Source organism: Streptococcus sp. VT 162 (genome assembly GCA_000688775.2).
GTDB lineage: Bacteria > Bacillota > Bacilli > Lactobacillales > Streptococcaceae > Streptococcus.
Window position 1 is genome coordinate 1672474 of record CP007628.2, and the last position, 230686, is coordinate 1903159.

The following is a 230686-nucleotide window of genomic DNA, read 5'->3' on the forward strand; positions in this document are numbered from 1 at the left end:
CAATGTCGATATGGGCAACCTTAGCATTCTTCGCGAAGGTCTTAGGGTTCCCAGTCAAGCGGTCATCGAAACGGCAACCAATACTAATCATAAAGTCCGCTTCCGTCATTGCAATGTTGGCCGCAAAAGAACCGTGCATGCCTCCCATCCCTAGGAAGAGCGGATGACTCGTTGCAATGGTACCTTGTCCCAAGAGACTAGTGACTACTGGAATTTGGTAACGTTCAGCAAATTCATTGAGCTCCTTAGAAGCTTCTGCATAGCTGATACCACCGCCTGCTAACAAAACAGGTTTCTTGGCTTTTGACAATTGCTTCAAGATTTTCTTGATTTGCATGTCATTCGGATCAAGCGTCGGTTGGTAACTTGGTAAATTCACCTCTGGTGAATAGATGAAATCTGTCTCTAGAGCTGATACATCCTTTGGCAAGTCAATCACAACAGGACCTGGACGACCTGTCGTTGCGATATGAACAGCTTCCGTAATGATACGGGGAATGTCTGCCGTTTCACGGACTTGGTAATTGTACTTGGTAATGGGCATGGTAATCCCCACGATGTCCGCTTCCTGAAAGGCATCCTTTCCAATCCCAGCTCGCGCAACCTGACCTGTAAAGACCAAAAGGGGAACGCTATCGCTCATGGCATCTGCAATCCCTGTAATGGCATTTGTTGCTCCCGGCCCACTCGTGACGACGGCAACGCCCAACTTTCCAGTTGATTTGGCATATCCTTCAGCTTCGTGCAAACAACCTTGCTCATGGCGTCCCAAGATGTGGCGAATGCCTTTAAAATTGTATATCGCATCATACAAAGGTAAGACTGCACCACCAGGATAACCAAAAATGGTATCAATCCCTAAGTCCCGAAGTGTTTCCAAAACTAGGTCCGACCCCGTCTTAGGAGATTCTAAACTGATTTTCTCCATTGTTCCCCTTTCTCTTCTCTTAAAAAAATAGCTTGTTACTATCATACCATTTTTTCAAAAATTTTCAAGGCAAAAGAGTTAATTTTCTGAATTTTCTATCTAAAAGTGTATTTATGAATCTTTTCCTCATTTTTATTAACTTTTCTACGGAATTAGGAACCTTTATTTACTTTAATTTATCAAATTAGAATATTTTCTTTCTGGATAAAATTAGTAACTCTCTCACTTAGCGATTAAATTCGTATACTATATTCAGTAAAAATGAATAGTTAAAGACAAAAAAAGGAAGCCACTAAGTGACTTCCTTCTAGAGTGAGGACTGATTAGTCTTCACCTTTGTTTTTCTTAATGATTTCTTCTTGTACTGACTTAGGTACATCTTCGTAGTGGTCGAATACCATCATGAAGGTACCACGTCCTTGAGATGCAGAACGAAGAACTGTTGCGTAACCGAACATTTCAGCAAGTGGAACGTAAGCACGAACGATTTGGCTGTTACCGTGTGCTTCCATACCATCTACACGTCCACGACGAGCAGTCACGTGACCCATAACATCACCAAGGTTTTCTTCTGGAACAGTGATGGTTACAAGCATCATTGGCTCAAGGATAGCTGGTTGTGCTGATTTAGCAGCTTCTTTAAGGGCAAGTGAAGCCGCGATCTTGAAGGCAGTTTCAGATGAGTCGACATCGTGGTATGAACCATCGTAAAGCTTAGCTTTAACGTCAACCATTGGGTAACCAGCAAGAACACCGTTAGCCATAGATTCTACCAAACCTTTTTCAACCGCTGGGATAAATTCACGAGGAACCACACCACCGACGATTGCGTTTTCGAATTCGAATCCTTTACCTTCTTCGTTTGGAGTAAATTCAATCCATACATCACCGAATTGACCTTTACCACCAGACTGACGTTTGAAGAATCCACGTGCTTGAGTAGAAGCGCGGAATGTTTCACGGTAAGATACTTGAGGAGCACCTACGTTTGCTTCCACTTTGAACTCACGACGCATACGGTCAACAAGGACGTCAAGGTGAAGCTCACCCATACCAGAGATAACTGTTTCACCAGTTTCAACGTTTGTTTCAACGCGGAATGTTGGGTCTTCTTCAGCCAATTTTTGAAGGGCGATACCCATCTTATCTTGGTCAGCTTTAGATTTTGGCTCAACCATCAATTGGATAACTGGTTCTGGAACGTTGATTGACTCAAGGATGATTTTAGCTTTTTCATCTGTCAATGAGTCACCAGTTGTAGTATCTTTCAAACCAACGGCAGCAGCGATATCACCTGAGTAAACAGTGTCAATTTCTTGACGGCTGTTAGCGTGCATTTGAAGGATACGTCCGATACGTTCACGTTTACCTTTAGAAGTGTTCAATACGTAAGAACCTGATTGAAGAACACCTGAGTATACACGGAAGAATGTCAAACGACCTACGAATGGGTCCGTCATGATCTTGAAGGCAAGAGCTGCGAATGGCTCTTCGTCAGATGCTGGACGAGTTTCTTCTTCATCTGTATCTGGGTTGATACCTTTGATTGCTGGGATATCAAGTGGGCTTGGAAGGTAGTCGATAACCGCATCAAGCATCAATTGAACACCCTTGTTCTTGAAGGCAGAACCACACAATACTGGGAAGAATTCAACGTTGATAGTTGCTTTACGGATAGCAGCTTTCAATTCTTCGTTAGTGATTTCTTCACCTTCAAGGTATTTCATCATCAAGTCTTCATCAGTTTCAGCGACTGCTTCAACCAATTTTTCACGGTATTCTTGAGCTTGGTCAAGGTATTCAGCTGGAATATCTTCTTCAAGGATATCTGTACCAAGGTCATTAGTATAGATTTCAGCTTTCATCTTGATCAAGTCGATGATACCGCGGAAGTCATCTTCAGCACCGATTGGCAATTGGATTGGGTGTGCGTTTGCTTGAAGACGGTCGTGAAGTGTGCTTACTGAGTAAAGGAAGTCAGCACCGATTTTGTCCATTTTGTTAGCAAATACGATACGTGGAACCCCGTACTCAGTTGCTTGACGCCAAACTGTTTCAGTTTGAGGCTCAACACCTGATTGTGAGTCAAGAACAGTAACCGCACCGTCCAATACACGAAGAGAACGTTGTACTTCGATTGTGAAGTCCACGTGTCCTGGTGTGTCGATGATGTTTACGCGGTGGTTATTCCATTGAGCTGTTGTCGCAGCAGATGTGATAGTGATACCACGTTCTTGCTCTTGCTCCATCCAGTCCATTTGTGACGCACCTTCGTGAGTTTCACCGATTTTGTGGATTTTACCAGTGTAGTAAAGAATACGCTCAGTAGTTGTTGTTTTACCGGCATCGACGTGAGCCATGATACCGATATTACGAGTTTTTTCAAGTGAAAATTCGCGTGCCATGAGGTTTGTTTCTCCTATTTATTTTAATTTCTATTCTATTATAACACGATTTTAATAAAAACGGATAGGCAGGACCTACCCGTTCTCAATGTTTATCTTGTTTTTGTTGGTTTCAACTTGTAGATAAGTTGAATTGAACTCGGGCTAAAAGCTCAAGTTAACTGATTCGAACTCGAGCGAGGCCCGGTGCAAAAAAGATAAACTGCTTTGTGTTCACGGAACACTGCATCAGTTTCCTATTTTTGCCTTGGGCCTTTGCCGCTCTTAGTATCATTTTATTACCAACGGAAGTGTGCGAAGGCACGGTTAGCTTCAGCCATACGGTGAGTGTCTTCACGTTTCTTAACTGCTGCACCAGTGTTGTTCGCAGCATCCAAGATTTCTTTTGCAAGACGGTCTTGCATTGTGTGTTCACCACGAAGGCGAGCGATGGTTACCAACCAACGAAGTCCAAGTGTTGTACGACGTTCTGGACGAACTTCAACTGGGACTTGGTAGTTAGATCCACCAACACGACGTGCACGTACTTCAAGTACAGGCATGATGTTTTCCATAGCTGTTTCAAATACTTCAAGTGCATCGTTTCCAGTAGCTTCTTTGATTTGCTCAAAAGCACCGTAAACGATTGAAGCAGCTGTACCACGTTTACCATCAAGCATAACGCGGTTGATAAGACGAGTAACTAGTTGTGAATTGTAAAGCGGATCTGGCAATACGTCACGTTTTGGAGCTCTATTTTTACGACTCATTTCTCTTTATCCCCTTTCCTTATGCTTTTGGACGTTTAGTACCGTATTTAGAACGGCCTTGTTTACGATCGTTAACACCTGCAGTATCAAGTGCACCACGGACGATATGGTAACGTACCCCTGGAAGGTCTTTTACACGTCCACCACGAAGAAGCACCACGCTGTGCTCTTGCAAGTTGTGTCCGATACCTGGGATGTAGGCAGTAACTTCGATAAGGTTGCTCAAACGTACACGAGCGAATTTACGAAGGGCAGAGTTAGGTTTTTTAGGTGTCATTGTTCCCACACGAGTTGCAACACCACGTTTTTGTGGTGAAGAAACGTTTGTTTGAACTTTTTTATGACTGTTGTAACCAACGTTCAAAGCTGGTGATTTAGATTTTTCTACTTTTGATTTACGCGGTTTGCGAACCAATTGGTTAATTGTAGGCATCTACATTCTCCTGTGTTTTTTTATTTTTGGTGATGATACACTTGGTGACAGCTACCATCTGTGTGTACTTTTGCAACATTTGTCAGCACGTCCCTGTACACTTTTGAGAGACCAAAAGTAAAAAGTACCGTCTATTATTGTAACACAATTTTTCCTTCATTGTCAAGATATTTTTCATTTTTGTATGCGGTAGAATTTTTTAGAACGCCTAAGTTCATACATTTTTTAGGAGAACATCACCGAGTTTTAAAAAAAGACTGAACAAATTTCTTGCTCAGTCTTGACATTGATACACTTATCAGGTATCATTAATTAAAGACTGAGTAAGAAGGACGAGTTCTTACTCGGTAAGGCGAGAAGTGTTAGCGCACTTTTCGTCTTTTTTTATTCGATTAATTTAAGTAGATTATAACACATTTTTACACACCGTGCAAGCATTTTATGTTTGATTGTAGCACAAAAAGACCTTTTTTTTCAAAGGTTGTTGTTGTATAACTTTTTATATACTTTATTATGTACTTCTATTGTTTTCGGAAGTAAGATAATCTTTTACTATCAGGGTAACATTGATATCTAGATGTATTTTCTTTACCCGTTTTACTCATTCTTTTTTTAATGGTATAAGCAGAAACTTCCTCTAAAGAAATAAATTTTTCATAATCTTCTCTCCAGTTGCCAAAAAATAGTTCCCTCAAAGAATCTTCATAATTCAAAACAATTATCCTACTCATCGTTTCAGCTCCAGCAAGTGTCCAGTACATTCCTCTTTTTTTCATTCTATAGGTGACCTTACGATGCTGACTCTCCATTATCCCGATTCCTGCATGACTGAATCCCCTTTGTTCAGCTGGTTTAGTGAATTGGAAATTTCTCAATATTTTACTCTTGAACTTCTCAAATGACTCTTGTTCTTCTTCTGTCTCGATATAACTTTCAGTTGTATCTAGGACAGTTCTCATTAACTGCTTGTCATGTTGCTTAATCGCCTGGAAAGCTCTCTCTAATAGATCTTCAGAGTAAAATTTTAAATAATTCTTCAACTCCTTATTTACATGGTACGCATCCCAGAAATGTTCGTGGCGCTTAATTCGTAAAACCTTCGCAATATCTTTGAAAACATAGGGTGTATATCCATGACCTCCATCAGAGTTCGTAATCAATAAAGTCTGATCCGTAACTTCGTAATTATTGAATAGATAATCGATTACCTGCTCCCTCACTAAGCGATTGTCAAGACCAATAAATTCCTTTTTGTCCAGGAGCTCAAATCGATTGCTGCCAACTTTTTGGCTTCCTGTATGGACTACAAAATGGGATAAATCGTAATGCTTATTATCCTTCTGTGTGTCACGTGCTTTGACCATTACACCATCACCCTCAATATAAATAACCTGGGCTTTTCTTTTGCTAACCTCTTTATTCTCTTCATAATATCGATAGCCTTCCCTTTCCTCTAATAACTTCTCACAAATTTTTACAGCTTTTACTACAATTGGCTTTGTTATCGAAATGTGATAAGTCAATTGGATCACCTGAGTTACTTTATCATATGGCATTAAAGTAGATAATTTAGCCACCTGATACATAAATTCCCATGAGAAGCGGACGTTCTTCTGAAGCCCTAACTTCTCATCTACTGGAATGACCCAGTGATCTCCCTTTTTCCAACGTCTTCTTCTGAAAGTAAACTCTCCAAATGTAAAAGCGACGGTTCGCTCCATTGAATGAATACAGGTATAGCCCTTTGCTTTCATAACTGGAATCATCTCCTCATCATACCTAGAAACAAAGTTATAAAATTCTTTTGCATTTTGAAACAGCAATTGATTTTTTAGTTCTCTCTCATCAAAGAAAGCCATTCAGAATCCTCCCTTATTAAAATTACGCTTATTTTAATAAATTTTGACCTGAATGTTCAAATAATCCTTTGTTCTGACAAAAAAAAGAGCCTATCTTTTCAGATAAACTCTTACTTGTCATACCAGGGTTTCTCTTTTTTACTAAAATAGGATTTGCTCATGTCGATAGTGAATATAGCCATTGGAATCAAAATGATACTCCATAGAATTGTCACAATTCCATCTGCAATAAAGGAAAAACCACCTGTAAAGTGAAGTCCCAAATACAGTAATAATACAACTGGAAGGAAAGCTGGAGCGAATTTTAAAACGGCCAATCCTAAAACGACTATAAACACCATACTAAGACCAAATGTCTTATAGAACATATAGATAGCTATAGCTCCGATAAAAATAAAGAACAGCTGAACAAGTCTTTTAATATCAATGAAAATCATCATAGATTCCTCCTACTTTATCAGTAATATTTTAAAATCTCATCTGTTAAGTAAATTCTATTGGGTAGATTGGACCCTTGGCGGACTTCTTCAATTAAACCATGATTCTTTAGCTTCTTTTTCAAAGAAATCACTTTACTTTTACCTGATTGAAGAGCCTCCATTAGCTCCTCTATAGGGTAACACACAAAAGTATTCCCATTTTCATCATATCCTTTTAATTCAAAGTCAACTGCAGCTCTTAAACGATTTAATAAAAGCATGTAGAGAAAAATTCCACTACTCTTCAAATCATTGAACTGTGGGTTGTCTATTATTGGACGAGGAATAAAGAATTGTCCTGAATCTGTTGCTACTGAAGAAAATTCTGGAATATCTGATAAATTTGATAAGTATTTCATTATTCCTTCTCCATTTCAAGTGATTTTTCATCTGAACTGGAGATATTAGACTGTGCCTCGTGCAACTTTCTAAGAAGTTCCTCGTCCTTTATTTTTTTGTTTTTCTTCATATCATGCAAATAATCTCTCCCTGATTGTGGATCTTCATCGTCATTATCATTTTTTTTCTTTATTTCTTTACTAAAATCTATCATAAAAAATCATCCTTTCCGATATCTCATTACTTAATTTTTTTCTGCATCTTTTCCCATTCTCTTATAATCATCTTCTCGATATAAGATGAAGCTGATTTCTCACCATGATACTCTACTAAAGCATCTAACATATCATATCGAACATTATGATGTAAAGAGAATGGATATCTTTGCTTTTTATTATAGCTCTCAGGAGACTTTCTAGCCTCCTGATTTTGTTTCCTAGACGAAGGAGTCTTTTCTCTCTTTGGTGTACTTTGGAATGTTTGTTTTACTTGTGCGAATCGATTCTCTGTCATGCTACCTCTCCTTCTAACACACTCAAAATATTTTCATATACGTAGTTTATATTATCATAAAACTTTTGATGTGTCTCTTTTTGGTTAGCTGTCATCTCTTCATGTTGCTCAAATACACTCTGACTGATCACAAGACTTTTAGCCATGAGCTCTTTCTCCTGGATAGATCCCAGGTAAGCCTGATCTTCTTCAACAACTTCTAAAAATTGTTTACATGTGTCTGTTACATTGTTTCCAACGTACTTAATCTTATTTCCAATAAGATAAGGTTCTGCTTTAACATAGCTTTTCTTAGTAATAACTTCGATAGCTTCGCTCTTAATGAAGTCTACAAAATTTTTCAAAGATAACCAGGCACGAAAACCATTAAGAGAGGCATCAGAAACAGCCAAGACAATATCTGATACAGCTATAAAATTTGCTGTAACTAAACTCTCATCATTGTGCGTATCAATTAGAATGACATCAAATTGTGCTTCTAACTCTTCGTAATGTTCGCTAAACCACATAAACAACTGGAGATATTTGTTGTTTCGACTAGCAAGATCTAACTGCTCATCTGTCAAACGCTCATCACCACAAATCAAACTGAGATTTTCTGATATTGGAACAATTTCGTACTCTCCAGTCGTAAATATATCATAGACAGTTTTCTCACATTTTACATCAAATGTTCTTGTCAAATTGCATTCCCAAGCTCCATCAATGAGTAGTGTTCTAAGTCCCTTAACACGTGCCAACCAATCCCCTTCATTAAAGGTATCTGTAGTCTTACCACCGCCACCTTTTCCTAAGTTTGTTGTCTGAATCTTCATGATTCCCTCCTTTGACAATTGTGTATTTTGTTATATAACTTTTTATATACTTAATTATACCTAAAATAACTTTACTTGTCAATATAAAAGCACAAAAAGTTATATAACTTTTTGTGCAACTTGTTATCCATATGTACCACCTATATTTCCACCAACATAGGCTTTTAGCTGGATTTGTTGAACCGTAGTATTGAAATTTCCAACGAAATAGCTGTTCTCTTCTCCATTTTTAGTTAGAACAACCAAAAATTGAATCACATCATCTGATTCAGTTGGCATCACTTCCAATTGTTCAGGTTGAAAATCATACTGATTCGTCAGAAGAGCCATCGCAAAGGTTTGAACCATCGCATTCTGTGTCATAGATAAATGATTCTCAATTGTTCCCTTGACATTTGGCAGAAAATTCGTCTTTTTTATATCTGCTACTGCTTCTTCAAAGGCTTTTAACACTTCTTTTTTGTCTTCTGAACTTGCCTCTGCATAGGGACGTTCTAGTTTTAGCTTAGCTGTCCTATAATTCTTCTCATCTGCTGTTTCCTCTTTGGAAGACGGTTCGTTTTGAGCGGTTCCTGAAGAACTCACCTGGGCCGTTTCCTCTATTTTGGTTTGTTGAGATGGCCTGAAACTCGATACAATCCCTATTCCTGCCAAAACCAATAGAATACCTACTACAATCGATACAACCATATTCTCCTTTATCCAATCAATCATCTTATATCCTCCTTTTAATTTGAACTTAATTTAGCTTCTCTGTCATCTGGATAAGCAAAAGAGATTACCTGTTCTTGTTGTTGTGATTTAGTCCAAATACGATAATTCCATGTATATGGAGTTTTGTACTGATCCCAACCACTCAGAGGTGTATTTTGTTCTACAAATAAGATAGAGCCATTTTCGAAAACATGACATACAATTCCAGTATGGCCATATCCTCCGCCTCCTACCTGTGTAGAAAAAATAGCGCCTCTTTTGGGTGTAGTTTTAACTGAATTTCCAAATATTGATGCCCAAGCTGCTGCCTGATCTTTCCCATTACCTTGAACTGAACCAGAATGACCCCATAAGTGATTTCCAATACTAATTGTAAGATTCACACATTGTCCAGCATACTCGTCACTTCCAGGATTATACCATCCTGTAGACTTGGCATAATCCATGCCTAAACTCTTAGGATCAATAATGAATGGTTTCAAACTATCTGGTAAGTCTTCTGGTTTGTAGCCCCACGCAGTCGCATCTGAAGGGACAGTTCCCGTTCCATCTGTACTGCTACCTGACTCTCCACATCCACTTCTTTCAGCTGAAGAAGATACCGCACTATCTGGAGAACTGGTATCTTGTGTACTGGTTCCTTCATAAGGTTTCTCACCATGAGCAGCAATAGCTTCCTTATCAAGCCACTGATACTTCGTACCTAGTTTTTGGTACATATCAGTTAGTTTGCTCTTATAAGTGCCATCTGTGGCCCATCCACCATCTGCTATAGCAGATAGGCTAGCAATACCATTTGTATTGTTTATAGCCCCTTTATAAAGTGTCTGGTGAGCCATAAACTCAGCTTTCCCTACAATCCCTGCATCATAGCTAGAGAACCAGGTATAAGCTCCTCCTGTGCCGTCTCCTACATTTGCTCCAGGCTTTGTCCCACTTAAATCAACACTATCTTCACCATACGTCGCCAGAGTAACTGGAAAATTACTTTTGCTAGAGGTTTTAACACCTCCCATATTATGAGCTTTCCAGAAGGAAGTACCATTAGGATTCGTAAAATTGAAGCCATTCTCTATCATTGTTTGAGTGATAGAAGCTGAAGGTAGGAAACCTCCTGCCTTCCAAGACAGGATATAGGCTTCCTTATGCTTTTTTACAAAGTCATCGATGGAACCATCAGCTGAAGAAACTGTGGAGTCGCCAGTTGAAGATGTTGTTTCTACAGCACCACAATCATTTCTTCCATTATTGGTTACAGCTCCCATTATCCCAACTAACATGGTTATCCCAACATTGATAATTAATAGGAGAGCCACAAAAGGAATGAGGATCTTCAGTTTAAATTTTTTTTTCATGGATACCTCGCTTATTTACCACAATCCTAATATTGTTCGCAAAATTCCATAAAAAACTAAAAATACAATAAATCCTATTCCAATCTTCTTGAGACCGTTCAAAAACTCCTTATCTCGTTCTTTTTGTGCTTCCAGGCGTTTTGGATCAGATTCTCCCTCTGAAGCGAAATAATCTCTTTCTTGTTGCATGCGATATTTACGAATCAATACGTATTGATCAAATCTCTGCTTAGTCCTGGCAATCATTCCTAGTTTATTTTTGGCCATTCTGGTTTACCTTCCTTTCTTACTCAATACCGCCATAGCGCTCAACTTCAGGGGCTAACAGCTGTTGGTTAAAGACCAGATTTCCTACCCCCGCAATGTTCATGAATAACTGTCCTTTCGCCAGACGAGGCAAAGTCTCTAGTTCAGACTGATTCATTGATCCAGATAAGGCGTTAGCTAGTAGAGGAACACTGGTTTCATCCGTCTGAGCGAAAACTCTATATTGCATCAGTCCAAAAATCCTCTGGACTGCCGTCACGTATGGATCCTTATGAGTACCGACCCCTGTCTCAAACAGAATCCCTCGCAGTGAATTAACAGACAATACAACACCAGCAAAGTTTTCGCCCATTGTATCAATCATATCGGCTAGAAGGTTGACACTACTTTCATGCTTAGGGTCAATGAGTGTCTGTGCCCCACTAATATTGACAATATAGTGCTGCATATCCATCTCCGTTAAGTCAGGACGTCTCTTCAGTAATTGCTTACAGCGTTTTCCGTTATTGACAATATCAGCTGAGACAAGTGAAAGAACAGAGAATATCTGAACATTTAACAAATGAGGGGCGTTCTTCAACCCTGAGAAGTCAAATGTTACAACTTGCTCTGAAGAAATATCTTGAAATTCGGTTGTTCCCTCGAAAATTTCTGCGTTTGTTGTCAATAGTTCGTTAAACGTATTGTAAATACGCTTAACAGCCTTGTGTTCGGCTTTATCCGCACTAGTTTGTTCCAGTCGACGTTTGTAGGCATCAACAAACAAAATAAAATCAGACAGAATGGGATACTCTTCCTTTACAATATCCGTCGCTTTCAGTTTTTCTGGATTCAACGAAGGATTTCGAGCCCACAACTCTTCCTCAATATAGAAATCATTCAGGAGAGTTCCAAATGTGATTAAATCGTCTCCTGTCACTTCATTATTCAGGAGTTTATAGATACTCTTCAGTTTCTCGATATGAAGGTTGTAAGATTTCTTCTTATCAATTTCAGTTCCTGCTTCATTGGTTACTGTTGGAAATACCTGGAAGATATTGATACGGTTAGCCTCTCCTGATAAATCAAGAATCAATCCATGTTGTTTTCGTGTCTGATCAAGAAACTGGCCAGTAGCATCAAAGTTGCGAATATAATGACCCTTCGCATAGAGACCATCTGTGTGTTTCATAAGAAAAGATCGTTGTCCCATCTTTGGATTTCCAGATAGGATCATAAAGGATCGTGTTCTTTTCTCGTCACGTTCTAGAAAATTGAAGTTTACCGCTCCATTTGTTGGAGTCCATCCCAGATAGAAACCTTTCTCATCTTCTAGCTTCGTATGATTAAAGAAATATCCACCAGCTATTGAGTGAGCTGGAGTCGGTATTCCTCTTCGATGATTGGGCAAATCAATCTGATATTCAGCTGGAATAAATGGGGCATGGTATTCAAAATCTAATTCTCCAGATAGAATAGTGGATTTGAATTTCGACGTTTTGTCTTTGACTTCTTCAACCCTCTTAAATAATTCTTCTTTTGTTGATGCAAACACAAAGACACGAATATACATCCCATACATAGCTATATTTCGCTTATCAATTTCACGGCTTAGTTTATTAAGATTATCAATCTCATCTAGTTCTTTCCGATTATTGGTTAGTTTGCTATTGTTTGTAATCCGTGTTGACTTCTCTTCAATAGAGTCCTCAATCTCTTTTTGAAGCTGTCTGTTATCCTCCTTGTACAGTGACAGGAAGGAACGTGTACCAGGAATCAACAACAATTCAGAAAGCCAAAAACGATCCATCCCTTCAGTTGGATACTCATAATAGTGTAAGACCGTATGGTGCCCATCTCCACTTATCCAGGAGCGGTCATCCTTTTGAAAATCAATATTTCCTTGCGGTTGAATCTGGCTAAGAAAAGCAAGGTCATATCCTTCATTTTTTAGTTGTCTTTGTCTACGTTTTGATAAATCAGGCATGCTATCCCTCCTACACTTTCTCATTCATATTGTTGTATTGCTTTATAATTTGAATTTTCTTCCTGTAGCTGATATTTTGTGGAACAAAATCATTATTTCCATAGGTTTTAGCCTTCCGAACCAATTCGTCCAATTCAGTTGTTGTAGGTGCAAATAGCCACAGTATAAACTCTGTATTATAGACTTCTTGTCGGATGCTTTCTTCAACTTTAATTTGGCTTTGAAGCCAAATCTCACGATCCTTGAGTTGTAAAAAACGTCTATCGTTTACTGATAACTTGGACATATCTTGTCGCACTAAATCCAAATGATGGCGCAAGTCAGAAATTTGCGTGTCTGTATTTGTTGGCAAAGTTGTCGTCTCCACTTGGATATTCGGTCCAAATCGAGTCAACCAGGTTTCAAAATTTTCAATGGTTCTCATAACTTCGTTATAAGACATCGAACCTAGATCTTTACCTGGTATCTCCATCAGCTGCAAGTAGCCATAATCAACTAACTGGATATAAGCCTGGCTGTTTGGAATGATTGATTTTACATCCAACAACTCAACGCAAGAATGCAAATCAAAATATTCCTGCGTTTGTTTCTTTGTTTCTTGAATACGTCCCAGCGGACGTTTCTCATTTTTTGGAGGTTGAATTTGTTTAATCGCCATTATGGTTTTCTCCTTCTGATATAATTCAAGCTAATATAACGTTTTCTTCTTCGTCTGAAGAAAAGAAACATGCTGTGCCAATTCTTTTTGCCACCGTTAGCTGGTAACACCAGATACAAACTCAGAACTGGTGTTAAAAAAATGAATGCGAACATCTGTATCCACTGGCTTTTAGGAAAGATTTTTAAGCCAACGCTCAAAGCGATTACTCCAGTAATTCCTACAAAAGCAATATCTAGGATAAGAAGGCCTATAATCTTAATTTTGGCATAGATATCTCTAGGTACACCGTATTTTTCACCGTACATGAATTTCTCCTTTATATTTGTTTTGACACTCACATTATAATGAATAATCGAAAATATCTTTTAAAGGGACAATAGCATTTTTGCCATTATCTTTCAGGAAGTAATTACACAAAAAGTTATATACTTTTTTGCACAATAAAAGAAGCCTCAATCTTGAGACTTCTTAACTAAATCAAAGAATGATTCTTCAGAAAGAAAAGTAATCAATTGGCCTTCTGATAGTCTTCTAAGCGCTGCATCATGCTTCTTAGAACTTTTATCTGGATCAAAAAGATTCAACTGCTTGTGTCCTACAACCAATATATCTGTCCTAGAAGACACATAGTTTTGCACGACAGCCCCTTTACTTTCTAAAAATCGTATGGCTTCTTCTCTAGTTAGAGGACGTAAGCTTCCTGTGATAACAATATTCTTCCCTGTTAAATCCATAATTCATCCTATTCCTCCTCTTCAGGACTTTCAGCACCTGTGATATGACGTCCTCCCTGCATACGCTGTCCTGCTTGTTGCATCTGTTGGTTCATGTAATTCATTTGACTCATGCTCTGTTGAAACTTTTGTTGAGAAGAGTCTGGTTGTTTCGGTGCTTGTGTCGATTCTACAACTGATGGAGATGAACCTTGGGTTGGTGGCTCCATTCCTCCAGTTAGATGAGATGAATCTTGAGTTGGTGATGCTGATCCTCCGGTTGGATGAGATGAATTTTGGATTGGTGGCTCCGTTCCTCCAGTTAGATGAGGTGAATCTTGAATTGGGGACCCTATTTCTTCAGCTGAAGGAGTTGAATCAACAATAGGTGCATCCGTTGTTCCTGGAGCGATTGGTGGCTCAGGAATGTCAACTGGTCCAAATTGATCAATTCCAGGAACCGCATCGTTTTTCAAAGCGTTATAGGTCGCATTTTGAGCAGAGGCGGCTTTATCATCCAAGTTATTTAAAGCATTGCCAACTGCACCTTTCGTATTTTGCATGGCTTCAAATGCTTTCCATTCTGCTAAATCAACCATATTACTTACACCACCTTTGGCCGCATTCATCAAGCCCTGGTCTTTTATAGAGTTCAAAGCACCTTGAATACCACCTCCAGTTCTGGCAAGACTATTCCCCAGAATCTGACTGCCTTTAGACAGGGCATCTGGAGTTTTTTTAGCCATATCCATACCAAATTGACCAAGCGCCATACCGCCATTAAAGACACCTCCTGCTCCAGCCGCAAAGGCATTGCCCATCATCATAGCACCAAGCAATTGTTGAGCTGTTTCGCTATGTCCTGTTGAAACTCCAAGCCAGCGTTCAATCATGGCCACTCCTTGCATTGCCGCAAAGAATACTCCAATATAGACAAAGGCAGCTGCAAGACACTGCTCCCACATGTTCAGCCCATCAAAGAATCCGCCAGAAAGCTTAGATACTGCTGAAACAGAAAGGATTGGTAAATCTCTGAAAATCTCAAGTGTTACACGCATAATAATAACCTCAAAGAAGATTCCTGCTAAGGCACCTCCAATGGTTCTTAACAACTCTTTATATTTCTTTGAATTTGATAGAGAACTATATCCAAGAATTGGAGAAATCATTGCTTCAATCAGAATATCAAAGATTGATTTAACGAGCTTAATGATCATGCTGACCAATAGAACAACAAGGATAATATACTGGAGGAACATCCCTATCCAGTTGACTTTATAGCGCATATAAACGGATTCAAAAGCACTCAATTGATTAATGACTCGGTGTTCTGTAATACTTTCAACTCCAGTATTATTGGAATTTAACTTATGTAGGAACAATCCTTTAATTCCTGCTACTTTGTCGTTTTTCTGTATATCATCTAACATTTTTGGATTTGTCGTACCATAGTTTGCTCCAAAATCAATCTTGGTCGCAAAATCTGCCGTATCACGTTGGTCAGAATTATCCGTGATATTATTGACAGGGGTAGAACCCTCCTGAACAGGCTTGATATAGCCATAATCATCCATTGGAAACAACTCTGTAGAAAAATCTTTGTATATTAAGACTTTTAGGTCTACCACATTATTTTTCATAGGTTGAAGAGCCAAGGAGGAAGTTGGTTGACTACCAGATGGCGCTTCACTGGAGACTGTCTGGATAGACATGGCATCCTGTGCCACTGCTGTTGAGATGGTGGTCAAAGCTAAAGGCAAAACCGAGGTTACTGCAGTTACCAAAAGGAAATTAATAATCACCCCCTTATACTTTACTGGCTTAGTAAAGACTCCTACGACGACCGACACAACCAAAATCAGAGTAAACAAGGACGTTCCTAATATCTGAAACCAGTAGAAAAATTGACCAATGACTGTCTTCTGATCCCCCAAATATCCGAAAAGCCCAAAGAGCTTGAACATATTATTAAAAACATGTTCTAGGCTGGAAGTGATTTGATAAAGAGCCTTGGCAATCCCTCCTGGCAAATAGGCTAGAAATGCCATAAATGCAGGAGTCGGTTCTAAATAGTTTCCCCAGTAGGAATAGAATTCCGCCAGTTTTTTTGCATTCTCGCCTGTGATTTCACCATTGAGATCCTTGACCTCATTCATCAAATCTGAAAAGGTTTGATAGTGCACTAAAGGTACCTTCTTTCTTTTTAAGATACCCCTATCATATTCGATAATAACAAAATCGTTTTTAAAGGGACAATGAAATTCTGACAACAAAAAAGCCTCAAGTAATTGAGACTTTTCTGTAAGTTAATCTGCTGTTCCATTAAAATCATAGAAAGCATTGTCTTCTTTATAGCCACGACGTAGCTCAATGATTCGGATTTTTTTACCACCCTCGGTCAAGACGACTTGATAATAAGCCTCTGCTTCTTCAGGCTTACCTATATCCCTATAATCAACAGCGATTGTAAAAGTGTCTTTTCCTTTCAGTTGACTTTCTAAACTAACAATAGTTCCCCTGAAAGAGGCTGGAATCGACTTTACTTGTTCTTCTGAAAGCACACTGTAGTTAATACTTTCACCGTCGTTATTTGAAATAGTTCGCTTTTCTTTGTCAAATTTTAAGGTAGTTCCTACTCCACCTTTAAAATCAAGACTCTCATAACCATCTTCTTGTGAAAAGCCTGTATAGCTATCTTTTAGCACATTTTTAGCAATAGAATCAGGTGATTTTTGACCACAAGCTCCAAGTATAATCAAGGCTAAACCTACTAAAACAATTCTTAAAAAGTACTTTGCTTTCATCATTAATCTCCTAACCATTGTTTATTTTATTATAGCAAACAGCTTTTTTTCTTGCAAGTGTTTATATAACTTATTGTATATCTTTTTAGATAACTTCATCCGCAAAGAAGTCGTCTCCATCATCATAATAATCATAGTCGCCTTGAATGACATTAGCTACAGTTGCCTGAAATAGTTCATCTGTGGAAGTAAATGATTGGGATTGTACCTTTTGTCCTTTACTATGACGACCTGATAGTTTAGGAGTTTCTCCATTGTTGCTGAGGAGAGGCATGGTCAAACGTTGCCTCCAGTCTATGATGTTGTTGAAGGCTGTACCTGCATCAACTGCGATCTCCTGAAGTTCTAGCTCACGGTGCGCACTTTCGACTGGAATATCCGCAAGAGTCATCGATGTATCAAACTCCTCTTGTAAAAACATGTACTTGTAAGGGAAGCTGTTCTTATCATGTGCGAAGATTGGATCCGTTGTGACCTTACGTCCAGCATTATCCCGTCCCTTGACTCCACGTAAGATAACCGCTTCTCCTTCCTGGAGCTTGGCCAATTGTGTTGGTGTCAACAACTCTTGTTTTGGATTCTCGACAGCTACATTTGGATTGGCTTCGTCCAAGATATTGCTGGAGCGCCGTCTTCTGGTGATGGTACGTGTACCCAGGTCAGCACTAAATTTCTTATTGGTATCTGAAGATGTTGTTTTAACATAAACCTTCAATGAACAGTTGTCCATAATGGTTCGAGCAACATTTTGGCCGTATTTATCATCCAATTGCTCCAGATTTTGAATCCATAGGTAATAGAGAATATTTTGTCCCAATCCAATAGATATTTTTGTATCCATGTGAGGAATCGCAGGGATATTTGTAAACTCATCTAAGATATGGAGAATCCGATTAATACATTTACGACCACTTGAGAGAGCAAGCTCATAGTTAGCATTGAATAGCTGATCTAAAAATAACGAAACAATACCATTATACTCTGTTCGGTTTGGCGGTGTTACCAGGTAGATGACTTTCGGTTTATCTGAATAGACCAGTTCAATATCCGACTCCTGAAGAAGATTTTTGGTATCTTCTTTATTCTTAAGGACGGTTATATCGATATGATCTAAAATCGGCTTCTTGCTATACTCATCTAGTTCCAGACTATCTCCGTTTCTTCGATAGACTTTTTCAGCTGAAAATTGAAAGATTTGATCTCGAACAGGGGAATGCCCATTGTTCTTATGATTGAAATCAATCGTTACCGTAAACTGATCTGGAAGTTTAGGCTCAATGGCATAAGTAAGATAGCCTTCCCCGTCAACTAAAGCCGTCGCTTGCTTTATATAATCGACTTTCTTTTCGACTTTACCCCACTTCTTCAATCCTGTAATCGTTACTTTAGCAGTTTTGTGCTTGAACTCATTTTTAAGTTGACTATTGGTGCTTGATCTCAACTTGACAGATAATCGACGTGGGAAGCCAACAGACTCTAAATCAATAGAGTTTTTAGAAGTCAGTTTGGCCACGTTGTCTTGCAAGAACAGGTTGATTCCTGTCATCATGCTAGAGTAGACATTCCCTTTAGTCTCATCACCACCAAAGTCAGAAGCACGAAATTCGATATCAGCCATTTGTCTAAATTTCGAGAATTGTTGTTGATTGACTTGTCTCAAATTATCAAAATAGACTGTGATTTTTGACTTTTTCGACACTTGTTGTTCTCTGCTTGGATTCTCGACGATTTCTCCAGCACTATCTACAAAGACTTCTTCAGACCCCATTGTCGCCAAGAATTTCGCAACGTTAGGGATCGTAATGGTATCCCAGGCATCGTCTTCACCATTTTGAACGGTTTCATTAGCTCGATCCATCAAAGCCATTGTAAGTGCATTAAACAGGGATATAGATGACTTACGGAAGTATTCAGCATTCCCCCTCTCTCCACCTTTTTGTTTCGGATAAATTGATTCTGCGACTGCATTGACATAGGTTTGAGTTTTCTCATAGTAGCCCTTCTTTGCGGCAGCGATGGCTAGAGCTAGCGGATTGAAAGACATAGACCAATCCATATTTTGGAAAGAAAGAACATTGACATCATAGTCACGTTGCCTCATGAGTTTGTAGGAGGCTTGATAATGTTCCCCTTTCGGGTCTGCTAGTACCATCGATGGCTGCAATTCAGCACGACTGTTGATTTCAATTGCTGGAGTAATATGACCTTCACCCTTACCTGAACGAGTCATCCCAATTCCTAACAGATTCGTCGGCTTATCTTCAATGTAATAATATCCAGAAGGAAAAGCTAACATGCCTAAAATCCGCTCCGCATTTGTCACGTATCGGCTCATTTTTCTATTTTGCCATAACATTTGAGTTCTCAGTGTTTGTCCTGCTAAATCATGAGTCAGTTCATGAAGTACAGGAGCTCCACCTTCACCTGGATAAGTTAAATCTTTATTGGGGATCTTTTTGTATTGACGACGAATTTCATTGATCGTCACAAATCGGTCATCTCCTTCTTCATTGTTGTTATAGTCTCGAAACTGCTCGAAGTTCACCCAGGCAGATCTCCAGGCGAAAACTAATCCCAGTAAAAAGATTGGAAATGCTAAAATTGGTGCTATTAAGAAGACTTTAGCGTTCAATAAACTTTGAAATAAGAGGCTGTTTAAGTCAAAGTTTACGGCCTTACTAGCATCTTTAAACGACCAGGCACTAAAATAGAGAAAGCGGATTGTAGCTCTCAAAACAGTAACCAGGTAATTGGTTAAGATAAAAGCAATAAAGCTAAAACCTAATCCCATATAAACGAAGCTGCGATAACTTTTAAAATAAAGAATCGGTTTCATTTCTTTATCAAACCGTTTTCGTTCCCGTTTTACAAAGGGAATCATATAAACAATTCGAAAGAGAATATTCCAAAGAATGAGGGAGACAAGCGCAATGATTTTTGGAATCAATAACTTTACCCATTTGAACAGCCCTCTGGCTGATTGCTTCCATACCTGTTCCCAATCAATCGCTTTGCGACCTTTCCAACCTCTTTTAAAAATCTGCTGAAGAAAACTCTTGCTTTTTAGTAACCGCTGATACTGCCTTAAAAAGTAAGGTTGAAAGAATCTGAAGAGGTAATAACCTGCAACTCCTAGAAAAAGGAGGGTATTGAACCAACTGGCTCGAATCACTTGGATAAGGGTGTAAAATACTACTTCAAATAACTCAAACAAACTACTACCCCCTCACACCTTCCAAGAACCATTCCATTTTTCGAGTATAGAAGCTCGAAAAGAGAAATATGTGAAACTGTAGCCTTGGAGAGGCTTTTTCATAACGGTGAAAGTAACTTTCTAACCATTTCTCTCCATCCAACTGAAGAACATTCAATCGACTGGATCGACTTTGTTCTAAGTAATTGGTCACCTGAAGAGATTCTGCAATCAATTCATCAGACAGATAATTGTATTTTTGTCTTGCCATTGTTGCACTCCTTTCTTATTATTTTTTAATTCCCCTCTATTCTAAGGGATAATATCAAATTCTTTGTTAAAGGGACAAAAGATATTGTTATACCATAAGTTATATAACTTTTTATACAATAAATAAACCACAAAAAAAGCACACAAGTGTCCTTGTATGCTTTCAATCCCTTTAGAATGGGGAATCCACATCTATTGGTTCAGGATAGGATGGAGGATTAGAACTTGGTGTCGGCTGAGAAAAGCCCTGTTGTTCCTGCTTACGTCGGTTAGATGCCTCCTTATTTTCAAGGAAAGTGATTCCTCCTTGTTGGTTTGGTGAAATAAACTGATACGTCCGACGTTGATCTTGTTCATCGTTATATGGTCGTTGGATAATTTCTCCTTTTAAGAGAATTGGAGAGCCCTTAGATAGGCTCTGAGCCATCAATTCCGCTTGTTTTCCATAAACTTGTACATGGAAGAAACTAGGGATTGGTTTATTTGTATCATCAGTCATACTCGAATCACAAACAAATTCAAATTTGAAACTGACGTGACCGTTTGGAGTTCGGCCCACTGCATCATTTGGAATGAATGCAACACGTCCAGAAGCGATAAATACTTGCATTTTTTCTCCTTTCAATAAAGACCACAAGAGAGTCTTTATTCAACTTGTGGTCATCATTTCATTTTAGTTCGTCAAATTAGTTTTCTTTCGACTTACGAAGGCCTGCAAGACTCAATAATCCCAAAACCATTCCCACAACTGGAAGCATGCTTGCTGCTGATCCTGTATTTGGAAGTGATGGTTGGGGATTTGGTTTTCCAGGTTCTTCAGGTTTTGGTGGAGTGTGGGTTGTTACCTTGGCAGTCATTTCTTGTCCATTGACAATATTGACAAAAGTATTCTCGACTTCTCCAGCTGAGATTCGCTCTACTTCGATGTAGAAGTCCGCATCGAAGCTACCTTTGACTCCTAAAGAGTTCAAGAACTCTTTGTCAATAGTGTAAGCCCACTTACCGTCTTGTTCATTCCAAGTTACTTTTACAACCTTCTTGATAAAGTCCGAGTTTGTACTTTGGTTGAACTCAAATTGGAACGCATAAGCAGAGCCTTTAGCAATCTTGTCACCAGCCTTGACTACTTTACCATCCTTCAGGATGACATCATAAGGAAGAACCAAATCTTTTTCAGCAACGTATTCTGTACCACGAATGATACCAGTCCAGTTACCAGTATATCGGTCATGCTTAGTATCAAGCTTGTCCACACCGTCATATTGGTACAACGTATGGTGTCTTTCTGGAATAGTTACACCATCAAGAAGGTACTGAATCAATTCACCTAGCTGGACTTCTTTGCCATCAAGAACTTTCTGACCTGTTTTATCAAGCGCATGTTTTTCTGGGTGTTTTGGTTTAGGTGGCTCTGGTGTACGAGTAATAACCTTGGCAGTCATTTCTTGTTTATTGACAATATTGATGAAAGTATTCTCAATCTTATCACCAGTTTCAATACGCTCCGCCTCGATGTAGAAATCTGCATCAAAGGTTCCTTTTACTCCTAAAGAGTTTAGGAAGTCTTGATTGATAACGTAAGACCATTGCCCACCTTTGGCATCCCACTTAACAGTCACAAGTTTCTTGATGAACTCTGAATTAGTACCTTGGTTGAACTCAAAGGTAAAGGCATAAGAGCTACCTTTGGAAATCTTATCTCCTGCCTTGATCACTTTACCATTCTTCAGGATAACATCGTATGGCAACGTTAGCTCTTTTTCTGCTGTGTATTCTGTACCCTTGATGATACCCTTCCAATTACCAGTATAGCGGTCATGCTTAGTATCAAGCTTATCCAAACCGTCATATTGGTACAATGTATCATGTTTTTCTGGAACAGTTACTCCATCAAGAAGGTACTGAACAAAATCACCTAGCTGAACTTCTTTGCCATCAAGGACTTTCTTGCCGGTTCTATCAAGTACATGTTTTTCTGGCTTAACATTTGGAATTTCAACTGTTACAAGATTTGACTGATAACTATTACCAAAGTCAATTTGTTTAAAGTCATTCTTGACTTTCTCCCCTGCTTTAACCAGGAGTTTAGCTGGGAGATCAATCGTCACGTTTTTATTTTGTTTCACGTAGTTTTGGTAAAAACTCTTAGAATCCTTCGCTACCCAGAGATAGAACTCTCCTCTAGGTTGCAGGTTCAATTCCTTCAGGATTTTATTGATTGCATCGGTACGTCCTTTGTCTGAAAGCACGTGATGCATGTCAAACAAGCTTTTTACGTCTTTACCAGCAGCAGTCATTTTGATATTACCTTGATAAACTGAGAATGCACCATCTTGGACATCATCCAAAATAGCAAACTTCTTACCAAGCGCTTGTGCTGAAGCAAGAGTTTTGGTGTATGGACTATAATCAGTCACCAATCGGAAGGTCACGTTGCGATCAAATGTTGTTGCACCGTTGATATCCTTACCAGAACGATCCAAAACAGCTTTGACTGGTTTTGGTGGTTTTGGTGTTTTGGTGGTAACAGTGTTTGAGTATACCTCGTATTTATTCACTAACACTTTATAAGTGTTGTCATAAAAACCTTTATCATAGATTGGCTTCCAGGTAATCACAGGAGCTGCTAGACGCTTCCCTTCGTAGCTTGCAGTAAAGGTGTAGGTATTCTTTCCTGCATCGTAAGCAACGCCCCATCCTGCTTTCTCTGCAGCTGCCTTTGTAACGGCAACATCAGGAACTGCTCCAGCTTCGAGTGGATCAATGATGGTAATCTTGTCACCTTTTTTAAGGTTCGCATAAATATTGTCATGATGCAATGTATAAAGCTGAGTAGCATTTTTAGCAACTGTTTGACCGTTTGTATTGGTCTTATCTGTATCTGCTACAGATTTAGTTACAACTGGCTTATACTGTAATTTATAGCCGTGGTAGCTTGCAGATAATTTCTGATTTTTGGTTTCAGAAAGAGTTTTAAGCGCCAAGGTTGGCTTAACTGGATTCTTTGCTTTGACCAACTCAGCTGATACAGGTTCAGGCTTAACTGGTTTCACGGTTGTTTTAGTAATGGTTGCAGCAGCTGGAACTTCAACAACTGGCGCTACAACCTTCGTATTCAAAGCGAACCAATAAGTTTGGCCATTTGACTCTGCGTAACCATCCCATTGAGTAAAATCAGTCGAGAACGCTGTCCCTTCTTTAAAGACACCAAGCGCAGCTCCCTTGTATTGGTAAGGCGAGTCAGAAGTATCCCACGTTACGCCAACCTTTTCCGCTGTATTGTAATCATCAGCATAGTTATAACCATCATTTTTGTGGTAGGTTACAGTTGAACCGTTAATCTCAACGTTTTTACCATTGACAGCTCCTGCACCTTCCCATCCAATCTTGTTGTAGTTCAGTGATGAATAAGTAAGGGCTGCTGGAGTCTTTTCTGAAGCATTAAAGGCCACTTCTTTCCCATCCACCTTGTAGTAGTAGGTATCTGTGACTCTGAAACGCATATAGTCATAAGTTGTCCCAATTCCGTCGTTTCGTGCAGCTACAAATCCTTCAGTAGGATCATTCAATACATAAACGTCAATTAGACCCGTTTCCCCTTGGTTGATGATTTCAAACTTACGGTGGATACGAGAAATATCCTGTTTTTTACCATCCGCAGTTGAGACAGTCAAACCTTTCAAACCAGTATAATCGATTTCTGTTTTCCAACCATTTCCAACATCCCGATATTTCAAGACTTTGGTAGAATCAAGAATACGACCATATCCAGAATTTCCACTTGAAGAACCGATATAGCTTGTAGTCAATTCTTTAGCGCCAGAAGCACTAGATTTTACGTTAGCATTTGGATTAGCTGTAGAAAGGCTCAGAGCTTGCAAGACTACTTCTTTTGTGTACCCTTCAGTGTTGGTCTTAGACTGAAGTTCATTGTATTTCTTCTGCCAGTCTGCTTGTGCTTTCTTAGCCTGGTCATAAGCTTGTTGGTTTTGTTTCCCAATTTGCTTCGCTTCATCAGCTGAAGAAACTTCTTGAGTTTTAGAGGTTAAAAGTACACCAGAGTTTTTCAAATCTGTTGATTTACGATCAGCATCTTGATTGACTTGATCACTAGCATTCTTCTTCTCTGTGTAGGCAGCCATGAGGGCTTTGTTAAGCTCCACTTTGCCTTTTGCAGCCGCAATAGCCTGGTCATTTTGTTTCTTCAATGCTTCTACTTCTGCGACTGAAGAGACCGTACGTGTAACGACTTTAACGTCAACCTTTTCTTTCTTCAGCTGTTCAGATGCGCTTTCTACCGCTTTGTTTAGAGCAGTAGCTTGTTCAACAGTAGCATCATAGTTAGATTTTTCACCCAGGTATTTTGTTACGGCTTGTTGGTTATCTGACAAGACCTGTTTAGCTGTTTGAGTAGCTTTCTTGTTTTTGTCTGCTGAACCATCTGTAGCAGTCGAACTGTCATTCGTCACTGTGACAGTTGTTTCCCCTTCATGCTTAGCTTTTTCATCAGCTACAAATTGATTGTTAGCTTGAATAGCTTTTTGCGCTTCCTTGAAGGCTGTATTGTTTTCAACTTGTTTTGTAGTCGCTTCTTCAAGTTCCTTGACTTGCTTGTCCTGATCTTGTTTAATCTCAGACTTAGACTGTTCAAGTTTTGGAGCAGTGGTATCTGTTCCCTTATCAACAATCTGAGTTTCAGAAACGTTCACCCCTGCTTCTTTTGCTTTTTCAGCAGCCTTTGTAACTGCTCCATTATCAATCGCTACAGACTGGCTTCCTGTTGCTTTACCAGCTTGTGTAGCATAAATGTTATTGTCGTTTTTGCTTTCAGGCTGAACTGCTTCATCCGCAAATGCTGAACCTGCAGAGAAGGCTACAATCCCTGCAACTGCAATTCCTGATACTAGGCCTTTAGCCCATTTTTTCTTACGGAAATATCCGTGTCCTTGTGTTTTTTCTGTCATTTTTCTTTCTCCTTCACTTAATTAAAATAGTTTCTTCTTGTAGACGTAGCTGACTGCCGTCAACAACATAGCCCCAATCGTACCTAGAATGCTTTCTGCAGTTCCAGTGTTTGGAAGTGTTTTAAGTTTGCCTTCTTTATCAGTAACAGAGATAGTCTTATCTTCGTTAACAGTACCACCGATCTCTTCAGGAGCTACTACAGATCCATTTGAAAGGACTACGTTTCCGTTTTGCGTGCTAACAATTGAAGCTCCTGTATTCGTTTCAACTGGTTCTTTTGTCACGTCATGCACTACTTGACCTGTTGAAGTTGAAGTAGTTCCAATTTGTGACTTCCCTTGTTGGTTCGCTTGATCAGTAGTTTTTGGCTTTTCAGCTGGGACTCCATCAAGACTACCTGCATTATCCTTGTCCTGTGGCTTATCTGAAGGCGCTGGTTTATCAGTTGGCACTCCGTCAAGACTTCCTGCGTTGTCTTTGTCTTGTGGTTTATCTGATGGTGTTGGTACACCATCGAGGCTACCTGCATTATCCTTATCCTGTGGCTTATCAGAAGTAGCTGGGTTGTCTGTTGGTACCCCGTCAAGACTTCCTGCGTTGTCTTTGTCTTGTACACTTGGCGTTGTTGGGTCAACTGGAGTAACTGAAGGCTCTGTTGGCTGAGTTGCTGGTGCCTCTGTTTCTGTTGAAGCGTTAGGTGTTGTCGGCGTAACAACTTCTGTTGCTGGGGCAGAAGAATCAATCGGTGTAAGCTCGTCAGCTGATACAAATCCAGCTTGTGCAAGTGCGATTGTTGAAAGTGCTAGTGCAGCTAAAACTTGTTTCTTGTTCATTTTAATTTTTCCTTTTCTAATTTTTAAGATAATTTGATTCTTTTGGTTCTGTTTCTACAACAAATCCATATTTTGAAGAATCAGAAGCTTTTACATCAAAGGTTAATCTAACGCTAGATGATTTATCCCCTTTTTTGACGGACAAGATATAGGAAACCGTATATTTTTGAGTTTCTGAATCATAATTCAATTTTTCTAAAATAACTGATTGTAAAATCCCTTCTTTTGGTTTGGTAAATTTTGCATCACCTTCAGAAAGAAAATCTACTAGATTTTCTTTTTTGCCCGAGTAATAAGAAGGTAAGAAATGACGACTAAATACATCAACTTCATTTTTCGTTGAGATAAGATGTTGAGTATTTTTTTGTTCCTGATATAAGAAATTTACTTTTTCAGACTGGCTTGATAGTTGAGCGAAAGCAAAAAATACACCAACGATATTTACTACTGCAAGCACTCCTAAAAAACCTAAGAATAGATAAAATTTCTTCAGAGAAACTGATTGCTTTTGAGATACGGGAGACACAACATCTGTTTGTTCCCTTGCATTTGGAGCAGGTGGTAGGCGATTGGGTTGTGAAACAGCCATCGTCTCACCTTCAGCTGGGAAAATAGGAAGAGAAGAATCAGACAATCCCATACTTTGTTTATATACAGGATAAATCTGGTTCTCAAAATACTCCCTTTTTTCTTGATAGCTGTAATTTGCAAATTCAGAGCGAGTAAGTATCGCTTGAATGAGGGGAAGCAAGAGGTTTTCATAGTCTTCAGTAATCAGAAATGGACTAGCGTAAACCTCTCCTTCTGTTACCACGCTTTTCCCTTCCAGATGGGCGATTGCTACTTTTTTCAGCTGAAACTGACCATACATCTGTTTCAACTCTCTAAATAACAACTCTGCCTGTTGAAATGTTAGGTAGGGGAAATTTTTTGAAATCCGCTGAGAATAACCTGAACTATGATCCAATACATCGATGATAGCAAGTAACTCACTATCATCCTCTGGACCTCTTCCATCTTCCCAGGTAATTTCTAGAAATAGATCATCTGTAATCGTACAGCGACCTTTATTAAAGAGTGAAAAAGCCATAAATCACCACCCCTTAACTTTTCACGAAATCAAAAATCCATTCAATAATACTTGGTCCCGCTGAAACACCAATAATTGCAATTGCAATTGATACCCAATGTTTTTTCATTGAGGCTTTTAACTCCCGTCCACCAAACGCATAAATGAGCGAGGTGACAACGGCAGCTAGACCAAATAGCGCAACACTGACTAGCTGAACTTTTGTAATTCCTTGTTTTGCCAAGTTATCCGACTTAACAAATGGATCGTCCGCATACACTGTAGATCCTGTTAGGAATAGGGAAAGGCTTAATAAAAACATCTGTGATTTTGTTTTTACTTGCTGAATTTGTCTTGTCAAATAATTTTTCATAGAAATCCTCCTTTGTTTTTTTGACAACGTTAGTATAATAGATAATTGAAAAAAATTTTTTAAAGGGACAATCATTTTTTTAAGGTGAGTTTTAAGAAAATAATGCTTCACCAAATGACGTATTTTCAGCTTCGACCTCGAATAATATTTTTCTTTTGTCTTCACGGTGATACTCATCTGGTGCATCACCTTCTACCCAAAGATGGAAATGATACTCTTGGTTGGGATCAGATAAGTTCAGAAACTCTTTAGAAATTAAAGGAAGTACTTTATGCTTAATCACTCTTTCAAGTGGCCGTGCACCGTCCTTTATATTTGTTCCTACATCCAATAAATAAGTAACCAAACTTTCTTCGTAAGAGAGAGTCAACTTTTTATTCTTCATTCTTTCTTGAATTTCTGATAGCTGTTTGACAATAATTTCCTTATTCACTTCCTCGTCTAACATGTTAAAAATCAATTTATATTCAATTCGATTGAGAAATTCTGGTCGGAATTTAGTCTCCAACTCCAACGTCATGCTCTTTTCAAACTGAATTTTATCCCTATCGGTTAGCTTTTTAAAATTCCCTTTCAATTCGTACTGCTTAATAATTTTTTGAGAACCAATATTCGTAGTAATAATGACAATCGTATTCTTAAAGCTCACTTGCCTTCCAGTTGAATCAGTCAAACGTCCTGCATCAAGTACCTGCAAAAATAAATCTACAACTTCCGAGTGTGCTTTCTCCACCTCGTCGATCAGAATAACGCTATAAGGTTTCTGTTTAATCTTCTCAGTCAATTGACCTTTCGTTCTAGTTTGACGATCGCCAATCAGCTTTGTGATATCTCCCTTTTGTTTATACTCAGACATATCAAAGCGAATGATTGCATCCTCATCATCAAACATCCCCTCTGCCAATGCCAGGGCAAGCTCTGTTTTCCCAACTCCTGAAGTTCCTAAAAACATGAAGGAAGACAAGGGCTTTCTTTGATCCTGTAAGCCAGCTTGTGCAACAGTTATAGCGTTCACAACAGCTTCTACAGCCTCATCTTGGCCTTTAACACGTCGTGACAGCTTTTCTTTTAAACCATCTAGCCTTTCCTTGTCACCTTTCAAAATCGTCGTGACAGGAATACCTGTTTTATTTTTCAGCACCTCTGCAATTTCTTGCTTACCTACATGGCCTAACCCATTTGTAGAACAAATTGTCGCTGCTTCATCTATTAAGTCAAAGGCTTTATCAGGTAAAAATTGATCAGGTATGTAGCGAACAGATAGAAGTACAGCTTGTTTTACAGCATCGGAACTAATAGACACCTGGTGAAATTTTTCATAAATAGTTTTAGCTTGTTCAAGAATTTCAATCGCTTGAGTAGTTGTTGGCTCATCAACTATAATTGGCTGCATCCTTCGCTCTAGCGCTCGATCCTGTTCGACATACTCATGAAATTCATCTAAAGTAGTTGCGCCAATCAATTGCATCTCACCACGTGACAAAACTGGCTTTACAATATTTCCAGCATCCAAAGCGCCCTTATCTGAACCACCAGCACCAACAATAGTATGAAATTCATCAATAAAGAGAAGATTCTCTCCTTTGGTTTCTACCATCTCCTCAATAATTTTTTTAAACTTAACAATAAATCCTCCATCCTCATCTGACATTAAGCTAGATAGTTCCAGAGAACGCACGGTCAAATTTTTTAATTTTGGAGATACCTGGTTTCTTAAAATGGCTAAAGCAAATCCTTCAACAATAGCTGTTTTTCCAACTCCAGCTTCTCCTACCAAAATAGGATTATTCTTAGTTCGCCTGAGAAGAGTGGTCTGAACAGCTTCTACTTCTTTATCACGTCCGTACACCTGATAATCTTCCGCTTTTTTTGAAACTTTTTCTGTCAAATTATCTGTATAACGATCTAAATAGGGTGTTTTTTTCTTTTCTTCAGTAGTCACACTTAGTCACCTCTTTCTTTTACTTCCTTGATTTGAAGAGTGAGCTTATCTTTTATCGCATCCACAAATTCTCGTGGATTGATTGTCCCTTCTCCAATCTGAGATAGAAACATTTCCCAGCCTCCTGTTGTCTCTGGATCAGAGAATTCATTGTCATAGAGATAATTGATAAGTAGATAGGCCTTATTGGTGGGAGTTAGTTGACCTGTTTTTTTATCTTTAACAACATAACCCTTACTTTGAATTTTTTTAATGATTTCTCCTCTAGTGGCTTGTGTTCCCAAGCCATATTTAGGAAATATTTGGCCAATCAATTGGCTTTCAGTTAGTCTTTTAGGTGGTTTCGTTTCACCCCCTACAATCTGAACCTGCGTATCAATTTTATCTCCCACTTGATAATCAGGAACTTCAACTGGACCTCGTACCTTTCGTGAACTCCATTCAGCCCATCCTAATTTATGAAGCGTTCTACCCTTTGTTTTAAAAACAAGACCATTATTTTCTACTTCAATTGTTTTGGTTGAATAATAACAATCATCCGCAAACATCAAGATTGCCTGCTTCACAACTGCTTCATAAATCAGTCGTTGGTCAGTTTTTAAATTTGAAAGGTTTGGAATTCTTTCAGTCGGAATCAAGGCTGAGTGGCTTGTACCAGATACTTTTTCATCATTGACATAATCTTCTCTAGGCTCCAGAAACGCTGGCTGAAAATGACAATTAATAGCTTTTTGATAGGCAGATAGATTTTCTTTTAAATCGTTAAACTCAAATTGATTGATGTATTCTGAATCTGGTCGTGGATAGGAGAGAAATCCTTCCAAATATAGTCCCTCAACAATGCTCTCTGTTTTATCTGAGTCAAATTTCCAAGCACTTGCTGCAAAACTTTGTAATGCAGACAAGGTAAATAATTGTGGAGCTGATTTCTGATGATTTTCTACCTCAACTGAAGAAATAACAGAGGTGGTTGATAATCCCCTTGAAGAGGCTAAAATAACCTCACTATCCTTAGTTTTGTCTTTTGTGGTGAAAAATACCCCATTTTTCTTATCCTCCAACTGAAGCTTCCAATATTTTTCTGGAGTAAAGTTGCGAATCTCTAAATCATTCTCACAAACTAGTCTGACCGCTGGTGTTTGAACTCGGCCAACAGATAGATGGCTACCTTTTGTTCGAGGGAGTTGCCCTCTTGCTTGAAGATCAATCGTTGCAAGAGGTGATAAATTCATGCCTACCAACCAATCGCTTTGTGCACGTGCTTCAGCTTCTAAATAGTAATTATAGGTTTCTGAAGGTTCCTTCAATTCCTGAAGAGCTTTTTGAAGAGTTTTCTTTGTCATGGAGCTTGCCCAAAGACGTTTCCAAATTTTCTCCTTGCCTCCTGGTATATGCGATAAAATAGAGTACGCAATCCGCTCTCCTTCTCTATCAGCATCCGTCCCAATAATCACTTGATCCGCTGCTACCACTTCATCATAGATTCTCTTAAATTTTTCTCTCGAATCCTTGTCCTCTTTCAGATGTTGCTTAAATGAAACATTTGTAAGAGGTAATTTATCAAGCGACCAATTGTCTGGTTCACTATATTCAAATAGGTGCCCTTCAGCAGCCACCACATGTACTTCAACTGGAAAATAGGGTGACTGCCTAATGACATAGACACCATTCTTTTTTCTAAATTGTCCCAAAGCTGTAGCGTAAGCTTCTGCCTGTTTCTCTTTTTCAGCCAGAACAACTATAACCATATCATTCTCCTTCTACTTCATTTTCTGTCATTGTAATCTATAATTAAAAAATATTTTGTAAAGGGACATTGACACAGAATACAACGAGTTCATATCAAAAAACAACACAAAAAGTTATATAACTTTTTACACAAAAAAGAGGCTCAAAAAGAGCACTCTTTCTAGACTTTAAGCCCCTTCTTTGGGCTTTGGATAAAATTTTGATTCTGTACCACCTGTCTGTTTAACTGGTAAGGTTTTGTATGTTGTTCAACACTTTTTACAATCTTTGATACTGTTCCATGAATCCGTTTCATAGATTGCGCTAGTTGTTGATCATCAAGAGATGTCAAATTATCAGTCCAAATTGCCATATAGCGAATGGCTTTCTCAGAGGTATCTAAGCCAAAATGCTTAGAAACGAGATAACTTGTCATCTCAGCTTCAAGTTCTCTACGATCTTTTGAGACATCCTCCTTATACGAATTAGCAAATTTAGGATTATGTAAAGTAGCATGCGCTAACTCGTGAATAGTGGTTGCAACGACTTCCCCAGGAGTATTATCTGGATTCAAAAGTATCTTTTGTTCATCTGAATAAAAAGCTCCTTTCGCACTTCTCAACTCTTTTGCATCGTCTTGATAGATTGTTACCCCAATACCCTTAGCATAGTCTGAAAGCCCTTCAAGTACCTCTTTTGTACGAATATGATCCATATTAAAATCATAGTGACGATTTGGCATCGCTTTGGGATAAAATTCAGGTTTCAAGGTTGTTTGAGATAACTCAAATACTTTATACGTAGCGAATTTAACTAAGCCTGTGTTTGAATCTCTTTCCTGGAAGAAGCGAGATTTCAATTTTCCTTCTTTCTTTAATGCCTTTTCTTCAGGTGTCGCTTCAGAAAGTCTTTTATATTTTGGATTGCCTTTTCCATTTTTTACCTGATTTCCATTTTCATCCAATACAGGAATCATCTCAACCATCATAGGTCTAAACAAGGTAATATGTGATTTTTCTCCTGTCTTAACCGAAAGATTGTTATGGACAACTTCTCTTGTTCGACCTGTTTTTTTATTGGTATAGGTATTTCTAGTTTCAAATACCTGATCTGAAGTAATCCCAAGAACTTCCCCCATCGATTGCCATTGATTATAGGTTGCGACTGCACTCGCTCCTGGCCACTGTTCCTGAATCAAAGCGACATTTCTAGGTGAGAGCTCTGGAAACTTACTCATAAAATTCAGATACTCTTCTAACCGTTCTGGTGTTTCTGTGTACTCTCTCACTTTTTGGAAAGCAACCTCACTCAATTCATGAGGCGTTAAAGCAGCATAATCAATACTACTTGAGTTTACTTCAGGAGTCTCCAAATCCGAAATAGGTTCCTCTTTCAGAATCTCCTCTACACGCTGAAGCAAATTATTTTTAGTTTCTTGCTTAGAAGATTGAAAAGCTACCGTTTCTCTTGTATCAAGAGTTTGACCTGCTACTTCTTCTGTCAATCGAAATGATTCATTTGCTTCCTGGGAAATTTCCTTATTCACCTCTCTATTTTCCAGCTGAGAAAGAATTTCTTCATCCATCGATGCTAGTTCAGATTGACCGTTGAGTCGACGATATCCTAATCCTAGCATTTGTGAAATTGGTGTAGTCTCATCTCCAATATCATATCGAATTCCCTCTTTGATCACTTCACCACCTGGAGCATAGACATCAAACTTAATTTTGGTAGGAGGGATATAGCCTTCAGTATTGCCTGCTGTTACTTGTTTCATTCCTTCTTGATGAATTGGATAAAAGTCCTGATTGGCCTTATATAGCTCCCTAGCGAAATCTTGATAAGATATCAGCTCTGTCTCTTTAAATGGCAATATAGGGCTTTCTGGGCGTTCCTCAGACCATTGAAGGCGTACATGGTAGTTTTCCTTATAGATATGATCTTGTATCCATTCTTTATAAAAATCTGAATTTGTATCTAGGAGATGATCTTTCCCAGCGGCTGCAATAATCTGATCAAATCTATCATTGTACTGTTTTGCATAGTCAAGATACTGATTCCATGCCTGATGAAATTCTTCTGGAGTTTTTGAGATGTCACTAGGCACGCCTAAATTATAGACAGTATCTAAGACTTGAGTAAACTTATTCGCATCAAGTAGGGAGTTATTCAGTGTATTCTCTGGAGCTGGTGGTTCAGGTTCTTCAGAAACCTCCTCATACTGCTTATTTTTTAAGATAGATAACATTTCCTCGCCACCATCTTTAACATATTCCTCATTAATCGATAGCTGTTCAATCTGGCCATCACGTTCACGGAATACGCCAAGAATAGGTGTTTTATCTACCGTCTCCAGTTCCTTGGTAAGTTTTGTCCGAGACTTAAAAACTGATATTGGAATATAGTTTTCTTCCTCTAACTCTTTGAATAACAAGATAATATCTTTATCATCAGACTTTATAAGACTATCAAAACGTCCATCATATCGCCTAAGATCAGTTAAATCATCAAAATAGAAAGATGTACTTTCTGTTGCTACTGAAAGATCTGATAAGACCTTTAGTTTGTCAAAAGCTGCATCATTATTAGCCAATAAAATATTATCAAAATGCCCATTTCCTTCTGCAAAATCATGTAAAGTTTTCTCGGGTGTCTGCCCTAATGCAATTGGTTTAATTCCTGTTAGGTGCATGAAGTGCTTTTCTTCAAAATGAACTTGTACAGTCTTATCAGGGGTAACATAATAAATCTTTGAGTTGGCCAACTCATCCAAATAATACTGTGCTGCATTTTGCAAAGCTAGTCGACGGATTGGACGATTCAATTTAGTTAATTCATCTAAGGAAATAGAGTGATAGTAGCCATCGTTACTTGACTGAAACTCTTCATTTATGGTAAAATAAAGTAAATGAGAGGATGTCGTAGGACGACTGGTAACAGAGCGTTCAAAGGTGCCAGCTTTTGGTACGGGTGTGGGACTGCCTTCAGCTTCGGGCTGTAAAGACCCCAGACTACCACTGGTCCTCTCGTTTTTTTGTTGCTCAAAAATCATATCTAGCTCTTGAGATTTCTCAGGGGCTTTTTCTTCTGAAGCCTCTATTATCTTAATGGGATGAGTCTCAAAACGTGACATCAAGTTATCCAATAATTCATGATTTAAAACCACTTCTCCCTCTTGCTCATCCAAATAGTGAAACAATGTATTTGGTGTTGTCACAAAACCATGGGCAAAGTCTCTTGTTCCCGATTCAATCAATGGATACTCCAACATTCGCTCAACCGATTGTGATAGATTATCAAGGGTTCTTTCACCAAAATAGACGCCGAAACTGTCACTTGAGAGGCTTTCTATCTGCTTGTTGGTATTGTATGCTGCTATTGCAAGTTCACCAATAAATCGGGTTGAAATATCTACTCCCAAAGTTCTCTGATGAGGTTTCAATGCTTGATACAAGGAATCTTGCTCAGGAGTTCCTTTTGTCTTGTATAAATCAATCGTTTGATCATCAATAGAGGTCAAAAGTGAATGAATGGGAGACAACACTTCCATTCGCTTATCATTGAGATATTTGGTAGGATGGCTATTTCCTAACTTCGCAAAGACATCATATAGATAGAAATCTGGGGCAAATTCAATCGATAATTCTCCAGATTGAATCCGATTATTTAAACTCTTTGTTAATGCTTCATTTTCACGTTTTACCTCTTCATAGCTCATCAATCTTCCAGCATTCTCCTCTATATTCCTAATAGACTCTTGATTGCCTGGAGAATGCTTTTCTTCCGCAGCTAGATCTGTTTCAGAGGGTCTAGTTGACTGAACAGAGAAAGAAATATTGTTCCAATTTTCTTTAAGCCACTCCGCATCTTCAGGAGAAAGGTGGCTGGTATCAGGAAAGTGACTTGATTCTGATAAAGTTGCTTCAGCTATTTCTTCATATTCTGATTTTCGACTATCAGATTTTTCTTCATGCTGACTTTTTAGAACATCATTCCAGTCCGTTTTATCTTGCCCTGATCTTAGTTCTGGTAGATCCGAATTGATAACAGCTCCTTTTGCTTCCAATTCTTGAATGAATGTTCTACCTGCTTTATCATTATCTAAAGCTAGGGTGATTAAATCCGCATTTTTCCCATCTTCAAAAAAGTGATGATCAATAGCGATTTGAAGTCCGTCTGCCATTTGTTCAGGTGTCCATCTTAGTGGTTTTCCTGAAATTTCAGCTTGAATTTGAGATAGATGACGGCCAATAGTCGATTCTTTCAAACCATCCATAGAAACTAATCTGACGTCCTGAAGACTATCCTTGTGCAATTCATAGTAGGACATTAAATCAATTGGACTCTCAGTGAAAATCAATCGTTTTGGACTGCCAATATCAACATGAATACCTGTCATAGGATCGGAGTTTTTCATAATCACTTTAGCATATCCATGTTTTGGCCACTTCTCCCAATTCTCCTGGATTCCTTGTAAAGAGGCTCCAACAACTTCACCTGAAGAAGAAAGGGACTTGAAGACAATAACTGGCTCAATCGCATTTGTTGTGACTCCACCAGTGCCTTCCGCGAAGTAGTCAAGTTTGGCGTTAGCTTGGGCTAAAACACCTTGTTCCAAAAAATAATCAATTGTTTCATCTGATAGTCCACGTTGATTCCGCAAGTGATCTCGTCCAGCTGAAAACGGCTGCTCGTATTTCTCAAGATAGTATTTAAAATCTTCTTGAGGTCTTTCAACCATTTGAAACTCTTTAAAATTTCCATCATTTAAAAAATCTACAGACTGGTTAAAATCTACTTCCTTTATTGTCTCAACCAAAGAAATCGCATCACCACCTGTATTTCTAGAAAACCATTTCCATAAATTTTTATCAGGTGAAATAACTAGGCTATCATGTTCTTTCCATCGATAGTCTCGTCCAGAACGAACCAGCTCCATCTGAAGCTCGTTTGCAACATCCAAAATATCTCTAGAACGTGCAAATTCAACACGTTCTCTACGACTTTTCCCACGTCTTGATTCTTGTTCTGTCATATAAAATCTCCTTAAAATCCTTCATACTGTGGTTTATACGGCTCTTTCTCTGCTTGTAGAAACGTTTCTGGATCTAAGTGAACCAATTCCCCTACTGAAAAAGATTCAAATAGCTCAGAATTTTCCTTAAAATCTAGAACCATTTCTAAATCAGAATTTCTTCCTTGACCCTCAAAATGCACTTGCTTGTTATCAGCATTCATTGCCGTAATTAACCATTCGGCTGAGAAATCAAAGTCTTCAACTGCAACATCTGGAAATACTAGCTCCATTTTTCTACTCCTTTCTCTTTTTATCCTTCTATTCTATGTAATAATCGAGAAATCACAGTTAAAGGGACAATAGATTTCCATTTTCAACAAAAAAAGTCATTGCTTTTACAATGACTCTTATATACTGTGTCCCTTCTCCTCCAGTTCTTGTCTCTCATCACTTCTCTCACGTTCCATAAGGGCTTTTTTATTTGCACGTTGGGCTCTTTGAAGAGAGTTGGTCAAGTTTCTCATAAAATCTGTATTGATGAGTGCTTTACCTTGAGATTGTTGGGTATTTTTTCTTTGCAAGACCTTTCTTTCTTGCATTTTTTGTGAAACAGCCTGAGCTAACTGACTTTTCTGGTTACTTTCTTCTTCCGGCAACAATTTTTGATAAAGTGATTTGAGTTCAGAAAATCCTTTCGCATTCTCCTGTTTTAATTTTTTAACAGTAGCTTGATCAGTCGTTTGTGAAATTTCCTTGTTTCGACTGTAAATCTGATGTTTCAGCTGAAAAATAGAGATATGGGTCTGTAGCTCTTCTATATAGCTATCTTTCGTCACAGGATAGCCCTTTAGAATAGTCAGCACTCCTTCATCTTGAAGAGGTTGAACTGCCGCTAATTCTCCCTTCAGACGTTTAATTGGTGCTTGAATTGCTAATAAATCAGCCTTTTCTACTGAAAATGAAACACTATCTTCAAACTGGTTAGCAAGAGATTGTTTTAGAGATTGGTCTGCTTCGCCTAGTTTATAATTTGGGGTCAGTTGCAATTCAGTCAGCTTCAGTCTTTGTTGAATTTCTTTCTTTTTCAATTCAATAAATGGCTTATCAGTTTCAAGTGGTTGAATTTGATCAAAAAGAGTTTTACGAACTAATAAACTACTTTGTTTTTCTTCCAATAGACTCAATTTTAATGCATAGCGAAATGTTCCTAACTCCTGGCGCTCTTTTAATGAACGATCACTTTTCTTTTTAGCTGCTTCTACAAGATCTTTCAAATCAGCTGAAGAAAATAGCGATAAGTCTCGTAAACTAAGTTGCTTCTCCAGTAAGTCTTCTTTCATCTGACTCACATCATAAACTAATTCCGTAACATATTCAGGACGTCCCAAACCTGTTCCGTGTTTATCATAAGCAGCATAGACTGGTTTTGTAATTTCAATAGATTTTGCCCCATCTTTCAACTCATAACCCAGTTTTTCCCAGGCATCTAGTGTTTTGATAACACTTGCATTGGGATCCTGTTCTAAAATCATTTGTTGATTCTTTACTGAGAAATTGGCCAAATTTTTTTCCAGCCGAACATCAGCTATTTCAGGAGCATTCTCACGAAATAGGTGCAAGATTTTATTTGCTAGTCGTTCTCTCAACTCCTTCTCTCGACTCGCAATTAATTGCTGCATATGATAGCCTGCAGCCTCCTGTTGTGTTTTCTCAACACGACCGTCAAGTTTCCGAATCTTCTCGTAGGTTGATTTTTTTCCAGTCGAATAAGCTCCTCTATAGGTTTCTAGGAACTCCTTCGTTTCTTTCAGAAATTCTTGATAGAGCTCTTTCCCATCATTTTCTAAATAGGAGTCCAGATAGCGGTCAAGGAAGAATTTACTGACTGCAAAATCTCTTGCATTTGATCCATAGCGCCATTTTTTATCCATAGGCAAATGATTATAAGCCTGCTCCAAAAAATTTTTTTCAGCTGAAGAACGCACCATCTGATCTCTAAATACAGAATTGATCAACTCACTTCTGATATTGGCCAATATTTGTTCTCGTCGAACAATCATTCCTCTAGTCTGTTCATTTAACAAGCCATGAAAAACATCACTTTTAAAACGCTCAATGGTTTTCTGAGAAAAATTACCTCTATATTCCATTCGTCCACGAGGCCGATAGAAAATTTTTTCTCTTGCAGACTCGACTTCTGATAAGCCAAAATGCACATGAATATTATCCGTATTCAAGTGAATGTTAGCCCACCAAAATGATGAGTCGGATAAGCCTTCTTTTTCAATCAATCTTGGCAATGCTTCACGTATGACCGACTTGATAGCTTGCTGATCGACTTTCCCAGTTTCCAGATCATATAATCCTTCTTTGGCTAAGAAATCATTATCAAAAGAGATAACACCCTGCCATAGAAGAGAGCCATTTTGATAAGCCTGTTCTAACTTACTTTTCAATTCAGTTACTTTGCTACGCTGCAAGTAATTGGCCTCTTTTGTAAAAATCGCTGTCATTTCTTTATTTTGATTTTCAGTAGCATAAGAACGATTCATATAATCGATGTACTCCTGGAAATTAAGTTTTGTTTCTGGGACTTCAGCTTGGATTTTTTGTATTTCATCTTCAGTTAGAGACTCAATATTTTGTCTGTGTGTTTCTAAATTTAATTCATTATCAACCTCGACAGCTTCGTCTCTATTGGTGTAGTCTACAAACCCACTATTTGCTTCTGTATATTGCAGCATGAAGGTAATACTTGGACTAGAAGATACGTTCATTATTTTCCTCTCTTTGAATTAAAATAGTCCATTTTTTCTTAAAAGAGCATAGTCTTTTAATAACGGTTGTAATTCTTCAGGTTCAACTTGAAAATCATTGATCCACCGTCCTGATTGAGAAATGTGTAATTCTTTTTGCTCTTCAATAAATTGCATGGGAATCAATAAGATATTTGGTTCTTCTAACTCTGAACCACTTTCTCGTTCTAAAAAGGCGACAATAAAATCTTGATTTCCTTTTGTCCTCAATTGCCAGTGATGGGAGTTCCCGTTTTTCCTTTTATACAATGAGCTGTATTTTACATCAATCGTTAGACCATCTAGCCAAAAATCATATACTGGATTATTTTTCTTGAAATACTTATTCGCATCCGTTGCATCTGGAACATACTTTTGAAAAAGCTCCTCGGCCATTCCCCCGAGCTTAGCTGTCCTAGAACCATACTGAATTTTATCTTGAATTTTAAGGCAGCCACTCTTTATTAATTTCAAATGAGCTATATGAGTAGGTAGCCCTGACTGTTTCACCGCTTCATGAAAATCTCCTGTTTCTAAATATATTTCAACAATATCTACCATTTACTGTACCTCAATGAGAATGTTTGATAGTTTGACCACGTGCAATATCTTCTTGAATGACATCGTTGATTCGTGCCATCAATTCATGTTGTGTAGGATCCAATCGTGAATGAATAGATTCCAATTCTTGGACATCAAAATCATCTTTCGTAATAGCATGAAAGTTGGTTAGCGTTAGATAGAGAATTTGATCAAGTTGACGATGAATTGCCTTGTTATCATTTCCAGAATCAAAGGCATCCCCCAAATTTTTTTCCAGTTGAGTCAGTCGCTCATAGAAATTTTTTCCTTCTCCTAATTCAATAAAAAGTTTGTAAAAAACTTCAATCAAAGTGACAAGCGTTGCTGAATTATTTCGATACTGTTTCTGCAAAGCAGACGATTCTTTCAAGTAGGATTTTATTTCCTTAAATTTTTCATGTGTTTCTTCGCTAAAATATAAGCTAAGTCTTGGATTCATTTTTCCCTCCTCAATTTTTCTGAGATGATCCTGTCAAATAATTGATTTTATATCCTGGTTGAATATTAAAGATATATACATCAAATGAGATCTCATCATCTTCAATACTCTGTGCTTCCATACGAACTCCTCTAGCAACTAATTCCACATTTCTAAAAATGGGAGTTACTCGATAGCGAACATGGTGGTTCGTATTTTTTATGTAGTTAGCAATTTTATTTTCATAGTAAACCATTGATGATTGTTCATCTTCAAAATTTGCATTTAAAGCACGTGTACCTGTAAATAAATTTTTAGCATTCGCATTCTCTCCACTTAATTGAAAACCGATTAAGTGAGAACGATTATATAAATAATCTTCTTTCCCGTTGAAAATTATTTTTTTATTTTTCCATCCTGTTGGTGTGATAGACGAAATAGATTCTCTATCTTCAGTTGGCATCAAATCTTTTCCCAACATCGCTTCAGCAATTCCTACACGATTTAAAAAATCTAGATCAGAATATTTTTCCCAGCTGCCACTTTCTAAACTCAATTCGCTTTTTGTAAATTGTGATTTTTCATTGACGACAATCACTTGATTTTTTCCGTCATACTCCTTCGATTTCAAATCATCATTTTTCAGAGTAGAATTCAAATTTGAGTTGGGATTTTTTTCTTCAGCTGAATCGGCTATATTCAATTGATTCGGGATATCATTTTGTGTCAAGCCAGATTTGATAGCATTAAAATTGTTAGGTTGTACGATAAAGATGGCAAGAAAAATGAGAATGATGAACAGAGATTTATTCTTCTTCATTTTCAAACACCACCTGACCGTCGTTCAGCTTCAAGTGCAGATACATCATCCATAAAATATAACCAATTTGTGGTTAGTTCATTTACAATATCTTGTTTAACATTTAAAGCAGAAAGAGAAATTTCATTCTTCAACATCAATTCTAAAATCTGACTTTGTTGTTTTTTGATATCGGACAATGTTTCCGCAAATTGATTATCGTACAAATTCAATCCGTCATTCATTACGATATTTTGAACTTGCGACAACATAAATTCATTAAAGCTTGGATAGTTATATTTTTTTGAAATAGCCTGAAGTTGTTCAAACATATCGTCGGGAACATTTCGAATTAAAAAATTTTTAGTCATCACTTTCCACCTCTCCTTCATACTCTAACCAGCGTGAAATATGATCACCATAGCAATCCATTTTTTCTTCAAATTCAGATAGTATCCTTGTCTGTTTTTTCATTTGTTCCAGAACATGGTCAGAAGCTAATTTCATATTTTCTAAATGAGCCACATACAAATCTTGAGCACGATTAAATTTTCCGTACTCAATTTTTTCACGACAGATTGAGAGCAGAAAATCATTTAATGATTTGGCTTTATTTTTTTTTGCAAGAGCTTTTAGATAGCTAACCTCTTCCTGTGTTAATCCTCTAATGAGAAGGTTCATCTGTATCCTCCATCTTATTATTTATTGTCCTAAAAGCAGGACTTCTTTTTTCTTTTGTCGAAGCAAAAGCAAAAAGAAGCAAAAAAGAAAACTTCAACCTCGCAACATCACGAACCGTCACGGTTCTATTTTTGCGGTTTTTCAACACACTAACACACACAGAGGGACTAAGGTCCTTTTTAGGTGTGTTGTGGTAGAAAAGAGCATAAGGGAAACTGATATCACGTGCCGTGATATGTTGATAGTATCAACGTTTCCAATGATATCAATTTTCTCGGTTTCACCTACTTACACACACATGTTATGCTTACCTTTACACACTTTATAGGTGTTATACTTACACTGTTTTTCTTCTTTACATACTTTTACTTACACCGTTTTTGGTTTCGTTTGGAAGTTCAAAACTCAAAAATTAAGACTGATTTTCAACTGGAAAGTTTCCTTCTTCACGATTTTTCTTAGCTGCTAAACGTTGTTCTTTTTCCTCTTCTTTGATGAAACTTAATTCCGTTTTTAACTCTTCAAAAATCGATTCATACGACTGATTTTTATTTTTCTTTAATTGAATTTGAACATAAATTTTACCAATTTGTTTTTGAAGATTCTCTTCTGCTTCTTTACGTTCCTTTTCCAAAAGGGCAACTTTTTTCTTTGCCTCTTCTAGTTGATTATCAATTTTTGTTAAATCATTTTTAGCCATGATTACTTCTCCTTTTTTCTAATTTCGTATTTCTTAATTCCTTAATTTATTTCCTGCAAAGCTGGTAATTTTTTCTTTTACAATTTGGAAATTGCTCCACAAATCACCATCTAATTTTTTCAAATCAATCACATAAACTTCATGATCATTTTTCTTGATGGTTAGTGTGAAAGAACGTTCATCAATTTTAATTTCCTGTAGAACGAGGTACATTGAAGAAAACATTTCTCCTTTATACCCTGGATTACTATGATAGGTTATTCCATATTCATCAATATCCAGCACAACCCACTTCTGTTTTCTAATCAAACCTTTTGTACTTGTGAAAACAGTACGATGCTTTCTAACTGGTTGATTTTCCTTTGGTGCTAATTTAAGTTGTTCTTTCATTTTTCTGCCTTTCTTTTTTTGATTGATTCTAGTATAAGAGATAACTGAAAAAAATTTTTTAAAGGGACAATCATAAAAAATAAATCCCCTTAATTAAAAAATTAAGGAGATTCATTCTCTTTATTCACTATCGTTTATCTTATCCCACAAGGGTTGGAACCAGATAGAGCTTAACAATGGACGATATAATATCTTTGTCAAAATTGTAGAAATCAAAATACTAAACCATAGTACACTCATGGTATCGTAATAATAAAGAATTGTAGAAGAGTTGAGATTTACAAACCACTGATAGGTAAGAAAAGCCGACACAGTAAGTAAAATATATAGAGTGAAGCAACAATCAATCATTATGAAAAACATTACATGGTAAATCTTTTTAAAACTTTTCTTTGATTTCATTTTATTTTACCTCACTTTAATTCATTTCTACAGTTTCAATAGGGTTTGAAAATTCAAATGTTCCATCTTTGACTGCCTGTTTTTTCTTGTCCAAAGACTCCAATTTAGCCTTCAACTTTTCAATGTTCTTATAGGCTGTTTCAATAGTTCTATTCTTCGTTTCGATATTTGTATCTAGCGTAGCAATATTCTTTTGATTGGCTTCGAGATCATCACCTATTAGATATTTTGCTTCTGCTTGAAGACTCGCTTTTCGTGAGTTATCATCTTCAATTGATTCCTTCAATTGAGAAATTGATGTTGTCAATTTTTGAGACTGTTCATTCTGGAAATTGATCTCTTTTTCGATTTCCTGAAGAGTAAATTCTTCTCTGGAGACAACTTCAATAGCTTTGATTTCAAGCTGAGGATTTTGAGGAGTTACAAAGAATTGCACAGTGTCCTCTTCTCCAGATTTCTTCTGAGAAACCTTTTTAGAATCACTGGATGGCGATGAAATATTCACATCAATTGAGCTAGAAGAGACTGTCTGATTCGTCACATCGATCGCAAATGCACCAAAATTTTTCGGAACTCCTTTAATAATAACTGATACTTTATTATCAATGATTGGCACAACATCCATCTCTATTTTTGAGTCTTTATGCTGCGCATAGAGTTTCCATTTCAATCGTTTGGCATCGATGCCCCGATCTATCGAAGTCGTAGCATCTTTCGTCTCAAATTGTAAAACAATAATTCCAGTATCTGGTGAATATTCCTGGCTAACCAGTTTCATCTCACCACTCCCATTCGCAAAAAATTGCTTTGTTTTGAGTTGTTCTGAAGTATATGTTTGTCTTTGTGGTGAGAAAATTGCTCCCATCAAAAGGGTCAACCAGGTCACAAACAACATTGAGAAAATAACTAGTTTTCTCTTAATAATATTCTCTTGAAACCAAACTTTAATCTTAATAAATGGTTTCAAAATTGGGCTAGATTTTATCTTTTCAATCCATCGTTTGGATATTTCGATTAAAGTAGACATTTTATTTCTCCTTCCTGATTTTTTCATAATACTGATTTGTTAAAGAGTTTATATCTGTCTTTTTTTCAGTAGCCCAAATTATAAATAATGATAAAGAAAAAACTATAATAGCTACACAAATAGTTACAAACATATCTCTCATTAACTCGACACTTCCAAAATAAAATGATTCAAAGACTGTCATAAAAGAAACTTCTTTTACTCCTACTAATTTAAGAAAAGTTGGACTCATATTAACTGAATTTACAATTACATACGCATTAAATCCTAAAAAGAGATTTACTGATACTAAAACTAGCGAAATAAAACCAGATACACCTCCTAAAATTGCAAAAACTCGATACTTCACATTTGTTTCAAACAACATATCAAAAGTTGATACATCATCAAAACCTTTTTGTTCACTCGATAGCGTGTAATTTTTTATACCTCTTAAATGTTTGTTAGCTCTTTTCTGCTTCAAAGTAGATGATTTAGTTCTTCTCATGCTTCTTATATCCTTTCCAAATAAATGAAATCTTACTTTTAGGCCAAACACTTTTTAGTAGCATTAAGAACGCCAATGGCAGTCTTTTCGTTTTGATTTCATTTCCGAAGTTATCACATATAGTTATCCTGAAGAGTGGTACGAACCAGATCGCAATCAAGATAGTTCCAACCACGCCATGCGCAATAGCATTTAAAATTTGATACATACTACCTCCTTAAACACAGCCTAACTTTTCAGGTGCCAAATCCAATGTTAGCCAAAGAGCTTCATCATGCGAAATATGTGTTAGTTGTCCTCCCTCATCATTAAAACGATGTAGGGTAAACGTTCCATCTGATAATTTTCCTAAAACAACCATTCCTTCATTTGTCCTAGTACGCCACAGTTCCCAATCATTTTGAAAAGCTGTCTCGGCCCATTTACTTAGCTTTACCCTTTTAGTCATTTATGGCCTCCTGGATTGCTTTCTCATCTGCTACAATCTTTTCCTCTGAATCTCTTGAAGCATATAGATATTTCTTTATTTTTCCCTTACGAATCTTGATGATAGTTGCAGCTTTTTCAACCTGGTATTTTTCTACCAACTTTTGACCTTCTTCTGTCTGAGTATCAATGTAAAATGTTGGATAGGAACCTTTATTGGCTGCATCTACAACTACACTTTTTCCAACCTGACAGTAAGGACAATCTTTTTTATAAAATACTAGGTTTACATTTTGATCAAGTACAGTATTCTGGTATTCCTTCTGAGTAAGGTGAGAATCGTAATCTAAGATAAAATGATCTTTATACACCCTATACCCTCCTAGAACTGCGAGACTCACAACTAAAATGACCAGAATAGCCCCTAAAACTAACTTAACGTGTCTAAAAATCTCTCTCATCCTATTTCCTCCTCATCCATAAAATCAAATATGGAACCTTGAACATAATCAATCTTGGCCAATTCTTTTATTTCTGATTTCAAGTTAGTGAACGTTGTCATCACTTCTTGAAAAAGCAAAGGATCAAATTCCTCGGAATCCAATACACGGACAATTGGCAACATTGGATAATGATCTCTCAACTCCTCCTGCAGATAATCTGAAATCATTTTATCATTCGAGATAACACTATCTACTCTAATGATCGCTGGAATGCTAGAAATACTCTCCTCGTTTTGATAAAAAGTTAAAGCTACATCCCCTGCAGAAACCGACTCAAATTTTAAGTTATCCGATGAAAGTTTAAAATAATAAGCCAATGGTTCTTGTCCAACTCCTGTTAGATAGTATCCACGGATAATTTTGAATAACTCTGACATCGACCTGTCTCCTTCCTAACAAACTTTTAAAAGTCTAAACGGAGCTTGATACACATCAGGATAGTGAATCAATCTCTTTTTTCTTTGTTCAGGAAGTGGTTTACGGTAATTTTCTTGAAGATACTGAAATGCTAGTCCCAAAGTATCAAAAACTAAAACTTTATTCTCCCCATTACAAATATAATCACCTAATTCAAAACTGAAAATTACGTACTTCATTCTTCTTCTCACTTTCTATTTTGGCTAATCATTGCCAGCTGATCTGTCTCTAACTCAGCATCATATCCGTTTTCAAAACGAACTTGTTGACGAATCCCTATAAGTGAGAGAACTAAGAAAAATCCTCCTACAAATATAAGACTAAACAATCCAACTAAAATCAAAATCATATCATTCCTCCTTAAGTTATTTTATGTACATGTATATCTTTGTAATAATCGTAGATATAAATGTAAGGCAGTTTACGGGTTTTTAAAATTATCCAATATCAAGTTCAAATAGAGATAGTTGTTGTGTTTGTTTATACCCATCTTTAACCCTTTCTATCACTCTCTGAGTGAACTCTATACTTTCTTCAAAGAAAGTGGCAATGTTGGCCATATAAGCTTCCTGACGTTCCTTCTTTACCTGGATAAGAGAAAGCAAGATTGCTTTGATAGAGGCTAATCTGATGCCTCCTCCACGTCCATGTTTGACTGTAAAGAAGATCTTTTGTTCTGTTTTGAGAACCTTCAATACTTTGTCTAATGAACGCTCAGGAATGTTCAACTTCTCTCGTATCTCTTTTTTTGTCGTCTGGATAAATGGATCCTCAGATTGATAGAAGCCTTCTAAATAGGCCATTACGTCTGTTTTCCATTCATGAAGATGACTATTCTTTCTGTCAGCACGTTTCTTCTTAAACTTGTACCAACGTTGCTTCACAAAGAGATCTGAAGCCTTGAGTTCCTGATTGACCCATGCTTTACATAAAGTCATTACATAGTCACGACTAGCAGCTTCATATTTTCCTGAGTAGGCGCTTGTGATAATCTTATGATATTCAGCTGAAGAGAGTGGTTCGTCTAGATTTGCATTAAAACTAGAAAGAACCTCCTCACACTCTTCCTGATCGATTCCTGAAGAGAAGTTGGCTAAAGCTAGCGTGAAAAGAACGTTGTTTCTTCCCATCAAGGCTTTTCCACCTTTGATATTCCCCTCTCTCATCAACAATTGATACCAGGGTTCATCAATCTGTTTTACACCTTCAGAACCTGAAATAACCGTCAAATTTGGCTTTTTACTTGGGAAGGGAAGTTCTGATTGCTTCATCGACCAATCTAACCACTCCTGGAACGAATAGGTATAGTCAGCTTCAAAAAATTCAACATTATCAGTTCGAGGAATCCGAGCAATTCCAAAATGGTTACAGGTCATATCTACTGGTAAAGTTTGAGCAAAGTAATTTCTCAAATTTTGAGAGATAGCTTTGGCCACCTTCACCACTCGAAATTGAGAATGAACTGTAACATAAGCTGATTCTGAGAGGACAAAATAGGCTTGAAATCCCTTATCAGATTTTAGAATCAACGTCGGCATAAAACCTAACTCCAGGGAAGCAGTTAAAATATCTCCTGTCGTCATTTCTTCAGCTGAAGAGGTAATATCAAAGTCAATGTAGAAGGTGTTAATCTGTCTAAGATTATCTTCAGAGTGGCCACGTGTAATCCGTCGTCCAGCATCGCTATAGCTTCCATAGCAATATACGTTAGGAGTCCAGTGTGTAAACTGATCCTGATTCTCCAGCAATGATTCGACAGAGGTTAAAACAACACCACGTGCTTTCACCATATTCGCTTTTGAACGATAAGCAAATACAGAGCCTCGTCTTCCTTCTTCAGCTGAAGAGATGAGCTGTAGATGGCTATTCTTAAATTTTTGAGTTCTTAATCCGTCTTTTGTGATGATGGATAAGCATTTTAAAAAATCAATCTTTTTCATGGTTTTTAGGACTCTCATATCCCTTCACTAGTTATAGTTTGAAGTCAAGTACACTTATAATATATGGCGCCAACCTACCCTCTTCTGAGGTTTTTTATTTTAACACTTAAATTTTATTTAAGCTCTTAATGTGTGCATCATAAACACACTTTTTCAACTCGAAAAAAACGCTCATATTTTCTTCGATAAACAAGCTCTTTTTCACCTCTCCGTCTGCGTAAAACAGACCGTTTAAGAGAAAATTTATTTTCTCTTGAAAAATGTCATCTAACATCAGCTTACTTTTCTCCAAGCAAGCTACCAAATGCGATGAATTGTTTGCGTAACGCATCGGCATCCCAAAAGCGCTTTCCACGCTTTTAAAATCAAAATTCGTAAAATCTTTATTTGTTTCTGTTTTTTTCATATTTCTTTCCTCCTATGTTCATTCTCATTTATTCAACGCAGGCTGTATTCCACTTACAACCACATCTTCTACAAATCCCAGTTTCCATTTTCTATCCCTCGTTTATTCTCATGCTTTTAGGTAACTTTTTACTCGGTAAACAGTAACCCTCAGATAAGTCTCCTTTACTATAAAATTCAGGAGGATGTGTCATTATGTGATCACTTCTTTTCCATCCTCGACGAAGTTGTTTGTAAGATAAAGAAACACGCTTCTCAATCTCTTTAAAACTAAATCCCAATTTCAAGTAGGTTGTTACAATAGTTGTAGCGTGTTCTTTGGACTCTTCGCTTCTTGTTCTTCGCTGAAAGTTAATCTGCTTATCTTCTTCATTTAATGCTATCTGATAATCAATAAACAACTTCCGCATTTCCATAATTTTATGTTGCCAGGCCAAACTGTAAGGCTGCCCTGAATATCGATTCACTAAGTCCTTTACGGGTTGTTTAAATTTCAGCTGAAGAGGATCGAATTCGCCAAGGTCAGAAAAGGGATCAATGAAACCTAATGGTTCGCTTTGAATTAATTCATTGTATAGCGCTTCTCTGTCCATCCTAATATATCTCCTTCTGTCAAATGCACGTCATTGAGTCAAATAAGCTTAACTGGATGGTTGTAGGCGCTTGTTCGCTGTTTCCATTCTTATCATGATCGATAACGTCAAAGATTTCTAACGTGTCTAAATTCATTACAATCTCTAATCCTAACATCGTTGAACTCCTTTCAAATAGAATTTTAAGCGAACAAAAAAGAGAACAGATTTCTCTGTTCTCCTAAAAATATTGAATTATTTGATTTTCTAAAAACTCTTACCACTTACTTCATTTTTATTCTGATCTTTTAACTCTTTGACACTAGCTTTCACCGCTTTTCTAAACCAGAAAAGGAGGCGATTTACCTCCTCCTTTCTAGTATGGATTTCCTTTGATTCAAGTTATCGTTTCGGAATTTTTTAACCCTTCTTATCAAAGCCAACCAGATTCTTTTGCAATGTTGGCTGCCTCTGTTCGATTACCAGCATCTAGTTTCGAAAGAATATTGGTGACATAGTTTCGGACGGTTCCATTTGATAGATAAAGCTGGTCTGCAATCTCTTGATTGGATAAGCCCTGAGCAATTCCCTTTAAAACAGCGATTTCTTGCTCTGTTAACGGGTTAGGATGCGTCATCACCACTTCCATCAATTCAGGCGAATATTCCTTGCGTCCTTCGAGAACAGTGTGCAAGGTTTGCATGAGGTCTGCAATGCTTCTTTCTTTCAAGACATAAGCATCCACTCCAGCCTTGACCGCACGTTCAAAATATCCGGGACGTTTGAAGGTCGTCACCACAACCACCTTTGTTTCTAGCTTTTCTGCTCGTATCCACTCCAAGACTTCGAGGCCTGTCTTAACAGGCATTTCTACGTCAAGAATGGCGATATCTATAGACTCCTTTTCTAAGAGTTGGATTGCTTCTTGGCCATCCTTGGCTTGTAGGACAGACTCTACATCTGGTTGAAAGGTAAGCAACTGGCACATAGCATCTCGCAACATACTTTGATCTTCTGCAACAAGTAATTTCATCTTAATTTCTCTCCTTATAAGGTAGCCGAACCTGCACTTCAGTCGGATGTTTCTGAATGATCACCTTTACTTCTCCTGAAAAAGGAAGGACACGGTCTCGAACGGTATGGAGTTCATCTCCTTTTAGTGAAGCAAAGCCACAGCCATCATCTCTCACTGTTAGGATGAGTTCTTTCTCAGTTCGTTCTAATTTCAAGTAAGCTTTCGATGCTTTAGCATGCTTGATGATGTTGGTCACTAACTCAAGCAAAATCATGGAGGCCGTTGATTCTAATTCCTGAGTTAGGCTAGCTGTATCTAGTTGATTAGCTATTTCCACCTCAATTCCAGCAATTTCTAACATCTTTTTCAAAGTCTCTAGTTCTGATGTCAAAGTTCTAGACTTAAGATTTTCCACAATGGTTCGAACTTCACGCATTGATTCTTTGCTAATTTGCTGTATTTCTCTTAATTCCTTTTCCACCTGTGGATAAGCCTGCATCTGAAAAAGTTGGAGGGCAAGATCCGTCTTCACACTCAACATAGCAAAGGTATGGCCTAGACTGTCATGGAGATCCTGACCGATACGATTGCGTTCATTTTCAGCCAAGAAAAGATTAAGCTTAGCATTTTGCTTTCTCTTTTCTTCTTTTATGTCCTCCGACAATCGAATTCGATAAAGACCAAAGGTCATTGCATCGGAAAAGATAAAGGTCACCAAGAAAAAGAGTAGCTGCCAGGGACTAACATGATTGACCATATAGATTCCGGTCAGAATAAATGGTTGCAGGACAATAAAACTGACAAAACGCCAAGAGTGAAAAGAAATCTCATCCAGCTCATAAATAAGGAGATTGGATAAATAAAAGATAAACCATGTGAAACCTGAACTTAGCCAAACAGATGTATAAAAAATGTAGACAAGCATGGACCACCATGCTAGCCACTGCACGGTGCGATTCTGACTGATTAAAACCGAATAGAAGGCAAGTACAAATAGTAGGGTCCATAGCAAGGTTAAAAGCGGGTAATCTCCAACGATGACACCCGCTATAGGAAAGATGATAAACACTATTGAAATATGAAACATATAATGAATGTTTTTAAATTTTTCCAACATAGATTTATTTTACCTCAATCCTTTTTTTCAGCTGGATTACCAGTACACCAAAGAAAACTGTATAGCCTAGCACAACCAAGGCAGAAAGAATATTAAATTCATGGTGTTCCAAATAAGTAGAGACGACCTGCATCAGTTGATAGGTTGGAGTCAGCTTTCCAATAGATTGGAGCCATTCTGGGAAGGAATCCAAGGGGAACCACAGTCCACCTAGAACAGCCAAAGCAATATAGGCAATATTTCCAACAACCGTCATCAGTTGAGCACTGGGTAGCAAGCTCACCAAGACCCCCATGCTGATAAAGACCACGCTTCCGATCAGCAAAATAGCACCAATTACCATCCAGTCAAGCCAAGGCAGAGTCACTCCACGGACAAAATGACCAACTGAAAAGACAACTGTAATTGATAACAAGAAAGTCAGTAGGGTACTGAACAGTTTTGATACATAATATTCTACCATAGATACGGGAGAATGTTGAATCAATTTTTGCCAGTTGTTTGTCTTATCAGACTCGAGTGTGCTTGGGATACTGAAAAAAGCACTTGACATGATACTAAAGAGCGTCATGGCAAAAAGATAGGCTTGAAGAGCAATTTCTGGAATATCTGACCCTGACATCATACCAGAAAAGATAAGGTAAAACACACTTGGAAGTCCGATGGATAGCAAGTAGTAGACTGCTTGCCGTTTCATCAGAATGATTTCCACTTTCATGAGACTTGTCATATTTTTCATCGTCAATCTCCTTTAGTCTTGAGTCGTTTCGAAGATACTGTCTAAGAGAGTTCGATTGCGAACTTCAATTTCTTCGATCATGCAGCCCTGTTCTTGCAAGACTTTCCATACCTGGCTGGCTTCTTTGGTTGTGAAGGAAAGAGCATTTTGCTTGATTTCAAGCCCTTGAATCTGGTCCAAAGTGCTGATAACTTCCTGATAAGTTAGTGGTACCGTAAAATGTTTTTCTTGTTCTTCACCACGCATGGCATAAGGTGTCGTATCCCGGATCAATTCACCCTTGTGGAGGACCAAAATGCGGTCAGCCGTATGTTCTACCTCTTCGATATAGTGAGAAGAGTAGACAATGGTGACACCATTTTTCTTTAACTGATTGACAATTTCCCAAAAATGCTGACGTGTCGAGGTATCCATGGCAGCAGTTGGTTCGTCCAAAAATAGAATTTTCGGACGACCTATTAGTGCCAACACGAAAGAGAACAAACGTTTTTGCCCACCAGACAACTTGCCCGCTAGCTGATTTTTCTGTTTGTCCGAAAATCTCAGCAAGTCATCAATTTCTTGATTGGAGAGACTGTTTGGATAGATTGATTGAAAGAAGGATAAGAGTTCTTTCACTTTCAAGTCTTGAACCACCGTATTTTCTTGAGGTAAGATAGAAATAATCTGCTTTAATCGAGGATCTGTTGGTGCAAAGCCTTGAATAGCTATCTGACCTGAGCTCACGAACTTGTCGCCCAAGAGGCAATCAATCAAGGTCGTCTTACCTGCTCCGTTAGGTCCGATCAAGGCGACACATTCACCATCGTTGATTTCAAAGGAGATGTTCCGCAAGATCTCCTTGTCTTTTATTTTCTTACTCAATTTCTCAACTTTAATCACAGTCATGAGATTCTCCTTTCAACCACTTCATTCCCATAGGGAAAACGACGAAAATCATAAACCCAAAACCCCAAGCACCACGAATAAATTGGCGAAGCACGGTTTGGTCAAACCAACCAGTAAACATTTCCACTAACCATACCAAGAGTGATAGGCTGATAAAGAAATAGATGATTGCTTTTTTCATTCCTCAAACTCCTTTTTCACATCTCTGACCAATTTCAAACCTTCTCTGACAAGCCAAGACATCATTCCAAAGCCAGCAAAGAGCTCCCAAGGAAAATGGTAGAAACCCTCGTCCAATCCTGAAAACATGAGATAGGTCATAACTCCTGCTGCTACTAAACTCACTGCGACAATCATTTTATTTTTCATTTCTTCTTCCTCCATTTCATACTTCAATTATAGTCTTTTGAATTTGGCGGAGCTAGATGCTTCTGTCACTAGGAAATATGACAAATGTCATAAAAAAGAACCGATTTCTCGGTTCTTAAAAATGATTAGTCTGATTCATCGTTTCGTTTCTTTTTACCTAGCAATCCAAGTGTCATGACACCTGCTAGGGTTGTTAGAATTCCTAGATTTTTCAAACCATCTTCTTGACTTCCTGTATTTGGAAGTTGATTTTTTTCTACAGAGATGTTTTGAGTCAATTGATCTGGTTTCGAATCAGGTACTGAAAGTTCTTTTTTATCAGACGGCTTCACTTGCTCTGGAAGTTCTACTACTGTTGGAGTATAGAATCCTGAAATGATATTTCCATTACGGTCTTTACGGATCACTTTCACACCTTTAGCTTGTCCTACAAAGTCTGCCTCAGGGGTAAAGGTGACGGTGCCATCTGGTGAGATTACATAAGTTCGACCTTGGATACCATTTGAAGTGGCATCCGTTGAAGTTGGAACCACTTCTTTCACCACCGCTTGGTACTTGACAGTAACTGGAGTTCCGTTGGCATCCACACGAGTCAATTCAAGTTCTGGTGTTTCACCCTTGAACTGCTTGTCTGGTGTGAAGGTTACCTTACCGTCTGCATCCACTTCAAACTTACCAACATTTGGTACTTCTTTCACAGTTGTACCATTGTCAAATAGTGGAGTCGAATCAGCTGGGAATGGAACTGAATCATGGCCTGGAGTGAAAGTCACTTTACCTTCTTGGACCTGTCCTTGCAGACCTTCTGTCTTATCACCTGAACCAGTCGGGGTGACTCTTTCAACAACTGGGGTATAGGTCGTTACAGCCGACTCTCCATTTTTATCCACCACTCCAACTTGAACTGGAGTTGCCGGACCATAGAAGGTTTTCAATGGAGTAAAGACAATTGTTTTATTTACAAGATCTAAATCGTACGTCCCTTGGTTGGCAATGGTTAGCGAAGTTACCTTTTGTCCATTCTCATCATAAAGAAAGACACTACTTTGGACTAGTTCAACGGATTTCTTTGCTCCATTAATGGTTGTTGTCCCTTTTGTAAAGTGGACCTCGCTCTCGCTTGCTCTATCCTCATCAAAGTGAATCGTTGCTGCCTGCTCCTGCCCTTGAAGGCCTTTAGATTTCGCTGCACTTGCTGATGGAACAACTGGAAGCGGAACATAATACACCACCCGATACCAGGTAAATTCTTTTTCCAATTCTTCATCTCTAGGATCATCCGCGTTCATTAAATATTCATCGAGAGCTCCTTCTCCCGACATTGTGTTTGCATCAATATCCTCTCTTGGATAATAGCCAGGAATTTCAGGAGAAATCACTTGAGACCAAGTTTGGTCTGCAGACCAGGCTGAGTATGTCACACCTGCTGTCGCATCATTTGGTTGTAGTTTCGCCAAAACCTGATCAATTCTCTTCGTGCGAGTAAACGAATGAGTCTCAACATGCTTTGGAGCAAGGAGTGATAAATCAGAATGGTTTGTTTTTTTGAGATATTCAAAATCAACCTCGCGAGTTCCACGAACAGTTTCGGTTAGTTCTGTAATCTTGTGTCTAAACTGAAACTTGAATTGTTTTGGACTAGCCGAGTCACCAAAGGTATGATCTGTAAAATCGTTACTGATCAGTTCATATCCTGCATCTTCCAATTCCTTAATTCGACGAGCAGGATCATAAGAAATTGGTCCATTAGGTTTTCCTACAACTGTGTCTACCTGTCCTAGTTGTACTTCCTTAGACGGATCGTTTATATCCACAAAGGTGAAACTTGCAGATGACAGTTTGGTGGACATTTGGATTGAAACATTATTGGACTCAGTGTACTTGGAACTGCCATTTGCCAATGCCGAAGAAAGATAAGCCGTAGCACCTGGGGCAGTATCTTGCCCGATAACTGTTCCATCAATAGGAAACTGAATTCTACTTCCAGCAGCAACCGGAGCAGTCGAATGCCAACGAACTGCACGAATCTCTGACCAATCCGACACTTGATCTGCTGTGAGCCATTGTGAAGCATTAATTTCTGCAGCAGTGCCCCCAGTACGACTATATTGAACTTCCCAGCCAGAAGGTGGTGTTAGAGCTTTTGTCAAACTCACTGTAAATTGAGAACCACGATTTCTGGATTCTAGCTGTTTATCACCTTTCATCGGCAAGGATGATAAAATATAAACGTCTGAAACAGGCTGTTTCGCTGCGTTTTTATAGGTCACTCTGAAATCAATCTCATCACCAGGATAGTGCTCTTGGGTATTATAGGCAAAGTGCTGATCTGTAGCTCTCTTCACTTCAGAGTAGACACCACTCGCTTCAGAAGCCTGTACGATCACATCGAAGTCATAAGAAACCGAATTTTTCGAAGTAACTGTAATGCCGTCGAGCTCCCCTAAGTCAAAACCATTCTGAGATTGAACATCAGGAAGTTCTTCATCCCAGAAAGCAATCGCTTTATAGGTATAGGTCCCATTTGGAATCGTCTTGTTTTCCAACTTCAAAAGTGTTGGGGGCATAGTTGAGTCTGGAGTTCCCTTTACTTGAGCATAGTAGAGAGTTTTTCCAGTATCTTTGTAATTATAATAGACCTTAAAATTAGGATTCCCACTAAAGTTTAATTGTGGATCAGCCAAATAGGCTAAATGGTAAACTCCCGTCAAGTTTGCGAAGTTCTGAGTAGGAGTTTCTTTACCCGCAGTCCTTGTGACAAAATCTTCTTTAAAACCAGAAGCATCTGTATGTCGATTGAAGACATCTGTTCGACGTCGTCCAATCATCGAAATTTGCTGGATAACACGCGTCAATTCGGCTGAAGCCGTTTGAGAGAAGGAAACCGTGTTACGAGTGTTGTTAAAAGTGAAATCCGTTCTAGAATCCAACTTACTAATCGTCGAATCTTTATAGAGACTTTCCCAATTATTAAAACGTGTTTTTGTCTGGAAAAAAAATGCCGAAGTATCATTTGTTGAGGACTTCCTCATCTTGATATTTTTAAACTTGTACTCCAGTTCCTTCACATCTTGCTCTTCCGTCAATCGTAGACTACGGGTGTTACTATTAAAAGTCCCTAATAACTCACCTGTAGCTTTATTGTATACTTCTACGGATGCGTCCGGTGAAGAGAAAAATTCATTCCATTGACGCTCCTCAATCACGTTTACTTCTCGATAAGACTCTCGTGAATCCTGTATTTTATGGGTGACCGTGTAGTCATTGATAGGATAATCTTTTTCAACCTCAGCGACTGATGAAAGTCGAACATTAGAACGGTATTCTGTTTCACCATAAGAACGAATTATCTCCGAGTCAGACTGATTATAGTGTCTAAACTCAAAGAGAGAAGACTCTGACTGGTCTGTTTTTTGAACAAGGAGAGTATAAGGCAGAACGACCGTATTTTGATAGCTAGTCCCATCTGCTTTTGTATAGATACCCGTCACAGTTAGGTTTTGCGCTTTTCTATTAATATCCGCTACTTTGGCATTCTTTAACTTGAAAGAAATTGGAATGAGCTTGTTTTTATTGTTATTAATATCTTGAAGCGGATTATTTGCTCTATTAATAGTCAGATGGTAACCCGTCGCATCGGCAGTCCATCCTAGAGCTTTGGCTTCATCTGTCAACTCATAGCCTTCTTTTAACTCTATATTATAGGTATAGGATGTGACAGGATCAATAATATGGCCACCGACATCACTAATCCCCATACCATTGATCATACGACCATCAAAGACACCATTTCCATAGTTGAAGTAATCATTTCTTGCCGTATTATTCTTAGGATCTTTCGCACCATTAAATAGATAGAAGGACACACGAGACGAATCTTCGTCAACGATACCATCATTGTTTCGATCGTAGCCAATGACCTGATTATTAGACATTGGTGTCAGACCCCCTACACCGTTTTCTAAGACTTTCCATGTGTGTTCAATACTTCCAAGTTCTTTAAGGACATTGTCATTTTTATCATAGAGCTTAGCAGTTGCGGTCACCTTATGGTCTGGCCCAATGGCTTGGACAGCACCTCCCCAGTTTTGCGTCAGAGGATCTATCTGAAAAGTATAGACGAAGTTATAGTTTGCTCCACCTCTCAGATTCGCAGGTTCTATCTTTAAATCAAGATCCCCATTCGTTTTTTCTTGGCTAAACTTTACACCACCGACTGGAGAAGGGGTCAACTTAATAGCCTTCCCATTTTGGAAATGAATTTTAATATACCCACCAGAATAGTCTGCTTCGTGTCCAGTAATACTAAAGGTCAAGGATTCACGGACACTATCTACCGCATGGATATCCTTGATTGGCGAATGAGTTTTAAATTCTGCATTGACTTCATCTAGCGATCTCTTGCGCCTAGAAGAAGTTTTCCCGCTAGAGCCACTTTCTTCCTTGCTTTTCTGCTCAGTTTGAGTTGATTCTAGAGATTGCTTTTTCCCCTCATCTAAAGAAGGCTGACTCGCTTCCTTCGTATTGTCAACTTGAGAAACTGGTTGGCTCTGAGCGACTGGTGCAGATACTTCTGTTTTGGACGGTTCAGCTTTATCCTCCAGCTCCTTAACCGCTTCGTTCTGTGTTACCACTTTTTGAGGCTCAGAAATGACTTCCTGTCCATTCTCAGCAGTTTTTTCCTTCTGTTGAATTTCCGCCTGTGTTTGTTGTTCCTTATTGTTGACTTGAGCTTCATCCGCTTGCACTGGAGAAGTAGCCATGACCATAAAAGTTCCTAGCAATACCGAACAGGTCCCAACACTTAACTTTCTAATTGAAAAGCGGGAAAAAGATTGATTAAAAAACTTTTTCTTCATCATTTCTCCTTTATATTCATACTTAATCTAACATAACAGCTTTATCATTATAACTTATAGTAAATAGAATTTCCAATAGAATGTTCATTTCTACAGAAATTTCTTTATAACTCCATTTGCATAGAAAAAGGAAGCTGTAAAACCAGCTTCCTTCTGTTGTTTTTACTCAATTTTCACGATTATTCCACACTGAAAAGATATGGATATACGGGTTGTTGACCCTGGTGAATCTCTACTTCAACATCTTCAAATTCTTCTGCGATTTCTTGGGCAATTTCATTGGCAAGTTCTTCGCTTCCGTCTTCACCGACATAGAAAGTCACGATTTCACTGTCTTCGTCCAACATATGTTTCAATGTTTCAGTCAAGGTTTGGTGCATGTCAGGGTTTGACACGAGGATTTTCCCATCTACCATACCAAGATTGTCATTTTCATGAATTGCTAATCCATCGATAGTTGTATCACGAACGGCTGTTGTTACACTACCGCTGATGACATCACCAAGGGCCGCAGTCATGCGCTCTTTGTTTTCTTCGATTGATTTGCTTGGATCAAAGGCAAGAAGACTGGTCAAACCTTGAGGAATTGTACGTGCTTCTACCACAACAGCAGGTTGTTCAAGCACTTCAGCCGCAGACTGAGCTGCCATAAAGATATTTTTGTTGTTTGGCAAGAAGATAATGTTGCGAGCATTGACCTGTTCAACAGCCTTGATAAAGTCTTCTGTTGAAGGATTCATCGTCTGACCACCTTCAATGACATAATCCACACCTTGGGCACGGAAGATATCTGCTAAACCTTGACCAGCTACTACTGCGATAAGGGCATACTCTTTTGTTTCAGAAGGCTTGTTACCTTGAGTTGCTTCTTTTTCAACTTGCGCCTCGTGTTGGTTACGCATGTTGTCCACTTTTACCTTGATCAAGCTACCATATTTGAGACCTTCTTGCATGACAAGACCTGGATCTTCTGTATGGACATGAACTTTGACGATTTCATCATCATTGACAACAAGGAGCGAGTCCCCGAGTTCATTCAAGTAGTTGCGGAATTCATCGTAGTCAAAGTCCTTAGAATAAGTTGGACCTTGTTTGAGGGCTACCATGATCTCTGTACAGTAACCGAAGGTAATATCCTCAGTTGCCACATGCCCTGCTACAGACTTGTGGTGCTCTGCATTGATCATTTCACTCATGTTGGCAGGAGTCGCTACAAAGTCTTCAGAAGCACTGTATTCACCAGTAAGAGCTGAAAGGAATCCTTCGTAGATGAAGACCAAACCTTGACCACCTGAGTCTACCACACCAACTTCCTTAAGGACTGGAAGCATTTCTGGTGTCTTAGCCAAAGCTGCTTTCGCGCCTTCCAAGGCTGCACGCATGACCTCAACAGCATCATCTGTCTCCTCGGCTTTTTTCTTAGCCCCAATAGCCGCTCCACGAGAAACAGTCAAAATGGTCCCTTCAACTGGTTTCATAACCGCTTTATAAGCTACTTCGACACCGGATTGGAAGGCAAGAGCTAAGTCTTGACCTGTTAATTCATCTTTTTCCTTGATAGCCTGAGAGAAGCCACGGAAGAGCTGAGAAGTGATAACCCCTGAGTTCCCACGCGCACCCATCAAGAGACCTTTAGCAAGAATGCTCGCTACTTCTCCAACTGTAGAAGCAGGCTTGTCTGCTACTTCTTTGGCACCATTTTCAATGGTCATTCCCATGTTTGTCCCAGTATCTCCATCTGGAACTGGAAAGACGTTCAATGAATTGACATATTCTGCTTGCTTATTCAAACGAGTTGATGCAGCCTGCACCATCTCTTGGAATAAACTGGTAGTAATTTTTGACACGATTATTCTCCTACAACTTTGATATTTTGAATGTAGACATTCACAGTCTGAGCAGTAATTCCTAGTTGATTTTCTAAACTAAAACGAACACGCTCTTGAATGTTTTTTGACACTTCGCTTATCTTTACTCCGTAGCTCAATACGGTATAAACATCAACTGCAATGCTACCATCTTCGGCTGCTTTTATAACAACACCCTTAGAATAATTTTCCTTACCAAGAAGGGCTTGAAAATTGTCTTTGAGGGCATTTTTACTAGCCATACCGACCACACCAAAAATCTCAGTTGCGGCACCACCTACTACGGTTGCAATCACTTCATCTGTCAGTTCGATTTGACCATCTTTTGTATTAATTTTTACAGTCATTTTTTTTACCTCAACTAGTTGATACTCTATTTTATCATATTTCAGCCCAAGTGTAAAAGCAGAATGCTGTATCGGCGGATATTTACTCTATTTTTCAAATGATTTTATCTATAGAGCAAAAGAAAAAGACCAGTTAGGTCTTTTCATTTTTATTAAACGCGTTCAACTTTACCTGATTTCAAAGCACGAGCTGAAGCCCAAACTTTTTTAGGTTTACCATCGATAAGAACAGTAACTTTTTGAAGGTTTGGTTTTACGGCACGTTTTGTTTGGTTCATCGCGTGTGAACGGTTGTTTCCTGATACAGTCTTACGACCTGTAAAGTAACATACTTTAGCCATTGTGTTTTCCTCCTATTAGATCTAATATAGCGGATGTGCTAGCACCACATACCGTACTATGTTATCACACTTTCTTGAATTTATCAAGGGCCTAAACTATTTTTTTATTTAACGTAAACAACTCCAAGTTTACCAAAAGCGACTTCCCCACGGATAATCAAGGTTTTGTTTGTTGGCGCTACAGGAGCATCTGCCTTAGCTGCACCAAAGGAGGTTTCTACTTTCAAATCGACACGCCAGTGTTGTGGAACATAGACAGTTGCATTCCCGAAAGCCACTTCAATATTTAAAGTTGCAAAATCACCTAACATCTCTGCATTATCATAGTAGATTTTAGCATCCCCAAAAGCGACTTCCACTTGGTCATCTACGAGATCTTGATCTTGCTTATAGAAGGTCCCGCTACCAAAAGCGACTTCCTTATCCGTAATGACTGTTTTTTCTCCATTGTACCACCACTTTTTTTCATGCCAGAACTTACTTGAATGTGTCAGATAACCAACACCGAGTACTACCAAGATGCTAGCCCAGATGAGAGAATGATTAGGCACCGGCAACAAGTCATAAGCGTAATTTGCAATGATGAGTGCCAGTAAACCTGTAAAAACTGCCGCAGTTAGATGTCGTCTAAGGATGGACTCAATGGACTTATAAGCAAAAAAAACAATTCCTAGCAAAGGCCATATCTTACCATCCAAAGAAGGAATGCCAAAATTTCCTTGCAGCAAGATCCAGGCTGCTAAAACCAATAAAACAACACCAAATGCTTTCTTTTTCATCTTTTTTACCTCATGTTTCTTAGATTTTCTTTTAGGAGGGATTGGTAATGCCGTGAGACATGAACCTCCTTGTGCGTCTGATAAAAGGAAATGGTCCCCGTTCCTGAAAAGGACTTGTCCACTGAGTAAATCTGACGGATGTTTGCGATCGTTGACTTGGACACTCGACTAAAATAGCGAGGTAAGATGGACTCCAACTCATAAAGTTTGAGACGAACTTCATAGGCTTCCTTCTGGTTATGAGCATAAATCTTGCTCCCTTCTGTTTCAAAGAAGAGAATTTCTGACAGGTCTAGATAATATTCACCTGTCCCCTTGTAAAAAGTCAACCTCGGAGCCTTTGACTCTTGCAAAAGTCGTTGCAAATCTGCAATTTCATCTGTCAAAGTGGGTGTCTTGATGACAATTTCAGTTTCCTCTAAATTGCCGTCAATCTCAATTCGTAACTTCATCACATCTCCTTTCTGACTCTACTATATCAAAGCTAAGTTAGGAATACAAGGGCAAAAAAGCAAGTGGTCAATTTGAAGCAGTAAGTGGTTGTAGGACTAGCTTAACTTACATGTCAGAATAGGAAGAAAAAGAATCCCCACACCATACCACAAGCATAGCCAACCAAGACATCCTTGGGATAATGAACACCCCCTAAAACCCTCACCAAGCCCAGCAAAGCTGAGAAGAGCAAGCATGCTAAGCCAACAGGTAGACTAGCATGCAGACTGGCCATGGAGATGATGGTTGCCGAAAAAACATGGCGACTGGGCATCGACTGTCCCGAACTATCCTTTTCAAGCAGGGGACAGATATCCCAAGTTTCATAAGGCCGCGGGTGATTGATTCTCTTACGAAAAAGAGACAAAATCACAAAACCTGATGCAGGAATAAGCACATAAACCCCAACTTGCTGACCCAGTCCCAGTTTCAGATAAGTAGTGACTAGCAAAGTCAAATAGACCAGAGGCATAGCGACTGTCATCAAGCGATTAAAACTGCGTAACAGAAATAGAAGGGTGGGATGGCTGGTGAGCCTGGAGCTGGTATTTCGATACCATTCTTGATAATTTTTCATTAAATTTCTCATTCATTACCTTGTTTTCGTCTACAGATGAGACGTTTGTCTTCTAGTATAGTGCAGAAAAAGAAGGCCGTCAAGCCTTCTTTTGATTTATTCTTCTGCTTCGTCTTCTGTAAATTGACTATTGTACAAGTCAGCGTAGAAGCCACCTTGCGCCATCAGCTCCTCATGGTTGCCTTGTTCGATGATATTGCCATCTTTCATGACAAGAATCAAGTCGGCATTACGAATAGTTGACAAGCGGTGGGCGATGACAAAGGAAGTTCGACCCTCCATCAAACGGTCCATGGCTTTTTGAATCAACTCCTCCGTACGTGTGTCGACTGAAGATGTCGCTTCATCTAAAATCAAGAGTGGTGCATCCTTGAGAAGCGCACGAGCAATGGTCAAGAGTTGTTTTTGCCCAACAGACAAGGTCACAGTGTCATCCAAAACAGTATCGTAGCCATCTGGCAAAGTCATGATAAAGTGGTGGATTCCCACAGCCTTGCTGGCTTCCATCATTCGTTCATCACTGATGTCTGTCTGATTATAGATCAGGTTCTCTCGAATCGTTCCCTCAAAGAGCCAAGTATCTTGCAAGACCATTGAAAAGGCATCGTGTACTTCTGAGCGCTTCATGTCCTTGGTATCCACACCATCAATGCGGATACTTCCCTTATCTATCTCATAGAACTTCATCAAAAGATTGACAATGGTTGTCTTCCCAGCCCCAGTCGGTCCAACAATAGCAACCTTCTGACCTGCATGAGATGTCGCAGAAAAGTCATGGATAATGGTGCGATCTGGTGTATATCCAAAGGATACATGATCAAAGACTACTTCCCCTTTCATGTTGCTCAATTGTCTTTCCTTATGAGATTCATCTTGCATCTCTGCTTCAGCCAAAAATTCTAATACACGAGTCATGGCTGCACTCGCTTGTTGCAAGCTCGTAATCCCTTGGGCAATCTGTGACAGAGGTTGGGAGAAGGTCCGTACGTAAACCATAAAGGCCACAATAATCCCTATAGTGATATGCCCTTCTAACGCCAGCGCGGCCCCAACGATGATGACTAAGACATAACTAAAGTTCCCAACAAAGAACATGGCTGGCATCATGATACCAGAGATAAACTGAGATTTCCAGATACTATCATGCAAGTCCTGGTTTAAACCTGCAAATCTCGCTTTGGAGGTGTCCACTGCGTTGTAGCTGGTCACTACATTGTGGCCAGAGTACATTTCTTCTACGTAACCATTGACGGCCGCTAGATTATTTTGTTGGGCTTTAAAATAACCCTGTGACTTGGCCATGATTACGGAAACCGCCGCAAAACCAACAAGGGTTGATACAACGGTTACCAATGCCAAAATCCAGTTCATCCCAAACATGGTCACCAAGACAGCAATCAACAAGAAACTAGCTGAAAGAACTGTCCCTAGACTTTGGTTGAGAGATTGCGCTGCTGTATCCACATCATTGGTCACGCGCGAAAGGGTATCTCCTTGTGAATGACGGTCAAAATAGCCAAGTGGCAAACGATTAATCTTTTCAGCGATAGCCGTCCGCAAGCGTTTTGAAAAATGCTGAATACTCGTTGAAAAGATATAGGCCTGTGTATAATTAAGGATAGCTCCAAATACATAGAGAATCACTAAAAAGCTAGCAATGTTTGACACAGCTACCAAGTCGATTTCTGTAGCCAAGCCATCTGAAATCAAGTTAGTAATTTCTTTAATCTTAGTTGGACCATAAACGGTAATGATACTTGAAATGACTGCAGCCACAACTGCTATTAGGAGAGGGAGTTGGAGGCCTGCCATATAAGGTTTGCACTGTTTCCAGACCGAAACTTTTTTATTTTCCATGTTCCAATTCCTCCTTCGATAGTTGTGAGTAGGCAATTTCTTGGTAGACTTCGTTGGTAGCAAGAAGTTCCTTGTGGGTGCCTTGTCCCACGACTTTACCTTGATCCAAAACTAAGATCAGGTCGGCGTCCATAATGGTAGAAATCCGTTGCGCTACGATGAGCTTGGTCATGGATTTTGTTTTCTCAGCTAGCTCTTGGCGAAGGACACGATCTGTCTCGTAGTCCAAGGCTGAGAAAGAGTCATCAAAGATGAGAATCTCTGGTTTACGAGCCAAGGCACGCGCAATGGCCAAACGCTGTCTTTGACCTCCTGAGAAGTTGGTTCCACCTTGGGCTACTTCTGATGCAAGACCTGCTTCCTTGTCCTCGATAAATGCTTTAGACTGGGCCAATTCAAGGGCTTGCCACATAGCAGCTTCGCTTAGAGGAGTTTCTTTGCTCTTACCAAAGTCTAGATTGCCCTTGACATCTCCTGAGAAGAGGACTGCTTTTTGTGGAATATAGCCGACCTTATTGCGCAAATCTTCCAAATTGTAATCTTGTACATTGACACCATCCACTAGGATTTCTCCATCAGAAACGTCGTAAAAACGAGGCAAGAGGTTGACTAGAGTGGACTTACCTGATCCAGTCGATCCAATGAAGGCCACGGTTTGACCCGCTTCTGCCTTGAAGCTGACATGCTCCACAACTGCTTCTGAATTTTTAGAGTAGCGGAAAGTCACATCACGGAATTCCACTTGTCCCTGAACTGAAGGATTCGCTGTCTGTGCATGACTAGGATTCTCAATAGAAGAATGCAGATCCAATACTTGATTGATACGTCCTGCCGAAACCAAGGTACGAGGAAGAACGATAAAGAGCGCTCCCATGAGAAGGAAGCCCATCACGACCTGCATAGCATAGGACATGAAGACCACCATGTCGCTAAAAAGGGGCAGACGATCTGTCAAGCTAGCGTCGTTGATGATATAGGCACCAATCCAGTAAATAGCTAAGGTCAAACCACTGGAAATTGCCATCATAATCGGGTTCATAATCGCCATCAATCGATTGACAAAGAGATTGAGACGTGTTACCTCATCGTTGGCTGCTTCAAATTTCTTATCTTGGTAATCTTCCGCATTGTATGCACGAACAACTCGAATCCCAGTCAAACTTTCACGAGTGATGCTATTGAGTTTATCTGTCAATTTTTGGATGACCGATTGTTTTGGAAAGGCCAGAGTCATGAGAACAGTTGTCATTAGAACATTGACGATAACAGCTACCACTACTGCCCAGAGCCAGTATTCGGACTTACCAAGGATTTTTCCAATGGCCCAGATAGCCATAATCGGCCCACGAGTCACTACCTGTAATCCCATGGTAAAGAGCATCTGTACCTGTGTGATATCATTGGTCGTCCGAGTCAAAAGACTTGGGATTGAAAAACGTTTGATTTCCGTTTGCGAAAAATCTAGAACACGATTAAAAACATCTCTTCGCAAGTGAGTCGTGTAAGACGCTGCAACACGAGAAGCAAAAAATCCAACTGTTACAGAAGACAGAAAGGCTAGGAGAGATAATCCCATCATCTTGGCAGCAGGAGACCATAGTTGTCCTAACTCCGTACCCGGTGTTCCAATCAATTCTGTTATTTCTGAAATATAGGTCGGCACTTCTAACTCGAGATAGACCGAGAAACAAGTGAAAAGAACAGTGAGTAGGATCATCCCCCACTCTTTTCCTGTAATACGTTTAGCAAGTTTCTTCATTCTCTCCTCCTATTCTTTCTACATTAGCCTGTAGTTGTCCGAGAACTTCTTCAAAAACGGCTAGCTTTTCCTTTGAAATTCCTTCCAGTAGGCTCCTGGCAATCCGATCAAAAAGTGCCTTAACTTCTTGCATCTGAGATCGTGATTTATCGGTCAAACAAACAAGTTTCGCTCGTTTATCACTTGGACTGGCCTCTAACTCGACCAAACCATTTTGTACCATACGCTTGACCAAGTTGCTAGCAACTGACTTGGTGATATTGAGTTCTTGTTCAATATCCTTGATAAGCGTTAATTCTTGATTATGCTCACGACGATCTAAAAACTGCAGAACCTGCCCTTGCGGTCCCCCCATAAATTCAATACCGCAACGTTTGGCTTCTTTCTGCAACATTAGGTGAATCTGGTACCCAAAACGTTTAAAAATCAACAACGATTTGTCCATGATTGCTCCCTTCTCATGATTTTATATAGTTCTCTGGAGAACTAATTTAGTTTCCATGAGAACTATTTTATCATTTTCAGAAAAGATGTCAAGAAAAAAGTTTCCTAGAGAACTATTTTAGTTTAAATTGACATTAGGCAATATTTTTTCTATAATAAGCACTAACTACTGTGGATAGAAATCCATTCACTCAATGAAGGGAGAAAACGTTCAAATGAAACCAGAAGAACAAAGAGTTTTAGGAATCTTAGCAACCATTTTTGGAGCCATCGCACTTTTAGGATCTTGGATCCCATTTATTAACTATCTATCGTTTTTCATCGCCATCGTCGCATTTATCTTGGGAATTATCGGCCTTATCGTCAACCTCAAAAAACGGAAAACAATGGCCATTATCGGAACATCCCTTGCAGTTGCTTCAGTTGTACTTTTCTTTACGACCCAGGTACTGTACGCTAATGTCTACAAAGAGTTTGTCAGGGAGTTTAACCGTTCCTACAGCGAGGCGAGTGCCTCAATGGAACGCGAAGAAGAGAGCGACTTGACAGATGATAGCGCCTATTCCATCCCAGAGGAGGAAGAAAACGATACCTTCACCTGGACCCAGGAACAGTTCGACGCCTTAATCGAAGGTGACCTTGATAACAAAGGAAAAGGTGGCACCAACTACAAGGATATTATCAAAAAACACGGACTACCAGACTCCGAGTTTGACTCCACTATCGGAGGTTACGATACGAGAAAAATCACCTATATCTCCATTGGAGACAAGATCAAGACCGTTACCTTAACTTTTGCAAAACAGGACAATGGACAGCTCTTGCTCGTTCAAAAACATGCAGTCGGTCTAGGTCTAGAAAAAAGCAAGAAACAAAACGATTCTGAAACTAGAGTCTAAGTTCAAATATCAAAAAAACGAACAGCTAGTATAACTGTTCGTTTTTCTATTAGAATCCATCTACTAGAATCCATCTACGTTAGTATAGACCTTTTGTACGTCTTCATCGTCCTCAAGAACGCTGTAAAGTTTTTCAAAGGTTTCAAGGTCTTCGCCTGACAATTCCACTTCAGACTGAGGAATCATTTCCAATTCAGTCACTTGGAATTCTTCGATGCCAGACTCACGAAGGGCAACGATAGCCTTGTGGAGGTCTGTTGGAGCTGTGTAAACCGTGATTGTTCCTTCTTCTGCTTCTACATCGTCCACATCCACATCTGCTTCGAGCAATTGCTCAAAGACCGCATCAGCGTCCTCACCTGCAAATACGATCACACCCTTGTTATCAAAGAGGTATGAAACTGAACCTGAAGCACCCATGTTTCCGCCGTTTTTACCAAAAGCTGCACGGACATTAGCTGCGGTACGGTTGACGTTTGATGTCAAGGTGTCCACGATCAACATGGATCCATTTGGCCCAAAGCCTTCATAACGTCCTTCTGTAAAGGTTTCATCTGTGTTTCCTTTTGCTTTATCAATCGCTTTATCGATAACGTGTTTTGGCACTTGGGCTTGTTTGGCACGATCGATAACGAATTTCAAAGCTGTGTTTGATTCTGGATCTGGATCACCTTTTTTAGCTGCTACATAGATTTCTACACCAAATTTTGCATATACTTTAGAGTTAGCTCCATCTTTAGCCGTTTTCTTGGCTACGATATTGGCCCATTTACGTCCCATTAGGAATCTCCTTTTTTCACATTTTAATCTTTCTTATTATAACACAAGTTTTTTCGATTTTCACTAGAGGAAATGGATTTTATTTTATACTCAATGAAAATCAAAGAGCAAACTAGGAAGCTTAGGAAGCTAGCCGCAGGCTGTACTTGAGTACGGCAAGGCTAAGCTGACACGGTTTGAATTTGATTTTCGAAGAGTATTAGCAAATCCAGCTAGGAGTGTCCTTTAGCTACCAAGATTGCCTTGCCTTCTTTTATCAGGGGATGGCGGAAAAGTGAGAAGTACAGTTGGGTGGTCATGGCAACCCAGATAAGGGGTTCGCAAAGGATGACTCCCCTATAGCCCGCCCAAGGGATAATCAAAACCACAAAAACGATTTTCCCGATTAGTTCTATAAAGCTAGAAACTAGAGGGAGGACTTTCTGACCCAATCCCTGCAAGCAATTGCGATAAATCAGCAAAAGGCTCAAAATCGGATAAAAGACTGAACTGATTTGCAGGTAGAGACTACCGTTTTCTACCAAGTAAGTATCTGTTGAACTGGCCAAGAAGGAAACCAAGGTCGGACTAGCAAAAATGAGGAAAATACAAACAAAACCTGCCCAGGACATGCTCAAACGACTCCCAATACCAAGACCTTGAACAATGCGGTCTGGTCGCTTGGCCCCGAGATTTTGAGAGGCAAAGGTCGTCATAGCAGAAGAAATAGCCGTCATCGGAAGGAGAGCAAAAGCCATAATGCGTCGAGCTGCCGTCTGGGCACTAATAATCACAGCTCCAAAGGTATTAACCGAAGATTGTAAAATCACACTACCGATAGACACAATGGAACTCATCAAACCCATGGCCAAACCTTGCTCCAAAAGATCCGCATACAAGGCCTTGTCCCATTTAAAATGCTTGAGTTGAGGAAGCAGTTCTGGAACACTCTTACGGATATAGAAAAAGCAAAGAACCGCTGACAAGCCTTGCGAAATGATGGTAGCAAGCCCTGCGGATTGAACTCCCAGATGCAGTTGCGTAATGAAATACAAATCCAGAACCACATTGACTAAGGCAGAGAAAATCAGAAAGCCAAGCGCAGCAAGACTATCACCAATAGACCGCAACAAACCTGCAAAGAGGTTATAGGCAAAGCTGACGCCTACACAAGTCACAATCATAGAAATATATTGATAGGATTGAGGAAGGATTTCTACAGGAGTATCTAAATATTGCAAGAGAGGATACAGACCGACAAATCCCATCAGCATGACCACAATACTCAAAAGAGCACCTAAAATCCAGGTGGCTGCTACTGCTTCCTTGATCTTTGTAAAATTACGAGCCCCATAATAGCGGGCAATGACGATCCCCATGCCATTTCCAACACCAAGCGTAAAGCCTATAATCAAGTCAAAAATGGCAGTTGTCGCCCCTACTGCTGCCAAGGAATCTTGACCAAGAAATCGTCCAACAATCAAGACGTCAGCTGTATTATAGAGCTGTTGGAAAATATTTGACAGCAAGATTGGAAAGGCAAAGCTTAACAGCGCAGGAAGAATAGGACCATGTATCAAGTCCACGGATCGTTTCTTATTCATAAAGCTATTATATCAGCTTTCTAAAGGAGCGACAAGGCTCTATCACTAAGTTTGCAATCAATTGCTTACAGAGAGACAATTTGCTATAATCAAGAAAAGGAGTTCATTTATGAGTTTGACCAGTCAATTAATTACCGATGTATTTCCTGATCTGGATAAGGTTGAAAAGCTAAACAAAGAAGCTTTTCCCGAGGAAGAACGAGTCCCTCTGTCTGAGTTCTTGCGCTATCAGGACCGAGAAGACGCCCACTTTTTTGCTTTTTATAACCAAGAAGAGTTTGTCGGCTTTGCTTTTGCCATCTCCAATCCAAAGGCCTTCTATATCAGTTTTTTTGCCATTATGCCCCACTTGAGAAGCCACGGGTATGGAAAGGAAATCATCGAAAAGCTGACTGATTTTTACCAGCGAACCATGTTATTGGAAGTCGAGCGATTGGATGAAGAATGCGATAACTTGGAGCAGAGGAAGGCTAGAATGGACTTCTATCGCCAAAATGGCTTTAAATCAGCCAACGCTTTTCTAGAGTACGATGGTTTGAGTTTTGAAATTCTCTACCGAGGCGACTATTTTGACGAAGAGGCCTATCGCGACATCTTCCAAAAGTTACAAAATGAACATTATTTTGACTTTCATATAGAGTATCGTCGTTTTAGTGACCATTAAACAGGACTTATCCATCCGGTGAAGAACCTCTCTTTTTCGATAGAAGCTACATATAAAAATGCATGCAATCTACGATTACATGCATTTTTTATTTTCAACTGATCAGAATAAACTTTTATTCTCTATGGTTTAAGCTTCTGCATTGCCTTCTGGAAGAAGGAAGTAGAGAACAGCATAAGCTAAGATTCCAGAACCACCAAGTAGGGTGAAGATGATCCAAAGTGCACGAACAAGTGTGTGGTCCATGTTAAAGTAGTCACCGATACCTGCACAAACACCAGCAATCTTTTTGTCTTGTACGTTACGAACAAGGCGTTTTTCCATTATAGTAGTCTCCTTTTTATAGAATGATTTAATTTTATCATCAAATTAAAAAAATTGCAAGAGTTTTTTTAATTTTTTTGATTAAATACTCTTTTATTACGCTTTTGAAGCTTATGGAGAATTAATAATTAAACATAAAAAGCAGAGAAGGACTTCTCCGCTTTTATTTTTAATCTTCAATTTCGATTTCAAGTCCGTCGCCTAGGTCAAGCGTTACTTCTTGGTTAGGTGCTAAATCTTCCGCAACAGTGGTAGGAGTTGTCCCTTCTTCATCTTCAATCAAGCCATATTGAACACGGACTTGATGGTCAATGGCATCAAAGATTTCTGGGTGATCCGCCAAGTATTTCTTAGCATTTTCAGATCCTTGTCCGATTTTTTCACCCTTGTAAGAGTACCATGCTCCCGCTTTTTGGATGATATCGAGATCACTTGCAATCTTCAAGAGCTCACCAGTCTTAGAAATCCCTTCTCCGTACATGATTTCAACAAAGGCTTCCTTAAATGGTGGAGCCACCTTGTTTTTCACGACCTTGATCTTGGTTTCCTTACCGACATTGGTATCTTTTTGGTCACCAGTTCCTTTGATTTGTGTGCTTCCACGAACATCCAAACGGACTGAAGCATAAAATTTCAGAGCACGTCCACCTGGAGTTGTTTCTGGGTTTCCAAACATGACTCCAACTTTTTCACGCAATTGGTTGATAAAGATAGCAATTGTTTTGGTCTTATTGATCGAAGCACCAAGTTTACGCATGGCCTGGCTCATCATACGAGCTTGCAAACCAACGTGGCTGTCTCCAATATCCCCATCGATTTCTGCACGAGGCACAAGGGCCGCAACTGAGTCAATAACGACAAGGTCAACTGCACCTGAGTCAATCAATTTCCCTGCAATTTCAAGACCTTGCTCACCTGAGTCTGGTTGTGACAAGAGCAATTCGTCAATGTTCACACCAAGGGCTGCTGCATAGGCTGGATCAAGGGCATGTTCCGCATCGATAAAGGCAGCGATACCGCCTTCTTTTTGTGCTTGCGCAACAGCGTGAAGGGCAACCGTTGTCTTACCAGATGATTCTGGTCCATAGATTTCGATGATACGTCCTTTAGGATAACCACCTGAACCAAGAGCAATGTCCAGAGCCAATGAGCCTGAGCTCATCACTTGCACCTTTTGCTCCGCACGCTCACCCAAGCGCATGATTGAGCCTTTACCAAAGTCTTTCTCAATCAATTTAAGAGCATCGTTCAATGCTTTTTCGCGGTCTGCTCCAAATTTTTTCCCAATTTCATCTAATTTTTTTGTTGGTTTTTTCGCCATTTTGTTCTCCTATATTCTACTGGTCCTTAGACCTATCTTTCATTATACCAAAATTTAGTCACTTAATAAAGCCTTGCGAACTAGGTTAAAGGCATGCATGACCGCAATATGTCGAACATCTGCTCGACTCCGTCCTGCAATATTGGCCTTGATCACCTCTGTCCCTTTTGCATGTGCCAATCCAATAAAAACTGTACCAGCTGGATGCCCCTCTAGGCTATCTGGCCCTGCCACACCCGTCAAACTAACTCCATAATCAGACTGAGTCTTGATCCGTGCCTGCTCTGCCATTTTTCGAGCCGTAAACCCAGAAACAACCCCGTGTTCTTTTAGCTCTTGCTCGGAAATATCCAACATCTTGGACTTTTCTTCTAGGCTGTAAGTGACAAAACCGCCATTAAAGATTGCTGAGACGCCCGAAAAGTCTGCTAATGTCGCTTGAAAGAGACCTGCCGTCAAGCTTTCTGCCGCAGTAATGCTTTTCTGTCTCTTCTTTAGCTCTTCTACAACGACACTTGCGAGACTGGTTTCTTCCCCATATCCATAACAGATGTCTCGTAGAGAAATTCCCTCGAAAGTTTGGCGACTCAAGATTTGATTTTCTAAGATATCCAGTGCTTGATCAGCCCTTTCTTGACTAACTGCTTTTGTAGACAAACGCAAGGTCACTTCTCCCGTCTTGGCATACGGCGCCAAGGTCGGATCGGTTTGATGGTCAATCAAATCCGCCAAAATGGTCACCAACTGACTCTCCCCAATTCCAAAGAAACGGAGCACTCGTGAGTATAACTTGGTACCAGTCATTAACTTGGGTAAGAGTTGATTTAAGACCATGGGTTTCAATTCACCAGGTGGTCCTGGGAGGACCACGTAGGTCACGCCATCCACTTCTGACACCCCTCCTACTGCTAAACCTGTCTCATTTGGCAGTGGAGTCGCCCCTTCTACAATTTGGGCTTGGCGCTCATTATTCGGTGTCCGAGCATAGTCAGGTCTATGAGCAAAGAAAATATCCAGTTTCTCTTGCGCTTGAGGGTCAAACACTAGATCTTTTCCCAAAAATTTTGCCAGGGTTTGTTTGGTCAAATCATCCTCGGTTGGTCCCAAGCCCCCTGTCAAAATCACAAGATTACTACGTTGACTCGCAATCTCAAGCAAGGACAAAAGACGAGCTTCATTATCTCCAACAGCTGTTTGGAAGTAGACATCTACCCCGATTTCGGCTAGTTTCTCTGATAAAAACTGAGCATTGGTATTGACAATCTGCCCTGTTAAAATTTCTGTTCCAACAGCAATAATTTCTGCTTTCATGTTTCCTCCTACTTATCTATTCGAATTTTTTTGAAAAAATCGCAGGAAATTTCCCACGATTTGATTCTTTTCTTATTCTGCTTCTTCGTTTGAAGCGTTCGTACTGGTTGAAGGTGCTGTCCGACCAAAGGCTGTTTCGTACAGTACCGCATTGGTTTCCAATTCTGTCACTGGCTCTTTACCTAGTGAACGACGCAAGAGATTTTGCATCTCGAGCATATGTTCTGAAGTGACAATCTGATAAGAAATTCCCTGTAGCTCAGCGTCTTCCCCACGCAATTGATGCGTTTCGATATTCTTGAAGGAATCTTGATAGCCGAGCAATTGTGGAATGCTCTTAGCTGACAAGTCCACATTGGTCTGCATGTTATCACTCAAAGCTTTGAGGATACCTTGATAATGACTCACACTGTTTAGGCTCAAAACCTTCTCAACGATTTTTTGAATGACTTCACGTTGACGTTTTTGACGACCATAGTCTCCTTCTGGGTCTTGGTAACGCATCCGTGAATACACCAGAGCTTCCTCACCATTCAAGGTTTGTTCTCCAACACCGATGGAAATCTTATTAAACTCTTCTTGGTCAGCAATCGAAATTGGGAAACCGAGTGTATTGTTGACGGTAATTCCACCAACTGCATCCACCAATTGTTGAAGCCCCTGCATGTTAACCATCACATAGCGGTCAATGTGGATATTCATCATCTTTTGAATAGTAGAAATTGCAAGTTCCGCACCACCATTAGCATAGGCGGCATTGAGTTTAGCTTCCTGAACTTGACCGTTTCCAGTCTCAATCTTGGTCAAAATATCCCGTTCCAAACTCATCATTGTGGTTTTCTTTGTTTTGGGATTAACCGTCAAGAGAATCATGGAATCACTATTTCCCGCCCACGGGTCTGTACGTTCCACATTTCCCGTATCTACCCCCATCAAGAGGATAGTCAGAGGCTCCGTCGCTTCGATAACGTTGGTTTCTTCCCCGATTTTTTTGTAAGTCTTTTTACTTAGGGTTTCTGTTCCCTGTTGGTAGATGGTATAGCCATAAACCGCTACACCTAAAACTGTTACTGCTAGGAAACCTAGCACCATTCCAATTAATTTTTTAATCATCTCGTTATTTATTTATCAGCTTGCCCATAAGACAAACATCTAAAAATATCCCTTCTGCTAAATAGGCTCCTCTTTCTTGTAAGCCTTCTGTGATAAATCCCATTTTTGAATAGAGGTGGATCGCAGCCTCGTTTCGTTTTTGTACACTAAGTTGCAAACGGCGCAAGACGCCACTGACTTTAGCCCACTCGATGCCTTCTTCTAGAAGTATAGTCGCCAAGCCTTGGTTCCAGAATTTCTTTCGAACTGCTAGAAAAACATCACCGATATGTCGAACTCTTAAATGTTGGTCTGCTGTGATATTTAAGACTCCTGCAATCTCATCATTCAGTAAGGCGAGGAGAGTAATTTGATTCTCTGATGCAGCTTGTTTTTCGATAAAAAGAGCCATTTCAGAAGCTGTCATTATGATACCATTTTCATCCAAGCTGGTAAAATCTGTCTCTTGACCGACACAATCTAAAAATGCAATTAAGGCTGTAGCATCTGAAATCTCTGCTTCACGAATACACAACTCATACTCCATCTTGAAGCTCCTTGATAAGTTGTTCAGCCCGAGAGCCATGAGCCGTAAAATGAAGACAACGACCCTCAGCTTCTTTCAAGATTTCCAACTCCAAGTAAGAATCTGGTAAATCTTCACCCAAAAGATGCCCCCACTCAATAACAGTCACACCACCACCAAAGAGAAACTCATCCAAGTCAATAGAATCAGCATCACCTTCGATACGGTAGACATCCAAGTGGTAAAGTGGCAAACGCCCCTCATACTCTCTAACAATGGTATAGGTTGGACTTTTAATCATCTGACGGATATCCAAGCCCTTAGCAAGGCCCTTAGTAAAGGTTGTTTTACCCGCACCCAACTCTCCAGTCAAGATCAGAACATCGTCTTTTTGAAGCAAATGACCTAATCTTTCTCCGAGAGTTAGAAGTTCTTCTTCATTTTTTGTGTGCATGCTACTATTATACCAAAAAGTTTTCTTTTGTGTGAATTTTCTTTATGGACTTACTATAACAATTTTGAAAGATTCTCCTCCACTTAAAAGAATACAACTATTGAAAAAACAAACAGGATATCCCGAATCAGGTGTCCATAAAAGGAGATTTCCCTTTGAATACATTTTGGAAAAAGGAAACGTGCGCATAGAAAACCAACACTGATATAAAGGAGAATCGAGGAAATCACTAAGGGATTCCTCAAGAAAACCATCGTAGCTAGAACGGAAATGACGACCGTTTTCTTTTTATTTAGGTGATTTTCTATATCGCGAAAAATTTTATCAAAAGGTAAGAAAATCAATAGATCTACTCCTAGCAAGAAAAAGAAGGAGGGTAAAAAGAGGTCAACCAATTCTTGCTGCAATTTGCTAGTGGTTTGGATGCTTTCTGAGAGAACCAGACAGGTTGCCAGAAGATTGACTACTAAAAGGAGGCAATAAACAAGACTCACTTTCTTTTGAACATGTAAAATACTGTGCCTAGACTGGTCTGCTGTATGGAAATAATTTATCCCAGCACACAAGACAGAAATTCCTACAATCAAAATCAAAAAATAAGCATTGGTCTGCTTCAAAGATAAAAAGGATTCTTTCCATAATAGACAACTAGAAAAACTAATCTGGATGACCGCAGCCAACAATAATAGGCGAATTGATTTTATCATTTCTTATCCCTCCATATAAGGGATTATACCCTGTAAGGAGGGTGAAATGAAGAATGCCCTCTCAAGTGTTCTTTTTTTATGCTCAACTGACCAAAAAACAGCTCTGTTGTGTACAGAACTGTTCTTTTACCAGTCTAATCCTTAAACCAGAGGGCGATTTCTCGTTTAGCTGACTCTTCTGAATCTGATCCATGTACCACGTTTTGAATGACTTGATTTTCTCCTGCCGCCTTAGCAAAATCTCCCCGGATAGTTCCTGGCAGAGCTTCTTCTGGACGAGTAGCACCCATCATGGTCCGCCAAGTTTCAATCACTTTCGGACCTGATAGAATGCCCACCACTACTGGTCCTGAGGTCATAAACTGACGGATAGGAGGATAAAAACTTTTTTCAACCAAGTCTTGATAGTGCTGGTCAATCAAATCTTCTGAAACTGCTGAACGTAACTCTAATTTTTCGAGTTTGAAACCTCGTTGTTCCATTCTTTGCAGAATTTCGCCAACCAGCCCTCTTTTCACACCATCTGGCTTAATGATAAAGAATGTTTGTTCCATATGGACACCTCCTTGGCATTTTAGTTCTTCTATTCTACCATACTTTATGAAAAAGTGGGAAAATTTTCTGAAATAAAACAAAGAGAACCCAAAGGTTCTCTTGTTTGCTTTTATTCTACTGTTTCTTCAACTTGGATTTCCACAACTTCCTCTACAGGAGCAAGTTCTGCCTCTTCTTGTTCTGGAGCCAGATATTCTGCTTCATTGATAGCCTGTGGTTCAAGGTTACGGTAGCGAGCCATACCAGTACCAGCTGGGATGATTTTACCGATGATAACATTTTCTTTAAGTCCAAGAAGATGATCTTTCTTACCACGGATGGCCGCATCAGTAAGGACACGAGTTGTTTCCTGGAAGGAAGCCGCTGACAAGAAACTATTTGTTTCAAGTGAAGCTTTGGTGATTCCCATAAGAACTGGGCGACCAGTCGCTGGAACTCCACCTGCGATAAGAACATCCTTGTTAGCATCTGTAAAGTCGTTGATATCCATGAGGGTACCCATGAGGAGCTCTGTGTCACCTGGATCCATGACACGAACTTTACGGATCATTTGACGAACCATTACCTCGATGTGTTTGTCACCGATTTCTACCCCTTGACTACGGTAAACTTTTTGTACTTCACCGAGAAGGTAGGTTTCAACTGACAAGACATCACGAACAGCAAGGAGACGTTTTGGTTGGATAGAACCTTCTGTAAGAGCTGCACCGCGAGAGACTTGGTCTCCAACTTCGACACGCATACGTGCTGTAAATGGAACCACGTACTCACCTTCGCCAGTTTCACCCTTAACAAAGACTTTCTTGGTACGAGTTGACGCGTCTTCTTCGATAGCTGTAACTTGTCCTTTGACCTCTGTGATGACGGCTTCCCCTTTAGGATTGCGGGCTTCAAAGATTTCTTGGACACGAGGAAGACCCTGAGTGATATCGGTATTTGAGGCAACCCCACCCGTGTGGAAGGTACGCATTGTAAGCTGTGTACCAGGTTCCCCGATAGATTGGGCAGCGATTGTACCAACTGCTTCACCAACTTCAACCGCATCACCAGTCGCCAAGTTGATACCATAACAGTGACGGCAGACACCATGACGAGTGTTACATGTAAATACAGAACGGATAGTGACTTCTTCCACACCAGCATTGACAATTTCACGCGCCTTGTCTTCTGTAATCAACTCATTTGGACCGATGATTACTGCACCAGTTTCTGGATGTTTAACAGTTTTCTTAGTGTAACGACCGTTGAGGCGTTCTTCGAGAGACTCGATCATCTCTTTTCCTTCTGCGATAGAACGAATCAAGAGACCACGGTCTGTTCCACAGTCGTCCTCACGGATGATAACGTCTTGGGCAACGTCAACCAAACGACGAGTCAAGTAACCTGAGTCGGCTGTCTTAAGGGCCGTATCGGTCATACCTTTACGGGCACCGTGAGTTGAGAAGAACATTTCGAGTACTGACAAACCTTCGCGGAAGTTTGAAAGGATTGGCAATTCCATGATACGTCCGTTCGGAGCGGCCATCAGACCACGCATACCGGCAAGCTGTGAGAAGTTTGAGATGTTACCACGGGCTCCAGAGTCCATCATCATAACGATTGGGTTCTTAGGATCTTGGTTGGCAACCAAACGTTTCTCTAATTTTTCACGGGCTGCACGCCATTCAGCTGTAACAGCGTTGTAGCGCTCGTCGTCTGTGATCATACCACGACGGAATTGTTTGGTGATTTGTTCTACACGTTTGTGTGATTCTTCGATGATTTCAGCCTTGTCTTCAACAACTGGGATATCGGCAATACCCACTGTCAAACCTGCAAGAGTTGAGTGGTGGTATCCGAGGTTCTTCATGCGGTCAAGTAGGGCAGAAGTTTCTGTCGTACGGAAACGTTTGAAGATTTCAGCGATGATATTCCCAAGATTTTTCTTCTTGAATGGAGGGTTGAGTTCAAGATTGCTGATTGCTTCCTTGATATCTCCACCTAGTGGCAAGAAGTATTTAGCTGGAACACCTTCTGTTAAGTTGGCATTTGTTGGTTCTTGCAAGTAAGGCAGACCCTCTGGCATGATGTCGTTGAAGAGGATTTTACCAACTGTTGTCAGCAAGACCTTGTGTTTTTGCTCTTCTGTCCATGGTTTGTTAAGGCTGTCTGTTGCAATACCAACACGTGAGTGGAGGTGAACATAACCATTGCGGTATGCCATAACCGCTTCGTCACGGTCTTTGAAGACCATTCCTTCACCTTCACGACCAGCTTCTTCCATGGTCAAGTAGTAGTTACCCAAAACCATGTCCTGAGATGGAGTAACAACTGGTTTACCATCTTTCGGGTTCAAGATATGCTCAGCAGCCAACATCAAGATACGAGCTTCTGCTTGAGCTTCTTCTGAAAGCGGTACGTGGATGGCCATTTGGTCCCCGTCAAAGTCGGCATTGTAGGCTTCACAGACAAGTGGGTGCAAGCGAAGGGCTTTACCGTCAATCAAGACAGGCTCAAAGGCTTGGATACCCAAACGGTGAAGGGTCGGTGCGCGGTTCAAAAGTACTGGGTGTTCTTTGATTACTTCTTCAAGAATGTCCCAGATACGTTCATCTCCGCGTTCCACCAAGCGTTTAGCAGCTTTTACGTTTTGAACGATATCACGCGCAACGATTTCACGCATGACGAATGGTTTAAAGAGCTCAATCGCCATTTCACGTGGCACACCACATTGGTACATCTTAAGAGTTGGACCAACGGCGATAACGGAACGTCCTGAGAAGTCAACACGTTTACCGAGCAAGTTTTGACGGAAGCGTCCTTGTTTCCCTTTAAGCATGTGGCTCAATGATTTCAGTGGACGGCTACCTGGTCCTGTGATCGGACGACCACGACGACCGTTGTCAATCAAAGCGTCAACCGCTTCTTGAAGCATACGCTTCTCATTTTGAACGATGATACCTGGTGCATTCAACTCAAGCAAACGAGCCAAACGGTTGTTACGGTTGATAACACGGCGGTAAAGGTCGTTCAAGTCAGATGAGGCAAAACGGCCACCATCCAACTGCAACATTGGACGAAGATCTGGTGGAATAACCGGAAGGATGTTGAGAATCATCCATTCAGGTTTGTTACCAGACTTGTAAAAGGCATCCAAAACATCCAAACGACGGATAGCTTTGACACGTTTTTGTCCAGTAGCTGTTTTCAACTCTTCTTTGAGTTCAGCAATTTCTTTTTCAAGATCTACTTGTTTCAAAAGGTCTTGGATGGCTTCGGCACCCATTTTGGCAACGAATGAACCATAACCATACTCACGCAAGCGCTCACGGTATTCGCGCTCTGTCATGATAGACTTGTGCTCAAGCGGTGTATCCTTCGGATCAATTACCACGTAAGCTGCAAAGTAGATAACTTCCTCGAGGGCACGAGGGCTCATATCAAGAGTCAAGCCCATACGACTTGGAATCCCCTTGAAATACCAGATGTGAGATACAGGAGCTTTCAACTCGATGTGCCCCATACGCTCACGACGAACTTTTGTACGCGTTACTTCAACCCCACAGCGGTCACAAACAATCCCTCTGTAACGAATGCGTTTGTACTTACCACAAGCACATTCCCAGTCTTTTGTAGGACCAAAGATGACTTCGTCAAAGAGTCCTTCACGTTCTGGTTTCAACGTACGGTAATTGATTGTTTCAGGTTTTTTGACTTCTCCATAAGACCATGAACGGACTTTGCTTGGAGAAGCTAGAGTGATTTGCATACTTTTAAAACGATTTACATCAACCACTATTTCTTCCCTTTCTATTCTAAGTGAACTGCTTATTCTTGTTCAGCAGCTTCTTCTGTTGCTTCCGCTTTTGTTGCTTTCTCAGCTTCTTCAGCTTCAAAGGCTGCTTTAGCCTCTTGGGCTGCTTTTTCGCGGGCTTTTTCAAGGTCATCTACGTGGATGACATCTTCGTCCATTCCTTCATCCAAGTCGCGAAGTTCCACTTCTTGGTCATCTTCGTCAAGGACACGCATGTCAAGACCAAGAGATTGCAATTCTTTGACAAGAACTCGGAAGGATTCTGGAACACCTGGTTTTGGAATTGGTTTTCCTTTTGTAATGGCTTCATAAGCTTTCAAACGTCCGTTGATATCGTCAGACTTGTATGTCAAGATTTCTTGAAGGACATTTGACGCACCGTAGGCTTCAAGAGCCCAAACCTCCATCTCACCGAAACGTTGTCCACCAAACTGAGCTTTACCTCCGAGTGGTTGTTGGGTAACGGTTGAGTATGGTCCGACTGAACGCGCGTGCAATTTATCATCAACCATGTGGTGGAGTTTGATCATGTACATGACACCAACTGATACACGGTTGTCAAACGGCTCACCTGTACGTCCGTCGTAAAGGATTGTCTTAGCATCGCTGTCCATACCTGCTTCTTTAACAGTGTCCCAAAGGTCTTCAGAACTTGCTCCGTCAAAGACTGGTGTTGCAATGTGGATACCAAGAGTACGGGCTGCCATACCAAGGTGGAGTTCCATAACCTGACCGATATTCATACGTGATGGCACCCCAAGTGGGTTCAACATGATATCGACTGGAGTTCCGTCTGGAAGGTAAGGCATGTCTTCTACAGGAACGATACGAGAGACAACCCCTTTGTTTCCGTGACGTCCGGCCATCTTATCTCCGACCTTGATCTTACGTTTTTGAGCGATGTAGACGCGAACCAGCATGTTAACACCTGATTGCAACTCATCACCATTTGCACGTGTAAAGATTTTAACATCACGAACGACACCATCGGCACCGTGAGGTACACGAAGAGAAGTGTCACGAACTTCACGAGACTTGTCTCCGAAGATAGCGTGCAAGAGACGTTCTTCAGCTGAAAGGTCTTTTTCACCCTTAGGTGTGACTTTACCTACAAGGATATCCCCTTCTTTAACCTCAGCACCGATACGGATAATACCCATTTCGTCAAGGTCTTTAAGAGCATCTTCCCCAACGTTTGGAATTTCACGAGTAATTTCTTCAGGCCCAAGCTTTGTATCGCGCGTTTCTGATTCGTATTCTTCGAGGTGGACAGATGTGTAGACATCGTCTTTGACCAAGCGTTCACTCATGATAACGGCATCCTCGAAGTTGTAACCTTCCCAAGTCATATAGGCAACGATTGGGTTTTGTCCAAGCGCCATTTCCCCTTTTTCCATAGAAGGTCCGTCAGCGATAAAGTCGCCTTTTTCAACGACATCGCCAACTTTAACAAGCGTGCGTTGGTTGTAAGCAGTACCTGAGTTTGAACGACGGAATTTTTGGATGTGGTAAACGTCCAATGAACCATCTTCGCGGCGTACTTCTACCTTGTCAGCATCTGCGTATGTAACTTTACCATCATACTGGGCAATAACAGCAGCACCAGAGTCATGAGCTGCTTGGTATTCCATACCAGTACCAACGTAAGGTGCTTTTGGATCAATCAATGGCACGGCCTGACGTTGCATGTTGGCACCCATGAGGGCACGGTTGGAGTCATCGTTTTCCAAGAAAGGAATACATGCTGTCGCAACGGCAACTACCTGTTTTGGTGACACGTCCATGTAGTCAACCACTTCTGCTGGATACTCTTGGTTGACCCCTTGGTGACGTCCCATGACAACTTTTTCAGCAAAGGTTCCATCTTCGTTAAGACGAGAGTTGGCCTGCGCTACAGTGAATTCATCTTCTTCATCGGCTGTCAACCAAACGATTTCATTCGTAACAACACCTGTTTCACGGTCAACCTTACGGTATGGTGTTTGAACAAATCCATACTTATTCAAGTGTCCGTAAGATGACAAGTTATTGATCAAACCGATGTTAGGTCCTTCAGGTGTCTCGATTGGGCACATACGACCGTAGTGAGTGTAGTGCACGTCACGAACTTCATATCCAGCACGGTCACGAGTCAAACCACCAGGTCCCAAGGCTGACAAACGGCGTTTGTGAGACAACTCAGAAAGCGGGTTGTGTTGGTCCATGAACTGTGACAACTGTGATGAACCAAAGAATTCTTTAACCGCAGCTGTTACAGGACGGATATTGATGATTTGTTGTGGTGTTAAAACTTCATTGTCCTGAACAGACATACGTTCACGGACATTACGTTCCATACGAGAAAGTCCAAGACGTACTTGATTGGCAAGCAATTCACCAACTGCACGGATACGACGGTTTCCAAGGTGGTCGATATCATCCACACGGCCGATACCTTCCGCCAAGTTGAGGAAGTAGCTCATTTCAGCAAGGATATCTGCAGGAGTTACAACACGAACCTTGTCGTCTGGATTGGCATTTCCGATGATGGTTACAACACGGTCTGGATCCGTTGGGGCAACAACCTTGAATTTTTGAAGGAGAACTGGTTCTGTCAAAACAGCTGCATCGTTTGGAATATAAACGATCTTGTTCAAGTCGCCATCCAAGTGGTGCTCGATACTCTCGATCACGCTACGAGTCATGACGGTACCAGCTTCTACCAAGATTTCACCAGTTTCAGGGTCTACCAATGGCTCCGCAATGGTTTGGTTGAGCAAGCGTGTTTTAACGTTGAGTTTTTTATTGATCTTGTAACGACCAACAGCTGCCAAATCGTAGCGGCGTGGGTCAAAGAAACGTGCTACAAGCAAGCTACGTGAGCTTTCAGCAGTCTTAGGCTCACCTGGACGAAGGCGTTCGTAGATTTCTTTCAAGGCTTCGTCTGTACGAGAGTCCATTGGATTCTTGTGGATATCTTTTTCAATAGTGTTGCGAACCAATTCGCTATCACCAAAGATATCAAAGATTTCATCATCACCTGAGAAACCAAGTGCACGAACCAAGGTCGTAAATGGAATCTTACGAGTACGGTCGATACGAGTATAAGCGATGTCTTTTGAGTCGCTTTCAAGTTCCAACCAAGCTCCACGGTTAGGGATAACAGTAGAACCGTAGCCCACTTTACCGTTCTTGTCTACTTTGTCATTAAAGTAAACACCTGGTGAGCGGACCAACTGAGAAACGATAATACGTTCACCACCATTGATGATGAAAGTACCCATTTCGGTCATGATTGGGAAATCACCAAAGAAGACTTCTTGGGTCTTGATTTCGCCTGTTTCTTTATTGATCAAGCGGAAGGTTACAAAAATTGGTGCTGAGTAGCTAGCATCGTGGATACGAGCTTCTTCGAGCGTGTATTTTGGTTCCTTGATTTCATAGCCAACAAATTCCAACTCCATTGTGTCTGTGAAGTTTGAAATTGGCAATACATCTTCAAATACTTCCTTAAGACCGTGATCTAGGAAATCTTTGAATGAATCCGTTTGAATTTCAATCAAATTTGGTAAGTCAAGAACTTCTTTGATTCTTGAAAAACTACGACGGGTACGATGTTTCCCGTATTGAACGTCATGTCCTGCCAAGATGATTCTCCTTTGTAAATAAATTCCAAGCCTTGTCAATCAGGCTTTTCTAATCGTCATATGGTTTTAAAAACCCCTATCACCGTGTCCCTTTGACGAATTTTCAGAATCTTTAAATCTTTGTTACAAGCACTCAAAAACCTGAAAAAAAGCACAAAAAGAGCAGCTAAATCTGACTTTTTCAGAAGATTTAACTGCTGTGAGCCTTGTCTGGACAATATTTCAGACAAAACCTACGACAAATGATTATTCATATTATACCTTATTTAGCTAGATTTTTCAAGGTTTTTTTACTATTTTTTAAACAATCTTTTCCTATATATTATTTTAAAATTTCAAGAGAATGAAGCATTATATTTTCTCTTAAAAGTTAGGAAAACGCTTGCACTAATGTTTACCTCGTGCTATACTGATAAGGAACAACTACACAAGGAGAATTGTGATGAAAAAGATCCCATCTCAAACTGAGAAAAAAATGATTTATGGTATCCGTTCCTTGAAGAACGGAACTGGTTCTGTCCTTATTGGTGCCAGCATTATCCTGCTTTCTGCTGCAATGCCAACTATTTCGGCTAACGAAAACCTGCCTCAAACTCAGGAAAATACCAGCGCTGTGACCAAGGCCCCTACTGAGACTGAAACGAGTCAAACTCAAACGGAAACGCCTATTTCTGAACAAAAGAATGCAAACGCTTCCCTTGATTCTAAAAAAGAAGCTCCAGCTATGGAAACTACTACAGCGCCAGAAACACCCAAAACAGAAGATGCTACTACAAGCCAGGCTAACAGCACTGCAACGCCAACTTCAGAACAAAAACCACAAGCTGACACATCTTCTGAAGAACCCATCGCAGACAACCACTTCCGCATCCATGTAAAAAAACTCCCTGAAGAAAACAAAGATTCTCAAGGTCTTTGGACTTGGGACGATGTTGAGAAGCCGTCTGAAAACTGGCCCAATGGAGCCAAGTCCTTCAAGGATGCCAAGCAAGATGACTACGGCTATTACCTAGATGTCAAACTCAAAAATGAGCAAGCCAAGAAAGTCAGCTTCCTTATCAACAATACCAAGGGGGATAACCTGACAGGGGACCGTTCTGTAGAGCGCCTCTCTCCAAAAATGAATGAGGCTTGGCTAGATGAAAACTACAAGGTACACAACTACCGTCCTCAGCCAGCAGGAACTGTCCGTGTCAACTATTACCGCACAGATGGCAACTATGACAAAAAATCTCTCTGGTATTGGGGCGATGTTAAAAACCCAAGCAGTGGAGAATGGCCTGACGGTACTGACTTTACAGCAACTGGAAAATATGGCCGTTACATTGATATCCCACTCAATGAAGCTGCAAGAGAATTTGGATTTTTATTACTAGACGAAAGCAAGAAAGGCGATGATGTGAAAATCAGAAAAGAAGATTATAAATTCACTGATCTAAAAAATCACAGTCAGATTTTCCTCAAAGATGATGACGAAACCATCTACACCAACCCCTACTACGTTCACGATATCCGTATGACTGGTGCCCAACACGTGGCTAAATCTCGTATCGAAAGCAGTTTTTCTACCCTCGTTGGAGCTAAGAAAGACGATATCCTCAAACACTCCAGCATCACTGATTACCTAGGGAATAAAGTAGCTATCACAGACGTGGAAGTGGATGAGGCAGGTAAAAAAGTGACCTACATCGGCGACTTCTCTGACACTCAACACCCTTACACTGTCAGCTACAATTCAGACCGCTTTACCACACGTTCAAGCTGGCGCCTCAAGGATGAGTCCTACAGTTACGATGGGCCACTCGGCGCAACTCTGAAAGAAGATGGCAAGCGTGTTGACCTCACCCTCTGGTCTCCAAGTGCTGATAAGGTTTCCGTTGTTGTCTATGACAAGAAAGACCCTGAAAAGGTAGTTGGAACTGTCCCCCTTGAAAAAGGAGAAAAAGGAACCTGGAAACAAACTCTGGATGCAAACTCTGGTCTCGGTATCAGCAACTACACTGGCTACTACTACCACTACCAAATCGAGCGCCAAGGTAAAACTGTCCTCGTTCTTGACCCTTATGCCAAATCATTAGCGGCTTGGAACAGTGACCTAGCAAAAACAGATGCCGCTCATAAGGTCGCTAAAGCTGCCTTTGTCGATCCAGCGAAGTTAGGTCCGCAAGACTTGACCTATGGAAAGATTCGTAACTTCAAATCACGTGAAGATGCCGTTATCTATGAAGCTCATGTGCGTGACTTCACTTCGGATCCTGCCATCGCAAAAGACTTGACCAAACCATTCGGTACCTTCGAAGCCTTTATCGAAAAATTAGACTATCTCAAAGACTTGGGTGTGACCCACATCCAGCTCCTTCCAGTCTTGTCTTACTACTTTGTCAATGAATTGAAAAACCATGAACGTTTGTCTGCCTACGCTTCAAGCAACAGCAACTACAACTGGGGATATGACCCTCAAAACTACTTCTCCTTGACTGGCATGTACTCAAGCGATCCTAAGGATCCAGAAAAACGTATCGCAGAATTCAAAAACCTCATCAACGAAATCCACAAACGTGGCATGGGGGCTATCTTGGATGTGGTCTACAACCATACTGCAAATGTTGATATTTTTGAAGATATTGAGCCAAATTACTATCACTTTATGGATGCAGACGGAACTCCACGTACTAGCTTCGGAGGCGGTCGTTTGGGAACTACCCACTACATGTCTAAACGTGTCTTGGTAGACTCTATCAAGTATCTGGTTGAAACTTACAAAGTAGATGGTTTCCGCTTTGATATGATGGGTGACCACGATGCGGCTTCTATCGAAGAAGCTTACAAGGCTGCACGCGCCCTCAATCCAAATCTCATCATGCTAGGTGAAGGCTGGAGAACCTATACTGGTGATGAAAATGCGCCTGTGCAACCTGCTGACCAAGATTGGATGAAGAAAACAGATACTGTCGCTGTCTTTTCAGACGACATCCGCAACAACCTCAAGTCTGGCTATCCAAACGAAGGTCAACCTGCCTTTATCACAGGTGGCAAACGCGATATCAATACCATCTTTAAAAATCTCATTGCCCAACCAACCAACTTTGAAGCAGACAGTCCTGGAGATGTTATCCAGTATATCGCAGCCCATGATAACTTGACCCTCTTTGACATCATTGCCCAGTCTATCAAAAAAGACCCAAGCAAGGCTGAAAACTACGCTGAGATCCATCGTCGTTTGCGACTTGGAAACCTCATGGTCTTGACCGCTCAAGGAACTCCGTTTATCCACTCTGGTCAGGAATACGGACGTACCAAACAATTCCTTGATCCAGCCTATAAGAATCCTGTCTCAGAGGATAAGGTTCCAAACAAGTCTCACTTGTTGCGCGACAAGGACGGCAAGCCATTTGTCTATCCTTACTTTATCCATGACTCTTACGACTCTAGTGATGCTGTCAACAAGTTTGATTGGACCAAGGCAACAGATGGCAAAGCATATCCTGAAAATGTCAAGAGCCGTAACTACATGAAAGGATTGATCGCCCTTCGTCAATCGACAGATGCCTTCCGACTCAAGAGTCTGCAAGACATCAAAGAGCGCGTCCACCTCATTACTGTTCCAGGACAAAATGGCGTTGAAAAAGAAGATGTGACCATCGGCTACCAAATCACCGCTCCAAATGGTGATGTCTACGCTGTCTTTGTCAATGCGGATGATAAGGCTCGTGAATTTACTCTAGGAACTGCCTTTGCTCACTTGAGAAAGGCCGAAGTTCTCGCAGATGAAAACCAAGCAGGACCAGTAGGAATTGCTAACCCTCAAGGTCTCGAATGGACTGAAAAAGGCTTGAAATTGAACGCTCTCACTGCTGTCGTTCTCCGCTTGTCTCAAGGTGGTGCCATTGTCGCTCCAGCTGTGGAAGAAAAACCAGAATTTGACCTTTCTAGCTTGGAAGTCGAACCAGAACAAGGTCAAGCTCAAAACCTAGCAGCCAATCCTGAAACTCAAGAAACTGCTACAGAGGCTCACTCTCAGAACCTCCTTCCAAACACAGGAACTGAGAGCAAATCCCTCCTTGCCCTTGCTGGATTCAGCATCCTTGCCTTTCTCGGACTTGGATGGTTGATAAAGAACAAGAAAAAGAAATAACACTCAATGAAAATCAAAGGGTAAACTAAGAAGCTAGTCACAGGCTGCTCAAAACACTGGTTTGAGGTTGTAGATAAGGCGAAGCTGACGAGGTTTAAAGAGATTTTCGAAGAGTATAACCTAGCCCTCCTATAGAAAAACACCCTATGATTAGAAGAATCTTCTAGTCATGGGGTGTTGTTTTTATGATACACTTAGCTATCAAATCATATATTCTACACTATAGCTAGCGTCTGATAAGATACGAGCCAGGAACTGCTTGGTTCGTTCTTCTTGTGGACGACTAAAGAAATCATGTGGATTGTTCTCCTCTACGATACGGCCTCCATCCATGAAAATAACGTGGTTGGCGACATCTCTAGCAAATCCCATCTCATGCGTGACGACCACCATGGTCACACCTTCTCCCGCCAACTGTTTCAGAACATCCAAAACATCTCCAACCAACTCAGGGTCTAGTGCTGATGTTGGTTCATCTAGCAAAATGACCTCGGGTTTGACGGCAATAGCACGCGCAATTCCTATTCGTTGTTGTTGCCCTCCAGATAGTTGTGAAGGGTAGTAGTCTTTGTAGGCTAGTAAACCAACTTTTTCCAAGGCATATTCTGCACGTTTTAGCGCTTCTTCCTTGGGAACTTTACGAGCGACGATCAGGCCTTCTAGAATATTTTCCAGAGCAGTTTTGTTTGCAAAAAGATTGTAGTGCTGGAAAACAAAGGCTGTTTTTTGGCGAATTTCTAGAATGTCTTTCTTGCTTAATTTGGCCAAGTCATAAGTTTTTCCTGCCAAGGTCAAACGGCCACTGTCAGCTTTTTCTAAGTGATTGAGACAACGGAGAAAGGTCGTTTTTCCCGAACCTGATGGTCCTAAGATAACGACGACATCCCCTTGGTTGACCTGGAGATTGACATCCTCCAAAACCTGCCTCTCTCCAAATGTTTTTGCGATATGTTCTACTTGTAACATCCTGTCCTCCTATACGAAACGCGCGCTAGATGCTTTTGCACTCTTTTCTTTTTTCACATAGCCTTTCTCCAGTAGGGAGAAGCCCCACTGAATCAAACCACAGATCAAAATATACTGCAAAAAGATCACAAAATAAGACTCAAAATACTGGTAACCGTAGGACGCTTCTACACGAGCAATAGCGGTGATGTCCTTGATGGTCATAACAAAAACCAGGGAGGTCCCTTTGACGATATTGATCACCAGATTGGCCAAGTTAGGCAAGGCTGAGCGCAAGGCTTGAGGAAAAACAATCCTTAGATAGGCCTGGGTTGTAGTCAGCCCAATCGCATGCGCTGCCTCTAGTTGCCCCTTGTCCACCGTCAAGATAGCTGAACGCAAAATCTCCGACAAACTCCCGACTGTCATCAAACTATAAATGATAAAGGCATAATAGAGAGGATCAAGCTTGAAAATATCAAAGTCACTTCCTATGCTTTTGAGAAATTGATTCAGCAAACTTGGAAACAAACTATAAAAGAAGAGAATCAATAAAATCGGAGGAGTCGCTCGGATAAAGGCCAGATAGACCAGAGAAAAACTCCTCACACCTCGAACCTTGTAAATCTGCCCCAAGGCTAAAAATAGAGCCGGTAAAAAGCTTAAGACCATAGCCACAATCATGATAATCAAGGTGATTGGCACACCCTTCAAGGTCTCCAGAAAGGTCTTTACAATATAGTCTATATCCATTTCTTACCTCCCTTTTGTTTCCAAAGACTTCTCAAGCAAACGACTCAAGCTAGAAATAACCAAGGCAATCCCCCAGTAAAGAAGCGCAACTGCCGTATAGGTTTCCAGAGAGTAGTTCCCTAAATTGCGACTGATCAAGAGATTGCCTGCCCCCATAACATCAACAAAACCAATCGTATAAGCCAAGGCAGCATCCCGCATGAGATTAAGAATAGCGGTCGTTATATTGGGAAGAGCAACTTGAAAAGCTTGGGGAAAAATGATTCTCCAAAAAGTCTGACTTGGAGTCAAACCAATACTAAGCCCGGCCTCTGTCTGCCCCTTTGGAATAGCTTGATAGGCCGCCTTGAAAACCTCGGCAACAATAGCCGCAAACAAGAGAATCATCGTCAAGAGAACAAAAATAGTTTTAGACCAGTTGTTGATATCCAAACCAAGCCACCATTTCAGAAATTCTGGCAAGCCATAAAAGACTAGAAAAAGCAAGACAATCGGCGGTGTACAACGAAGGGTAAAGATATAGCTTTTGGAAATCGCTGCAAAACTCTTGTCATCTCCTACTTGTGCCCAGGCCAAGAGACCTCCAAAAAGGGAACCAAGAAGAGTGGTAAAAAAGAGAATGGACAAGGTCATAGGAAGTGCCTTCCATAAGGTCGGCAAAAACTGAAAGACCTTGGAAAAATCATAAGAAACCATGCAAAACCCTTTCTAGTCTTGTAATTTCTGGTCTAGTCTTTGTCTACATAACTAAAGACATCTTCTTTAAAGTATTGCTGAGATAGCTTAGCAAGCGTGCCATCTTCCTTCAACTCTTTGATTGCTTTTTCATATTCTTTAGCGAATTTCTCACCCTTTTCATCACGGTGAATCAAGGGATAAGTTGGAATACCCTTGTATGGGAACCAGCTGAGTTTATCCGCATATTGGTGGTAAGGGCCATCTTCTGCGGTAACTGCTTTTTCAAAGGACAGTTTGATATCAAAGAAGGCGTCATAACGTCCTTCCAAGACCCAGGCATAGGCATCTGCCACTTTAAAGGATTCAGCTGCTGTTAGCTCAATCGGTGCATCCTGATGTTTTTCATTGTAGCTGGTGATGACATTCCATTGAGCATTCTGTGGAGAGATGGGAACCAATTTCCCTTTATTCTTAGCAAAGTCATCAATGGTTTTGTATTTCTGTTCATCTTCTTTTCTGACAGTAAATCCGATGATGCTCGCTCCGACTGGTTCAGATGGAATGACAAACTTTTTAGCTCGTTCATCTGTGTACCAAGCTCCCTTGGTTCCGATGTCATACTTGCCTGATTCCAGACCAATCAAGAGGTCATCATCACTGGTACCCGTATATTCAAATTGATAGTTTGCCAACTTCTCATCAACAGCCTTCAAAACAGCTACCTCATAACCATCTGATTCCCCTTTTTCATTGACAAAGTCATAAGGTACATAGTTTTGTGTATGGGCAACCTTCAAGGTTATAACTTCAGCAGACGAAGCCGTTTCTCCCTCCTTGGCTGGAGCGCCAACTAAACTTCTCCCGATAATCGTTGCCCCAATTACTGCAACAACTGCTACACCACCGATAATCCATGCTTTTTTACTCATCTTTTTCTCCTTTAGTTTTCAAGCGCTTCTCTCACCCACTGGATACGTTCAACTGCGATATCACTTGGAATGGTACAATCTGCCCCAAGTACCAAGCCCTGTTCCCCAGCTTCTGCAACTAGTTTCTTTGCCTCAGCCTGAATGGCATCCTTGCTACCAGTATACAGCAAGCCTGTCTTGCCATTTTCGAATCCTCCAAGAACCGTACGTCCCTTGAAAATCTCACGACCTTCCTTGAGAGTGATTCCCTCTGGTCCTACAGCCCAGTTAAAGACTTGGGCTGGGTAGTCTGCAAAAAGATGAATATCATTTCGCGCTCCCTCGTAGCCACAGATATGAAGAACAGTGACGCCACCAACAGCACTAGCTGCTTCCAGAACCGTTATCTCGCTAGGTGCAATGACGGCTTGATAATCTGCTGCTGACACTCGTTGATCTTGGATGCTTTGCACGCTGAGGTAGATTCCATCTGCACCAGCCTCTTCGATGATAGCTCGACTGAGACTAGCAATATCCTCTGCAATCACATCCAACACCTTTTTAAGGGCTTCAGGATCTTCCACCAGAAAGTCCGCAATAAGGTCATCGCCACCAGACACTTCCCCAAGCAACCACTTGAGATAGGTCACAGGAGCAAAAATATTGTAAATCGCAACGATATCTTCTGTAAACTCTTGCTTGATTTTCTTAACCAAGTTCACCTGCTCTTTTATCCAAGCATGATCTGGTCCGAGTGTTTGAATGGTCGCCAATTCTTGAAGTGATTTGCCTTTGGCAATCGCTGGATTTGGATAAGCAAAGTAGCCATCACTCATGAGTTTGATAAAGTCTGGCTGAACTTCTCGGATAAAGCGCTTATGGCCCTCAATATTCTTCTCGATAATGACTGGATTTGAGAATCCATGTAGCCATTCGTCTTCGGATGTGAAATGGTGCCAAAAACCAACTGGCACACGATCAACCTTTTCACCTCTAAATGCTTTTAAAACCCATTCTTTTTTTTCTGACATTCTTATTCTCCATTTCTTACTTTTTCAACTAATAAACTGCTTGCGATATCATTCGAGCGTAGAAAGGGAAGACTGGACTTGGAAAAATCCTGAACTCCACGACATCTCTCTCCATTTTTGCAGTGCCCATTTTTTACGACGCTTATGGCAACCAAAGCCAGCAAACCGATAACTGCAATGAAGATGCCCCATCTTTTACTTTTCATAGCTCCTCCTTTTAGAGAACAGCTGCCTGTCGAATCCAGTCCAACCTCTCTAAGTCAAAGTCATCTGGAACAGTACAGTCAGCTCCCAGAAGAACGCCTTTACTACCAGCTTCAGCCAACAACCGCCTTGTTTCATCTTGCAATTCCGCCTTGGAACCTTGATAAAGCAAGCTTTTCTTGCCATTTTCGAATCCACCTAAAACGGCCTTTCCTGGAAACAACTCTTGCCCCTGTGTCAAACTAACATCCTCATGGTGGGTCGCCCAGTTGACCACTTGAGCTGGATAGTCCTTAAATATCGTCACATCATTGCTCGCACCTTCAAAACCACAGATATGGAGGATATTGATCCCACCAACCTGATTGGCTGCTTCCAAAATCGCTATATTGCTCGGTTCGATATAGGTTTGGTAGAGTGCTGGTGTAATGCGCTCATCTTGAATTTCCTGGGTGCTGAGGTAAATCCCGTCAACACCGCCTTGCTGAATGATTTTCTGAGTTAGGGAAGCAATATCTCCTGCAATCACATCTAGAATAGCTCTAAATTGCTCAGGATTTTCAAGCAATAGATCAGCCACTTCCCTATCTCCTCGAGAAGTTTCTGTACGGAACCAGCGCTTGAGGTAGGAGATCGGCGAAAAGATATTGTAGAAAGAAGCAATCTCTTCGGTAAAGGTCTCTCGAATCGCTTGTACCACTTCCACCTGTTGCTGAATCCATGGGTTGTTGCTGAATCCATGGGTGTTCCTCACCAATCGACTCAATAGAAGTCAGCTCCTGAATGCTTGCAATCTTAGGACTATAGACATTACTTGGATAAAGGAAAAAACCGTCGCTCATAATTTTGACAAAATCAGGGCGAATCCTTCCCACATAGTTGCGATGCCCGTCAACACTTTTTTGAAAGATACGTGGATTATTTAATCCCTGCCCCTTTTCTTCGAGTGTTACAAAATGAAACCAAAATCCCACAGGAACTCTTTCCACTTCATCGCCTCGAATCGCTCTAAAGACTAGATCTCTTTTACTTGCCATACCTCTCTCCTTCCATTTGGATTGAAACCATCTTACCACTCCTTTTCCCCTTTTCCCAATATATATTGACTATCAACTCGATTGGAAATTTTTATATCTATGAAGAAAAAAATCCCTGAAAAGCTTGATGTTACTAGCCTTTCAAAGATTCACTTTATTTTCATCTATTTTTCAAAAAGGAACTGATATAGATTTTCTATCAAGCCGATTGAATTTTTTTATATCCATCTTCATTCCAAAATTAAGTACATAATTTTATCCTAATACCAAATTACTACTGAAAAATTTCTTTTCTCTCGATATTTCCTTGCACAAATCCCATGAAAACGCTACAATATTAATAGACTATTATTAGGAGGATGGGATTATGAAAATATCCAAAGTTACCATTACAATTGCTTCTACACTTACTTCCGTCATTTTACTGACTGGCTGTGGCACAAATTCGGCAAATTCACAGACAACACAAAGTAGTACATCTGATAATCAGGTTACCATGACCTATGATCAGTTGCGTTCAAGAGAAAATACTATGTCAACTCTTTGGTATCAAAAAGCAGCTGAGACCAAGGCACTCTATCTACAAGGTTACAATGTCGCTACTGATCGTTTGAAAGAACTACTAAAAACACAGACAGATAAACCCTACTCTATCGTTTTAGACTTAGACGAAACCGTATTAGACAATAGCCCTTATCAAGCGCAAAATGTCAAAGATGGAACAGCATTTACCCCAGAAAACTGGGATGTCTGGGTAAAAAAAGCCGCAGCCAAGGCTGTACCAGGTGCTAAAGACTTCCTCCAATTTGCAGACCAAAACGGTGTCCAAATTTACTATGTATCTGACCGTACGATAGATCAGGTAGATGATACGATTAAAAACCTAGAAAACGAAGGAATCCCTGTACAAAGCCGCGATCATCTCATGTTCTTAGAAAAAGGCGTCAAATCTAAAGAAGGTCGTAGACAAGCAGTCCAAGAAAAAACCAACTTAGTCATGCTACTAGGAGATAATCTTGTGGACTTTGCAGAGTTTTCAAAGACCTCTGAAACTGAGCGCGACCAAAAATTAGAGGAATTACAAAAAGAGTTTGGTGAGAAATTCATCATTTTCCCTAACCCAATGTACGGATCATGGGAAAGCACTGTTTACAATGGTAATAAATTGGATGCCAAGGGTCAAACTGAAGAGCGCCAAAAAAACTTACAAGGTTTTGATAAATAAAATAAGGGAGCTATCTACCAGTTTACACCAACCACAAGATATCGTATTTGCGAGAATATCAAAAAGAGACGATTTCCAAGCGGAAATCGTCTTTTTTACTATTTTATCTTGTACTTGGTATAAACTAGTATATATTCCACTAGATAGTATGCTCTATCGCTTGTACCACTTCCACCTGTTGCTGAATCCATGGGTTGTTGCTGAATCCATGGGTGTTCCTCACCAATCGACTCAACTGATTGAATTTTTTTATAACCCCTCTTTCATGGCAAAGTAAGCACGTATTTTCGGCGCCACTTGTGTGCCGAAGAGTTCAATAGCTCTCAGAACCTGGTCATGTGGCATAGAACCAAGCGGTAGGTGCAACATAAAGCGGTCCAAGCCTAAATCCTCAATCATGCGAATCAATTTTTCTGCCACCTGATCTGGATTGCCCACAAACATGGCACCATTTGGTCCAACCTGCTCCAAATATTGCTCATAGGTCAACTCCTGCCAGTGCAGACGGTCTTTGGAAATTGCATCCACCACTTGCTTGGTCGGATGGAAATAATCTTTGACAGCCTGCTCGCCATCTTCAGCAATCCAGCCCCAAGAATGAGCACCCACTTTCAGGTCTTTCTCCGCATGACCGGCTTCGCTCCCAATCTTACGATAAGCTTGAATCAACTTTTTAAAATAACGCGGATTGCCACCGATAATAGCATAGACAATCGGCAACCCCGCCTGAGCAATCTTCACTGTTGACTCTACATGACCTCCTGTCGCCACCCACAATGGCAATTTGTCCTGAACAGGACGAGGATAGACTTCTTTGCCAGAAATCGTTTGGGTCAATTGACCTTGCCAGTCTATCTTGGTCTTTTCATTGACTAACTGGAGCAAGTCTAATTTCTCATCAAAGAGAGCTGCGTAGTCTTTCAAGTCATAGCCAAACAGAGGGAAGGATTCGGTGAATGAACCACGCCCAGCCATAATCTCCGCACGGCCATTTGACAAGGCATCGATGGTAGCATATTGTTGGAACAAGCGAACCGGATCCATACTCGAGAGAATGCTGACTGCACTGGTCAAACGAATTTTCTTGGTATTCACTGCCCCAGCTGCAAGAATAATCTCTGGGGCTGATACCGCAAAGTCCTCCCGATGATGCTCCCCAATCCCGTACACATCCAAACCAACCTTATCAGCCAGCTCAATTTCTGCCATCAACTGACGAATGCGTTCATCATGACTGTAAATCTGCCCAGTCGTTTCCAGAGCGGTTGTTTCACCAAATGTTGAAATTCCTAATTCTACCATCCTGTTTCCTCGCTATCTCTTTAAGTTTTTAGGGTATTTTATCACTAATTAGTTTTATGTTCAATAAATTTGCTCATTAGAAAAAGCCTAGATGAACTAGACTTTCTTGGTTTATTCTACCTGTAGTTTATTGTCTTTCAAAGTTAACTTCGAGTTTTCTGTCAATTCTGTTTGTTCAAAAGTGTAAATCGTCTCACCCTTTGTATCAATCATGTACCAGACTTGGTCTTTACGGACAACCAGGGCAAGCTCCGTACTATTTGTGTCCTCGTTTTTGACAGACAATGGAAAGGCCTTGTCCACACCTTCCAGAGCTACTTTATTCCCTGTTTTTAATTCTACTAGGTAGTACACGCCATCCTTTGTACCAAAACTGTAGTCCCCATTAATCGGTGTGTGGCTATCATAGTTTTTCATTAGAATGGAAGTTTTATCCATACCTTCAAACGCCTTTTTAAAGTGTTCTTTCTGCTCTTCAGCTTTCTTTTGATCTTGAGACTGAACCGTCTCTTGCACCGCAGCAATCCGTTCCAGGTTTTGCTTTTTCGCTTGTCTCTGCTGATGGATCAAGATCGTACGTATCAAGTAAGAACTAGACAAGACGATACCAACCAGCATAGCAATAATACTTTTTTTCTTCTTCATTTTCTTCTCCTTATAAAAAATTAAAGGCGAGCAAAAATACTCCTCACTCAAGTATACCAAGAGAGAGCAAAAAAGTCTAGATGAACTAGACTTTCTTAGCTTATTCTACTGTTACTGACTTAGCAAGGTTACGTGGTTTGTCCACATCAAGGCCACGGTGGAGTGTTGCAAAGTAAGCGACCAATTGCGTTGGTACGACCATTGAGATTGGTGAGAGGTAAGGGTGGACGGTCGTAAGGACGATATCGTCTGTGTCTTTAGCAACATTTTCCTCTGCGATAGTGAGAACCTTGGCACCACGAGCTGCGACCTCTTGGATATTTCCACGAGTGTGGTTGGCAAGAACTGGATCTGACAAGAGGGCCAAGACAGGTGTCCCCTCTTCAATCAAGGCAATGGTTCCGTGCTTGAGTTCTCCTGCCGCAAAGCCTTCACATTGGATGTAAGAAATCTCTTTGAGTTTGAGACTGGCTTCCATGGCTACATAGTAGTCTTGACCACGTCCGATGTAAAAGGCGTTGCGAGTTGTTTCAAGAAGGTCACGAACCTTTGCATCAATGGTTTCTTTTTCAGAAAGAGTTGATTCGATAGACTGAGCTACGATTGACAACTCATGAACCAGGTCAAAGGCTTGCGCTTTGGCATTGCCGTTTGCTTCTCCGACTGCTTTTGCAAGGAAGGCAAGGGCTGCGATTTGTGCTGTGTAGGCCTTGGTTGATGCCACGGCAATTTCAGGACCCGCGTGAAGGAGCATTGTATGGTTGGCTTCACGTGAAAGAGTTGATCCTGGAACGTTTGTCACTGTCAAGCTTGGAATGCCCATTTCATTAGCCTTGACCAAAACCTGACGGCTGTCAGCTGTTTCACCAGACTGGCTGATAAAGATGAAGAGTGGTTTTTTGCTGAGAAGTGGCATACCATAGCCCCACTCAGATGAAATTCCAAGTTCAACAGGTGTATCCGTCAACTCTTCCAGCATCTTCTTAGAAGCAAATCCTGCGTGGTACGATGTTCCAGCTGCAAGGATGTAAATGCGGTCTGCATCTTGAACAGCCTTGATGATAGCTGGATCTACAACAACTTGACCAGCCTCATCTGTGTAGGCTTGGATGAGTTTACGCATCACCGTTGGTTGCTCGTCGATTTCCTTGAGCATGTAATAAGGATAAGTCCCCTTACCGATATCTGACAAGTCGAGCTCCGCAGTATAGCTAGCACGTTCACGGCGATTGCCATCATAGTCTTGAACTTCGACACTATCAGCCTTGACGATTACCAACTCTTGGTCATGAATTTCCATGTATTGGTTGGTCTCACGAATCATAGCCATAGCATCTGAGCAGACCATGTTGTAGCCTTCTCCAAGACCAATCAAGAGTGGTGATTTGTTCTTAGCGACATAGATGACATCTGGATTTTCAGAGTCAACCAAGGCAAAGGCATAAGAACCACGGATGATGTGAAGAGCTTTTTTGAAGGCTTCAAGAACTGACAAACCATCTTCTTCTGCAAATTTCCCAATCAAGTGAACGGCGATTTCCGTATCTGTTTGCCCCTTGAAGTGGTGACCTGCAAGGTATTCTTCCTTGATTTCAAGGTAGTTCTCAATCACCCCATTATGCACCAAGACAAAACGTCCTGTCTCAGAGCGGTGTGGGTGAGCGTTGTCCTCCGTTGGTTTCCCGTGAGTCGCCCAACGCGTATGTCCGATACCAGTCGTTCCCTCAACACCAGCTGTCTTTGCAGACAATTCTGCAATACGACCGACAGCCTTAACCAGGTGATTTTCAGCACCACCTAGGACAAAAATCCCCGCAGAATCATAACCACGGTATTCGAGCTTTTCAAGCCCTTGAATCAAAATATCAGTTGCATTTGTGTTTCCAACAACACCAACAATTCCACACATAGTATATACGACACAGACCAGCTGTGCTTTCTCCTTAAATTGGTATAGTCTGATTCTCCTTTTTCAGAATCAGCAAAGACAGTATATACTTGTTTTTCTCACTTGTCAAGGATAAAAATTGGTATAGTTTTTCTATCTGGTATTTTAACAAGATTTCACTTGATACCTGACAAGTTAGCATCAATTACTTATAATGAATAGAGGAGGTATTTGCCATTTGATTTTTCTTGGCACTTTTATCTTCTCTTCCCATCTTGTCTGATTTTCCCCATGGGCACCTCCTAACTCTGCTACTACAAGGCACTACAGATGGGCAATGCGACTGAGGTATCTGCTGTCGATAAATTCAGTCTCGTCATTACCCTCGTTCTAGCCTTTTTCTTCCTACAGGATGCCCTGACGTTTAAAACAATTATTGGCTGTATCCTGATTACGATTGGGACCTTGGTGATGATATTGTAATAAAAAGTGAGATGAACACCATCTCACTCTTTTTATTCTTAAAATCCATTATGGTCGCTGAGTTCCTTGAACCAATGGCCTGATTTTTTTAGACGACGTTCCTGCGTTTCCAAGTCCAATTCAACCAAACCATAGCGATTTTTATAGCTATTGAGCCATGACCAGCAATCAATAAAGGTCCAGATTAAGTAACCCTTACAATTGGCTCCGTCTTCAATGGCACGGTGAAGTTCACGCAGATGTCCTTTGACAAAGTCGATACGATAGTCGTCCTGAATCATGCCATTCTCACGGAACTTTCCTTCCCCTTCAACCCCCATGCCGTTTTCGGTCAGCATCCACTCAATATTACCGTAGTTTTCCTTGATATTTTGGGCGATATCATAAATCCCCTGCTCGTAGATTTCCCAACCGCGGTGAGGATTGATTTTACGGCCCGGCATGATATAAGGCTCATAGAAATGTTCTGGCAAGAGGGGACTGTCTGGATGTTTAGCAAAACGCGGCGCCATAACGCGCAAAGGCTGATAGTAGTTCACTCCTAGGAAATCAACTGTATTCTCGCGAATGAGTTCTAACTCTTCAACAGTGTACTCTGGCAGCAAATCATGTTCAGCTAAAATTTCCACCAATTCCTCTGGATAAGCTCCCAAGACAGACGGATCTAGGAAAGATTGGGCTTGGAAGAGATCGGCAATGCGAGCTGCCTTGACATCAGCAGGATGCTGGCTGCGTGGATAAGCCGGTGTCAAGTTAAGGACAATCCCAATCTTGGAATCAGGCAAAACCTCATGACAGGCCTTAACCGCAAGACTACTAGCCAGTTGCGTATGATAGGCAACCTTAACCGCCGCTTTGGCATCTACCTTGTGAGGATAATGGGCATCATAAAAATAACCAAATTCTACAGGTACGATGGGCTCGTTGAAGGTAATCCATTGGTCCACCAAGTCGCCGTAAGTTTCAAAACAAAAACGAGCATAGTCTTTATAGGCCCTGACGGTTGCCTTATTTTCCCAACCATCGCCGTCTTCTTGGAGGGCAAAAGGCAGGTCGAAGTGATAGAGATTGACTAAGAGACGAATCCCTTTGGCCTTAATAGCTTCAAAAACCTGACGGTAGAAAGTCACCCCTTGCGGATTGACCTCTCCACGGCCTTGCGGGAAAATACGAGACCACTGGATAGAAGTTCGGAAGGCTGTATGCCCAGTCTCTACCAAAAGCTCAATATCCTTTTCCCAGTTTTCGTAAAAAGTCGATGTTTTATCAGGTCCAATTCCATTGTAGTAACGATTTGGCTCTACTTGGAACCAATAATCCCAGAGATTGTCTCCCTTGCCGTCACCAGGTACACGACCTTCTGTCTGTGGTCCAGAAGTGGAGGAACCCCAGACAAAATCCTTTGGAAATTTTAGCATAGCTTTACCTCTTCGTTTATTCATTTTTCCCATTATATAGAAAAAACAAGGTAAAAACTAGTTACATTTTTGCCTTGTTTTTCTTCTGATTATAGTTTTTATTTCTTGCTGAGGATTTCAAGGGTTTCGAGCAAGTTGTCTGCATGAACTTCGATGGTGTCACCAGTCGCCTTAATCTTAACTTCTACGATGCCATCGGCTGCTTTCTTCCCAACAGTGATACGGATTGGCAGACCAATCAAGTCGCTATCGCTAAACTTCACTCCGACACGTTCGTTACGGTCGTCTGTCAAGACTTCGTAACCAGCTCCCATCAAGCTTGCTTCAAGTTTTTCTGTTAAGGCTTGCGCTTCTTCATCCTTGACATTGACAGTGATCAAATGCACATCAAATGGCGCCAATTCTTTAGGGAAGTTAACTCCCCAAGCATAACGGTATTCCCCTTTAGGCGTTTTGTTGACAAAGAGGCGGGCGTGTTGCTCCATAACTGCTGAGAGAAGACGGCTAACACCAATACCGTAACATCCCATGATGATTGGCACAGCACGACCATTTTCATCCAAAACATCTGCGCCCATACTTGCTGAATAACGAGTGCCGAGTTTGAAAATATGACCGATCTCGATACCACGCGCGAAGTTAAGAACGCCTTGTCCGTCTGGTGAAATTTCACCCTCACGAACTTCGCGGATATCCACGTATTCTGCAGTGAAATCACGACCTGGGTTCACACCCGTCAAGTGGTAACCATCTTCGTTGGCCCCCACAACAGCATTGCGAACATCTTGTACCTTACGGTCTGCAATGATTTTCACATTTTCTGGCAAACCAACTGGGCCAAGCGAACCAAAGCCAGCTGAGATAACATTTGCTACTTCTTCCTCGCTCGCAACATCAAAGAAATCTGCTCCCAAGTGGTTTTTCAACTTGACTTCATTGAGTTGGTCATTTCCAACTAGAAGGGCTGCAACAAGCTCACCATCTGCCATGTAGAAGAGAGTTTTAATCGTTTGCTCTTCTGGCACATTAAGGAAGGCTGCAACTTCATCGATGGATTTAACACCTGGAGTTTCCACTCGAATCACTTCTTCTTCCGCAACGACACGGTTGCTTGGTTTGTACTCGTTTGTTGCCATTTCTAAGTTAGCTGCATAGCTAGACTCAGTTGAGTAGGCGATGGTGTCTTCACCAGAAACCATCCATTTGAGCAATTCTGCCTTGATTTCTTCTTGCACTTCTGCAGGAATTTCATCAAATGAGGCAACTGACTTGTCCAAGACAACCCAGCGGTCAAGGTCTGTACGGGCTGGTGTGATGGCCATAAATTCTTGGCTATCCTTACCACCCATGGCGCCACCATCACCGATTATAGCCTTGAAGTCCAAGCCACTACGAGTAAAGATACGTTCATAGGCCGCTTTGTACTCGTCATAAGTCACATCCAAACTATCGTAATTAGCATGGAAACTATAGCCGTCTTTCATGATAAATTCACGCGTACGGAGAAGCCCGTTACGTGGACGTTTTTCATCACGGTATTTCGGTTGAATTTGGTAGAGATTGAGTGGCAATTGCTTGTAAGACTTAACAGAATCACGGACAATAGCTGTAAAAGTCTCTTCGTGGGTCGGACCTAGAATAAAGTCTGACTTTTCACGGTTTTTCAGTTTATAAAGGTCTTCACCATAAGTTTCATAACGACCTGATTCACGCCAAAGATCGGCACTGAGAAGGGCAGGAGCCAACATCTCCACCGCACCAATCTTATCAAACTCTTGGCGCATGATATTCTTAGCCTTTTCAATCACACGGTTAGCGAGTGGCAGGTAAGAATAAACACCGGCAGAAACTTGACGGACATAACCAGCACGCAACATAAGGGCGTGGCTGATAACTTGAGCATCGCTTGGCATTTCGCGAAGCGTTGGGATTAGCATTTTACTTTGTTTCATAATATTCCTCGATTATCTAAAAGAAGAGTCGCATAATGTCATTCCAGGTCACAGCTAGCATCAAGACAACCATGATAACTACACCAGCCATGGTGACATAGGTTTCAATTTCTTGTTTAAGGGGTTTCCGGCGGATAGCCTCTAGGATGTTGAGCACAATCTTTCCACCATCCAAAGCCGGGATAGGAATCAAGTTAAAAATTCCAATATTGATGGAAATCATAGCTAGGAAGTAGAGGACATTCTCAAGACCATTTTTAGCAGCATCGCTACTTGCCTTAAAAATAGCAACGGGACCACCGAGTTTGTTCAAATCTGGATGGAAAATCAAGTTTTTCAGAGCCGAAAGGATACGGAGCCCCGAGTCAGCAGCTGTCGTAAATCCACCAACAAACATGGATAGAAAGTCTGACTTGACCCCCGGTTGAACCCCAAGAATATAACGTCCTTGATTTTCTTCTGGCGTCACAGTGACTTGTTTTTCACTACCATTTTCAGAAATGGTCACATCCAAGGTCGGGGCGGTCTTGTCCTTGGTATCTGCTTCCACAGCCTGGGTCAAATCTTGCCAATTTTTAACCTCATGCGAGCCGACCTTGGTAATTTGAGCGGTCTCAGCTACACCTACCTTAGCCAAAGCTCCCTCTGGCATGACATGAAAGAGATTGGTCTGAGTATCTCTAACACCGCCTTGCAAAAAGATCAAGATCCAAAAAACAACAACTCCTAAGATAAAGTTATTCATGGGACCTGCAAAGTTGGTGATGAGCTTGCCCCAGATAGAAGCATTTTGATACTGTACATCCAAAGGAGCGATGCGCACTTCGGTTCCATCTGCCTCAACAACCGTTGCATCATGATCCACTGCAAAAGTCTTTTCTTCTTCCAAGACCAAGCCTTTAATGAAGAGCTTGTCTTCAAAGTCAAACTGGGTTACCTGCATAGGGAGAGCCGTTTGATCCAGTTTCTTCCCTGAGAGGTTAATCCGTTTGACCTTACCATCGTCGGCAAGTGTTAAACTGACCGGAGTTCCTGTCTTAATTTCTGTCGTATCATCACCCCAGCCTGCCATACGAACATAGCCTCCTAGAGGAAGAATTCGAATGGTATAAGCCGTGCCATCCTTACCGATATGGGAAAAAATCTTGGGCCCCATACCAATGGCAAATTCACGAACTAAAATGCCTGATTTCTTGGCAAAATAAAAATGTCCAAACTCATGCACCACCACAATAATCCCAAAAACGAGGATAAAGGTTAGCAATCCAATCATTCAATATTCCTTTCTTTAAAACAGGCCAAATAAGTGCATCATTGGAAACACAATCAGCATGCTGTCAAAGCGATCCAACACACCGCCATGTCCAGGGATAAATTTTCCAGAATCCTTAACACCGAAATGGCGTTTCGTAGCACTCTCAATCAAGTCACCAAACTGACCTGCCACACTGAAAAAGGCTGCAAAGAGACTCATTCTATAAATCCCATAAGGAAGAGCAACTGTGCTGTCCACTAACATGAAAATCACTGTTATCAGTACCGCACCTAGAATACCACCGACAAAGCCCTCAATACTCTTATTAGGAGAAACTCTCGGCGCCAACTTATGTTTACCAAAATTCATCCCTGTCAGGTAGGCTGCGCTATCTGTCGCCCAAACGATAAAAAGGGCCAAAAGTACCTTGTCAAAACCTGCCACCCGAGCATCTAGTAAGGCATTAAAGCCAAAACCAACATAAAAGCTCACAGCAATTGGAAAAGCGGCATCTTCAATCGTATAGCTTTTACTGAAAACGGTGGTCCCTAGCATAATCATAATTAAAACGCTGTAGGCAACCACATTCCCATCAACTGGCAAAAAAGTTAGGTAATTTTCTAAGGGGATTGTGAGAGCAAAGGTCGCAAAGAGGGTCAAGGCACCCTCGATGGTCATGGTCTTTAACCCCTTCATGTGCAAGAGTTCATGGACGCCTAGCATCGCTAACAAGCCAATCCCTATCTGCAACAAGAGCCCTCCCGCAAACAAGACTGGAAGGAAAATTGCCAGGGCCAATACCGCAAACAATGTTCTCTTTTGTAAATCCTTGGTCATATCTTCTCCTAAACTCCTCCAAAACGGCGATTGCGATGGTTAAAAGCAGCAATAGCTTCCTGCAAGGCGGCTTCATCAAAATCAGGCCACAAGGTATCCGTAAAATAAAGCTCGCTATAGGCTGCTTGCCATGGCAAGAAATTACTCAAACGCAACTCACCACTCGTACGGATAATCAAATCAGGATCCCGCAAATCCTTTGGCAGGTGTTGCGTGAAAAGATAGTCCCCAATCATATCTTCTGTGATGTCACCAGGGTTTATTTTAGCATCTAGAACATCTTGAGCCAAGCCCTTAAGAGCCTGCGTAATTTCAGCACGGCCACCATAGTTAAGCGCAAAATTGAGAATCAAGCCCGTATTGTTCTTAGTCAATTCCTCTGCTTTTTTCAAAGCTTCAAAAGTCGGCTTAGGCAAACGATCTGTCTCCCCAATCATCTGAATCTTAACGTTATTTGCGTGCAATTCAGGGACGTAGTTATCATAAAATTCGACTGGCAAGTTCATGATAAACTTGACTTCTTGATCTGGGCGTGTCCAATTTTCCGTTGAAAAGGCATAAACCGTGATGACCTTAACTCCCATCTTGTTAGCTGCCTTGGTCACCTTTTGGAGGGCTTCCATCCCCGCCTTATGACCAAAAACCCGTGGTTGCATCCGTTTTTTAGCCCAACGACCATTCCCATCCATGATGATGCCAATATGAGCAGGAACCTGTGTTGGAACCTCGACTTCTACAGCTTTATCTTTCTTAAAAAATCCAAACATGTTCTTATTCCTATTCAAAAATCTATCGTTTCATTATACCATATTTCCCTATTTTCTTCTATTGCTAAGTTATTAGCTCTCCGTACAGACAAAAAATAAGCCGCCTGATTGGGCGACTTAATTTTATAGGGAGATTATTATGAAAAAGTTTTAGGAGTTTAAGTTAAGTTCCTCTTAACTTATGAACCTAGTATACCGTCCCTAACTTAAATTTTTCTTAAGTTTTTTGAAAAAGTGAGATTTTTCCATTTTTCTTGCCAATTTTTCTTGGACAAGCGTTCTTGATAGAGCTTCATTCGGTCCTCATTCTCTAAGAAATGAGGAGTTGGGGAAACCTGAAAATTCAAAATATCCTCTAGACCATAGGGCGCAAAGAGCTCTATAGTTGCGTCCGCATGCAAGCGGAGTCCTATCGCCGTACAGCGTTCTGGATACTTACTCATGGCATCACGAGAACTCGTGTAAGGCACAGTGTGGGGACTGTGCAGATGCATATAGACCTGATTTTTCAACTCCCACTGATATTGAGGGAAATCTTCTCTCAGCTTTTTCTCTAGGGATACTGTTTCCTCATAAGAAACATCTGGATCAAAGAAAATCACATCAACATCCGTCTCCCGGTCAAAAGGCGATTTGTCTGACAAGAGATTCCAGATGAAATTCCTGACAGAACCTGCTGCCAACCACGAGTCTTTCAGATCAAGATCACGAATGATGGTCAGAATGGTCATCATATCTGGATTTTCTCTGAAAGCATCTAGAATTTCTTGTTCATTTTTCATTGTATTCATAGCCTAAATGCTCATATGCCTTAGCAGTCGCTACCCGCCCAGAACGAGTTCGCATGATGAAACCTTTCTGAATCAGGTAAGGTTCGTACATATCTTCGACAGTCTCACGCTCCTCGGCAATATTAACAGAAAGAGTTCCTAAACCGACAGGACCACCACCGTACATCTCAATCATGGTGCGAAGGATTTTTTGGTCTACATAGTCCAAACCTTCACGGTCTACATCCAGCATGGTCAAAGCCTTATCCGTAATCACATCATCAATCAAGCCATCCCCCATAATCTGGGCAAAGTCGCGCACGCGCTTGAGGAGACGATTGGCGATACGAGGAGTTCCTCGACTGCGTAAGGCCAACTCCGAAGCTGCCTCATGGGTTATTTCCATCTCAAAAATATCTGCCGTCCGCTCAACAATCTCTGTCAAGTCAGCGTGGGCATAGTATTCCATATGACCTGTAATCCCAAAACGTGCCCGCAGAGGATTTGAGAGCATCCCCGCACGTGTCGTTGCACCAATCAAGGTGAATGGTGGCAAGTCCAAATGGACACTGCGACTGCCCTCTCCAGCCCCAATCATGATATCAATGTAGAAGTCTTCCATGGCACTATAAAGCACCTCTTCCACCGACATAGGCAAGCGATGAATCTCGTCAATAAAGAGAACGTCTCCAGGCTCCAAATCATTCAAAATCGCTACCAGATCCCCCGCTTTTTCGATAACAGGACCAGACGTTTGCTTGAGATTGACTCCCAGTTCATTGGCAATAACAAAGGCCATGGTTGTTTTCCCGAGACCTGGAGGACCAAATAAAAGAACATGGTCCAGTGCCTCATCCCGCATTTTGGCAGCCTCGATAAAGATTTGCAGCTGGTCCTTGACCTTATCCTGCCCAATATATTCACGTAAATACTGAGGACGGAGGGTACGTTCTACCAACTCCTCATCCCCCATGATTTCATTATCTAAAATTCTACTCATGGCTCTATTATATCAAAAATCCAAGCCACAAACAAAAAAGCCACCTGATTGGGTGGCCTCTTTAGGGAGATTATTATGAAAAAGAAAAGTTTAGGATTTCATATTATGAAAAAGAAAAGTTTAGGATTTCATTAAATAAAGTTAGGAGGTCTTTATTTAATAACTATATGATACAAGATGAATCTTAAAGCTAACTTAACTTTTCTCCTGATTTATCATTTTTTTAAAAATTTTTTTAAATGGATTTTTCCTCTCCAAGTCATAAAAAAGCCACCTGATTGGGTGACTTCTTTAGGAGATTATGATGAAAAAGAAAAGTTTGGGATTTCATTAAATAAAGGGTACTCAATGAAAATCAAAATCAGACTAGGCAGATAGACGCAAGCATAACTATAGTTATGAGATTTTCGAAGAGTATTAGGAGGTCTTTATTTAATAACTATATAATACACAAGGAGACTTAAATTTTACTTAAGAAAAAATATTTTTTTATCTTTTTCGATCCATCCAAATCATTCCTGTACAATCATAAGTAGATAAGGTTTCAAATCCCAGAGAACGATAGAATCCCAAGTTTTTTTCTTTCTGATCGGTCACTAGTTGGACTTGATAGGCATCTTTGAAGTCACCTAAAGCCTCTTTCATCAGGTTGCTACCAATCCCTTGGCGCTGATAGCTAGGCAAAACGATCAAATCCTGGACAAAAATCGATGAAAAACCATCTCCGACCAAACGGACCAAGCCCACCACGGCATCGCCATCAAGTGCTAGATAAATTGCTAATGAGTGAGACAAGGCCTTCTCCAACATCTGAGGTTGATGTGTATAATTTGTCCAACCGACAGCCTGATAGAGATGCAAAACATCCTCTAACTTGACAATTTCTTGCTTTTTAATAGTGATCATGTCAACACCTCTTAAAGTTCTCTCAAGCTCTTGTACTGTCGTCCATTTTTATCAAAATTTTCAGGAGCCAACCATGTTTCTAAACGATCTTTGACTTGAGGCCAGTCCTTATCAATCATAGACAACCAATCCGTATCTCTCGTACGCCCCTTATAAACGACTGCCTGACGGAAGGTTCCTTCATAGACAAATCCCAAACGTTCCGCAGCTCGTCTGGATGGCAGATTTAGAGCATCGCATTTCCACTCATAGCGACGATAGTTAAGCTCCTCAAAAACATAGCGAGCTAGGAGATACTGACCCTCTGTCCCTATCCTCGTACCCTTAAGAGCAGGAGAAAAAGTGACGGCACCCACTTCTATTACTCGGTTATTCTGGTCAATACGCATGAGAGAAAAAGTTCCCAAAGCCTTACCAGTTGCCTTGTCTATAATCGCATAGTAAAAACGGTCCTTACGAGCCAACATCTGATTTAAGATAGTAACCAGTTCCTCCATATCTGCCACTGGTTCCTGAAAAAGGTAGGTCCACATCTCACGAGGCGTATCAGGACCATAAACAGCTAGCAGATCCTCCGCATGCTTTTCCACCGAAAGAGTCTCTATCCGAGCGTAGCGCCCTTCTAAGAAATCAATGGAAGGCAATTCTCCTGGAGTATAACCTTCCATTAACTCACCAATCATCTGACCATATTCGTTTACTGGCATTGTTTTCTCCTTGTTTTACGCTAAAAATAATATATCATAATTTGCTCTATATGGAAACTAGCACTCTCCTCAAACCTCATCCACTCACTACATTAGTGATTTGTTTTCTTTCTTTTATCTTCTAAGGCTTGATTAATTCGTTGGGTGAGCTTGTGAGTTTGCCAGATCTGGTACAACCATATCAGTCCATAAATTAATAAGAAAAAGAACCAAAGCAAGGGACTCAACAATGCCGAACCCCAGCCAAAAAATAGGTAGGTCAATACTAAAATAGTAGCTGTCGCTAACAAATGAACTCCTACACGCATACTATAAGCAAGAAACTCTAGCCTTTCAAGGATTAAAGTCAATACCCCCATAATTCCACTCATCAAAAACAAAGCTAGAATATTTTTTGTCGTTGGTGCGGGATAGGTAATACCTGAATAAAACTGAGCCAATAACACCAAACTCAAATAAACAAAGGAGGCCGTACGCATTCCCGATACAAAATAAGCAATCAATCGCTTCATGATTTTCTCCTATAAACCTAGATAATCCATTAAGGACTTAACGTATTTCCGACTCACACTCGATTTGAGACCCCGAGTCATCTTAGCCATCATGTTCCCTGAAAAGCTATCCGATAATGACTCTAAATGGTCAATGTTTATAACTGAATGACGTGATATCTGTATAAAGTTACGTCGATTAATTCGATTCTGAAAGTTTGTTAATGTTTCCTTAGTTTTATAAATCCCATCTACCGTATAAATGGTCAACAAATTCTTATCGATATCTGCTAGAATAAGATCCTCAATTTTCACCATAACCAGATGATCATCCGTTCGAATAGGAATGACCACCTGATTGGTCGTTGAAAATTGTTCTAAATACTCCATGACCTCTCTTGCTTGGTCGGTTAACTGAGCTGCCTGAATTAAAATGTGTGGGTCTTTTTCTGAAAACTCTGTCTTCATTTCAAAACGAATCTTCATTTTCTCTCCAATACATCTTTATTTTCTCTTGCTAAACACTTTAACAAATAAAAGCCAAAGAAGAATAGCGATGAGACTGATAATAACCACTATAAAGTATGTTTCTTCCTTTGTCAATAGTTCTTGCCAGTTGATTTGGATTCCCATTTTTTCTTGAAATTCCTGTAACAGACTGTTATTTCCTGAAAATGCGATCTCTAATCGCTCTTTCATCAAGACTTGTCGATAGAGAGAAGCAATATAAGTTGCAGGGGTACACTTCATGATAATCTGTGCAAAATCAGGTAATACTCCAATGGGGATATAAGTTCCTACTAAAAATCCAGAGGCAGTTCCCACTATCGTTGCCAGTTTACCAAGGCTATCTACAGATTGAAAACGGTAAATCAAGAGAACATTTACCAAACTTGAAAGCAGACTGCTTAACAACATAATCAAAGCAATTTCCGGTAAATGGCTGATAACTGGGCTCTCTTTAAAATAAAAACTCATAACAGCATACATAAATATCTGCATGACAAAAGAAATAACAATACTACTGATCAGATAGGACGCCTGTAAGCCCCAGTTACCTAAATCTGTCAAGAAAAGATCTTGATTCACTTGATTTTCGCGATCCTGTACCATTTGTTTAAGAGCCGTAAAACTGGTTGTCATCCCAGTCACAGCCAAAGTCCCACCCATCAGCCAGTTGTTTAAAAGGTTCGTACTATTAGGGAGTTGGGACCAAGAATCTGTCAAATTCTTCTGCAAAAAAATGATATAAAGGAGGAAGGAAATCAATGCCCCCAATAATGAGAAAAATACTCCCGAACGATTACGAAAATATAAGATAAAATTCCGTTTTAATAAAGCTAGCATTAGCGGACCTCTCTTCCTGTAAGTGCAATAAAGGCATCATCCATAGTACCCGAACGAAACTCAAAAGAATCAATTTTTTCTCGAACTTTTGCCAAATATTCAATGGCCTCCTGTGACGTCCTTGGATAAAAAAGATATTCCATCTCATTTTCTTCCTCGACTGTCATTCCAGTCTGTAGCAATTTTTCTAGATCCTTCATTTCCTTAAAACGAATTTTTAGAATATTAGATGCATACTGACTTTTAATAGCAGTCGCAGAACCTTGCGCAATCACTTTCCCATGATCAACGATATAGATCTGATCCGCTTCATCCGCTTCATCCAGATAATGAGTCGTTAAGATAATAGTCATCCCTTCATCCTTTTGTAGTCGATACAGTAGATCCCAGATGGATTTGCGAGTTTGAATATCAAGACCTGTCGTTGGTTCATCCAAGAAAAGAATATCTGGTCGCGAAAGAAGAGCACGCGCAATATCAACCCGACGTTTTTGCCCACCTGACAAAGTCCCATATAGTTGTTTCTGGAAAGCAGTCAAACCCAGTTGATGAATCAAATCATCCACACGACTTGCCGCAATCTCCTTATATTGTTGAGCACGAATCGTGAGATTTTCCCTAACCGTCAACATCTCATCCAGTACACTAGCTTGAAAAACCACTCCGATTTTCGTATTTGGCGCATATCGAATCTGACCTTGTGTCGGCTTTTTCAAACCGATTAACATGGAAATGGTGGTTGATTTCCCTGCACCATTGGGTCCCAAAATAGCATTGAAACTTCCTTTTTCAAACTCTAACTGAATATCATCGACAGCCATATGATTGCCGTACCGTTTAGTCAAATGTTTAGTTTGTAAAATCATATTTTTTCCTCCTCTTAACCACACTAGTTTAACAAAAAGAATGAAAGAAAAATCGACTTTTGAGATAAGCAGTTAAAATGAAAGGCCAAGTGGTAAAATAATGGGGGTTAAATTAAAGTAGAGCAGGCTCGTTTTTCTCCTATCGAATCACTAGAGGAAGTTGAAAAACACTTACAACCATACATTATATTTTTAAACATACGCTATAAAAGAGATGTTTTATAGCATCCGGCAGAAAAATCCAGGAGTCAATAGTATTGTTCTCGCTAAACCAAACAATAAAAAATGAATCAGAAATAATGGCACACACTCCCTTCTAGTAAAATGAAAATGCTGAATGGGGCAGGATTGAATTTGAAGCAAGCAAGTATGGTCCTAAATTTGAAACTGCCATTAACGATAAGTCTATCTATTAGGAAAGAAATCTTCAATACAAGCAAAAACAGCTCTTGTTATCCAAGAAGAGCTGTTCTTTTTTATGAAAGAGAGAGTCACTAGTGACCCTTGTGCTTCTCTCTACGTTTTTGCTGTTTGCGTTCAAATTTCTCTTGCTTGAGCAATTGCTTTTGGAGACTAGACTGTTGTTTTGAATACTTTTTTCGTTCGTCATACTGCAACTGCAAGAGCTCTTGTGACTTAGAAGAAACTTTCTGCTTCACCTGTTTCTTTACAGCTCGCTGCAGACGCTTCGGATTCTTAATCTTCACATGCTGTTTGACTGTTGCCTCTGGACTAAAAGACAACCGAACAAACTGAGTCTGTAAAAGTTTCAAAATTTCATCCTCTTTTGGTTCCTGACCAAATGTCACTCGACAAACTTGATAAGTTCCCTCGTACTCTTGTTCAAACAATCCATGCCAAAAACCATCTTCAAAATAAACTGTCAAGCCAATTGAAACGATTTCCATGACAGCACCTCCTTAAATCTATCCCTAAGAATGGACAACCAAGGAGGAAGGTTACTGATAGGCTTGCCTACGTCTGGACTACCAACCAGAACTGTGTTTTTATCTTAGTTGGGACTATTATAGCATAATCCAATTTAAAAATCCTCCAGATTCTACTCTGAAGGATTCCTATCTTATTTCACAACGATATTTACCAGCTTGTTAGGTACTGCAATTACCTTCACGATTTCCTTACCGTCAATTTCTGCTTTGACTTTTTCGTCAGCCAGAGCAATTTCTTGCAATTCTTCGCGTGACAGGTCTTTAGCGACCATGAGTTTGGCACGGACTTTTCCTTTGATTTGGACAACGATTTCGATTTCGTCTTCAACCAATTTGCTTTCGTCCCATGTTGGCCAAGCCACGTAAGAGATGGACTCACCTGTTGCAGCAACAGTTTGCCAGAGTTCTTCTGCCAAGTGAGGTGCAAATGGGGCAATCAATTGGATAAAGCCTTTGGCGTAGTCCACATAGAGTTTGTCTTCCTTATTAGCAGCGTTGACAAAGACCATAAGTTGGGCAATGGCTGTGTTGAATTTCATGGATTCGATTTGCTCAGTAACAGATTTAACGGTTTCGTTATAAACCTTGTCAAGAGCACCATTATTTTCCGCAACAATTTCTTTACTTGTAATCAAACGGTAAACACGGTCGAGGAACTTACGACTTCCTTCCAGACCTTCTTCTGACCAAGCAATCGAAGCATCGAGTGGTCCCATGAACATTTCATAAACACGAAGGGTATCAGCACCATATTGTTCCACCACATCGTCTGGGTTGACAACGTTCTTGAGCGATTTAGACATCTTAGCTGGCGCTTGCTCCAACTCTTCTCCTGTTTCCACATGGAAGAAAGAACCGTCACGTTTTTCAACCTTATCAGTCGCTACAAGAGCTCCACGGTGGTCACGGTAGCTTGTTCCCAAAATCATTCCTTGGTTAAAGAGTTTTTGGAATGGTTCTTTAGTTGGAACAACACCGAGGTCATAGAGGAATTTGTGCCAGAAACGAGCGTAAAGCAAGTGAAGAACAGCATGCTCTGCACCACCCACGTAGATATCTACTGGCAACCATTGTTTGAGGAGATCCTCATCGGCCAATTTTTCTGTGTTATGTGGGTCAATATAGCGGAGGTAGTACCAGCTTGAACCAGCCCATTGTGGCATAGTGTTTGTTTCACGACGACCTTTGACACCATCTTCACGCGTCACTTCAAGCCAGTCTGCCAAGTTAGCCAATGGGCTTTCCCCAGTACCTGAAGGGCGGATATCCTTGGTGACTGGCAAGACAAGTGGCAATTCACTTTCAGGGACAGCTGTTGAAGTTCCATCTTCCCAATGAATGATTGGGATTGGCTCACCCCAGTAACGTTGACGGCTAAAGAGCCAGTCGCGGAGACGGTAGGTAACCTTCTCTTGTCCACAACCTTTCTCTTCCAACCAAGCCACAATCTTAGCAATCGCTTCTTCTTTGTTCAGTCCATCTAGGAAGTCTGAATTGACATGAAGACCATCTTCAGTATAGGCAGCTTCTTCAACGTTTCCACCTTCTAGCACTTCTACGATTGGAAGGTCAAATTGTTTGGCAAATTCCCAGTCACGTTGGTCATGGGCAGGCACGGCCATGACAGCACCTGTTCCATAACTAGCAAGAACATAGTCTGCAATCCAGATTGGGATTTCCTTGCCATTGACAGGATTGATGGCATAAGCACCCGTCCAAACACCAGTTTTTTCCTTGGCAAGGTCGGTACGAGCCAAGTCAGACTTGAGACTAGCTTGGTGTTTGTAGTCTGCAACTGCATCAGCTTGCTCTGGACTTGTGATGGCGTCAACCAAGTCATGCTCAGGAGCCAAGACTGTGAAGGTCGCACCGAAAAGAGTATCAGGACGAGTTGTAAAGACGGTGAATTCCTTGTCAGTCCCTTTCACTTTGAAAGTTACATTGGCACCAGTTGATTTACCAATCCAGTTGCGTTGCATATCCTTGATAGATTCTGGCCAATCCAACTCATCCAAGTCATTAAGCAAGCGCTCTGCATAGGCCGTGATTTTAAGCATCCATTGGCGCATTGGTTTGCGGACAACAGGATAGCCACCACGCTCAGAAGTTCCGTCAGGAAGGACTTCTTCGTTGGCGATAGCTGTTCCCAATTCTTCTACCCAGTTTACTGGTACTTCCGCTTCATAGGCCAAGCCTTTTTCGTAAAGCTTAGTGAAAATCCATTGAGTCCACTTGTAATAGTTTGGATCTGTTGTGTTGACTTCACGATCCCAGTCATAAGAGAAGCCAAGCGCATTGATTTGACGTTTGAAGTTGGCAATATTTTCCGCTGTAAATTCTGCTGGGTCATTCCCCGTATCCATAGCGTACTGCTCAGCTGGCAAACCAAAAGCATCCCATCCCATTGGGTGAAGGACATTGTAGCCTTGCGCACGTTTGTAACGGCTGAGGATATCGGTTGCAGTATAACCTTCTGGGTGTCCTACGTGCAATCCAGCTCCTGAAGGATATGGGAACATGTCGAGAGCATAAAACTTCGGTTTTGAGGCATCTGTTCCTGTCTTAAATGTATGATGTTCTGCCCAGTAGCCCTGCCACTTATGCTCAATTTCTTTATGATTGTAAAAACTCATGCTATTTCTCCAATTTTATGATGTTACTATTATACCATTTTTGAGGGAATTTGAAAGACGAGAAATGTTCTTTTAGACTTGGATAACAAGAAAGACTGAGTCGCAAATCCACCTTATTTAACAGGAAAAAAATTAGCTCCCACTTGGAGCTAACTTCTATCAATTTTTTATTTCTGCCATCTTCTCACGTCCGAGCTCTCGATAGCTACGGTCACCAACAACTTCTACGCTAAACTGACCGTTCTCGTATTCTAGGATGGTCACACTGCCATTATCCAGACCATGCGGATGCATGCCGTTGATCAGGTAAACAATGGTTCCAATGGTCATCCCATGGCTCACAACGAGGGCATTGCCCCCACCTTGTTCTTCCATTTCTTTGGCAATCGCTTCAAAGCCTTCCTTGATTCGACCACTGAGTTTTTCCCAACCTTCAGCCCAGCCTGCTGTATCAACCTCTACCAAACCTTCTGCTAGTTCTGCATAGGACAACTGATGAACATGGTCTACATTGAAAATTCTCGGAATCAATCCCATAAAGAGGTCCCCATCATAGGCTCCATCAAAACTACCAAAGCACCACTCTCTGATGCGCTTGTCCATGCGGTAAGGGATTTTCCCCTGCAGGCCAAGTTCTTCTAGGATAATTCCCATGGTTTGAATAGTGCGACCTGAATCACTGGAATAAGCGCGGTCAAACTGCAAGCCAGACTCTCTCAAGCCAATTCCCAGTTCATGAATTCCCAACTCACCTTCCGTGGTTAGAGGTGTATCACTCCATCCTTGAGCACGTCCAATGGTGTTAAACATCGTTTTCCCATGACGGACCAAATACAATCTTACTTTAGACATTTTCTATCCTCCATTTTCTTCTATTATATCATGGATCAAAGAAATATTCGGCTTTCAAAAGCAAAGCCAACATTTGTAAATTATCCAAAAGAAAAGCTACCCTCATGGTAGCTTCCCTAGGAGATTATTATGAAAAAGTTTAGGATTTCTATTAAATAAAGTTAGGAGGTCTTTATTTAATGATTATAGTATACACAGTCATCCTTAAACTCAACTTAAATCCTCTCGCTTTTTTATTAATTTTTAAAACTATGAATTGGAGCTGGGATTTGCCCACCGCGAGAGATGAAATCAACAGACGAAGCCCCGTTGACTTTCATCACTGGAGCTGTCCCTAGCAAACCACCAAACTCAATCATATCGCCTTCTTTGCCCTTTGGAATAATACGGACAGCCGTTGTTTTCATGTTAATCACACCAATTGCCGCCTCATCCGCAATCATAGCCGCAATGGTTTCAGCAGGCGTATCTTCAGGAATGGCGATCATATCCAACCCAACAGAACAAATAGCCGTCATGGCTTCCAGTTTCTCTAAATTCAGAGAGCCATTTTGCACCGCAGCAATCATCCCCTCATCTTCAGAAACGGGGATAAAAGCACCTGACAAGCCACCGACTTGGTTACAAGCCATCACTCCACCCTTCTTAACTTGGTCATTCAAAAGAGCGAGGGCAGCCGTCGTCCCATGCGTACCAACTGTTTCTAGGCCCATTTCCTCAAGGACACGAGCCACAGAATCACCAACCGCAGGAGTTGGCGCCAAACTTAGGTCGACAATTCCAAAGTCAACACCCAGTCTCTCACTAGCCATCTGACCAACTAATTGACCGATACGAGTAATCTTGAAGGCCGTTTTCTTGACTGTTTCCGCTACTACATCAAAGCTCTGTCCACGAACCTTTTCCAAGGCACGCTTGACCACACCAGGACCCGAAACCCCGACATTGATGATAACATCTGCTTCGCCAACACCATGAAAGGCCCCTGCCATAAAAGGATTGTCCTCAACAGCATTGGCAAATACGACCAACTTGGCCGCACCCATATCTGATAGCGCAGCTGTTTCCTTGATGATACGTCCCATATCAGCGGCCGCAGTCATGTTGATACCTGACTTGGTCGAGCCGATATTGACAGACGAACAAACCTTGTCTGTCTCAGCTAGAGCGCGTGGGATAGAATTGATGAGAATTTCATCTCCTTTTTGGTAGCCTTTTTGTACCAAAGCTGAGAATCCACCAATAAAGTCAACACCGATCTCCTTAGCAGCCCTATCAAGAGCCTTTGCCAAAACAAGATAGTCTGTCGCATCAGTCGCAGCACCAATTAAAGAAATCGGAGTCACCGATACCCGTTTATTAACAATAGGAATCCCTAGTTCAGCAGCAATTTCATCTCCTACAGCCACTAGATTTGCAGCTTTAGTGGTGATTTTTTGGTAAATCTTTTCAGCAGCACGATTGATATCTGGATCAATACAGCCCAAAAGGGAAATCCCCATGGTGATAGTTCTGATATCGAAGTTCTGCTCCTCGATCATGGCAATGGTTTCCGTAACTTGTCTAATATCCATATCCACCTCCTAGATATTATACATAGCGTCAAAAATCGCCGCACTTTGAATATTGATTTTGACATTCAAGGTCTGACCGAACGTTTCAAACTCATTTCGTAGATAAGTGAAATCCTGTTTTTCGTCACTAGAAACGACCGCCATCATAGTAAAGTATTCATCCAACACCGTCTGAGAAATATCGTCAATATTCAAACCCAACTCTGCAATCTTAGTAGACACGCCTGCAACGATCCCAGCCTTGTCCTTACCAACCACTGTAATAATAGCCTTCATCCTTATACCCCATTTCTACGATTTTTAGAAAACCTGAACGTTTTTGATTTTCTTTTTTCCTAGTATAGCATATTTCCATAGAAAATACTAAAAAACGCCTGCTTACGAAGTTGTTCTTAAGGAAAAAACAATTTCGTAAACAAGCGTCTACCCTATCAAATGATGATGAGTGTTCCCGCTAGGACCGAAGTCCCAGCGGTAGACCAGAGCTAGACTAAGAGCACAAGACTCCATCATCATAACACTCAACAAAATTGATGATTTTATACTAATTCGATGATTGCCATTGGCGCAGCATCACCACGACGTGGTTCAGTTTTAAGGATACGAGTGTATCCACCGTTACGTTCAGCATAACGAGGTGCGATTTCTGAGAACAATTTTTGAAGTGCTGTAGTAGAAGTGTACTTGTCAGTTGCTTCATCATAGTTTTCAGATGCGATTTCATTACGTACAAAAGCAGCTGCTTGACGACGTGCATGCAAATCACCACGTTTACCTAGAGTAATCATTTTTTCAACAGTTTTACGGATTTCTTTAGCACGAGCTTCAGTTGTCACGATTGATTCGTTGATCAAAAGGTCAGTTGTCAAATCGCGAAGCATTGCTTTACGTTGTGAGCTAGTGCGTCCTAGTTTACGGTAAGCCATGTATTCCTCCTTTATTTATCTTTTAATCCAAGACCCAAGTCAATGAGTTTGAGTTTCACTTCTTCCAAACTCTTGCGTCCAAGATTTCGTACTTTCATCATCTCTGCTTCAGATTTTTCTGTCAAATCATGCACAGTATTGATACCGGCACGTTTCAAACAGTTGTATGAACGCACAGACAAGTCCAGTTCCTCAATCGTACGATCCAAAATACGATCGTCAGATTCAGTATCAGCTTCTTTCATCACTTCAGTTGACTTAGCAATCTCAGTAAGATTTGTAAACAAATCAAGATGTTCTGTCAAGATACGTGCTGAAAGCCCTAAAGCATCTTCTGGAATAATTGTTCCATTAGTCAAGATTTCAAGGGTTAATTTGTCAAATCCATCATTGCTACCTACACGAGCAGGCTCTACTTGATAGTTGACTTTTGTAACTGGTGTATAAATAGAATCTACAGCAAGTGTTCCAACTGGTGCATTATCTTTTTTGTTTTCATCAGCAGGTACATATCCACGACCACTGTTAACAGTCATTGTCGCTTTTAGAGAAGAACCTTCACCGATTGTAAAGAGATAATGATCTGGATTTACAATCTCAATATCACTATCAGTCAAAATGTCTCCAGCTGTAATTTCAGCGGGACCTTCAACGTCAAGTTCAATGATTTTTTCGTCTTCAACGTATGATTTCACTGCAATCCCTTTAATGTTCAGAATGATTTGCATCACGTCTTCACGAACACCTGGAACTGTGTCGAACTCATGCAAGACACCTTCAATGTTGATAGATGTCACTGCTGCTCCTGGTAGAGAAGCTAGTAGTACACGACGAAGAGAGTTACCAAGAGTTGTACCGTAACCACGTTCAAGTGGTTCGATTACAAACTTGCCATAATCTTTATTTTCATCAATTTTTGTTATATTTGGTTTTTCAAACTCAATCATTTAGTTACTCCCTCTTAAACGAAAAGCAGTGTAATGCGATGATTATACACGGCGACGTTTTGGAGGACGAGCACCATTGTGTGGCACTGGAGTCACATCACGAATTGCTGTTACTTCAAGACCAGCGGCAGCAAGCGCACGAATAGCTGACTCACGACCAGAACCTGGACCTTTTACAGTAACTTCAACTGATTTAAGACCGTGTTCTTGTGCAGATTTAGCAGCAGCTTCAGAAGCCATTTGAGCAGCGAATGGTGTAGATTTACGAGAACCTTTGAAACCAAGAGCACCAGCTGATGACCAAGCAATTGCATTACCATGCACATCAGTAATCATAACAATAGTGTTATTAAATGTAGCGTGAATATGAGCAATACCAGATTCGATATTCTTTTTCACACGACGTTTACGTGTTGGTTTAGCCAAGACTTTTACCTCCTATATTATTTTTTCTTACCAGCGATCGCAACAGCTTTACCTTTACGAGTGCGAGCGTTGTTTTTAGTGTTTTGTCCACGGACAGGAAGTCCACGACGGTGACGAATACCACGGTAAGAACCGATTTCCATCAAACGTTTGATGTTCAAGTTTACTTCACGACGAAGGTCACCTTCAACTTTGATTGCATCCACTTCACGACGGATAGCATCTTCTTGATCTGATGTAAGGTCACGTACACGAACATCTTCTGAGATTCCAGCAGCAGCCAAAATTTTCTTAGATGTTGCAAGTCCGATACCATAAACGTAAGTCAATGAGATTACTACGCGTTTGTCATTTGGAATGTCAACTCCAGCAATACGAGCCATGTTTTCTCCTTTCTATCTTATCCTTGACGTTGTTTGTGTTTTGGATTTGCTGGGCAAATTACCATAACACGACCATTACGACGAATTACTTTACAGTATTCGCAAATTGGTTTGACCGATGGTCTTACTTTCATTTCTTATCCCTCCAAGTTTTTCGATTATTTAAAGCGGTAAGTGATACGTCCACGTGTTAAGTCATATGGACTCATCTCGACAGTAACACGATCTCCCGCTAAAATACGAATATAGTTTTTACGAATTTTACCAGAAACTGTTGCTAAAATCTGATGTCCATTTTCAAGTTCAACCGTAAACATTGCGTTAGGCATTGTATCGACTACTTTGCCTTCAACTTCAATCACATCGTCTTTTGCCACGCAAAAGCACCTCCATAAATTTCGATTCGATGCCTCTGAAAACAGAGACAACAATTATAAGTCAGACTATCTCAGTATAACATTTGTAGCGATTTTTTGCAAGTATGAAAAACGCTTTATTTCAAATTTGTCAATACTTTTTCGATGTCTTTGAACACATCATTGATATCTTGATTCCCTTCGATATCGTGGACCAATCCTTTGGCACGGTAGTGAGCAATGATTGGTTCACCTTGGGCGATATTCACATCCAAACGACGCTTCACTGTCTCAGGTTTATCATCTTCACGTTGGTAGTAATCTTCCTCTTTATAGTCAACTGGTGGGTTGAAAACTTTGTGGAAGGTTTCACCTGTTTCGCGATGGATGATACGGCCACTCAAACGTTCCAAGAGACAATCTGGGTTCACTTCGATATTGATCACACCTTCTAGTTCGATACCGAGTTCCGCCAATGTTTTATCCAAGGCATGGGCTTGTTCAATCGTACGTGGGTAACCATCCAACAAGAAACCTGTTTCCTTGATGTCGTCCTGTGAAAGGCGTTCTTTAACGATTCCATTTGTAACTTCATCTGGAACCAACTCACCTTTGTCGATGTATGACTTTGCAAGTACACCCATTTCAGTTTGATTTGCCATAGCAGCACGGAACATATCTCCAGTTGAAATGTGTGCCACGTGGAATTGCTCCACAATTTTAGCTGCTTGCGTTCCCTTACCTGCTCCAGGTAAGCCCATAATCAAAAGATTCATGATAGGATCTCCTTATTTTGTATTTAAATAGAAGCAGAAATCTCTTTCAACCCCTATTTAAAAACAAAATAGAAGAGGGGAGACGAAAATCTCTCTAATAGATAGACCTTCATACTCCACTCTCTAAGCAAAAGTAATTTTGCTTTTATTCTGTTTTGTCCATGAAACCAACATACTTACGTTTCAATAGGTAACCTTCTAGCTGTTTGATTCCTTCAATACCGGTTGAGATAATGATCAAAAGACTAGTTCCCCCAAAAGCAACAGCTTCTGAAAGACCAAAGACATCTTTTGCCACAATCGGCAAGATAGAAATCACACCTAGGAAGATCGATCCGACAGTCGCAAGGCGACGAAGAAGTTTCGACATGAATTCTTCAGTTCCCTTACCAGGACGGACACCATGAATGTAGGCTCCACTCTTTTGCAAGTTTTCTGCTGCTTTCTCTGGATTGATCTGTACAAATGTATAGAAGAACGTAAAGAGAATGATTAGCAAGGCATACATAGCAACACCAGTCGGAGATGTTGTAGATAACATTTCCTGTGCTGTACGTACCCAAGCCCAATCATGACCTGTAGCACTCAAAAATTGAAGAATGGCTGCAGGTGCTGCTGTGATGGAACTTGCAAAGATAACTGGGATAACCCCCGCTGGGTTTACCTTCAATGGAAGGTATGAGCTTGATGGGGCTCCTTGAGCAACTTTTGTATATTGGATTGGAATTTTATATTCTGCCTGTTGAACAAAGGTTGTAAAGTATACAATCAACAAGACAGCGATAATCAAAATAACGACAAAGATAATAGATGAAGTCAAACGGCTACTTGGAATATTGACGAAGTAGTCAACATAGATTCCTTTAATCATCTCAGGGATTGAAGCGACAATACCTGCAAAGATGATCATAGAAACACCGTTTCCGTATCCCTTATCTGTAATTTGTTCCCCGAGCCAAGTTACAATCATACTACCTGCTGTGAGGATAATACCGATAGTAACAAAGACTTGTGGTGTTAAAGCTGTCGTTAATAATTTTGCTCCAGAAAGAGTGTTAAATCCTGCTGTAATCCCGATAGATTGAACAAATGCAAGCACAAGTGCAATATAACGAGTAGCTTGGTTTAGTTTTCTCCGTCCTACTTCCCCTTGTTTGCCCCATTCTACAAACTTCGGTAAAATATCCATTTGTAGCAATTGAACAACGATGGAAGCAGTGATATACGGACTTACTCCGAGTGCAAAAACGGAGAAGTTCTTCATGGCATTCCCTGAAACAAGACTAAGCATGTTCAAGAAAGATAAACCACTGAGAGCTTCTAAACTTTTCGCATTCACACCTGGAACTGTAATACTTGTCCCAATACGGAAAACAAGAATGATAAAAATTGTAAAGAGAATTTTTGATCGAACTTGTTTAACCTTGAGCGCTTCTTTTAGTAATTTAAAAAACATGGGTCACCTCTCTTAGATGACTTCTACAGAACCACCTTTAGCAGTGATAGCTTCCTCAGCTGATTTAGAGAATTTAGCTGCTTTCACAGTCAATTTCTTAGTCAACTCACCGTTACCAAGAATTTTAACTCCTGATTTTTCAGCTTTCACAATTCCTGCTTCGATAAGTACAACTGGAGTTACTTCTGCACCGTCTTCAAAGACGTTCAATTGGTCAAGGTTTACAATTGCGTATTCTTTAGCGTTGATGTTAGTGAATCCACGTTTTGGAAGACGACGGAACAATGGAGTTTGTCCACCTTCAAAACCAAGGCGAACTCCGCCACCGCTACGAGCTTTTTGACCTTTTTGACCGCGACCAGATGTTTTACCGTTACCTGATGAAGTACCACGACCAACACGGTTACGTACTTTACGAGAACCTTCTGCAGGTTTCAATTCATGAAGTTTCATTATTATTTTCTCCTCTTTTGTAAAATGCTAGCGCCGATAAGAGAGAAAAGGTTGTCTCCCTTATCAACTCGCCTATACATGGTCATCTTAGATGACTATACCTAGTTTTAGGGGATGAGTATTGCCACATCCCCTAAAAATTATTAGTTTACTTCTTCAACTGTTACCAAGTGAGATACTGCAGTGATCATACCACGGATAGCAGCGTTGTCTTCTTTGATAACAGAGCTGTTCAATTTGCCAAGTCCAAGTGCTACAACAGTTTTACGTTGTGATGGAATGCGTCCGATTGGAGACTTAGTCAAAGTAATTTTAATTTGAGCCATTTTATCCCCTTTCTTATGCCAAATCAGAAACTGAAATACCACGAAGGGCAGCAACTTCTTCAGCGCGTTTCAATTGTTTCAAACCTTCAACAGTTGCGCGAACAATGTTGATTGGAGTGTTAGAACCAAGTGATTTAGATGTAATATCTGCCACGCCTGCCAATTCCACAACGGCACGAACTGCACCACCAGCGGCAACTCCAGAACCTTCTACAGCAGGTTTCAACAATACTTTAGCTCCACCGAATTCTGAAAGAACTTCGTGTGGGATTGTTGTTCCAACCATAGGAACCTCAATCAAGTTTTTCTTAGCATCTTCTACTGCTTTGCGGATTGCTTCTGGAACTTCTTGAGCTTTACCAGTACCAAATCCTACGCGACCGTTGTGGTCACCAACAACAACAAGAGCTGCGAAACGAAGACGACGTCCACCTTTAACAACTTTTGTAACACGGTTGACAGCAACTACGCGTTCTTCTAATTCAACTGCATTGTCTTTAAATGCCATTTTCTAGTGTCCTCCTATTAGAATTTCAATCCGTTTTCACGAGCTGCATCAGCCAAAGCTTTCACACGTCCGTGATATAGATATCCACCGCGGTCGAACACCACTTCTGAAATACCTTTAGCGTTTGCACGTTCTGCAACGAGTTTACCGACAGTAACGGCTTGTTCAGTTTTAGTTCCTTTTGAAACTTCTTTGTCAAGAGTTGAAGCACTTGCGAGCGTTACACCCGCTACGTCATCAATCACTTGAGCGTAGATGCCTGTATTAGAACGGAATACGTTCAAACGTGGGCGATCAGCAGTTCCAGAGAGTTTTCCGCGAACGCGACGGTGGCGTTTTTGGCGGAGTTTGTTTTTATCTGGTTTAGAAATCACAGTTTTCACCTCTTTAGTTTTAAATCATGTGCTATGCACTAAGTTGGAAAATAGGTTGGTGGTTGAAAATCAACCACTCAACATTATTTACCTGTTTCACCTTCTTTACGGCGAACGAATTCACCAACGTAACGGATACCTTTACCTTTATATGGTTCTGGTGAACGAAGGCTACGTACGTAAGCAGCTGTTTGACCAACTACTTCTTTTGAAATTCCGCTAACAACGATTGTTGTTGGGTTTGGAAGTTCAAAAGTAATTCCTTCTGGAGCTTCAACTTCGTCTGGATGAGATTTACCAACAGCCAAAACAAGTTTTTTACCTTGAAGTTGTGCACGGTAACCAACCCCACGCATTTCAAGTTCTTTCTTGAATCCTTCTGATACACCAATTACCATGTTGTTCAAAAGGGCACGAGTAGTTCCATGGATTGTTTTCATTTCTTTTGAATCGTTTGGACGGTGAAGAGTTACTTCAGTACCTTCCACACGAATTTCAATATCTTTTGAGAACTCACGAGTAAGCTCTCCTTTAGGTCCTTTTACAGTTACAACGTTGTCATTGTTAGTGATTTCAACACCAGCAGGCAACACGATAACTTTATTACCAATACGTGACATGTTTATTTTCTCCTGTTAAATTGTCAGGCCAGAATGGCCAGTTTTCACGGGGGCTTAAATCGATTTCTCGATTTAAAGGAACATTTAGGTTTCAATTCCAAAGTGAATCTAGGCAGCGTCTCGCCGGCATAACTTTGGGTTAGGCAAGAGACGATAACGACGAGTCGCAAAGAAATTGGGAGCTAAATATTACCAAACGTAAGCGATAACCTCACCACCAACATTCTTTTGGCGAGCTTCTTTATCAGTAAGCAAACCTTCAGAAGTTGAAAGGATAGCAATTCCAAGTCCGTTAAGAACTTTTGGAAGATCTTCACGTTTTTTGTAGACACGAAGTCCTGGTTTAGAAACACGTTTCAAGTTAGTGATAACTTTTTCACCGTTTGGTCCGTACTTAAGGAATACACGGATGATGCCTTGTTTGTCATCTTCGATGATTTCTACGTTCTTAACAAAACCTTCGCGTTTAAGGATTTCAGCAATCCCTTTTTTGATGTTTGATGCAGGTACTTCAAGTACTTCGTGTTTTGCTTGGTTAGCATTACGAATACGAGTTAGGAAGTCTGCGATTGGGTCAGTCATAACCATTTTGTTTTTCTCCTCTTACTAGTAGTTTGCAAGTTGCACTTGCTAGTTAATACATGATACAAAGAGCGTAACAGCAAGAGCAAAAATAGGCAATTTGATGAAGGAGCGATGCTCCAAAGAAAATTGGTCTTTTTTGCCAAAGCTGTAGCTCGTGTTCAAATTGGCAAGCCCAACTGAACCCGGGCTAAACCCTGTGTGAAAAAGATAAACTTTCCTAGAAAATTCAGTTTCTTCGTCAAGTTTCCTATTTTCACTTGGAGTTTTAACGCCCTTGATATCTTAAATTACCAAGATGCTTTTGTTACACCAGGAATTTGTCCTTTGTAAGCTAATTCACGGAAGCAAACACGGCAAAGTTTAAATTTGCGGTAAACTGAATGTGGACGACCACATTTTTCACAACGAGTATAAGCTTGAGTAGAGAACTTCGCTGGACGTTTGTTCTTAGCAATCATTGATTTTTTAGCCATTAGATTTACCTCCTATATTATTTTGCAAAAGGCATTCCAAGGCCTGTAAGCAATGCACGTGACTCTTCGTCAGTGTTAGCAGTTGTTACGATAACGATGTCAAGACCACGAGTTTTGTCAACGTCATCAAAGTTGATTTCTGGGAAGATCAATTGTTCTTTCACACCAAGTGTGTAGTTTCCGCGTCCATCAAATGATTTTGTTGGAACACCGTGGAAGTCACGTACACGTGGAAGTGAAACTGAAACCAATTTGTCCAAGAATTCGTACATACGTTCACCACGAAGGGTAACTTTTGCACCGATCGCTACACCTTCACGAAGACGGAAGCCGGCGATTGATTTTTTAGCTTTAGTGATAAGTGGTTTTTGACCTGAGATAAGTGCCAATTCTTCAGCAGCTTTTTCAAGACTTTTAGCGTTTGATACAGCTTCACCAACACCCATGTTCAAAACGATCTTATCTACTTTAGGCACAGCCATCACTGATGAGTAGTTGAATTGTTCTGTCAAAGCAGGAACTACTTCATTAAGATATTTTTCTTTTAAACGATTTGCCATTATACTTCTCCTTTCCTTCGTGATTAATCAAGCACTTCGCCTGATTTTTTGTTGTAGCGAACTTTTTTACCGTCTACAAATTTGTAACCAACACGACCAGCTACACCGTTTTTGTCCAAAACTTGAACGTTTGATACGTGAATAGCTGCTTCTTTCTCGATGATACCACCTTGAGGAAGCTCGTTAGTTGGACGTTGGTGTTTCTTAACGATGTTAACACCTTCAACGATAACTTTGTTTACTTTTGGAAGGGCAGTAAGGACAACAGCTTCTGTTCCCTTATCTTTACCAGCGATTACGCGAACTTTGTCGCCTTTTTTTACAAACATTAGGTTTCTCCTTGATTTTTCTTACGCCCATAAGGGCACCCTAGCCTGAAGCTAGGGGACTAGTTTGTTTGTTTTTGCTCTGCGAAAATCAAAGCAATCCTTCGTCAGTTTCAACTCACCTAACTTAAGTTATGCTTTCGTCTTACTTCCTAGACTTGTTTTAATTTTCTTTGAGCAACCAATTAAAGTACTTCTGGAGCAAGTGACACGATCTTCATGAAGCCACCTTCACGCAATTCACGTGCAACTGGGCCAAAGATACGTGTTCCGCGAGGAGTTTTGTCTTCACGGATGATAACTGCTGCGTTTTCGTCAAATTTGATGTATGAACCATCAGCACGACGAGCACCTGATTTAGTACGAACGATAACAGCTTTTACAACGTCACCTTTTTTAACCGCACCACCAGGAGTAGCTTGTTTTACAGATGCCACGATAACATCACCGATGTTTGCAAATTTACGTCCTGAACCACCAAGAACTTTGATAGTCAAGATTTCGCGCGCACCGCTGTTGTCTGCGACTTTCAAACGAGTTTCTGTTTGAATCATTTCAGTTTTCTCCTTTCAGGTTTGATTAGATGATGACCGCTTCTTCAACAACTTCTACAAGACGGAAACGTTTTGTAGCTGAAAGCGGACGAGTTTCCATGATACGTACGATATCGCCTTCTTTGGCAACATTGTTTTCATCATGTGCTTTGTATTTCTTAGAGTAGTTAATACGTTTACCATAGACTGGGTGGTTACGTTTTGTTTCAACTACAACTGTGATTGTCTTGTCCATTTTGTCAGATACAACACGTCCAACAAGAACTTTACGATTATTGCGTTCCATTGAAATTTCTCCTTCCCTAGTCTATTATTTCGCTTCAGATTGAACTGTTTTGATACGAGCGATTTGTTTTTTAACTTCTTTCAAGCGAGCTGTTTGTTCCAATTGACCAGTAGCAGCTTGGAAACGAAGTTCAAACAATTCTTTTTTCAATTCGTTTTCGCGCTTCGCGAGTTCTTCTTGAGAAAGACCACGAAGTTCTTTAACAAATTCTTTTACTTCATTAAGTTTCATGCCTTCTCCTTATTCTGCTTCACGTTTTACGAATTTACATTTAACTGGCAATTTGTGGCTTGCAAGACGAAGCGCTTCGCGAGCAATTTCTTCAGATACACCAGCGATTTCGAACATCACTTTACCACGTTTAACTGGTGCTACCCAACCTTCAGGTGCCCCTTTACCAGATCCCATACGCACACCGATAGCTTTAGCAGTGTAAGATTTGTGTGGGAAGATTTTAATCCAAACTTTACCACCACGTTTCATGTAACGAGTCATGGCGATACGAGCAGCTTCGATTTGGCGGTTAGTGATCCAGTGGCTAGTTGTAGCTTGAAGACCGTATTCACCGAATGCTACTTCTTTTCCACCTTTTGCTTCACCGCGCATTTTTCCACGGAATTCACGACGGTGTTTAACACGTTTAGGTACTAACATTGGTTATTTACCTCCTTTAGTGTTTTTACGAGCTGGAAGAACTTCACCACGGTAGATCCATACTTTAACACCAAGTTTACCGTATGTAGTATCTGCTTCTTCCCAAGCGTAATCGATATCTGCACGAAGTGTGTGAAGTGGAACAGTTCCTTCAGAGTATCCTTCAGCACGGGCGATATCTGCACCGTTCAAACGACCTGATACTTGAGTTTTGATTCCTTTAGCTCCAGCACGCATTGCACGTTGGATTGCTTGTTTTTGTGCACGACGGAAAGCGACACGTTGCTCCAATTGACGAGCAATTCCTTCACCTACAAGGTGAGCATCCAAATCAGGTTGTTTGATTTCGATGATGTTGATGTGTACTTGTTTTCCAGTCAATTTGTTAAGTTTTGCACGGAGTGCATCAACGTTAGCACCACCTTTACCGATAACCATACCTGGTTTAGCAGTGTGAAGTGAAACGTTAACTTTGTTTACTGCGCGTTCAATTTCGATAGTTGAAACTGCTGCATCAGCAAGTTCTTTTTGAACGAATTTACGGATTGCAAGATCTTCATGAAGGTAATCCGCGTATTCTTTTTCAGCATACCATTTGGCATCCCAATCACGGATGATGCCGACACGCATACCAATTGGATGTACTTTTTGACCCACGATGTTACCTCCTTATTTTTCTGCAACAGCCACAGTGATGTGAGCTGTACGTTTGTTGATTGGTGAAGCTGAACCTTTCGCACGTGGACGGAAACGTTTCATAGTTGGTCCTTCGTTTGCGAATGCTTCAGATACTACCAAGTTAGCTTTGTCCAAACCAAAGTTGTTTTCAGCGTTAGCTACAGCTGAATTCAAAACTTTCAAGATGATTTCAGCAGCTTTGTTTGGTGTGAATGTCAAGATTGCAATAGCATCAGCTACGCTTTTACCACGGATGTTGTCAAGAACAAGACGTGATTTACGAGGTGAAACACGTACTGTACGAGCCATTGCTTTAGCTGAAGTAATTTCTGCCATTTATGTTCTCCTTATTTTCTACGTGTTTTCTTGTCGTCTGAAGCGTGACCTTTGTAAGTACGAGTTGGTGCAAATTCACCAAGTTTGTGACCTACCATGTCTTCTTGGATGTAAACAGGTACGTGTTTACGTCCGTCATAAACTGCAATAGTGTAACCAATGAAACTTGGGAAGATCGTTGAACGACGTGACCAAGTTTTGATAACTTTTTTCTTTTCGTCGTTAGCTTGAGCTTCAACTTTTTTCATCAAATGCTCATCGACGAAAGGTCCTTTTTTAAGACTGCGTCCCATTTTTATATTTTCTCCTTTAAATGTTGTACCACAGCGGCTTGCGCTCACATGGAGCGCTACCGAGCTGGCGGATTTCCTAGTTGCTTAGGCGACTAGTTTACTATTATTTCTCGTTGCGACGACGAACGATAAGTTTGTCAGATTTCGCTTTCTTGTTACGAGTTTTAAGACCAAGAGCAGGTTTGCCCCATGGAGTAGATGGTGCTTTACGTCCAACTGGTGCTTTACCTTCACCACCACCGTGTGGGTGATCGTTAGGGTTCATTACAGAACCACGAACTGTTGGGCGGATACCTTTCCAACGGCTACGTCCTGCTTTACCAAGGTTTACAAGTCCATGTTGTTCGTTTCCGACAACACCAACTGTAGCACGACAAGTTCCAAGAATCATACGAACTTCGCCAGATTGAAGACGAACAAGAACGTATTTACCTTCTTGACCCAATACTTGAGCAGAAGCACCAGCAGCACGTACCAATTCTCCACCACGACCAGGTTTCAACTCGATGTTGTGGATCAAAGTACCAACTGGGATGTTAGCAAGTGGAAGAGCGTTTCCGACTTTGATATCTGCTTCAGGACCTGAAACGATACGTTGACCAACTTCAAGACCTTTTGGAGCGATGATGTATGCTTTCACACCGTCAGTGTAGTGTACAAGAGCGATGTTTGCAGAACGGTTTGGATCGTACTCGATTGTTTTAACAACTGCTTCAACGTTGTCTTTGTTACGTTTGAAGTCAACCAAACGGTAGAAACGTTTGTGTCCACCACCTTGGTGACGAACAGTGATACGACCGTTGTTGTTACGACCAGCCTTGCTCTTCAAAGCAACAAGCAATGATTTTTCAGGAGTGCTTGTTGTGATTTCAGCGAAATCCAAAGAAGTCATATTACGGCGACCGTTTGTTGTTGGTTTATAAACACGAATTCCCACGATATTTCCTCCTTAGATTATTCAGCTTCAGCAGCGAACAACTCGATTGCTTTTGAATCAGCTGTAAGTGTGATGATAGCTTTTTTAGTTTTGTTAGTAAAACCAGTGTAACGTCCAACACGTTTTGCTTTTGGTTTTACGTTGATTGTGTTAACGTTGGCAACTTTAACACCTTCGAAAGCAGCTTCAACAGCTTGCTTGATCAAAAGTTTGTGTGCACGAGTGTCAACTTCAAATACATATTTTCCTGCTTCAAGTTGAGCCATTGAGCTTTCAGTGATAACAGGTTTTTTGATAACATCATACAAATTCATTATGCAAGAACCTCCTCGATTTTAGAGATAGCTGCTTGTGTGACAAGAAGTTTGTCGCTATTTGCGATGTCAAGAACACTTGCAGTTGTAGCTGTTGCAACTTTCACATTTGGAAGGTTACGAGCTGAAAGAGCTGCGAATTCATTTCCTTCTTCAAGGATAACAAGAACTTTAGAATCGATGCTCAATGCTGCAAGAACTTTTGCAAATTCAGCAGTTTTTGGAGCTGTAAATGAAAGAGCGTCTACAGCTACGAATTTGTTTTCAGCAACTTTTTCAGAGTAAACTGATTTAAGAGCTAGGCGACGAACTTTTTGTGGAAGTTTGTAGCCGTATGAACGTGGAGTTGGTCCGAAGACAACACCACCACCACGCCATTGTGGTGAGCGGATAGAACCTTGACGAGCACGTCCAGTTCCTTTTTGACGCCATGGTTTGCGTCCACCACCTGATACTGCAGAGCGGTTTTTAACAGCGTGTGTTCCTTGACGAAGGCTTGCGCGTTGGCTGATGATCACATCAAACACAACTGATTCATTTGGTTCGATACCAAATACTGCATCGTTAAGAACAACTTGGCCAGCTTCTTTACCAGTTTGGTCAAATAATGTTACGTTTGCCATTGTGACTGATTTCCCCTTTCTTTATTATTTACCAGCTTTAACTGCTGATTTGATAGTGATAAGAGATTTCTTAGCACCTGGTACGTTACCTTTGATAAGGATAACGTTCTTTTCTGGAACAACTTGTACAACTTCAAGGTTTTGAATTGTTACGCGGTCGCCACCCATACGTCCTGCAAGGTTTTTACCTTTGAATACGCGGTTAGGTGCAACAGGTCCCATAGAACCTGGACGACGGTGGTAACGAGAACCGTGAGCCATTGGTCCACGTGATTGTCCGTGGCGTTTGATAACACCTTGGAAACCTTTACCTTTAGAAGTACCAGTTACGTCAACAACGTCTCCAGCTGCGAATGTTTCAACTGTGATTTCAGCACCAACTTCCAAGCCTTCAACGTTTTTGAATTCACGAATGAAGCGCTTAGGAGCCGTGTTAGCTTTCGCTACATGTCCTTTAGCAGGTTTGTTGCTCAATACTTCGCGTTTGTCATCGAAACCAACTTGGATAGCGTTGTATCCATCTGTTTCAACAGTTTTAACTTGAAGAACAACGTTTGGAGTTGCTTCAATAACTGTTACAGGGATCAATTCGCCAGCTTCAGTGAAGATTTGAGTCATTCCCACTTTTTTCCCTAAGATTCCTTTTGTCATGAGAAAATAGTTCCTTTTCTATATTTTTTATTCAAAAAGTTTTTAACGAGCGTTTTTTATGCTCAAGTCTAAGATACAAAGGGCGTCAAACTCAAAGTGAAAATAGGAAACTGACGCAGTGTCTAACAGACACTAGGAAGTTTATCTTTTTCACACCGAGTTTAGCCCGTGTTCAATTAAATTGAAACACCAGCCTCTGCTCTTTTATATTTTAGATTAAAGTTTGATTTCTACGTTTACACCACTTGGAAGATCCAATTTCATCAAGGCATCAACTGTTTTTTGAGTTGGGTTAACGATATCGATCAAACGTTTGTGTGTACGCATTTCAAATTGTTCGCGAGAGTCTTTGTATTTGTGAGTCGCACGAATGATTGTGTAGAGGCTACGTTCAGTTGGAAGTGGGATTGGACCCGCAACTTGTGCACCTGTACGAGTAGCTGATTCTACGATTTTTGCAGCCGCTGTGTCAAGCGTACGGTGTTCGTATGCTTTCAAACGGATACGGATTTTTTTGTTTGCCATCTTTTTCTCCTTTTCGTCTATTTAAGATAATAGGCTAGCTCCACAAGAAAACCGACGCGCGTTGCGTGGCAATGCAACCGAGCGTGTCGCAACCTCTTGCATCAAAGCTAAGGCTGTAATTTACAGCACCATAATAGAATAACACAAAGCCCCTGCGATTGCAAGGGATTTGTGAGCTTTTTTTCGTTTTTTTACTAACCTAAGTTACTAGAGTATGTTCTGATCCTCTTTCGTAAATAAAACATAGTTTGACAATTTACCCATTTTTGGGGGTGGCGATAAAGATAGATACTGTCTGATCTGGATCATATTTTTCAAAATCAATACTATACTGACGTTGCAGTTCTCTTGCTTCTTCTGCCTGCCAAATTTGTTGCCAGGTATGGAGAAACCCTTTTGAATCACTTGTATCCACCTCAAATACTTGGTAGGTTTGTTCTGAAGTGTCAAAATCCCAGTCTTCTTTATCGGATAGACTACAGAGCGACAAGCTGTAATCCCCCTTGTAGTCGCTGACATAATCATGATAGACTGCATAAATCGGAAGCCCTTGGGCAAATGCCTCCTCTACTTCTTTCTGGTGCTCCTGCCATAGATGGCTAATTTTTTCCATCATGTTTGGATCTTGGAAATTATTTGTAGAGATACTACTGATTATTTTTAAAAACATTCCTTCGCTCCTTTTACTTTCACTTCTAAGGTGACTGACTAGCAATCAACCTCAGCTCTAAACTTTCTAGCTACCAAGAGGCTAATTCACGCAACAAAATGAAATAGCATTCTTTGCGTATAGGATATATCACACCATTCACTATCAACTCCCTTTTCCCAGAAAAAACGGTGCCTATAACAAACAAAACGTTCAATTTACCGGTCTCAACCAGAGCTGAAAAACAATGCAGGCTTCAACCAAGACCATCCTTCCAATTCTTATTGATATAGTCTGGAAAGTTTTTAACGAACATTTTTTGTGCTCAAGTCTAAGACATAAAGGGATTCAAACTCAAAGCAAAAATAGGAAATCGACGCGCGTTGTGTGGCAGTGTATCCAATCGTGGTCACAACCTCTTGCATCACAGCTAAAGATGTGATTTACAGCACCACGGTAGAATAACACAAAGCCCCTGCGATTGCAAGGGATTTGTGAGCTTTTTACGTTTTTTTAAGATGAAACTGTTTTCTCTTTTTATCTTTCCAAAATTACGGATTTACATCTATAAAAAACTACCTTTTCTTCTATATAATATGTGTCATTTTGACCTTGAATGTATCTTCTGATTGATCTACTAAAATGTCCGCTTTAGACTCGGTTTCTCTATAGTATCGCAGATACTGCTCCCGTCTCATCTGATGGCTAGCCAATACAAAAGATACATCGCGATTTCTCATAGTCGTATCTCGAGCTAAGCGCCTCTTTAATTCGGTCTCCTCATCCGTGTAGAAACAGATGGTTTTGTCAAAGAGTTCCTTGGGAAGAAAACCCACGGACATCCCTTCGACTATCAAGAACGGTTTTGAACCAGATAGGACTTCGCTTGGCTTCCAAGGTTCATCAATCGTCAAGATGTCCATACCTGCCTGCAAGGCGAGAATATCTCTCTGTAAACTTGCCAGTTCATGCGCCACTGGCAGACAAGCCGTCACCTTTTGATCTGGCGCTTGCTTTGGTACTACCAGGTGACGTTCTGAGGTGATATAAGGATCTGTTTCTAGTAAATTTACTGTAGTAGAATCTAGAGCTTGATGTAATTCCTGAGCGAAGGTTGACTTGCCCGAAGCCCCATGACCGTAGATCCCCAGTGTCCTAACTCTTCCCGTTTCAATCTCTGAAACCAGTTGTTCTATCAGGTCTTTTTTCTTCATTCTCTCTTCACCTGCTCATAGCTTTCTTTTCCGTCATTAAGCTTGTCCCAAATCACTACTTTCCCACTTTTGAGGGATTTTTGCACATCGATAATTCGTTGATTGGAAGAACCTCGGAACTGGAGCATAAGATTGCGCTTGCTTTTGTCATAACGACCATCGACAAGGATGTCAATCAGCGACAAGAGTTCCAGTTTGTCTGGAGTCTCCAGCATCATTTCTTCCCAAGTATAACCTGTCCAAGACCAGATGTCTTTATCTGGCAATTCCTTCCGAATGCGTTTAACGAGAGGCAAGAGAATGCCCGTATTGAGGAATGGCTCCCCTCCCAGTAAGGTCAAACCTTGAACATAGGGCTGGGCAAGGTCTGCCATAATCTGTTCTTCTAACTCTGCTGTATAAGGAATTCCTGCATTGAAAGACCAGGTCGCCACATTATAACACCCTTCACAGTGAAACATGCAACCTGCGACATAGAGAGAGTTACGCACGCCTTCTCCATCTACAAAGTTAAAGGCCTTGTAGTCAATGATTCGCCCTTTGCTAAGCTCCTCGCTTTTCCATTCACCTGGTTTTGGTGTATTCCATGTCATCCTTCTACTCCAAATCTATCCAGTAACGTTCTACGCCATTGCGAATATCCTCAAAGAGTCCGCCATTTGTCACAATCACCACCCTACTAGCAGGATTTTCCGTACTACAGGTCACAAGTGCTTTTTTGATGTTCTTTTCCTTGGCAACTTGCAAGCCTTGTCGGAGAGCTTCTTTGGCATAACCTTTGCCTCTTTCAGATGGACGAATGGAGTAGCCAATATGGCCCCCATTTTCTAGTAAGTAGTCATTTAATCGGAGACGAAGGTTGAGAAAGCCAAGAGCCTGGCCTGCTACGTCAAAACTAACCAGCTGGATAGCAGGAACCCAGTTTTCAGGAATATTGAGGCCCGCTTCCGCTTGAAGATTTTCTTCTAGCCACTCTTCATAAACAAAATTGTTGGCGTTCCAAAACCCACCATCGTGGGGTGATTGAGTCTGTTCAAACTCTGCTATCATCTCTAAAACTGTTTCTTTATCTGCCAATGTTGGTCTGCGTAGTATCATTTTTACCTCCAATTAAGAGAAAAGTGAGAGCAGACTCTCACTTTTATTTTTTCTTATTCTTGTTTAAAAACTGTTCTCTGAGGTTGAGCAAGCGTTCTTTTTTACCTGTTCCACCTTTCGAGTGTTTCTCGTGATAACGGGTCACTTGTGCGCGTCCCTTATCGTCTAATTGGTATTTCCCCATTCCATTTCCTTCTAATTTGTTACTTCATGTCCAGCTGTTTTAATAGTTGAACCGTTCATGTGTTTGACACGCGCAGCGATTTCCTTGTGGCGTCCATTAACCATTGGACGCGCTTGAGGATTCCCCAGATAACCACACGTACGTTTGACCACATCTACTGTTTTAGGGTCGCTATTGCCACAGTTTGGACAAGCAAATCCTCGCTCAGTTGGTTCAAAATCCCCTTCAAAGTCACACTTGTAGCAACGATCAATAGGAGTATTGGTCCCTAGATAGCCGACACGGTCATAGGCATAGTCCCAAACAGCTTCCAAGGCTTTAGGATTTTGTTGAAGAACTGGATACTCACAATAATGGATAAAACCACCTGACGCACCTGCTTCTGGATAAACTTTCTCAAAGTCTAATTTTTCAAACGGCGTTGGATTTTTCCGGACATCGTAGTGGAACGAGTTGGTGTAGTATTCCTTATCCGTGATGTCAGGAATAGAACCAAACTTCTCTGTGTCTAAGCGACAGAAGCGATCTGTCAGACTTTCAGACGGTGTGGAGTAGATCGAGAAATGGTAACCATATTGGTCAGACCACTCTTCCACACGACGTTTCATATCGCGAATAATATCCAATGTGAATTCCTTGGCTTCAGGATTGCTTTCCCAGCTATTTCCAAAGAAGACTGTAGCCACTTCGTACAAACCGATGTAGCCCAGCGAAACTGTCGCACGGCGATTCTTAAAGAGTTGGTCAACACTTTCTTCTTTTCCGAGACGGCGGCCGAAGGCTCCATACTGATAAAGGATAGGGGCATTTGCTGGTGTTGCTTCCTTGGTTCGTTCGACACGATAAACCAGAGCATCCTCCGCAATGTTCATTCTCTCGTTGAAGATTTCCCAAAACTTATTCAGATCTCCTTCAGACTCGAGGGCGATACGAGGCAGATTAACCGTCACAACACCTAGATTCATACGACCTGAATTGACCTCAACACCATTTTCATCTTTCCAGCCTTGGAGGAAGGAGCGACAACCCATAGGAACCTTGAAAGAACCAGTCAGTTCGATAATCTTATCATAGGACAAGACATCTGGGTACATCCGCTTGGTTGCACACTCAAGAGCCAACTGTTTGATGTCGTAGTTAGGTGAACCTTCCTCTAAGTTGAGTCCTCTTTTCAGCGTAAAGATGAGTTTAGGAAAGATGGCTGTGCGGTGTTCTGAACCAAGCCCCTTGATTCGGATGGTCAAGATAGCTTTTTGAATTTCCCGCTCAAAACGACTAGTTCCTAGACCAAAACCTAGTGAAGTAAAAGGTGTTTGTCCATTTGAAGTGAAGAGGGTATTGATTTCATACTCAAGAGATTGCATGGCATCATAGATATCTTTTTGAGTTTTTTTCCAAGCGTAATCTTCCCGTTTTTCAGGCAAGACCCACTCTTTCGCATCTTTGAGGTGCTTTTGATAATTCTTCTCCGCATAAGGCGCCAAGACTTCATCGATACGGTCAGCTGAACAGCCCCCGTACTGGCTAGAAGCAACGTTAGCGATGATTTGTGAAATTTGAGCTGTCGCAGTCTGGATAGATTTGGGACTCTCTACCTCTGCATTTCCAATCTTAAAACCATTTTCCAACATGCCTTTAAAATCAATCAAACAGCAGTTGGTCATAGGAGTGTAGGGGCTGTAGTCCAAGTCATGATAGTGGATATCCCCTTTTTGATGAGCATTGGCTACGTGCTTAGGAAGCATTTGCAGTCCGATTGATTTCCCAACAATCCCTGCTGTCAAATCACGCTGGGTGTTGAAGACATCACTGTCTTTATTGGCATTTTCATTGACAACTGCTTGATCTTTATTGAGAAGTTTATGGATACTAAAGTTGATATCTGTCGCTTTTGAGCGCTCAAAATCCCTTTGTGTCCGATAAGTGATATACTCCTCAGCCAGCGCATACTCTTTGGCTTCAAGGAGTTCATGTTCTACGACATTCTGAATTTCGTAAATCTTGACACCTTGAGGGAAGCGGCTGTGAATTTCCGTCACGATTCTTTCAACTAGACCATTTAGGCGTTTTTCTACTAGAGGCGTAAGGTCCATAACCTTTTCCGCCGCCTTGTGGAGAGCCTTGTCAATCTTGTCTACATCAAACACCACACGTCTACCATCTCGTTTTTCAACGAACAAGGTGGGGACGGTTGCAAGCTTTTCTTCTAATACAATCATATCCATGCTCTTTTCTAAAATGTTGTTCTATGAAGTATTATACCACTCTAAAAATAAAAATCAATATCTTGTGTTAAAAATCCTAAAATTTTTAAAATTCCACAAGATATTGATTTTTTGTTATTTTGATTTATAAAGTTTGAACTCGCTAGTATCTGTCTGAACAAGCTCATATTTTTCACTGAGCCAGCTCTCTACATCTGACCACAAGGCAACTTTTTGATTGACCACAATCATCTTCGGTTGATTCTCTTTCAGGTCATTCATCAGTTTGGTTTTATTTTCATCGCTTGCAGTATAAAGTGTTGGAGTTAATAGAGAAGTCGGCGCCAAACGTTCACTTGCACGGTAGAAATCAGGACGATCATCCCAAGCATAGACACGATCCTCAGAACTCGTTTGTTGTTTGACCACGCTAGCAAGACGGTCTCTCTCCTTATAAGTCGCTGGGTGCGAAAGGTAGCGACTCACGATAGGAAGAACAATGAGATAGGCAAGGGCAATCAGTGGTAGATAGAAATTTCCTTTAAGGAAAGAAGTTTGTTTCTCACGTCTTCTTCTACTACGACTCCCTCCATCTGAAACATCTTCCTTGATTCCTGTCAGAAGGAGCAAGACCAAGAAAGGAATTAGCACCACAAGACGAGTAGCGTTGATAGGTTCTTTGGAGAGAATCAAGATTCCCAAAGAAACCAAGAATCCCAAGCTAGCAGCAATCGATAAGACATATTGCTTGGCTGGTTTTGACTGGAACAAGCCTGCAAAGAGCAAGCCAAGGGAACCTAATCCAATAGCAAGCAAGCCATAGAAGGCTGCATTTTCAAGCAAATGCGAATTTGAAAAGAGGCTAAGAGTATTTACCGGATACAAGGTCTGGCTAATGGCATCCCCAAAACTACCTGTCCACACTGTATAGTAGCCTAAAGGATAGAATAAGAGTGAAAATCCTAGGGCTGACGCAAAGAACTGATATAGACCATGAACAAAGTGACCTTTGCCTAGATTAAAGCCGATGATGCCCAAGGCCAGTACAGCCGCAAACAAGGCTGTTGGGATTGGCGCAAGGAAGAAAGCGAGAGCAAGGCTCATACCCACTCGTACAAATCCTTTGTCATCCTTTGGAAAAGCTAGATAATTTGTAACGATACTCAATGAATAAAATAGGAAAGGTAGGGCTAGCAAGAGAGCATAACCGCCACCAAAAGCGAGGCCAGCTACAAGCAAGTATAAAATAAAGACAACTCGCTTCGCTTCCTTTTCTTGGCCGACAAGAGTATCCGCAGCCTTAAAAAGAAAAACACCTGCTCCAAACAAGGTCAACCACTCAACCAAAGCAATCAAAACACTGCCTTGAAAAAGGTAGGTTAGCACATAATAGAGCAATCCCTCCGTCCCAAAGTAATCTGTATACATTTGGCCATTTTGATGCAAAGCCCAACCGGTATAAAGATCCTGACTTTGTTGTGGACTGACTACACCAAAAATAAAAGGCAGGGCAACCGAAATGGCTGTAGTCACCAAACTCCAAAGTAAAATACTAAAAAAGGGAATGGGAGCTCCTTCTCGTTTCTCTGGCACTGACCAGTCTTGGTAATGAGATTCTTCTTGTTTCTCATCTATTTTCCCGTATACGTTCATTCAATTTCTCCTCTAAGTTTATCTGTTTTAGTATATCAAAATCTTACAGGAATGTCAGCTTGGGATTGATATTTGCTGAATTTCTTATCCAATATCGCAAAGCGTTCGATTTCACGAAAACGATGAAATCGACTATTACTATACTCTCTGATAAAATCATCATCTTCTAGATTAAGCATGGTTTTCTCCTTTACTTATCTATTCGTAAGAAGACAAAAAAGACCCAGCCTTGGGCTAGATCTTGATGGATAGTTAGAGCATAGGTGCAAACAACTGGACAATTTCCTTGATGAGGCTTTGATACCAGCTTGTTTTGATGGTGTGGGGATAAATTTCTTGAGAAACTTTAAAAATCTCTTCGAAGTCCCTTTCAATATCGATGATGGACTGCGTTCTATAAAGTAAGACGGCATTTTCATAGTGGTGGAGCAAGCTACGATAGTCAAAATTGATGGTCCCCACAGTAGCTGCCTCTCCATCGACAAGCATTTGCTTGCTATGAAGGAATCCCGGACTGTACTCATAAATACGAACCCCAGCAGATAGCAAATCTGGATAGGCTCCTCGAGTAACTAACTGAATAACCTTCTTATCTGGGATACACGGCGTCACAATTCGCACATCTACCCCTCTCAGAGCGGCATTTTTGATACTTTCAGTTAGATCGTAGTCAGCAATCAGATAGGGAGTCGTGATGTAGACGTAATCTGTAGCTTGATTGATAAGATTTTGGTAGACCGTTTTTCCAACCTGGGCTCGGTAGATGGGTTTTGGTCCACTACTATAGGGAATACAAAGCCCCATCCCATCTTTTGGTTGATTTTCGAGATGGTATTGGTCAAAGTCACTAATCTCTCCACGGTTGATATACCAGGCAGATAAAAAGAGTCTGGTAAAAGCCTTTACTGCTGGACCATCCAGCCGAATACCACTATCCTTCCAGTAACCAAAGCGTTCGATATGGTTGATATACTCGTCTGCTAGATTGACACCACCTGTATAGGCAATCTGCCCATCGATGATCATGATTTTACGGTGGTCACGGTTGTTATAGGCAACAGTCAAGCGCGGAATCACCTTGTTAAACTTATGAGCTTCAATCCCTCGGCTACGAAGCTGGATGGTGTAATCTCCAGGCAAGGTTGCCATACAACCAATATCATCATAGAGGAGCTTCACTTCTACACCTTGAGCGGCCTTTTCTTCCAAAATCTCCAAAATACTATTCCACATCAAACCTTCTTCGATGATATAGTATTCGAGAAAGATAAACTTCTCAGCTTTCTTGAGATCCTCTAGCATCTGCTGCCACATACTTTCACCAGATGCAAAAAATCGTGTATCCGTTCGATCATAGACATCGGCATTCGTGTCCATGCTGAGGAGAGATTTGATAACGCCATAAGCCGACTTGTCTTGCTCTTTTAACTCCAAACGGAGAGCTCTGCTATTGTCCTCTCTATCAACCATTGATTGGAGCTGCTTTAGCTGCTTCAATTCCTTTTTAGATAAACGGCGTTCTCCAAACATGATATAGAGTAAGGGACCAAACACTGGCACAAAGGCTACTAACAACCATGTTACCTTACTCTCAGGATTCATAGATCGATTAACAATCGATACAATAGTCGCTAAGCTCACTAAAATGACTAGGATAATCCAGACAATTGGAGCCATCTGCCCTAGATAGAGAAATAAACCAAAGATGATAAACAACTCCGCCAACATGATGGTAATACTAAAACCATACTTGGACATGAGTAGCTGCATTTTTCTAGCTGTCATACATCCCCTTCCTTTTCTAACATTCTCCTTAACTGCTTGATAAACTCATGTTTCTACTAGTATACCTCAGTTCAGGGGTAGATAGCAACCTTTTACCTTTTTCTATGCAAACTATTCCAAGAACTGCAAGATTTCTAAACTACACCCACACTATATGAAGCTCTGCCCCTCTTATCTTTTTAACTAGGGTATTAAGAAACTTAAAAAGAACTACCAAAATGATAGTTCTTTCCAATATTATTTATATTTTTCAATATCGCACAAATCCTATGACAGTCGCTATTGAAGTTGTAGAAGGTAAAGCTGAAACCTTAATTCCAAACTTCTATTTAGATTTGAGATCCTATTTTGTTAATACCACTCGGTCAGATGCCTCTCGGTCCATATCATCAATAATCAATTGATTACCATTAACCGTGTAAATTTTGACATCATCACCGATAATGACACGTTGATTTTCTGGCTCAAAGCTGACTTGCTTGATTTCCTTATCTCCATCTGGCTCGACCTCAGTCCATGTACCAGTTTTACCTGTTACAACAAGAGTGATTTGGTCATTCTCATCTTTTCCAGTATAGGTACCATCGATATTCGTAGGTTGAGCTACAGTAGTGTCCTGACTTGAGGACGCCTGTGGTTGACTAGCACTTGTCGTAGCGCTAGAAGATGATTCTTGTTGAGTAGATGATTGCTGAGCAGATTGCTGGGTAGGGGCTTGTGCCTTAGGTCCACAAGCTGCTAAAAGACTAAGAATTGCTAGGGAAGCAATAGAAAGTGTGAATGTTTTCGTTTTCATAGCGATTTCCTTTCTTTTGTGCCAATGTTTTGCTGGAATCGTTTCCAGATATACCTCCTACCTACAGTATAGCAACATAAACCTATAAGGTCAACTAATCTCGTCGCTTCCTACCAAACTCCCTCGGACTTCCGAGATAAAGTAGAGGGATCCCGTCACGAAAAGCAAGTCCTGGCCATTGGCCTTATCTTCAAATTCTCTGATAAAGTCGCCATAGGAAGGAATCAAATCATAACCCGCCACATCCTTTTCATCCAGAGAGCCTTGGTAGTCAAAGCCTGTTACCTTAAGTTTTACCTGAGGCAACTGCTTAGATAGATAGCCTAGCATCCCCTGATAATCCTTGCGTTTAAGTGCTCCAAAAAGGATGCGAACCTGGTAACCTTGCTGGATTTTCCCCTGGATAAACTCGACCAGACGAGTCAAGGCTGGAAGATTGTGAGCCCCATCTAGGTAGATTTGCGGGCGAATCCGTTCCAATCGCCCTGCCCAATGTGTCTCTTGCAAGGCCCTTCTGACAAGCTCTTCTTCAACCCCTTCACCTCTTGACACCATAAACAGAAGAAAGCTTTGTAAAGCCAAGGCGGCATTTTCTTGCTGATAAACACCTTCCAAACTGATTTCAAGTTGTGAAAAACTAGCTAGGCTACTTGAAAAATCTCCAGCTTTCAAGATGAAGTCTCGCCCAGCTTGATAGAGATCCACACCTAACTCTCTCGCTGTATTTTGACAGACAAGTTTAGCTTCTGGAGCGAGCTTAGCAATGACCGCCTGCTTGCCAGCCTTGAAAATACCAGCTTTCTGCTCGGCTATTTCCCCCAGACTATCGCCCAAGGTCTCCTGATGATCTAGCCCAATGGAAGTAATAACTGCAATCTCTCCTGTTACGACATTAGTGGTGTCAAGCAAACCACCAATCCCCACTTCTAGCAGGACTAGATCCACTCCCTGCTCTTTAAAGTAAAGCAAAGCAATCAGAGTCAGTAATTCAAAAAAGGACAACTGGTCATGGGTTTGCAAAAGCGTCTTTTCCATCTCCTTGACTTGGTTAGCTATACGAACAAAGTCTTCCTCCGCGATCGGCTGTCCATTGATACAGATTCGATCATGGATGCTGATGATATGAGGAGAGGTAAAAGTACCAACTTTTTTACCATGAGCAACAAACAACTCCCTCATGAAGGCAATAGTTGACCCTTTACCGTTAGTCCCTGTTACGTGGATAATAGGATAAGTCCTCTCTGGATTCCCCAGCAAATCCACTGCTCGCTGCATTCGTCCAAGTCCAGATCTAAAGTTTAAACCAATCCGACTATGCAGCCATTCTTCTACTTCAAACATACATGTCTCCTTAACAAAAGTCCAATCAACTACCGCATCAAAGTATGATTACAAATAAAAAGCGAGGTCGGGACTAAAATCCCGACCTCTTACCTGGTTAGCTAATCACTAGCTACTATGAATTTCAACGTGAGCTAAAAACATCCACTGGATGTTCCAACTCTTTCTAGTTTCTAGGAGTTGGGGTGATACAGTCTCCCAGACATACCAGTTCTCTCTTATTTAAAGGAACTGGGGTAAAAACGTTCCCCGGACGTTCCTGCGTTTCTAATTTCTGGCGCAGGGCTAAAAACTTTCTAATTTCTGGCGCAGGGCTAAAAACATCCACTGGATGTTTTTACTCCTCCATAAAGCTGTTGAAGACTTCTTCAATCATGTTCCATTCGTCTTCTGAGCCTTCTGGGATTGGTTGCAATTCGCCTTCTGTTCCATCTTCATTTTCGATAAATGAGTAAGCTTGGATTTCAACTTCACCATTTTCATCTTCTTCTGCGTTAACTGGCACTAGCAGAACATAGTTTTTACCAAATTCTTCTTTCCCATCGATGGTCAAAAGAATTTCAAACAAGGTTTCATTTCCTTGCTCATCTACTAGTGTAATCAATTCACGTTCTTCGTGGTCATGGTTGTGATCGTGTGACATAGTTTCTCCTCTGTCTTAAAATTTTCTATCTAAATAATTCTGCAAAATCAGCTGAGCAGCCAACTTATCAATAACTTTCTTGCGTTTGTTACGGCTGATATCTGCTTGTTCAATCAACATACGCTCCGCAGCGACCGTTGTCAAACGCTCATCCTGATAGTCTACTGGCAAACCAAAGAGTTCTTCTAGCTTGGCACCATAGGCTTGACTGGCTTCTACTCGCGGACCGCTAGTATTGTTCATGTTTTTAGGCAGACCAACTACAAAGCGTTCTACCTTATAGCTGTCAACCAATTCCTTGATACGGTCAAAACCAAACTGGCCCTGATCCTCATTAATCTGGATGATTTCAAGTCCTTGAGCAGTGAAGCCTAGTGGGTCGCTAATGGCAACACCCACTGTTTTTGAACCGACGTCCAATCCCATAATTCTCATAGATTATAGATCGACTCCTTGTCCTTTAAGGTAGTAGCGTACCAATTCTTCAACAATTTCATCACGCTCATACTTACGGATTTGATTTCGTGCATTGTTGTAACGAGGAACGTAGGCAGGGTCACCACTCAATACATAACCGACGATCTGGTTAATCGGATTGTAGCCCTTGTCGTTCAAAGAAGCATAGACGTCTGTCAACGTTTCGCTAATTTCTTTCTTATTGGAATCATCCAATTTAAACCGTACAGTTTCTTCAGTAAATCCCATTCTAACACCCTCTTTCCTTAGAATATTACTATTATAGCATATTTCCTTACGTTCTACAAATAAGTCAGTCTATTAATTTGGATTTTCTATTGTTCTGTTGCTCCATTTGCCACTCTATCTGCAATATATTGGCTAGGTTCGTTTTTTAAGAGATTTTCAAGACCAATATTTTTTAAATATTCTAGTTGAGATGCCTTTTTGACATCCAAAACTTGAAAATCATAAGTCGTTGTGGTCTGGATTTCTGTCTCGCTGAGTAGCTTGGTTTCCAGTGTAAATCCTGCCAGTTTGCGCGCCTCTTGGATGGTCTCATCCTTCTCTTCAGCTTCTAGAAGCGCTTTTTGCGTTTCCTCTAGGCCATTTTCAGAGATAAAAGTCTTGAGTTCATCCCCGACAGGTCGTTTTTGCTGGATGGTCAAGGTCAAAAACTGATTGCCTTTATAGGTAATGGTTTGAATCTGTTGCGTTCCATTTTCTGACTTCGGCATCAACAGGGTCTTGGTGACAACTGTATTCTTTTCGGCATTGTCCAAAACGGGAAGGTTGGATTGGAGAGGTTCAGATGCTGTTGTGGAAGCAGCAGGAGTTTCCTTTTTTTGCCCACATCCCGCAAGCAAAAAGAGGAGAGCAAAACTAGCAATTAGTAACTTTTTCATAATTCCTCACTTGATTTTAAAACAAAAGAGCAAACAAGGCCAGGAGTCACTCCCAGCCTTGATGTTTTATAGAGCTGCACGTAGACGTGCTTCTGCATTTTCTACATTACGGACAGAGCGTGGCAAGAAGGCACGGATATCATCTTCTTTATAGCCGACTTGCAGGCGCTTCTTATCAACGAGAATCGGACTCTTTAAGATCCGTGGTGTTTCCATGATTAAGTTGAGCACTTCATTGACACTCAAATCCTCGATGTCAACTCCAAGTGCCTTAGCGTAGCGGTTTTTTGACGAAACAATACTGGCAATCCCATTATCTGTTTTCGTGAGAATATCTAATAACTCTTCTCTTGTAATTCCTTCTTTACCGAGATTTTGTTCTTTATAACTTAACTGGTGGGCATTGAGCCAGGTTTTCGCTTTTTTACAGCTAGTACAACTTGAGACTGTATAAATTTTGATCATGTACCTACCCCTTTCGCTACATGTTACTATCAGTTTAGTCTATTATACCATAAAAAACATCCGACTTGCGACCTATTTTTAAAAAAAATTAACTTTTTTCGCGATTTTCGTACTTTTTTCTTGACAAAATCAATTTATAACCAACTTTTAAATTTTTTGATATACAATCGTTTTACAACTGTAACACTTATCATATAGAGAACGATAATCAAAAGCAAAAAGAGGAAATAAATTGGTTCCAAAGGGGTTAAATGAAGCAGGCTAGCAATTGAAGAGTAGGGAAGGAAGGTCACAAAACTAGCTGCTAGCAAGGTTGTTCCAAGAACAAACCATGATGGACGACTTTGTAAGAAAGGAAGTTTTGCTGAACGAAGCATATGGATAACCATGGTTTGGGACCACATGGATTCAATGAACCAACCTGTCTGGAACAAGATGATAAAGCCCGTTGCCGACTCTGCTCCGTGAGCATAAGCTTGACCTGTCGCCATTGGGACAATAACAAAATATAGTAAGATAAAGGTCAAAATATCAAAGGCAGAAGAAATCGGACCCATCCAAATCATAAAACGAGTAATAGACTTAGCTTCCCACTTATGGGGATGCTTCAAAAAGTCTTCATCTACATTATCAAATGGCAAGGCAATGCAAGAAAGGTCGTAGACGAGGTTTAACACAATCAAGTGAATCGGAGCCATAGGAAGGAAGGGTAAAAAGATACCAGAAACTAACAGAGAGAAAATGTTCCCGAAATTAGAGCTGACCGTCATCTTGATATATTTGGTCATATTAGCGTAGACCTTACGCCCTTCAACCAGCCCTTTTTCAAGCACCATCAAATCCTTATCTAGCAAAATGACATCAGCCGTTTCTTTGGCAATATCTACTGCTGTATCAACAGAAATCCCCACATCTGCCACTTTCATAGAAGGGGCATCATTGATCCCATCTCCCATATAGCCAACACAATGTCCATTCGATTTGATTTGTAAAATGATTCGTGCTTTTTGATCCGGAGAGAGTTTGGCAAAGACAGTCACTTTCTCAACTGCTTGGGCCAATTCTTCGTCCGTCATGGCGTCAATATCAGAACCCAACAAGATTTGATCAACGTCTAGACCAACTTTTTCGCAAACTGCTTGGGTTACCTTCTCATTGTCTCCCGTCAAGATCTTTGTTTGAACACCGTGTTCTAACAAAGCTTGGATAGCAGGGGCTGCTGATGGTTTTGGTGGATCTAGAAAGGCAAGATATCCTGTTAGAATCATCTCTTTTTCATCTTCAACGGAGTAAGCAAAACCTTCTTTTAGGCCTGTTTTATAGGCGACTCCCAAGACTCGCAATCCCTGTTGATTAAGTTGATCTACTTCTTTTAAGATTTCCACTCGGATATCATCCGTCAGAGGGCTAATCTGGCCTTGATATTCCACATGGGTTGAAATCGCAAGCATTTCCTCTAGGGCACCCTTGGTTACCAAACTAACAACTTCGTTCTCATCCTTGACGATGACACTCATCCGTCTGCGTTCAAAATCAAAGGGTAATTCATCTATTTTTTGGAAGCTAGTATCCAAATTTTGTAGAATAGCGTGTTCTTTAGCTTCTTTTTCAGTTCTACTGATAATGGCACGGTCCATCAAGTTTTTCAAACCGGTTTGAAAATAGGAATTGAGGTAGGCCCGTCTCAACACAGACAAATCCAAATCTCCATGTATATCCAAAGGATATTCCAAGACAATTTCGTCTTGGGTAAGGGTTCCGGTTTTATCCGTGCATAGGATATCAATAGCACCTAGGTCCTGTATGGCATTGAGTTTTTTGATGACGACTTTTTCCTTGGCCATGATAATGGAGCCTTTTGCTAAACTGGCTGTGATGATCATAGGAAGCATCTCAGGTGTCAATCCAACACCAACACTCAAAGCAAATACGCCAGCTTCCAGCCAGTCGCCGTCTGTCAAGCCATTGGAGAGAAAGACGATGGGAACCATGACTAACATCAAACGGATCAAGAGCCAAGAGATGCTGTTCATCTCCCGTTCAAAAGAGGTCGGTTCGTCATAGGTATTGAGGGTCTGCTCGATTTCTCCCATCATGGTATCATCACCGACCGCTAGAATCAAAGCCTTGGCACTTCCTGATATCACGTTGGTTCCCATAAAGGCGAGCGCTTCTGCTTCTAGCAGACTATCGAAGTTTGACTGACTCATTTTTGACAAGGCTAGTTTTTCAACCGAGTCACTTTCACCTGTCAAACCAGACTGTTGGACAAAGAAATCACGTGATTCAATTAAAATGAGGTCTGCTGGTATCATATCCCCAGCACTTAACTTGACTATATCTCCAACGACCAAATCTTCAATTGCGACCTCTAAACTCTGGCCTTCGCGAATAACTGTGGCAGTGTTCACAATCATTTTTGATAGATTGGTCGCAGCCTTGTCACTCCGCAGTTCTTGGACAAAGCGTATGCCACCAGAAATCAATACGAGAACGACGATGATGATAGAGGTCGTCGGATCTTCTTGTCCAGGCTTCGCCAACCAGACATTGGTCACCATGGAGATCATAGCGATGACCAGCAGGATGATTGTAAATGGATTGATAATAGATTCGTAAATCTTTTTGAGGATACTGTCTTCTTGACCCTTGGTGATGGTGTTTTCGCCATATAGGTCACGATTTTTCTCCACCTGCTCCTCAGTCAAGCCTGTTAGACTTGTCTTATAAAAAGATAGAGTTTCGTTTAAGGGTGTGTGAATAGCTGTTGCTAATCTTTCTTTTGTAGTTTTCATTGGTTTCTCCTATCTGTATGAATGATGTGTTTCATACACAGAGACCAATCACTTTATAAGGGCAGAACGACACAAATCAGCGATTGGCTGTGTATGTGCGGTTCTGGATGATCGTCAATTTGCATCGTTTGTCTCCTTTCCTTGTTCTAAAACAGTAGAAAATCCCACCATAAAATGGCAGGATTAAAAAACTAATTATCTGTTTTTTCGTTCAAGCTTTAACTCCATAGGGCGATGTAATGAGCTTAGTCTTGGCCTTCGCGACCAGGACTGTTGACCAACGAGTAGTGTCTCCACTGCTTTGCGGTAGTCATCCGTATCCCTATGGTAGCCTCACCTACCGTTTTCGTCTATCAGTATAAACCTTTAAAATATAAAAGTCAATGATTTATCTTAATTTTCTTAAATAACAATTAATTCCTTTGGAGCAAGGGTCAATAATTCGCAACCTGTATCCGTAATCAAGATATCATCCTCGATACGCACCCCGTATTTTCCATCCAGATAAATACCCGGCTCATCGGTCAAGACCATGCCAGCCTTGATTGGCTCTTCTGACTTGCCAAAGTAAGGAATTTCATGGATATCCAAACCAATCCCATGTCCAATCCCGTGGCTGAAGTAAGGACCGTAGCCTGCATCGTTAATAATCTGGCGCGGAATCCTGTCAAAATCAATTCGACTGAGACCAGCCTTGGCTGCATCTATGAGGGCTTGATTGCTGCGCAGGACAATATCATAAATCTCCCGCTCTTCATCTGTCACCTGCCCCACATGAACTGTCCGCGTCATATCGCTGACATAGTGGTTGTAGTAGCAACCAAAGTCCATGGTCAGGGTTTCACCCTTTTGAATGACCTTGTCACTAGCCACGCCATGTGGCATAGCAGAGCGGTAGCCCGAAGCGATGATAAAATCAAAAGAAGCACCTGAAGCACCTAGCTGGCGCATACGGGCATCTAAAAAGTTCATAACGGCTAGCTCAGTCGTCTCACCGGGCTTGATAAAATCCAGTACATCTAGGAAGGCTTGGTCAGAAATCTGGCAGGCCCTACGAATGGTTGCGATTTCTTGCTCATCCTTGATCATCCGCAGATTTTCAATAAAACCAGTCATTGGAACCAGCTCATGACCAGCAAACACACTTTCCAGCATCTTGAAGTAAGCATAGGAAATCTCGTCATCAAAGCCAATTTTTTCCAGCTTGTCGTCCGCTATAATTTTAGCAATTTCACCAACCGCATCGCGCGTTTCCACAATGTCAAAGCCCTCAACCACGCCCTTGGCAATAAGAGTATAACGAGAATCCGTCAGAAAAATCCGGCGCTTTTTACTGATGAAAACTGTCGCCTCTGTCCCGCTGAAACCAGTCAGATAGTAAATATTCTTCAGATTGGTTACTAAGACAGCATCACACTCTGTCTGTTTTAAGGCTACTTCAAATTTTTCAACTCTTGATAACATGAGAAAACCTCCATAAAATGATTTAATTTATTATAGCAAAAAAATATCGAAAATAATACAATCTATATAGCTAAGATTAGATAAAATTGACATTTGAAAGCGCTTAATGTATAATTTCTGTTAAACAAGAAAGAATGAGGTATCGATATGAATAAAACAGAATTGCTGTTACAAAGACTAGATGAGATTGGTCAGTCTCTAAAAGATTCGAACCAAGCACTAGCTTTGCTGGCGCTTGGTTCTTGCGGAACAGAAAGAGAACGATTGGATCAGTACTCAGATTTAGACTTCTTTGTTATTGTAAAAGATGGCTACAAGCAGACCTATATCCAAGACCTAACCTGGTTAAGTAAGCTAGAACCAATTGCATTTCACTACCAAAATACAGTGGACGGACATAAAGTTCTATTTGAAGATGATGTTTTTTGTGAATTTGCTGTCTTTGAAGCTCACGAACTAGTAAACATTCCCTTCTCTGAAGGCAAGATTATCTGGAAGGAGGTCGGTTTTGATGAAACAATCTGTCAGCCACAAAGACTGCCATCAAAAGAAAACAGAGATCGTGAATGGCTGTTGGGAGAAATTTTATGTAATCTATATTTAGGGCTAGGTCGCTATCAGCGAGGCGAAAAATTAGCTGCTTATGATTTAATACAAAACAGATCCGTCAAGCTTTGGACTGAACTAATCAGTTTGGAAACAACTTCTAAATCTAATTTTATAGATATCTTTAATACCAACAGACGATTTGAAGAAGGTTATCCAAAGGAAGCCAAGCAATTACCTCACTTTTTGCAAGGTTACGAACGCATTTCTGAGTCTGCTCAAGCACTCCTAGAATATCTGGATAAACACTATTCTCTTAACCCATTTATAAAAGAAAAAATTCGTAATTTATTATAAAAAAGACTCTGCCTAAAAAAGCAGAGCCTTTTAAATCTTATTTTAACTTTCCTTTCAAATAGTGTCCTGTGTAGCTGGCTTCGTTGGCCGCTACTTCTTCTGGGGTTCCTGTTGCGATGATGGTTCCACCACCGACACCGCCCTCAGGACCCAAATCGATGATATGGTCTGCTGTCTTGATAACATCTAGATTGTGCTCGATGACGAGGACTGTATTTCCATCGTCGACAAAGCGAGCCAAGACTTTAAGCAAGCGAGCGATATCCTCAGTATGAAGCCCTGTCGTTGGCTCATCCAGAATGTAGAAGGATTTTCCTGTCGAGCGTTTATGGAGTTCACTAGCCAACTTCATACGCTGAGCTTCTCCTCCAGAAAGGGTGGTAGCCGGTTGCCCTAGCGTTACATAGCCCAGCCCCACATCCTTGATGGTCTGAAGTTTGCGTTGAATCTTGGGAATGTGTTGGAAGAATTCCACCGCATCGTTGACGGTCATGTCCAAGACCTGCGAGATATTCTTTTCCTTGTAGTGAACTTCAAGGGTTTCACTGTTATAGCGGGTCCCGTGGCAGACTTCACAGGCTACATATACATCTGGCAAGAAGTGCATCTCGATCTTGATGATTCCGTCACCCGAGCAGGCTTCACAACGACCTCCCTTGACGTTAAAACTGAAACGGCCCTTCTTATAGCCTCGTATCTTAGCTTCATTTGTCTGGGCAAAGAGGTCACGTATATCGTCAAAGACCCCCGTATAGGTAGCCGGGTTGGACCTCGGCGTTCGTCCAATTGGGCTCTGGTCAATATCAATCAAGCGGTCTACATGCTCAATCCCTGTAATCGTCTTAAACTTACCAGGTTTGTCTGAATTGCGATTGAGCTTCTGGGCAATGGCTTTTTTGAGAATGCTGTTGATTAAGGTCGATTTCCCTGAACCTGATACACCTGTCACTGCGATGAATTTTCCTAGCGGGAAGCGAGCGGTGATATTTTGCAAGTTGTTCTCACGCGCTCCTGTCACCTCGATAAAACGACCATTTCCGGAACGGCGCTCTTCTGGTACTGGAATCGCTCGTTTTCCTGATAAGTACTGGCCTGTAATAGACTTACTGTTACGGGCCACCTGCTTGGGCGTTCCTGCAGCAACAATCTCGCCACCAAAAACACCGGCACCTGGACCAACGTCAATCAGATAATCCGCCTCGCGCATGGTATCTTCGTCGTGTTCCACCACGATGAGAGTATTGCCCAAGTCACGCATCTTTTTCAGACTGGCAATCAAGCGGTCATTATCCCTCTGGTGAAGACCAATCGACGGCTCATCCAGGATATAAAGGACACCTGATAGGTTGGACCCAATCTGGGTTGCCAAGCGAATACGCTGACTCTCCCCACCTGAAAGGGTTCCTGCCGAACGTGACAGAGTCAAATAGTTGAGTCCCACGTTATTGAGGAAGGTCAAGCGATCCTTTATTTCCTTGAGGATAGGACGGGCAATGATGGCTTCATTTTCAGACAGGGTCAGCTGGCTCACTAATTCCAAATGGTCTGCGATAGACAGGTCCGAAATTTCACCGATATGTGGCCCTTGCTCCCCACCCACACGGACAGACAAGGCCTGATCGTTGAGACGGTAGCCGTGGCAAGTTCCGCAGGTCAGCTCATTCATGTAGAGGCGCATCTGGGTGCGCGTGTAATCACTGTTAGTCTCATGGTAACGACGCTTGATATTATTGACAACCCCCTCAAAAGGAATGTCAATATCGCGCACTCCACCAAATTCATTTTCATAGTGGAAATGGAATTCCTTGCCATCTGAGCCGTAAAGAATCAAGTTTTTATCTTCTTCTGACAAGTCTTCAAAAGGCTTATCCATATCTACTCCAAAGGCTGTCATGGCCTGCTCTAGCATGTTTGGATAGTAGTTGGATGAGATAGGATTCCAAGGTGCCAAGGCTCCCTCACGCAAAGTTTTGCTGGTATCAGGAACCACCAAGTCAACATCCACCTCTAGCTTGATGCCCAAACCGTCACACTCACTACAAGATCCAAAAGGAGCATTGAAGGAGAAGAGTCGAGGCTCTAATTCTGGGACAGTAAAACCACAAACTGGACAGGCATAGTGCTCAGAAAAGAGCAACTCCGAATCGTCCATAGTGTCGATAATCACATAACCTTCTGCGATACGAAGGGCAGCCTCAATGGAGTCAAAGAGACGGCTACGGATGCCCTCCTTGATGACAATACGGTCGACCACAACATCGATATTGTGTTGCTTGCTCTTGGATAACTCTGGCACTTCGGTCACATCATAAACTTCCCCATCCACACGAACACGAACATAGCCATCTTTCTGAATCTTTTCAATGACGCTCTTATGTTGCCCTTTTTTCTTACGAATGACAGGAGCTAATATTTGCAGGCGCTGACGTTCTGGCAATTCCAAGACCTTATCCACGATTTGCTCTACAGAAGAAGCCTTGATAGCCCCGTGCCCGTTGATACAGTAAGGCGTCCCCACACGTGCGTAGAGGAGACGCAGATAATCGTTGATTTCAGTCGTGGTTCCCACGGTCGAACGAGGGTTTTTGCTGGTGGTTTTCTGGTCGATGGAAATAGCTGGGCTGAGACCATCAATGGCATCCACATCTGGTTTTTCCATATTGCCCAAGAATTGTCGAGCATAGGCTGATAGACTCTCTACATAGCGACGTTGCCCCTCCGCATAAAGGGTATCAAAGGCCAGGCTGGATTTCCCAGACCCTGACAAACCAGTCACAACGACTAGCTTGTCTCGTGGAATCTCCACATCAATATTTTTTAAGTTATGGGCACGCGCCCCATGAATCACAATTTTATCTTGCATATTTGTTCTTTCTAGTCCATTATTGCTTTCCATTATACCAAAAAATGTGAAATTCTATTACCCAAAAAGCCGATTTTGTAGTATAATAGTACGGTGCAAAAAATCAAACACTGAAATAGTAGGAAAGGATAGGGGATATGAAACAAGTTTTTCTCTCAACAACAACTGAATTTAAAGAGATCGACACGCTTGAACCGGGTACTTGGATCAACCTCGTCAATCCTACACAAAATGAATCGTTGGAAATCGCTAACGCCTTCGACATTGACATTGCCGACCTTCGAGCACCGCTCGATGCGGAAGAAATGTCCCGTATTACCATCGAAGACGAGTATACTTTGATCATCGTGGACGTTCCCATCACAGAGGAAAGAAACAATCGCACCTACTACGTAACGATTCCGCTAGGGATTATCATCACCGAGGAAACCATTATCACTACCTGCTTGGAATCACTACCTGTTCTTGATGTCTTTATCAACCGTAGACTGCGCAACTTCTACACCTTCATGCGTTCACGCTTTATCTTCCAGATTCTCTACCGCAACGCCGAACTTTACCTTACGGCCCTTCGTTCGATCGACCGTAAGAGTGAACAAATCGAAAGTCAACTTCACAAGTCTACTCGAAACGAAGAACTGATCGAGCTCATGGAATTGGAAAAGACCATCGTCTATTTCAAAGCCTCCCTCAAGACAAATGAGCGCGTGATTAAGAAATTGACTAGCGCAACTAGCAATATCAAGAAATACCTAGAAGACGAAGACCTACTCGAAGACACCCTGATTGAAACCCAACAGGCCATCGAGATGGCAGATATCTATGGAAATGTCCTTCACTCTATGACAGAGACCTTTGCCTCTATCATTTCCAATAACCAGAACAACATCATGAAGACCCTGGCTCTCGTGACCATCGTTATGTCTGTCCCAACCATGATCTTCTCAGCCTATGGGATGAACTTCAAGGATAATGAAATCCCTCTAAACGGTGAGCCACACGCCTTCTGGTTAATCGTCTTTATCGCCTTTGCTATGAGTGTTTCGCTCACTCTCTATCTCATCCATAAAAAATGGTTCTAAGAGGAATCCCTATGTCTCAGATTGATTTACAAAAACTAACCAAAAAAAACCAAGAGTTTATCCATATCGCTACCCAACAATTTATCAAAGATGGTAAAACAGACGCTGAAATCAAGGCCGTCTTTGAGGAAGTCATCCCCCAAATCCTTGAAGAGCAAGCCAAAGGGACGACTGCACGTTCCCTCTACGGGGCTCCAACCCACTGGGCTCATAGCTTCACTGTCAAGGAGCAATACGAAAAAGAGCATCCAAAAGAAAATGACGATCCAAAACTCATGATTATGGACTCAGCCCTTTTTATCACCAGTCTCTTTGCATTGGTTAGCGCTCTGACTACCTTCTTCTCTACAGATCAGGCCATTGGCTATGGATTGATTACCCTCTTGTTGGTTGGGCTTGTAGGAGGACTTGCCTTCTACTTGATGTACTACTTTGTCTACCAGTACTATGGACCGGACACTGACCGTAGCCAACGTCCTCCATTCTGGAAGTCAATCCTCGTTATCCTGGCTTCTATGGTCCTTTGGTTGGTTGTCTTCTTTGCAACAAGCTTCCTACCAGCCAACCTCAATCCAGTCCTTGCTCCATTGCCTTTGGCTATCCTAGGGGCTGCTCTTCTCGCCCTTCGCTTCTATCTCAAGAAACGTTTCAATATCCGAAGCGCAAGCGCGGGCCCATCACGTTATTAAGAAAAGTGAAAAGCTATGGCATATAGTCAATCCTTAGCTCAGCAGATTCGAAAAATTCTAGCACTTAAACTTCCTCCCCAAATTTTCGAAGAAGAGTTAGAAGAAAAGAAACTGTTTGGTGGCCTGGCCTTTATGATTCGTGGGAAAATGGTCCTTACAGTCAGTTCCAGAAAGGACGAGCTGGTTATGGTGAGAATTGGCAAAGAAACGGAAAAGCAAGTTCTACCCCGAACAGGAGCTCGTACTACATTGATGAGAGGGCGACCTTATCATGGCTATATAGACCTAGATATCGAAGGTCAAAAAGAACTTCCTTACTGGATTGATTTAGCCCTCTCCTATAATCAAGAGTTGACCAAGTAACTCATATCTAGTGAGATTAGAAAAACGAAAAGCAACTGCACAGGCGGTTGCTTTTTCACTTGCTTTCTTGATATCCAACAGAACTTCTGAGTCTGATTCTTATAGTTTTCTCTCACCTTTTGTGATAAAATAGGCACAATCAATTTATTTTTAGGAGGATAATATATGACTTCTACTATTGGTATTATAAGTTTATCTAGTGGGACTATGGGTGAAGACTTTGTCAAGCACGAAGTGGACTTGGGTATTCAACGTCTCAAGGACCTCGGACTCAACCCTATCTTTTTGCCTCATTCGCTAAAGGGCTTGGACTTTATCAAAGAACATCCTGAAGCTCGTGCAGAGGATTTGATTCAGGCCTTTTCTGATGATAGTATCGACATGATCCTATGCGCCATTGGTGGAAACGATACCTATCGCTTGCTACCTTATCTTTTTGAAAATGACCAACTACAAAAGGTTATCAAACCAAAGATTTTTCTCGGTTTCTCGGATACGACCATGAACCACCTTATGCTACACAAACTAGGAATCAAGACTTTTTACGGCCAATCATTTCTAGCGGACATTTGTGAGTTAGACAAGGAGATGTTATCTTATAGCCTTCACTACTTTAAAGAATTGATCGAGACTGGGAGAATCTCAGAAATCCGCCCTAGCGACCTTTGGTATGAGGAACGGACTGATTTTAGTCCCAATGCCTTGGGAACACCTCGTGTCAGCCATGCAAATACAGGTTTTGACTTGTTACAAGGCAATGCCCAGTTTGAGGGAGAAATCCTCGGTGGTTGTCTTGAGTCTCTCTATGATATTTTTGACAACTCTCTACACGCAGATAGCACAGACCTCTGCCAAAAATACAAACTTTTCCCTGACTTATCCGACTGGGAAGGAAAGATTCTATTGCTAGAAACAAGTCAAGAAAAGCCTGAACCTGATGATTTCAAAAAAATGTTGCAGGCTTTGAAAGAAACTGGGATATTTGAGGTCATCAGTGGACTCTTGGTCGGGAAACCTATGGATGAAACCTTCTATGACGACTATAAGGAGGCACTAATGGACATCATTGATAGCAATATCCCGATTGTCTATAATCTAAACGTTGGGCACGCCACACCAAGAGCCATTGTGCCCTTTGGCGTTCACGCCTATGTAGATGCACAGGAGCAAGTCATTCGCTTTGACGATAACAAAAAATAAACAATTTCTCCATTTTTGTGCTTTGGTATTGATTTTCGTTACAATTTGTGTCTGAATTTATTGCATTTTGCTTATTTCTATGATATCTTTTTAAAGGAGGTGTATATGACTAAACAAAAAATAAATCAAATTGTCGGTTCAATCGGGGCCTTTATCGGGATTATTGTATTTATCGCCTACATCCCACAAATTTTTGCCAATTTACAAGGCAACAAAGCTCAACCATTCCAGCCTTTATCCGCAGCAGTATCTTGTTTAATTTGGGTTATTTACGGGTGGACAAAAGAACCTAAGAAGGATTGGATACTAATTATTCCAAACTCAGCTGGCGTTGTCTTAGGTGGACTGACATTTCTTACTGCACTATAAAAGTTACTAGCATATAATCAAAAAGCTGAGAGGAATTTCTCAGCTTTTTTCTATATTCTCAGATAGTTAGACGCTTGGACTCACTAACTTCCGCTTTTCCACTCACAATCATTCTCATGGTCGTCAACCAGACCTGCTGCTTGTAGAAAAGCTAAAACGGCGACTGGACCTGTGAACTTGAAACCTTGTTTTTTTAGATCTTTAGCTAATTTTTCAGACAAGGCTGTTTTAGCAGGTGCTAGGTGATAGTCAGGAACATCATTCACGATCGTTTTTCCCTCAACAAAGGACCAGAGATAAGCGTCAAAAGAGCCAAAGGTTTTCTGGATTTGTAAAAATGCTTGGGCGTTGGCACGCGTCGCAAAGAGCTTGGCACGATTTCGGATGATGGCTGGATTCTCTAACAAGGCTTCCAACTCTCCATCTGTCATTTCCGCGACCGCCTGAATTTGATAGCCATGAAATGATTCTCTGAAAGCTTGGCGCTTGTTTAGCACCGTTTCCCAAGATAGACCCGACTGGTAGGTTTCCATACACAATAACTCAAACAATGCTTGGTCATCATGAAGGGGTTGACCCCACTCCTCATCATGATAGGCTACATATAAAGGGTTATTCATTTTTACCCAACCACAGCGTTTTGGCATACTCTTCTCCTATTTTACCAACATCTTAAGGGCAGACTTGATATAGTTCTCAGCTGTATCTGTCGTTCCTTCAAAGAATTTCTTGATTTTCTTAAGCTCGGTTGCCTTGTAGCCCAGTGCCAACATGGCTTCCATGGCTTCTTCCAGTTCTTGGTTTTCAGCGCTGGTTTGCACTGCCACCTTGGCAGGAAGGTCATCACTAGCCACGACTACCTTGCCTTCCAAGTCCAGCACCATCTGTTGGGCTGTTTTCTTACCAATTTTAGGGAACTTGGTCAAGTAGGTGATGTTCTTAGTCTCGATCGCCTGAACCAAGCCAGCATTGTCATCGGCAGCGATAATAGCAAGAGCTGATACCGGACCAATCCCAGAAACCGAGATCAGACTAAGAAAGAGCTTCTTCTCATCTTCTGAGCGAAAACCATAAAGCAGATGAGCGTCCTCACGGACAACTTGGTGCACATAAATTTGGGTCTCTTGATTAACCTGACCTGAGTAAGCATAGGGATTGGCTACATGCAAGATATAACCGATACCATTCGCCTCTAGGACAATGTATTTAGCAGTGATTTTGGTAATGATTCCTTTTAAATATTCGTACATAGTTTTTTCTCCATTATTTTGCCTATCTAGTATACCATATTTCCTTAAGACAAACTGCAACAAAAGGTGCAACCTCTGGTTGACAAATAGTACAGGAGATTGTATTCTCATTATATGTAAAAATTGTTAGGATAGAGGTAGAAAAAGGAGGATAAAATGATGAAACTCGCAGAAAAACTATTTGAGCTTCGCAAGGAAAAAGGTTGGTCCCAAGAAAAGCTAGCAGAACAAATTAATGTTTCTCGGCAAAGCATCTCAAAATGGGAGTCTGGACAAGTCCTTCCAGAAATCGAAAAAATCATTGAATTAAGTAAGATTTTTCAAGTGACAACTGACTATCTACTTCTGGATGAAAACTCTGAAAAAGGTTCCACAGAAATGATTTTGGAGGAAAACAAGGACAAATACTATAAAGAGGTTAAATCTTTTGGCCTCTGGCAAGTGATTTATATTTTCGTATTGTCTCTGGCTATCTATCTCTTTTTAGCCGGTTCTAGTTTCCCAGCCGAATTCACCGCCTGGATTTGGCTGACCTTCGTTCTATTGATTGCTTCAGCGATTGCTATCAACAAGGCGCTAAAGATTAAGCAAAAGTATCTGGACAAGGTTATAGGCCTTGATGATTTTAAGAAAGAAGGTGCTAAAGATGAAACTAAAAACTGACAATCCCATACCTATCAAAACTCGTCTGAAAGAGCTGATTGGAGACTGGCTCTTTATCTCGGGCTACCTCATTTCTTTATTTTTACTAGCTATGGGCTTTTACAATCTAGTTCTAGGAGGCGTTCCCGTATTCACTGAAGCCCAGAGCCAACTTCTGGCTTTTTCTAGCTCGGTTCTGCCCCTAACTATCATCTTTGCTTGGCTCGACTATAGAAAAGGAAGTTTTGGCAAGCGTTGGGCAGGTTTACAGCTGATTTACAAGCATAGGAGCCTTTCCCACAGCCTTTTGCGCTCTGCTATCAAGTTTTTCCCTTGGCAGTTGGGACATATGGGAGCTATTCGTAGTGCTTATCAAGCAGATGCTCTGTCAATTTTCTTGTCAACCTCAGCAGGGATTCTCTTCTTGATTTTTCTGCTGATGGGACTCCTTCGCAAGGACAAACGTCATCCAGCTGATTTGCTTGCTGGAACACAAGTTCAGCTCAAAAATTCAAAACAGCTCTAGTTTTATAACTAGGGCTGTTTGATTTTCTATAAGGTTTAGTATTTCCCCAACTCTCGAAGGCTGGTATGATTCTCCTGAATTCGTCGGAACATTTTTTCCATATCCGACTTGGTGAAATGCACCAAAACAGGACGTCCATGGGGACAGTTGTAAGGATTGTCACATTGAGAGAGCTGATAGAGGAGTTGTCTGGCTGAGTGGTCATCGATGCGATGGTTGGCCTTGATAGACCGCTTGCAGGACATCATGATTGCCAGCTCTGCTCGGTATTTCTTGATAGAAACTTCCTTGGTCAGGAGAAGCATATCACACATTTCATAGATACCAGACTCAATCTCTTCTTCTGCCATCCAAATAGGATGTTCACGCAGGATAAATTGATTTTCTCCGTACTCTGCTAGAAAGACTCCAACTTCCTCTAAAAGAGGCATTCTTTCCTTGAGACGAAGGGCATCATCCGCTGGAAATTCAAAGATATAGGGCACTAGGAGTTGTTGCTGGCTCTGATCAACATTACCAATGCTTTCACGGTATTCCTCGTACTTAACCCGCTCCTGAGCTGCATGCTGATCTATGATATAGAGTCCATCTCTCCCTTGGGCAAAGAGATAGGTCCCGTGCATCTGACCAAAAAATTCCAACTCTGGGAAGCTGGATGATTCTTCTCGCTCCAGCTTGTCATAGGCTTTATCGAGACTGGCTAAATCTAGTTCTGGATGGTCTAGTTGGTCATAGTTAGCTGGCTTTCTCTCTGCGAAATGGAGCTTTGTCTGCTTGGTCAGCTGATCCAAGGTTTCCTTGGCAAACAGGGTCAAATCTTGCCCTTCCTCAGTTAATTCAACCTGATGATCAGCAACCTCAGCTTGACTAGGTCTTGAGAGTTCTGTTTTTTCATAGTAAAGCGTATTTTCTTTGAGTGGAAGAATAGTCTGCTCTACCTTTTGACGATTACGCACAGTAGATTTGGCCAGATTTTCTAAAGCATCTGGAATCAAGGCTTGTTCCTTGAGACTTTTTGCAATAGCTTCTGAAACCAGCGCCATCAACTCTCTTTCCTTGGAAATTCGCACTTCTTGCTTGGTCGGATGCACATTGACATCCGCTAGATAAGGGTCAATATGGATATGAATAACAGTCAACGGAAAGCGTCCCACCATGAGCTTGCTGCCATAACCATCTAAAATTGCACGATTGAGCAGAAAGTTCTTGATATATCGCCCATTGATGAAGAGGCTGATATAGTTACGATTTGCTCGTGTCAATTCAGGCAAGGAAACAAAACCTGAAATTTCGAAATCTAAGTCAGAGTTCTCAATTTCAATCATCTTCTTGGCACTCGCCAAACCGTAAATCCCTGCGATGGCTTGGCGTAGTTGACCAGTCCCTGCTGTCCGCGTCATTTCCTTGCCATCACTAATCAAACTGAAGGAAATCTCAGGATGGCCCAAGCCCAGACGGTTGACAATATCAATGATATGAGACAGCTCCGCTTGCTGGCTCTTCATATACTTGAGGCGGGCAGGTGTGTTGAAAAAGAGGTCCTCTACACAAACCTTGGTTCCCACAGGACTAGTCGCTGGGATGATTTCCTCTACTTGACCTCCACGCGCGACGAGCTTGGTCCCATGACTCGCGCCATCCACCGCAGTCAACAGAGTCAAGACACTGACGGAAGCGATAGAGGGCAGGGCTTCACCTCGAAATCCGAGCGTCCGAATCCGAAAGAGGTCTGCTTGATTTTTTATCTTACTGGTTGCATGGCGACGCAGGGCCAATTCCACCTCATCGTGAGGGATACCATGACCATTATCTGTGATTTGAATTTTCTTAAGACCAGCTTGCTCAATCTCAATGATAATCTGACTAGAGCCCGCGTCAATGGCGTTTTCTACCAACTCTTTGACCACACTGGCAGGACGTTCAATAACCTCTCCTGCTGCGATCTGGTTTGCCAGCACCTCTGGCAATTCAATAATTTGAGACATCTTTCAGCCCCTTTCTGTATCTATTTTCCTAGAAATTGATTAGTGCTATTATACCATATTTCAGATACTATCAGAAAAAGCAAATACCACATAGACTCCAAATCTCTCCACATAGACAAAAGCTCTTGCCAGAGGTCGTAAAATAGTGTTTAATAAAGGTGTACAAGAAGTGATCACAACCTTGTATAACTGAAAAGGAGGGAAATTTATGAAAGTAGAATTACAGATTAAGGAGACTTATGAGGAGGAAAAACTGATTGTCCAAACTCCTCAGCCGACCGAAAAAGTCCAGAAAGTCATCGAGTTCGCAGAAAATCTTGACCAAAAAGAAACAATCAAAGGAAAGATTGAAGATCAAATCTATCTAGTTGAAATTGGCAAGATTCAGCGCTTCTATATCGAAAATCGCAAGGTTCTAGCAGAAACTGCATCTCAGATCTATACCATTGATTTGCGTCTCTATCAAGTGCTTGACATTCTGCCGACCACTTTTATCCAAATTTCCCAATCAGAAATCGTTAATATTGACGCTATCTCTCATCTCAAACTAACCCCCAACGGCCTGGTCGAAATCTTTCTAAAAAATGAAAGCTTCACCTACTCTTCACGCCGCTACCTAAAAACCATCAAGGAGAAATTAGAACTATGAAAAAACAAGTCTTTCACGATGCTGCTGCTGGTGTTCTCATCGGCCTCATCCTCTCTATCCTCTTTTCACTCATTTATGCACCAAATACCTATGCCCCACTGAGCCCCGATTCTCTCATCGGACAAGTGATGGTGCAACATCAGGTTCACGGTGCTCTGGTCTTGCTCTACTGTATGATCATCTGGTCAGCTATCGGCGTTCTCTTTAACTTTGGCAGTCGCTTATTCAGCCGTGACTGGAGCTTGCTCCGTGCCACACTTTCCCATTTCTTCCTCATGCTGGCTGGCTTTGTTCCACTAGCAACTCTGGCCGGTTGGTTCCCCTTCCACTGGACCTTCTATCTCCAACTCATTCCAGAGTTTGCGATTGTCTACCTTATCATCTGGGCTATCCTCTATAAAAGAGAAGCTAAAAAAGTGGACCATATCAATCAACTCTTGGCCCATAAAAAGTAATAGAGAAAAATCCCACTCACAAATGCATGAGTGGGATTCTTTTTATAATTTTTGTTTGAACTCAACTAAGACATTCATAGCCTGCATAGGTGTCATGTTGTACACATCCAGTTTAGCTAATTCTGCTAGGATAGGATGTTCTGCTGGCGCATCAAAGAGAGAAATCTGTTCCGTGACGGCGCTAGTTTGCCTCATCGGAGCTGGGCTTTCTTGTCCCTGACTCTCCAGTTGTGTCAAAATCTTATCCGCTCTTGCTAAAAGTTCTCCTGGTAAGCCAGCAATCTTAGCAACGTGGATACCATAGGATTTGTCAGCTGGTCCTGGTTCGATCTTGTGAAGGAAAGTGACCTGCCCATCCTGCTCCAAGGTTGCCACATGAACATTGACCAAGTGTTCCAAACTGGACTCCAGACTGGTCAACTCATGGTAGTGGGTCGCAAAGAGGGTCTTGGCTCCGATATGCTCATGGATGTATTCGATGATGGACTGGGCAAGAGCCATCCCATCATAAGTCGCAGTTCCTCGACCTAACTCATCAAAGAGAATCAAGGAATCCTTGGTCGCATGCGAAATGGCATTGTTAGCCTCCATCATCTCCACCATAAAGGTTGATTGACCTGAAACCAAGTCATCTGCCGCTCCGATACGGGTAAAGATAGCATCAAAAATCGGCAAATGGGCGCTCTCCGCAGGAACATAAGAGCCTAGCTGGGCCATAACCGCCGTCATGGCTAGCTGACGCATGTAGGTAGACTTCCCGCTCATATTCGGCCCTGTAATCAATTGAATGCTGGTATCTTCTGACATCTGGATACTGTTTGGAATATAGGTCTGCGCTCCCATAACCTTTTCGACGACAGCATGGCGCCCTTTCTGGATATCAATTTGTGAATCGTCTCCAAACTCAGGTCGGATCAAATGCTGGGTTTCAGCCACAACTGCGAGACTTTGCAAGACATCAACCGTCGCAATTCCTTGGGCTAAAGCCTGCAAACGCTGGATGTACTTGCTGACTTCCTCACGGATGCGCATAAAGATTTCGTATTCTAGGTTGGCTGACTTCTCACGCGCCTCCAGCATATCTCCCTCGATACGGGCTAACTCCTCTGTCCCAAAGCGTTCCGAGTTTTTCAGCGTTGCCTTGCGGAAAAAGTGGGCTGGCACATTTCCCAGTTGCGAATTGGTCACATGGAAATAGTAACCGTCCTTTTTATTGTAGTCGATCTTAAGCGTGCTGATGCTAGAGTTTTCTCTCTCCTTAGCCTCAATCTCAGCAATCCAGCCAGTCCCTTCTCTGAGGACACGACGGTATTTATCCAAGGTCTCATCAAATCCAGTCCGAATAATGCCACCTTCCGTAATCACGTGAGGGGCTTCGGGGGCAATCGCTGCGGTAATCAAACTCTCTAACTCTGGAATGGCATCTAATTGTGCGATGAGATAGGCCAGAGCAGGCTGCTCCATTCCCTCTAAAATCGCTCGAATCCGTGGCACACTAGATAAGGTAGTCGCCAGTTGCAAGAGATCCTTGGGATTGGTCTTGCCAAAAGAAACCCGACTAGCCAAGCGTTCGATATCATAAACACCCTTGAGACTGTCTGTCAAATCACTACGCTCAAAGAAGTGGTCAAGAAAGACCTGCACCACCTCTTGACGTTGGACGATTCGTTCCTTATCAATCAAGGGACGATGGATCCAAGAACGCAAGAGTCGCATGCCCATAGCCGTTTTGGTTTCATCCAAAAGCCAGAAAAGACTCCCCTGCTTCTTGCCTGAACGGGCATTCTCAACCAAGTCCAGACTAGCCTTGGTCGCATAATCCATCTGCAAGAAATCCTTGATTTCATAGCGGATAACTGGTTTGAGGTGGTTCAATTCCCGCATCTGGGTTCGATGAACATACTGGAGTAGCTTACTAGCTGCTGCTTGCTCCACAGCTGCTAAACGTGAATCCAGTAAATGAATATCCTCAAAGACTTCCTTCTCATGGGAAAGCACAAGATTCATCTGACGGCTGAGGATTTGCTCCTCTTCTTCAGACAAGTCATAACCCAGCACTACTTCTCGCGCCTTGAGGTTACGGATTTCCCCACAAACCAACGTGAAATCCAATAGCCCTGTCACATAGAAATCACCCGTCACCAAATCCATATAAGCCAGACCAAACTGATTGCTATCACGATCTAAGGCAACCAAAAAATTATTCTGACTATCGGGCTTACTGCTATCAACTACTGTACCAGGTGTGATGACCTGAACCACCTCTCGCTTGACAACCCCCACTGCTTGTTTGGGATCTTCCATCTGTTCTGCAATAGCAACTTTATAACCCTGTTCAATCAGAACATCGATATATTGTTGGGCAGAATGATAGGGGACACCTGCCATGGGTATCGGATTTTCTGCATTTTTATTCCGACTTGTTAAGGAAATTTCTAAAATCTGTGCTGCATTGATTGCATCTTCATAGAACAACTCGTAAAAATCACCCATCCGAAAAAGCAAAAAAGCATCTGGGTATTGTTTTTTGATATCCACATACTGTTGCATGCCGGGTGATAGCTTTTCTGTTGCCATTTTCCGTCTCTCCTTGCTAAAAATAAGTCTTGAGAGCAACTCCCAAGACCTTATTTATCTTTCATCAAATCTAGCAAACGATCTTCCATCAGCTTGGCAACGTGCTGGTCTCGACAAATAACCAATAAGGTATTAGCACCAGCAACCGTTCCTAAAATCCATTCATCCTTGTTTGCATCTACAATGTTTGCTAAGACTGCAGCTTCCCCAAGTTTAGTATGAAGTACCAAGGTGAACTCTGCTCTTGCAACTCCTTCTAAATGATGAGACAAAAACTCAACTAAATCAATCTTATCTGTCTCATTTGCTAGTACATAATACACCATATCATTTTTCTTAACCTTGGTCAAGCCGATTTCACGCAAATCACGTGATAAAGTCGTTTGTGTCACATAAACATTACGAGCTTCTAAACGATCTTGAATCTCTTTTTGTGTCCCAAGTTTTTCTTCGGTGATCATCTTTTTAATCAATTGATGCCGTTCTCTTTTTCTCATATCATCCTCTTAAGTGAATATTTATAACAAATTTTACATTTATTTTATAACTACATTATACCAAAAAAAATAGATAATTCAAAAAAATTCTTTTCTTTCTCAAAAAATGTAGTAAATTGTGTTAAAATAGTAAAAAAGCCCAAAAGGAGCCCTTATGAATACAAAAGAATTGATTGCTAGCGAGTTGGCTAGCGTCATTGATAGCCTGGATCAAGAGGCTATTTTAAATTTACTGGAAACACCTAAAAACTCAGAAATGGGAGACATCGCCTTCCCTGCCTTTTCTCTAGCAAAGGTCGAGCGTAAAGCTCCGCAAATGATCGCAGCAGATATTGCTGAAAAAATCAATAGTCAAGCCTTTGAAAAGGTTGTCGCTACTGGACCTTACGTCAACTTTTTCCTTGATAAAAGTGCTATTTCGGCTCAGGTATTACAGGATGTTATCACTGAAAAAGATCACTATGCTGACCAAACCATTGGCAAGCAAGAAAATGTCGTTATCGATATGTCTAGTCCCAATATCGCAAAACCATTCTCTATTGGGCACTTGCGTTCAACAGTTATCGGAGATAGCTTATCACATATTTTCCAAAAAATCGGTTATCAAACGGTCAAGGTCAACCACCTAGGAGACTGGGGCAAACAGTTTGGAATGTTGATCGTTGCCTACAAGAAATGGGGAAATGAGGAAGCCGTTAAAGCACATCCAATCGATGAACTTCTTAAACTCTACGTTCGCATCAATGCTGAAGCTGAAAAAGACCCTAGCTTGGATGAAGAAGCACGCGAATGGTTCCGCAAACTGGAAAATGGAGATGAGGAAGCCCTCGCTCTCTGGCAATGGTTCCGTGATGAAAGTTTAGTGGAATTCAACCGCCTTTACAATGAATTGCAAGTCAAATTTGACAGCTACAACGGAGAAGCCTTCTACAACGATAAGATGGATGCTGTTGTAGATATTCTCGCTGAAAAAGGACTTCTTGTTGAGTCAGAGGGAGCCCAAGTTGTCAATCTTGAGAAATATGGAATTGAACATCCAGCTCTTATCAAGAAATCTGATGGTGCAACTCTCTATATCACACGAGACTTGGCTGCAGCCCTTTACCGTAAAAACGAATACCAATTTGCAAAATCCATCTATGTTGTTGGTCAAGAGCAATCTGCCCACTTCAAACAACTCAAGGCAGTACTACAAGAGATGGGCTACGATTGGAGCCAAGACATTGTCCATGTTCCGTTTGGATTGGTAACAAAAGAAGGGAAAAAACTCTCTACTCGTAAAGGAAATGTCATCTTGCTAGAACCGACTATCGCTGAGGCTGTTAGTCGTGCCAAAGCCCAAATCGAGGCGAAAAATCCTGAGTTAGAAAATAAAGACCAGGTTGCCCACGCTGTTGGAGTTGGGGCTATCAAGTTCTATGATCTTAAGACCGACCGTACAAATGGATATGACTTCGACCTTGAAGCTATGGTATCCTTTGAAGGGGAAACTGGACCTTACGTTCAATACGCCTACGCTCGTATCCAATCTATCTTGCGCAAAGCCGATTTCAAACCAGATACATCTGGCAACTACAGCCTGAATGATGCTGAAAGCTGGGAAATCATTAAACTACTCCAAGACTTTCCACGTATTATCAATCGTGCAGCAGATAACTTTGAACCTTCTATCATTGCGAAATTTGCGATTAGTTTGGCTCAAGCTTTTAACAAGTACTATGCACATACACGTATCCTAGATGAAAGTCCTGAGCGCGACAGTCGTCTGGCCCTCAGCTACGCAACCGCAGTCGTCCTCAAAGAAGCTCTTCGTTTGCTCGGAGTAGAAGCGCCGGAGAAGATGTAAATCGCCAAAGTTACTTGATTGCGGAGCAATCGAAGTAACTAACGCCAAATCCTATTCGGACTTTGGCTAGGCGCTTCACTAGTAAAGAAACATAAATATTGTCGATTTATGTTTCTTTACGTCGTAACCAGTACGAGTTGCCCAAACGCTTCACTAATTCACCTAACCAAATAATATCGATTTAGTTTGGTTTAGGTTCTAATCTTTTAAATTACTTGAAAGCAATCTGAACGATTGAGGCAAAATAACATTTATATTTTGTTCGGCCTTGCAGCTGTTCAATGAAATAATTTATTCACTTTTACTATTTCTTTATCACACTGGGAGATTCCTTATGAGCCAATATGCTTATATCCTCGTTGTACTTAGCTTGGTTTTCCTTTTTCTGCTCAATAAGTACGAGAAGGAAAGACTGCAAAGACTCTACCAAGAGCAACTCTTGAAGGACGAGACATTTAGGTCTGATATCAAAGAGAAAATTCACACGACTGAAAATATCAATGATGTCATTGCACATATCAATAAAACTTACCATCTGGGAATGTTGCTCTCAAAAGACGTTACAGATCAATTGAAATAATCAAAATCCGAGAAGCTTTCTTCTCGGATTTTTTAGGATTACCATATTTCCCTTGGAGAAATTTCATTAACGCATGTAAAGTTTTCTGTAATTTTCTGTATCTTTTCAAAATGGCCTTGCATTTCTTTTAAGTTTTTTGTAGAATAGTAGCTATCTATTCAGATTATTCTGAAAATTCAAAAATAGGAGCGTTTATTATGTCACAAGTTACGTTATCAAACCAGTCAACCTGGGCAAGCAAACTAAAGGCAATGGGGCCAGGAATCCTAATGGCTTCTGCTGCCGTTGGAGGTTCTCACATTGTATCCTCTACTCAAGCTGGTGGTTCTTATGGGTGGTCACTACTCCTCTTGGTTATCTTGGCCAATGTTTTTAAATATCCATTTTTCCGTTTTGGAGCCGAATATACTGCCGACACTGGTAAAACCTTGGTCGAAGGTTATGCCGAAAAAGGAAAACTCTATCTCTGGATTTTCTTTGTCCTCAACGTCTTCTCTGCCATGGTTAATACAGCTGGAGTCGCTATCCTTTGCTCAGCCATCATCGCTAGCGCTTTTCCAATGATTGGTCTTAGCATCACTCAGTGGTCCCTTATCCTTGTTGCAGTCATTTGGGCCATGCTACTCTTTGGTGGCTACAAACTATTAGATGGTATGGCAAAATGGATCATGTCTGCTTTGACCATTGCAACTGTTCTTGCAGTTATCATTGCAGCAATTAAACATCCAGAATACAGCTCTGATTTTGTCGAGAAGACACCTTGGCAAATGGCAGCCCTCCCTTTTATCGTTTCCCTCCTAGGATGGATGCCTGCCCCTATTGAAATTTCAGCCATCAACTCACTCTGGTCTGCTGAAAAGAAAAAGACTGTCAACTTTAATACAGAGGACGCTCTTTTCGACTTTAACGTTGGTTACATTGGAACTGCTATCCTGGCTGTATTCTTTGTAGCACTCGGAGCACTCATTCAGTATCCTACAGGACAAGCAGTTGAAGCCGCTTCAGCCAAATACATCTCTCAATTCGTGGGTATGTATGCCTCTGTTCTTGGAGAATGGTCCCGTTATTTGATCACCTTTATCGCCTTTCTTTGTATCTTTGGAACGGTCATCACCGTTATCGATGGCTACTCTCGTGTCAATCAGGAATCGCTGCGACTCTTGATTCGGCAAAAAGAGGATTCTCGCAAATCTTTGAACATCTGGATGACCATTACCGCTATCATCGGTATCGTCATCATCAAGTTCTTTGCTGGACAAGTTTCCACCATGCTTCGCTTTGCCATGATCGGTTCTTTCCTGACAACACCATTCTTCGCTCTTTTGAACTATGTATTGGTGACACGTGAGAATAAAAATCTTCCTTCTTGGCTAAAACTCCTCGCTATCGCAGGATTGATTTTCCTCTTTGGCTTTGCTATTTTCTTTATCTATGCACTTGCCATCGGAAAAGCAGGATAGTTTATAAAATGGCACCCTTACGGGGTGCTTTTTGCATACACGAAAAGCAGTTGAAAATCTCAACTGCCCCTCAGAACTACTTTATTTTTCTGTCTCTAACTCATACAAGTCTGCAATGATTGCTGCGACTTTTTTAATATCTCCCAGCATACCACGCATTTCAAAGTCTGCTAGGACCGGGAAGCCAAAGCGCTGGCTATACTGCTTGGCTGTCAGGCAGTATTGATTGTTAAAATTGCGGTTACCGGAACCCACTACCCCAAAACACTTACTAGCATTGGCTCCATAAGCAATAAAGTCGCCCACTGGAGTCGTTAGAATTTCAACATCGCCGTTATCAACGCCATTTCCACCTTCCAGATAGGTCGGCAAGAAAGCGACATAGGGATGCTCCATTTCAAAGAATTCTTGGCCTTCCTTGACCAAATCCTTGATATGGATTTTTTGAACCTCAATTCCCTCATACTGAGACAGGAGATAGTCCTTGAGTCGGGTTACAAAACTCTCTGTATTCCCACTCAGACTGATATACACTAAGGATATTTTTTTCATGTTGACCTCGATTTTTTGTTTACGATTTAAAAAGAACTACCAAGATTGTAACTTGATAGTTCTTTTTTGTCAATACTTAGGCAACTTCTTCTGCTTCGGTTTCTTCGGCCAAATCTTTTTGTTGGCGCCACATCTTGTAAAAGACTAAGGCTAAAAAGAGGACATTAATGATGATGAACAAAATATTCGTTCCTTGTGCCAATGCTCCCATTCCTAAGCCGAGAGTAGTATCTTTGATTAATTGAACCGCATCTTGAACGTTCATATAGCTATAAACCAAACCAACAATCGCTAGTAGAACATAGCCAATATAAGCATAGTTTGCGAATTGCACATTTTTACGTACTAGAAATACAAAGGCTACTACAACTAAAATTGCAGATAAGACAATCAACAACGTATTAAAAATAGAGTGCGATGACGCTGTTACTTGGTAAGTATAGTTAACCGTGTCTTCTATTTGCTGAGCAGTAAGGGACCCACTATTAGATAGGCTTGTACGAAGCACATCTTTACTTGGCAATGGACTCAAGATTCCAAATAATGACATAGATGAAATGAGGGCTGATAGGACTAACAAGACCCAAAGATAAATAGGATTCTTTTTCATGTTTTCCTCCATAAGATATTTTGAACATTATAGCATTTTTTGTACAGGAATACAACTTTTACAAGCTGGTTTCAACTTGTTTCCGATAAGCTTTCGGTGATTTTCCGCACAATTTACGGAAAACCTTGTAGAAATATCCAACATTACTGTAGCCAACTGCATAGCAAATATCTTCAATGCTATCACTGGTCGAAAGTAGGAGTTGCTGCGCTGCTTTTATTCGCTGTTTATTGAGCAATTCCGCAAAGGTTGAGTTGGTTTCCCTCTTGATCAGCTGACCGAGATAGACAGGATTGATAAAGAGATCCTTGCTAATATCCTTAAGTGAGAGCTCTTTCTGATAATCACGCCCAATCACTTCCAGAACACTCACCACATTTTCATTCATGCGGTACTGGCCAAAAAACTTGGTCAAGGTTTCTTTGATATAGGAAACCAATTCTTCAAAGGTGTTAATGGCATGGATAGCTTTGACAATCTCGGTCATATCATCTGCTTTTAGGTGTTCAAATAAATGAAAGACATCCATGACAAACTGAGTGAAGAGCTGCTTTGTGATGGCCACGCGCGGGGTATTCTTCAAAACAACCTTCTCTAGCAGGGTTAATTCTTCGATGATTTGATTGATATTCCCTTGGATAATCACCCGATAAATCGGCTCATAATAAGAAAACAAACTCTCGGATTTTTCTAGATTAACTGAACCGTAGAAGAGGGCTTTTTCAGCGTTGATCTTCCAATTCTCAAAGGACTGCTGGTAAGGTGCTTCAAATGGTGTCACAACGATGCCATCTAGTGGTTGATCAGATATGAAAATCTGCCAGTCTTGTCCCAAAACATAGTAAGGAATGGTAAAAGAGCCCTGCTTTTCCTTGGATAGACCAATCCACCAGCTGTCTTTACCTGACAGGTAGTTCGTAAATCCTGTCTCATCCAATTCTTGACTGAGGGTCTGACTTTGTTCCACCTTTTCCTGAAGCTGCTGCGCAATTTTTTCTAATAAATTGCCCAACTCCACCTTGTCTACTGGCTTGACCAGATAATCCACGACACTAAGGTTCATGGCTTTTTTAACGTACTCAAACTCCTGATAACCAGACAGCAAGATATAATAGGTATCTGGAAGTAGCTCTTTCATTTCCCTAATCATCTCAAGTCCGGTCTTATCTGGCATGTTGACATCGGAAATGACCACATCTACTGGATTTTTCTTAATATAGTCCAAAGCATCATCTGCGTGATTAGCTGTTGCGACGACTTGCATATCCCATTTTTCAAAGGGGATTAATCGCTTGAGCCCCTCTGTCACCATGTACTCATCGTCTACTAATAAAACTTTATACATTTCTACCCTTTCTATTCATCCTGGATAGTGATATGGTAACGAACACCTTCTTGTTCAGCTGACTCTACACTGATTTGGTAGCGATCCCCAAAGTAGAGAACAAAGCGTTCGTGTACATTTACTATTCCAATTGATTGCCGCTCCCCACTATAGCTTGCCTCGTGTTCAAAACTTCTCTGAGCTAATTTTTCTTGCAAGCTAGCTAGTTTCTCAGCGGGCATTCCCCGACCATTGTCTTCCACTAGGATTTCAACGAAGCCTTGGCCCTTCAAGGCTTTGATACTGATGACATTATCCGTTCTGCGATGGTCAACACCATGGGCAAAGTAGTTTTCTACTAATGGTTGGAGTGTAAATTTTGGAATCCTCATTTCTTCCAATTCTGATGCAATCTTGAAACCATAGGCAATGGATTTAGGATAACGCACCATACAGAGATAGCTATATTTTCGGCAAAATTCTAGTTCTTGTTGCAATGTCGTTTCACGCTCATCGGAGATATTGTTGCGTAACAAGCTACTAAATTCATAGATAATATCTGCCAGTTCATCCTGACTTTGCATGACGGCATACATCCGTAAAAACTCCAGAGTATTGTACATAAAGTGAGGATTAATTTGAGCTTGTAGAGCTCGCATATTTGCATCTTTTTGACTGAGCTCTAGCTGATAGATATCGTGGATATTTTTTTCCAGGCGATCCAACATATCATTGGTTGTTTCTGCAATGAGAAGCAACTCTTGGTCTTTTTCAGAGGTATCGATTCGAAGGCCTTCTTCCCCTTGAGCAATCACCTCGATCGAATCTACTAGATCTACGACCTGCTTTTGGTAATTTGAAAAAGTCTGTCTAAGGGTCACGTACAAAATGATGATAAAGAGGATACTTAGCCCAATAATAACAGCAGAACTCGTCAAAGTTCCTGTAAGAACAAAATTTTTAGGAACAGCAACTCGAACCTGATAACCGTGAGAGGTGACACCTACAAACCAGTTTTCTCGCTCGGCTGAGACCTTCTCCCCAATATGGAACATCTCAGTCTCAAAAGGCGAAGTTACTGTTACAGCCATTGGGATATGACCCCGAGTATTGTCAATAGCGCCATGTAAAACATCTGGGGATAGGGAGATATAAATCACTCCTAAATCCTTGTCAGACACAGGATCGGAAACAGGAATGGCAAAACTATTGGCTGTTGGCTTAAAATCCTCCGCAGGAATTTTCTCTCCACTGCGTTTTTCTCTAGTCGAAACATAGACTTCCTTGTAGTCCTGAAGAACAATAGCCACTCCAGTCACAAAATCATTCCGAACATAGAGATCATCAATATTTTCATACAGAGAAACAGAGATATAAGGCGAAGTTTTACGCTCTAATTGCCAATAGAAGTAGTCTGGTGTGCTGAGACTGAAATACTTGTAAATTCCTTCGATGCGGGCCTGATTTTCAACCAAAGACTGAGCAAGTTGAGTTGACTCTCTGTGATAGTATTCCACTTCACTCACTGTCCGAGTGGTCACACGTTCTGCAACCCGTTGGGCTTCTTTCTCACGTGAGTCCCAGTCAGCATACGATAGCATAATCGCAAAACTGGCAATGACCACGATCATAACCAAACTATAAATCCGTAAGAGAGAGTGAAGCCAGAACTGCTTCATTCTATTTTGTCGCCAATTTTTCATGGATACTTTCATAAATAGGTTCCAACATATCACTGATAAAGAAATGCCACACACCAATTCCTACAAAAAAGAGGAGAGCAGGCATATAGTAACCAACTCCTACAAGCAAGCCTGTTCCAATTAGAACCTTGGCGATTGCTGGCAAGCTCATGAAAATCCCAATAAGAGACAATTTCACGGTATTTCGATAGGATAAATCAAAGTACACCTGAAGTTTCAAGGACACAGTATAGGCTAGAAAGACAAGAGCAACTACAAGGACATTGAGAAAGGTCGCCAAGAGATGGAAAATCGTCTGGTGGGGCAATTGAACTAGAAGATACAAACCATAAACTAGGACAAGATCAACAAACACAAAACTATAGAAAGCCAGATTACTCTTGACAAAATTGCTCTTGTACAATTCCCAAGCTTCCTTCAAATGGTATGCTCGATAGGTATAACCATGCTCCCCATACAAACTCATAAGAGTTGCACTAGCTGGTGCCAAACCAAAGACTACTCCTCCTGCTAGTGTGAATAGCCAGAAATAAGCCGTCGCCATCATTCCCAAAAAGATACGATTAAAGACGAATTCTAGAAATTTTCCCATGCTACTCTCCTTAAACTAACGATGTAACTATTATATCATATTTCAAACGTTTTCAAAAATATAGAACTCCCATTTACAATCCTCAAAAAGCGTGATACAATTGGTTTTGTTAATTCGCATCAAGGAGATTCTCATGAAGAAAAATATCTTAACCACCCTCTTGGCCGCCGTCCTCTACTTTCTCTGTGTAGGGATTGGAGTCTTCCTAGGACACCTGGTCGATCAAACAGGCAATATGTTCTACGCGCCGGCCTTTTCTGCCCTTGTCGGTGGCAGTGTCTACATGCTTCTTTTGACGAAGGTCCCTCGTTTTGGCGCTATCACCAGTCTAGGACTTTTTATGGCAATTTTCTTCCTAGCCAGCAAGCATGGCGCTGGTGCCTTTCTCCCAGGACTCGCCTGTGGTCTTGTAGCAGATGCCATCGCTCGTCTCGGAAACTACAGAGATCGAATCAAAAACACCCTCTCCTTCCTCGTCTTTGCTTTTAGCACAAGTGGCCCTATCTTCCTCATGTGGATCAATCCAGCATCCTACGAGGCAGCTCTCCTCGCTCGTGGAAAATCTCAGGAATACATTGACCGTATCATGGTCGCTCCAGAGTTGGACAAAATCCTTCTCTTTGTTTCAAGCATCGTCCTAGGTGCCTTGATGGGGGCTGTTATTGGGCAATTTCTAAGTCAAAAAATAGCTGATAAACTATAAGGTAAAAGCCCTGAAGACTAGCAATGCCTAGCTCCAGGACCTTTTTGTATACAATCTTAAAATTCACTATAGATAAATTCTTGAATATTCGAAAAATCGGTCACAAAACAGTAAATCACGATGCTCAAGATAACCGTATAGAAAAATAGTGTCCACAAGATTAAACGATGTGTGTTAGTTAGCTTGGTTTGCAAATTTGTAAAGTTCTTTTTCAACTTCCATCCATCCTTTCACTCCAACGTGCATCACGTCAAATAAAAAGTAATCATCATACTCTCTGTTTCCATAGTTTAATACGGTTGCACCATGACTCTTTGCGACATCTTCTATTTTTTTATAAGTTTTTTCTCGCATCTCTCTTGAGACACCAGTGTAGTCATTCCATTTCCCGTTTACTGGGAAAATAATAACCTCAACTTCAATGCCCAATTCCTTAGCAACTGTCAAGAAAAGTTCCATATCAGAATACTCTGGTGATTCTAGATAGCTCAAATCTTTTTTAGAATCTTTCAGCGATGCATAGCGATCTTTTAAGTAAGTATTGTAGTAGTTATTATCAACAGCATAGTCATTATTGTCTGTTTTCTTTTTGACCTCTTCCACAAACTGATCCGTCATCTTTTCCCAATTATAGTCTGGGGTTTTGTCTCCTGATGAGGGATAATCTGATTTCTCATGATTTTCATAAAATTTTCGTTTGAGCTTAAAGGAATACATCGCGTTATCTAACTCTAATAGTTTTTTATCAACAATGGTTCCTTTTCCATCTATGAAATAACTTTTATATTTTTTGTAGATGTCGTTTTGTTGCTTGTTTCCTTTGGTAATCTCGATAATGCGATTGATTAGTTTTTCTTTCGTTTCTTTACTAATCTTGTCATTATCTAGCATGTGAAAAATATGTTCCTGAGAAGCCTTGTTCAAAAAGGCATCTTGATGAGTCCCATCTTTTTCAAACCACTGAACAGACTCTACTATAGCTACTTTTCGCTTACTCATAGATCCTTCAATAGAAGCTAAAGTAGAGGCCTGAATGATGTTTTGAGAATAACTAGTCCCAATCTGCATGATATTAAAATCGTTGTAGTTAAAAATTTTATTTGGATGATAGTCTTCATTTATCGTCGCAACCAACTCTGAGGAACCCATTAGAACCAGTGTATTGGGGGTGATATTGCTTGTTAGAATATCTCTACTTTTATACTTTTCATATGAAGTGCTGTAACGAATACTGTTATCCTTGACTTTATAATAATCATCAATCTTCTTGACATACGTCACATGTAAAAGGGCAAGCGTCGCAATTACGAGCACAAGCGATAGTAAAAATGCTTTTAATTTAATCATCTCGTTTTATCCTATCCCTTCAATCTGGCCGATTTCTTTTCAATCTCTTATCTCTTTAAAATCGTCAGTAAGATTTTATAGGGTTCACCTGAAAAGATAAAGAAACCAACCATAACCAAATTCATGGTCACAAACCAACTTAGTAGCTTATACCAGTTCTTGTTTTTATTTTTTTTATAAAAATTGCTTTTCTTTTGATACACTTCAAATCCAGCCATCAAGACACCATGGTAAAAACCATAAACAATATAGCTTACACTAAGACCATGCCAAAAACCCATGACCAACATATTGACCATATAGGCATAGGTTGCATTGTGTAGTCTATTTTTAAACCATTTTTTCCTGATAACTTGCATCAATACTCTTGAAAATACAAAATCTCTCAACCAGGTCGACAAGGTGATATGCCATCTGGTCCAGAAATCTTTGATATCGACACTCAAGAAAGGTTTGTTAAAGTTCATCGGTGTCTGAATACCTAGAATATTACTACTTCCAACGGCCATTAGACTATAGCCTGCAAAGTCAAAGAACAGATACAAGGTATAGAGGTACATATACTTGATTGAGTAAACGACTATGCCAGTATTATTTAGAGCGAGTAAAATCTGGTAAACATAGGTTGATAAAACAATCTTGTAAAGGAGGCCTAGAACGATACGATATACACCGTCCCCTGCTAACTCTAGATACTCTTTTCGGGGCATGACCTCGTTTATCTCTTTTAAAAATCTCCTACTCCGATCAATTGGACCAGCACTAACTGTTGGAAAAAAGAGCAAAAACTGTAGATAATCTTTTACAGTGATTTTTTCTTTGATTAAGCCATCCGATATCTCTAGCATGATCTGAATGGTCTTAAAGGACATGTAAGAAATTCCAATAAAGGCCAACAAATGCAGAGAAGTCAGAGCAAAGACTTTATTGATCACCAAAGGAAGAATGGAAAGGAAAACCAGTGGTTTCAGCCACTTTGCCTCTATCCGCTGTGCTAGAAAAACCAGATAATACTGGTAGACGATAAAGGCAAGCAAATAGACAATCATCGCTCGACTCTTACCATAGATAGCTCCTGCAAATAAGAGAGAGAGCGCCAAAATATAGTAGTCTTTACGTTTTTCAAAAAAGTTTACCACAAAACCAATCAGTAAAACTACAAATAAGAGAAGGAAAAACTCATTCCCCTCGAAATAATTCATACCAGCCAAACTCCTTTACATTATCATCCCTTCTACAGCAAACTTTCTGATTTGCTAATTGGGGACCTTTGTTTATTATAGCATATTTCTAAAAAGAAGCTTTATCCTTCTTGCATTTCGGTGAGAAAACAAAAAGGAGTCGCGTTGAACTCCTTCCATTTATTTATGACTCAATTTCTTGGTCAAGAAATCTCCCAAGAACTGGATTGTAAAGATAATCAAAATGATAATAATGGTTGCCAAGATAGTCACATCGTGGTTGTAACGATTAAATCCATAGGCAATGGCTACGTTACCGATACCACCAGCACCAACCGCACCGGCCATAGCTGTTTCCCCAACAAGGGAAATCAAGGTCACAGTCGTCACACGAATCAAATCAGGAAGACCTTCTGATAGGTAAACACCCACAATGTCCCAGAAGGTCGCCCCGCTCGCTTGAGCAGCCTCAATAACACCGCCATCTAGTTCAGCCAAGACAACCTGTACCTGACGGGCAAAGAAGGCAAAGACTGCAAATGAAAGTGGCACAAGAGCTGCATTTGGCCCGATGCTCGTCTTCACAATCAAGTGAGAGAGTGGCGACATGATTGCCAAGAGGATGATAAATGGTACCGCACGGAAAATAGAGGTAATCTTGTCTAAAATCCAGAAGATAACCTTATTTTCCAAGACACCACCTGGCGCTGTCAAGACAAGGAAAAGACCTGCTACCAACCCCAAGAACCCTCCGATAATAAAGGAAAGAACTGTCATATAAAGAGTTAGGTAAATGGCTGTTCCCCAGCCTGCCTGACCAGCCCAGCCCATCTTGTAGACATTTGGTAAGTAAGTTTGAATCAACTCTGTCATTTTACTGTCCTCCCTTCAATACTTTTAACTGTACACCAGCCTGACGGATGGCTTCTTGAGCACCTACTAGCGCTGCTTTTTCACCTGACAAGACCACCACCAATTCTCCAACAGGAGTGCCATCGAGAATTTCGATATTTCCATAGAGGATATTAGCCGTTACTTGGTAATGTTTGTACAATTCATTCAAAAGTGGTTCGTCTGTCGAAGCCCCTGCATACTTGAGTTGCACTAAGATACTGTTCTCAGACAAGTGCTCTACGATTTCTTGCTTCTCAATCTTAACCATAGCTTCGTCAATACCTGTTGCAGTAGAGATAAAGTCCTGGGTCAAAGGTTGTTTAGGGTCTGAGAAGATTTCAAGAACACTACCCTCTTCAATCAAACGACCATCCTGCATGACCGCCACACGGTTGGCAATGTCTTTGACAATCTGCATTTCATGCGTAATCAAAACAACCGTCAAGCCTAATTTTTGGTTCAAATCTTGTAACAAGGCCAAAATCTGCTTGGTTGTCTTAGGGTCAAGGGCAGACGTTGACTCGTCTGAAATCAAGATTTTTGGATCATTGGCTAAGGCACGCGCAATGGCCACACGCTGTTTTTGCCCTCCAGATAGTTGAGAAGGGTAGTTTTCAGCACGATCCGCCAAGCCAACCAAGTCCAACAACTTAGCTACTTTAGCTTTCTTTTCTTCCTTGCTGAGTCCAGAGTGTTTGAGGGCAAAGGCCACATTTTCCTCCGCTGTCTTTTGACTCATGAGGTTGAAATGCTGGAAAATCATTCCGATATCCTGACGTTTACGACGCAACTGCTCTGCTGTCAAGGTCACTCTGCCGTTAAAAATAACGTCGTTATCAATGGTAATTTTCCCAGCAGATGGCTTTTGCAAGAGGTTAATCACCCGTACAAGGGTTGATTTCCCTGCTCCAGAATATCCAACAATTCCGTAGATATCCCCTTCTTGGATGTGAATGGTCACATCCTTGACCGCTGTGATGGTTCTCTTCTTTTGGTGAAAAGTCACATCGATCTGATCTAACTTGATAATATCTCTACTCATAGCTTCTAATCAGCTCCTCTACTAATTCAATATGGGTGTAGTAATCGGCGATTCGCACGTTTTCATCTCCACCATGGTCTCGGCTATTGGCATTTCCTAGACCGAAGGCCACCATGGGTACCTCTAAGGCATCAAAGACCGTATGCATAGGTCCTGTCCCCGCTGTGGTCGGCAAGACTGAAACGCCCTGTGGATAGAATTTCTTGGCCAACTCGATCACATTGAGAATGGCCGGCGCGCTCATATCGCTTCGATAACTCATCTCTCCCAAGGTATAGTATAATTCTACCTTATCAAAGCCATTTTTGTCTAGCTGTTTCCGAATTTTTTCCAGAACATCATGCGGTTCTAAGCCAGGAACCAAACGAACTTCTAACTTGGCACTGGCTTCTGCTGGCAAAATCGTTTTAACCCCTTGACCTTGATAACCTGACTGAATCCCTTCGATATTAAGGGCTGGCTCGAAAAAGAACCGTTTTAGAAAGGCTGCACGTTCCTCTTGTAAGAGAGGCAATTCCAAGCCATAAATGCGACTGATTTCCTCAGGATTGCGTTGGGCGTAGGTATCTACCAAGGCTAGTTCTCGTTCATTTGGCTCTTGAACATCCTCGTACAAGCCTTCTACCAATATACGTCCATCTGCTGCACGTAGACTACTTAGAGCCTGGATAAGATACCATGGAGCTGACTCCACGACACCACCATAACTCGAGTGGATATCCACATCCGCACTTTTTATCTTGGCATCAAAGGTTACAATCCCCTTGTTTCCGCCAGAGATTTCCAGCTGTTCCAAGGCGTTCTTGGTCCCTTGTTCCCAGACTAGCAAGTCCGCTCCACGAAGTTTGTCTGCGTGTTTCTCTAAATACTTATCTAGATCCATGGAAGCAGATTCCTCTGCCCCTTCCATGATAAAGCTGATATTGACAGGGAGGTCATCGTGGTGCTGCATATACTTTCTCAAAGCACTCAAACGAGCTGTGATGTGGCCTTTGTCGTCGTCAACACCACGTCCATACATAAAACCATTTCGCACAGAAAGGGTAAAAGGATTCTCTGTCCACACCTGGTCGCCATCCGCTGGCACGGTGTCATAGTGATTATAGAAGATCAAGGTCTTGGCATCTGGACGCGAACTCTTGAAATGCGCTATGACAAAGGGAGCCGTATAGCTCTCATCAATCTCCACTTCAGCCCCTACACGCTTGAAAATCTCACCCAGATAGTTTGCGACCTCCTTGAGTCCAACCTGTTGGGCAAAGACTGATTTCTTGGAAATCAAGGTGCGCAAGACTTCAAAATAATGTTGGGCCACATGATCCTTCTCAAATTTTTCAATCTGCTCTTGTTCGCTAGGAAAAACCATTTTCTCTCTCTTTCTACTACGTACTTGCGTCCTCAAAACGACAACAAGTGCCTCTTTAAAATCAACTCTCTATACAAAAGCAAGAGGTGGAAACTCTCTCCCACCTCCCTGTGTCTTATTACCAAACTGGTTGATCCAAACCGTCTGATGTTTCTTCGATAACTTTTTTCACTTCATCAGTGTGGTAAGCTGCGATAATTTTCTTGATGGCATCAGCCTTAGGTGATGATTCCCAATCTTTTTTCGCAACAATGATGTTGTACCATTGTTTTGAGTTTTCATCAGCTTGTTCTTTGAAGAGTGCTTTCTTGTAGTCCAATTTTGCTTCTGTAACGAAGGTATTGTTTACAACGGCAGCATCAACTGATGACAATGAACGAGCTGTTTGGCTAGCGTCCAATTCAGTAATCTTCAAGTTCTTTGGATTTTCTGTGATGTTAGCAACTGTTGCAAGTGCAGTTCCAGAAACATCCAATTTGATCAAACCAGCTGATTGAAGCAAGTAAAGCGCACGGCTTTCGTTTGTTGCATCGTTTGGTACAGCAATTTCACCGTTATCTGGGATTTCTTCCACTTTGGTGTACTTGTTTTCTTCCCCATTTTTACCTGAGTAAAGGCGGATTGGTGAGATGTAGGTATCTGCAATCGCTACAAGGTCTTTCCCGTTTTCTTTGTTCCAGTTGTTCAAGAAGTTGTAGTGTTGGAAAGCATTCAAGTCTACTTCGCCATCAGCAGTTGCCTTGTTTGGTTGTGAATAGTCTGTGAACTCTGTGAATTCCAATTTAATTCCATCTTTTTCAACCAATTCTTGGATTTTATCCCAACGCGCTTCTTCAGAACCGCTACGGTTAACTGTTGCAATTTTGACAACTGTTTCGTTGTCTGCTTTCTTTTCTGAATTTCCGCAAGCTGCAAGAGTCAAACCTGCGACTGTAGCAAGAGCTGCTACACCGAGCCATTTTTTAATTTTCATGATTCTTTCTCCTTTAAAAATAATACCGTAATAGTATCTCATACTTTATTTGAATTAGCAAATTGTTATTAGATAGGCAGACATATAGTTTGAAACTATATACCTAAAAATTGAGAAATCATCCGCCTTTCTCAGACTGGATGATTTCATACGACTATTTAATATCAGCTTCTGCTGGGAGGTAAGTGTCCCCGAAGAACTGTTTAGACAATTTTTCAAGAGTTCCGTCTTTGTAGAGTTCTTGGATACGTTTGTCTACAAATGATTTCAACTCATCTTGACCTTTAGCAAGAAGTGGGTAAACGTAAGGTTGTTGGTCGCTTGGAAGTTCAATGACTTTCAAGTTGTCCAAACCTTGGTTCTTGATAACTGTTTCAACACCAATTTTATCGAAGATCTTGTAGTCAAACTGACCATCGCTCAAACGAGACATGATTTGTTGGAAATCAGCTTTGGTATAGTTAAGAACCGTTGGATTGTCAGCGTGTTGTTTGTTATAATCTTCTAGCTGTTTAGCTGATGTTGTCCCTTGAACGACTTCAGTAGACTTGCCTCCGATGTCATCAAGTGATTTGATGCTGTCGTCGTCTTTCTTCACAACGAGAACGTTAGGGTTTTTAGCAGTTGGAGCTGCATAAAGGTACTTTTCAGCACGTTCTTTGGTATAGCTGATATTGTTCACAGCCATTTGATAACGGTCGCTATCAAGACCTGCAAAGACACCTGACCACTCTGTCTTTTCAAACTTGACATCGTATTTGTCAGAGTCTTTAAAGATAGCACGGACTACTTCAATCTCATAACCAGTCAACTCGCCATTTTCTTCGTAGTTGAATGGTTTTGGTGAAGCATTGGTTGCAACGATAATTTCTTTCTTACCAGATGCTGCTTCACTAGTTGCAGTATCTTTCTTATCTCCACCTGAGCAAGCTGCTAGTACACCTGCGGCAACAAGTCCTAGAGCAGCCAGAGATGAATATTTGACGATTTTTTTCATGTCAATTTCCTCCAAAATAGAATACTTTACTATCTTAACAGAAAATATTTTTTTTCGCCATTATATGATATCTATCTCGGTGATAGGTTTTTTTTATGGCTGACTAAAAGACTAGACGCAAGACTGCAATCAAGACCACTCCAAAAAGAACCGTACCCACTAGATTGCGGTAGCGAAAGGCTATCCAAGCCGTTGGAAAGACTGCTAAAAAGTCCAGCCATTTGATCTGGGGAAGGCTGCCAACCTTTCCAGTCACCACGCTTGAAAGGATCAAGGCAAAGATAATGGAAACAGGCAAGAACTTCAAAAACCGCTCAACGATAGCTGGCAACCCCTTGTACTTAACCAAGATGAAGGGAATCATACGGGGAATCCAAGTCACTAGGCCTGAAAAGATAACGGCTAACAAAAGATATTTACTGACCATCTAAGACCACCCCCATGGTACAACCTAGCAAGGTCGCAAACAAAACAGCTAGCGACTGAGACACTACTGTCAAGAGCAAAAAGAAGGACACCGCAACAACGGCTAGGATCCGCAGCAGATTCCGTACAGGAACCCGTCTTTGCATAATCTGAAATTGCGAAGTAAAAATCCCGATAAACATCCCAACAAGGGCAAAGTCTAAGCCAAAGACTTCAGGATTTGGAAGAAGGCCACCTAAAGCTGTCCCCGCCACTGTCCCAATAAACCAGGCTACATAACTATTGAGATTGTTCCCGTGCATCCACATAGGATGGACTTTGTCTGTATGGGCTAATTCGCCCATCAAAACTCCATAGGTCTCATCAGTCAAGAGGCTAGACATACCGATGTTTTGCCAGAGACTAGTATGACGGAAATAGGTCGATGCATGCAAGCTCAGCAAAAAGAGTCGCAAGTTGATCAAAAAAACTGTCATAGCAATGGCTGCCACAGGCGCTTGTACCGCAATCAGTGCCAACATGGCAAACTGGGCACTCCCAGCATAAACAAAGAGGCTCATCAAGCCCATCTCAACAGGTGTCACATAAGGCGCACCAATAATCCCACAGGCTAGACCAATGCTGACATAGCCAAGAGCAGTCGGCATGGCCGCCTGTACACCTTCCCAAAATCCTTTTTCTTTCATCCTTCTCCTCATATTCTCTCCAATTGAGGCTGTTCATCATCACAGCCACAGCACGGACTATTATAACATATTCAAAGAAGAGAAAAAAGTTTCGGATTCGAAACCTATTGCCAGAAAAAGTGCTGAAGAGGAAGCATCATGGATACATGAGAAATTGATCCACTCGGATAGTATACTTATCGGTTTCTGTGCCTGTAGCATATTTATTTTCTGTTGGATAGACATCGATCCAGAGTTCCCACTGTTGTCCTTTTAACTTGACCTTGTAGCGATAACCGTCATCATAGAGGCCTACTGTCTCAGTTGTCATGGACTGGTAATCTGGGAGTTCTTCCAGTTCTTTTTTTACAGTCTGGGATAAGTTATCGAGCAATGCTTGCTGCTCAGCTTTTGAGGTAACGAGAAAATAAGCCGCTACTGTTTCCAAACGATGCGATTTTGAAAATGTAAAGGTCGCTCGGCCTGGATAGCCTTTCAAAGTAATCTGCTCATAGTGATAGAAAAGGCGACCTGTTTTATAAAAATACGGGTCTTCTGCACGCCAGGTATCGCGATAGGCCATTTCTGTTTCCTCCTCCACCTCGCTAGCATTTCCAAATACTTCTTCAAAAGATTTAGGAGACATACCGAACGAAAGGGATTCAAACAAAACCAGTTGTGTCCTTTTGATATTCTGGCAAGCTGATAAAAGCATGAGTAAAGCTCCAAGAGCAAGCAAACTACTGATTATTTTTGTAAATTTCATATTTCTACTATACAAAAAAAGGGTAGGATTTGTCCAAGATAAAAGAGTCAACAATTAACTGACTCTTTATTCTATGGTATAGAAGGAAAGGATTACGATGCATGCCTCCGATATTGACTAATCCCAACCCCATACTCCTTATCTTCAGGCTTTTCATGATATCCAAGTTCTGTCGAATAAACCTCGACCCTGAGATCCTCCGTTTGCCCTTGTAATTTGACTTTATATTGATAAGAATCTTGATCTAGTCCTACCATTTCAACTGTCATAGACTGATAGTCTGGTAAAGATTCAATTTCTGTTTTTATAGCCTGCGATAGTTTGCCAAGTAGTTCTTTCTGTTCCATTTTTGAAGCAACAGGAAAAGAAGCCCTCGCTTCTTCCAAGGTATGCCATTTTGAAAACGTAAAATCTGCGCGGATAGTATAGCCTTCCCATCTCATATTTTCGTAATAGTAGAAAAGGCGACCTGTTTTATAGAAATACGGGTCTTCTGCACGCCAAGTATCACGATAGGCCATTTCCTCCTCTTCCACGACTTTGTCAGCTGCTACAAATGAATTTTCAAAAGATTCTACAGACATATAAAACGAAAGCGATTTAAACATGACTAACTGCGTACTAGGAAATTCCAAATTTTTAAAATTTTGGTAAGATTTTATAAATAAGATTATCACTCCAAGAGCAAGTAAACCACTGATTATTTTTGTAAATTTCATATTTCTACTATACAAAAAAAGTCTATGATTGACAAACTTTGATAGAGTCGGATTTCGTGGTTAGATTCTAAAATTACTTTTTCATTTAAGGTAACAAGGAATTGAGCAAAAACTAGTAACAGATAGTCAAAATAAAAAAGACTGAAACTGTACTGCACCCCAAAAGTTAGACAGAAAAATCTAACTTTTGGGGTGCAGTACAGAGATTATCTTTTTCATTCTATTTTCTCCTATACTATGAAACAAAGACAGTATAACACGAAAACTGCCCTAACTCAAACTTGGATAGCTGAGATGCTGTCAGTCCATCACAAGCTACATCTGACTGCTTGAGTTTTCTAGTCAATCGCAATTCCTTGTAAAATTCTCCCAATGCCATCTTTTCAATCATGACCAAACTCCTGTCCAAAACCCTCTTTACTATTCCATTCGTAAATACTTTTCCTTTTTTAACATATTATAAAATATTGGAACTATATACCAGTTTACACTAGACACAAGATATAGTGCTTACGAGAATATCAAAAAGGCGGCTTACAAACGGAAATCGTCTTTTAATAATGTCTAAATTCTTCGCAGGATTTCAAAATTTTGATATAATAGAAGTAACAAAAATAAAGGAAATTAAGTATTATGAACGCAATCACAGCTCACAGCTCACAGCTCACAGCTCACAGCTCACACTCACAGCTCACAGCTCACAGCTCACAGCTCACAGCTCACGCTGATTATGTAATCGGACGTGTTTTTTGTCAAGCATTAAAACAGGCATTTTCACATTTTTGTGAGAAGGCTTTTTATGTTGAGTTTTCTGAGTTATCTTTAGAGAGAAATGGAGAGCTACAATATGCCTAACCATTTCTCAAACGAAGTTGATGGACAACTCAAGTTTTATCAAGATTATCTACCTCTAGTTGATAAAACTTTGAAAATAGATGATATTTTAACGGATTATACAGATGGTATTGTAAATGGAAATCTGATCGAATTTAAAGTTGTTATAAATGATATTAACACTGTTCTATTCCAAGCCATCAAATATCTATCTGCTCGGAGAATCAAAGGAAAAGAAATCCCCAAAAACATTCTGCTTGTGTCGCTAACGAATAAAAAAATCTATGTTTTTGATAGTCAGGACTATTTAACACATATCGAAAAAGTATATTTTGGTGGTGCAAGTGTAAAAACCTCTGGTTTTTCTGCTGGTACTCCTCTTGAAGTTTTAGAATACGGTCAAAATCAACTACACGAAAGTCGTCTTATTAATTTACTACGTTCAAAGCAATATACAAAAATTAACATTGATGAAAACTGTATTGTTGGTTGGGCAGAACGTTTTTATCGTGAAAACAAAGGAGCTAAAAAGTCTGATTTTATTGGTGATCATACTGGTAAAGTTAAAATTATTGGTGAAATTCGGAAACCTGAGAAACTAAAAGAGTTTATCAATCCTTATATCGGTGAAACTAATGTTCAATTTCAATATTTGATGGATAAACTCAATGATACTTTGCAAAAGAAAAATTTAGGAGCTTTCTACACTCCTGAACTTTATGTTCAAAAGTCATTGGAGCTAGTCCGACAAGCTATTAAACGTGTTCCAGAAGGAAATGATTATATTATTTTGGATAGATGTGCCGGAACTGGAAACCTTGAGAAATTGATGAGCGACGAGGAATTAAGTCACTGTGTTCTTTCAACTATAGAATATTATGAATATAAAGTTCTGCTGGAATTGCTTGGAGATAAAGTCCGTCATATCATTCCACCAACTGAAAAAGAAGATACTTTTAATATGGGGTTAGTTCGAGGAGCAGATGCTCTTAGCGAGGAATATATCAATAATGAAATTATTCAACACTATATCAACGATCCAAAAGTAACAATTATTTTGTATGAAAATCCACCCTACGCAGATACACGCAGTATAGAGCATCAAAAAGCAAAAAAGACTTCATCATCATCACAATGGAAACAAAGTTATTTAATGAAACAGATGAAACAAGAAGTCAAGGGAATGGGTGTAAATGAGATGGGAAATATCTTTATTTGGAGTGGTTTCAAATATTATCTTCGTCAGCCTACTGACAGTTACATTATTTATAGCCCAATCAAATATTGGAAAGAAATTCATCTCATCGATAAAAAGTTTGAAAGAGGATTTGCTTTTAATCGAAAACATTTTCACACTAAAATTGATGCGTTAGTTTCTTGTATTCTTTGGTCAAATGTAGATGAAGAATTAAATAATATTACTCTTGAAGCATTCAATATAGTCAATAACGAAATCTTACAAGAAGAAGATTTAACCATCAATCGTATTTATAAGAAATATAGTAATGTGTATTACGACAAACGGAAATTTAGTGACGATAAATTATCTGATTTTGTATTGGGGTTAAATGGAGCAAAATTAATAGGCACGAATAAAATTACTTCTCAGACAATTATAAATAACAATCTAATTGGCTATTTGCGAGCTTCTGGAGTGAATTTTGACAATCCTGACTTGGCTTCTTCTTTACTAGTTGCTAGTCTATATAATGGTGCAGGGTATTTCCCATTAAGAAAAGACAATTTCCTAGAAAAGCTCCCAATGTTTGCCGCCAGTCGCTACATTACTTATAATCGTCACTGGACACAGCGTGCTAATATTATGAAATCTGCCGATGGCGTTGAACGTTTCAATAAAGCTGTATCAAGTAACAAGATTGAACAAGACTTATTGAAAATTCTTCTATTCACAACACTTGAAACGCAAAATCACATGAGAAGTTTATATGGTTCTGATGGACGATTCTACCGAAATGAGTTGTCATTGGATAACACTAATGGAGATACGCTAGCAACAGTTAACTTAGCAAAATTGAAACAAGGTTCTAAAGAGACTGCTTTATTTGAACAATGGGAAAAAGTCCTAACAGAAGCTAAGAAGACGGAAAATTATGATTCTAAATTAACGTATTCAGTTTATCAGATTATTGATGAGCTTAACACATCTGAAAAAGATGAAAATGATAAAACAATCTATAACTATCCCGAATTAAACGGACACTTGAATACATTGAAAACAATGGTAAAAGAATATTATAATTCTGAAATTGTGCCATTCCTATTTGAGTATGAATTTTTGAAATAAGCATGAAAAAGACGATTTCCGCTTGGAAGTCGCCTTTTTGATATTCTTGTAAGCACTATATATTGTGTCTAGTGTAAACTGATATATAGTTACCTAAAATATTTTAGCAAAAAACCAGCCTCAAACTGACTCTTTATTCTATGGTATCAAAAGCGAGACTTGGTTTGGCATTGAGGTCTAAGCTTGCAAAGTTTTCTTTGTTCCACTCGCTGACGCTGGCATAGGCAATCATACCTGCATTGTCTCCACAGAGACGCAGGGGTGGGATGATGACCTTGACATCTGTAATTTCAGCTGCCAAGCGTTCTCTAAGACCTTTATTGGCTGCCACGCCACCGGCCACGACTAGGGTTTTAACAGGATATTTTTCCAAAGCCTTCTTGGTTTTGGCCATAAGAATATCCATGACTGCTGCTTGGAAAGATGCTGACAGGTCTTCCTTGGACAAGCTCTCTCCCTTTTGCTCGGCATTGTGGTGAAGATTGATAAAGGCTGACTTCAAACCAGAGAATGAAAACTCTAGATTGTCCTCCTTAATCATGGCACGAGGGAAATCATAAAGATCCTGCCCCTGATGGGCCAGCTCGTCAATCTCGCGACCTGCTGGATAGGTCAACCCCATAACTCGACCGACTTTATCGTAAGCCTCACCAACCGCATCATCACGAGTTTCCCCAACAATCTTGTAATCCCCAGCCTCAGAAACATAGACTAACTCTGTGTGCCCACCACTGACCAAGAATGCCAACAAAGGAAACTCCAAAGGCTCCACACTCTGAGCCGCCATGAGGTGGCCAGCCATGTGGTTGACGGGGATAAGTGGCAGACCATGCGCCCAAGCAAAGGCCTTGGCAGCTGACAAACCAACTAGTAGAGCTCCAACCAAGCCTGGTCCATAAGTAACGGCAACGGCTGTCACGTCCTCTTCGGTAATTCCTGCTTCTGCCAGCGCCTCCTCGATACAGGCTGTAATGACCTCGACATGGTGACGACTAGCTACTTCTGGCACTACGCCCCCAAAACGTTTATGGCTCTCAATTTGACTAGCAATGACATTGGACAAGAGTTGCTCGTCGTTTTTTAAGACGGCGACACTGGTCTCGTCACAGGATGTTTCAAACGCTAAAATATATCTATCCTTCATCTACTTCTCTCTTCATGATAATGGCGTCCTCGACTGGGTCATGGTAATAGGCCTTTCGCTCAGCGATGACTGCCATCTTTTCTTTTTTGTAAAATGCTTGCGCTCGTTGGTTTGACTTTCTGACTTCGAGGAAAATTTCTTTATCTGTCGGCAATTGAGCAAACAAGGCTGACGCAATGCTCTGTCCTTGATAGGCTTTCTTTACAGCAATTTGCAGGACTTCTGCTTCAAAGAGATTCTCCTGAACAGCTAGAAATCCAATCACTTCTACCCCATCATAAGCCAGAGCATACCAAGTCTGACCTTGGGACAGGTCTTCTTGGATTTGTTCCAGCGTCCAAGGGCTGACTGGGTAAACAGCTGCCATGACAGCATAGATAGCTTGAGCCAAGTCAGGTCGCTGTTGGATTCGTTTGATCTCTATCATAGGCGTTTAATGTAGGACTCGCCAGACTCGGTGTGATTCTTGAGCCAGTTTTCCTCGGCTTCGACACGCTTGAGGTAATTTGGCACAAAGTCGTGCAAGGAGTCTGCTTCCTTATCCCAGGCCCAAAGAGCTAGATTGGCTGCATTTGGCAAGGTTTCTTGGTAGCTAGCTTGTGGCAGCTGTTCTTGGATCTGTTCCACAAAGGCTCCAACTTCTCCGACAAAGGTTACCTGTTCAGCATCCTTGACCTGCTCTAGCACTTCCTCAAAAGACAGGTGTGCTTCTGGAAAGACAGCCTTGGCATTTTCATAAAATCCTGCATAGACATTGTTACGGCGTGCATCCATGATAGGAACCACCAAGCCTTCTTGCTGACTTGGCACCAGAGCCAAGAGGCTGGACATGCCAACCAACTCGATGTTCAAAGTATGAGCCAAGGTTTTGGCTGTCGCTACCGCAATTCTCAGACCTGTGTAGCTGCCCGGTCCCTCTGCCACCACGATTCGATCCAAGTCCTTGGGTGTCAGGTCCAGACTCGACATCAAAAAATCGATGGCAGGCATAAGGGTGATGCTGTGATTCTTCTTAATATTAATCGTCGTCTCAGCAAGAACCTGCTTGTCCTCTAAAATGGCTAGAGAAAGAGCCTTGCTGGACGTATCAAAAGCTGCAATCTTCATGCTTATCCTCTATTTTTCCTCTTGCCGCCAAAGTGAGCGGCGTTTTAATTTGTCTTCGTAGAAACTATCTACCAAAAATTCCTCTAAAATCTGGCTAAAAGCCTCCAAATTAGGCACTTGCTGCGCCAAGTGTTTTCCAAAAATCGCTTCTTGCTCAGCAATCTTGGGCAGCAAATCCGCTCCAGCAGCAGTCAAGCTCAAGCGAGAACTGCGCTTGTCCTTGCTAGAAATTTCCTTCTTGACCAAGCCTTTTTTAATCAAAGCCTGCACCAAGCGACTAGGGCTTTTTTCCTCACAAATCAGGGATTCCCCCAAGCCCTTGAGAGACAGCGGAGCATGTTCGCCCAAAACGAGCAAGACCTCGCTTTGATTGGGCGTAATTCCCAAAGGCTCTAGCAACTTCCCATATTCTCTCGTCGCTAAGCTCTCTGCACTTCTAAACAAATAGCCAAATCGAATTCCTTCTGCTACCACGCTGCTCTCCTTTCAAAAATCACTTCTATACTATTTTACACTAGATTAGGTAAATTGTTGACAATTTTAGTTAAAAAATATAAAATCTTGAATAGATGACATATCATCTATTTGCAAAAGGAGGAAAAACGGATGACCCCAAACCCTACAAATCAAAAACCAGCTAGAACAATGACCCACGCTTTTGTGACTGGTGCGACCGGTCTTTTAGGAAATAATCTCGTGCGTGCTCTGCTAAAAGAAAACATTCAAGTGACCGCTCTCGTTCGCTCCGAGGAAAAAGCGCGCAAACAATTTGCCGACCTGCCTATCCAGATTGTCAAGGGGGATATTTTAGAGCCCGAAAGCTATCGTGACTATCTAGCAGGCTGCGACAGCCTCTTTCATACCGCTGCTTTTTTCCGCGATAATTATAAAGGCGGCAAGCACTGGCAGGAGCTCTACGACACTAATATTATAGGCACAAATAACCTCCTAGAAGCTGCTTATGAGGCTGGTATCCGCCAATTTGTCCATACTTCCTCCAGTGTCGTACTGGAAGGTGAGGCCAATCAGCTAATCGATGAAAGCATGTCTCGCTCAAAAGATACTCCTTTTGATTACTATCGCAGCAAGATTTTGAGTGAAGAGGCCGTTCGTGATTTCTTGGACAAGCATTCAGATGTTTTCGGTTGCTTTATCTTGCCGAGTGTAATGTTGGGTCCTAGAGACCTTGGTCCGACCTCCAGTGGGCAGCTGATTATCAATTTTGTAGAGCAAAAACTTCCAGGTATCTTAAAGGCTAGCTATAATATGGTGGATGCTAGAGATGTAGCAGATATTCATCTCCGCGCCATGAAATACGGACGCTCAAAGGAGCGCTATCTGGCAGTTGGACGGCAAGTGACCATGACAGAATTGTACCAAATACTGGAAAAAATCACTGGCGTTCCCGCCCCTAAGCGCAAGATCTCCCCTCTTTTCGCCAAAATCTATGCCCAAGCAAGTGAGCTCTACCACCGGCTCACCAAAAAACCAATTTTGGTTACCAATGAGCTCGCTCATCTCATGGCCGAAGAATATCTCAAAAGTAATTTTAGCTTTGCCAAAACCGAGAGCGAGCTAGGCGGACAGCATCGCCCTCTCGAAGAAAGCTTAGCTGACGTGGTAGATTGGTACCGCAAGCACGGCTATCTATCATAAGATTAAAAGTATCCAGGACAGGCATTTCAAAAATATGGAATCCGAATACTTTTAGACTAAATCACTCTTACATTTTCTTATCTCCACCTTTTACTATTCCCTTATTTTATGGTATAATCATTATAATTTTAACGAATCAGGATTAATCTACTACTCAGAATTAAATAAAAGAAAACAGCTAATCAGCTGTTGTTTTCTGCAGGTTAATCATGAAAATACGAAAGGAAATGTAATGATTTACAAAGTTTTTTATCAAGAAACAAAAGAACGTAGCCCACGTCGTGAAACAACACGCTCACTTTACCTAGACATCGATGCCAGCTCAGAACTTGAGGGCCGTATCGCTGCTCGCCAACTTGTCGAAGAAAACCGCCCAGAGTACAATATCGAATTTATCGAACTCTTGTCTGACAAATTGCTAGATTACGAAAAAGAAACTGGCGCTTTCGAAATCACGGAGTTCTAATATGGCCTATACTCTTAAACCTGAAGAAGTCGGCGTTTTTGCCATCGGTGGTCTGGGAGAAATCGGGAAAAACACTTACGGAATTGAATACCAAGACGAAATTATCATCGTCGATGCTGGGATTAAATTCCCAGAGGATGACTTGCTGGGTATCGACTATGTTATCCCTGACTACTCTTACATCGTGGACAATATCGACCGCGTCAAAGCCGTTTTGATTACTCACGGACACGAGGACCACATCGGTGGGATTCCTTTCCTGCTCAAGCAAGCAAATGTCCCTATCTACGCTGGTCCACTTGCCTTGGCTTTGATCCGTGGAAAACTCGAAGAACACGGCCTCTTGCGCAACGCCAAACTTTACGAAATCAACCACAACACTGAGTTGACCTTTAAAAATCTCAAGGCAACTTTCTTTAGAACCACCCACTCCATTCCAGAGCCTTTGGGGATTGTCATTCATACTCCTCAAGGTAAAATCGTCTGTACAGGTGACTTTAAGTTTGACTTTACTCCAGTTGGGGAACCTGCGGACTTGCACCGGATGGCAGCCCTTGGTGAAGAAGGCGTGCTCTGTCTCCTGTCTGACTCGACAAATGCGGAAGTGCCAACCTTTACCAACTCTGAAAAAGTCGTTGGTCAGTCCATCATGAAGATTATCCAAGGCATCGAAGGACGTATCATCTTCGCATCCTTTGCCTCAAATATCTTCCGTCTCCAGCAAGCAACGGATGCTGCTGTTAAAACTGGACGCAAGATTGCTGTCTTTGGACGTTCGATGGAAAAAGCCATTGTCAACGGGATCGAGCTTGGCTACATCAAAGCTCCTAAGGGAACCTTTATCGAGCCAAATGAAATCAAAGACTATCCTGCAGGCGAGGTTCTTATCCTCTGTACAGGTAGTCAAGGGGAGCCAATGGCAGCCCTCTCTCGTATCGCTAATGGAACTCATCGTCAGGTGCAACTCCAACCCGGCGATACCGTTATCTTCTCTTCAAGTCCAATCCCTGGAAATACGACTAGCGTCAACAAGTTGATTAACATCATCTCAGAAGCTGGTGTCGAAGTTATCCACGGTAAAATCAACAATATCCACACCTCTGGACACGGTGGTCAGCAAGAGCAAAAACTCATGCTCCGCTTGATTAAGCCCAAATACTTCATGCCCGTTCACGGTGAATACCGCATGCAGAAAGTCCATGCTGGACTAGCGGTGGATACGGGTGTCGAGAAGGACAATATCTTTATCATGAGTAATGGTGATGTGCTTGCCCTTACTGCTAACTCAGCTCGTATCGCAGGTCATTTCAATGCCCAAGACATCTATGTCGATGGAAATCGTATCGGCGAAATCGGTGCAGCCGTCCTCAAAGACCGTAGAGATCTATCCGAAGACGGTGTCGTACTTGCAGTCGCAACTGTTGACTTCAAATCGCAGATGATTCTGTCTGGTCCAGACATCCTCAGTCGAGGCTTTGTCTACATGAGAGAGTCTGGCGACTTGATTCGTCAAAGTCAGCGCATCCTCTTCAATGCCATTCGTATCGCATTGAAAAACAAAGATGCTAGCATCCAATCTGTCAATGGTGCTATTGTCAACGCCATTCGACCATTCCTCTATGAAAATACAGAACGTGAACCGATCATCATTCCGATGATCCTCACACCAGATGAAGAATAATACTCTTTGATTTTCATTGAATACAAGTCAAAAAAAACAGCCCCGTCTTCGGAGCTGTTTTTTCTATGCTTTCTTTTGAGATTGAAACTCAATAAAAATCGAAATCAGACTAGAAGGCTAGGCGAAAGCATAACTTGAGTTAGGTGAGCCGAAGCCGACGACGTATCATTTTGATTTTTGAAGAGTTTTAGAAATACTACGATTTTTACCTTCAAGATACACCATCAAAATAGAAATATCTGCTGGATTTACTCCCGAAATACGGCTGGCTTGGCCGATGGTTTCTGGATTGATGAGTTTGAACTTCTGACGGGCTTCTGTTGCGATCGAGTCAATGTCATCCCAGTCGATATTGGCTGGAATGCGTTTTTCTTCCATGCGTTTCATCTTGGCAACCTGATCCATGGCTTTGGAAATATAACCCTCGTACTTGATCTCTGTTTCAATCAATTCAATGACCTTGTCATCCAAGTCCTCTGCAGCTGGTCCGATAAAGGCCACCACATCTTGGTAAGAGACTTCTGGACGGCGAAGGAATTCCTTGGCTGTCACTGCATCTGTCAGCGGCTTGAATCCCATCGCTTCAACCTTAGCGTTCGTTTCCTTGACTGGCTTGAGTTTGATGCTGTCTAGGCGTTTCATCTCATTGTCAAATTGATTTTTCTTAATCTCAAAACGGGCCCAGCGTTCATCATCAACGAGACCAATCTCACGACCCATCTCAGTCAAACGCATATCAGCATTGTCATGACGGAGGATGAGACGGTATTCAGCACGACTGGTTAAGAGACGGTAAGGTTCAATAGTTCCCTTGGTCACCAAGTCGTCAATCATGACCCCGATATAGCCGTCACTGCGCTTCAAAATCAATTCAGGCTTGCCTTGGATTTTCAAAGCCGCATTGATACCAGCGATAATCCCTTGGCCAGCAGCTTCTTCGTAACCAGATGTCCCATTTGTCTGACCAGCTGTGAAAAGTCCTGAGATTTTCTTGGTTTCCAGAGTCGCACGCAACTGATGAGGCAAGACCATGTCATACTCGATAGCATAACCAGTTCGCATCATTTCTGCATTTTCCAAACCTTTGATGGAATGAACCAGCTCGCGTTGTACATCCTCAGGCAGACTGGTTGACAAGCCTTGGACATAGACTTCCTCTGTATTGCGTCCTTCTGGCTCAAGGAAGAGCTGGTGGCGTTCCTTGTCCGCAAAGCGCACAATCTTATCCTCTATCGACGGGCAATAACGAGGGCCCACTCCCTTAACCACACCTGTAAACATAGGCGCACGGTGGAGGTTATTTTGGATAATCTCATGACTGGTACCATTGGTGTAGGTCAACCAGCATGGAACTTGGTCTTTGACATAATCCTCATCACGCGAAGTATAAGAGAAGTGATTGGGTGCTTCATCTCCTGGCTGGATTTCTGTCACATCGTAGTTGATAGAAGAAGCCTTGACACGCGGAGGTGTACCTGTCTTGAAACGACCGATTTCGAGTCCCAGTTCCTTGAGATTGTCAGCAAGGTTAATCGAAGCCAAGCTGTGGTTTGGTCCTGATGAGTACTTGAGGTCTCCGATGATAATTTCCCCACGGAGGGCTGTTCCTGTCGTCACGATAACGGCCTTTGCAGCATACTCTTGATGGGTCGCTGTACGAACACCGACAACCTTGCCATCTTCCACCAAAATCTCATCAATCATGGTCTGACGAAGGGTCAGATTTTCTTGATTTTCAACCGTCTTGCGCATTTCCTTAGAGTAAAGTTCCTTGTCAGCCTGCGCCCGAAGGGCGCGAACAGCTGGACCTTTCCCAGTGTTGAGCATCTTCATCTGGATGTAAGTCTTGTCAATGGTCTTGGCCATCTCGCCACCGAGAGCATCTACCTCACGCACGACAATTCCCTTGGCAGAACCTCCGATAGAAGGATTACAAGGCATGAACGCCAGCATTTCAATATTGATAGTCGCAAGCAGAACCTTACAGCCCATACGGCTAGCGGCCAAGGAAGCCTCAACCCCAGCGTGTCCCGCACCAATTACAATAATATCGTATTCTTCCGTAAAATTATAAGTCATTTTCTCTCCTATTCCTCAAGATGAATGTGTCGCAGCTGGCCGTCCCAATCTGGTAGGGCTGCTTTTAAAAATGCTGGAACTAGATTGATACCCTTAAGCTTGTCTAAGTCAATCCACTCACAGGGTTGCGTTTTCTCATCTTCCTGCATGGTCAAAGGTGCATCCTCAAGTAGATCAACCAGATAATGAAACTCGATGTTGTGATAGGAAACACCGTCTTGTTCAAAACGATTTTCAACCACAAAAGCTAGTTTCCCAGCTTGAGCTTTGACGCCCAGTTCTTCCTTCACTTCGCGGACTACCGCGTCCTCCGTTCTTTCATTGACTTGAATCGCACCGCCAATAGTGTAATACTTGCCCTTATCTTTGGTAACTAGGAGCTTGCCATTTTGGAGAATCAAGGCTGTCGCCCGAACACCAAAAACAGTATTTTCCACTTTTGTCCGAAAGTCTGGTTGAGCCATTTTTATCCTTTCCCTTAAACGACACAAAAACAGTCAAAACTCCAAAGAAGTGCAGGACAAAAAAGCCTGCAACATCCATGAGCTTTGACCATCATTTCTATTGCTTTTATTATTGTAGCAAATTGAGAAAATTTGTCAATCTAAATGTACTGACAAACTTGTCCATCTCGATAAGCATTGTCAATCAAACCGCCACCTAGGCACTCTTCGCCATCGTAAAAGACAACTGCCTGTCCTGGTGTGATGGCGCGTTGCGGTTCCGCAAAGATGACCTCTGCCTTATCTCCTTTGACATGTACTGTCACCTTAGAATCAGGCTGACGGTAGCGGAATTTAGCCGTACATTCTAGCGTAAACTCCTCTGGCATCTCACGAGTAAAATGAACTTGACTGGCTTCTAGGCTGGTTGACATAAGCGAATCATGGTAGAAACCTTGGCCGACATAGAGGATGTTCTTGTTTAGGTCTTTTCCAACAACGAACCAAGGAGCATTGTCACCGCCGTGTTGGCCACCGATACCAAGTCCGCCACGCTGACCGATTGTATAATACATCAGACCTGCATGCTCGCCCATATCGCGTCCATCCACAGTCATCATACGACCTGGCTGGGCTGGTAGATAGTTGCTGAGAAATTCTTTAAAGTTCTTTTCCCCGATAAAGCAAATCCCTGTCGAGTCTTTCTTCTTAGCAGTCGCAAGGCCTGCCTCTTCTGCGAGTCTGCGAACTTCAGGCTTTTCCAAATGTCCCAATGGGAACATGGTTTTTTGGAGTTGTTCTTGCGAAAGTTGACTGAGGAAATAGGTCTGGTCCTTGCCATTGTCCACGCCACGAAGCATGTGAACGATACCATCCTCATCACGCGCCACTCGAGCATAATGCCCCGTCGCTACATAGTCTGCCCCTAAGGTCATGGCATAGTCCAGAAAGGCCTTGAACTTGATTTCCTTGTTGCACATAACATCTGGATTTGGCGTGCGCCCTGCACGGTATTCCGCTAGGAAATACTCAAAAACGCGGTCCCAATACTCTTTTTCAAAATTGACAGAGTAGTAAGGAATGCCGATCTGGTCTGCCACCGCAGCCACATCCTTGTAATCTTCGGTCGCCGTACAGACGCCGTTTTCATCTGTGTCATCCCAGTTCTTCATGAAGATACCAATCACATCGTAGCCCTGCTCATTGAGCAAGAGAGCCGTCACCGACGAATCAACACCACCACTCATCCCCACGACAACACGTGTTTTAGAGTTATCACTCATGGTAAGTCTCCCATCTATTCGTTTATTCATACCCTCAAAATTCTATTTATTATGACTTTCAATAGAATTTCTTCGAGTATAGTCTTTTCGTTTGCTTTTAGGACTAGGCAACGAGTCGCAGGCATAACTCAAGTTAGGTAAGACGAGTTAACGACGTAATAAAAGATAAACGAAATGACTAGTTCACGATTGAAGGTCGTGTGTGCTTTAACGATTGAAGGTCGCTTGAGCAGTATTCATTATAACACGCTTAGTTGTAGAAGACAAGAAAGAGGCTGATAAATCATCTCAACCTCTCTTTCTTACTTTGCAAACGAATCAATTTTCCCCTTTAAGTTCTTTCTTCGCTTGTTCTATCTGGTATTTCACTTGCTCAAAGCCGGTTCCTCCTAAGGAATTCCGTCTCTGAACAGCGGTTGCTGGGCGCAAGTAGATATAAATATCCTCTTCAATCAAGGGATGGTAGACTTGCAACTCCTCCAAATCCCAATCTTGGATATTTTTACCATGCTTGATAGAGTCTAGAACCAATTTCCCTACTATTTCATGCGCTTCTCTAAAAGGGAGTCCTTTTTCAGCCAAATAATCTGCCAGTTCGGTCGCATTCGAAAAATCATTCTCTATAGATTGCTGCATTTTGGCCTTATTAACCTGCATGCTCGATAGCATACCTGCCAGCACATCCAGAGAATTTAAAATCGTTTCTACTGTATCAAACATGCCTTCCTTGTCCTCTTGCAAATCCTTATTATAGGCCAGAGGCAAAGACTTCATAACGGTCAATAGTCCAAGTAAGTTCCCGTAAATCCGTCCTGTCTTCCCTCGAATCAATTCGGCCATATCAGGATTTTTCTTCTGGGGCATGATAGACGAACCCGTTGAAAAGCTATCAGACAAGCTAATGTACTGATACTCAAAACTGCACCAATTGATGATTTCCTCACAAAAACGACTCATATGCATCATCAAAATGCTGGCATTTGACAGAAATTCTAAGATAAAATCACGGTCACTCACTGCGTCCAAGGAATTGGTATAGGGTTGTTGGAAACCCAGTAAATCACTCGATAATTGACGATTGATTGGAAAAGTTGTCCCCGCCAATGCAGCCGCCCCCAGTGGAGATAGGTCCGTATGTTTCAAGTTAAATGCAAAGCGCTCGCTATCCCTTTGAAACATATTGTAATAAGCCATGAGATGGTGGGCAAAACTAATCGGTTGGGCGTGCTGCAAATGAGTATAGCCTGGCATGATGGTTTCTACATGTTTTTCAGCCAAATCCAGCAAAACACTGTTCAGATTCGCCAACTTATCCAAGACATGGCCAAGCTGCTCCTTTAGATATAAGTGCATATCCGTTGCGACTTGGTCATTCCGAGAACGAGCTGTGTGTAGTTTCCCAGCCAGAGGACCGATTTTCTCTGTCAGCAACACTTCCATATTCATATGAATATCTTCATTTGCAATATCAAAATGAAGCTCTCCTGCCTCTAAATCTCGCAACAAAGCTTTCAAACCATCTTGGATCTGCTCTGCCTCTTCCAAGCTCAAAATGCCAGTCTGTCCTAGCATTTGAACATGAGCTAGGGAGCCCATCAAATCAAATTTTGCCAGCTGGTGGTCAAAGGAAATACTCGCACCGAACTGTTCTACCCACTCTTCCACAGTGCCTTCAAATCGACCACCCCATAATTTTGTATTTTTCGACATATCCTGTCGTCCCTTTCTATCGCATCACTACTCAACATTTTTCTGAACTTCTGAATAAACCTTAGTCGGAAGCCCCCAAAGCTTGATAAATCCAACAGCCGCATCTTGGTCAAAAGTATCCGCACTAGTATAAGTCGCCAAATTTTCATCATAAAGAGAATTTGGAGATTTCCGCGCTACTACCTGAGCGTTTCCCTTATAGAGTTTAACTTTTGCAGTTCCATTGACAACTTTCTGTGTCTCCTTGATATAGGCAATCAAAGCCTGAGTTGCTGGGCTAAACCACAAGGCATTATAGATGAGATTGGACAACTCATTTTCGATAATGGGTTTGAAATGAGCCACTTCTCTCACAAGAGTCAAGTCTTCAATTTCCTTATGAGCTGCCAATAAAGTCATAGCACCTGGGCACTCATAAATCTCTCTTGACTTAATACCGACTAGGCGATTTTCCACATGGTCAATACGACCGACACCGTGTTTACCCGCAATTTCATTTAGCTTTTGAATCAAAGCCGCCACTTTCATCTTCTCACCATTGAGGGAGATGGGCACCCCGCAGCTAAACTCAATGTCAATAAATTCTGGACTGTCTGGCGCCTCTTCTGGAGAAGATGTGATTCCAAATGCTTCTTCTGGCGCTTGGTTCCAAGGATTTTCCAAAACACCACATTCATTTGCACGTCCCCAAAGATTTTGATCGACAGAGTAAGGATTGTCAAGGTCAGCAGGAACTGGGACGCCATTTTCTTTGGCATATTGGATTTCTTCTTCACGAGACCATTTCCACTCACGAACAGGCGCAACTACCTTTAGATTGGGATCCAAAGCTGCAATAGAGACTTCAAACCGAACTTGGTCGTTTCCCTTACCTGTACAACCGTGGGCAATTGTGGTTGCTCCCGTCTGATGAGCTATTTCAACGAGTTTTTTTGAAATAAGAGGACGACTCAGAGCAGATACTAAGGGGTACTTTTGTTCATAGTAGGCATGAGCCTGAAGAGCCACTAAAACATAGTCATTAGCAAATTCTTCCTTAACATCAATGACATAAGACTCTACAGCCCCAACCTTGAGAGCTTTATCATGGATGAACTCCAAATCTTTTCCTTCACCCACATCCATACAAACAGCGATTACATCATAGTCTTTTTTTAACCATGTAATAGCAACCGATGTATCCAATCCACCTGAATAGGCTAAAATAACTTTTTCCTTACTCATTTCTCTTCCTTCTTTCTATTTTTCGATAGAGGCTTTAAAAGCATCGTCAATCAATTTGTCCAACTCCCCAGAATCCTTCAACTTCTGGATGGTTTTGTCAACCGCCTCTTTTAATTCTTTACTGTCTTTTTTCATCGCAACAGCGTAGGAATCTTCTTTATCATTGTCAAAATCAAACTCAGCGATGGCTAGGTCTGGATTATTCTCTACAAATCCTTTTGCCACTGGTTCCTCAAAGATAACCACATCCAGTTGCCCTGATTTTAAATCTGTTATCAAATTTCCATTTTTAGGAAGTGAAACGAGAGAAGAATCCTGCAAGGTTTCTTTAGCCAGAGTTTCCTGGATAGAACCTTTCTGCGCTCCAACCTTTTTCTGAGCCAAATCCTTGACTGATTGGTAATTCGATAATTCAGATTTTCTTACGATAACCTTATTTTTCGAAGTGTAGTAGGGAATTGAAAAATCGTAAACTTGACTTCTCTCTTCCGTTTTAGAAACACCTGATATGGCAAGATCCGCCTTGCCTGAATCAAGACTAGCCAGTACATTATCAAAACTCATTGGAGAGAACTCCACTTCTACACCTAGTTCCTTTGCGATGGCTTTGGCTAGTTCAACATCTGAACCTACAATCTGATTTTTCCCATCAACCAATTTCTGGTATTCGAATGGAGCAAACTCTGGATTTAGGGCCACCACCAATTTTCCTTTAGCCTTAATGGCTTCAACACCTTGGGATTGAGTGTTACTACAAGCAAATAATAAGGGAAACATAAGCAAACCAAACATCGTCATCAACACCTTCTTCACTTTATTCATAGAAGATCCTCCTTTTATTTTTATACTTTATTTTTGTATAAATAATACTCCTCTCGTTTTCGTTTGTCAAGAGAAAACTGTATTTTATTTCATTTTAATCAAGAAAAAGCTTATTATATGATATATTTTTACATATAATAAGCTTATTTATACTATTTGAATTTTAAAAATACAATTGCCCAATTACAGGTAAGATGAAGAAATCAATGAACTCGCCACATTCTCTTTCACAATTCAATAACTCGATGGCATTGTTGAGCTACATAAGCATCGTGGGTAACGATAATGACCGTTTTCCCTTCCTTGTTCATATCTAAAAGAAAGTTCAAAACCAAATCTCGATTTTCAGGGTCTAGAGAACCAGTTGGTTCATCTGCTAACAGGAGCTGGCTGGGTTTTAGAATGGCTCTAGCAACTGCAATTCGTTGCTGTTCCCCTCCAGATAACTCTGAAACCTTTTGATGTAGAGTTGATGGCAACCCCACTCTCTCTAAAATTTCTTCTATCTTTTTGACTTTGTCCTTCTTGGATAATTTTACATACTTTAGAGCAAGCATGAGATTATACTCTACCGTTTCAGTGTCAATCAGAGCAAAATTTTGAAACAGATAGGAGATATGTTCGCGGATAATCGCTTGCGACTTAACAGAATTGACAGGTACATTTTGCTGACCGAAAATTTCATAATGTCCACTGTAATCGCCATCTATCAAACCCAAGAGATTTAACAAGGTTGACTTGCCACTGCCACTTTTTCCAACAATGGCAACTAAATCTCCTTGGTTAATTTTTAGAGATAAGTTCTCCAGAATAACTTTTTTCCCAATGGTTTTCGTAACATTTTCCAACTTTATCATAAGATGTCCCCTTTCAATAACTGCACTACATTTCGTTTTTCCATCTTAGAACCCAAGAAAAGCACAAACAGGATATCTAAGCCTGTAAATCCTGCAAAAAGTAGGAGCGGGAAAAGTGCCTGTGTAAAGAATAGCAAAACCATAAAAGGAAGGCTATAAACAGCTAATAGAAGACCCAGCAAGGAGCGATACCGATCTATCAATTTCCAGCCCATAAACTTCTTGGTGATAATATCTGTTCGCTTCAACAAGAAAGTTGTTACTAGTAAGAAGTAGGAAATCATCATACTAAGAAGACCAACCAAAGCAAAGAGTATATTGAAATTCCGAACAGCATCTCGATAAGAATCTACTTTATCTTGTTGAATGACTTGAATAGATGAAAATTTTAAATAATTCCCATCTGATAATTTCTCAACTAACGCTGTCACCTCTTTTTGATGTTGAGCTGTATTTTCGATTTTAATGGGATTATTTAAACCTGTTGTTGAAAGGGAAGCTTTTTCATCCCACATCATATCGGAATCATTGACCAAGCTAATAATTGGATTGTAGAGATTTTCCTTTCGCTTCTCGTTATAAGGGAAGAATGACCAATCACCTTCATAGTAAGCAATCTCGATATCCATCTCCTCTATCGTTCGTTTTTGCTGCTCTTCATACTTCATAGAAAGATAGGCAATTAATTTCCCCAAGAGCTGATTTTTATCTTCTTCACCTTTCGTACTTGCTGGCATCAAAATAACTTTTTTAGTGCCGGTATCGGGTAACTTGAATCCCTTGCTCTTTAGAAAATTGCGATTGGCATAGTAAACATCCACCATATCGGTTAACTGATATTGCTGAATCTGTTCTAATTTGACAAAATTTTTTACAGGAAGACTGCTACTTTGCACATAGCCCGCCTGCGTTTTTTCTACCAAATCCTGATAAAATCGATAGAAATAATCCACTGCTTGCCCTGAGCCTGCCAACTGCTCTTGCCACAGGTTATCATTGAGTTGGAAAGTTTCCAAGGTCAGATAATTTCCTTGACTGATCCACTGTTTCTGGTAATCCAACTCTTTGTTTTCTTGCTCCAAACTTTTTCCTACCCCAACTAGCAAGACTGTCAGTAAAATGGTAGTTCCAATTTTCATCAAATAATTAAAGAGTAAACCAAATTTGAAAGATGAAAAACTTTTCAGCAGAGAGCTGATTGTCATTTTTTGGATTAAGAGATAGGTCAACCAACTGATAAAGAGATAAAGTTGCAAAAGCAAAAAATGCGACAACCATAACATTGGGAACAAATCTTTTGGCTTGTAATCAAGCAAGAAACACACTCCTAGATTGATCACAAGCGCCCCACCTAGGAGGAGGTAGAGGTTGCCTTTCACAACATCAGCTAAAACAGCCCTATCTTGAAAACCAAGTAATTTTTGTACCCCAACTCTTTTCATCTCCATCATCGGTTGATACACTGTCACTAACACAAGAAGTAAAATAGCCAAGACAAAAACAATGGCAGATAAAAGCAAATCTCGATTTATGACTTCCACTGCACTTTTGTAGGTCGGTTCTAGCAAGGTAGCCTGGTCTATCTTGAAAAAATCGCTCCATTTCTGTACAATCCTATCCTTGTCCATCTCTTGTGTAGAAGTTATCGTATAGCGACCATTTAAACTACGAGATGTGTCCTTGATATAGGTTTGAAAAGTCATAAGCTGAAAAGGCTTGGCTTTTAGAAAAGTCGGAATCGTACCAAGTTTATTGGAAATTTCTTTATTACTGTAAACTCCCTCACCATCTGTAGTAAAATCAAGAGAAGAAATCCCAAACTCTTGGTAGGGGAAGGTATCTTTATCAAAAACACCAGACTTGACCACCTCATCACCACTGTCTGTTTTGATAATGGAGACCTTGTATTCCTTTGATACATCCTCAAAAAATCGAAGAACAGATACTGCAGGTTCGTTAACATCTTTCAAATATACATCCAAAGAACCCGCTGTTTTTCCCATTTCCTGAATCCGAACCACTTCTCGTGTGTAGTTTACATTAAAAACAAAAAAAGTGGTACACAGAAGCAGGAGTAACATACAGAAATTACTGATTTTTTTCATAAAAGTACCTCCTTAGTACTTTATCATCTTAGTCGTAGAATTTATTCCCTTTTTTCACAAATTTATTTTAGATTTCTTTTTTACTTTTTATACTACTATGATACAATATTTTTAATCAGTTTCTATTTTCTGTTAACTTTTTTCACGAACAAGGAGGAGATCATGCGCTACGATTTTGGAAGTGTTTATAAAGAAATACGTGAGTCAAAAGGATTAACCCAAGAAGATGTCTGTGGTAGCGTCCTTTCAAGAACCAGCCTATCAAAAATCGAAAGTGGAAAAACAACTCCTAAATATGAAAATATGGAGTTTCTTCTCCGACAAGTCAATATGAGTTTTGAAGAGTTTGAATATATCTGTCAACTTTATCAACCAAGTCAACGCACAGAAATTATGCAAACCTATCTCAATACGAGCTCAATCCTAGGGACTAGTGAACTCGAAAAACTATTTCAAAAATGTCAAGACTACCTCAAAACTCACCACGACCTCCCCATCAAAGAGATACGAGATATGCTAGAAATTGTTATCTATATTCGCCAAAATGGGACTAAAAAACTGTCAATCGAAGTTAACAATACTGTAAAGAAGCTATGGAAGAAGATAGAAAAGCAGGACACTTGGTACGAGAATGACTTAAAAATTCTCAATACCATTCTCTTTACCTTTCCTATAGAACATATCCATCTCATCACTGGAAAAATCTTGCAACGCTTAGAAGTCTATAAAAACTATCAACATTTATATGACTTGCGAATGGCAATCCTACTCAACCTCTCCACCATTTACTTATACAATCAAGATAGAAATATGTGTAAACAAATATGCTATACTTTACTAGAAGATGCCAAGAACAAGAAAAGCTACGATAGGCTTGCTATCTGCTATGTCCGTATTGGGATTTGTACGGATGATTCTAAACTTATCCAAAAAGGTTTCTCCCTTCTGGAACTAACCGATGAAACCTCCATGCTATCTCATCTCAAAAAAGAAGTAGAGACCTATCATCAACCAAAGGAAATATAAAAAAGTCGAGGGATTTCCTCGACTTTTACATATTTTTCTGTTAGCTAGTTCTTAATACCAACCGTTGTTAAGCCAGAAGTTCTTGGCAGCTGTCCATGAACCGTAACGTCCTGCAACGTAGGCATCTGCTACACGTTCTTGGTTTTCAGCTGAGTAGTCACCGTTCAAGTATGAATCTGTCAATTGGTAACGTCCGATGTAACGTCCGTTTGTAGCAGTGTAGCTACCACCTGATTCTTTTTGAGCGATCCATTCTTTGGCTTCTGCTTCAGAACCACTTACAGTAGAAGTTGCTGCAGTGTTGCTTTCTGCTGCTGGAGCTGCAGGTGCAGCTGGGGCTTCATAAGTTGTTGTTGCAGTTGTTTCAGTTGCTTCTTCTGCAATTTCTTCCGCAGTTGCTGGGGCTTCATAAGTTGTTGCTGAAGCTGCAGCGGTTGCAGTTGCTGTCGATGGAGCTGTTCCTTCGATAACCAAAACTTGGTCAACATAGATAAGATGAATATCTTTGATGTTGTTTTTTGCTGCCAATTTTTCAACAGTTGTGTTGTACTTCTCAGCGATTTCTGAAAGAGTATCACCTGATTTAACTGTGTAAGTTACAGTTTCTTGGGCAGACGCAAGGGCTGGTGCAAAGAAAGCAAGCAAGGCTGCTAATCCTGCAAAAGTTGTTTTGATTTTTTTAGTTGTTAATGTCATATCTAAAAATTCTCCTTTTTATCTATGATACTATTTTACTCCTCGAATGTTACCGTTTCTTGACGGTTTTATGTAGAAATATTACAAAAATGTTTTATATTTACCGTTTTAAGGAGGTTTTTGTCACAAAAGACCTTATTTTATACTATCTTTAATCATTTTAAGCTTTTGATAAGGGAAATAAGCGCAGTGGTCCATTCTTTGATATAATAGATATAAGAATCTTTGTAAGGGGAAACAGATGCACTCACTTCGTTTTCAATCTGTCTTTGACATTATCGGACCTGTCATGATTGGCCCATCAAGTAGCCATACTGCTGGAGCTGTTCGTATCGGAAAAATCGTCTCTTCCATCTTTGATGATACGCCGACAGAAGTCGAATTCCAATTATTTAACTCATTTGCCAAAACCTACCGTGGTCATGGAACGGACCTTGCTCTCGTCGCTGGTATATTAGGTATGGATACGGATGATCCTGATATTCCAAATAGCCTAGAGATTGCCCATAAACGTGGTATCAAGATTGTCTGGACCATTCAGAAAGACAGCAATGCCCCTCATCCTAATACCACTAAAATTACTGTGAAGAATGAACACAAATCCATTAGTGTGACAGGAATTTCCATCGGTGGAGGAAATATCCAAGTTACGGAACTTAACGGCTTTGCTGTCTCTCTCAACATGAACACACCGACCATCATCATCGTGCATCAAGATGTTCCAGGTATGATTGCCCATGTTACTGAAGCCCTCTCTCGTTTCGATATCAACATCGCGCAGATGAATGTGACTCGAGAAAAAGCTGGAGAAAAAGCCATTATGATTATCGAAGTTGATAGTCGAAGTTGCGAAGAGGCGATTGAAGAAATCCGAAAAATCCCTCATCTCCACAATGTCAATTTCTTTAAGTAGGAGGAAACATGTTTTATTCTATCAAAGAATTGGTTGAGCAAGCAGATCTAGACTTCCAAGGAAATGTCGCAGAACTCATGATTGCGACAGAATATCAACTAACCGGTCGAGAACGGCCAGAAGTTCTCCTCCTCATGGAACGCAATCTAGAAGTCATGAAAGCCTCTGTCGAGCTCGGTCTCAGTGAAAATAAATCCCGTAGTGGCTTAACGGGTGGAGACGCGGCCAAACTAGACCGCCATCTCAAAAGTGGCAAGGCCTTGTCTGACTTTACCATCCTATCAGCAGCCCGTAATGCCATCGCGGTCAATGAACACAATGCGAAGATGGGCTTGGTCTGCGCCACTCCAACCGCAGGAAGTGCTGGCTGTCTGCCAGCCGTTCTCACTGCTGCTATCCAAAAATTAGACCTTAGCCACGAAGAACAGCTGGATTTCCTCTTTGCTGCTGGTGCCTTTGGACTAGTCATCGCAAACAATGCCTCTATCTCAGGCGCTGAAGGTGGCTGTCAGGCCGAGGTTGGATCTGCCTCTGCCATGAGTGCCGCAGCCTTGACCTTGGCTGCAGGTGGAACCCCCTATCAGGCTAGTCAAGCCATCGCCTTTGTCATTAAAAATATGCTAGGCCTTATCTGCGACCCCGTCGCTGGTTTGGTTGAAGTTCCCTGTGTCAAGCGCAATGCCATGGGAGCCAGCTTTGCCTTTATCGCAGCAGACATGGCCTTGGCAGGTATCGAGTCTAAGATCCCTGTTGACGAAGTCATCGATGCCATGTACCAAGTCGGATCAAGCCTTCCAACTGCCTTTCGTGAAACGGCTGAGGGTGGACTCGCCGCTACACCTACTGGTCGTCGCCTACAAAAAGAAATCTTTGGAGAATAAATTTATCTATTAGGAGAAACTATGCCCTCTATCTCAGCAGTCTTTTTTGATCTAGACGGAACTCTGGTTGACAGTTCCATCGGGATTCACAATGCCTTTACCCATACCTTTAAAGAGCTAGGAGTTCCAAGCCCTGATGCCAAAACCATTCGTGGTTTCATGGGACCACCCCTTGAAAGTAGTTTTGCAACATGTCTTCCCAAGGAGCAAATCTCGGAGGCGGTGCAGATATACCGCTCTTACTACAAGGAAAAAGGGATTCACGAAGCCCAACTCTTCCCCCGAATAACGGAATTACTCCAAGAACTTTCACAAAGCTACCCTCTCTACATCACTACAACAAAGAATACTCCTACTGCTCATGATATGACTAAAAATCTAGGAATCCATCATTTCTTTGATGGCATTTATGGTTCCAGTCCTGAAACACCTCATAAGGCGGATGTTATCCGTTATGCTTTGCAAACGCATCAACTCATTGCAGACCAAGTCCTCATCATCGGGGACACCAAGTTTGATATGATCGGAGCCCAAGAAACTGGCATTAAAAAGTTTGCTGTTACTTGGGGATTTGGAGAAGAAGCTGATTTACTCAGCTATCAACCTGACTGGATTGCCCATACCATTGACGATATCATTAGCCAGCTCTAACCATACAAAAATACTCCTAACACTAGTGAACTAGGTTGAGGAGTATTTTTTGTATATGTTGTTGCTATCAGAAGGAATCAACTCCTTGCTTAAGCAGTAATTTGATCCTGTTCTTCAGTATCTGTATCTTCATCCTTCTTACTTGGCCAAGTAAGCATCACAATAAGCGCAATCGGTCCAACGATAGGAACCAAAGCAATGAAGATAAAGGCCCAGTGGAAACCAGCATCCCGTAAGCGACGAACAGTCACGGCGATAGAAGGCAACATGAGAATAGCCGCTAAAAAGAAGTACAAGTCCTGAAGGGATTATTTGCTGCGAAGCGACCTAGACGTTTTTAAATAGAGTAGAAATATCTTAATATTTTCGTACCATTTCTTCAAACCGAGAGTCTTCCGTATTCTCTTTATCTTTATCTTTTTCACTATTTTCTATCACTTTTTCTACAAATCGTTGACTTGGCATAGCGAGCATAACAAGCAGTGTTACTGCACCTAAAGGAACAAATACAATAAAGATATAGGCCCAATGGATACCTACATCTCGTAAGCGACGTACTATCAGTGCTAGTAGAGGAACAAACTCTACTATAAACAAAATAATACACATACTGAAGACCGCAATATTCCTGATGGCTTTATCAGATTCTACTCCAGTAAAAAGTGAGTAGTAGGCGGGCAAGAAAATCACCATATTTAGTAGCCAAACCCACCAAAATTCTGGACGTGTGGAACGACCAGAAAAATTTGCATAGCCTTTGAAAAAACTCCTAATAGCACTCAGCATACAAAAAATCTCCTTTTGATTTTAATACTTATTTCGCAAAGTTATGTTACCAGCTTAAAAAAGAGGTAGTTTTTAGATTGTCTGAAATCACTCTCCTGATAGATCACATAACATCGTCCCTTGAATAGTTGCGCTTATTAAACCTTTGAAAGATCCGATGTTCTCTACTCTCTATTTATAAAAACCAGCTTTCTGATTCTCTCAGAAAACTGGCGATAGTTGTTTCATTATGAAGGTAGTTGGACACTCTTACTCAGCATGAGTTGTCTCATTCGCAAAGGAAATAATCGCTTCTTTGAGCTCATCTCCGCTGAGTGAACGGAACTCTTCAATCTTTTGATCGATGGCTTCTAGCGGCATGACATTTACCTTACCAACGAAAATCTTGTCCATGACTTGGTTATCAACCAATTCGGTCGAAACCAAGAGTTCTTCATAGAGTTTTTCCCCTGGGCGGATACCGACCTCAACGATTGGAATTTCACTTTCTGTGTGCCCGCTTAGAAGGACCATTTTCTTAGCCAAGTCATAGATCTTAACTGGTTTACCCATATCGAGGATAAAGACTTCTCCGTCCTTGGCATAAGCCCCAGCATGGATTACTAGACGGCTAGCCTCTGGAATGGTCATAAAGTAACGTGTCATTCGGAAGTCTGTTACTGTTACAGGACCGCCTTCAGCAATCTGACGTTCAAAGACAGGAATCACGCTACCACGACTACCCAGAACATTTCCAAAACGGACTGCACAGTAGGTTGATTTGCTACGTTGGTTAAAACCAGTGACAATCAATTCTGCCACGCGCTTAGTGGCACCCATAACATTGGGTGGATTGACCGCCTTGTCAGTCGAAATCATGACCATCTTAGGCACTTTGGCCTCATCAACAGCCTTAGCAACATTGTAAGTCCCGAGGATATTGTTCTTGAAGGCTTCTTTTGGATTGCGCTCCATCATTGGAACGTGTTTGTGGGCTGCAGCATGGTAAACGATAGCTGGTTTGTACTGCTCAAACACCTGCAAGAGACGGTCATAGTCCTGAATATCTGCAATAACAGGAACATAATCAATCCCTTGGAACGTACGGATCAATTCATGATAAACGAGATAGATTGAGTTTTCACCATGTCCAAGCAAGACAATACGCTCGGGATTGAAGCGACTAACCTGGCGACAAATCTCCGAACCAATCGAACCACCAGCTCCTGTCACCAAGATGGTCTTGCCTGTAATCTCCGTACCTAGACGCGATTCGTCAAGACGAATCTCCTGACGGCCCAAAAGGTCTGTGATATCAATTTTCTGGAAACCACTACCTGGTTGATGGAGCCCTTGAACGACTGTCTCAACCTTAGGCATCTTGTAACATTTGACGCCTAGCTTATTACACATCTGTAAGATGCGTTCGTACTCTGATGGGTCAAGCGAAGGGATGGCTACGATGACACGCTCGATCTGGTGGCGTTTAGCTAATTCAGGTAGATTATCATAAGAGCCCAATACTGGGATTCCACCTAGTTTTTGTCCCTTTTTCTTTTCATCATTATCCAATATCCCCACTAGCTCAAGGTCGCTAGTTGGGTGTTGGTAGCTGTTCATAAAGAGGGCACCACCATCACCAGCACCAATCAAGAAGGTCCGACGGTGTTCTCCATCTCCACTACCTTTTTTACGTTTAGAATAAATCAACTGCCAAGTGATACGAGGAAGCAAGATGAGGAAGGTACTCAACAAAATGAAGAGTACGATGAAACGGATAGAAAACAATGGAAGGAAGGCATAGCAGATTCCATAAGAAAGAACACTGCTGAGCATCACTCCGAAAAAGATTTTCATGAAATCCGTAATCTTGCTATAACGACTGATACTAGCATTTAGCCCCCAAAATGCAATCATGATTTGATAAAGGAGGAAGGCTAAAAGAGTGTAGATTACATAATCTACAGGCGCAGGATTTATAAGGCCATAAAACAAGATATAAGATACGATGATGGAAACCACCATGCTTAGAATATCGAATATCCCCCAAAATACTTGTTTTTGCTGTTTATTTAAAATTTCAACCAGATCAATCACATAATCTGTTAGTTTTTTATTCATAGGAATTTACTCCCCCTTAAAAGAGTCAGATGATACTGTTGTTATGATAACCTGAATCATTCAGTCTATCGGGGCTTACTTTCTCTTTCTTAAAAGTTTGACGAAGATAAACTGACGTACAAAGCCTGGACAAAGTGCAACAATTGCCTGAATGGCTACACTTTTAGCATAATCCATGTAAGAAATTTGCCCTCGCTCAAGCATCCGTTGGCGAGCTTGACGATAGAGTTTAAGGTAACGCAAGCCACCTCGACGCTCAAACATCCCTGCACCGACACGAACCTTACACAAGATTTGATCCAGGTTCCCTGTCTTGGCACCTGCCGCAATCATATTGAGCCAAAGGAGGTCATCCTCCATGTAAAGGCCATCTTCGTAGTTACCCGCCTTGAGGACCATGTCCTTTTTGAACATGACTGTCATATGGTTAAAGGCGCTTCTCATTCTCTGATAAGCCACAATGTCTGCGTGCTGAGTTGGAACACGACGATAAGACACAATCTCATCTGGATTGTCAATGAACTCTGCGATATGCCCACCTAAGAGATCCAGATTTTCCTGTTCCATTAGTTGGACTTGCTTTTCAAAGCGGTCAGATACCGCTATATCATCTGTATCCATACGAGCAATGATATCGTACTGACACTGTAAAACACCGTATCGAAGAGCCAAACCTAAACCTTGATTTTCTTCTAAGGGGCAACGCTTAACTGGAATTTCTGACTGAGCTTCCACTTCATCTAGCACCTGATAGAGTTCTGGTGTGAGAGGCCCATCCTCTACGAGAACAAGCTCACTCGGCTTTAAGGTCTGGTTTTGAACACTTTTGATGGCATCTCTCAAAAATGTCGGATTTTCCTTCACATAGACCGACATCAAGACGCTAATTTTTTGCTTTTCAGACACAGTTTTTCTCCAATATATAGATTTCCTTCCACTATTTTATCACAAAATTTCCTAGTTTCCTATTTTTATATCAAATCAAGGAAAATTCTAGTAAAGAAATCTGTCTCTTTTCACTTTATTTTCACTTCCATTGATTGAACTGTCTTGGCTGTCATTACTTGACATTATAAGGAAAAAACCTTAAAATAAGCTGTTATTAAAATCATCTTATCGAGGTTTTTATGAAAAAACAATCGCTCTTTTTTGTTCTAGGAATTGTCTTAATCGGGACCGTTTTACGCTCTCCCTTTACTGCTCTTCCAACTATTTTAGGAGACATTGCTCAGGGGCTAGGAGTCGAGGTCAGTTCTCTTGGGATTTTAACCAGTCTCCCTCTCTTGATGTTCGCTCTTTTCTCTGCTTTTGCAAGCCGCTTGGCACAAAAAATCGGATTGGAACATCTCTTTACTTACTGTCTCCTCCTCTTAACTGTTGGCTCTGTCGTTCGTATCTTTAATCTTCCCCTTCTCTATCTAGGAACTCTGATCATCGGAGCAAGCATTGCGATCTTCAATGTACTCCTCCCAAGTATGATCCAGGCAAATCAGCCTCAAAAGATTAGCTTCCTAACGACACTCTATGTCACTTCTATGGGGATTTCCACAGCTATTGCTTCTTATCTTTCGGTCCCTATCACCCAAGCTAGTTCTTGGAAGGGCCTCATCCTCGTTCTAAGCTTTCTCTGCTTGATCACTCTGCTAGTCTGGTTGCCAAATCATCGCCACAACCACCACCTAGAAAGCCAAAAAGAAAAGCAAGTCAAAGAGAATATTCTAAAAAGTAAAGATGTCTGGGCTATCATTATCTTTGGGGGGCTTCAGTCCTTGTTCTTTTATACAAGTATGACTTGGTTGCCAACTATGGCTGTTAGTGCTGGTATTTCTAATAGCGATGCGGCTCTCCTCGCTTCTATTTTCTCACTGATCAGCATTCCTTTTTCAATGACTGTTCCAAGTCTGACCACTCGTCTGTCAGATGGTCATCGTCGAATCATGCTGGCAACTATCTCTATCGCTGGTATGATGGGAATTGCCATGCTCTTGTATCCAGCCAATAATTTCCTCTACTGGTTAGTCGTCCATCTCTTGATTGGAACGGCCTGCAGTGCCCTCTTCCCCTACCTCATGGTTTGCTTTTCTCTTAAAACCAGTTCTCCTGAAAATACAGCTCAGCTATCAGGACTAGCGCAAACAGGAGGCTACATCTTGGCGGCCTTTGGCCCTACCTTGTTTGGTTATAGTTTTGAACTTTTCCAATCTTGGATCCCAGCTGTCCTTGCCCTTCTAGTCATCGATATCATCATGACCGTCTCACTCTTTATGGTGGATCGGGCGGATAAGATTCTTTAATTTTTCTAAAATACTTCTCAGATATAAACAATGCAAAGCCAGACACTGTCTGGCTTTTTTGGTGCTTATACCAACAAGAAGCACCATCCATCTGTTAGCAGAAAGATGGCATTTTTGATATAATAAGATGTATAGAAACTAATTGTCATAGGAAAAATACATTAGTTCATAAGATAGCTACTATTTTAAATGAGGTGTACAGAATGAATGAACAGAAATACAATTTGGAAGAGAGTTTAGCAGAGTTAAATAAGCTCCTTAACTTATCAGCCAAGGCGACAGATAAGGCTAGCCGTGAAGCTCTAGCAGAAAAGGCAAGAACAATTTATGAACAATACCCTGAATCAGAAGACATTGCGTTGCGGTATGCTATGACTTTGTTTTATTTATCAACCAAGCAAACTGAATTAAAAGAGCTAGAGACTACTGCTGAGAAATTAAAAGTCGTGCAACAACAATTCTACGATGCACATGATATTGCTTTGCTATATGCCATGATTTTGGTTAATTTATCAAACAAGCAGACTGAATTGAAAGAACGAGAGGCTACTGTTGAGCTGAATCGCCTGATATTGCTTTGCAGTATGCTATGATTTTGTTCAATTTATCAACCGAGCAAACTGTGTTGAATGAGTGGGAGGCCACTGCTAAGAAATTAAAGGAATTGCATGAACATGAACCCTTCCAAGAATCTGAAGAAATTGCTTTTATATATAGTATGGTCTTAGCAAGCTTATTTGAACACCAAAAAGAGCTAAGTGAACGTCTTCAAACCACAGAGACAATTAAAAATCTCTATGAACAATTTTCCAAATTTATGTTACAAAATTTTGATGATTTATTTTTTAGTAATGATAATGTTTGTGACAGTGATGAGTACAAGCTATTCAACTTTATCCTAAGAGAAGGTCTTTTAAAGAAGACTAAATATGCTGTTTTACAAACATGGGCAAAGCATTATAAAGAAGACTCGAGTGAACTAAAGAACTTGCTATCTATTTATCAACTTGTTCAAAAAATCAAGTATCACCTTGGGCTAAAAGGTGAAGATAAAAATCAGGAGCTTAAATTTGGCCATTACACCAAGGGGAGCACTCTCCAAATTATGTTAGATCAAGAGAGGACTGATAAGGAGGATTTTTCAGTATCTGGAAAAACTCGCTTGTATAATGCAAATTATATGAATGATCCTGAGGAAGGAATCGTCATAGAAAAGATATTAGGCTTAGATAGACGAGATATCTTAGAACCAAGCTCATGGTTTTTAATGAGTTTTACAAACAAAACGGATGATCTGGCCATGTGGTCCCAGTATGGTGATGATGCTAAAGGTGTTTGTCTGGTACTTCGTGAAGATGATTTTTCTAGATTTACTTCCTTCAATGATGTTTCTTGGCGTAAAGAGGCCATCCCCTTAGTAGAGACAATGAGTAAGATAGAATCTACTCTATCGTACGATTTAAAAGGCTCGCCAAATGAATTAAATAATATTAAACCAACTGTAGCTGTTAAAGATGAAGAAAAAAGGTCGAAATCTGAAAAAAAAGAGAATGTACCAAAAGGGGATAGTGATTATCTCTATAGAATAGCCTACGTTAAAAATATAGGTGAAGATATAGAACTTGAACAAACTGAACTATTTAGTAAGTCCGAAATAGAAGATTTAGCAAAAATGTTGAATAGTTTAAAGAAAAAACTAGATAGTGGTTCAAAAGTTACGGAGAAGAACTATCAAGATGCTATTGCTGAGTGTATAGAAGAGATTCGCTACTTATTTAAATCTGTCGATTACAAATATGAAAACGAACTTCGTATCTTACGCTATTCCAACCTAGATCCTAGCAATAAGGAAATCAAAATTGATAAAACTTCTGGAGTAGGTAAACTTTATGTAGAACGAAAAAATTCCATTCAAATCGGTGAGATCATTTTCGGTCCTAAGTTTCCGAATCCTGAGTACGTGACTCCTTTATTAAAACTTTTAGATAAGGAAATTAAGTATAAGAAATCTACGATAAAATTTAGATAAAGGCTGATAAAATCCCTTAAACTTCTAGTTTTTACTAGGAGTTTTTTTATATGTAAAATTTTTACACATATTTCTTGACAGGGCTTTCAACTTGAGATACAATATATTTGAAAAGAGTATATATAAAATTTTTATATAATATAAAGGAGGTTTCCCATGTACTTCCCAACATCCTCTGCCTTGATCGAGTTTCTCATCTTGGCTGTACTGGAGCAGGGGGATTCTTATGGTTATGAGATTAGTCAAACCATTAAGCTCATCGCCAATATCAAAGAATCTACGCTCTATCCCATTCTCAAAAAATTGGAAGCCAGTGGCTTTCTGACCACCTACTCTAGAGAGTTTCAGGGGCGTATGCGCAAATACTACTCCTTGACCAATCGGGGCGTAGAGCAGCTCGTTACTCTAAAGGAAGAGTGGACGCTCTATACCGACACCGTCAACGGCATCATAGAAGGGAGTATCCGCCATGACAAGAACTGACTATCTGACTCAGTTAGAAACCTATCTCAATAAACTGCCTGAAGCTGACCGCATCGAAGCTATGGACTACTTTAAGGAACTATTTGACGATGCAGGTTCAGAGGGCGAAGAGGAACTCATTGCCAGTCTAGGAACACCAAAAGAAGCGGCTCATGATGTCCTCTCTGATCTTCTCGATAAAAAAGTCAATGAAGCCCCTGCTCAAAAGAATGACCGTCAACTGCTACACATTGCCCTCCTGGCCCTGCTAGTAGCTCCTATCGGAATTCCGGTCGGGATCGGCATCCTCATGGCCATCATCGGTATTATTATCGCAGCCGCCTCCGTCATTCTAGCCTTCTTTACCGTCTCTGTGACAGGTATCCTACTGGGCGGACTCTTTATCGTAGAGAGCTTTAGTGTCCTAGTCGAAGCCAAATCTGCCTTTATCTTGATTTTTGGGGCCGGTTTGCTTTCTATCGGTGCTTCTTCTCTTGTTCTACTGGGCATCTCCTATGTAGCTCGTTTCTTTGGGCTCCTGATCGTCCGCTTGGTGCAATGGATTCTTAAAAAAGGAAAGAGAGGTGATAGACATGCGTAAATTGACAAAAGGATTTCTCATCTTTGGTGTGGTTTCTACAATCCTTGGTTTTATCATGATCATTGTAGGCGCCCAGTCCAATGGTATTCAAAGTTTGCTTGCCATGTCAAAAGACCCCGTCTATGACAATCGTATCGAAGAAGTGACCTTCGGAAGTGAGGTGGAAAAACTTGATTTGACCCTTGAGGAACATAGCCTAACTATCACAGAGTCGGTAGATGACAAGATCCACATCACCTATCATCCTTCCGTGTCTGGTCGTCACGATCTGACTACTGGCATGAGTGACAAAACACTGAGCGTCACTGACAAACAAGCCTCCCAACATCGTTTTCTCGGTTCAGGAATCGAAAGCCTACTTCGTATTGCCAGCAATTATTCTCACCGTTTTGACGAAGTCATTCTCTCCCTCCCTAAAGGAAGAAGGCTGCAAGCTATCACCGTCTCAGCCAATCGTGGACAAACCAATATTCGTCAAGCCAATCTTGAAAATGCGACAATCAAAACAAAAGGCTATCTCTTAAAGATAACAGAAAGCTCTATCAAGAACAGCACACTAACGACACCTCATATCATCAATATCTTTGATACCGAATTGACAGATAGCCCGGTCAAGACGGAGGGGGGACACATCTATGCTGAGAATATCCAGGTTCACGGCAAGGTTGAGCTAGAAGCCCATTCCACTCTAACACTCATTCTCTCCCAGAAAGAGACCGACCGTATCAATCTAGAAATTTCTTCTCAGCATGGTGGTATCTATCATAAACCCAAAGAAGAACATCGTGGACAAAAAGAGAATGAACTTACCAACCCCTACAAGACAGACAAAGCAGATGTCAAGGACCTGCTCATTGCAAAAGCCAACCAGGATATCTACCTACCTAAAGAAGAGCACTCTTCTCCATCTAGAAATCATTGACAAAAACGCTTTCATCTGCTAGTCTAAAGATAGAAAACGACCATAAAAAAGGAGGTTCCACCATGACACAAGAATGGTTTGAAAGCGCCGATCTTGAGAAGAAATCAGCTCAGATGAAATCGGAAATTCAGCCCGACCAACCAGAGACTTCGGAAACTGTGGAGACCGAACCACAAGCAAGCCAAGAAACTCCTATCTCACCTAAAGAGTCGGAAACGCATGAGGCGGAAACTCCCGAAATAATCGGGGAAATCCAAACCGAGGAACAGAGAGAAGGGAAAGCTGAAGAGAAACACAAGCAAGAAAACTCTGTAAAAGAGAAAAGTATTCTCAGCAAGGCTTTAGAAAGCCCCTATATCCCAGATATTGACCCTCGTAAAACAGCCAGATTCAAAGAAGAAATCGCACTATTTTGGTCTTGGCTACTGGATGCTATCCAAGAACCAACTACCAGCAAGACCACGGACCAAAAGCATCGTTACAGTGTCTTTGCCCTGCTCACTTTGCTGTCTTCGATTAACCTTTTCTTTAGTATCTATCATATCAAGCACCTCTACTATGGCTATATGATTTCTATTGCTAATAGTTCTCCTAACCAGCTCCCACCTTTGGATCTCTTTGCTGGCCTTTCTATCTTGGTCGCTAGCGCTCTATTTTACTTTTCCATCATTTTGGGAGGCTTTACTGTCCGACGTGTGCTGGATCAGGAGAGTGACTTCACATTCCAAGAAGCTTGCGATCGTTACAGCCGACTCTTTGCTATCCCGCTTGTCTTAACATCTCTAGCAAGTTTCTTTGCACTCTTTGGTGGCTTACGATTTGCTGGTATCCTCACTCTTCTAAGCATGGCCATCTTTGCCCTTGGAAATCTCTTTGTGATTAGCAAGCCAAGTAAGACCAGTAGCCTCGACCCATTTTATCGATTCTTGCTAGCTGTCTTACTTGATGGCGCTATTCTCTTGCCCTTCTTCATTGCAGAGCTCGCGCTGACAGTAGACTACCTTCGCATCCTGACCTTCTTTTAACCAAAATCCCTGCCATTGACCAATGACAGGGATTTTTTATACTAACTATTTTTTAAACAAGGCCTACTCGATGCTTGCCAATTCTTCAAAGTCTTTTCCCAAAATGGCTTGTACTTCTAGTTGATTGGCATCTAATTGCTGGTAAAATGCTTTTGGTAGTGACTCTAGGAATCTTGCATAGTCCAAGCGAGCGATGGATTCGTAGTCTTCGGCTTTTGAACCATCACCAGAAATCGCCACTAGGTCAATCTCCCAAACAAGTTCCTTGCCTGCTAGCTGCTCAGTATAGTGCGCCGGTACAAAGGGTTCCTTTGGCAAAATCGTCTTGACTCCCTGGGCTAGGTGATAGATACCGTACACCTTGCCTTGAGCATCTGGGTAAAATTTCACACTGGCAAGGTAGGCATCAGAGCCTTGAACCTTCTTGACTAGCTCTTCAAAACGTGCCAATCCATCCTCAGCCAAAAAGCTCTCGAGGTATTCCTTGTTGAGATAGATAGGGGACAAGAGCCCTTGGCAGTATACTAGACGAGCCACTTTGTCAGCTAGATAATTCTGAACTGTTTGTCGGAAATAAGCTTCAAAGTCAAAGTCTTCTAGCCCTTCTACCACTTGCCCCAACTTGCTCGATAGGGCTTGGAGGAGAGCTTCTACAATCTCCCAGTCCGCTCTGGTAAGGAAGTCTGGAATCACCACTTGATAGCCTTTTCGACTATCCGCATAGTTCACCTTGAAGAGAAATTGTGACTGACCTACAATCCCACACTCGATATACTCGAGACGATTAAGCGGCTGACGGAGATAGACTGAATCATAACTGTGTGACTCCAAGCCCTCCACCAAGGCCAAGATAGACTTGGCAGTCAAGATCTCCTGTTGTCCGAGGATGCTTTCTTTATTTGGGATAAAAAATGTTTTCGCCATAACTGGCCTCCTTTGAAATCGTTTACATATAGTATAACCTATTTTCCTGAAAGATACAGAAACAAATTTTAGATTTTTAGATAAAAAGCATAGAAAAACAGCCCCTAAGGGCTGTTTGCTTTATACTGTAGCGACTTGATCCAAGCTTTCACCGATTACAGCTAGATGCTCGATTACTTCTGCTTGTGTCAATTCATTTTCTGAAACATAGCGGTTTCGTGGGTGAACACGGCACTCGTGTGAGCATCCACGGAGATACTTGTCTTCATTTTCTTCTGATGTTAGGATACGACGGTTACAGAAGGGATTTCCACAGTTGACATAACGTTCACATGGTGTTCCATCAAACCAGTCTTTCCCTACGATGGTTGGGTTAACATGGTTGACATCGACTGCGATACGCTCGTCAAAGACGTACATTTTCCCATCCCAAAGCTCACCTTGAATTTCTGGATCTTTACCGTAAGTTGCGATTCCTCCGTGCAATTGGCCGACATCTTTGTAGCCTTCACGGACCATCCAGCCTGAGAATTTCTCACAGCGAACTCCACCTGTACAGTAAACCACGACACGCTTGTCCATGAATTTTTCCTTGTTGTCACGAACCCATTGTGGCAACTCACGGAAGTTGCGGATGTCTGGCCGGATAGCCCCACGGAAGTGTCCTAGGTCGTACTCATAATCGTTACGTGTGTCAAGGACAACTGTATCTTCGTCAAGAAGGGCTTCTTTAAACTCTTTTGGAGACAAGTATGCACCTGTTGTCTCAAGTGGGTTGATGTCGTTGTCAAAGTCGTTGTCTTCCAAACCAAGGTGAACAATTTCTTTCTTGTAGCGAACAAACATCTTCTTGAAGGCTTGTTCATTTTCTTCGTCAATCTTGAACCAGAGGTCTTCCATTCCTGGGAGGCTGTGAACGTAGTCCATGTATTTTTGAGTTGTTTCGTAATCACCTGAAACGGTTCCGTTGATTCCCTCGTCAGCGACTAGGATACGACCTTTAAGGCCGATTGATTTACAGAAAGCCAAATGATCTGCCGCAAATTGTTCTGCGTTTTCAATCGGAGTATAAAGGTAGTAAAGTAAGACACGAATATCTTTTGCCATAAGATTTGTTCTCTTTTCTATTCTTAAATTTTCAGAATTTTTCATTCAACTATACTAGTATACCCACTTGGGAAAACGAATGCAATTTATTTGACTGGAAATTATATAGAGAGTCCTGCCCCTGCACTTCATCAGTAACCATACCGAATCGCAGATAATTCTCTCAATTTTTTGATTTGCTTAGCTTGATTTTCTGACAAACCCAGCTTGTTATCAATCAACACACGTGAGATGTCAACGTTCATTTGGCTCAGAATAAATGGAGTAGAGGTCCCATCATCCTTTAATCGTTTTTGATAAATCACTAACTGATTTTTCAAGGGAGTAAGTTGAGGCGCAGCCTTTATATCTTCCAATAGATAATCAATAATGATCATCGCTTCACAACGCCTTTCTCTACCTCCGGCAAACCATTTTAATGGTGTCATTCTCATTTTCCTCCTTAAATTAAAAAACTATCATTCCTAACTCTCGATCCAGTATTTAACCAAACACCCTCTGTAAAAAAGTCAGCAAAAATGGTAATGTTGCGAAAATATTATTGATCACATGCACCGCATAAGATGGATAAATGCTCTTGGTATAGCGGGTCAAACCAGCAAAGATGATTCCAGATGTTGTAAAAACGAAAATATCTAACAGACTAGGCAGACTTGAAAAATGAGGGAGAGCAAATAAAATAGACGGAAGAAGCAAATCAAGACCAAATCTCGAATCTTTAAAAAAGGCGTGTTGCAGTAATCCTCTATAGATTAACTCTTCCATCAGTGGAGTCAGAAAGAACAGGGTTATATAGATACCTAACTCGGCAAAGTTAGTCCCACTATAACCAATCAATACAGCCCAACCTTCCGCAGTTGACTGAACATGTTTAGCTGTCTGAACGTTAAAAGAGATCTGGAGCACTACCACTAATACTGTCAAAATCGAATACCAAAGCCATTTTTTTCTTGGAATGCGAAAGAGATAGCCATGGCCTGTCTTAACCAGAATCCAAATCATGACTCCGATAAATAGCAAACTCAAGATATTTTGAATCCAGAAGAAATTGCCAATCTGGGAAGAAAATTGCCAATAGTTTTGGACAATAAGCGTCAGCTGAGAAAGGCCAAATACGAAAAATAGGTAAGAGAAGACAGCACTCATTTTGAAAAGAAGGCGATATTTTTTCATAATAAATCCTCTATAGATGTATGTGTATCACATCGCATAAACCCTCAGAACCACTGTTTTCATTTTTACATCCTAAAAATCACTACCTCCCCTAGAGAACTAGGGAAGGCAGTGATCACATTTTTAGGAATGAATACACGAAATCAATCAATCTTATGATTTTTTGTTTTTCAAGAATTCGTCATATTGTTTTTGCATTTCGTTCAATACTTTTTCGTAGGCACCTTCAGATTTCAATTTTTCCATCAATTCTGGAATAGCTTTATCTGGGTCTACAGTACCAGTGTTGATAGCTGTATCGAATTGTTGCATTGTGTTAGAAATTGCTGAGATTTCAGATTTCACATTGTCAGTGTTAAAGATGAATCCAAGTGCTGGAGATTCTTTAGCTTCTGCCAATTGTTTCTTAGAATCTTCGATTTGTTGGTCTGTAACGTTTTCGTTGATGTAAAGAATCCAGTTGTTACCAGTGTTCCATCCACCCATGTGAGTATTTCCTTTGTAGCCATCAAGGACGCGTACACGGTTTTCTTTACCTTCAATTTTTTCCCAGTTCTTGCCTTCTGGACCGTAAACAAGGCCGTTCAAGAGTTCTGGGTTCGTGTTCAAGAGGTTCAACACTTCCATTGATTTTTCTTTGTTCTTAGAGTTGTTTGAGATAACAAAGTTGGCAACTTGTGTTGTTTGATTTTTCTTGATAAAGTTAGTGATTGGTTTAATTTGGATGTCTTTGTTCGCAACGCGTGAAAGCAAGCTGTTACCGTAGTCAGCTGGTCCTACTGTTTCTTCACGAACGAACCAAGTATCTTGTTGAAGGTCAAATGAAGTGTCGCTTGTTGCTACGTCTTTTGGAATGTATCCTTCTTCATAGAATTTGTGAAGAGTCTTCAAATGTTCTTTGAAACGAGGCACTTCGTAACGGTTTACGATCTTAGTAGTGTCTCCTTCAAGGTCGATAACAAATGGAAGTCCATTTGGTACTGGGTAGTCAAAGTTATCAGATGGAATAAAGTTCTTCGTAACCGCAAATGGTACTACGTCTGGAGCTTTTTCTTTGATTTGTTTCAAGACTGGTTCAAGTGTTTCGTATGAAGTGACACCTGAAATATCGATACCGTATTTAGCAAGAAGAGTTCCGTTGAAGGCAAAGTTTTGAGATGATGCAACGTTAGCTGCAACTGGTACTGCATAGATCTTACCGTTTACAGTGTTCCCTTTGATGTAAGCTGGGTCAAGTGCTTTGTAAAGCTCTGCTCCTTCTTTTTTATACAATTCTGTTAAGTCAGCATAGGCACCTTTTTGAGCATTTACGACATAGTTAGATGCAAATGCGATATCATAGTTTTCACCAGATGATGTGATGACAGACATTTTCTTATCATAGTCACCCCATCCGAGGTATTGGATATCCAATTTGGCACCAACTTTTTCACCGATGATTTTGTTAGCATTTTCTAGCAATTCATCCAAGTTATCTGGTTTGTCACCAATTTGGTACATTTTGATAACAGTTTTTTCACCTGAAGCTGAGTCCGCAGCTTTTTTGTTATTACCTGTAAGGTTTCCACAAGCAGCGAGACCAGCAGCCAAAGCGACTACGCTAGCAGATGCAAAAGCATATTTTTTCCAGTTTTTCATGATAAAAACTCCTTTTTTTATTTTTAAACTTATAAACGATTTAATAATTTTTAACTTCAATCGCTATGATGAAGTTGAGAAGGGAGAAACGGTGTTTCTCAGTAAGTGCTATTCTTTCACACCACCGATTGTCAAACCTTTAACAAAGTAGCGTTGGAAGAATGGATACAGAATCGCGATTGGAAGGGTTGCAACTACAACCATGGCCATACGACCTGTTTCTTTTGGAAGAGCGACTCCCAGTTGGCCAGATAGGCCGACTGCTTTTGCAATGTAGTCCATATTTTGCTGGATTTGCATAAGCAAATATTGCAATGGATACAAGTTATCACTCTTGATGTAAAGAAGGGCGTTGAACCAGTCGTTCCAGAAACCAAGAGCTGTCAAAAGCGTAATGGTTGCGATACCTGGAAGTGACAATGGCAAACAAATCTGGAAGAAGATCCGAGCTTCACTGGCACCATCAATACGAGCAGATTCGAGAATGGCTTCTGGAATGGTCTTCTTGAAGAAGGAACGCATCAAGATGATGTTAAATGGTGAGAGAAGCATTGGAACAATCAAGGCCCAAACTGTATCACCCAGTTGAAGCAGGCGAGTGACCACGATATAACCTGGTACCAAACCAGCATTGAACAACATACTAAGAAGAGCAAAGATCGTAAAGAATCTGCGATACTTAAAGGTTGTCCGTGAAATGGCGTAGGCATAAGTGGTTGTAATGAAGACGTTGGTCACTGTTCCGACTACGGTTACAAAAACTGAGATAAAGAGCGCTTGGAGGATCTTATCTTTAAACTGAGCTAAGAACTGGAATCCATCTACACCAAACTTTGAAGGGAAAAAGCTATATCCATACTGGAGGATGCTCTTTTCGTCTGTCACCGAAATGATGATAACGAAGATAAAGGGCAAGATACAAGAAAGAGCGATCAAACCAGAGATGATACTAAAGAAGATATCTGCTTTCTTACTGAAGGAGTGAATGCCGACATTATCGATTTTTTCTTTTTTAATTTTCTTTTCTGCCATATTCTCCCCCTTTCTAGAACAAAGCTGAGTTTGGATCAACTCGTCTTGCAAGCAAGTTTGATAGAATAACCAGTATCAAGCCGACAACGGATTGGTAAAGTCCGGCTGCTGAAGCCATACCGATATCTGCTGTCTGAGTCAAACCATTAAAGACATATACATCCAAAACGTTGGTTACATTGTAAAGCTGACCAGCATTATGCGGGATTTGATAGAAGAGACCAAAGTCTGCACGGAAGATATTTCCGACTGCAAGGATGGTCAATACAGTTACAAGTGGAGTCAACTGAGGAATGGTTACGTTGCGAATCCGTTGCCACTTGCTAGCTCCGTCCACTGTTGCTGCTTCGTAGTAGGTTGGGTCAATTCCCATGATCGTCGCATAGTACATGACACTGCTATATCCAAAGCCTTTCCAAATACCTAGGAAAAGGAGAAGGTATGGCCAAATGCCTAAGTCAGCGTAGAAGTTGACTTCCTTCATGCCAATGGATGTTAGGAAATGGTTGAAGACCCCTTTGTCAATGTTTAGGAAGGCATCTGTAAAGAAACTGATGATAACCCATGACAGGAAGTAAGGGAACAACATAGACGTTTGGAAAATTTTAACCATTCTCTTAGAGCGGAGCTCGCTGAGGATGATGGCAATCCCCACTGATACAATCAAACCGATAAAGATAAAGCCGAGATTGTAGAGAACGGTATTACGAGTGATGATAAAGGCATCTTTTGAACTAAACAAGAATCTGAAATTATCTAACCCGACCCATTTACTATTCACAATACTATCTATGAAACCATTACTGGTCATATGGTAGTCTTTAAAGGCGACCACATTCCCAAATACTGGAATGTAAAAGAATAGAATCAACCAGAGTGCCCCTGGTAAAACCATCAAGAGAAAGATCCAGTTATCTCTCAAGGTCTTTGAAAACTTTTTCATACTTTCCTCCCTTTTTATTCCTAAAAACTGATTTCATCGAATTTTTAGGTTTGATAACGATTACATTATTAGTATACTCCTAATTGATGGCTAGGTTAAACTACTAATTATAGAAAAAACTCCACAAATTATTTTATGTGGAGAAGTTTTTTATAAGAAATAGGTTTCACGAGAAACACTCTGAACAAGGGACACTGTTCTTGTTTTTATACTCAATGAAAATCAAAGAGCAAACTAGGAAGCTAGCCGCAAGCTGCTCAAAGCACCGCTTTGAGGTTGCAGATAAAACTGACGAGGTCAGTAACATCTATACGGCAAGGCGAAGCTGACGTGGTTGAAGCTGACGTGGTTTGAAGAGATTTTCGAAGAGTATTAAGTCGTATAAATCGTCGATGCGGTCGCAATAGTGTGCCACTGGTTGGCTGTAGTTGCTGCAAAATCCTTGTCTGCGTAGAAGTCAGTAAATGGTAGGATTTTAACTTCTAGCTCGTCGATGCGGTCAATCTGCCCTATCAGATAAGCCTCGATACGACTTTCTGCTCGTTTGATACGTTGCAAAAGTCCGCCCATACGGATATCGACTGTATCCAAGCCAAAGACCTTGTTTTCTTTCAACCATTGGTGGCTAAAGAGAGCATGGAAGGTTTCAATCTCTCTTCTGAGTTTTGGTAATTCTTCTCTGGCGATTTGCTGCAAGCTGACTTTTTCACCGACTTTATAAGTTTCACGAATGCGTCGTCCAACATCAACCTTACTACTTAAAATAGCATTCAACTGAGCCTGTGTTTCAAAGAGATAAGCATAGTTCCCAGCTTTTTCTTTAATGTCAGAGAGAATCTCAGCTGCCTGAGCGAAGTGTGGTTTGTCCTGTTCAGGTGTCATGTGTCGATCAAGAATCGGACAGAGAACATCCTGATAAAAGACATAGCGGTTGGGATTGATACCACTGAGATTATCTGGCAGGTCTGGCAAGAGGTTGGCTAGGTCGATCTGCATGAATTCCTCAACTGATAGACCTGTATTGGTCTTGAAGTGGGCAGACAAACGGTCGAGGTTATTGCGGTAGCTGAGTTCTGCCCAGATTTGCAGACTTGGTAGAATAGAAAACTGGGCAGTTTCCCCACCATTGTCCCCCCAACCCGTTACAATGACTTCTGTGATGTCGTTAGCACGACAGGCTTTGTTGGCTTCAAGAGCAATAAGACGGCTGAAATGGTTGTTGGGTGTGAAACCGATCCACTTCCAAGCACCACCTGCAAAGGCAAGGTCATGACTAATCTTGTGATGGTTGCGGAAATTGCGATTGTATTTTTCCTCGCTATCCTGATAATAGTCCCAGTAAACCAAGGTTACACGGTCTTTGAGACGATCTAGGTAGACACGAGTTTCCTCAGGAATCTCCACATCGCGATCGTACTGGCCATCTGCTGACATGAGTTTGAAGAACATATCACTCCACATCTGACAATGGAAACCATACTTGTCAGCAATATCTAATACGCGCTCCAAGTGTTGGCACATGAGGAGACTACGGTCCACAACACCGTTCAAAATGAGGTAGCGCCCCAAACCAACCAAATGGGCTTCGTCCATCCCGATATTGACCTTGCGAGTCTGCAGTTTAGATAGAGTGGCAAACATGCCATCAATCAGGTCATAAACCTTTTCTTCGCCGATAAGGAGAATGTCCTCCACATCACGGAGTTCTTGCACTTCCTTAACACCCCATTTGACAAAGGCTGACAAGTGGGCCAAGGTCTGGATGCAAGGCACAAAGGTCATGTCAAACTGCTGAGCGTAGGCTTCGATTTCCTGCAACTCCTCAGCCGAGTAGGCACCACGGAAATAGCCAAAGTAAGGCTGTCCCTCAATCTGGTAGGTGTCTTCCATGTAAAGCTCAAATGTTGAGTAGCCCATGAGAGCCAAGACCTCAATCATCTGTTTGGCAGAAGCGACATTGAGCACTGCATTTCGTGAACAGTCTGCCATGTAGGCCAACTCTTCGTAAGCAGCTTCTTCTTCAATCTCTACCTTATCCCCTTCTACTAGAGCTGTTGCCAATAAGGACAAGGCGCGGTATAGTTGGTGAGGTTTGCGATAGGTTAGTTGATAGTGTCCACTTTCACCCTTGATAGAGATAGAGGCCTGATCAGACTGAGCGACTGCAATTTCCACATCTGGTAAAGAGATATGCTTTGTCAGCAAGTCGATTGCCTGAGTTTGTTTGGGACTAAGTCCTGTAAATCTTACCACTGATTTTCCTCCTGTAGCCAGTTGACAAGGGCACCGTAGAGATTGGCGTCTGCGTGATAGGTGCAGGCCTGGATAACTGGTGCGATCGTGTATTCTTCGTAGGTTTCGACAAAGTTATCGACAGCCTTCTTGACACCTTGGATAAAGTCTGGATTCTGACTGATGGAGCCTCCCAGACTAATGACATCTGGGTCGATGAGATACTGAATATTGAGCAAGCCTTGCGCCAGATTACGGTTCATGCGTAAAATAGCTTCTTGACAAAGAGCATTACCAGCTGCAACCTCTTGGTAAATCTTGCGACCATCCCAGTCAGTCTGACCAGATTTTTCAATTACGTAGCGAACCATGTTTCCTGTAGAGGCTAGTAACGACCAGTTGTTGAGCTTTTCTGCTGGTTCAATGGTTGTCATGTAGCCAAACTCACCACCTAATCCGTGGCGACCACGGTGAAGTTTGCCATTGATAATCATAGCCCCACCAATCCCTGTCCCAATAACGACACAGGCTGCATTTTCAATCTCTGGATGTGCTAGCAGTTCACTCAGTCCAACACAGTTGGCATCATTTTCTAGATGGACAGGTAGCTGATGATGAGCAAGAGCTTCATACCAAGAAAAGCCATGGATGTAAGGCACAGCACTGATTCCCACAATGACACCTGTTTCTTGATTGACCGCGCCTGGGACGCTCATGGCAATGCCCTTATAATCTTTCTCCGACAGACGTTGGTCTAGCCATGCCAGTAAATCTTCTAGGGTTTCTGGTGTCGGTGTACTTGTCTTATCTAGTATTTTTCCATCAGGAGTCAGACTGGCAAACTTAATCCCAGTTCCTCCAATATCAATGGTTGCAATGATCATATTTTCACCAAAAAAGGGGCGAATCAGCAATTAATCCTTACTCTTTCGCCCCTCCTTTCTATCTCATAGTATTAGTTATCAAACACTTCAAAACTGTTAAATGTCTTCTTTTTTGATCAATTCTGTGCGAATTTCTTGTGGCGCTAATAGTCCTGAATGAACTGGATATGGTCGCTCAAGTAAGTCCAAAATGGTTTGTTGGTGTTCTGATATACGCACATTTTCTTGACTCATATTGTAGTAACGAAGGACATATCCTTCTTCATTTTCAGCCACTT

The 230686-nt window shown here is 41.1% G+C and carries 229 protein-coding genes and 3 pseudogenes (2 of these 232 running past the window's edge); 35 read left to right on the top strand and 197 right to left on the bottom strand.

Annotated features, from left to right (window positions below; translation table 11 throughout):
• The 64 genes and pseudogenes from V470_08270 to V470_08595 form a co-directional block, all read right to left on the bottom strand.
• Positions 1 to 928, bottom strand: the 5' portion of a protein-coding gene (locus V470_08270; GenBank protein AHZ48406.1) for an acetolactate synthase catalytic subunit. The gene continues 773 nt to the left of window position 1, outside the view; 928 of the gene's 1701 nt are visible here — the first part of the coding sequence; its start codon is at positions 926 to 928; the stop codon falls past the left edge of the window.
• Between the two features lie 323 nt (positions 929 to 1251).
• Positions 1252 to 3333 carry an elongation factor G gene (fusA, locus tag V470_08275; GenBank protein ID AHZ48407.1) on the bottom strand — a complete coding sequence of 694 codons (2082 nt, stop codon included), beginning with the start codon at positions 3331 to 3333 and terminating at the stop codon, positions 1252 to 1254.
• A 278-nt stretch (positions 3334 to 3611) separates the two neighbouring features.
• On the bottom strand, positions 3612 to 4082 hold the full coding sequence (locus V470_08280) for a 30S ribosomal protein S7 (GenBank protein ID AHZ48408.1): 471 nt from the start codon (positions 4080 to 4082) through the stop codon (positions 3612 to 3614).
• Positions 4083 to 4101: 19 nt separating this feature from the next.
• A complete protein-coding gene (locus V470_08285) occupies positions 4102 to 4515 on the bottom strand; it encodes a 30S ribosomal protein S12 (protein ID AHZ48409.1) in 414 nt (137 codons plus the stop codon).
• 521 nt (positions 4516 to 5036) lie between these two features.
• A complete protein-coding gene (locus V470_08290; protein AHZ48410.1) occupies positions 5037 to 6374 on the bottom strand; it encodes a transposase in 1338 nt (445 codons plus the stop codon).
• Positions 6375 to 6484: 110 nt separating this feature from the next.
• The gene (locus V470_08295; GenBank protein ID AHZ48411.1) at positions 6485 to 6814 is read right to left on the bottom strand and encodes a membrane protein; all 330 of its coding nucleotides are present in this window, start codon (positions 6812 to 6814) and stop codon (positions 6485 to 6487) included.
• A gap of 17 nt (positions 6815 to 6831) precedes the next feature.
• Positions 6832 to 7212 carry a replication initiator protein A gene (locus V470_08300; GenBank protein ID AHZ48412.1) on the bottom strand — a complete coding sequence of 127 codons (381 nt, stop codon included), beginning with the start codon at positions 7210 to 7212 and terminating at the stop codon, positions 6832 to 6834.
• Positions 7212 to 7406, bottom strand: coding sequence for a hypothetical protein (locus V470_08305; GenBank protein AHZ48413.1), 195 nt, complete (start codon positions 7404 to 7406; stop codon positions 7212 to 7214). Before V470_08305 ends, V470_08300 begins: the two co-directional genes overlap by 1 nt.
• Before the next feature lie 26 nt (positions 7407 to 7432).
• Positions 7433 to 7705, bottom strand: a complete 273-nt coding sequence (locus V470_08310) for a hypothetical protein (protein AHZ48414.1) — start codon at positions 7703 to 7705, stop codon at positions 7433 to 7435.
• Complete coding sequence (locus V470_08315) at positions 7702 to 8520, bottom strand: cobalamin biosynthesis protein CobQ (protein ID AHZ48415.1); 819 nt, start codon at positions 8518 to 8520, stop codon at positions 7702 to 7704. The genes V470_08310 and V470_08315 overlap by 4 nt, the downstream gene beginning before the upstream one ends.
• A gap of 123 nt (positions 8521 to 8643) precedes the next feature.
• Positions 8644 to 9234 (bottom strand): signal peptide protein, encoded by a 591-nt coding sequence (locus tag V470_08320; GenBank protein ID AHZ48416.1) that lies wholly within the window; start codon positions 9232 to 9234, stop codon positions 8644 to 8646.
• 14 nt (positions 9235 to 9248) lie between these two features.
• Positions 9249 to 10589 carry an amidase gene (locus V470_08325; GenBank protein ID AHZ48417.1) on the bottom strand — a complete coding sequence of 447 codons (1341 nt, stop codon included), beginning with the start codon at positions 10587 to 10589 and terminating at the stop codon, positions 9249 to 9251.
• 15 nt (positions 10590 to 10604) lie between these two features.
• On the bottom strand, positions 10605 to 10856 hold the full coding sequence (locus V470_08330; protein ID AHZ48418.1) for a hypothetical protein: 252 nt from the start codon (positions 10854 to 10856) through the stop codon (positions 10605 to 10607).
• Between the two features lie 19 nt (positions 10857 to 10875).
• Positions 10876 to 12822 carry a virulence factor gene (locus V470_08335; protein AHZ48419.1) on the bottom strand — a complete coding sequence of 649 codons (1947 nt, stop codon included), beginning with the start codon at positions 12820 to 12822 and terminating at the stop codon, positions 10876 to 10878.
• Between the two features lie 10 nt (positions 12823 to 12832).
• Positions 12833 to 13480, bottom strand: a complete 648-nt coding sequence (locus V470_08340) for a hypothetical protein (GenBank protein ID AHZ48420.1) — start codon at positions 13478 to 13480, stop codon at positions 12833 to 12835.
• Positions 13480 to 13788, bottom strand: a complete 309-nt coding sequence (locus V470_08345; GenBank protein AHZ48421.1) for a hypothetical protein — start codon at positions 13786 to 13788, stop codon at positions 13480 to 13482. The genes V470_08340 and V470_08345 overlap by 1 nt, the downstream gene beginning before the upstream one ends.
• 147 nt (positions 13789 to 13935) lie before the next feature.
• Complete coding sequence (locus V470_08350) at positions 13936 to 14220, bottom strand: hypothetical protein (protein AHZ48422.2); 285 nt, start codon at positions 14218 to 14220, stop codon at positions 13936 to 13938.
• 5 nt (positions 14221 to 14225) lie between these two features.
• Positions 14226 to 16379 (bottom strand): membrane protein, encoded by a 2154-nt coding sequence (locus V470_08355; protein ID AHZ48423.1) that lies wholly within the window; start codon positions 16377 to 16379, stop codon positions 14226 to 14228.
• A 123-nt stretch (positions 16380 to 16502) separates the two neighbouring features.
• Entirely contained in the window at positions 16503 to 17000 is a 498-nt protein-coding gene (locus V470_08360) for a lipoprotein (GenBank protein AHZ48424.1), read from the bottom strand.
• A gap of 85 nt (positions 17001 to 17085) precedes the next feature.
• Positions 17086 to 20214: a conjugal transfer protein TraG gene (locus tag V470_08365; GenBank protein ID AHZ48425.1), complete on the bottom strand. Its 3129-nt coding sequence runs from the start codon at positions 20212 to 20214 to the stop codon at positions 17086 to 17088.
• Positions 20215 to 20218: 4 nt separating this feature from the next.
• Positions 20219 to 20464 carry a hypothetical protein gene (locus V470_08370; protein ID AHZ48426.1) on the bottom strand — a complete coding sequence of 82 codons (246 nt, stop codon included), beginning with the start codon at positions 20462 to 20464 and terminating at the stop codon, positions 20219 to 20221.
• A 171-nt stretch (positions 20465 to 20635) separates the two neighbouring features.
• Complete coding sequence (locus V470_08375) at positions 20636 to 21073, bottom strand: single-stranded DNA-binding protein (protein AHZ48427.1); 438 nt, start codon at positions 21071 to 21073, stop codon at positions 20636 to 20638.
• Positions 21074 to 21149: 76 nt separating this feature from the next.
• A complete protein-coding gene (locus V470_08380; GenBank protein ID AHZ48428.1) occupies positions 21150 to 25427 on the bottom strand; it encodes a glucan-binding protein C in 4278 nt (1425 codons plus the stop codon).
• A 21-nt stretch (positions 25428 to 25448) separates the two neighbouring features.
• Entirely contained in the window at positions 25449 to 26261 is an 813-nt protein-coding gene (locus tag V470_08385) for a cell wall anchor protein (protein AHZ48429.1), read from the bottom strand.
• A gap of 16 nt (positions 26262 to 26277) precedes the next feature.
• Positions 26278 to 27351, bottom strand: coding sequence for a hypothetical protein (locus V470_08390; protein AHZ48430.1), 1074 nt, complete (start codon positions 27349 to 27351; stop codon positions 26278 to 26280).
• A gap of 13 nt (positions 27352 to 27364) precedes the next feature.
• The gene (locus V470_08395) at positions 27365 to 27703 is read right to left on the bottom strand and encodes a conjugal transfer protein TrbC (GenBank protein AHZ48431.1); all 339 of its coding nucleotides are present in this window, start codon (positions 27701 to 27703) and stop codon (positions 27365 to 27367) included.
• Between the two features lie 91 nt (positions 27704 to 27794).
• Positions 27795 to 29645: an ATPase AAA gene (locus V470_08400; protein AHZ48432.1), complete on the bottom strand. Its 1851-nt coding sequence runs from the start codon at positions 29643 to 29645 to the stop codon at positions 27795 to 27797.
• Positions 29646 to 29647: 2 nt separating this feature from the next.
• A complete protein-coding gene (locus tag V470_08405) occupies positions 29648 to 31393 on the bottom strand; it encodes a DNA topoisomerase (protein AHZ48433.1) in 1746 nt (581 codons plus the stop codon).
• A 161-nt stretch (positions 31394 to 31554) separates the two neighbouring features.
• Complete coding sequence (locus V470_08410) at positions 31555 to 36408, bottom strand: toprim (protein AHZ48434.1); 4854 nt, start codon at positions 36406 to 36408, stop codon at positions 31555 to 31557.
• Positions 36409 to 36419: 11 nt separating this feature from the next.
• A complete protein-coding gene (locus tag V470_08415; protein ID AHZ48435.1) occupies positions 36420 to 36680 on the bottom strand; it encodes a hypothetical protein in 261 nt (86 codons plus the stop codon).
• Positions 36681 to 36797: 117 nt separating this feature from the next.
• On the bottom strand, positions 36798 to 39167 hold the full coding sequence (locus V470_08420) for a hypothetical protein (GenBank protein AHZ48436.1): 2370 nt from the start codon (positions 39165 to 39167) through the stop codon (positions 36798 to 36800).
• An 18-nt stretch (positions 39168 to 39185) separates the two neighbouring features.
• A complete protein-coding gene (locus V470_08425; GenBank protein AHZ48437.1) occupies positions 39186 to 39746 on the bottom strand; it encodes a hypothetical protein in 561 nt (186 codons plus the stop codon).
• Between the two features lie 10 nt (positions 39747 to 39756).
• Positions 39757 to 40206, bottom strand: a complete 450-nt coding sequence (locus V470_08430; protein AHZ48438.1) for a hypothetical protein — start codon at positions 40204 to 40206, stop codon at positions 39757 to 39759.
• 10 nt (positions 40207 to 40216) lie between these two features.
• Entirely contained in the window at positions 40217 to 41005 is a 789-nt protein-coding gene (locus V470_08435) for a DNA-entry nuclease (GenBank protein ID AHZ48439.1), read from the bottom strand.
• Between the two features lie 2 nt (positions 41006 to 41007).
• Complete coding sequence (locus V470_08440) at positions 41008 to 41355, bottom strand: hypothetical protein (protein AHZ48440.1); 348 nt, start codon at positions 41353 to 41355, stop codon at positions 41008 to 41010.
• A complete protein-coding gene (locus tag V470_08445; protein AHZ48441.1) occupies positions 41348 to 41665 on the bottom strand; it encodes a hypothetical protein in 318 nt (105 codons plus the stop codon). Before V470_08445 ends, V470_08440 begins: the two co-directional genes overlap by 8 nt.
• A gap of 412 nt (positions 41666 to 42077) precedes the next feature.
• Positions 42078 to 42365, bottom strand: a complete 288-nt coding sequence (locus tag V470_08450) for a hypothetical protein (protein AHZ48442.1) — start codon at positions 42363 to 42365, stop codon at positions 42078 to 42080.
• 33 nt (positions 42366 to 42398) lie between these two features.
• Positions 42399 to 42755, bottom strand: a complete 357-nt coding sequence (locus V470_08455; protein ID AHZ48443.1) for a hypothetical protein — start codon at positions 42753 to 42755, stop codon at positions 42399 to 42401.
• Positions 42756 to 43173: 418 nt separating this feature from the next.
• A complete protein-coding gene (locus V470_08460) occupies positions 43174 to 44184 on the bottom strand; it encodes a hypothetical protein (GenBank protein ID AHZ48444.1) in 1011 nt (336 codons plus the stop codon).
• Between the two features lies 1 nt (position 44185).
• On the bottom strand, positions 44186 to 44671 hold the full coding sequence (locus V470_08465) for a hypothetical protein (GenBank protein AHZ48445.1): 486 nt from the start codon (positions 44669 to 44671) through the stop codon (positions 44186 to 44188).
• Complete coding sequence (locus V470_08470) at positions 44658 to 44879, bottom strand: multidrug transporter MATE (GenBank protein AHZ48446.1); 222 nt, start codon at positions 44877 to 44879, stop codon at positions 44658 to 44660. The genes V470_08465 and V470_08470 overlap by 14 nt, the downstream gene beginning before the upstream one ends.
• Before the next feature lie 9 nt (positions 44880 to 44888).
• Positions 44889 to 45119: a hypothetical protein gene (locus V470_08475; GenBank protein ID AHZ48447.1), complete on the bottom strand. Its 231-nt coding sequence runs from the start codon at positions 45117 to 45119 to the stop codon at positions 44889 to 44891.
• Positions 45112 to 45558, bottom strand: a complete 447-nt coding sequence (locus V470_08480) for a thioredoxin (protein ID AHZ48448.1) — start codon at positions 45556 to 45558, stop codon at positions 45112 to 45114. Before V470_08480 ends, V470_08475 begins: the two co-directional genes overlap by 8 nt.
• Complete coding sequence (locus V470_08485) at positions 45555 to 45977, bottom strand: hypothetical protein (protein ID AHZ48449.1); 423 nt, start codon at positions 45975 to 45977, stop codon at positions 45555 to 45557. Before V470_08485 ends, V470_08480 begins: the two co-directional genes overlap by 4 nt.
• Positions 45978 to 45992: 15 nt before the next feature.
• Positions 45993 to 46196, bottom strand: coding sequence for a hypothetical protein (locus tag V470_08490; GenBank protein AHZ48450.1), 204 nt, complete (start codon positions 46194 to 46196; stop codon positions 45993 to 45995).
• A gap of 258 nt (positions 46197 to 46454) precedes the next feature.
• Positions 46455 to 47957 carry a repR gene (locus tag V470_08500; protein ID AHZ48451.2) on the bottom strand — a complete coding sequence of 501 codons (1503 nt, stop codon included), beginning with the start codon at positions 47955 to 47957 and terminating at the stop codon, positions 46455 to 46457.
• Positions 47958 to 48063: 106 nt separating this feature from the next.
• Complete coding sequence (locus tag V470_08505) at positions 48064 to 48363, bottom strand: hypothetical protein (protein AHZ48452.1); 300 nt, start codon at positions 48361 to 48363, stop codon at positions 48064 to 48066.
• Positions 48364 to 48454: 91 nt separating this feature from the next.
• Complete coding sequence (locus V470_08510; protein AHZ48453.1) at positions 48455 to 48955, bottom strand: modification methylase Sau96I; 501 nt, start codon at positions 48953 to 48955, stop codon at positions 48455 to 48457.
• 412 nt (positions 48956 to 49367) lie between these two features.
• Complete coding sequence (locus tag V470_08520) at positions 49368 to 49967, bottom strand: transcriptional regulator (protein AHZ48454.1); 600 nt, start codon at positions 49965 to 49967, stop codon at positions 49368 to 49370.
• Between the two features lies 1 nt (position 49968).
• Positions 49969 to 51066 carry a histidine kinase gene (locus V470_08525; GenBank protein AHZ48455.1) on the bottom strand — a complete coding sequence of 366 codons (1098 nt, stop codon included), beginning with the start codon at positions 51064 to 51066 and terminating at the stop codon, positions 49969 to 49971.
• Positions 51067 to 51070: 4 nt separating this feature from the next.
• Positions 51071 to 51805 (bottom strand): multidrug ABC transporter permease, encoded by a 735-nt coding sequence (locus V470_08530; GenBank protein AHZ48456.1) that lies wholly within the window; start codon positions 51803 to 51805, stop codon positions 51071 to 51073.
• A 12-nt stretch (positions 51806 to 51817) separates the two neighbouring features.
• Positions 51818 to 52693, bottom strand: coding sequence for a multidrug ABC transporter ATP-binding protein (locus tag V470_08535; protein ID AHZ48457.1), 876 nt, complete (start codon positions 52691 to 52693; stop codon positions 51818 to 51820).
• Positions 52680 to 52874 carry a membrane protein gene (locus V470_08540; protein ID AHZ48458.1) on the bottom strand — a complete coding sequence of 65 codons (195 nt, stop codon included), beginning with the start codon at positions 52872 to 52874 and terminating at the stop codon, positions 52680 to 52682. Before V470_08540 ends, V470_08535 begins: the two co-directional genes overlap by 14 nt.
• Positions 52871 to 53077 (bottom strand): alanine aminotransferase, encoded by a 207-nt coding sequence (locus V470_08545; protein ID AHZ48459.1) that lies wholly within the window; start codon positions 53075 to 53077, stop codon positions 52871 to 52873. The genes V470_08540 and V470_08545 overlap by 4 nt, the downstream gene beginning before the upstream one ends.
• 341 nt (positions 53078 to 53418) lie before the next feature.
• A pseudogene (locus V470_10740) lies at positions 53419 to 57924 on the bottom strand (hypothetical protein).
• Between the two features lie 176 nt (positions 57925 to 58100).
• Positions 58101 to 59768, bottom strand: coding sequence for a hypothetical protein (locus tag V470_08555; protein AHZ48460.1), 1668 nt, complete (start codon positions 59766 to 59768; stop codon positions 58101 to 58103).
• Between the two features lie 2 nt (positions 59769 to 59770).
• The gene (locus tag V470_08560) at positions 59771 to 60136 is read right to left on the bottom strand and encodes a hypothetical protein (protein AHZ48461.1); all 366 of its coding nucleotides are present in this window, start codon (positions 60134 to 60136) and stop codon (positions 59771 to 59773) included.
• Positions 60137 to 60288: 152 nt separating this feature from the next.
• Positions 60289 to 60477 (bottom strand): 50S ribosomal protein L28, encoded by a 189-nt coding sequence (locus V470_08565; protein ID AHZ48462.1) that lies wholly within the window; start codon positions 60475 to 60477, stop codon positions 60289 to 60291.
• A gap of 104 nt (positions 60478 to 60581) precedes the next feature.
• Complete coding sequence (locus V470_08570) at positions 60582 to 61256, bottom strand: membrane protein (protein AHZ48463.1); 675 nt, start codon at positions 61254 to 61256, stop codon at positions 60582 to 60584.
• Between the two features lie 5 nt (positions 61257 to 61261).
• Entirely contained in the window at positions 61262 to 61708 is a 447-nt protein-coding gene (locus V470_08575) for a DNA-binding protein (protein AHZ48464.1), read from the bottom strand.
• A 113-nt stretch (positions 61709 to 61821) separates the two neighbouring features.
• Positions 61822 to 62325, bottom strand: a complete 504-nt coding sequence (locus V470_08580) for an acid phosphatase (GenBank protein AHZ48465.1) — start codon at positions 62323 to 62325, stop codon at positions 61822 to 61824.
• A gap of 96 nt (positions 62326 to 62421) precedes the next feature.
• Positions 62422 to 64182, bottom strand: coding sequence for an ABC transporter (locus tag V470_08585; protein ID AHZ48466.1), 1761 nt, complete (start codon positions 64180 to 64182; stop codon positions 62422 to 62424).
• Positions 64172 to 65941: a multidrug ABC transporter ATP-binding protein gene (locus V470_08590; protein AHZ48467.1), complete on the bottom strand. Its 1770-nt coding sequence runs from the start codon at positions 65939 to 65941 to the stop codon at positions 64172 to 64174. Before V470_08590 ends, V470_08585 begins: the two co-directional genes overlap by 11 nt.
• Complete coding sequence (locus V470_08595) at positions 65925 to 66386, bottom strand: MarR family transcriptional regulator (GenBank protein ID AHZ48468.1); 462 nt, start codon at positions 66384 to 66386, stop codon at positions 65925 to 65927. The genes V470_08590 and V470_08595 overlap by 17 nt, the downstream gene beginning before the upstream one ends.
• 193 nt (positions 66387 to 66579) lie before the next feature.
• Here V470_08595 and V470_08600 point away from each other — a divergent pair, with 193 nt between their 5' ends.
• Entirely contained in the window at positions 66580 to 67284 is a 705-nt protein-coding gene (locus tag V470_08600; protein ID AHZ48469.1) for a prophage pi3 protein 59, read from the top strand.
• Between the two features lie 63 nt (positions 67285 to 67347).
• Here V470_08600 and V470_08605 read toward each other — a convergent pair whose 3' ends face one another.
• A complete protein-coding gene (locus tag V470_08605) occupies positions 67348 to 68064 on the bottom strand; it encodes a hypothetical protein (GenBank protein AHZ48470.1) in 717 nt (238 codons plus the stop codon).
• Between the two features lie 212 nt (positions 68065 to 68276).
• Entirely contained in the window at positions 68277 to 69647 is a 1371-nt protein-coding gene (locus V470_08610) for a multidrug transporter MatE (protein ID AHZ48471.1), read from the bottom strand.
• A 109-nt stretch (positions 69648 to 69756) separates the two neighbouring features.
• Between V470_08610 and V470_08615 the strand changes: the two genes are divergently transcribed.
• Positions 69757 to 70311 (top strand): GNAT family acetyltransferase, encoded by a 555-nt coding sequence (locus V470_08615; GenBank protein AHZ48472.1) that lies wholly within the window; start codon positions 69757 to 69759, stop codon positions 70309 to 70311.
• 129 nt (positions 70312 to 70440) lie between these two features.
• Here V470_08615 and V470_08620 read toward each other — a convergent pair whose 3' ends face one another.
• The 10 genes from V470_08620 to V470_08670 form a co-directional block, all read right to left on the bottom strand.
• Positions 70441 to 70635 (bottom strand): hypothetical protein, encoded by a 195-nt coding sequence (locus V470_08620; protein AHZ48473.1) that lies wholly within the window; start codon positions 70633 to 70635, stop codon positions 70441 to 70443.
• A 169-nt stretch (positions 70636 to 70804) separates the two neighbouring features.
• The gene (locus tag V470_08625; GenBank protein ID AHZ48474.1) at positions 70805 to 71956 is read right to left on the bottom strand and encodes a recombinase RecA; all 1152 of its coding nucleotides are present in this window, start codon (positions 71954 to 71956) and stop codon (positions 70805 to 70807) included.
• A gap of 54 nt (positions 71957 to 72010) precedes the next feature.
• Entirely contained in the window at positions 72011 to 73267 is a 1257-nt protein-coding gene (locus V470_08630; protein ID AHZ48475.1) for a damage-inducible protein CinA, read from the bottom strand.
• 72 nt (positions 73268 to 73339) lie between these two features.
• Positions 73340 to 74380, bottom strand: a complete 1041-nt coding sequence (locus V470_08635) for a LytR family transcriptional regulator (GenBank protein ID AHZ48476.1) — start codon at positions 74378 to 74380, stop codon at positions 73340 to 73342.
• 4 nt (positions 74381 to 74384) lie between these two features.
• On the bottom strand, positions 74385 to 74906 hold the full coding sequence (locus V470_08640; GenBank protein AHZ48477.1) for a GNAT family acetyltransferase: 522 nt from the start codon (positions 74904 to 74906) through the stop codon (positions 74385 to 74387).
• Positions 74896 to 75339: a hydrolase gene (locus V470_08645; GenBank protein ID AHZ48478.1), complete on the bottom strand. Its 444-nt coding sequence runs from the start codon at positions 75337 to 75339 to the stop codon at positions 74896 to 74898. Before V470_08645 ends, V470_08640 begins: the two co-directional genes overlap by 11 nt.
• Positions 75340 to 75422: 83 nt before the next feature.
• Positions 75423 to 76043: a hypothetical protein gene (locus V470_08650; protein AHZ48479.1), complete on the bottom strand. Its 621-nt coding sequence runs from the start codon at positions 76041 to 76043 to the stop codon at positions 75423 to 75425.
• 137 nt (positions 76044 to 76180) lie between these two features.
• Positions 76181 to 76600, bottom strand: a complete 420-nt coding sequence (locus tag V470_08660; protein ID AHZ48480.1) for a nucleoside diphosphate kinase — start codon at positions 76598 to 76600, stop codon at positions 76181 to 76183.
• 110 nt (positions 76601 to 76710) lie between these two features.
• Positions 76711 to 80376, bottom strand: coding sequence for a DNA-directed RNA polymerase subunit beta' (locus V470_08665; protein AHZ48481.1), 3666 nt, complete (start codon positions 80374 to 80376; stop codon positions 76711 to 76713).
• 32 nt (positions 80377 to 80408) lie between these two features.
• Positions 80409 to 84020: a DNA-directed RNA polymerase subunit beta gene (locus V470_08670; protein ID AHZ48482.1), complete on the bottom strand. Its 3612-nt coding sequence runs from the start codon at positions 84018 to 84020 to the stop codon at positions 80409 to 80411.
• A 442-nt stretch (positions 84021 to 84462) separates the two neighbouring features.
• Between V470_08670 and V470_08675 the strand changes: the two genes are divergently transcribed.
• Positions 84463 to 88155: an amylopullulanase gene (locus V470_08675; protein ID AHZ48483.1), complete on the top strand. Its 3693-nt coding sequence runs from the start codon at positions 84463 to 84465 to the stop codon at positions 88153 to 88155.
• A 201-nt stretch (positions 88156 to 88356) separates the two neighbouring features.
• On the opposite strand, the gene V470_08680 is transcribed toward V470_08675, so the two are convergent.
• The 7 genes and pseudogenes from V470_08680 to V470_10745 all read right to left on the bottom strand — a co-directional run bounded on the left by V470_08680 (position 88357) and on the right by V470_10745 (position 93750).
• Positions 88357 to 89121 carry an amino acid ABC transporter ATP-binding protein gene (locus V470_08680; GenBank protein ID AHZ48484.1) on the bottom strand — a complete coding sequence of 255 codons (765 nt, stop codon included), beginning with the start codon at positions 89119 to 89121 and terminating at the stop codon, positions 88357 to 88359.
• A gap of 9 nt (positions 89122 to 89130) precedes the next feature.
• Entirely contained in the window at positions 89131 to 89853 is a 723-nt protein-coding gene (locus V470_08685) for an amino acid ABC transporter permease (protein AHZ48485.1), read from the bottom strand.
• A 3-nt stretch (positions 89854 to 89856) separates the two neighbouring features.
• The gene (locus tag V470_08690; protein ID AHZ48486.1) at positions 89857 to 90549 is read right to left on the bottom strand and encodes an amino acid ABC transporter permease; all 693 of its coding nucleotides are present in this window, start codon (positions 90547 to 90549) and stop codon (positions 89857 to 89859) included.
• Positions 90550 to 90581: 32 nt separating this feature from the next.
• Positions 90582 to 91460: an amino acid ABC transporter substrate-binding protein gene (locus V470_08695; protein ID AHZ48487.1), complete on the bottom strand. Its 879-nt coding sequence runs from the start codon at positions 91458 to 91460 to the stop codon at positions 90582 to 90584.
• A gap of 11 nt (positions 91461 to 91471) precedes the next feature.
• Positions 91472 to 92470: a uroporphyrinogen decarboxylase gene (locus tag V470_08700; protein AHZ48488.1), complete on the bottom strand. Its 999-nt coding sequence runs from the start codon at positions 92468 to 92470 to the stop codon at positions 91472 to 91474.
• A 2-nt stretch (positions 92471 to 92472) separates the two neighbouring features.
• On the bottom strand, positions 92473 to 92676 hold the full coding sequence (locus tag V470_08705) for an enoyl-CoA hydratase (protein ID AHZ48489.1): 204 nt from the start codon (positions 92674 to 92676) through the stop codon (positions 92473 to 92475).
• An 11-nt stretch (positions 92677 to 92687) separates the two neighbouring features.
• Positions 92688 to 93750 (bottom strand): annotated as a pseudogene (locus V470_10745) (uroporphyrinogen decarboxylase).
• Positions 93751 to 94078: 328 nt separating this feature from the next.
• Between V470_10745 and V470_08715 the strand changes: the two are divergent.
• Complete coding sequence (locus tag V470_08715) at positions 94079 to 94936, top strand: 5'-nucleotidase (protein ID AHZ48490.1); 858 nt, start codon at positions 94079 to 94081, stop codon at positions 94934 to 94936.
• Between the two features lie 249 nt (positions 94937 to 95185).
• Here the strand turns inward: V470_08715 and V470_08720 are convergent, their stop codons facing one another.
• The 10 genes from V470_08720 to V470_08765 form a co-directional block, all read right to left on the bottom strand.
• Entirely contained in the window at positions 95186 to 96238 is a 1053-nt protein-coding gene (locus V470_08720) for a 5,10-methylene tetrahydromethanopterin reductase (GenBank protein AHZ48491.1), read from the bottom strand.
• A gap of 111 nt (positions 96239 to 96349) precedes the next feature.
• On the bottom strand, positions 96350 to 96883 hold the full coding sequence (locus V470_08725) for a hypothetical protein (protein AHZ48492.1): 534 nt from the start codon (positions 96881 to 96883) through the stop codon (positions 96350 to 96352).
• A gap of 100 nt (positions 96884 to 96983) precedes the next feature.
• The gene (locus V470_08730; protein ID AHZ48493.1) at positions 96984 to 98792 is read right to left on the bottom strand and encodes a glucosamine--fructose-6-phosphate aminotransferase; all 1809 of its coding nucleotides are present in this window, start codon (positions 98790 to 98792) and stop codon (positions 96984 to 96986) included.
• A gap of 500 nt (positions 98793 to 99292) precedes the next feature.
• Complete coding sequence (locus tag V470_08735) at positions 99293 to 100672, bottom strand: 6-phospho-beta-glucosidase (GenBank protein AHZ48494.1); 1380 nt, start codon at positions 100670 to 100672, stop codon at positions 99293 to 99295.
• A 98-nt stretch (positions 100673 to 100770) separates the two neighbouring features.
• Positions 100771 to 102624 carry a prolyl-tRNA synthetase gene (locus tag V470_08740; GenBank protein ID AHZ48495.1) on the bottom strand — a complete coding sequence of 618 codons (1854 nt, stop codon included), beginning with the start codon at positions 102622 to 102624 and terminating at the stop codon, positions 100771 to 100773.
• A 16-nt stretch (positions 102625 to 102640) separates the two neighbouring features.
• Positions 102641 to 103897 (bottom strand): metalloprotease RseP, encoded by a 1257-nt coding sequence (locus tag V470_08745; GenBank protein ID AHZ48496.1) that lies wholly within the window; start codon positions 103895 to 103897, stop codon positions 102641 to 102643.
• Positions 103898 to 103912: 15 nt separating this feature from the next.
• Positions 103913 to 104716: a phosphatidate cytidylyltransferase gene (locus V470_08750; GenBank protein ID AHZ48497.1), complete on the bottom strand. Its 804-nt coding sequence runs from the start codon at positions 104714 to 104716 to the stop codon at positions 103913 to 103915.
• An 8-nt stretch (positions 104717 to 104724) separates the two neighbouring features.
• Positions 104725 to 105483 (bottom strand): UDP pyrophosphate synthase, encoded by a 759-nt coding sequence (locus tag V470_08755; protein ID AHZ48498.1) that lies wholly within the window; start codon positions 105481 to 105483, stop codon positions 104725 to 104727.
• A 206-nt stretch (positions 105484 to 105689) separates the two neighbouring features.
• On the bottom strand, positions 105690 to 106274 hold the full coding sequence (locus V470_08760) for a prolyl-tRNA synthetase (GenBank protein AHZ48499.1): 585 nt from the start codon (positions 106272 to 106274) through the stop codon (positions 105690 to 105692).
• Positions 106255 to 107226, bottom strand: coding sequence for an ATP-dependent DNA helicase RuvB (locus V470_08765; protein AHZ48500.1), 972 nt, complete (start codon positions 107224 to 107226; stop codon positions 106255 to 106257). The genes V470_08760 and V470_08765 overlap by 20 nt, the downstream gene beginning before the upstream one ends.
• A 204-nt stretch (positions 107227 to 107430) precedes the next feature.
• On the opposite strand from V470_08765, the gene V470_08775 reads away from it, so the two are divergent.
• Positions 107431 to 107631, top strand: a complete 201-nt coding sequence (locus V470_08775) for a hypothetical protein (GenBank protein ID AHZ48501.1) — start codon at positions 107431 to 107433, stop codon at positions 107629 to 107631.
• A 111-nt stretch (positions 107632 to 107742) separates the two neighbouring features.
• Here V470_08775 and V470_08780 read toward each other — a convergent pair whose 3' ends face one another.
• From V470_08780 to V470_09060, 55 genes are all read right to left on the bottom strand, one after another.
• Positions 107743 to 108159 carry a GNAT family acetyltransferase gene (locus tag V470_08780; GenBank protein ID AHZ48502.1) on the bottom strand — a complete coding sequence of 139 codons (417 nt, stop codon included), beginning with the start codon at positions 108157 to 108159 and terminating at the stop codon, positions 107743 to 107745.
• Positions 108160 to 108170: 11 nt separating this feature from the next.
• The gene (locus V470_08785) at positions 108171 to 108866 is read right to left on the bottom strand and encodes a GNAT family acetyltransferase (GenBank protein AHZ48503.1); all 696 of its coding nucleotides are present in this window, start codon (positions 108864 to 108866) and stop codon (positions 108171 to 108173) included.
• Between the two features lie 92 nt (positions 108867 to 108958).
• Positions 108959 to 109378 (bottom strand): hypothetical protein, encoded by a 420-nt coding sequence (locus V470_08790; protein ID AHZ48504.1) that lies wholly within the window; start codon positions 109376 to 109378, stop codon positions 108959 to 108961.
• Positions 109379 to 109387: 9 nt separating this feature from the next.
• Positions 109388 to 109843, bottom strand: coding sequence for a transcriptional regulator (locus tag V470_08795; protein AHZ48505.1), 456 nt, complete (start codon positions 109841 to 109843; stop codon positions 109388 to 109390).
• A gap of 18 nt (positions 109844 to 109861) precedes the next feature.
• On the bottom strand, positions 109862 to 110704 hold the full coding sequence (locus V470_08800; protein AHZ48506.1) for a multidrug ABC transporter permease: 843 nt from the start codon (positions 110702 to 110704) through the stop codon (positions 109862 to 109864).
• A complete protein-coding gene (locus V470_08805; GenBank protein AHZ48507.1) occupies positions 110704 to 111570 on the bottom strand; it encodes an ABC transporter ATP-binding protein in 867 nt (288 codons plus the stop codon). The genes V470_08800 and V470_08805 overlap by 1 nt, the downstream gene beginning before the upstream one ends.
• Before the next feature lie 494 nt (positions 111571 to 112064).
• Complete coding sequence (locus tag V470_08810; protein AHZ48508.1) at positions 112065 to 112478, bottom strand: hypothetical protein; 414 nt, start codon at positions 112476 to 112478, stop codon at positions 112065 to 112067.
• 173 nt (positions 112479 to 112651) lie between these two features.
• Positions 112652 to 115153: a leucyl-tRNA synthetase gene (locus V470_08815; protein ID AHZ48509.1), complete on the bottom strand. Its 2502-nt coding sequence runs from the start codon at positions 115151 to 115153 to the stop codon at positions 112652 to 112654.
• Between the two features lie 159 nt (positions 115154 to 115312).
• Positions 115313 to 116005: a phosphoglycerate mutase gene (locus V470_08820; GenBank protein AHZ48510.1), complete on the bottom strand. Its 693-nt coding sequence runs from the start codon at positions 116003 to 116005 to the stop codon at positions 115313 to 115315.
• A 236-nt stretch (positions 116006 to 116241) separates the two neighbouring features.
• Entirely contained in the window at positions 116242 to 117579 is a 1338-nt protein-coding gene (locus tag V470_08825; protein ID AHZ48511.1) for a hypothetical protein, read from the bottom strand.
• A gap of 9 nt (positions 117580 to 117588) precedes the next feature.
• Positions 117589 to 117855 carry a hypothetical protein gene (locus tag V470_08830; GenBank protein AHZ48512.1) on the bottom strand — a complete coding sequence of 89 codons (267 nt, stop codon included), beginning with the start codon at positions 117853 to 117855 and terminating at the stop codon, positions 117589 to 117591.
• Between the two features lie 263 nt (positions 117856 to 118118).
• A complete protein-coding gene (locus tag V470_08835; GenBank protein ID AHZ48513.1) occupies positions 118119 to 118505 on the bottom strand; it encodes a 50S ribosomal protein L17 in 387 nt (128 codons plus the stop codon).
• A gap of 11 nt (positions 118506 to 118516) precedes the next feature.
• On the bottom strand, positions 118517 to 119452 hold the full coding sequence (locus tag V470_08840; protein AHZ48514.1) for a DNA-directed RNA polymerase subunit alpha: 936 nt from the start codon (positions 119450 to 119452) through the stop codon (positions 118517 to 118519).
• A gap of 42 nt (positions 119453 to 119494) precedes the next feature.
• Positions 119495 to 119878: a 30S ribosomal protein S11 gene (locus tag V470_08845; protein AHZ48515.1), complete on the bottom strand. Its 384-nt coding sequence runs from the start codon at positions 119876 to 119878 to the stop codon at positions 119495 to 119497.
• Positions 119879 to 119895: 17 nt separating this feature from the next.
• Positions 119896 to 120261: a 30S ribosomal protein S13 gene (locus V470_08850; GenBank protein AHZ48516.1), complete on the bottom strand. Its 366-nt coding sequence runs from the start codon at positions 120259 to 120261 to the stop codon at positions 119896 to 119898.
• A 158-nt stretch (positions 120262 to 120419) separates the two neighbouring features.
• A complete protein-coding gene (locus V470_08855) occupies positions 120420 to 120638 on the bottom strand; it encodes a translation initiation factor IF-1 (protein ID AHZ48517.1) in 219 nt (72 codons plus the stop codon).
• 116 nt (positions 120639 to 120754) lie between these two features.
• Positions 120755 to 121393 (bottom strand): adenylate kinase, encoded by a 639-nt coding sequence (locus V470_08860; GenBank protein ID AHZ48518.1) that lies wholly within the window; start codon positions 121391 to 121393, stop codon positions 120755 to 120757.
• Between the two features lie 145 nt (positions 121394 to 121538).
• A complete protein-coding gene (locus V470_08865) occupies positions 121539 to 122849 on the bottom strand; it encodes a preprotein translocase subunit SecY (GenBank protein AHZ48519.1) in 1311 nt (436 codons plus the stop codon).
• 12 nt (positions 122850 to 122861) lie between these two features.
• Positions 122862 to 123302, bottom strand: coding sequence for a 50S ribosomal protein L15 (locus V470_08870; protein ID AHZ48520.1), 441 nt, complete (start codon positions 123300 to 123302; stop codon positions 122862 to 122864).
• Positions 123303 to 123445: 143 nt separating this feature from the next.
• Positions 123446 to 123628 carry a 50S ribosomal protein L30 gene (locus V470_08875; GenBank protein ID AHZ48521.1) on the bottom strand — a complete coding sequence of 61 codons (183 nt, stop codon included), beginning with the start codon at positions 123626 to 123628 and terminating at the stop codon, positions 123446 to 123448.
• 13 nt (positions 123629 to 123641) lie between these two features.
• Positions 123642 to 124136 (bottom strand): 30S ribosomal protein S5, encoded by a 495-nt coding sequence (locus V470_08880; GenBank protein AHZ48522.1) that lies wholly within the window; start codon positions 124134 to 124136, stop codon positions 123642 to 123644.
• 17 nt (positions 124137 to 124153) lie between these two features.
• Complete coding sequence (locus V470_08885; GenBank protein ID AHZ48523.1) at positions 124154 to 124510, bottom strand: 50S ribosomal protein L18; 357 nt, start codon at positions 124508 to 124510, stop codon at positions 124154 to 124156.
• Positions 124511 to 124593: 83 nt separating this feature from the next.
• A complete protein-coding gene (locus tag V470_08890; protein AHZ48524.1) occupies positions 124594 to 125130 on the bottom strand; it encodes a 50S ribosomal protein L6 in 537 nt (178 codons plus the stop codon).
• A 189-nt stretch (positions 125131 to 125319) separates the two neighbouring features.
• Positions 125320 to 125718, bottom strand: a complete 399-nt coding sequence (locus tag V470_08895; protein ID AHZ48525.1) for a 30S ribosomal protein S8 — start codon at positions 125716 to 125718, stop codon at positions 125320 to 125322.
• Positions 125719 to 126002: 284 nt separating this feature from the next.
• Positions 126003 to 126188 (bottom strand): 30S ribosomal protein S14, encoded by a 186-nt coding sequence (gene rpsN, locus V470_08900; protein AHZ48526.1) that lies wholly within the window; start codon positions 126186 to 126188, stop codon positions 126003 to 126005.
• A gap of 17 nt (positions 126189 to 126205) precedes the next feature.
• Entirely contained in the window at positions 126206 to 126748 is a 543-nt protein-coding gene (locus tag V470_08905; GenBank protein ID AHZ48527.1) for a 50S ribosomal protein L5, read from the bottom strand.
• A gap of 23 nt (positions 126749 to 126771) precedes the next feature.
• On the bottom strand, positions 126772 to 127077 hold the full coding sequence (locus V470_08910) for a 50S ribosomal protein L24 (protein AHZ48528.1): 306 nt from the start codon (positions 127075 to 127077) through the stop codon (positions 126772 to 126774).
• A gap of 182 nt (positions 127078 to 127259) precedes the next feature.
• A complete protein-coding gene (locus V470_08915) occupies positions 127260 to 127628 on the bottom strand; it encodes a 50S ribosomal protein L14 (protein AHZ48529.1) in 369 nt (122 codons plus the stop codon).
• Between the two features lie 25 nt (positions 127629 to 127653).
• A complete protein-coding gene (locus V470_08920; protein AHZ48530.1) occupies positions 127654 to 127914 on the bottom strand; it encodes a 30S ribosomal protein S17 in 261 nt (86 codons plus the stop codon).
• A gap of 24 nt (positions 127915 to 127938) precedes the next feature.
• Positions 127939 to 128145: a 50S ribosomal protein L29 gene (locus tag V470_08925; protein ID AHZ48531.1), complete on the bottom strand. Its 207-nt coding sequence runs from the start codon at positions 128143 to 128145 to the stop codon at positions 127939 to 127941.
• A gap of 9 nt (positions 128146 to 128154) precedes the next feature.
• Positions 128155 to 128568, bottom strand: a complete 414-nt coding sequence (locus V470_08930; GenBank protein AHZ48532.1) for a 50S ribosomal protein L16 — start codon at positions 128566 to 128568, stop codon at positions 128155 to 128157.
• Positions 128569 to 128571: 3 nt separating this feature from the next.
• A complete protein-coding gene (locus V470_08935; protein AHZ48533.1) occupies positions 128572 to 129225 on the bottom strand; it encodes a 30S ribosomal protein S3 in 654 nt (217 codons plus the stop codon).
• Between the two features lie 12 nt (positions 129226 to 129237).
• A complete protein-coding gene (locus tag V470_08940; protein AHZ48534.1) occupies positions 129238 to 129582 on the bottom strand; it encodes a 50S ribosomal protein L22 in 345 nt (114 codons plus the stop codon).
• A gap of 11 nt (positions 129583 to 129593) precedes the next feature.
• The gene (locus V470_08945; protein ID AHZ48535.1) at positions 129594 to 129875 is read right to left on the bottom strand and encodes a 30S ribosomal protein S19; all 282 of its coding nucleotides are present in this window, start codon (positions 129873 to 129875) and stop codon (positions 129594 to 129596) included.
• Positions 129876 to 129978: 103 nt separating this feature from the next.
• Positions 129979 to 130812 carry a 50S ribosomal protein L2 gene (rplB, locus tag V470_08950; GenBank protein AHZ48536.1) on the bottom strand — a complete coding sequence of 278 codons (834 nt, stop codon included), beginning with the start codon at positions 130810 to 130812 and terminating at the stop codon, positions 129979 to 129981.
• Between the two features lie 17 nt (positions 130813 to 130829).
• On the bottom strand, positions 130830 to 131126 hold the full coding sequence (locus V470_08955; protein ID AHZ48537.1) for a 50S ribosomal protein L23: 297 nt from the start codon (positions 131124 to 131126) through the stop codon (positions 130830 to 130832).
• Positions 131126 to 131749, bottom strand: a complete 624-nt coding sequence (locus tag V470_08960) for a 50S ribosomal protein L4 (protein ID AHZ48538.1) — start codon at positions 131747 to 131749, stop codon at positions 131126 to 131128. Before V470_08960 ends, V470_08955 begins: the two co-directional genes overlap by 1 nt.
• A gap of 24 nt (positions 131750 to 131773) precedes the next feature.
• On the bottom strand, positions 131774 to 132400 hold the full coding sequence (locus tag V470_08965) for a 50S ribosomal protein L3 (protein ID AHZ48539.1): 627 nt from the start codon (positions 132398 to 132400) through the stop codon (positions 131774 to 131776).
• A gap of 216 nt (positions 132401 to 132616) precedes the next feature.
• Positions 132617 to 132925, bottom strand: a complete 309-nt coding sequence (locus V470_08970; protein AHZ48540.1) for a 30S ribosomal protein S10 — start codon at positions 132923 to 132925, stop codon at positions 132617 to 132619.
• A gap of 256 nt (positions 132926 to 133181) precedes the next feature.
• On the bottom strand, positions 133182 to 133595 hold the full coding sequence (locus V470_08975) for a transcriptional regulator (protein AHZ48541.1): 414 nt from the start codon (positions 133593 to 133595) through the stop codon (positions 133182 to 133184).
• Positions 133596 to 134161: 566 nt separating this feature from the next.
• Positions 134162 to 134788 (bottom strand): phosphoribulokinase, encoded by a 627-nt coding sequence (locus V470_08980; GenBank protein ID AHZ48542.1) that lies wholly within the window; start codon positions 134786 to 134788, stop codon positions 134162 to 134164.
• Complete coding sequence (locus V470_08985) at positions 134785 to 135381, bottom strand: ribonucleoside-triphosphate reductase activating protein (GenBank protein ID AHZ48543.1); 597 nt, start codon at positions 135379 to 135381, stop codon at positions 134785 to 134787. Before V470_08985 ends, V470_08980 begins: the two co-directional genes overlap by 4 nt.
• Positions 135382 to 135385: 4 nt before the next feature.
• A complete protein-coding gene (locus tag V470_08990) occupies positions 135386 to 135886 on the bottom strand; it encodes a GNAT family acetyltransferase (GenBank protein AHZ48544.1) in 501 nt (166 codons plus the stop codon).
• Between the two features lie 195 nt (positions 135887 to 136081).
• On the bottom strand, positions 136082 to 138289 hold the full coding sequence (locus tag V470_09000; protein ID AHZ48546.1) for a ribonucleoside-triphosphate reductase: 2208 nt from the start codon (positions 138287 to 138289) through the stop codon (positions 136082 to 136084).
• A gap of 120 nt (positions 138290 to 138409) precedes the next feature.
• Complete coding sequence (locus V470_09005) at positions 138410 to 139927, bottom strand: damage-inducible protein CinA (protein AHZ48547.1); 1518 nt, start codon at positions 139925 to 139927, stop codon at positions 138410 to 138412.
• Between the two features lie 252 nt (positions 139928 to 140179).
• Complete coding sequence (locus tag V470_09015; protein ID AHZ48548.1) at positions 140180 to 141712, bottom strand: cardiolipin synthetase; 1533 nt, start codon at positions 141710 to 141712, stop codon at positions 140180 to 140182.
• Positions 141713 to 142055: 343 nt separating this feature from the next.
• On the bottom strand, positions 142056 to 142508 hold the full coding sequence (locus V470_09020; protein ID AHZ48549.1) for a hypothetical protein: 453 nt from the start codon (positions 142506 to 142508) through the stop codon (positions 142056 to 142058).
• Between the two features lie 90 nt (positions 142509 to 142598).
• Complete coding sequence (locus V470_09025) at positions 142599 to 143849, bottom strand: dihydrofolate synthase (protein ID AHZ48550.1); 1251 nt, start codon at positions 143847 to 143849, stop codon at positions 142599 to 142601.
• Positions 143850 to 144186: 337 nt separating this feature from the next.
• Positions 144187 to 144492 carry a hypothetical protein gene (locus tag V470_09030; GenBank protein AHZ48551.1) on the bottom strand — a complete coding sequence of 102 codons (306 nt, stop codon included), beginning with the start codon at positions 144490 to 144492 and terminating at the stop codon, positions 144187 to 144189.
• 15 nt (positions 144493 to 144507) lie between these two features.
• On the bottom strand, positions 144508 to 144927 hold the full coding sequence (locus V470_09035) for a Holliday junction resolvase (protein AHZ48552.2): 420 nt from the start codon (positions 144925 to 144927) through the stop codon (positions 144508 to 144510).
• A gap of 3 nt (positions 144928 to 144930) precedes the next feature.
• On the bottom strand, positions 144931 to 145197 hold the full coding sequence (locus tag V470_09040) for a hypothetical protein (GenBank protein AHZ48553.1): 267 nt from the start codon (positions 145195 to 145197) through the stop codon (positions 144931 to 144933).
• Between the two features lie 86 nt (positions 145198 to 145283).
• Positions 145284 to 145853 carry a transcriptional regulator gene (locus V470_09045; protein ID AHZ48554.1) on the bottom strand — a complete coding sequence of 190 codons (570 nt, stop codon included), beginning with the start codon at positions 145851 to 145853 and terminating at the stop codon, positions 145284 to 145286.
• Between the two features lie 66 nt (positions 145854 to 145919).
• On the bottom strand, positions 145920 to 146318 hold the full coding sequence (locus tag V470_09050; protein ID AHZ48555.1) for an ArsR family transcriptional regulator: 399 nt from the start codon (positions 146316 to 146318) through the stop codon (positions 145920 to 145922).
• A gap of 134 nt (positions 146319 to 146452) precedes the next feature.
• Positions 146453 to 149113 (bottom strand): magnesium ABC transporter ATPase, encoded by a 2661-nt coding sequence (locus V470_09055; GenBank protein ID AHZ48556.1) that lies wholly within the window; start codon positions 149111 to 149113, stop codon positions 146453 to 146455.
• Between the two features lie 402 nt (positions 149114 to 149515).
• Positions 149516 to 150577 carry an X-Pro aminopeptidase gene (locus V470_09060; GenBank protein ID AHZ48557.1) on the bottom strand — a complete coding sequence of 354 codons (1062 nt, stop codon included), beginning with the start codon at positions 150575 to 150577 and terminating at the stop codon, positions 149516 to 149518.
• Between the two features lie 147 nt (positions 150578 to 150724).
• Here V470_09060 and V470_09065 point away from each other — a divergent pair, with 147 nt between their 5' ends.
• Positions 150725 to 151480, top strand: coding sequence for a hypothetical protein (locus V470_09065; GenBank protein ID AHZ48558.1), 756 nt, complete (start codon positions 150725 to 150727; stop codon positions 151478 to 151480).
• A gap of 37 nt (positions 151481 to 151517) precedes the next feature.
• On the opposite strand, the gene V470_09070 is transcribed toward V470_09065, so the two are convergent.
• Positions 151518 to 154343: an excinuclease ABC subunit A gene (locus tag V470_09070; GenBank protein AHZ48559.1), complete on the bottom strand. Its 2826-nt coding sequence runs from the start codon at positions 154341 to 154343 to the stop codon at positions 151518 to 151520.
• Positions 154344 to 154480: 137 nt separating this feature from the next.
• On the opposite strand from V470_09070, the gene V470_09075 reads away from it, so the two are divergent.
• The 5 genes from V470_09075 (at position 154481) to V470_09095 (ending at position 158046) form a co-directional block, all read left to right on the top strand.
• Complete coding sequence (locus V470_09075; protein AHZ48560.1) at positions 154481 to 155425, top strand: magnesium transporter; 945 nt, start codon at positions 154481 to 154483, stop codon at positions 155423 to 155425.
• Between the two features lie 11 nt (positions 155426 to 155436).
• Positions 155437 to 156114, top strand: coding sequence for a hypothetical protein (locus tag V470_09080; GenBank protein ID AHZ48561.1), 678 nt, complete (start codon positions 155437 to 155439; stop codon positions 156112 to 156114).
• Between the two features lie 15 nt (positions 156115 to 156129).
• Positions 156130 to 156477: a hypothetical protein gene (locus V470_09085; protein AHZ48562.1), complete on the top strand. Its 348-nt coding sequence runs from the start codon at positions 156130 to 156132 to the stop codon at positions 156475 to 156477.
• A 165-nt stretch (positions 156478 to 156642) separates the two neighbouring features.
• Positions 156643 to 157677 (top strand): carboxypeptidase, encoded by a 1035-nt coding sequence (locus V470_09090; protein ID AHZ48563.1) that lies wholly within the window; start codon positions 156643 to 156645, stop codon positions 157675 to 157677.
• Positions 157678 to 157782: 105 nt separating this feature from the next.
• Entirely contained in the window at positions 157783 to 158046 is a 264-nt protein-coding gene (locus V470_09095) for a membrane protein (GenBank protein AHZ48564.1), read from the top strand.
• 83 nt (positions 158047 to 158129) lie between these two features.
• On the opposite strand, the gene V470_09100 is transcribed toward V470_09095, so the two are convergent.
• Together V470_09100 and V470_09105 are read right to left on the bottom strand one after the other, a co-directional pair.
• Positions 158130 to 158693, bottom strand: a complete 564-nt coding sequence (locus tag V470_09100; protein AHZ48565.1) for a 3-methyladenine DNA glycosylase — start codon at positions 158691 to 158693, stop codon at positions 158130 to 158132.
• A gap of 9 nt (positions 158694 to 158702) precedes the next feature.
• Complete coding sequence (locus tag V470_09105) at positions 158703 to 159296, bottom strand: ATP-dependent DNA helicase RuvA (protein ID AHZ48566.1); 594 nt, start codon at positions 159294 to 159296, stop codon at positions 158703 to 158705.
• A 159-nt stretch (positions 159297 to 159455) separates the two neighbouring features.
• On the opposite strand from V470_09105, the gene V470_09110 reads away from it, so the two are divergent.
• Complete coding sequence (locus V470_09110) at positions 159456 to 159959, top strand: XRE family transcriptional regulator (protein ID AHZ48567.1); 504 nt, start codon at positions 159456 to 159458, stop codon at positions 159957 to 159959.
• Positions 159943 to 160464 (top strand): RDD family protein, encoded by a 522-nt coding sequence (locus tag V470_09115; protein AHZ48568.1) that lies wholly within the window; start codon positions 159943 to 159945, stop codon positions 160462 to 160464. The genes V470_09110 and V470_09115 overlap by 17 nt, the downstream gene beginning before the upstream one ends.
• A 35-nt stretch (positions 160465 to 160499) precedes the next feature.
• On the opposite strand, the gene V470_09120 is transcribed toward V470_09115, so the two are convergent.
• Complete coding sequence (locus V470_09120) at positions 160500 to 162449, bottom strand: DNA mismatch repair protein MutL (protein AHZ48569.1); 1950 nt, start codon at positions 162447 to 162449, stop codon at positions 160500 to 160502.
• A 208-nt stretch (positions 162450 to 162657) separates the two neighbouring features.
• On the opposite strand from V470_09120, the gene V470_09125 reads away from it, so the two are divergent.
• Entirely contained in the window at positions 162658 to 163098 is a 441-nt protein-coding gene (locus V470_09125) for a DNA-binding protein (protein AHZ48570.1), read from the top strand.
• A complete protein-coding gene (locus V470_09130; GenBank protein ID AHZ48571.1) occupies positions 163095 to 163553 on the top strand; it encodes a membrane protein in 459 nt (152 codons plus the stop codon). The genes V470_09125 and V470_09130 overlap by 4 nt, the downstream gene beginning before the upstream one ends.
• Positions 163554 to 163595: 42 nt before the next feature.
• On the opposite strand, the gene V470_09135 is transcribed toward V470_09130, so the two are convergent.
• Both V470_09135 and V470_09140 read right to left on the bottom strand, forming a co-directional pair.
• Positions 163596 to 166130, bottom strand: coding sequence for a DNA mismatch repair protein MutS (locus V470_09135; protein ID AHZ48572.1), 2535 nt, complete (start codon positions 166128 to 166130; stop codon positions 163596 to 163598).
• A 50-nt stretch (positions 166131 to 166180) separates the two neighbouring features.
• Positions 166181 to 166627: an arginine repressor gene (locus tag V470_09140; GenBank protein ID AHZ48573.1), complete on the bottom strand. Its 447-nt coding sequence runs from the start codon at positions 166625 to 166627 to the stop codon at positions 166181 to 166183.
• A gap of 154 nt (positions 166628 to 166781) precedes the next feature.
• Between V470_09140 and V470_09145 the strand changes: the two genes are divergently transcribed.
• From V470_09145 to V470_09155, 3 genes are all read left to right on the top strand, one after another.
• Complete coding sequence (locus V470_09145; GenBank protein AHZ48574.1) at positions 166782 to 168473, top strand: arginine--tRNA ligase; 1692 nt, start codon at positions 166782 to 166784, stop codon at positions 168471 to 168473.
• 334 nt (positions 168474 to 168807) lie between these two features.
• A complete protein-coding gene (locus tag V470_09150; GenBank protein ID AHZ48575.1) occupies positions 168808 to 169053 on the top strand; it encodes a MarR family transcriptional regulator in 246 nt (81 codons plus the stop codon).
• 197 nt (positions 169054 to 169250) lie between these two features.
• Entirely contained in the window at positions 169251 to 170513 is a 1263-nt protein-coding gene (locus tag V470_09155) for a membrane protein (GenBank protein ID AHZ48576.1), read from the top strand.
• 81 nt (positions 170514 to 170594) lie between these two features.
• Here V470_09155 and V470_09160 read toward each other — a convergent pair whose 3' ends face one another.
• The 5 genes from V470_09160 to V470_09180 all read right to left on the bottom strand — a co-directional run bounded on the left by V470_09160 (position 170595) and on the right by V470_09180 (position 175294).
• On the bottom strand, positions 170595 to 171065 hold the full coding sequence (locus V470_09160) for a flavoprotein (protein AHZ48577.1): 471 nt from the start codon (positions 171063 to 171065) through the stop codon (positions 170595 to 170597).
• 76 nt (positions 171066 to 171141) lie between these two features.
• Positions 171142 to 171675: an ABC transporter permease gene (locus V470_09165; GenBank protein AHZ48578.1), complete on the bottom strand. Its 534-nt coding sequence runs from the start codon at positions 171673 to 171675 to the stop codon at positions 171142 to 171144.
• Positions 171676 to 171733: 58 nt separating this feature from the next.
• Positions 171734 to 173020, bottom strand: a complete 1287-nt coding sequence (locus V470_09170; protein ID AHZ48579.1) for a transcriptional regulator — start codon at positions 173018 to 173020, stop codon at positions 171734 to 171736.
• Between the two features lie 11 nt (positions 173021 to 173031).
• Positions 173032 to 174702 (bottom strand): histidine kinase, encoded by a 1671-nt coding sequence (locus tag V470_09175; GenBank protein ID AHZ48580.1) that lies wholly within the window; start codon positions 174700 to 174702, stop codon positions 173032 to 173034.
• Complete coding sequence (locus tag V470_09180) at positions 174680 to 175294, bottom strand: membrane protein (protein ID AHZ48581.1); 615 nt, start codon at positions 175292 to 175294, stop codon at positions 174680 to 174682. Before V470_09180 ends, V470_09175 begins: the two co-directional genes overlap by 23 nt.
• Before the next feature lie 133 nt (positions 175295 to 175427).
• Here V470_09180 and V470_09185 point away from each other — a divergent pair, with 133 nt between their 5' ends.
• Complete coding sequence (locus tag V470_09185; GenBank protein ID AHZ48582.1) at positions 175428 to 175997, top strand: membrane protein; 570 nt, start codon at positions 175428 to 175430, stop codon at positions 175995 to 175997.
• Positions 175998 to 176171: 174 nt separating this feature from the next.
• On the opposite strand, the gene V470_09190 is transcribed toward V470_09185, so the two are convergent.
• From V470_09190 to V470_09240, 11 genes are all read right to left on the bottom strand, one after another.
• Complete coding sequence (locus V470_09190; GenBank protein AHZ48583.1) at positions 176172 to 177344, bottom strand: protein DltD; 1173 nt, start codon at positions 177342 to 177344, stop codon at positions 176172 to 176174.
• 47 nt (positions 177345 to 177391) lie between these two features.
• Positions 177392 to 178546: an alanyl transferase gene (locus V470_09195; protein AHZ48584.1), complete on the bottom strand. Its 1155-nt coding sequence runs from the start codon at positions 178544 to 178546 to the stop codon at positions 177392 to 177394.
• Between the two features lie 159 nt (positions 178547 to 178705).
• Positions 178706 to 179398: a methionine ABC transporter permease gene (locus V470_09200; protein ID AHZ48585.1), complete on the bottom strand. Its 693-nt coding sequence runs from the start codon at positions 179396 to 179398 to the stop codon at positions 178706 to 178708.
• 1 nt (position 179399) lies between these two features.
• On the bottom strand, positions 179400 to 180461 hold the full coding sequence (locus V470_09205; GenBank protein AHZ48586.1) for a methionine ABC transporter ATP-binding protein: 1062 nt from the start codon (positions 180459 to 180461) through the stop codon (positions 179400 to 179402).
• Entirely contained in the window at positions 180454 to 181827 is a 1374-nt protein-coding gene (locus V470_09210; GenBank protein AHZ48587.1) for a peptidase M20, read from the bottom strand. The genes V470_09205 and V470_09210 overlap by 8 nt, the downstream gene beginning before the upstream one ends.
• A 118-nt stretch (positions 181828 to 181945) precedes the next feature.
• Complete coding sequence (locus V470_09215) at positions 181946 to 182800, bottom strand: O-sialoglycoprotein endopeptidase (GenBank protein AHZ48588.1); 855 nt, start codon at positions 182798 to 182800, stop codon at positions 181946 to 181948.
• Positions 182801 to 182954: 154 nt separating this feature from the next.
• The gene (locus tag V470_09220) at positions 182955 to 183797 is read right to left on the bottom strand and encodes an amino acid ABC transporter substrate-binding protein (protein AHZ48589.1); all 843 of its coding nucleotides are present in this window, start codon (positions 183795 to 183797) and stop codon (positions 182955 to 182957) included.
• A 103-nt stretch (positions 183798 to 183900) separates the two neighbouring features.
• Positions 183901 to 184224 carry a branched-chain amino acid permease gene (locus V470_09225; protein AHZ48590.1) on the bottom strand — a complete coding sequence of 108 codons (324 nt, stop codon included), beginning with the start codon at positions 184222 to 184224 and terminating at the stop codon, positions 183901 to 183903.
• Positions 184214 to 184870 carry a branched-chain amino acid permease gene (locus tag V470_09230; GenBank protein AHZ48591.1) on the bottom strand — a complete coding sequence of 219 codons (657 nt, stop codon included), beginning with the start codon at positions 184868 to 184870 and terminating at the stop codon, positions 184214 to 184216. Before V470_09230 ends, V470_09225 begins: the two co-directional genes overlap by 11 nt.
• Positions 184871 to 185045: 175 nt before the next feature.
• The gene (locus tag V470_09235) at positions 185046 to 185654 is read right to left on the bottom strand and encodes a hypothetical protein (GenBank protein AHZ48592.1); all 609 of its coding nucleotides are present in this window, start codon (positions 185652 to 185654) and stop codon (positions 185046 to 185048) included.
• A gap of 92 nt (positions 185655 to 185746) precedes the next feature.
• On the bottom strand, positions 185747 to 186373 hold the full coding sequence (locus tag V470_09240; GenBank protein ID AHZ48593.1) for a hypothetical protein: 627 nt from the start codon (positions 186371 to 186373) through the stop codon (positions 185747 to 185749).
• A gap of 633 nt (positions 186374 to 187006) precedes the next feature.
• On the opposite strand from V470_09240, the gene V470_10750 reads away from it, so the two are divergent.
• Positions 187007 to 187228, top strand: coding sequence for a hypothetical protein (locus V470_10750; protein ID AJZ74458.1), 222 nt, complete (start codon positions 187007 to 187009; stop codon positions 187226 to 187228).
• Positions 187221 to 189512 carry a hypothetical protein gene (locus V470_09250; protein ID AHZ48594.1) on the top strand — a complete coding sequence of 764 codons (2292 nt, stop codon included), beginning with the start codon at positions 187221 to 187223 and terminating at the stop codon, positions 189510 to 189512. Before V470_10750 ends, V470_09250 begins: the two co-directional genes overlap by 8 nt.
• A 133-nt stretch (positions 189513 to 189645) precedes the next feature.
• Here the strand turns inward: V470_09250 and V470_09255 are convergent, their stop codons facing one another.
• Genes V470_09255 through V470_09270 form a run of 4 tightly spaced genes read right to left on the bottom strand, consistent with a single transcriptional unit; the run spans position 189646 to position 192237 of the window.
• Entirely contained in the window at positions 189646 to 190656 is a 1011-nt protein-coding gene (locus V470_09255; GenBank protein ID AHZ48595.1) for a tRNA threonylcarbamoyladenosine biosynthesis protein Gcp, read from the bottom strand.
• Entirely contained in the window at positions 190646 to 191083 is a 438-nt protein-coding gene (locus tag V470_09260) for an alanine acetyltransferase (protein ID AHZ48596.1), read from the bottom strand. The genes V470_09255 and V470_09260 overlap by 11 nt, the downstream gene beginning before the upstream one ends.
• On the bottom strand, positions 191080 to 191763 hold the full coding sequence (locus tag V470_09265) for a peptidase M22 (protein ID AHZ48597.1): 684 nt from the start codon (positions 191761 to 191763) through the stop codon (positions 191080 to 191082). The genes V470_09260 and V470_09265 overlap by 4 nt, the downstream gene beginning before the upstream one ends.
• Before the next feature lie 9 nt (positions 191764 to 191772).
• On the bottom strand, positions 191773 to 192237 hold the full coding sequence (locus tag V470_09270; protein ID AHZ48598.1) for a MarR family transcriptional regulator: 465 nt from the start codon (positions 192235 to 192237) through the stop codon (positions 191773 to 191775).
• 132 nt (positions 192238 to 192369) lie between these two features.
• Between V470_09270 and V470_09275 the strand changes: the two genes are divergently transcribed.
• The 3 genes from V470_09275 (at position 192370) to V470_09285 (ending at position 195566) form a co-directional block, all read left to right on the top strand.
• Complete coding sequence (locus tag V470_09275) at positions 192370 to 193419, top strand: oxidoreductase (GenBank protein AHZ48599.1); 1050 nt, start codon at positions 192370 to 192372, stop codon at positions 193417 to 193419.
• Positions 193420 to 193651: 232 nt separating this feature from the next.
• Positions 193652 to 193885, top strand: a complete 234-nt coding sequence (locus V470_09280) for a hypothetical protein (GenBank protein ID AHZ48600.1) — start codon at positions 193652 to 193654, stop codon at positions 193883 to 193885.
• Position 193886: 1 nt separating this feature from the next.
• A complete protein-coding gene (locus V470_09285) occupies positions 193887 to 195566 on the top strand; it encodes a ribonuclease J (GenBank protein AHZ48601.1) in 1680 nt (559 codons plus the stop codon).
• A gap of 165 nt (positions 195567 to 195731) precedes the next feature.
• On the opposite strand, the gene V470_09290 is transcribed toward V470_09285, so the two are convergent.
• From V470_09290 to V470_09325, 8 genes are all read right to left on the bottom strand, one after another.
• A complete protein-coding gene (locus tag V470_09290) occupies positions 195732 to 197645 on the bottom strand; it encodes a tRNA uridine 5-carboxymethylaminomethyl modification protein (GenBank protein AHZ48602.1) in 1914 nt (637 codons plus the stop codon).
• A gap of 8 nt (positions 197646 to 197653) precedes the next feature.
• Entirely contained in the window at positions 197654 to 198109 is a 456-nt protein-coding gene (locus V470_09295; GenBank protein ID AHZ48603.1) for an NUDIX hydrolase, read from the bottom strand.
• A 140-nt stretch (positions 198110 to 198249) separates the two neighbouring features.
• A complete protein-coding gene (locus V470_09300) occupies positions 198250 to 199371 on the bottom strand; it encodes a thiouridylase (protein AHZ48604.1) in 1122 nt (373 codons plus the stop codon).
• Between the two features lie 318 nt (positions 199372 to 199689).
• On the bottom strand, positions 199690 to 201081 hold the full coding sequence (locus tag V470_09305) for an argininosuccinate lyase (protein AHZ48605.1): 1392 nt from the start codon (positions 201079 to 201081) through the stop codon (positions 199690 to 199692).
• Between the two features lie 27 nt (positions 201082 to 201108).
• Positions 201109 to 202305, bottom strand: coding sequence for an argininosuccinate synthase (locus V470_09310; GenBank protein AHZ48606.1), 1197 nt, complete (start codon positions 202303 to 202305; stop codon positions 201109 to 201111).
• Between the two features lie 15 nt (positions 202306 to 202320).
• The gene (locus V470_09315; protein AHZ48607.1) at positions 202321 to 203127 is read right to left on the bottom strand and encodes an amino acid ABC transporter ATP-binding protein; all 807 of its coding nucleotides are present in this window, start codon (positions 203125 to 203127) and stop codon (positions 202321 to 202323) included.
• Positions 203128 to 203354: 227 nt separating this feature from the next.
• Entirely contained in the window at positions 203355 to 203984 is a 630-nt protein-coding gene (locus V470_09320) for a bacteriocin ABC transporter ATP-binding protein (protein ID AHZ48608.1), read from the bottom strand.
• Entirely contained in the window at positions 203981 to 206065 is a 2085-nt protein-coding gene (locus tag V470_09325) for an amino acid ABC transporter permease (GenBank protein ID AHZ48609.2), read from the bottom strand. The genes V470_09320 and V470_09325 overlap by 4 nt, the downstream gene beginning before the upstream one ends.
• 186 nt (positions 206066 to 206251) lie before the next feature.
• Here V470_09325 and V470_09330 point away from each other — a divergent pair, with 186 nt between their 5' ends.
• Positions 206252 to 207115 carry a DNA-binding protein gene (locus tag V470_09330; protein AHZ48610.1) on the top strand — a complete coding sequence of 288 codons (864 nt, stop codon included), beginning with the start codon at positions 206252 to 206254 and terminating at the stop codon, positions 207113 to 207115.
• Between the two features lie 51 nt (positions 207116 to 207166).
• Here V470_09330 and V470_09335 read toward each other — a convergent pair whose 3' ends face one another.
• A complete protein-coding gene (locus V470_09335; protein ID AHZ48611.1) occupies positions 207167 to 207811 on the bottom strand; it encodes a peptidoglycan-binding protein LysM in 645 nt (214 codons plus the stop codon).
• Positions 207812 to 208052: 241 nt separating this feature from the next.
• Between V470_09335 and V470_09340 the strand changes: the two genes are divergently transcribed.
• The 3 genes from V470_09340 to V470_09350 are packed head-to-tail and all read left to right on the top strand — an operon-like array spanning position 208053 to position 210256.
• Positions 208053 to 208724 carry a serine dehydratase gene (locus V470_09340; protein AHZ48612.1) on the top strand — a complete coding sequence of 224 codons (672 nt, stop codon included), beginning with the start codon at positions 208053 to 208055 and terminating at the stop codon, positions 208722 to 208724.
• Between the two features lie 8 nt (positions 208725 to 208732).
• Positions 208733 to 209605, top strand: coding sequence for a serine dehydratase (locus V470_09345; protein AHZ48613.1), 873 nt, complete (start codon positions 208733 to 208735; stop codon positions 209603 to 209605).
• A gap of 21 nt (positions 209606 to 209626) precedes the next feature.
• Positions 209627 to 210256 carry a 5'-nucleotidase gene (locus V470_09350; GenBank protein ID AHZ48614.1) on the top strand — a complete coding sequence of 210 codons (630 nt, stop codon included), beginning with the start codon at positions 209627 to 209629 and terminating at the stop codon, positions 210254 to 210256.
• Positions 210257 to 210345: 89 nt separating this feature from the next.
• Here V470_09350 and V470_10755 read toward each other — a convergent pair whose 3' ends face one another.
• The 4 genes from V470_10755 to V470_09370 form a co-directional block, all read right to left on the bottom strand.
• Positions 210346 to 210525, bottom strand: a complete 180-nt coding sequence (locus tag V470_10755) for a hypothetical protein (protein ID AJZ74459.1) — start codon at positions 210523 to 210525, stop codon at positions 210346 to 210348.
• Positions 210526 to 210613: 88 nt separating this feature from the next.
• Positions 210614 to 211042 (bottom strand): membrane protein, encoded by a 429-nt coding sequence (locus V470_09360; protein AHZ48615.1) that lies wholly within the window; start codon positions 211040 to 211042, stop codon positions 210614 to 210616.
• A gap of 249 nt (positions 211043 to 211291) precedes the next feature.
• On the bottom strand, positions 211292 to 213142 hold the full coding sequence (locus V470_09365; protein AHZ48616.1) for a short-chain dehydrogenase: 1851 nt from the start codon (positions 213140 to 213142) through the stop codon (positions 211292 to 211294).
• 75 nt (positions 213143 to 213217) lie between these two features.
• The gene (locus V470_09370) at positions 213218 to 214048 is read right to left on the bottom strand and encodes an amylovoran biosynthesis protein AmsE (protein ID AHZ48617.1); all 831 of its coding nucleotides are present in this window, start codon (positions 214046 to 214048) and stop codon (positions 213218 to 213220) included.
• Between the two features lie 221 nt (positions 214049 to 214269).
• Here V470_09370 and V470_09375 point away from each other — a divergent pair, with 221 nt between their 5' ends.
• The 7 genes and pseudogenes from V470_09375 (at position 214270) to V470_09405 (ending at position 220475) form a co-directional block, all read left to right on the top strand.
• Positions 214270 to 215436: an MFS transporter gene (locus V470_09375; GenBank protein AHZ48618.1), complete on the top strand. Its 1167-nt coding sequence runs from the start codon at positions 214270 to 214272 to the stop codon at positions 215434 to 215436.
• 203 nt (positions 215437 to 215639) lie between these two features.
• A pseudogene (locus V470_10760) lies at positions 215640 to 215879 on the top strand (hypothetical protein).
• A gap of 374 nt (positions 215880 to 216253) precedes the next feature.
• Positions 216254 to 217465, top strand: coding sequence for a hypothetical protein (locus tag V470_09385; protein AHZ48777.1), 1212 nt, complete (start codon positions 216254 to 216256; stop codon positions 217463 to 217465).
• 156 nt (positions 217466 to 217621) lie between these two features.
• The gene (locus V470_09390; protein ID AHZ48619.1) at positions 217622 to 217948 is read left to right on the top strand and encodes a PadR family transcriptional regulator; all 327 of its coding nucleotides are present in this window, start codon (positions 217622 to 217624) and stop codon (positions 217946 to 217948) included.
• Positions 217935 to 218528, top strand: coding sequence for a membrane protein (locus V470_09395; protein ID AHZ48620.1), 594 nt, complete (start codon positions 217935 to 217937; stop codon positions 218526 to 218528). The genes V470_09390 and V470_09395 overlap by 14 nt, the downstream gene beginning before the upstream one ends.
• Positions 218521 to 219450 carry a hypothetical protein gene (locus tag V470_09400; protein AHZ48621.1) on the top strand — a complete coding sequence of 310 codons (930 nt, stop codon included), beginning with the start codon at positions 218521 to 218523 and terminating at the stop codon, positions 219448 to 219450. The genes V470_09395 and V470_09400 overlap by 8 nt, the downstream gene beginning before the upstream one ends.
• Before the next feature lie 62 nt (positions 219451 to 219512).
• Positions 219513 to 220475 carry a hypothetical protein gene (locus V470_09405; GenBank protein ID AHZ48622.1) on the top strand — a complete coding sequence of 321 codons (963 nt, stop codon included), beginning with the start codon at positions 219513 to 219515 and terminating at the stop codon, positions 220473 to 220475.
• A gap of 63 nt (positions 220476 to 220538) precedes the next feature.
• Here V470_09405 and V470_09410 read toward each other — a convergent pair whose 3' ends face one another.
• The 10 genes from V470_09410 to V470_09455 form a co-directional block, all read right to left on the bottom strand.
• Positions 220539 to 221399 carry a tRNA (5-methylaminomethyl-2-thiouridylate)-methyltransferase gene (locus V470_09410; protein AHZ48623.1) on the bottom strand — a complete coding sequence of 287 codons (861 nt, stop codon included), beginning with the start codon at positions 221397 to 221399 and terminating at the stop codon, positions 220539 to 220541.
• A gap of 120 nt (positions 221400 to 221519) precedes the next feature.
• Positions 221520 to 222506, bottom strand: a complete 987-nt coding sequence (locus V470_09415) for a sulfurtransferase (GenBank protein AHZ48624.1) — start codon at positions 222504 to 222506, stop codon at positions 221520 to 221522.
• 131 nt (positions 222507 to 222637) lie between these two features.
• Positions 222638 to 222934, bottom strand: a complete 297-nt coding sequence (locus tag V470_09420) for a bacteriocin immunity protein (GenBank protein ID AHZ48625.1) — start codon at positions 222932 to 222934, stop codon at positions 222638 to 222640.
• Between the two features lie 55 nt (positions 222935 to 222989).
• Entirely contained in the window at positions 222990 to 223679 is a 690-nt protein-coding gene (locus V470_09425) for a CAAX protease (protein ID AHZ48626.1), read from the bottom strand.
• 153 nt (positions 223680 to 223832) lie between these two features.
• A complete protein-coding gene (locus tag V470_09430; protein AHZ48627.1) occupies positions 223833 to 225317 on the bottom strand; it encodes a sugar ABC transporter substrate-binding protein in 1485 nt (494 codons plus the stop codon).
• 108 nt (positions 225318 to 225425) lie between these two features.
• Positions 225426 to 226349 (bottom strand): sugar ABC transporter permease, encoded by a 924-nt coding sequence (locus V470_09435; protein ID AHZ48628.1) that lies wholly within the window; start codon positions 226347 to 226349, stop codon positions 225426 to 225428.
• A 13-nt stretch (positions 226350 to 226362) separates the two neighbouring features.
• Positions 226363 to 227292 (bottom strand): sugar ABC transporter permease, encoded by a 930-nt coding sequence (locus tag V470_09440; GenBank protein ID AHZ48629.1) that lies wholly within the window; start codon positions 227290 to 227292, stop codon positions 226363 to 226365.
• A gap of 372 nt (positions 227293 to 227664) precedes the next feature.
• On the bottom strand, positions 227665 to 229545 hold the full coding sequence (locus V470_09445) for an N-acetyl-beta-D-glucosaminidase (GenBank protein AHZ48630.1): 1881 nt from the start codon (positions 229543 to 229545) through the stop codon (positions 227665 to 227667).
• Positions 229539 to 230408 (bottom strand): ROK family transcriptional regulator, encoded by an 870-nt coding sequence (locus tag V470_09450; protein AHZ48631.1) that lies wholly within the window; start codon positions 230406 to 230408, stop codon positions 229539 to 229541. Before V470_09450 ends, V470_09445 begins: the two co-directional genes overlap by 7 nt.
• 96 nt (positions 230409 to 230504) lie before the next feature.
• Positions 230505 to 230686, bottom strand: partial view of an alpha-mannosidase gene (locus tag V470_09455; GenBank protein ID AHZ48632.1) — the end only. 2464 nt of this gene lie beyond the right edge of the window; only the last 182 of its 2646 coding nucleotides appear in the window; its start codon lies off the right edge, out of view; it ends in the stop codon at positions 230505 to 230507.

Coding starts and splice junctions, on each gene's coding strand:
- fusA (AHZ48407.1), bottom strand. CDS start 3,333: ATGGCACGCGAATTTTCACTTGAAAAAACTCGTAATATCGGTATCATG.
- V470_08280 (AHZ48408.1), bottom strand. CDS start 4,082: ATGAGTCGTAAAAATAGAGCTCCAAAACGTGACGTATTGCCAGATCCG.
- V470_08285 (AHZ48409.1), bottom strand. CDS start 4,515: ATGCCTACAATTAACCAATTGGTTCGCAAACCGCGTAAATCAAAAGTA.
- V470_08290 (AHZ48410.1), bottom strand. CDS start 6,374: ATGGCTTTCTTTGATGAGAGAGAACTAAAAAATCAATTGCTGTTTCAA.
- V470_08295 (AHZ48411.1), bottom strand. CDS start 6,814: ATGATGATTTTCATTGATATTAAAAGACTTGTTCAGCTGTTCTTTATT.
- V470_08300 (AHZ48412.1), bottom strand. CDS start 7,212: ATGAAATACTTATCAAATTTATCAGATATTCCAGAATTTTCTTCAGTA.
- V470_08305 (AHZ48413.1), bottom strand. CDS start 7,406: ATGATAGATTTTAGTAAAGAAATAAAGAAAAAAAATGATAATGACGAT.
- V470_08310 (AHZ48414.1), bottom strand. CDS start 7,705: ATGACAGAGAATCGATTCGCACAAGTAAAACAAACATTCCAAAGTACA.
- V470_08315 (AHZ48415.1), bottom strand. CDS start 8,520: ATGAAGATTCAGACAACAAACTTAGGAAAAGGTGGCGGTGGTAAGACT.
- V470_08320 (AHZ48416.1), bottom strand. CDS start 9,234: ATGATTGATTGGATAAAGGAGAATATGGTTGTATCGATTGTAGTAGGT.
- V470_08325 (AHZ48417.1), bottom strand. CDS start 10,589: ATGAAAAAAAAATTTAAACTGAAGATCCTCATTCCTTTTGTGGCTCTC.
- V470_08330 (AHZ48418.1), bottom strand. CDS start 10,856: ATGGCCAAAAATAAACTAGGAATGATTGCCAGGACTAAGCAGAGATTT.
- V470_08335 (AHZ48419.1), bottom strand. CDS start 12,822: ATGCCTGATTTATCAAAACGTAGACAAAGACAACTAAAAAATGAAGGA.
- V470_08340 (AHZ48420.1), bottom strand. CDS start 13,480: ATGGCGATTAAACAAATTCAACCTCCAAAAAATGAGAAACGTCCGCTG.
- V470_08345 (AHZ48421.1), bottom strand. CDS start 13,788: ATGTACGGTGAAAAATACGGTGTACCTAGAGATATCTATGCCAAAATT.
- V470_08360 (AHZ48424.1), bottom strand. CDS start 17,000: ATGAAAGCAAAGTACTTTTTAAGAATTGTTTTAGTAGGTTTAGCCTTG.
- V470_08370 (AHZ48426.1), bottom strand. CDS start 20,464: ATGGCAAGACAAAAATACAATTATCTGTCTGATGAATTGATTGCAGAA.
- V470_08375 (AHZ48427.1), bottom strand. CDS start 21,073: ATGCAAGTATTTATCGCTTCTGGACGTGTTGCATTCATTCCAAATGAT.
- V470_08380 (AHZ48428.1), bottom strand. CDS start 25,427: ATGACAGAAAAAACACAAGGACACGGATATTTCCGTAAGAAAAAATGG.
- V470_08385 (AHZ48429.1), bottom strand. CDS start 26,261: ATGAACAAGAAACAAGTTTTAGCTGCACTAGCACTTTCAACAATCGCA.
- V470_08390 (AHZ48430.1), bottom strand. CDS start 27,351: ATGGCTTTTTCACTCTTTAATAAAGGTCGCTGTACGATTACAGATGAT.
- V470_08395 (AHZ48431.1), bottom strand. CDS start 27,703: ATGAAAAATTATTTGACAAGACAAATTCAGCAAGTAAAAACAAAATCA.
- V470_08405 (AHZ48433.1), bottom strand. CDS start 31,393: ATGGTTATAGTTGTTCTGGCTGAAAAAGAGAAACAGGCAGAAGCTTAC.
- V470_08410 (AHZ48434.1), bottom strand. CDS start 36,408: ATGACAGAACAAGAATCAAGACGTGGGAAAAGTCGTAGAGAACGTGTT.
- V470_08415 (AHZ48435.1), bottom strand. CDS start 36,680: ATGGAGCTAGTATTTCCAGATGTTGCAGTTGAAGACTTTGATTTCTCA.
- V470_08420 (AHZ48436.1), bottom strand. CDS start 39,167: ATGAACGTATCTTCTAGTCCAAGTATTACCTTCATGCTGCAATATACA.
- V470_08425 (AHZ48437.1), bottom strand. CDS start 39,746: ATGGTAGATATTGTTGAAATATATTTAGAAACAGGAGATTTTCATGAA.
- V470_08430 (AHZ48438.1), bottom strand. CDS start 40,206: ATGAATCCAAGACTTAGCTTATATTTTAGCGAAGAAACACATGAAAAA.
- V470_08435 (AHZ48439.1), bottom strand. CDS start 41,005: ATGAAGAAGAATAAATCTCTGTTCATCATTCTCATTTTTCTTGCCATC.
- V470_08440 (AHZ48440.1), bottom strand. CDS start 41,355: ATGACTAAAAATTTTTTAATTCGAAATGTTCCCGACGATATGTTTGAA.
- V470_08445 (AHZ48441.1), bottom strand. CDS start 41,665: ATGAACCTTCTCATTAGAGGATTAACACAGGAAGAGGTTAGCTATCTA.
- V470_08450 (AHZ48442.1), bottom strand. CDS start 42,365: ATGGCTAAAAATGATTTAACAAAAATTGATAATCAACTAGAAGAGGCA.
- V470_08455 (AHZ48443.1), bottom strand. CDS start 42,755: ATGAAAGAACAACTTAAATTAGCACCAAAGGAAAATCAACCAGTTAGA.
- V470_08460 (AHZ48444.1), bottom strand. CDS start 44,184: ATGTCTACTTTAATCGAAATATCCAAACGATGGATTGAAAAGATAAAA.
- V470_08465 (AHZ48445.1), bottom strand. CDS start 44,671: ATGAGAAGAACTAAATCATCTACTTTGAAGCAGAAAAGAGCTAACAAA.
- V470_08470 (AHZ48446.1), bottom strand. CDS start 44,879: ATGTATCAAATTTTAAATGCTATTGCGCATGGCGTGGTTGGAACTATC.
- V470_08475 (AHZ48447.1), bottom strand. CDS start 45,119: ATGACTAAAAGGGTAAAGCTAAGTAAATGGGCCGAGACAGCTTTTCAA.
- V470_08480 (AHZ48448.1), bottom strand. CDS start 45,558: ATGAGAGAGATTTTTAGACACGTTAAGTTAGTTTTAGGGGCTATTCTG.
- V470_08485 (AHZ48449.1), bottom strand. CDS start 45,977: ATGTCAGAGTTATTCAAAATTATCCGTGGATACTATCTAACAGGAGTT.
- V470_08490 (AHZ48450.1), bottom strand. CDS start 46,196: ATGAAGTACGTAATTTTCAGTTTTGAATTAGGTGATTATATTTGTAAT.
- V470_08500 (AHZ48451.2), bottom strand. CDS start 47,957: ATGAAAAAGATTGATTTTTTAAAATGCTTATCCATCATCACAAAAGAC.
- V470_08505 (AHZ48452.1), bottom strand. CDS start 48,363: ATGAAAAAAACAGAAACAAATAAAGATTTTACGAATTTTGATTTTAAA.
- V470_08510 (AHZ48453.1), bottom strand. CDS start 48,955: ATGGACAGAGAAGCGCTATACAATGAATTAATTCAAAGCGAACCATTA.
- V470_08520 (AHZ48454.1), bottom strand. CDS start 49,967: ATGAAATTACTTGTTGCAGAAGATCAAAGTATGTTGCGAGATGCTATG.
- V470_08525 (AHZ48455.1), bottom strand. CDS start 51,066: ATGTTGGAAAAATTTAAAAACATTCATTATATGTTTCATATTTCAATA.
- V470_08530 (AHZ48456.1), bottom strand. CDS start 51,805: ATGAAAAATATGACAAGTCTCATGAAAGTGGAAATCATTCTGATGAAA.
- V470_08535 (AHZ48457.1), bottom strand. CDS start 52,693: ATGACTGTGATTAAAGTTGAGAAATTGAGTAAGAAAATAAAAGACAAG.
- V470_08540 (AHZ48458.1), bottom strand. CDS start 52,874: ATGAAAAAAGCAATCATCTATTTCTTTATCAGCCTATCACTCTTGGTA.
- V470_08545 (AHZ48459.1), bottom strand. CDS start 53,077: ATGGAGGAAGAAGAAATGAAAAATAAAATGATTGTCGCAGTGAGTTTA.
- V470_08560 (AHZ48461.1), bottom strand. CDS start 60,136: ATGACTGTAAAAATTAATACAAAAGATGGTCAAATCGAACTGACAGAT.
- V470_08565 (AHZ48462.1), bottom strand. CDS start 60,477: ATGGCTAAAGTATGTTACTTTACAGGTCGTAAGACTGTATCAGGAAAC.
- V470_08570 (AHZ48463.1), bottom strand. CDS start 61,256: ATGAAAAAGAAAGCATTTGGTGTTGTTTTATTGGTTTTAGCAGCCTGG.
- V470_08575 (AHZ48464.1), bottom strand. CDS start 61,708: ATGAAGTTACGAATTGAGATTGACGGCAATTTAGAGGAAACTGAAATT.
- V470_08580 (AHZ48465.1), bottom strand. CDS start 62,325: ATGAAAAATTATCAAGAATGGTATCGAAATACCAGCTCCAGGCTCACC.
- V470_08585 (AHZ48466.1), bottom strand. CDS start 64,182: ATGGAAAATAAAAAAGTTTCGGTCTGGAAACAGTGCAAACCTTATATG.
- V470_08590 (AHZ48467.1), bottom strand. CDS start 65,941: ATGAAGAAACTTGCTAAACGTATTACAGGAAAAGAGTGGGGGATGATC.
- V470_08595 (AHZ48468.1), bottom strand. CDS start 66,386: ATGGACAAATCGTTGTTGATTTTTAAACGTTTTGGGTACCAGATTCAC.
- V470_08600 (AHZ48469.1), top strand. CDS start 66,580: ATGAAGGGAGAAAACGTTCAAATGAAACCAGAAGAACAAAGAGTTTTA.
- V470_08605 (AHZ48470.1), bottom strand. CDS start 68,064: ATGGGACGTAAATGGGCCAATATCGTAGCCAAGAAAACGGCTAAAGAT.
- V470_08610 (AHZ48471.1), bottom strand. CDS start 69,647: ATGAATAAGAAACGATCCGTGGACTTGATACATGGTCCTATTCTTCCT.
- V470_08615 (AHZ48472.1), top strand. CDS start 69,757: ATGAGTTTGACCAGTCAATTAATTACCGATGTATTTCCTGATCTGGAT.
- V470_08620 (AHZ48473.1), bottom strand. CDS start 70,635: ATGGAAAAACGCCTTGTTCGTAACGTACAAGACAAAAAGATTGCTGGT.
- V470_08625 (AHZ48474.1), bottom strand. CDS start 71,956: ATGGCGAAAAAACCAACAAAAAAATTAGATGAAATTGGGAAAAAATTT.
- V470_08630 (AHZ48475.1), bottom strand. CDS start 73,267: ATGAAAGCAGAAATTATTGCTGTTGGAACAGAAATTTTAACAGGGCAG.
- V470_08635 (AHZ48476.1), bottom strand. CDS start 74,380: ATGATTAAAAAATTAATTGGAATGGTGCTAGGTTTCCTAGCAGTAACA.
- V470_08640 (AHZ48477.1), bottom strand. CDS start 74,906: ATGGAGTATGAGTTGTGTATTCGTGAAGCAGAGATTTCAGATGCTACA.
- V470_08645 (AHZ48478.1), bottom strand. CDS start 75,339: ATGCACACAAAAAATGAAGAAGAACTTCTAACTCTCGGAGAAAGATTA.
- V470_08660 (AHZ48480.1), bottom strand. CDS start 76,600: ATGGAACAAACATTCTTTATCATTAAGCCAGATGGTGTGAAAAGAGGG.
- V470_08675 (AHZ48483.1), top strand. CDS start 84,463: ATGAAAAAGATCCCATCTCAAACTGAGAAAAAAATGATTTATGGTATC.
- V470_08680 (AHZ48484.1), bottom strand. CDS start 89,121: ATGTTACAAGTAGAACATATCGCAAAAACATTTGGAGAGAGGCAGGTT.
- V470_08685 (AHZ48485.1), bottom strand. CDS start 89,853: ATGGATATAGACTATATTGTAAAGACCTTTCTGGAGACCTTGAAGGGT.
- V470_08690 (AHZ48486.1), bottom strand. CDS start 90,549: ATGGTTTCTTATGATTTTTCCAAGGTCTTTCAGTTTTTGCCGACCTTA.
- V470_08695 (AHZ48487.1), bottom strand. CDS start 91,460: ATGAGTAAAAAAGCATGGATTATCGGTGGTGTAGCAGTTGTTGCAGTA.
- V470_08700 (AHZ48488.1), bottom strand. CDS start 92,470: ATGTCAGAAAAAAAAGAATGGGTTTTAAAAGCATTTAGAGGTGAAAAG.
- V470_08705 (AHZ48489.1), bottom strand. CDS start 92,676: ATGAAAAGTAAAAGATGGGGCATCTTCATTGCAGTTATCGGTTTGCTG.
- V470_08715 (AHZ48490.1), top strand. CDS start 94,079: ATGAAAATATCCAAAGTTACCATTACAATTGCTTCTACACTTACTTCC.
- V470_08720 (AHZ48491.1), bottom strand. CDS start 96,238: ATGGTAGAATTAGGAATTTCAACATTTGGTGAAACAACCGCTCTGGAA.
- V470_08725 (AHZ48492.1), bottom strand. CDS start 96,883: ATGAAGAAGAAAAAAAGTATTATTGCTATGCTGGTTGGTATCGTCTTG.
- V470_08730 (AHZ48493.1), bottom strand. CDS start 98,792: ATGTGTGGAATTGTTGGTGTTGTTGGAAACACAAATGCAACTGATATT.
- V470_08735 (AHZ48494.1), bottom strand. CDS start 100,672: ATGCTAAAATTTCCAAAGGATTTTGTCTGGGGTTCCTCCACTTCTGGA.
- V470_08740 (AHZ48495.1), bottom strand. CDS start 102,624: ATGAAACAAAGTAAAATGCTAATCCCAACGCTTCGCGAAATGCCAAGC.
- V470_08745 (AHZ48496.1), bottom strand. CDS start 103,897: ATGATTGGATTGCTAACCTTTATCCTCGTTTTTGGGATTATTGTGGTG.
- V470_08750 (AHZ48497.1), bottom strand. CDS start 104,716: ATGACCAAGGATTTACAAAAGAGAACATTGTTTGCGGTATTGGCCCTG.
- V470_08755 (AHZ48498.1), bottom strand. CDS start 105,483: ATGTTTGGATTTTTTAAGAAAGATAAAGCTGTAGAAGTCGAGGTTCCA.
- V470_08760 (AHZ48499.1), bottom strand. CDS start 106,274: ATGAATACAATGAAAAATGAACAAGAAATTCTAGATGCTTTCAGAGAA.
- V470_08765 (AHZ48500.1), bottom strand. CDS start 107,226: ATGGGGGATGAGGAGTTGGTAGAACGTACCCTCCGTCCTCAGTATTTA.
- V470_08775 (AHZ48501.1), top strand. CDS start 107,431: ATGAATCTTAAAGCTAACTTAACTTTTCTCCTGATTTATCATTTTTTT.
- V470_08780 (AHZ48502.1), bottom strand. CDS start 108,159: ATGATCACTATTAAAAAGCAAGAAATTGTCAAGTTAGAGGATGTTTTG.
- V470_08785 (AHZ48503.1), bottom strand. CDS start 108,866: ATGCCAGTAAACGAATATGGTCAGATGATTGGTGAGTTAATGGAAGGT.
- V470_08790 (AHZ48504.1), bottom strand. CDS start 109,378: ATGAAGCGATTGATTGCTTATTTTGTATCGGGAATGCGTACGGCCTCC.
- V470_08795 (AHZ48505.1), bottom strand. CDS start 109,843: ATGAAGATTCGTTTTGAAATGAAGACAGAGTTTTCAGAAAAAGACCCA.
- V470_08800 (AHZ48506.1), bottom strand. CDS start 110,704: ATGCTAGCTTTATTAAAACGGAATTTTATCTTATATTTTCGTAATCGT.
- V470_08805 (AHZ48507.1), bottom strand. CDS start 111,570: ATGATTTTACAAACTAAACATTTGACTAAACGGTACGGCAATCATATG.
- V470_08810 (AHZ48508.1), bottom strand. CDS start 112,478: ATGGAAATCGTTTCAATTGGCTTGACAGTTTATTTTGAAGATGGTTTT.
- V470_08815 (AHZ48509.1), bottom strand. CDS start 115,153: ATGAGTTTTTACAATCATAAAGAAATTGAGCATAAGTGGCAGGGCTAC.
- V470_08820 (AHZ48510.1), bottom strand. CDS start 116,005: ATGTCTAAAGTAAGATTGTATTTGGTCCGTCATGGGAAAACGATGTTT.
- V470_08825 (AHZ48511.1), bottom strand. CDS start 117,579: ATGGATATTAGACAAGTTACGGAAACCATTGCCATGATCGAGGAGCAG.
- V470_08830 (AHZ48512.1), bottom strand. CDS start 117,855: ATGAAGGCTATTATTACAGTGGTTGGTAAGGACAAGGCTGGGATCGTT.
- V470_08835 (AHZ48513.1), bottom strand. CDS start 118,505: ATGGCTTACCGTAAACTAGGACGCACTAGCTCACAACGTAAAGCAATG.
- V470_08840 (AHZ48514.1), bottom strand. CDS start 119,452: ATGATTGAGTTTGAAAAACCAAATATAACAAAAATTGATGAAAATAAA.
- V470_08850 (AHZ48516.1), bottom strand. CDS start 120,261: ATGGCTCGTATTGCTGGAGTTGACATTCCAAATGACAAACGCGTAGTA.
- V470_08860 (AHZ48518.1), bottom strand. CDS start 121,393: ATGAATCTTTTGATTATGGGCTTACCTGGAGCAGGTAAGGGAACGCAA.
- V470_08865 (AHZ48519.1), bottom strand. CDS start 122,849: ATGTTTTTTAAATTACTAAAAGAAGCGCTCAAGGTTAAACAAGTTCGA.
- V470_08870 (AHZ48520.1), bottom strand. CDS start 123,302: ATGAAACTTCATGAATTGAAACCTGCAGAAGGTTCTCGTAAAGTACGT.
- V470_08875 (AHZ48521.1), bottom strand. CDS start 123,628: ATGGCTCAAATTAAAATTACTTTGACTAAGTCTCCAATCGGACGCATT.
- V470_08880 (AHZ48522.1), bottom strand. CDS start 124,136: ATGGCATTTAAAGACAATGCAGTTGAATTAGAAGAACGCGTAGTTGCT.
- V470_08890 (AHZ48524.1), bottom strand. CDS start 125,130: ATGTCACGTATTGGTAATAAAGTTATCGTGTTGCCTGCTGGTGTTGAA.
- V470_08895 (AHZ48525.1), bottom strand. CDS start 125,718: ATGGTTATGACTGACCCAATCGCAGACTTCCTAACTCGTATTCGTAAT.
- rpsN (AHZ48526.1), bottom strand. CDS start 126,188: ATGGCTAAAAAATCAATGATTGCTAAGAACAAACGTCCAGCGAAGTTC.
- V470_08905 (AHZ48527.1), bottom strand. CDS start 126,748: ATGGCAAATCGTTTAAAAGAAAAATATCTTAATGAAGTAGTTCCTGCT.
- V470_08910 (AHZ48528.1), bottom strand. CDS start 127,077: ATGTTTGTAAAAAAAGGCGACAAAGTTCGCGTAATCGCTGGTAAAGAT.
- V470_08915 (AHZ48529.1), bottom strand. CDS start 127,628: ATGATTCAAACAGAAACTCGTTTGAAAGTCGCAGACAACAGCGGTGCG.
- V470_08920 (AHZ48530.1), bottom strand. CDS start 127,914: ATGGAACGCAATAATCGTAAAGTTCTTGTTGGACGTGTTGTATCTGAC.
- V470_08925 (AHZ48531.1), bottom strand. CDS start 128,145: ATGAAACTTAATGAAGTAAAAGAATTTGTTAAAGAACTTCGTGGTCTT.
- V470_08930 (AHZ48532.1), bottom strand. CDS start 128,568: ATGTTAGTACCTAAACGTGTTAAACACCGTCGTGAATTCCGTGGAAAA.
- V470_08940 (AHZ48534.1), bottom strand. CDS start 129,582: ATGGCAGAAATTACTTCAGCTAAAGCAATGGCTCGTACAGTACGTGTT.
- V470_08945 (AHZ48535.1), bottom strand. CDS start 129,875: ATGGGACGCAGTCTTAAAAAAGGACCTTTCGTCGATGAGCATTTGATG.
- V470_08955 (AHZ48537.1), bottom strand. CDS start 131,126: ATGAATTTGTATGATGTTATCAAAAAACCTGTTATCACTGAAAGCTCA.
- V470_08960 (AHZ48538.1), bottom strand. CDS start 131,749: ATGGCAAACGTAACATTATTTGACCAAACTGGTAAAGAAGCTGGCCAA.
- V470_08965 (AHZ48539.1), bottom strand. CDS start 132,400: ATGACAAAAGGAATCTTAGGGAAAAAAGTGGGAATGACTCAAATCTTC.
- V470_08970 (AHZ48540.1), bottom strand. CDS start 132,925: ATGGCAAACAAAAAAATCCGTATCCGTTTGAAAGCATACGAACACCGT.
- V470_08975 (AHZ48541.1), bottom strand. CDS start 133,595: ATGTTTTTAAAAATAATCAGTAGTATCTCTACAAATAATTTCCAAGAT.
- V470_08980 (AHZ48542.1), bottom strand. CDS start 134,788: ATGAAGAAAAAAGACCTGATAGAACAACTGGTTTCAGAGATTGAAACG.
- V470_08985 (AHZ48543.1), bottom strand. CDS start 135,381: ATGACATGGAATACACCAAAACCAGGTGAATGGAAAAGCGAGGAGCTT.
- V470_08990 (AHZ48544.1), bottom strand. CDS start 135,886: ATGATACTACGCAGACCAACATTGGCAGATAAAGAAACAGTTTTAGAG.
- V470_09000 (AHZ48546.1), bottom strand. CDS start 138,289: ATGATTGTATTAGAAGAAAAGCTTGCAACCGTCCCCACCTTGTTCGTT.
- V470_09005 (AHZ48547.1), bottom strand. CDS start 139,927: ATGAACGTATACGGGAAAATAGATGAGAAACAAGAAGAATCTCATTAC.
- V470_09015 (AHZ48548.1), bottom strand. CDS start 141,712: ATGACAGCTAGAAAAATGCAGCTACTCATGTCCAAGTATGGTTTTAGT.
- V470_09020 (AHZ48549.1), bottom strand. CDS start 142,508: ATGAAAACGAAAACATTCACACTTTCTATTGCTTCCCTAGCAATTCTT.
- V470_09025 (AHZ48550.1), bottom strand. CDS start 143,849: ATGTTTGAAGTAGAAGAATGGCTGCATAGTCGGATTGGTTTAAACTTT.
- V470_09030 (AHZ48551.1), bottom strand. CDS start 144,492: ATGTCACACGATCACAACCATGACCACGAAGAACGTGAATTGATTACA.
- V470_09035 (AHZ48552.2), bottom strand. CDS start 144,927: ATGAGAATTATGGGATTGGACGTCGGTTCAAAAACAGTGGGTGTTGCC.
- V470_09040 (AHZ48553.1), bottom strand. CDS start 145,197: ATGGGATTTACTGAAGAAACTGTACGGTTTAAATTGGATGATTCCAAT.
- V470_09045 (AHZ48554.1), bottom strand. CDS start 145,853: ATGAAAAAGTTACTAATTGCTAGTTTTGCTCTCCTCTTTTTGCTTGCG.
- V470_09050 (AHZ48555.1), bottom strand. CDS start 146,318: ATGATCAAAATTTATACAGTCTCAAGTTGTACTAGCTGTAAAAAAGCG.
- V470_09055 (AHZ48556.1), bottom strand. CDS start 149,113: ATGAAAACTACAAAAGAAAGATTAGCAACAGCTATTCACACACCCTTA.
- V470_09060 (AHZ48557.1), bottom strand. CDS start 150,577: ATGTTATCAAGAGTTGAAAAATTTGAAGTAGCCTTAAAACAGACAGAG.
- V470_09065 (AHZ48558.1), top strand. CDS start 150,725: ATGAATAAAACAGAATTGCTGTTACAAAGACTAGATGAGATTGGTCAG.
- V470_09070 (AHZ48559.1), bottom strand. CDS start 154,343: ATGCAAGATAAAATTGTGATTCATGGGGCGCGTGCCCATAACTTAAAA.
- V470_09075 (AHZ48560.1), top strand. CDS start 154,481: ATGAAACAAGTTTTTCTCTCAACAACAACTGAATTTAAAGAGATCGAC.
- V470_09080 (AHZ48561.1), top strand. CDS start 155,437: ATGTCTCAGATTGATTTACAAAAACTAACCAAAAAAAACCAAGAGTTT.
- V470_09085 (AHZ48562.1), top strand. CDS start 156,130: ATGGCATATAGTCAATCCTTAGCTCAGCAGATTCGAAAAATTCTAGCA.
- V470_09090 (AHZ48563.1), top strand. CDS start 156,643: ATGACTTCTACTATTGGTATTATAAGTTTATCTAGTGGGACTATGGGT.
- V470_09095 (AHZ48564.1), top strand. CDS start 157,783: ATGACTAAACAAAAAATAAATCAAATTGTCGGTTCAATCGGGGCCTTT.
- V470_09100 (AHZ48565.1), bottom strand. CDS start 158,693: ATGCCAAAACGCTGTGGTTGGGTAAAAATGAATAACCCTTTATATGTA.
- V470_09105 (AHZ48566.1), bottom strand. CDS start 159,296: ATGTACGAATATTTAAAAGGAATCATTACCAAAATCACTGCTAAATAC.
- V470_09110 (AHZ48567.1), top strand. CDS start 159,456: ATGAAACTCGCAGAAAAACTATTTGAGCTTCGCAAGGAAAAAGGTTGG.
- V470_09115 (AHZ48568.1), top strand. CDS start 159,943: ATGAAACTAAAAACTGACAATCCCATACCTATCAAAACTCGTCTGAAA.
- V470_09120 (AHZ48569.1), bottom strand. CDS start 162,449: ATGTCTCAAATTATTGAATTGCCAGAGGTGCTGGCAAACCAGATCGCA.
- V470_09125 (AHZ48570.1), top strand. CDS start 162,658: ATGAAAGTAGAATTACAGATTAAGGAGACTTATGAGGAGGAAAAACTG.
- V470_09130 (AHZ48571.1), top strand. CDS start 163,095: ATGAAAAAACAAGTCTTTCACGATGCTGCTGCTGGTGTTCTCATCGGC.
- V470_09135 (AHZ48572.1), bottom strand. CDS start 166,130: ATGGCAACAGAAAAGCTATCACCCGGCATGCAACAGTATGTGGATATC.
- V470_09140 (AHZ48573.1), bottom strand. CDS start 166,627: ATGAGAAAAAGAGAACGGCATCAATTGATTAAAAAGATGATCACCGAA.
- V470_09145 (AHZ48574.1), top strand. CDS start 166,782: ATGAATACAAAAGAATTGATTGCTAGCGAGTTGGCTAGCGTCATTGAT.
- V470_09150 (AHZ48575.1), top strand. CDS start 168,808: ATGAGCCAATATGCTTATATCCTCGTTGTACTTAGCTTGGTTTTCCTT.
- V470_09155 (AHZ48576.1), top strand. CDS start 169,251: ATGTCACAAGTTACGTTATCAAACCAGTCAACCTGGGCAAGCAAACTA.
- V470_09160 (AHZ48577.1), bottom strand. CDS start 171,065: ATGAAAAAAATATCCTTAGTGTATATCAGTCTGAGTGGGAATACAGAG.
- V470_09165 (AHZ48578.1), bottom strand. CDS start 171,675: ATGAAAAAGAATCCTATTTATCTTTGGGTCTTGTTAGTCCTATCAGCC.
- V470_09170 (AHZ48579.1), bottom strand. CDS start 173,020: ATGTATAAAGTTTTATTAGTAGACGATGAGTACATGGTGACAGAGGGG.
- V470_09175 (AHZ48580.1), bottom strand. CDS start 174,702: ATGAAAAATTGGCGACAAAATAGAATGAAGCAGTTCTGGCTTCACTCT.
- V470_09180 (AHZ48581.1), bottom strand. CDS start 175,294: ATGGGAAAATTTCTAGAATTCGTCTTTAATCGTATCTTTTTGGGAATG.
- V470_09185 (AHZ48582.1), top strand. CDS start 175,428: ATGAAGAAAAATATCTTAACCACCCTCTTGGCCGCCGTCCTCTACTTT.
- V470_09190 (AHZ48583.1), bottom strand. CDS start 177,344: ATGATTAAATTAAAAGCATTTTTACTATCGCTTGTGCTCGTAATTGCG.
- V470_09195 (AHZ48584.1), bottom strand. CDS start 178,546: ATGAATTATTTCGAGGGGAATGAGTTTTTCCTTCTCTTATTTGTAGTT.
- V470_09200 (AHZ48585.1), bottom strand. CDS start 179,398: ATGACAGAGTTGATTCAAACTTACTTACCAAATGTCTACAAGATGGGC.
- V470_09205 (AHZ48586.1), bottom strand. CDS start 180,461: ATGAGTAGAGATATTATCAAGTTAGATCAGATCGATGTGACTTTTCAC.
- V470_09210 (AHZ48587.1), bottom strand. CDS start 181,827: ATGGTTTTTCCTAGCGAACAAGAGCAGATTGAAAAATTTGAGAAGGAT.
- V470_09215 (AHZ48588.1), bottom strand. CDS start 182,800: ATGAAAATTAAAAAATGGCTCGGTGTAGCAGCTCTTGCTACAGTCGCA.
- V470_09220 (AHZ48589.1), bottom strand. CDS start 183,797: ATGAAAAAAATCGTCAAATATTCATCTCTGGCTGCTCTAGGACTTGTT.
- V470_09225 (AHZ48590.1), bottom strand. CDS start 184,224: ATGGTCAGTAAATATCTTTTGTTAGCCGTTATCTTTTCAGGCCTAGTG.
- V470_09230 (AHZ48591.1), bottom strand. CDS start 184,870: ATGCCGACTGCTCTTGGCTATGTCAGCATTGGTCTAGCCTGTGGGATT.
- V470_09235 (AHZ48592.1), bottom strand. CDS start 185,654: ATGAAATTTACAAAAATAATCAGTAGTTTGCTTGCTCTTGGAGCTTTA.
- V470_09240 (AHZ48593.1), bottom strand. CDS start 186,373: ATGAAATTTACAAAAATAATCAGTGGTTTACTTGCTCTTGGAGTGATA.
- V470_10750 (AJZ74458.1), top strand. CDS start 187,007: ATGAACGCAATCACAGCTCACAGCTCACAGCTCACAGCTCACAGCTCA.
- V470_09250 (AHZ48594.1), top strand. CDS start 187,221: ATGCCTAACCATTTCTCAAACGAAGTTGATGGACAACTCAAGTTTTAT.
- V470_09255 (AHZ48595.1), bottom strand. CDS start 190,656: ATGAAGGATAGATATATTTTAGCGTTTGAAACATCCTGTGACGAGACC.
- V470_09260 (AHZ48596.1), bottom strand. CDS start 191,083: ATGATAGAGATCAAACGAATCCAACAGCGACCTGACTTGGCTCAAGCT.
- V470_09265 (AHZ48597.1), bottom strand. CDS start 191,763: ATGAAGATTGCAGCTTTTGATACGTCCAGCAAGGCTCTTTCTCTAGCC.
- V470_09275 (AHZ48599.1), top strand. CDS start 192,370: ATGACCCCAAACCCTACAAATCAAAAACCAGCTAGAACAATGACCCAC.
- V470_09280 (AHZ48600.1), top strand. CDS start 193,652: ATGATTTACAAAGTTTTTTATCAAGAAACAAAAGAACGTAGCCCACGT.
- V470_09285 (AHZ48601.1), top strand. CDS start 193,887: ATGGCCTATACTCTTAAACCTGAAGAAGTCGGCGTTTTTGCCATCGGT.
- V470_09290 (AHZ48602.1), bottom strand. CDS start 197,645: ATGACTTATAATTTTACGGAAGAATACGATATTATTGTAATTGGTGCG.
- V470_09295 (AHZ48603.1), bottom strand. CDS start 198,109: ATGGCTCAACCAGACTTTCGGACAAAAGTGGAAAATACTGTTTTTGGT.
- V470_09300 (AHZ48604.1), bottom strand. CDS start 199,371: ATGAGTGATAACTCTAAAACACGTGTTGTCGTGGGGATGAGTGGTGGT.
- V470_09305 (AHZ48605.1), bottom strand. CDS start 201,081: ATGTCGAAAAATACAAAATTATGGGGTGGTCGATTTGAAGGCACTGTG.
- V470_09310 (AHZ48606.1), bottom strand. CDS start 202,305: ATGAGTAAGGAAAAAGTTATTTTAGCCTATTCAGGTGGATTGGATACA.
- V470_09315 (AHZ48607.1), bottom strand. CDS start 203,127: ATGAATAAAGTGAAGAAGGTGTTGATGACGATGTTTGGTTTGCTTATG.
- V470_09320 (AHZ48608.1), bottom strand. CDS start 203,984: ATGATAAAGTTGGAAAATGTTACGAAAACCATTGGGAAAAAAGTTATT.
- V470_09325 (AHZ48609.2), bottom strand. CDS start 206,065: ATGTTACTCCTGCTTCTGTGTACCACTTTTTTTGTTTTTAATGTAAAC.
- V470_09330 (AHZ48610.1), top strand. CDS start 206,252: ATGCGCTACGATTTTGGAAGTGTTTATAAAGAAATACGTGAGTCAAAA.
- V470_09335 (AHZ48611.1), bottom strand. CDS start 207,811: ATGACATTAACAACTAAAAAAATCAAAACAACTTTTGCAGGATTAGCA.
- V470_09340 (AHZ48612.1), top strand. CDS start 208,053: ATGCACTCACTTCGTTTTCAATCTGTCTTTGACATTATCGGACCTGTC.
- V470_09345 (AHZ48613.1), top strand. CDS start 208,733: ATGTTTTATTCTATCAAAGAATTGGTTGAGCAAGCAGATCTAGACTTC.
- V470_09350 (AHZ48614.1), top strand. CDS start 209,627: ATGCCCTCTATCTCAGCAGTCTTTTTTGATCTAGACGGAACTCTGGTT.
- V470_10755 (AJZ74459.1), bottom strand. CDS start 210,525: ATGTTGCCTTCTATCGCCGTGACTGTTCGTCGCTTACGGGATGCTGGT.
- V470_09360 (AHZ48615.1), bottom strand. CDS start 211,042: ATGCTGAGTGCTATTAGGAGTTTTTTCAAAGGCTATGCAAATTTTTCT.
- V470_09365 (AHZ48616.1), bottom strand. CDS start 213,142: ATGAATAAAAAACTAACAGATTATGTGATTGATCTGGTTGAAATTTTA.
- V470_09375 (AHZ48618.1), top strand. CDS start 214,270: ATGAAAAAACAATCGCTCTTTTTTGTTCTAGGAATTGTCTTAATCGGG.
- V470_09385 (AHZ48777.1), top strand. CDS start 216,254: ATGTTACAAAATTTTGATGATTTATTTTTTAGTAATGATAATGTTTGT.
- V470_09390 (AHZ48619.1), top strand. CDS start 217,622: ATGTACTTCCCAACATCCTCTGCCTTGATCGAGTTTCTCATCTTGGCT.
- V470_09395 (AHZ48620.1), top strand. CDS start 217,935: ATGACAAGAACTGACTATCTGACTCAGTTAGAAACCTATCTCAATAAA.
- V470_09400 (AHZ48621.1), top strand. CDS start 218,521: ATGCGTAAATTGACAAAAGGATTTCTCATCTTTGGTGTGGTTTCTACA.
- V470_09405 (AHZ48622.1), top strand. CDS start 219,513: ATGACACAAGAATGGTTTGAAAGCGCCGATCTTGAGAAGAAATCAGCT.
- V470_09410 (AHZ48623.1), bottom strand. CDS start 221,399: ATGGCGAAAACATTTTTTATCCCAAATAAAGAAAGCATCCTCGGACAA.
- V470_09415 (AHZ48624.1), bottom strand. CDS start 222,506: ATGGCAAAAGATATTCGTGTCTTACTTTACTACCTTTATACTCCGATT.
- V470_09420 (AHZ48625.1), bottom strand. CDS start 222,934: ATGACACCATTAAAATGGTTTGCCGGAGGTAGAGAAAGGCGTTGTGAA.
- V470_09425 (AHZ48626.1), bottom strand. CDS start 223,679: ATGAAAAAATATCGCCTTCTTTTCAAAATGAGTGCTGTCTTCTCTTAC.
- V470_09430 (AHZ48627.1), bottom strand. CDS start 225,317: ATGAAAAACTGGAAAAAATATGCTTTTGCATCTGCTAGCGTAGTCGCT.
- V470_09435 (AHZ48628.1), bottom strand. CDS start 226,349: ATGGCAGAAAAGAAAATTAAAAAAGAAAAAATCGATAATGTCGGCATT.
- V470_09440 (AHZ48629.1), bottom strand. CDS start 227,292: ATGAAAAAGTTTTCAAAGACCTTGAGAGATAACTGGATCTTTCTCTTG.
- V470_09450 (AHZ48631.1), bottom strand. CDS start 230,408: ATGATCATTGCAACCATTGATATTGGAGGAACTGGGATTAAGTTTGCC.